This window comes from Segatella maculosa DSM 19339 = JCM 15638, from assembly GCF_000382385.1.
Lineage (GTDB): Bacteria > Bacteroidota > Bacteroidia > Bacteroidales > Bacteroidaceae > Prevotella > Prevotella maculosa.
In genome coordinates this window covers 230,686-461,371 of the sequence record NZ_KB908319.1, presented here as the reverse complement: position 1 = coordinate 461,371, position 230,686 = coordinate 230,686, and the positions used below count along the sequence as shown (strand labels likewise).

Here is a 230,686-nt window from a genome sequence, read left to right as displayed (position 1 = left end):
CTGCCGGCAATGCGTCTTTGATTGGCCAAAGCCTGCATGACATTGGGCGAAGTGAGGCTGTATCCGGCCCTTACCGACACTTCTTTCAACAAGATGACCGTGTCGTTTAAATGGCTTCTTTGCTGTGCATGCGCAGTAGAAAGAGGACTTATGAAGCACACAATGGCAAATATCGTTTGATGTAGGTTCAAGAAACCGTCCCTGTTTGTTATGATTTTAGATCTGTCGGATATTGAAATCCGATCCCTATGCAAAGTTAAAACAATGTGAAAAAGGTAGAAGTAACAAATGAGACCGATAAAAATAAATACCTAATTGTTGTGATATGGGCCTGAAGAGAGGGTGCAGTTCGATAATGAATGGGGAATATTTGCCGTTATTCATACAGGGTTGTTTGAGCGGACGCACGAACCGTGCGTCCCTACATGCGTTCGCACGGCTCGTCCTCTCAACCATTTTACGCATTAATGAAGCCATGATGGGTATGTAGGGACGCACGGCTCGTGCGTCCGTTCAAGGGGGATTGAAGGACTATATGCAAGAGTGTTTGAGCGGACGCATGGGCCATGCGTCCCTACATACATTCAAACGGACCAGAGTATTGGAAATGTTGATAATCAACGACTTGCACCTCGCGTTTCAATCTCAGCCATTTTACCGTGTAATCTTACCTATATTACCGCGCAATATGGCCCATATTACCACGCAATCCCAGCCATTTTACACGCCAATAAAACTGAGCCGGAAATGCGGGTGAACCAAAAGGCTGGCCATTTACAAGTCTATTTACTCCTAAAAACAGATAAATTGACACGCTGCGTTGCCGTTTTCCGCTTTTTTATTACCTTTGCAAGCAAAGAGAAACAAGAATGAAGATAGGAATTATCGTTGCGATGGACAAGGAGTTCGCGCAACTTGAAAAGGTGTTTCGGGGCAATGAGGACATCGTTTTACAGCAATGCGGCATCGGAAAAGTCAATGCTGCCGTGGGAACCACGCAGATGATAGCACGCCACCAGCCCGACCTTATCGTCTCGACCGGCTGTGCCGGCGGCGCAGAAACGGTCGATGTGGGCGATGTTGTGGTGGCCAGTGCGTGCGCATACCATGATGCTTACTGCGGAGACAACTGCCAATACGGGCAAATCATGGGCATGCCAGCCCGCTATGAGGCGCCGATTGACCTTGTGGAAAAGGCTTTGAAACTCCATGTTGAGGGCATTCGAATCCACAAAGGCCTAACGGTGAGCGGCGAATGGTTTGTGGATTCGCGCGAGAAAATGCAGGAAATCATGGCCCATTTCCCCGAAGCAATGGCCGTGGACATGGAGAGTTGCAGCATTGCACAGGTGTGCCACCTCTTCAATGTGCCCTTCGTCAGCTTCCGAATCATCAGCGATGTGCCTCTGAAAGACCACAAAGCACAGATGTATTTCGACTTCTGGGACCGGCTGGCAGAGGGAAGTTTCGAGGTTACCCGACAATTCATAGAAGCAATTAACAAGTAAAAAGCCAACGATATGAATAAGATTCCGAGCTTTACCATCAATCATGAGCAACTGCTCCGCGGCATTTATGTGAGCCGAAAGGACACGGTTGGCGGCGAAACCGTCACTACTTTTGACATCAGAATGAAGGAACCTAACCGCGAACCTGTGCTCCATAACGGTGCCATTCACACCATCGAGCACCTCGCGGCCACCTATCTTCGCAACGATGATGAGTGGAAAGACCGCGTGATTTACTGGGGACCGATGGGTTGCCTCACGGGAAATTACCTCATTCTTCGGGGCGATTTGGAGAGCAAAGACATTGTGGAATTGATGCAACGCACGTTCCGTTTCGTGGCAGAATACCGTGGGGAGATTCCCGGGGCAGCTCCGATGGACTGCGGAAACTATCTGCTTCACGACCTGCCGATGGCACGTTATGAGTCAGCAAAGTATCTTCACGAGGTTTTGGAGCATATTTCGGAAGCCAATCTGAACTATCCTGCTAAGGAATAAGCCACATGCGGCAGGGCAATCTCAAAGGTTTGAATCGAAAATCGTAGCCCACGAATCGTCCACTTTGATGTTGATGCCGCGTGCTTCAGGCTCGGATGGCTTCATGAAATAGAGGCCATTAATGCGGTTGATGCCGTTCATGACAATCCGAACGTCATTAAATGTGTGTTCAGCAACAACGTTGTTACTGGCATCTAAGGCTGTTAGTTTTACCTTCAATGTGCCTTCTTGCGCCTTCGGAAAGGTGAAAATGCCATACGAAGAAGGCCCGCGATGCGCCTCTTCGGGGACATTCAGCACCTCGGTTTGGCGCGAATTGACGCAGCCGAAGCCTTGTATGGCATCTAAAGAACTGCTGCCTCCGGTGTAGTTAAAGCGAAGGTGAGTGACCTTTTCGGGGATTGCTTTGTCGAAATTAAACTCCACTTTAGCCACACAACGCCTCAAAGTAACCCCCAACTGCATGTCTTCGGTAACCGTGAACGTGCCATTATAAAGAAAAGTATCCGTGATTCTACCGCTGAAACTGATTTTATCCGCATGGGCTGTCGAGGCATTCTTTATGCCACTATGGGCCACTATCACCAGTGAATATTCTCCTTCGGGAAGGTTGACCTTTAGGTTTCCGAAGCCTTCTTCACCCTTTTTCTGATTGATGCCGGTTACTTTCGTACCGTGATTATAGATAGCTGCGTTGATACATGAGCACACTTCGCCTACGCCAACCACTGCCCTTACCTTGCCGTTTGCATATTTTTGTGCAATATCACCTATGTGGAAACGGACTTCATAGCCTTTCTTGTGCGACTGTTTTGTGTCGATGACGGGCTTTTCGCAGGCCATCAAACCGGATAAAAGGACAAGAATACCTATCCTATTTAATATTTTTTTCATGGCAATAAAAGTGTTATCTTAAGATTTCAAACTTGTATCCGACGGAGAATGTGAAGCATTTGTTCTTGGAACCTATCTCTTTTTCGGCCTTGGTCAAGGGAAAATTGTAACGCGCATCCATCACGACATGCCCGTATTCGTAGGAGATTCCGAGGGGAATAGCCATGTCAAAAGTGTGGAAAGTAGGCTTAATGTCAATGCTTACAGGGGAGGGTGTGTCGTAAACGGTGCCACCATCTCGGTTGACAATAAACTTTGTTTCGTCGTATTTCGTCTTTCCTTCCAACAGAAAACCAGCCTGCAAGCCGGCCTTAATGGCCAATCCCGGGGCCACATATCCGCTGAATAGCAACGGAACCTGCACGTAATGAAGGTTCATAGCCATGTTGGAATAGCCCGTATATTGCCCCGCTTTGCCTGCTATGGCATCGCTGATATCCTTGTAACGGCAGCCTTGTAACGAATAAAGCACGCCCAAAGAGAGACTGTATTGTGGCTGAAGTTGATACTCAAATTCAGCCCCTCCGGCAAATCCGGCCTTGTATTTCGGCGATGCATTCACGGCATTTTGCTGAACAGCAAACATGATATCGCTACCCGAAACGTTGGAAAGATTGACACCAACCTTCGGTATAAACGAGAGTGTTCCAACCTTACTTTGTGCAGAAACAGTCAAGACGAAGACCGAAAAAAGAGGCAAAAAGAAAAAGCGTTTCATAAGCATACGATTTAATTATGAAACGCTTTCAAGTGGAAATTATTGTGCATGCTCAGCAAGATAAATGCGCTTTGCACACAAGTTCGGCCTTTTCAGATGGCTTTATAGCCCTTGGTGCTGTTGTGTTCCAAGAGGTCTTTGAGGTTTTGTTCCCTGAATTCTCGCTCTTTTTGCTCGTTATAGAGCAGCTCGGCCTCTTCTTTCTCTGCCTCGGAGTGCTCAAAAGTGATGCAACGGTTCTTCAGTTCGGCAACAGCCCAGCCCAAAAGGGCAATTGCAATCAATGCAATGAAAATGTATAATCCGGTCATAATGCTTATGATTTAATGGTTTATTCCTTGTTGGCACGCTTACGTTCCAAGTGATCGAGCAGTATTTTGCGCATTCGCATGCTCTTCGGTGTCACCTCAACATACTCATCTTCCTTGATATACTCAAGGCATTCCTCGAGGCTCATCACGGTCTTTGGGATCACACGTGCCTTTTCGTCCGAGCCACTGGCACGCACATTGGTGAGCTGTTTGGCCTTGGTGACGTTGATAACGAGGTCATTGTCGTGCACATGTTCGCCCACAACCTGTCCTGCATAGACCTCTTCTCCCGGGTCGATGAAGAACTTTCCGCGGTCTTGGAGCTTGTCAATGGAGTACGCATAGGCTGTTCCTGTCTCCATAACTATCAGCGATCCGTTGGTACGACGGGTGATTTCGCCTTTAAAGGGCTGGTAGTCTTTGTAGCGATGGGCCATGATTGCCTCGCCTTGAGAGGCTGTCAAGACATTCGTTCTCAGCCCGATGATGCCACGAGATGGTATTTCAAAGGTGATATTCACACGGTCTCCTTCGGTGTCCATGCCCGTTAATTCACCCTTACGGCGCGTCACCATGTCGACCATCTTGCTGGAATAGTCCTGCGGAACATTGATGGTCAGCTCCTCAATCGGCTCACATTTCACGCCCTCTATCTCTTTATAAATCACCTGAGGCTGCCCAACTTGCAGCTCATATCCCTCACGTCGCATCGTTTCAACAAGCACCGAGAGGTGCAAAACCCCTCGTCCACTGACGATCCATTTATCGGTTGAGTCCTCAAAAGGGCGCACCCTGAGGGCCAAGTTCTTTTCAAGTTCCTTGTTCAAACGGTCGTTGATGTGACGCGAAGTGCAGAATTTTCCCTCGCGACCAAAGAAAGGTGAGTCGTTAATTGTAAAGAGCATGCTCATCGTTGGCTCGTCAACTGCAATCGGAGGGAGGGCTTCCGGGTTCTCAAAATCAGCGATAGTGTCGCCTATTTCAAACTTTTCAAGCCCCACGACTGCGCAGATATCGCCGCTTTCAACGGTGTCGGCAGGTTTGCTTCCCATGCCTTCGAAGGTGCGAAGTTCCTTGATTTTGGTCTTTTCCATGCTGCCGTCGCGATGGCAGATGGTGATATTCTGTCCGCTTTTCAGCGCACCTCGATGCACACGTCCAACGGCAATGCGTCCCGTATAGCTGGAGTAATCGAGCGAAGTAATCAGCATCTGCGGCGTTCCCTCAAGCTGTTTGGGGGCCGGAATGACCTCAACAATCTTGTCAAGCAGGTAATCTATGTTGTCAGTTTGGGCTTTCCAATCGGCCGCCATCCAGCCATTTTTGGCCGAACCATAGACCACTTGGAAATCCAATTGCTCCTCGGTTGCGTTCAAATCGCACATTAAATCGAACACCATTTCGTAGACTTCTTCGGGCCGGCAGTTGGGTTTGTCGACTTTGTTCACCACAACCATCGGCTTTAAGCCTAACTGTAAGGCCTTTTGAAGCACGAAACGCGTCTGCGGCATCGGCCCTTCAAAGGCATCGACCAGCAGCAAACAGCCGTCAGCCATGTTGAGAACGCGCTCCACTTCGCCCCCGAAATCCGAGTGACCCGGTGTATCTAATATGTTAATCTTAGTGCCTTTCCAATTGATAGACACGTTTTTTGAAAGAATGGTTATCCCACGTTCGCGCTCCAAATCATTGGAATCGAGCACCTCACCGCTGTTATCCTGTCCCTCACGGAAGAGCTTTCCGGCGAGCATCATCTTGTCAACCAGCGTCGTTTTGCCGTGGTCTACGTGCGCAATTACTGCAATGTTTCTGATATCTTGCATTTGTTTACCTTAAAATAAGCTATATTAAATCGCTGCAAAATTACAAAAAATAACCGAAGTACAGCGCATCATCGTTGATGAATGGAATATTTTAAGTGTTAAAAAACTTATTCTCTCGGTCCCATTGCAGTCTTGTTCCGATCTATTGTGACGGCTTTCCGTTCGCTTCCTTTGCCAGAACGATGGCCCGATCGGTGCGCCTCACCTTGCAATCGTAGAGCTTGGACAGAATGACGAGGCATTGATTGAGGTTCGATGAGGGCAATGTTCCCGTGAAACGGTCGGCCCCATTGATGTTCTGCAAGCGGATATTCTCCCCGTAGACACGGCCGATTTCCTCCACAACCTGCGTCAACGGCGTGCTTCGGAACACGATTTCGTGACGCTGCCAAGCCGTGTAATAGGCGGTATCTTCGCTAAACGGCACCACTTTGATGCGGCCCGTGGCCTTGTCAAGCGTGCATTTTTGATTGGGTTTCAGGTGAATGTTCTCCTTCGTTTTGTCCGAATGAAGCCACACGGAGCCTTCAAACAGGCAGAGTGTCGCTGTCGGTGAGTCGGGATAACTGCTGAGATTGAATTTCGTTCCCACCACTTTCACGCGCATACCCGACGTATGAATCACGAAAGGATGGGTGCTATCGTGGCGCACATCGAAGAAACCCTCGCCCTGAAAAGCTATCTCACGTTGCTTCATGAATGCCTGTGCCCGATAAGACAGCACAGAACGCTGGTTCATTCGGGCCTGCGTGCTGTCAGGAAAGACCACGCTCACCTGCTCGCCTTGGTGGGTCAGAATGGTTAAAAGACCGTCTGAGGGCGTCTGTTGCTGGTAAATCACATAGCCTAATGCCCCCAGACAGATGGGAAGCAACACCACTGCGACACGCTGGATAAGCGTCCATGCGCGGTGGCGAAGCCCGAACGGGCTCCCGATTTGTGCGTCCAACCTTTGCCGAATGGCCGCTATTGCCTCTTCGGGAACGCCCGACACATCAATATCTTCCTGCCAATGGGCCTGCATTCCGGCTGCTATTGTTTCGTCAGAAGCGTCGTTCACGTGCGCTCGAAGGCGCTGCAACTCTTCCTTTGTCAGCCTTGTTTGTCTGTATTTCTGTTCGATATGGTTCATAACCTCATGTGCGCTATGCATGAAAAGACACGGAAAAAACGAAAATATACTGCTATTTTATGAATTATTAGAATATCAACAGCAGTGCAGGAAGCATGCCATAGCCCAACCGTCTGACGAAAACCATCAGTTGTTTCAGGCCGAGCGACAGTTGATTCCGCACCGTTTGCTCTTTGAAATCCAGCAGTGTTGCAATCTCTTTGATGCTCTTTTGCTCCAGTCGCGCCAGTTCGATGACGCGCCGTTGCGTAGGCGGAAGTCGGTCAAGTCCCTGTCGAAGCACGCGAAGAAAGTCGTCATACTCCATCAGTGTGCTTTGTCCTGCGGTGCCGAGGCGGTTGGCATAGTCCACATAATCCTCGAAACGGGGACTGTTGAGCGTTGCCCTATAGGCGTTGATCAGCAGATGGCGCGCCCTGATGAACACGAGGTTGAGCAGCGTTTCCTCCTGCCTGATGTCATGCCGGTGGTTCCATAGCCAGACAAAAGTGTCTTCAACGATTTCCTCCACCGTCTCCCTTTGGTGGCAATATTCAAGCGCAAAGGCGAAAAGCCGGCGTGCATACATGTGGTAAAGCCTGTCGAATGCCCATCGGGAATCGCGTTTGAGCTGCCAAATCAAGTAATCTTCTCCCGTCGATGTATCCTTCATGCGATGCTTTCAATGCTTAAGTTCGTTCAAAAGTGGTGGCCTAAACGGGCCAATCATCAGATTCAAGGTTCCAAATATAAGAAAAACTTTACAACCAAACAAACTTTCTTTGAAGTTTGAACTTTGAAGTTTGAACTTTAGGATTTGTTGACTTTGAAGTTTGAGTTTTGAACATTGAACTTTAAGATTAGTCCTCTTGTTAAGATGATTTGCTGACAAGAGGCATGTAGGGACGTACGGCTCGTGCGTCCGCCCAGCATAGTTGACGAGTAAATAAGTTGACAAGTGTGGGCGAGCTGCATGTTTTGAAGCATGTAGGGACGCACGGCCCGTGCGTCCGCCCAACGGAATTGAAAGCAAATCGTATGGTTGATGAAGCGGACGCACGGGCCGTGCGTCCCTACATACGCATGAACAATCACTTTGTTCACCCCATCTACTCCTCGACTGTCAACTGAAAAACGGAACGGACGCACGAGCCGTGCGTCCCTACATGCCTCTTGTCAGCAAATCATCTTAACAAGAGGACTAATCTTAAAGTTCAATGTTCAATGCTCAAAGTTCAAAGCCAAGGTCCCTACATGCAGTCGAATGGAACGGAGATTTGGCTCCATTGATAATCAATTACTTACATCTTGTGTTGCAATCTTAGCCATTTTACCGTTCAATATGGGCCATATTGCGCGCTAATATGGGTGAGATTGCACGGTGAAATGGGTGAGATTGAAACGTTATCCCCGCAGGAAGATAAAGAGAGGGGAGAGGCATTTGAATACGAATAAGCTATGATTTGCTTGCTATAATGCGGAAAAACGAAGAAAGGGGAAAGCCTTTGCAGACTTTCCCCACGACAAAGATAATTGAATTTACAGGCAAATGCAAGTCAAACAAGGATATCCTTTGCGAATATCACCGCTTTGCATGCGCCTTATCGTACTTCTTCCAGAGCTTCTCAGCGGTGGTTTTCAGTTTCATGGTGAACGCATGATTGGCCTCATCTTGGGCTTTTTCTTCCTCGGGAGAGGCGAAAGCATAACCGAACCCTTGCACTTCGTTCCAATGACCCCGCGTGAAATCGGGCACTTCTACAGGCAGATTGCCATTGTCCATGGCAATGCTTCCGAGCTCGGCAAGGCAACACCATTCTGCCAAGTCATAGACATCGATGTCGAGCGGCAGCCCATGTTGCAGGCAATAGATGAGCCGCGAGTCCATGATATAGTCCATTCCGCCATGTCCGCCGACCTCTTTTGCGCGCTTTTCGTACTTGGTGATGAGCGGATTTCGATATTTATTGATCAGCGTCGCCATGTCCGTTTTCGACATATAATCCTCACCTTCTTCATAGTTTCCCGTGCGATTGACCCCTGCGCGCTGCATGGCTGGTTTCGTCAGGCAATAACCTTCAATCGGATATTTATTGGCAAAGCCTTCCGTTCCCGTTATCTGATACATGCGATTATAGGGCTGTGGGTTCATGGTGTTATGGTGGATTTCAAGCACTTTCCCCTTCTCTGTGCGGATAAGTGTGGCCGTTTGGTCGCCATTACGGAAGTCTTTTACGTCTTGACCAAGGCCTTTTGACGCGAGTTTCCGGCCATTAAAGCTCTTCGTATCCATGGCAATGAGCGTCTTCATGCGGTCGCCACGATGCAGATTAAGCAGCTGTGCGACGGGTCCGAGCCCATGTGTGGGGTAAACATCACCGCGATATTTCATGTTATAATCCAATCGCCAACCGAGTTTGGGTGCACCTCCTTTCCAATATTCGTCCCAATAGGGTGTCAGGTCGTGGCGATAGGCCCCCATGGCATAGACGATTTCGCCGAAAAGTCCCTTTTGTGCCATGCTGAGCGTGTTCATTTCGAAGAAGTCATAACAGCAGTTCTCGAGCATCATGCAGTGCTTTCGCGTCGTTTCCGACAGGTTGATGAGTGCCCAAATCTCGCGCATGTTCATCGCAGAAGGCACTTCTATGGCCACATGTTTGCCGTTGTTCATGGCGAATTGGGCCGTCGGGAAGTGATGATCCCAGTCGGTTGCGATGAAAACCAAGTCGACATCATTGCGCTTGCATGCCTCTTTGTAGCCCTCGGCTCCGCTATAAACGGCCGCAGGAGGGAAGCCAGCCTTGCGCAATTTCTCGTTGGCTTGGTCGGCACGTGACTGCTCATGGTCGCAAAGGGCAACTATCTGAATGCCTTCCTGATGCAACCAACGCTCCACACTCAGCTGTCCCCGCATGCCAAGACCAATGAAAGCGACCCGCACAACGGGCAGTTTTTCGCACTTCAGGTTAAGTACATGCTGCTGTCCTGCAACCCTTTCGGGAACCTTGGTCTTTACAATTCCTTCCTTTATATGGTAAGGCCAATCGAATTGGGCACACACATACTGTGGCAAGAACAGGGCCGCACACAGCAATAATTTCAAGAAATGGTTTCTCTTAAAGGGCATCTTCTGTTTCATAAGAATTATAATTAAGTTTAATTTATCGTTCATGGCGACTTCAACTTTCATGTACAAATGTACGAAATCAGTTTCATTTGCGGTTCATTCTATCGCAGAATTTCGGCTATCAGTGCCTCCATTTGCGCCCGATCGAGCCGCGGTGGGTCATAAACAACAGGCTTTTTGCACCACGATATTTGGTAACCATAGTAGTCGGGTTCAATGGTTTCCGTGCCACGGACACGCTTTTTCCAAGCCTCGACGAACATTTTCCACTCCTCATAATAGAGCGTTCGAAGCATACCGGCCCATTCCTTGGCCGCATAATCATGCACGGTTGTAGTGGGATTCCAGTCGGGTCCCCAGAATGTCAGCTGCATCTTGGCATTCTTCAAAGCGAGGTCGCGGTCGTAAACCGTCTTTCCGAAGCGGCTTGCCTGCCCCAACCAGCGCTCTAAGGTGAAGCCTTTGCTTTGCGCCAGAAGCGTATCTTGGCGCAGCAACTCATGAAGAAAACGGTCGGAAGTCTGCTCAAACCGATCCGGATTCTTGGCATCAATGGCTGCAATCATGTCGTCGTAGGCTCGATTTCCCTTGTCTGATTGCACCTGACGCAGCAGGTCGAACATGTCATAAGCATAGGTTTCGGAGTCTTCAAAACTGGTCTTTGCTTTCAAGAAAAGCCTTACACCCTCTTTGAAAAAGTCCATATCGTAGTATCGGGCCCTGACTCCCCACGAAGAAGTTTGCGTCACTTTGACGCCCGGACGGGCACAGAATACACTCTCGGGAAGCCCATATTTCTCGGGAACACTGGCGTAAATGGTCTGCAAAAAGATGAGCCAAGCGGCATAGATGTCGGCATTATAAGAGCCATAACGATAGGTGATATACGACTTGAGCCACGCTTCGACATTGATTTTCCGGTCGGTCAGCGGTGCATGAAGTACCATATCGTAGACCACAGGATTGTTGTTGATGCCCTCGGGCATGATACCCACGCCTTTGAGATAGGCCTTATAATCACCCTTTCGCACCTTGTCTATCTGCAAAGCAATACGCTGCAGCTTGCCATACATGCCGCACTGCTCACCGAAATTGGACACGATGCACCAGAGAAATGGCGTACCTTGATAGGCTTTTGTACGGTTCCAAGCCTCGTCATTCTCGCCAAATAAGTCGACAACCAACACCTTTTTGCGATCGAGTTTGGTCAATAATAGGGGGTTGGGATTGCCACTCCAGCCCTGCAACACCCACGTACTGCTGGGGAAGTTGCGCTGCATGGCCTTCTGAACTGCCAGCCCGCAGTCGGCCACATTGAGCGTTCCGGTCTGTCCGCCCTCGTGAAACAGGTCGCCACCAAAGTAATGAAAGCCCGTTCCATAGTGCTTTTTGATTTCCCGATAGTATGTGTCGGCCATCTCATCAAATAGCTTTTCGGTGGGTTTGAGAATGTCGGGACGCTCAAAAAAGCCCCACATTCCTTGCGGCATCACGGCATTCGGATAGCGATCGCGAATGCTTCTTGACACCATTCCATAAAATCCTTGGAGCACAGGTTGTATACCCAGTGTCGCCATACGGTCGAGAATGCGTCGCCCAAGCCGTGACTGAGCGTCGATAAAGTCCTGTGAAACGGGCCCACCCCAGCCTTCGAGGTTGCCCATGAGCCACCAAGCTGTGTAGCCGGGGCCCGGAATGAAGTTGCGAATCTGTGCGTCTGTGCAGCCAAACTTGCGCAATGTGTTTTGCCAAACCTTCTCCATTCCGAGGGGCATCAGCATCAAGTTGACGCCGTGCAAGGCCATCCAGTCGAGTTCGTGCTCCCAATCTTGCCACTGATAGAACGACATTGTGTAGTTAAACGTGCAGTAATTGAGTGCATAGCGCAGCGGTAATTCGATGTGTTTGGTCAGTGGTTCCTTGATTTCCGGCAGGCTTTGAACGGGTTTAAGGTTGTCGCCCATGTGCGACATTGACCGATGACAATAGTTCTCAAGATAGTAGTTCAGTGCCATGCAGGCCACATTGTCACCCGAAGCCTGAATGACCAACTTGCTATCACGGGTAGAAAGCGTGAATAGCTCGGTCTTATCGGCAGCCGGCAAAGGCTCCAACACGACTTTTTCCTGCAACCACGGCACGCGACGCATGATGAGGCCGCGAACGCCCGCCATACTGTTATCGGCCATTGTCACGATGGTTGAGCACAAGAAGAACAATAAGAACAGTGTGTTTTTTTTCATTTCGGTGGTTTTCAAACAGTTACTTACTTGGTTTATTCAACGATGATTGTCCGCTGTTGCAGCTTTCCGTGCCGGTCTTTCCACGTCAACAGGTATTTACCACGGAAGCCTCGGAATGTCAACTGCCTGTTTTTGTTCAGTCGGGTCACGAAAGAAGTCTTCCATTCCTTATTGATCAGTCCGTCAAGAACGGCATAGGCAGGCTTCTCGTTCATCGCTTTGTCATAGATGCCCGAGTAGGAAGGCTCGCCCGATGCACCTCCGCCGTCGACCACATTCCACCATGTGATGGCCTCGACCGTGGGATAACTGAACCATAAACGATAGAGATTGCGGGCAATGACGGCCTGAATTAGTTTGCCATGTGCCGTCGTATCGGGTGCGCAAACTGTTACTTCGCTGATATGGATGGGCAAGTCGGTTGTGCGCAGGCAGTCGAGTTTCGCCTTCAAAAGCGCAGGAGAGATATAAGGGTCCTTTCCTTTTGCGATGTCAGAAGCCTCTAATGGGTCGAAAATATGCATCTCGATACCGATATGATCTATCTTCGTACCGCGACTCAAAAGGTTCCGTGTGAGTTCTGCATAACGGCGATGCAGTTCTATCGGACTGTGAAGATCCACATCATTGATGTTCAATTGCACCGAAGATGGGAAGAAACGGCGTGCCCATTGAAAGCATTTGAACGTGTAATCATCGGGCATCAGTCCTCGATTGGCTTGGTCGATAGGTTCGTTTACAACGTCCCAAAGCTTAATTCGGTCGCCATATCGCTGTGCCAGTTGCCGGATATGGCGACAGAAAAGGCTGTCCATTATATTGCGATCATCAGGCATCCAAGTGGGATGGCCATGCAATCGCAAGCCATAAACAAGGGCATGACCTTTCGTCATGATGCCTTTCTGATTGCAGAAATCGACAATCGGGTCGGTCGGAGGGCGGCGATAAACATACGAACTGCCCGCTTCGAAGCGTGGTTTACCTTGCTCCGGCTCGAGTGTTTTCCAATAAAAAGGGATTGTCGCTGCGTTGAATAGCGTGCCGAATGTGTGTTCATATTTGCTATTCATGGCTGGAGTGGCCAGCTGTCCGTAGACAAAGATATTGCCTCCGAAGAGGAATGAATGGGTCAATTGCTTCACCTGAATGGCCGTTCCGGGCTTCACATCGGGCAAATCAATGCTTGCCGTGGCTTTCCGATACTGCTCGATACCATGGTCAATAGCCTTTTGAAGCGTGTCATTCCACATCTTCCAATAGGCTGCGGACATTACATGATGCACGTCTTCGGCCTCACTGCGAGGCACCTGAGCCCGAATGAAGATGCTGCTAAAACAGAAAAGAAGAATAAAGACTAAATACTTCATCAGTAATTATTTTAAGAATGTTGTTCTTCGTAGGCTTTACGGGCCTCGCCTATCAACGCAATGCCTTTCAGAATACGCTCCCGATTCTCTTCGATTGTAGGTTTCCACCACGTCTGCAAAAAGCCTTTGAGGTGCCCGCGACTGATATGTTTCTCTGCAAAGGCCACGGTGTTGCCTATACTTTTGGGGTTTTCAAAATGATAACTGCCTGTCGGAATCTGGTCGTAACCATGTTTTTCTAAGTCTATATACTGCCTTACCATGTCCCATTCCGGGTTGAATTCCTCGTCATAATACCAGTTGCTCTGCAGCACAGACTTAGGCATTTTGCTGAAAAACTGGTCGGGTTGATGCCACAACATATAGTCGGGCCAGAGCCAAGCCCGTGCATGACGACGCTCACATTCCTTTACCAAGAACATGAAATCATGCCACCAAGCATCGTTTTTACGTACCACTACGTGCTTATAAGTGCGTTGCATGTTGTAACCTTCTTCGTCCATACCGATATGAAACAGGCGCGGACGGTCGAAAATGCTGCACACTTCAGCAATCATATCTGAGCAGAAACGATAGTATTCATCTGTTGAGACCATCTTGGAATACTCTTTCATCCATGTATCATGCCCGGCCGAGAAGTTGAGTTTGGGTATCGGTTCGATGCCTAACGACCGTATCTGCCGCAATTCCTGCTTCAGTCGGGCCACCGACCACGCTCCGTTGACGGCTATTTCGGGGTGGCGTTGATAGCGGACGGCATCGCCCAAGTCGATAACAACCATGTTTACGCCACTCTTGCCCATTTGTTCGATGGCATCATTCCATAGTGGTTCGCTCAGTTCTAAGTCGGGGCGATACCCCCGGAACGGTCGTCCCGGCCAAATATATTCCTCCCACATGTTGAAACTGAGATGAATTAAGCATCCCCAAACCAGTCTGTTATCTTTCATATCCGTGCGTTTCTTTTGTTTTCATATTCTGTCCGTGCACTTCCCATCAAGTCTATTCCCTCGAGAATAGGCGCACGATAAGCCTCTATCGTAGGTTTCCAGAAAGTCTGTATGAAGCCAAGCAGATGGCAATCGTCAATATGTTCAGCACAAAACTTCACGGTATTCCCGATGCTCTTGGGGTTTTCCTGATCGAAGCTTCCGGTGGCCATGACGTCGTAACCCTCGCGAACCAAATCAAGATAAGAACGGATAGCAACGTCGCTCATGGTGAACTTCTCGGCATACCACCAGTTGCATTGCACCACGGACTTAGGCATCATCTTGAAGAAATCATCGGGATGATGCCACACATAATCAGCCCAAACGCAAGGTCTGACACCTCGTTTCAGAGCCTCGCCGATATAGAAATACAAGTCGGCCCACCATGTTTCCTGCTGCCTAATCACGACGTAATCAGACAATTGGTAGTCGATCCGTTCCTCGTCCATGCCGAAATGAATAAAGCGGGGCGCATCGAAAAGTGAGATGGCCTCTGCTATCAAATCGCTACAAACCGCATAATACTTGGCCGATGATACCATTTTTGAATACTTGCCTAACCACGCATCGTGCGTCGTGGAGAAGTTGAACATCGGCACGGGCTCTATCCCGAGCTTGCGCATTCGGGCCAACTGCGCCCTCAATTGCTCATGCGTCCATGCGTTCTTCAAGGATATTTCAGGGTGACTGTGCCACGCCACCGAGTCGTCAAGATTAATAAAGAGCATGTTCACATGGTTTTTTGCCATGCGTTCGACGGCCGCATCCCACACCGAAATGTCGGGTTCGAATGCTGTCCGAAGCCCGCCGTACAACTTGATTTGGCCGGCAAAATTAAACGAAAGGTGCATCAGGCAGGCCCAAAACTTTTTGCCTGAGGCCTGCGGTTGTGTCATCTGCTTTGTCGAAGGTGTGCCCAACAGCACTTTGGGCAGGGCAACCGTCATGCCTAATGCCGTTGCACGCTTCAAGAAACCACGTCGATCCATAAATCTTTTTCAATAGAATGATACATTAAAAACCTGTGTCGTCCGCCGAAAATCCGAGCTCCGAAACTCCTTTTGCTAAAGGTGATAGCGCCTTCTCCAAAAAAGGTATATACTTTTTACCTAAAAAGTATATACCTTTTGCCTAAAAAGTATATACCTTTTTAAGAAAAGGCACAGACGTTTTACCAGAAAAGTACGTACCTTTTTCGAAGAAGGTATATATCTTTCTGAAAAACGATAGTACTTTTCAGTTAAAACGATAGTACTTTTTGGGCAAAATGATAGTACTTTTTCCATAAAACGATAGTACTTTTCTGACAAAACGACTGTACTTTTCCGGAAGCGGCAGCCGGCGTTCGACCGTAATCCTCGTTTTGAACGCTCCGAAGTCGGGCTCCCTGCGCTTCACTGTGTTGTCCGTTCAATCATAACCCTCGTTCTGAACAACCACGCCCTTACCGTCGGTGATGACGATTTTCGGCAGCGGATAGACCTCTTTCGTCCGGTCGGCATAGGGAGAGCCGTTGATGTCTCTCGCGTATTCGACGAACTTGTCGAGCCGAATGAGGTCGGCGCGATACTGTCCGTTCTCGCACCAGAACTCATGAGCACGCTCCTTGAGCAGCAGTTCGACGAACTTTTCGTCGGTATCGATGTCCGAATAGGCCAAGTCGGCAATGCCGGCACGGCGGCGAATAGCGTTGATATAGGTCAGGGCCTCCAGTTTTTCGGCCGCAGAGGCACCGGGCTTGCGGTATAAAGCTTCGGCCAGGGACAGGTAAACGTCGGCATAACGATAGAGAATGGGGTCGATGCTGCTACGCCCGCTGTTCTTGAAAAGGTCGGCATCGTAGCCATATTTCATCGGAATGGGCCCAATGTCGAGGTTGGGATAGGTGCCTCGGGTCACGAGCGCGTCGGTTTTCTTGCTCTTGTATTCGGCCAGAAGATACGTGCGTCGTGTGTCATTTGCCTCGAAACTGTCATAGAAATGCCACGTGCTCGTCAGGCTGTGATAGCCTCCTTGCATGCCGTTACTGCCGAAATCGGAGGGAAGGACGAACATGTGCCAGTCGTTCCAGCTCACCATTTCTGTGTTGACGGGAATGGCAAAGATGATTTCTTTGTTGGCTTTTCCCTGTCCGCCGAGCTCGAACATCTTCGTGTAGGTGGCTTGCAACTGGTAGCCGTTGGCCGGTTGCATCAGTTCGCGGGCCAACGTCTCTACCTTGTTATAATAGCTCTTGTCGACTTTTGTCTCGTGCAGGTAGAGGCGAATGAGCAGCATCTTGGCCAGTCCTGTGCTGAACCTGCCGTATTCGGCATCGGTAGGCGACGGTAGATTTTCGGCAGCATAGCGCAGGTCTTCCTCAATGAACTTCACCATTTCCTCACGCGACAGCCGTGGCAATGGCCTGTCGTTGCGCGGGTTCTCCAGCAGTTCCTGTGGCGCGATGACTAAAGGACCGAACATGTCGTAGAGTGTGTAGGCAATAAAAGCACGGACGCAGCGTACTTCGGCGGCCATTTTCTTCTTCACGGGTTCGCTCAACGCGGTGGCTTTCATGATGTAGGCCAGGTCTGAGGTGCAGCGACTGATGTCGTTGGCAAAGCCATCACGGTAGCCGCCGCCCGAAGGGTCTTTCTCCGTGTAATAGAACCCTACCAGATAATCGTCGGTGGAGTCCCAGTTCAAGTCGTGCAGCTTCTTGTAGATGTGCGTGCGGTTGGTCAGGATTTCGGTCGTCGCATCATTGAGTGCGACGCAACCCCGGTCATCGGTGGCAAACAAACCATCGAACCAGCTGGAGCGGATAGAGCGATAGCACTCGTTGACCAACGTAGCATAGTCGCTCTCGGTCTTAGGAAAAAGTTCGCTGTTCAGCTCAGAATAGTCCACCGGGTCCAAGTCGGCACAGCCGATAAGCGTCGTGGTGCTCAGAGCCAAAGCGGCCACGTATGCAAGATATTTCGTTTTCATAAGTTCCATTTTTAGGTGTCAGAAAGTTATATTCATGCCAAAGCTGATGGTCTTGGCATTGGGATAGGCTGCCTCGTAGGCATCGGTTTCGGGGTCGAGACCGTCATAAGGGGTAATCACGAACAGGTTGTTGACCGTCAGGTGCAGGCGCACGCTGCTGATAAATCCGGTCTTGCTCAGCAAAGTCTTGGGAAGATTGTAGCTCAGCGACACGTTTTGCAGGCGGATGAACCACGCATTCTGATAGAAATAGTCGCCATAGGTGTAGTTCTTCCCGCGCCCCATGTCATAGAATGCACTCGGATATTTTGTCGACGGGTTTGTCGGCGTCCAGCGTTCGAGATTGGTCCTCAAACCGTTTAATCCGGACCCCGATACGCCGTAAGCATTAAGTCCGTAGAAAGCCATCGTGGGGTCTTTGATTTTACGGTCGAACATACCGTTGAGCATGAACGAGAGTTCGAAGTCCTTATACCTGAACACGTTGTTCAAACCAGCCAACCAACCTGGATCACTTGTGCCGATAAGCTTCGTGTCGGCATCATCTATCTTGCCGTCGGGTTCTCCCGTCAGCACGAAATGTCCGTTTTCGTCTGTCACCGGATTACCCATACCGTCGCGCTTGTAGCCGTTAATGTCCTTGATGACAATTTGTCCCGGTTTCAAATCGGGCTGGGCGGCAGGGGGAGCCTCGCCGACTTGCAGGATATGGTCGGCTATACGCGAGTAGATGGGGCGTATCGGGTCGTCATAACGCTCATAGATAGCAGGCTTCCAGTCGGGCGTGCGCTCCTTCCAACGGTCCTTGTATTTCGTGAACGTGAAGTTGGTCGTCCAACTGAAGTTCTTGGTTTCGATATTCTGCGTGTTGAGCATCACCTCAATACCCCGGCCTTGTGTCTTTCCTACGTTCGACATCACTTTGGGAATCTCTTGGTAGACATTCAAAAGACGATAGTTGAGCAGGTCGGAGATGGTGCGCTGATACAGGTCGATAGAACCACTGATGCGCCCTCGCAGGAAGCCGAAGTCAAGGCCGAGGTTCCACTCTGTGGTCGTTTCCCACTTCAAGTCGGGATTGGCGAACTTGCCTTTCTTCACACCAATCACCGTCTTATGTTCGCCGTTGACGTATGCGTTCTCGGCGGCAAAGCTCGCAAAAGCATTGGTTCCGATGTCGGCATTACCCGTCTGGCCCCAGCTGAGGCGCAGCTTCAGATTGGAGAGCCACTTCGCTGGCTTCAGGAAACGCTCTTCGCTGATTCGCCATCCCAAGGCAACCGAAGGGAAATAGCCCCATTTGTTGTTCTTGGCAAACACGCTGGCACCGTCGGCACGCATCGTGCCCGTGAAGAGATAGCGGTCCATGAGCACGTAGGAAGCGCGCATGAAGTAAGACTCCATCTTGTTCTTCGTTGCGTTCGACTTCGTGATTTTGATACCTGTGCCGGCGTTCATATTATTGAAAAGGAACGCATCGGTCAGGAAGTTGTTGTTGCCCAACTCCGATATGTCATGATTGAACTCCTCATAAGAGGTGCCGACCATAAGGTTGACGTTATGGAGTTCTGCGATAGTCTTGTGATAGGTGGCTGTGGCTTCGGCCAGATATTGGTCGTTGTTCATATTATAAATGTAGCCGACGCCTCCGTTAGCATTGCCGTTCACGGTCGTGCGCGGCTGATAGGTCTTGCGGTCTATCTGCGCATGGTCGATGCCCAAGGCACCACGCAGCAGCAGTTCTTCCAGCGGACGAGCCTCAACGAAGACGTTACCCACCATGCGGTTGGTGCGCCCGCGGTCTACGTTTGTCAGCAGAGAATACGGGTTCGGCTGCTTAGCCAGCAACGGGTTGACGGGATAGGTACCCGTCGCTTCGTCGTAGGCCTTCACTTCCGGACTCATCTGAATGGCCGAGCGAATGATACCCGAGTTCTCGTAACGTGCATCGCCCAGCTGTGTGTTGTCGTTGTCTATGCGCGTCATCGTCAGGTTCAGGCCGGCTTTGAAGATATTGAGGAACTTCTGGTCGATATTAGCTTTCAGCGTGTAGCGCGTCAGTCCCGAGTTCTTCACGATGCCTTTCTGGTCGAAATAGTTAAACGACAGCATGTACTGTGTCTTGTCGCTGCCGCCTTGCAGACTGACGTTATGCTCGTGGATACGTCCGTTGCGCGTGATCAGTCCGAGCCAGTCCGTGCCTTCGCCGGCAGCCGCAATCTGTGCATCGGTATAGGGATAGCGCAGCTGAACGCCGTTATACGGGTGAGCCGCCGCCTCGGCCATGGTCTTCGTGCCGTAGGGAGCCACTTGATTGTTCCACATATACGTCTCCAACGCCATGTCATTGCGCACCCGCATCCACTCTTTCAGCGACAGCAGGTCGTACATGTCTGCGTATCTTTGCGACGAGAAGTCATAGGAATAAGACACCTTCGCGCTGCCCGTCCGTCCGCGTTTGGTCGTGATGATGACCACGCCGTTGGCCGCACGCGCACCATAGATGGACGTTGCCGAGGCGTCTTTCAGCACTTCTATCGACTCGATGTCGTTTGGATTGAGGAAGTTAAGGATACTCTGCGTGCCCGGACTCATCTTTTTGTCGCCGCCGTCGGGCTGGTCGAGCTTGGCAACGGGGAAGCCGTCGACGATGTACAAGGGGTCGTTACCCGCATTGACACTGCCCGCACCGCGCACGAGAATATCGATGCCGCCGCCGGGCTGCGCACTGTTCTGGCGCACGTAGAGGCCGGCCGCCTTGCCGCCCAAGGACTGTGCCACTGACGAGACGCCGTCGAAGTTCATCTCGTCGCCTTTCAGCGAGGCAATCGCACCCGTCAAGTCGCGCTTGCGCTGCGTGCCGTAGCCCACGACCACCACTTCATTCAGCGACTCTTGCGTCTCAACGAGCGTAACGGTCATGTGTTCTTTCGGCCGCACGCGCACGGTCTGAAAGCCCACATAGCTCACTTCGACCTGTTCGCCTTCCGTTACGTCAAGGACGAACCGTCCCGCCGCGTCGGTCACCGTGCCGCTGTTCCGCCTTCCCACGGCCTGCACCGTCGCGCCTACCACGGGTTCGCCCTGCATGTCAATCACCGTGCCGGCCGATCGCATCTTCCTCCGGTCTTTCTTCTCTGCTCCGGCCTTCACCGAGATGACAATCGTCGCGGGCTCCACCAGTCGGTATTCCAACCCACGCTCGCTAAGGATTTCATTCAGCACCGAAGCCACCGTCACGTCATTGCGCTCCAGCGTGACGGGCTTGCCGCCGTCGAGCGTCGCGTCGCGATAGCTGAACTTGTATTGCGTTTTCCTCTCGATTTCGCTCAACGCCTGTTTCAGACTCACGCCACTGAGCTTGAGCGACACTTTCTGTTGTTGGGCCATCAGCTGAAGCGGCACTGCCAGAAGTGCGCCGACGACTGCGCCGACCAACCATCTTGACTTCATCAATCTACACATAAGAGTAACAGATTAAGTTAATGTTATAGGTTTGTGTTCTCGTTTTTGCGTCCGTGTCCGGGTCTTCCTTTGCGTGGTCTGCCCCGGCGTGCTTTTCGTGTCGACGGGGGAAACGCTGCACTGTCCGTGGCGCCGTTTTCTCCCGTCAGAAAGGTCAGACACACGCAATCGGGTTTTATAACCAAAATATATCAGTTTTTTTTCTCACCTCCCACGTCCCGGTCCGACTGCCGCAGGCAAAACGAGACTGCAGACAGGGGCGGAATGCTCGCCGAATGGGGGAGGAAGGCACGCGCCGTACGTGCCCGAAACGCTCGCTATACGCCTTCCGAGCGCCCGTCTTGCGAACCTAAGCCGAGGCGCAACAGTGTTCCAAGAAAGTTTCATGCTTTGGAACTGTGCGTTCCATAGGGTGGAACTGTGAGTTTCATAGGCTGGAACTGTGCGTTCCATAGGGAGAAACTGTGCGTTCCATAGGCTGGAACTGTCAGTACCATCGGTTGAAACTTTCCGTACTGTCCTTATCTGCTGCTCGGTTGCCCTGAAAGCGACGGCTCACATCATGCTTGCAAGCGGCCTCTTTCTTCGTCTCTTTTTCACTTTTTCACCTTTTTACCTTTTCACCTTTATATTTTTTGTGTACTTTTGCAACAGAAACAACGATGATTGTCGGCCGAAAGGAAGGCCGGCACATGGAAATGATAAAGAAATGGCTTTGAAATGTGGTATTGTGGGACTGCCGAACGTGGGCAAGTCTACGCTGTTCAACTGTTTGTCGAGCGCAAAAGCGCAGTCGGCCAACTTCCCTTTTTGTACGATTGAGCCCAACCTTGGCGTGATTACCGTGCCCGACGAGCGACTCAACAAGCTGGCCGAGCTTGTCCACCCGGGCCGCATCGTGCCCGCAACCTGCGAGATTGTCGATATTGCAGGTCTGGTGAAAGGGGCCTCGAAGGGCGAAGGATTGGGCAATAAGTTCCTCGGTAACATTCGTGAATGCGATGCCATCATTCACGTTGTCCGCTGTTTCGACGACGACAACATCGTGCGTGAGGGCGGCATGGCGGTCGATCCGCTCGAAGACAAGAGCATCATCGACACCGAACTCCAGCTGAAAGACCTCGAAACCATCGACAGCCAGCTGGCCAAACAGCAGAAGGCGGCCGCGGCAGGCAACAAGGAAGCCAAGCTGATGTGCACGGTCTTGGAGGCTTATAAGGCCGTGCTCGAACAGGGAAAGAACGCGCGTGAGGTCACGTTCGAGGGCAAAGACGAACAGCAAGCGGCCCATGATCTCTTCCTGTTGACCACGAAACCCGTGCTTTACGTGTGCAATGTAGACGAGGCAAGTGCTAAGACAGGCAACGACTATTCGCGTCGTGTGGAGGAAATGGCAGCCAAAGAGGGGGCCGAAGCCATGGTGATTGCGGCCAAGACCGAGGAGGATATCGCTTCGTTGGAGACTTATGAAGACAAGCAAATGTTCCTCGAAGAGCTGGGACTGGAGCAGAGTGGCGTCAATCGGCTCATCAAAAAGGCCTACGCTTTGCTCAATCTTGAGACGTTCATCACGGCAGGCGAGATGGAAGTAAAGGCGTGGACGTATCACAAAGGCTGGAAGGCTCCGCAGTGTGCAGGCGTCATTCACACCGATTTCGAGAAAGGTTTCATCCGCGCCGAGGTCATCAAATACGCCGATTACATCAAGTATGGCTCGGAGGCTGCGGTCAGAGAGGCCGGGAAGCTCGGCATCGAAGGCAAGGACTACGTGGTGCAGGACGGCGACATCATGCACTTCAGGTTTAATGTGTAGCCTCCCCCGGCCTCAGGAAGTCCTAAAACCCACCCCAATCCTCCTGAAGGGAGGGAACACTCGCTTGCAAAGCCTCCCCCATGCCTAAAGAATGCGCGTCTGAACTTGCGGGAGATGGGGCACTGCTTTGAAGAGATTATCCCGCAATTCACATGGTTATATACCATATGCTTCGTGACAACAATATATTAGCTATGTCTATCAAACCGTAATTCACATTATTATATATGCTATGTTCCACTTCCGATGAACTTTCGTGAATAGCCCTTGCAAGCTTCGCTCCCTCCCTTTGGGAGGGTCGGGGTGGGTCTTAGAGGGCGAGAGCCGTTGGGTGGGATAGTGTTTTTCTTATGTTTATGCTGAACTTCATCATTTGGAATCCCGACATCTATCTCTTTCAGATAGGAAACTGGGGCATTCGCTGGTATTCGGTATGCTGGCTCATCGGACTTGTCGGTGCCTATTTCATGGTACGTTGGCTGTTCTACCATCAGAACATCGCCGTGCGGACGGTGGTGGTGAATGGGAAACAGAAGGAAGAAAACGTGTTCGACCCGCTCCTTGTCTATTGCTTCTTGAGCATATTGATAGGAGCCCGACTCGGACATTGCCTCTTCTACCAACCCGATTACTATCTTTCTTCGGGCACACATTTCCTCGAAATGCTTGTTCCCTTCAAGCTTTTGCCCAACGGTTCGTGGCATTTCGTGGGCTACGAAGGCTTGGCAAGCCACGGCGGAACGCTCGGCCTGATGGTCGCCCTGTGGCTCTATAGCCGTAAGTATAAGGTGAAACTGTGGCAGTTGCTGGACGATATCGCCATTGCTACGCCCATCACGGCCTGCTTCATTCGACTCGGAAACCTGATGAACAGCGAGATTATCGGCAAAGTGACCAATGTTCCATGGGCCTTTATCTTTGAGAAAGTAGACAAATATCCGCGCCATCCCGGCCAACTTTACGAGGCTTTGGCCTACGCCTTGTTCTTCTTTGTGGGCTGGTATTGTTATCGGCGCAGGCAAGTTCCCGTGGGCAAAGGCTTCTATTTCGGACTCTGCATCACGCTTATCTTCGCCTTCCGCTTCTTCATCGAGTACACCAAAGACATTCAGGTGGGCTTTGAGTCGGGCATGCTCTTCAACATGGGCCAGCTCCTCAGTGTTCCTTTCGTTGTTCTCGGCATCTATTGCATGGTCCGGGCACGCAAATAGATGCGCAAATCCGGCCACCTGCCGGAACTGAACGACCGATACCGCTCGCCACACGAGAACAGTTTGTAACTCGTTGATAGCTATATGGCTTGCAATCTCAGCCATTTCGCCGCGCAACATGGCCCATTTTACGGCGCAATAAGACCGAAGTAACTGTGCAGAATGGCTGAGATGGAAAAGCGACAGGACTGATGGAGCGAGGCTTGACCATGCCGGCCGGTCATCACCTTGTCGCTTTCGGGTCATAAATTTATCGTTTTCCGTCGTTAACCTTGTTGCCTTTGGGTGTTAAATGGCAAAGTTGCTGCGTAGTCGAAAGTGAACTTCAAGCTTCAAAAGTTTGGTGATGTCGCAAATTAGCCTTACCTTTGCACGCGATGACAATAAATTATCATATATATAAAGGTGTTGAGCCGGTGCAAAGAAACTTTGATTTCTCTGCATCTTTTAACGCTTATTATTTGGTTAATCCAAATAATTTGCTAACACACACACACACACACACACACACACACACACTTAGCGCACCTGGCGTTTAAACGTTTTCACGTACGCGCGCGCGAAGAGCGCGTAACCCCAATAAACAAAGGGCTTCTCGGAGTACCCTTTGTTCGCATATTCGTGTCCCTTTACGAGCAAAAAATGAGCAAAATAACGCTGCAAAATGTAGGGACGCACGGCTCGTGCGTCTGCTCATCAGGGAATGACTGTGTGTGTGAACAAGCAGACAAACAAGTAAACAAATTCATAGGTTATTGGAGCGGACGCACGAGCCGTGCGTCCCTACATACAAACAAGGTAAAAACAAGATAGAGTATGAAGAAAACAGAATTTGAAAAGCGGGAGTATGTAACCCCAGAATGCAAGATTTATCCCATAAAGGATGAACAGTTGCTGCAATCAACGTCGATAGGGCTCAATGCACCGGGATCCACCGAAGAAGATTGGGAAAACGAGGACCTTGATGCAGGAGAAATAGAGCTTTAATCAGAGTAATTCAATTCAGACAGTTATGAGAAAAATTCAATCAGGTATCATTAATGCGGCACAGTGTATAGCCGTAGTCTTCTTGTTGGCATCATGTCGCAGTGAGGACAATGTTATCGACACTACTGGCAAGAGCGATAATAGGGCTATCTCTTTTATCGTCAAGGAAGAACCGTTCAGTTCAGAAGTAGAGTACAAACCTGGTTCGCGCACCGTGGGCGAACCAATAGCAGCAAAGACTGTGGATTTGGGTGATGGGTTACAGGCCGAAGTGTCCCTACAAGATGACGACGCAGAAGATGAAACGAGCGTTGACAAAGCACCGAAGACCCGTGCACCTTTATCCAACGACAGATATTTTATCTATGCGATAAATGAAGCAACCTCGATGCAGGCGGGAGAAACAATAACGGGAACTGTAAAAGACCAAGTCTTCATACCCGATGCGACTTCACCCCATTTGTCACTCGCTCCCGGGAATTATACTTTCGTTTGCGGTACGGTTGATGGAATTCCTAATATGGGCAATGGTAGTCTGCAGTTTTTTCTTTCTGCCGGGCACAATACCATGGTCGGCGTAACCAAACATGTGAATGTCAGTGGCGATGAGATGAAAGTATCTTTCACTATGAAGCATCAAACAGCACGTATACGTTTTAAGATAGTTGCCTATACCCCACAGATACGGAATGCCACCATCAAACTCACGTCAGAATATGCGCAATCGAGCGCATTCATCTATACTGTAGATACGGAAATGTCCACGGCTAATGCGTTTGGAGAAATCGACACAGAAGCCAAGAATGTGGAAAAGAATCCTGTGGGCACAGACGGCAAGTTTGTGCAGGCCAATACCTTTATGACGGAATATGAATACCTGCTCCCAGATGTCCGCGGTAACGACCTCACACTCAATTTCATCAGTGGAACAGCATACGGCAATGTAAACCTTGCCGGTAAAAAACTCCTTTTAGATGTGCTCAACCAAACACAACGTAACAAGTCTTACACCATTCAAGTAAAGCTCAAGCCCACCCCTGCCCTCTACCTGTTTCAAGACGGCACCTGCGGCGTATTGGCCGAGAAGGGAACGCGCACGCCTATCGGTATTGTTGTAACAGAAAAGACGGCCTCGGGTAAAGGCTTGGCTGCAGCACTGAACTTTACGCCGAATGTGATTTGGGAGCAAGACAATCCTCCCGCCGGTAGTGGTAATTCTTATCAGAACAATAAGGTGTGTTATCCAAATCCTAATGCTGGTTTGGCAGACATGAACGGTTACAATTGGACATGGGATGCAGCCAGCAGCCTTGATGGGAAGGTGCGCGGCGACGAACAAACCAAATACCCTGCCTTCTATGTTGCCGGGCATTATAACCCGGGCGTGACGGTGACGGGTGCCAATGTCGGTAAATGGTTCTTGCCAAGTTGGGGACAGTTGATGGAATTCTTCAAACTCACGGCGAAAGATCTTACAATGACAACAGGTTCAAACCCCAATAACCCATGGTTTAGTGCCAACCCGACTTTCTCGGATGGCCATGCTTTAGAGAAGTTGAATAACTATATTATTCAGGCCGGAGGAAACCGTTTCGACCAATCATTCATATCTACCAGCACACAAGTAGACGGAGCACCCACCTATCGGAGATATCAACCGGCAGGGTGTATGCTGACTGTCGGTAGCGGAAATGATCGAATTCAAGTTTTCGCTATATGGAAAACGATGTCGAATGGAGGCCTATTGCCTTTCGTTCACTTCTGATAAACGAAGAAATAGAAATTCAATAATTGAAAATTCGAGTTAGTTTACTTTAATATTAATCCGTCTGTAAACGTATTCCGGCAGTGCAATTTGACGACTTATACTTCCGTGGGGCACGGATTATACTCCCGTAGTCCACGACTTATACTTCCGTCAATTTGTACAGTTAGCAGAAATATAAAAAGGGAGAGGGCAAACGAGCTTATCAATCGTTTGTCCTCCCCTCACTTTGTAAGTTTCCGTTCCATGGAGAGAAAACCGAACGGAGGTTAAAGGGCATTGAACAGAGAGGGGACTCTTACTATTCTCTCACCGAAAAACTTATAAATGAACCCTTGATTTTCTACCTTTTCAACTTGTTAAAATCTTTTAAACGCTTCGCGAAAAATGAAAAGTCAAACAGAAGTTTAAATAAATTAACAAATGAGAAGCTTGATAATCAGGCGGTTAGTCTTCCCTAAGAACAAAGAACAAGAACAAGAGAAAAGAAAGACGACGATAGAAAGAAATTGAAAACGTCGCCGCCGTCGTCGTCATTTTTTCTCAAGATGGTTTTTTATTTCTGTCGTCGTCACCGTCTTTTCTGTTCGTGACGAATACTTGTTTTCGCCGTCGTCGCCGTTTCCGTTTTTGTGCTTGAAAAACATTGCCGGCCGTATCGGTCATAAAAAAATCTGAAAAAGTCTTGCAATCGCTTGCAAAATTTTGTATCTTTGCATAGGGCAGGGCAGAAAAACACATTCATGGGCTCGCACACCATTCTGACCGGGAAAAGCAGGACAAGGTTTAAGGGGAGTAAGATAAAGCTTGGGGGATACAGGATAAAGCCGGGTGGACTTGAACTAATCAGGGCGAGTGAGACAATATGGCTCATATTGGCGCGTAAAATGGGTGGAACAACGGTGCAAAATGGGTGAAATAAAAGCATGATATGGGTGAGATTGAAAGTTAACGTGGCCGGGATTGCATATAGGGACGCACGAGCTATGCGTTCCTGCAGTCCCGGCCCTACTGTTTTGCATGATAGAGACGGTCAGCCGGTTGTTTGAAAACTTTCTTGACGGGTTTGTTGTTTGCTTCCATGAAAAGTGTTATATTTGCAGCATGAATACCAAAAGGAAGGAAAAGTTGGGCGATTTGGCATTGGATATCGCCAAGTATATGATTACGGCAGTACTGCTTGCTACATGGTTCAAGCGAACGGAACAATGGGCATGGTATGATTTTATCATACCGGTTTTCGTTGTTATAGGTTTAGTTTTATTAGGTTTGTATTTTCTAAATGATAATAAAGAAGAAAGGAGAAAATAGTGATGGCTGCAAATATTATGATGCTGGCTGTGCTGGCAATGTTTATCGGGTGGGCAATCTACTTCCACATTCAAGACCAAAAGGAAGAACGGGAGCGTGAAAGGCGAGGAAAGTAGAACGATCTTACCCCTTATCCTCTCCAAAGGAAAGGAAGACCGAACTTGCGGAGAGTCTGGTTGAAACCTACGAGAAGGCATTTTCTTGAACTTTCGCTTCTTTCTTATGGTGGACAATGATGACTTTATAAAAAACGAATTACCAATATGGAAAATGAAAACAATGAGCAGCAGGGACTGCAGATTGATTTGAGGCCGGAAGTGGCCAAAGGAGTCTATGCCAATTTGGCGTTGATTACGCACTCGAGTTCAGACTTTGTGCTCGATTTCGCAACCATGTTGCCGGGAATGCCTAAACCGGAGGTCGGCGCGCGCGTGGTGATGGCACCGGAACATGCCAAACGGCTTTTGCAAGCCTTGCAGGAGAATGTTCACAACTATGAACAGCAATTTGGTAAAATTGTGATTCCCGAACAGCAACCCCGTATGGCTGCGCCGTTCAAGATGCCGGAAACGGAGTCGTAGAGCCTCCCTCGGCCCCTTCCAATGTGGGGAGTACAGACTACTTGCAATCCATTTTCCCTCCCTTTGGGTGGGGTGAGGTGGGTATTAAGGTCGGTATTTGCGATTGAATAAATGTTAATAAAGTTTATACCTTGTAAATTAAGCCAAGATGTAGACTTTTTGCCATCTTTATAATTAGGTAGTTTGAAGATTTGTTCGTACCTTTGCAGCCCGAAATGTGCTTTTGTCGGAAGCCGTTTCATAAATATTGATAAGAAATAAAATAAATATATAAACAAAAAAGTAAAATTATGCCTACTATTTCACAGTTAGTAAGAAAGGGCAGAAAGGACATCGTAGACAAGAGCAAGTCGCCGGCATTGGACAATTGTCCGCAGCGTCGCGGCGTTTGTGTTCGTGTTTATACGACGACTCCTAAGAAGCCTAACTCGGCAATGCGTAAGGTTGCCCGTGTGCGTTTGACAAATCAGAAGGAAGTGAACTCCTATATTCCGGGAGAAGGCCACAACCTTCAGGAGCACTCCATTGTGTTGGTTCGTGGCGGTCGTGTGAAAGACCTCCCCGGTGTGCGTTATCACATTGTTCGCGGTACACTTGACACGGCAGGTGTTGCTAATCGCACGCAACGCCGTTCAAAGTATGGTGCTAAGCGCCCAAAGGCAGGTAAGAAGTAAATTGCCAAACCGATATTTTATTAAAAACGTTTTGCTGGAGAATTGTTGATAACAGGTTGAGTAAATGTCCGGGTGCGGATATTGAAGAACATGAATGACAGCCCCATGCAGAATTTATTTTTCAAAACAAAATGAGAAAAGCAAAACCAAAGAAGCGTGTGATCCTCCCGGATCCCGTTTACAACGACCAGAAGGTCTCTAAGTTTGTGAACCATTTGATGTATGATGGCAAGAAGACCATATCATACGAGATTTTCTACAAAGCCCTTGATACGGTGAAAGAGAAGATGGCTAAGGAAGAAAAGCCAGCACTCGAAATCTGGAAGCAGGCCTTGGACAACATCACTCCGCAGGTTGAGGTGAAGAGCCGCCGCATCGGTGGTGCCACTTTCCAAGTGCCGACCGAGATTCGTCCCGAGCGCAAGGAAAGCATCTCGATGAAGAATATGATCAATTTTGCCCGCAAGCGTGGTGGAAAGTCTATGGCAGAGAAACTCGCTGCCGAGATCATGGATGCTTACAATAATCAGGGTGGTGCGTTCAAGCGCAAGGAAGACATGCATCGCATGGCCGAGGCTAACCGTGCATTCGCTCATTTCAGATTCTAATCAAATAAAGGTAAAAAGAAAATGGCAAATCGCGATTTACATTTGACTCGTAATATCGGTATCATGGCTCACATCGATGCCGGCAAGACAACCACGTCGGAGCGCATTCTTTTCTACACCGGTAAGACGCATAAGATTGGTGAGGTGCATGACGGTGCAGCTACAATGGACTGGATGGCACAGGAGCAGGAGCGTGGTATCACGATTACTTCGGCTGCGACCACTTGTAATTGGAACTATGAGGGCAAGTCATATAAGATTAACTTGATTGATACTCCGGGACACGTTGACTTCACCGCAGAGGTAGAGCGTTCGCTTCGTGTGCTTGATGGAGCCGTTGCAACCTATTCGGCTGCCGATGGTGTTCAGCCACAGTCAGAGACTGTTTGGCGTCAGGCCGACAAATATAACGTTCCGCGTATCGGTTATGTGAATAAGATGGACCGTTCGGGCGCCAACTTCTTTGAGACTGTTCAGCAGATGAAGGATATTCTGGGTGCCAATCCTATCGCTATCCAGATTCCTATTGGTGCAGAAGAGAACTTCAAAGGCGTTGTGGACCTGATTAAGATGAAGGCTATCTTGTGGCATGACGAGACGATGGGCGCTGAATATGATGTAGAAGATATTCCGGCTGAGCTTGCAGACGAGGCAGCTGAATGGCGTGAGAAGCTCGTTGAGGGTGCAGCTAACTTCGATGACGAGGTGATGGAGCTCTATCTCGATGGCAAGGATGTCAGCGAAGCACAGTTGTTGCGTGCCATTCGCAAGGGTTGTATTGCCATGGAATGCTGCCCCATGTTGTTGGGCTCTTCTTATAAAAATAAAGGTGTTCAACCTTTGTTGGATTATGTTTGTGCATTCCTGCCTTCACCTGTTGATACGCAGGCTATTGTGGGAACAAATCCTGACACAGAAGAAGAAGAAGACCGCAAACCTTCAGAAGATGCACCCACTTCGGCATTGGCATTCAAGATAGCCACTGATCCGTTCATGGGTCGTTTGGTGTTCTTCCGCGTTTATTCCGGTAAGATTGCTGCCGGTTCCTATGTTTATAACCCGCGTTCGGGCAAGAAAGAACGTATTAGTCGCTTGTTCCAGATGAACTCCAAGCAGGAAATTCCGATGGATTCTATTGATGCGGGCGATATCGGTGCAGGTGTAGGTTTTAAAGATATTCGTACGGGTGACACACTCTGTGATGAGAAAGCGCCCATCGTACTGGAATCTATGACTTTCCCCGATACAGTGATTTCCATTGCTGTTGAGCCGAAGAGCCAGGCAGACGTTGCTAAGTTGGATAACGGTCTTGCTAAGTTGGCCGAAGAGGACCCGACTTTCACTGTTCGTACCGATGAGCAGAGCGGTCAGACCATTATCTCAGGTATGGGTGAGCTCCACTTGGATATCATTATCGACCGCTTGAAACGCGAGTTCAAGGTAGAATGTAACCAAGGTAAGCCACAGGTGAACTATAAAGAGGCCATCACACGCACGGCACAGAGCCGCGAAACCTACAAGAAGCAGTCTGGTGGTCGTGGTAAGTTTGCTTGTATCGATGTAACTATCGGCCCGAAGGACGAAGACTTCACAGAAAGCGACTTGCAGTTCATCAACGAGGTTAAAGGTGGTAACGTGCCCAAGGAGTTCATTCCGTCGGTGCAGAAAGGCTTTGCAGACTGTTTGCGTAACGGAGTCCTTGGTGGTTTCCCAATGACCGGTATGAAGGTGACGTTGACCGATGGTAGCTTCCACCCTGTAGACTCCGATCAGTTGTCGTTCGAGTTGGTGGCTCATCAGGCATTCCGAGTACTTTGTCCAAAGGCAGGCCCTGTGTTGATGGAGCCGATTATGAAGGTAGAGGTTGTTACTCCTGAAGAGAACATGGGTGATGTTATCGGAGACTTGAACAAGCGCCGTGGTCTTGTTCAGGGAATGGAAGAGGCTCGCAGCGGTGCCCGTATCGTGAAAGCCATGGTTCCGTTGGCAGAGATGTTCGGTTATGTGACCGCTCTGCGTACCATCACTTCCGGTCGAGCAACATCTTCCATGGAGTATGATCACCATGAGGCACTTTCCACAAGTATTGCCAAGGCCGTGCTTGAGGAGGTTCATGGTCATGCAGAACTTCTCTAAGACAAGAGAAATATCATTATCAAGCGTAGAGGCGCTGTTTAGCGAATGACTCTTAAACGGCGCACCTCTTTGCTTCTTTTTATTCATCTTATAATATCAAAACAATGAGTCAGAAAATCAGAATCAAGCTGAAATCTTACGACCACATGTTGGTTGACAAGTCAGCAGAAAAGATTGTAAAGGCCGTTAAGGCCACGGGTGCTATCGTCAGTGGTCCTATTCCATTGCCGACCCACAAGCGTATCTACACCGTGAACCGTTCTACCTTCGTCAATAAGAAGGCCCGTGAACAGTTCCAACTTTCAAACTTCAAGCGGCTCATCGACATCTACAGCTCTACTGCAAAGACAGTCGATGCCTTGATGAAGCTCGAATTGCCGTCAGGTGTGGAAGTAGAGATTAAAGTCTGATTTCAGAACGTAGATTATTTATCGATTAAATTATTATTGAAATGCCAGGATTAATTGGAAAAAAAATCGGAATGACATCCGTTTTCAGTGCCGACGGTAAGAATGTTCCGTGCACTGTTATCGAAGCTGGTCCTTGTGTTGTAACCCAAGTAAAGACAGAAGAAAAAGATGGTTACAAAGCACTTCAGTTAGGTTTCGAAGAGGCTAAAGAGCGTCGTACCTCAAAGCCGTTGCTGGGAACCTTCAAGAAGGCAGGCACAACACCGAAGAAGCACTTGGCCGAGTTCAAGTTTGACGAGGAGCATAACCTCGGTGACACCATTACGGTTGAGCTTTTTGCCGACACGAAGTTTGTCGACGTGGTCGGAACCTCCAAAGGAAAAGGTTTCCAAGGCGTAGTCAAGCGTCATGGTTTCGGTGGTGTGGGCCAGAGTACTCATGGTCAGGACGACCGCGCTCGCAAACCGGGTTCTATCGGTGCTTGTTCTTACCCGGCTAAGGTCTTTAAGGGTATGCGCATGGCTGGGCAGATGGGCGGTGACCGTGTTACTACTCAGAATCTGCAAGTGTTAAAGGTAATCCCGGAGCACAACCTCCTTCTTGTCAAGGGTTCTGTTGCCGGATGTAATGGTTCAACCGTTTTAATCAAAAAGTAATGGAAGTTAGCGTTTTAAATATCAATGGTCAGGAGACCGGAAGAAAGGTAACCCTGAACGAGGCTATCTTTGGAATTGAGCCTAACGATCACGTTCTTTACTTGGATGTCAAGCAGTATCTGGCCGCACAGCGTCAGGGTACGGCCAAGACGAAGGAAAGAAGCGAACTGAGTGGCTCTACTCGCAAGCTGGGTCGTCAGAAAGGCGGCGGTGGTGCCCGTCGTGGAGACATCAACTCGCCTGTGCTTGTCGGTGGTGCCCGTGTGTTTGGTCCTAAACCACGCAATTACGACTTCAAGTTGAATAAGAAAGTAAAGGTTCTTGCCCGCAAGTCTGCCCTCTCTTATAAGGCTAAGGAGAATGCTGTTATCGTGGTGGAAGACTTCAACTTTGAAGCACCTAAGACTAAAGAGTTTGTAAATTTTGCAAAAAATCTTAAAGTTGACGGCAAGAAAACACTTCTGCTTTTGCCGGAAGTAAATAAAAACGTATATTTGTCCGCTCGTAATATTCAGCGTGCAGAGGTAATGCGCGCAACTGCGCTCAATTCATATAAAGTCTTGAACGCAGATGTTGTGCTTGTTACCGAAAGATCGTTGAAGGCTATTGACGAAATCTTAAATAAGTAAAAAGGAGATATTAGATTATGGCATTTATTATTAAACCATTGGTTACTGAGAAGCAAACCAAGATTACGGAGAAGAACCCGAGCCGCTATGGCTTCATCGTTCGTCCTGAGGCTAATAAGCTCCAAATTAAGAAGGAAGTCGAAAGCCTGTATCATGTTACGGTAGTTGACGTGAACACGCTTCGTTATGCCGGAAAGCGGTTGAGCCGTTATACCAAGGCAGGTCTTATCAAGGGCCAGAAGAATGCGTTCAAGAAGGCAATCGTCACTGTAAAGGAAGGCGATACAATTGATTTTTACAGCAATATTTAAAATAAAAAATGGCAGTACGTAAATTAAACCCGGTTACTCCGGGACAAAGACACAAAGTTATTGGCACGTTCGAGGATATTACTGCATCCGTGCCAGAGAAGTCTCTCGTTTACGGCAAACGTTCTACCGGTGGTCGAAATAACACCGGTAAGATGACCGTTCGCTACATTGGCGGTGGCCATAAGCAGAAATATCGTCTGATAGACTTTAAACGTGAGAAAGATGGTGTTCCGGCTGTAGTGAAGACAATCGAGTATGACCCAAATCGCTCGGCTCGCATTGCGCTTTTATTCTACGCTGATGGTGAAAAACGTTACATTATTGCTCCTAACGGACTGCAGGTTGGTGCAACATTGATGTCGGGTGCAGAGGCTGCTCCTGAAATCGGTAATGCGCTCCCGCTTGCAAACATTCCTGTTGGTACGGTAATTCACAACATTGAATTGCGTCCGGGTCAGGGTGCTTTGCTTGTTCGTTCGGCTGGTAACTTTGCTCAGTTGACTTCTCGTGAGGGCAGTTATTGTGTTATTAAGCTCCCTTCTGGCGAAACCCGTCAGATTTTGAGTGCTTGTAAAGCTACAGTAGGTAGTGTTGGTAACTCCGACCATGCATTGGAACAGTCGGGTAAGGCTGGTCGCTCTCGCTGGTTGGGTCGTCGCCCACACAACCGTGGTGTTGTTATGAACCCTGTTGATCACCCAATGGGTGGTGGTGAAGGTCGTCAGAGTGGTGGTCACCCACGTTCTCGTAAGGGTCTTTACGCTAAGGGTCTCAAGACTCGCGCACCTAAGAAGCTTTCAAACAAGTATATTATCGAAAGAGCTAACAAAAAATAAAGAGTAAATTATGAGTCGTTCATTAAAAAAAGGTCCATATATCAACGTATCGCTCGAGAAGAAGATTCTCGCTATGAACGAGAGTGGTAAGTCGAGTGTAGTGAAGACTTGGGCCAGAGCATCAATGATTTCCCCGGATTTCGTGGGACACACTGTTGCAGTTCATAACGGAAACAAATTTATCCCTGTTTACATTACGGAGAACATGGTTGGTCACAAGCTCGGAGAGTTTGCACCTACACGCCGTTTCGGTGGTCACTCTGGTAATAACAAGAAGTAAGCGGGGTTAATCCATTTAACAAACAAGAATAATAATGGGAGCAAGAAAACATATCGCAGCTGAGAAAATCAAGGAAGCTCGCAAAAATCTGTACTTCGCAAAGCTCAAGGGAGTTCCTTCTTCACCACGCAAGATGCGCTACGTTGTAGACATGATCCGTGGTTTAGAGGTCAACCGTGCCCTCGGAGTACTTCGGTTCTCTAAGAAGCAGGCCGCTACAGACGTTGAGAAACTGCTACGTTCGGCAATTGCCAACTGGGAGACAAAGAATGACCGCAAGGCCGAAGACGGCGAACTGTACATCAGTAAAGTCTTCGTTGATGAAGGTGTTACAATGAAACGTATGAGACCGGCACCACAGGGCCGTGGTTATAGAATCCGTAAGCGTTCAAATCACGTGACGCTGTTTGTTGATGCCAAAACTAACGACGAAAAATAAATAACAGAATGGGACAGAAAGTTAATCCAATAAGCAACCGACTTGGTATTATCCGTGGTTGGGATTCAAATTGGTTTGGTGGCAAGAGCTTCGGAGAAAACCTCGTTGAGGACCGCAAAATCCGCAAGTATCTTAACGAGCGTTTGGCTAAGGCCAGTGTTTCTCGTATCGTCATTGAGCGTACACTGAAACTCGTCACCATCACTATTTGCACTGCCCGTCCGGGTATCGTCATTGGTAAAGGTGGTCAAGATGTCGATAAACTCAAAGAAGAGCTGAAGAAGCTCTATAAGAAAGACATCCAAATCAACATATTCGAGATTAAAAAACCGGAACTTGATGCCACCATCGTGGGCAACAACATCGCTCGGCAAGTGGAAGGTAAGATTTCTTACCGCCGTGCCATCAAGATGGCTATTCAGAATACGATGCGTGCAGGTGCAGAAGGTGTCAAGATCCAAATTACTGGTCGTCTGAACGGTGCCGAAATGGCACGTAAGGAAATGTTCAAAGAGGGACGTACGCCTCTGCATACATTCCGTGCAGACATCGATTACTGTGCAACGGAGGCCCTGACAAAGGTAGGTCTTTTGGGTATCAAGGTGTGGATATGCCGTGGAGAGGTTTACGGTAAGCGTGAACTTACTCCAAACTTTACTCAGGAGAAGCAAAGTGGTGGCCGCTCTAATGGAGGTCGCAACGGCGGCCGTGGTAATCGCAAGAGAAACAATAACCGTTAAAAGTAGAAAGCTATCATGTTACAGCCAAAAAGAGTAAAATATAGAAGACCTCAAGACGGACGTGGCAACAAAGGCAACGCGTCGAGAGGCACGCAATTGGCCTTTGGTTCATTCGGTATCAAGACACTTGAGCCGAAATGGATCAACAGTCGCCAGATAGAAGCGGCTCGTGTGGCCGTCAATCGCTACATGAACCGCCAGGGACAGGTTTGGATTCGCATCTTCCCCGATAAGCCCATCACGCGTAAGCCGGCCGATGTCCGCATGGGTAAAGGAAAAGGTGATCCAGCAGGATGGGTTGCACCTGTTACACCGGGTCGCATTCTTTTCGAAGTGGAAGGCGTTTCATTCGACATTGCAAAAGAGGCGCTCCGCCTTGCTGCACAGAAACTGCCTGTTAAGACAAAGTTTGTTGTTAGACGTGATTTCGATAAAAACGCTTAAACTATGAAGATGAAAGAATTAAAAGAACTCGATGCCAATGCATTGGCAGAGAAGTTGGAGACTGCAAAGGCACAGTTCAACCAGTTGAAGCTGAACCATTCGATTGCACCTCTGGAGAATCCATCACAGATTAAGGCAGCTCGTCGCGACATCGCGCGTATCGAAACGGAACTTCGTCAGAGAGAACTTCAAAAATAATAATGGTCCAGATGGAAACAAGAAATTTAAGAAAAGTAAGACAGGGTGTTGTCATTAGTAACAAAATGGATAAAACCATTGTTATTGCATCAAAGTTCAAGGAAAAGCACCCTATTTATGGTAAGTTTGTCCAGAAGACAAAGAAGTACCATGTCCATGACGAGAAGAATGAGGCTAATGTAGGCGATACAGTGCAGATCATGGAAACTCGTCCTCTGTCCAAGACAAAGCGATGGAGATTAGTACAAATTATTGAAAAAGCGAAGTAATTATGATACAAGCAGAATCAAAACTTACAGTTTGTGACAACAGTGGCGCACGCGAGGCTAAATGTATCCGTGTTCTCGGTGGAACCGGCCGTCGTTATGCCAGTGTGGGTGACATTATCGTTGTGGCTGTACAGAAGGTTATCCCGTCCAGCGATTTGAAAAAGGGAGCAGTATCGAAGGCTTTGATTGTTCGCACAAAGAAGGAAATCCGTCGTGCCGATGGTTCTTATATCCGTTTCGACGACAATGCTTGCGTATTGCTGAACAATGCCGGCGAGCTTCGCGGCAGCCGCATCTTCGGTCCGGTGGCTCGTGAGCTTCGTGCAGCGAATATGAAAGTGGTTTCTTTGGCACCGGAGGTTCTTTAATTAATCATAAAACAAGTAAGTAATGAGTAAGTTACATATTAGAAAAAACGATACGGTGATTGTTCTTGCCGGAAGCGACAAGGGCAAGACCGGTAAAGTGCTCAAGGTGCTGGTCAGCGAGAACCGTGCCATCGTTGAAGGTGTGCACCTCGTATCGAAGAGCACCAAGCCTTCGGCCAAGCATCCTCAGGGAGGTATCGTGAAAATGGAGGCTCCTATTCATATTTCAAATCTAAGTCTGATCGATCCCAAGAGTGGTAAGCCCACTCGCATAGCCATCAAGCATGAAGGCAAGAACGTGATTCGTATCGCTAAAAAGTCAGGGGAGGAAATCAAGTAATGAATACAGCACAGTTAAAGAAAGTTTACAAGGAGACAATTGCTCCTGCACTCCAGAAGCAGTTCGGCTATTCTTCGACAATGCAGACCCCTGTTCTGAAGAAGATCGTTATCAATCAGGGTCTTGGCGACGCCACGCAAGACAAGAAGATCGTTGATGTTGCTATCAACGAGATATCGGCCATCACCGGTCAGAAGGCCGTGGCAACTTTTTCGAAGAAGGATATCGCCAACTTTAAGCTCCGTAAGAAGATGCCAATCGGTGTGATGGTGACGCTTCGTGGTGAACGTATGTATGAGTTCCTTGAAAGACTCGTTCGTGTTTCGCTGCCACGTATCCGCGACTTCAAGGGTATCGCCACCAAGTTCGACGGACGTGGCAACTATACGCTGGGTATCACCGAGCAAATCATCTTCCCGGAGATTAATCTCGATGAAATCGACCGCATTCAGGGCATGAACATTACCTTCGTTACATCGGCCACGACCGACGAAGAAGGCTTGGCACTGCTCAAGGCATTCGGTCTTCCATTCAAGAACGCATAAAAACGATTAAGGAATATGGCAAAAGAATCAATGAAAGCCCGCGAAGTAAAGCGTGCAAAGCTCGTTGCTCGTTACGCTGAAAAGCGCGCGGCTCTGAAAAAGATCATCGCTACCGCTGAGGATTCAGCCGAAGCTTACGAGGCAGCTCGCAAACTTCAGGCTATCCCCAAGAATGCTAACCCTATCCGTCTTCACAATCGGTGCAAGATAACGGGCCGTCCCAAAGGATATATCCGTCAGTTCGGCCTCTCGCGTATCCAGTTCCGTGAGATGGCATCGGCAGGTTTGATTCCGGGAGTGAAGAAGGCAAGCTGGTAAACTCGGAACATCGGAAAGCGACGGGCATTTCCCCATGCTGCAAACAAGGATTTTTTCGCGATGCAATATAGCTGATATTGCGCTGCAATCCCATTGATTTTGCACGGTAAAATGGCTGGAATCACACGCCGAAATGACTGATTTTGCAACGTGAAACGGCTGCGGTTGAAACGCAAGCCGGTTGTCACGCACTGCAAGGCACATAGACGTTGGCTCCGCAAGGAATGGCACTCGCTTTTCACCGGTCGTGTTTCAACCGATTATTTTTAATATTGTCGGGGTTGTCCCGATTAATTAAACATTTTATATTTATGACAGATCCAATAGCAGATTATCTGACAAGACTCAGAAATGCAATCATGGCTCATCACCGTGTGGTTGAGGTTCCTGCGTCTAACTTGAAGAAGGAGATTACAAAGATTCTCTTCGAGAAGGGATACATCCTGAACTATAAGTTCATTGAAGATGGTCCTCAAGGTTCGATCAAGGTCGCACTCAAGTACGACCCTTCGACAAAGAAAAGCGCTATCAAGAGTTTGAAGCGCGTGTCTACCCCCGGTCTCCGCAAGTACACCGGTTACAAAGACATGCCGAGAGTGATTAACGGATTAGGTATCGCTATCTTATCTACATCCAAAGGTGTAATGACAAACAAAGAGGCGGCCGAACTGAAGATAGGCGGCGAGGTTCTTTGCTACATTTATTAATTGGAGGATTTTAATATGTCAAGAATAGGTAAATTGCCAATTAGTGTTCCTGCCGGAGTTACGGTAAACTTCGATGCAAAGACAAATGTAGTGACGGTCAAAGGGCCCAAGGGCGAGCTTGCTCAGGACGTTGACCCGTCTGTCAAGATGGAGGTTGCTGACGGCCAGATCACTTTCACCATCGACGAGAACAGCCCTGTTGACACCAAACAGAAGCAGGCTTTCCACGGTCTCTACCGTTCATTGGTGAACAACATGGTTGTCGGCGTGAGCGAGGGCTACAAGAAGGTGCTCGAACTCGTTGGTGTGGGTTATCGTGTTTCCAATCAGGGAAATCTGATTGAGCTCTCTTTGGGCTACACGCACCCCATTTTCATCGAACTTCCCAAGGAGGTGAAGGTTGAGACGAAGTCTGAAAGAAACCAGAACCCGCTTCTCACGCTCGAGTCTTGCGACAAGCAGTTGCTTGGTCTCATCTGTGCAAAAATTCGTTCTTTCCGTAAACCGGAACCTTATAAAGGAAAGGGTATCCTGTTCCAAGGCGAGGTTATTCGCAGAAAGTCTGGTAAGACCGCTGCAGCCAAGTAATTTTAATTGATTTTACGATTATGACAACAAAGAAAGTAGAAAGACGAATTAAGATAAAGTTCCGCATTCGCAAGAGTGTAAACGGAACAGCTGAGCGTCCACGTCTTAGTGTTTTCCGCTCCAACAAGCAGATTTATGCTCAGGTAATTAACGATTTGACCGGAAAGACGCTTGCTTCAGCCTCTTCACTTGGCCTCGAAAAGCTGGCCAAGACAGAGCAGGCAAAGAAAGTTGGCGCACTCGTAGCCGAAAAGGCAAAGGCCGCCGGCATCGAGACAGTTGTTTTCGACCGCAACGGATATCTCTATCATGGCCGTGTTCAGGCACTTGCCGATGCAGCCAGAGAAGGAGGACTTAAATTCTAAACGATTATGGCAATGAATAAAGTAAAAGTAAATAGTGACATAGAACTGAAAGATCGTTTGGTTGCTATCAACCGCGTAACCAAGGTTACCAAAGGTGGTCGTACATTCACATTTGCTGCCATCGTCGTTGTTGGTGATGGCAAGGGTGTTGTCGGCTGGGGCCTTGGTAAGGCCGGTGAGGTGACGGCTGCTATCTCCAAGGGTGTGGAGTCTGCAAAGAAGAATCTCGTGAAGGTTCCGGTGCTGAAAGGTACGGTTCCCCATGAAGTCGAAATGTCATTCGGTGGTGCGCTTGTTCTTTTGAAGCCAGCCGCAGCCGGTACCGGGCTGAAAGCCGGTGGTGCTATGCGTGCCGTTCTTGAAAGTGCAGGCGTCACTGACGTGATTGCAAAGTCAAAGGGCTCTTCTAACCCCCACAACCTTGTGAAGGCTACCATTGCGGCACTCGCCGAGATGCGTGATGCTTATACCGTAGCTGGCGAGCGTGGCATCAGTATGGACAAAGTGTTTAACGGTTAATGGGAGAGAAAAAGACAATGGCAACAATTAAAATCAAACAGATAAAGAGTAAAATCGGTTATCCGGTTGACCAGAAGCGCACGCTTCTTGCCTTGGGACTTCGTAAGATTTCTCAGGTTGTTGAAGTTGAAGATACTCCCAGTATCCGCGGAATGATCCGCAAGGTTCATCATCTGGTTAGCGTAGTTGAATAACAAATCTTTTAATATCAAAAATCGATTATGAAATTAAATAGTTTAAAACCGGCTGCGGGTTCCACACATTCACGTCGTCGTATCGGTCGTGGACCCGGTTCCGGACTCGGTGGAACTTCTACCCGTGGTCACAAGGGTGCCAAGGCTCGCTCCGGTTATAAGAGAAAGATCGGCTTCGAAGGTGGACAGATGCCCCTTCAGCGCCGTGTTCCGAAGTCTGGTTTCAAGAATGTCAACCACAAGGAATATCTTGCTGTGAATCTTTCAACGTTGCAGGCACTCGCAGAGGCTAAGAATCTGACGAAAATCGGGGTCGCTGAGCTGAAGGAAGCCGGCTTTACCAATGGCAAGGAGCTGATAAAGATCCTTGGCGACGGTAAGTTGAAGGCGAAAATCGATGTTGAAGCAAACGCATTCTCTAAGACTGCCGAAGAAGCTATCAAGGCAGTGGGTGGTAACGCAACTATAATCTAAAAAATGAAAAAGTTTATTGAGACACTAAAGAACTGTTGGAAGGTAGAGGATTTGCGTCAGCGTCTTCTGATAACGATCCTCTTTACGGCAATTTACCGTTTTGGTTCGTTCGTCGTTCTTCCCGGAATCAATCCGGCTAAGTTGGAATCACTTCAGTCGCAGACCGCAGGTGGCCTTATGTCGCTCTTGGACATGTTCTCTGGTGGTGCTTTTTCCAATGCTTCAATCTTTGCACTTGGAATCATGCCCTATATCTCAGCTTCGATCGTTATGCAGCTCCTTGCTGTCGCTGTGCCTTATTTCCAGAAGATGCAGCGTGAGGGTGAAAGCGGAAGAAAGAAGATAAACTGGTATACCCGCCTGCTGACGGTTGCCATCTTGGTGTTCCAAGCACCGGCCTACCTCATGAACCTGAAGACACAGGCCAGCCAAGCTTTGGCAAGTGGCATTTCTTGGACGGTCTTCATCGTGCCTGCAACTATCATTCTTGCGGCAGGAAGTATGTTCATTCTGTGGCTCGGTGAGCGCATCACTGATAAAGGAGTCGGAAATGGAGTTTCTCTGATTATCATGATTGGTATCATCGCACGTCTGCCTCAGGCTTTTGTGCAGGAAGTGACTTCACGTTTTACGGCCATCTCTGGTGGTGGTATCGTGATGTTCATTGCCGAGATTCTCATTCTCTATGCGGTCGTCTGTGCGTCCATTCTTTTGGTGCAGGGCACACGTAAGGTTCCCGTGCAGTATGCCAAGCGTCTGGTTGGTAACAAGCAGTACGGTGGTGCGCGTCAGTACATTCCGTTGAAGCTGTTCGCAGCCAATGTGATGCCAATCATCTTTGCTCAGGCATTGATGTTCGTTCCTTTGGTCATCGTTCAGTATCAGAGTGACAATGCCTCTTGGTTAGGTCGTTCGCTGATGGATAACCGTAGCGTGTTGTATAATGTGATTTATGTGATTTTGATTATCGCATTTACCTACTTCTATACGGCAATCACGCTGAATGCAACGCAGATGGCAGAGGATATGAAACGCAATAACGGTTTTATTCCGGGCATCAGACCCGGTAAGGACACGGCAGATTATATCGATACCGTCATGTCTCGTATTACTTTTCCGGGTTCGTTGTTCATTGCGTTCATTGCTGTCATGCCGGCTTTAGCCGGACTGCTTAACGTGCAGCAGGGCTTCTCACAGTTCTTTGGTGGAACATCGTTGTTGATTCTCGTCGGAGTGGTTATCGACACGCTCCAACAGATAGAGAGTCATCTGATGATGCGCCATTACGACGGACTCTTGAACTCCGGTCACACACGTAACAGTGGTGTATCGGTTTACTAATCGGCGTCCGGCGAATGAAGATATTTCTGAAGACAGAAGATGAAATAGACTTAATGCGCAAGGCCAACCAACTTGTTGGTGCCACCCTTGCAGAGTTAGGTAGAAATATCAAGCCCGGTGTAACGACCCTCCAACTGGATAAAATAGCAGAGGAGTTTATCAGAGACCATGGGGCTGTCCCCACGTTCAAAGATTTTCCTAATCCATTTGGAGGGCCTTTCCCGGCATCAATCTGTACTTCCATCAACGACGTCGTCGTTCATGGAATCCCAAGCGATAAGGTGGTGCTTAAAGATGGCGACATCGTTTCCATTGATTGCGGCACACTTTTGAACGGTTACAATGGTGATTCGGCCTATACCTTTGGTGTGGGCGAGGTTGCTCTTGAAGTAAAGCAGTTACTGGAGGTCACGAAAGCGTCACTGTATATAGGGATTGAACAGGCTGTTGCAGGAAAACATGTGGGTGATATCGGCGCGGCAATACAGGAATATTGCGAAAGTTATGGTTACGGTGTTGTCAGAGAACTGACCGGTCACGGCATTGGTAGGGAGATGCATGAGGCTCCTCAGATACCCAATTACGGTTCACACGGTAACGGAGTGATGTTGAAAGCCGGGATGTGCATTGCTATCGAACCCATGATAACAATGGGTGAGCGGCAGATTTGGATGTTGCCTGATCGTTGGAGTATTGTAACTCGCGATCATAAACCGGCAGCTCATTTCGAACATACCATTGCTATTCGGAAAGGAAAGGCCGAAATTTTATCAACGTTTGAAGAAATAGAAAATCATTAAGTAAGTAAGAATAGGTTTATTTATGGCAAAACAATCCGCTATAGAGCAGGATGGAACAATTGTAGAGAGTCTGTCAAACGCAATGTTCCGCGTAGAACTTGAGAATGGAGTTCAGATCATCGCCCACATTTCGGGAAAAATGCGCATGCATTACATCAAAATTCTTCCCGGTGACAAGGTGAAAGTAGAGATGAGCCCTTATGATTTGACAAAAGGAAGAATCGTTTTCAGATACAAATAATTTCTCATATATACACTGATATGAAAACAAGAACATCATTAAAGAAGCGTACTGCCGACTGTAAGATAGTCCGTCGTAAAGGTCGTTTGTTCGTTATCAACAAGAAAAACCCTAAGTTCAAATTACGTCAGGGTTAATGTTAAAGTGTTGTAAATGTTAGAATAAATAGATTTTTATTTCTAACTTTGCACGTTCTTTGGCGAGAATTGAATTTTATTTAATTAGTTTTTTATTCAAATTAAAAAATGGCAATAAGAATTGTTGGAGTAGATTTGCCCCAAAACAAGCGTGGCGAAATCGCATTGACCTATATCTATGGTATCGGTCGAAGTAGTTCAGCAAAGATATTGGATAAGGCCGGTGTGAACCGTGACCTGAAGGTCAGCGAATGGACTGACGATCAGGCTGCCAAGATCCGTGAAATTATCGGCGCTGAGTTCAAGGTTGAAGGTGATCTCCGTTCAGAGGTCCAAATGAACATCAAGCGACTGATGGATATTGGTTGCTATCGTGGCGTGAGACATCGTAATGGTCTTCCGGTTCGCGGACAGAGCACAAAGAACAATGCTCGCACCCGCAAGGGCAAGAAGAAGACTGTTGCTAACAAGAAGAAGGCTACTAAGTAATTTTTAATGGAAATTAATTATGGCAAAGACAAAAGCAACATCTAAGAAAAGGAACGTAAGAGTAGACGCTATTGGTCAACTTCACGTTCATAGTTCATTCAATAACATCATCATATCTTTGGCTAACAGCGAAGGGCAGGTTATCTCTTGGTCTTCGGCGGGCAAGATGGGCTTCCGTGGTTCGAAGAAGAACACACCGTATGCAGCCCAAATGGCTGGTGAAGATTGTGCAAAGGTGGCTTTCGACCTTGGACTTCGCAAGGTGAAAGCTTATGTAAAGGGTCCGGGTAACGGTCGTGAATCGGCAATCCGTGCCGTGAATGCGGCCGGTATTCAGGTAACAGAGATTATCGATGTTACCCCATTGCCCCACAACGGTTGCCGTCCTCCGAAGCGTCGTAAGGTATAATCAAGAAATCATTTCAATTAGCACATATTTTAATTATGGCAAGATATATAGGTCCGAAATCTAAAATTGCACGTCGATTTGGTGAAGCCATTTTCGGCGCCGACAAAGTTTTGTCCAAGAGAAACTTCCCTCCTGGACAGCATGGCAACAACCGTCGCAGAAAAACGTCTGAATACGGTGTCATGTTGGCAGAGAAGCAAAAAGCCAAGTACACCTACGGCGTACTTGAGCGTCAGTTCCGTAACATGTTTGAGAAGGCTGCAAAGGCAGATGGCATTACCGGTGAGGTACTTCTTCAGAACCTTGAATGTCGTCTTGACAACGTAGTCTTCCGTTTGGGTATTGCTCCTACCCGTGCAGCAGCCCGTCAGCTTGTTGGTCACAAGCATATCACTGTCGACGGAAAGGTTGTAAACATCCCTTCATTTGCCGTTAAGCCGGGCATGATCGTTGCTGTTCGTGAGAAATCCAAGTCTCTCGAGGTTATCGATGCAGCACTTGCAGGCTTCAACCACAGCAAATATCCATGGATTGAATGGGATGATAACAGCAAGAGCGGCAAGTTCTTACACAAGCCCGAGCGTGCTGACATTCCAGAAAACATCAAGGAACAGTTAATCGTTGAGTTGTACTCTAAATAAATCATTGAATTAATGGCGATATTAGCATTTCAAAAACCTGATAAAGTTGTAATGTTGGAGGCCAATGACAAGTTCGGCAAGTTTGAATTTCGTCCGCTTGAGCCTGGCTTTGGGGTTACCATAGGTAACGCATTGCGACGCATTCTTCTTTCCTCGCTGGAAGGTTATGCCATCAACACCATTCGCATTGCGGGTGTTGAGCATGAATTCTCTTCCGTTCCGGGTGTAAAGGAAGATATAACCAACATTATCTTGAATTTGAAACAAGTAAGATTCAAGCAAGTAGTAGAAGAATTCGAGAACGAGAAAGTTAGTATCACCGTAGAGAATTCCACAGAATTCAAAGCTGGTGATATTGGTAAATATCTGACTGGATTTGAAGTGTTAAACCCTGATTTGGTGATTTGTCATTTAGATGCTAAGGCTTCAATGCAAATTGATCTCACAATCAACAAAGGTCGTGGCTATGTTCCGGCTGATGAAAACCGTGAGTTCTGCACTGATGTCGACATCCTTCCGATTGATTCCATCTACACCCCTATCCGAAACGTGAAATATTCAGTCGAGCCATACCGCGTAGAACAAAAGACCGACTATGACAAACTGGTTATTGAAGTTTCAACAGATGGTTCCATTCACCCGAAAGAAGCACTGAAAGAGGCTGCAAAGATCCTTATTTACCACTTCATGCTGTTCTCTGACGAGAAGATTACACTCGAAACTCCCGATCAGGACGGCAATCAAGAGTTTGATGAAGAGGTGTTGCACATGCGTCAGCTGCTCAAGACCAAGTTGGTCGATATGAACCTCAGCGTTCGTGCGCTCAATTGTCTGAAAGCTGCCGACGTAGAGACCCTCGGTGATCTCGTGCAGTACAATAAGACCGACCTCTTGAAGTTCCGCAACTTCGGTAAGAAATCGCTTTCAGAGCTTGATGATTTGCTCGAAAGTCTGAATCTATCGTTTGGAACCGACATTTCAAAGTATAAACTGGACAAGGAGTAACACAAGCCCCTGCCCTCTAAACGCAAAGAACAAATGAGACATAATAAGAAATTCAACCATCTGGGTCGTACTGCATCTCATCGCGATGCCATGCTCGCTAACATGGCCGTGTCGTTGATTATGCACAAAAGAATCACTACGACCCTCGCAAAGGCAAAGGCCTTGAAGAAGTATATAGAACCTTTGATTACCCGTTGCAAAGAAGATACGACCAACTCACGCCGTGTGGTTTTCCGTTATCTTCAGAAGAAAGAGGCTATCAAAGAACTCTTCGGAGAGGTTGCAGCCAAGGTGGCTGACCGTCCGGGCGGCTATACCCGCGTCATCAAGCTGGGTACACGTCAGGGAGACGCCGCAGAGATTGCTTTCATCGAGCTTGTAGACTTCGATGAGAACATGGCTAAGACACCAAAGGCAGCGAAGAAGACCCGTCGTAGCCGCAAGGCTGCTGGCAAGGCAGAAGCGCCTGCCGAGACTCAAGCTACAGAAGCTCCAGAAACGAAAGAAGCTCCCGTGGCAACAGAAGAGGCTCCGGTGGCAACCGAAGAAGCTCCTGCAGCAGAATAAGCTCACGATTAGCATTAAACGCTATAAAGAAAGCGCAGTGATTGATGTCACTGCGCTTTTTTATTTGTGGCAATTGGGGCCGACTCCTTACCAGCTTCTCATTTAAAGAGCCTTGCTTTCCTGTGCGAAATGGGTCGGATAACGACGCAAAATGGGTCATTTAGCGCGGTTAAATGGGCCATATTGCAAGACGAAATGACTGATATTGCACGGTAATATGGCCGATATTGCACGGTAATATGGCTGATATTGAAAAATGTGGAACAGGAAGTGGTCTGTAGGGACGTACGGTTAGTGCATCCGTTAAGGTCAATAGCAAGCAAAAAGCACGGTTATTGGAGCGGACGTACGGGCCGTGCGTCCCTACATGTCGTTCAAACCAGCGAAGGGAAATGGGACAGATGGAGCCTCCATTCACCCGCTTCTTGGCTTTACTGCGCCTTGTCAATCCCCCTCTTCCAGCAGATGAATGTTACAGAGAGATTGAAAATATCGACAACAAATATTAATTATTACAAATAAAATAGTTACATTTGCAAGGGACTACAATTGCTATAAGGTCTGAATAAGTCATGGGAACCGTCATCATCGCCTTCATCAACTGCGCGCAGGCTCTTTTTTCAATCTTCCTTCTGCTGAGAAAGAAGCAGAAAAGAACGGCAGACCGCATTCTTTGCATCTGGCTGTTCGTCCTGCTATTGTCTTTTGCATTGGACATTGTGAAGTACTATTTTCATGTGAAAGGCTTTCTGTGGCCCGTTTCCAACGTGCTGGCACTGGCCATTCCCCCTCTGCTTTATCTCTATTCGAAGTATATCGTGGGGCAGGGGACAGGCTTCCAACGGCGCGACTTCTTTCATTTCGCTCCCTTTCTGTGCGGTTGTCTCCTTATGATTTTCCTCTCGTTCCAAAGGCTCGGGCACAGTTTTACGAGCAATCAAACCTACTTTAACGGCCAAATCATCTTGAAGTCGCTCCTTGGTTATGGCCTGATTCTGTCCATGTGGACCTACTGTGGCATGACGCTCGTCGGCATTCTCGGCTATCAAAAACGCATGAAGAACGCCTATTCTTTTGCGTCTTCCAAGATAAACCTGAACTGGATGCTGTTCTTGGTGGTGTTTTTCCTGCTGTTTTATAACTACACGATCATCGTGGCTGCCTATCAAGTCAAGGGCTATTCCTTGGGCATCATCGGCAAACTGGGCAATCCCGTCTCCCTGCTCATCACTTATGTGTTGAGTTATTTCGGCCTTCGTCAGCATTTGTTGATTACCGAGTATGCCGTTCCGATGCTCAATCAAGACCATGGGCACGTCCCCGACGCCACGCACTACGTGAAGTCGGGACTGAAAGACAGTCAGGCTTCACATTATGCCCGGCTCCTTGTCGATTCGATGGAGCAGCAGAAGGCGTGGAAAGACACCGAGCTTTCCATCGCAGGGCTTTCCTTTTTGACGGGAATCCCCAAGCATCACATCACGCAGACCCTCAATGAATACATGGGAAAGAACTTCTATACCTTCGTCAACGAGTACAGGGCCGAATACGCAAAGCATCTTATTTCGTCGAAGCAACACGCCAATTGGTCGTTCGTGGCCATCGCCTTTGAGAGCGGTTTCAACTCAAAGACGGCTTTCAACGTGTTCTTCAAGAAATATACGGGGCAGACGCCGTCGGAGTATCGCAGGTCTCATCTGCCTAAATGAGCCGCCCCGGTACACTTTCTCAACAACATGTCCAACCCCTTCGGCCAAGAGTGTTCCGTACCCACTGTAGCGAGTGTTCCGTACTCGTTGTGACGAGTATTCCGTACTCGTAGTTGCGAGTGTTCCGCACGCGTTCAGGCATAAAGAAAAGGGGCCTCTGCGTCATCATGCAGAGACCACCGATGTGATAAGTCATTATTGCGTCCGCCTCTTGCGTCTTTTCAAGGCTGTGCCACGCGCTTATAGCTGTAGAGTTTCAGCTTCACGATGTCTTGTTGAGTCTCTGGGCGGAACACATCGATAGACGTTGGGAACGAAACCGCCACGCCATGGGCCGTCTCGTCGCCGTTCAGCCTGCGCCTCACGGTCCATTTTCCACCCTCGAACTCGCCTTGCTCCGCATCGATGAGCTCGGCAGTCTTGGCATTGTCCTTGCATTCGAAGTTCATTCTCACGTTCCGGCCGGTGACGATGAACTCGTCGTCGCTCAATTGAATGAACATCGCAAAGGCAGCCTCGCCCTTTAGCTGATTGGTGTAGGACACATCGAACACCCAGTTGCCCATGGACACCTTGATGGAGCCGGCATCTTCTTTCTCCAATTCGCCAGCATCGAAGTCCCATTCGCCCACGTTCACGCCTTTGATCTTGGGAATCACCTGCTTGAACACGGTCCGTATCTTCTTCGTACCTTGGGCGGCCGTGACATAAGGCATCAGCTGCGACAGCACTCTGTAGCATTCGGTCAGCGAAGTACCTTCCTGTATCCGTTCAACGCCGAAAGGTGCGAAGCCGATGCCAGCTCTTTCGCCCATGACCCACGTTGCCTTGGCTGCCATGTCCTCGCCCGGGCGGCATTCAGGAATGAAGAGCGTGTTTCCTTTGTGGGCGTATGCAAGACAATAGCGTTTGAATTCGGGGTGATAGATGTCGGGGCAGAGCAGGTCGATGCTCGGCGATGCGGCGCGATAGATGTCGAGCATGCTGTGTATCGGACCTCCCGAGGGATAGCGCCCGGGCATGCCTTCGTGCTTGGGTTGCTTGAGCCACGCGTTGTAGTACATGGGAATGTCGTATGCTTTCTTGCCCGCTGCGGTCACTTGCTCCAGATATCGGGCGAAATGCCAAGCCATGAAAGCGTCTATGGCCACGGTACCAAAGGTCTCTTTCCAGTTTGCCCCGGCCTTTGTCTGCCTTGCCTTCCATGCCTTGGCCATGGCCGGTGTGAGGTCGGCCTCATGGGTATGGAGATATTTCAGCAGCTCCTGCGGCACGGCACTGTTGAAGAGCTTGCGGGCTATGGGCTGGCGGTCGATGTCAACACCATATGCTCCGGCTTCGTTTTCCACCTGCATCATCACCACGGTATGGTGCGTGTCGGTCTCCTTGATGTGTTTCATCAGCTGGGCAAACGCTTTGGCATCGGCTTTCCATGAAGCCTCGAAGAAAGGCGAAAGGATATTCTTGTAATAGCTTGCTTGGTCGGCGCCACCGGTCAGGCCTTCTATGCTCGGTCCTATCATTCTTGGAAAGCGCTGTTGGTCGCGTCGCACCCAAGCGGGGGCAAAAGAGGAGAGCCCGTTCTTGTAAGAAGCAAACCAAATGACGACAAGTTTCAGGTTGTTCTTCTCGGCTTCTTTAATCAGTCCGTCAATAAGCGAGTAGTCGTATTTCCCTTCTTGCGGTTCGAATTGCTCCCACGATATGCTTGCGATGGCACTGTTGAGCCCCAGCTGTTTGCATTTGGCAAGGCTTTCTGCGGCATAAGAGATGGAAGAAGACGAACTGTTGCCCAGCTCACCGCACAAAAGCAGCATGGGTTTGCCGTCAACCACCAGTTGCGTGGCATTGCCGTTGTTTTTCAGATGCGGTTTGTTCGATGGTTGTGCACTTGCTTGGGCGCAGCATAAGGCGCAGACAGCGACGAGCACTGCGGTTTTTAAGTTATTGATGATATTCATAAGTTATGGGTTATTGATGAATATGATGGACTTGTGTCATTGGAGTCTTACTTCGAACCGATAAGTTCCGGCTTTCAGTTTCCCGGCCCTTACCTTGTCATTCTTGTTGGAGAACGATGCACCGGCGGGCAGTTTCACTTTTGCCGTCGTGTTGGCGGGAATGGTCACGCGCAAGGTTACGTTCTTGTTGTCCCGCATTTTCCATTCCGACACAATCTTTCCATAGACTGACTCGTATTCTCCTTTAGCCGAGGTGAGCCTACCGGTGGTATCGAACACGGGACTGATGATGATTTCCCTGTATCCCGGTGCTTCCGGTGTGGTGTTGATGCCGGCCATGGCCCTGTACATCCATTCGGCAACGGCGCCGAAGGAGTAGTGATTAAATGAGTTCATCTTCGGGTCGCTCTTGTCGCTGTCCCAATGTTCCCACCATGTCGTTGCTCCCTGCCTGACCATGTAGCCCCATGAGGGAAAGGTTTCGTTGGTCAACAGGCGATAGGCAACGTCGGTCCGCCCGTTTTGGGAGAGGGCAAACAGCAGTCGAGGTGTACCCAAGAAGCCGGTTGTCAGGTGCCATTGGTTGGCTTCGATGGCTTTCACCAATTTATCGGTGACAGCTTTCTTCAAGTTGTCGGGTATCAGCCCTGCATATAGCGCGAGAGCATAGCAGGTTTGGCTTCCGGAGCCAACGGTTCCGTCGGCCTTTACGAAGGTTCTTTGGAAAGTCTTTGCGATGCTGTCGTGCAAGGCCTCGTATGCTGTTGCTTCGGTGGTGTGTCCTGTGGCTTGGGCCATCTGTTTCATCATCTCGGCCATCATGGCCCATAGGGAATTACTGATGATGCCGTTTGGCGTGGTCTTGTCGATACACAGCCAATCGCCCAGATATCCGCCATCACGATTGTAGCCCTTGCTGTTGCGAATCACGTAGTTCATGAAGCGGGTCATGGCCTGCCAGTTCTCGGTGATGATGCTTTTGTCTCCAAACTGCATCCATGAGCTCCATGGAACAATGACGGCAGCGTCTTCCCAGCCCGGCGAACCGTTCTTGCGGTTGTTCATTGGCACGGCAGGCGCCGTGTTGGTAACGCCTCCCTCGGCAGTCTGTTCATCTTTGATATCGTTCATCCATTTATGGGTGAATGATGCAATGTCGAAGTTGTAGCTGCCCGTTCGCCAGAACACTTGTCCGTCGCCGGTGTACCCCAGTCTTTCGTCGCGTTGTGGACAGTCGGTAGGAACACTGATGAAGTTGCCGAGCTGCCCCCAGATGCCCAATGAATACATGCGGTTCACAATATCGCTCGAGGTTTCAAGGCGTCCGGTCTTGTTGCCTACCGAACTCAATACGAGTGCGGAGACATCATTGTCCGAGAGAACGCCGGGATAGCCAGAGACTTCGATGTATCTGAAACCGTGGAAAGTGAAATGCTGTCTGTAGGTCGCTTCTCCACCTTTGAGCACATAGCAGTCTTTCGCAGTTGCATTGCGCAGATTGTCGGTGTAGATGCTGTCAGGGGTTGCAAGTCTTTCTGCAAATCTCATGACAACGGCAGTCCCGGCTTCTCCTTTCAATCTCAGTTCGGTTATTCCGGCAAGGTTCTGTCCCATATCTATGATCCAACGGTTGTCGGGAGTCTTGTGTATATGCTTAGGACTTAGCCGTGTGAACGCTCTGACGGGTGCAGTGTTCTGCGGAGAAAGTTTTGTGTAATCGTTGCCCATAGGCTCGGCGTAGCGCCAGTGAACGTCGTTAAAAGAAGGTTCGTTCCATTTCTCTTGCTCAAGACGGGCGTCATAATATTCACCCGAATAGATTTCCGACTTCAATATTGGCGATACAGCAGTTTTCCAAGAGCCGTCGGTTGGAATCGTAACCGTTGTCCCATCGGTGAAAGTCACGTGAAGTTCTGCGATGAGCTTGTTGGATTGCCCTTCAAACAAGTCGTTCTCGCCGTTCCATCCCAGTGGACTTCCATACCACCCGTCGCCAAGTAGAGAACCGATTGCGTTTTCTCCTTCGTGCAGCATTCTTGTGACATCATATGTCTGGTAGATGATGCGTTTGTTATAGTTGGTAAACTCCGGCGTGAAATAGTCTCCTCCGGTTCGTTGTCCGTTGACGAACATCTCGTAGCTTCCAAGTGCAGTTGCATAGAGGCGGGCTGCCTTGATAGGTTTGTTCAAAACGAAGTTCTTTCGGAGCAAGATGGCCGGGGCCACCAGCGGCCCGGGGTTGAGTCCCATTCTTGGGTCGTCGAGTGTGCAGGACACGGTTGCCGTTTCCCAGTTGGACGCATTGTCGGGCCGGCACGCCCATTGTCCTTCCGATGTGGGATAAGTTCGGCGTTCTTGATGGTCTTCTACGACCAAGATTCCTGCGAAACCTGAATAACTTCCCGACAAGGTTTTTCGCGTGTCGCGGGTGAACGATGCCGTGCGGGCAGCATTCACTTTCACCTCGATGTTGTTCTCTCCTTTATGAAGATAAGGAAGGAGGTCTTGGCGTTCGAAAGATTGCCAACCTTTATCTTTCTTATCGATGACGGCACCATTGACGTAGAGCTCATAATCCCCGCGTACGGTCGTCTGTATGTATGCAGTCTGTGGAAGATGTTCGATGTTCAATGTCTTTCTGAACCATGCAATCGTCTTTCTTGGCACATCAAAAGCATTCTGAGCGGGCAGCCATATCCACTTTATCTGTTGCAAATCAGCACTCCCTATAGCATCGGTATGCCCGATCCATGTTGCGCTCCAGTCAGTTGGAGTGAGCATAGATGTTTCAAAGAACGTTGGTTTTGACCATTTAGAAAGGCGTCCTTTGTTGTCCCATACGCACACTTTCCACCAATAGGACCGGCGGGGTTGTAGTTTCTGTCCTTGATAGAGAATGGAAACTGATGTTCCACCTTTCGTCTTTCCACTGTCCCAAACATCGGCCCGACCTTTATTCAACTTCTCTTGCGACGTAGCCACGAGTATCCGGTAGGCTGATTGGAGCCAACCTTTCTCTTTTGTCTGTGTTTTCCATGATAGATTTGGAGCCGATGCAATGCATAATGGCGTCGTCTGATAGTTGCAACGCAGGTCTACAGGTATAGCATTTGCAGGTTGTGAAGCTGCCTGCTGTGTTCCAAAGAACATGCCTGCGGCTATCATGGCAAGACAAGTGCGTAACTTGGCACATGCCTTGTATAAAGGTTTCGTTGTCTTTATTTGTTCCATACGAAATGTGCCTCTTTAACGTCATCAGAATTGGTGCCGATATAGAGATTGAACAATCCGGGTTCCCAGTCGTAGACGAGATGATGGTTGTAGAACTTCAACGCTTCGGGGGTAATATTGAAGGTAATCTTCTTGGTTTCACCCGGGGCGAGCATGACCTTTTGGTAGTCCTTCAGCTCCTTCACGGGGCGCGTTATGGAAGCCACAGGGTCGTTGATATAGAGTTGGACGGTCTCTTCTCCACTATATTTCCCGGTATTGGTAACGGATATGCTGGCCGTGATATGTTTCTTTGCACCGTTGACAATCGTGTCTGACAATACGATATCCCCATAGCGGAACGTAGTGTAGCTGAGTCCGTAGCCAAAGGGGAATAGCGGACTGTTCATTTCATCAAGATATTTGGATTTGAATTGCCCGCGGTCTCCGTCTTTAAAAGGTCTTCCTGTGTTCTTGTGATTGTAGTAAATAGGTATCTGTCCTACGGAACGCGGGAAGGTCATCGTTAATTTCCCTGATGGATTGTATTTCCCCGAGAGAACATCGGCTATGGCATCGCCAGCCATCGTGCCCGGTCGCCATGCCGCGATGATGGCATCGGCATGAGGAATGATGTCGGTCAGTACCATGGGACGGCCACTTAATAATACCAAGATAACAGGCTTCCCCGTCTTTTTCAGTGCCTTTAGCAGTTCTTTCTGGCAGGCCGGCATGGAAATCTTTGTCATGGACCTTGCTTCTCCTGACAGCCATCTTGATTCTCCAAGGACGACAACGACCACATCAGACAGATGAGCGAGTTCTACGGCCTCGGTTATCATCTTTGCTTGTTGTGCACTGTCGAAAGGTTCAAAGCTTTTTAGTGCAGGATCATCATTCATGTAAGTTCCGACAGCGGTCTTTACCTCGCGGAATTGCTTCTTCATGCCAGTCACGATGGAGACAACGCTGTCAATAACACCATCGGGCGACCACATGCTGAGCATTTCTGCCTTGTTGTCAAGGAACGGACCAATCAGTGCTACGCGGCTATCGGGCCGCAAGGGTAGTGCCTGTCTCTCGTTCTTCAAAAGAACCATGGCCCGTTGTATTGCTTCCCGGGCAACGGCTTTATGCTCTTTGCTCAGAATGACCCGTTCGGCAAGTCCTTTCTGATAGCCTTTATAGGGGTCGTTGAAGAGGCCTAAGTCGTATTTCACTTCCAAAACTCTACGACAAGCCCGGTTGATGTAGCTTATATCAATGCGACCTTCAGCAACGAGTTTTTCCATAAACATGCTATAGCATTCGCTTGCCATGTCCATGTCGGTCCCTGCCTTGATTGCTTTTTCGGCAGCTTCTTCATAGTCGGCAGCCACACCATGGGGGATGAGTTCCTGAACGGCATTATAGTCTGTCACCACAAAGCCTTTGAACCCCCATTGATTACGCAGCAAATCCGTGAGCAACCATTTGTTAGCCGTGGAGGGTATGCCCTCAACATCGTTGAATGAAGTCATGACACTTCCTGCCCCAGCTTCCACAGCTGCTTTATAAGGTGGCAGATAAACGTTGTACATGGTAACTCTGCTCATGTCGGTTGTGTTGTAATCGCGCCCGGCTTCTACTGCTCCATACATTCCGAAGTGTTTCACACAAGCTAAAAGAGAAGTAGAGGCATCGAGATTCTCCCCTTGATAGCCTTTTACCATGGCGCGTGCAATGACACTTCCTAAGTATGGATCTTCGCCGGATCCTTCCATAACTCGGCCCCAACGAGGGTCACGGGTAATGTCGACCATGGGCGAATAGGTGTTGTTATAGCCCATGGCCGTGGCCTCTATGGCAGCTATTCGCGCTGTCTTTTTGATGAGTACGCTGTCCCATGTGCACGAAAGTCCAAGGGGAATGGGGAATACGGTCTTGTAACCATGTATGATATCAAGGGCAGAAAGCATGGGTATTTTCAATCTCGTCTGCTCTGCAAATGCCTCTTTTTCTCGGATACTTTCTGCGGTTCCTCTTAGCGAAAGAACGTTTCCGGCAGTTCCATCCTTTAGTTTTTCCAAGGCTCTTTTTGTTTTGAAGGGTCCGGTTCCGGCAGTGGGTGTGACGAGATTGAGCTGTGCGATTTTCTCTTTCAGGGTCATGCGGGCCATGAGAGAGGAGATGAAGTGTTCTTTTTCTTTGTGTTTTTTCTTATTCAATGAAGATATTGAAGCAGTCATTGACAGGCAAAGGCAAAGGACTGAAGATAAGGATATAATACGTTTCATGATGATACAATATTATGTAATGGATATTGATATTTCACTTTTAGAGAAATACTGTCCGAAGTTATTAGGTTTCTACACTGGTACAATGAAATTTTATTTTCGTTGATATGTTGCTTTTACAAATGGCGCATGGATAAGGTAGTCAATACTGATCTTCAAGCCTTCTTCCATACTCTTGCTTGCTTGTTCCAACTCCACAATCGGATATTCAAGACCTGCTGTCTGGGCATTACGGAAGATAGCATCAAACCCTACCATGCCGCTTTGTCCAATCTCTCTGTAGTCTTTAATGTGAAGAAGCTTGAAACGTCCTGGATATTTTTTGAAATAGGCTACAGGGCTTTCTTTAGCTAATACAACCCAATAGACATCCATTTCAAAGAAAACATAGTTGGGGTTAGTGTGCTGTAGCAGATAATCCATCATTTTTTCTTTACCTTCTACGAGTTGGAATTCGTGGGAATGATTGTGATAACCATATTTAATACCATTTTCTCTGCATAATTCTCCAATCGCATTAAGATAGTTACAGTATGTTTGGAGTTCTTTTATGGTTGCTGGTTTTCCTATAGTTGGAGTTACAATATACGACACTCCTACTGCCTTGTAGGCTTTGATACAATCTTTCCACCACATCATGGATTCACTGAAGTCTCCACTTTCCAATTCATTTTTCTTTAATGGTTTGGCACAATGAGATGATAACACCTGTAATCCGGCATGCTTAACGTCGAGCCTGAAGGTCTCCGGACTGCGACCATAGAATTTCCCATCCCCGACGTAGCAGGCAGCTTCAATACCTGTATATCCCATTTTGGCCAACTTCCTGAAAACCGGTATATAGTCATGGTTATAATTTCTGGTGACAAAACTGCCAATCTCATCTCGAAGAGAATATAGCTGCACGGCTATTTTCTTCTTTTTTGCTTTCTGGGCATGTACTATGGTTGGCACTATCAGTCCCATCGCCAATATCATCAGTAGAATTATTCTCTTTGTCATCTTCTTGATAAAAACAGGTATATGAGTTTATTGAAAAATTGTCGTGTTGATAGAGTTTCGCATTCGTAAGTTATGATGCGTTTATCATTCTCTGTTCAACCACGACAATTTTTCTATTAAGACAAAAAAGTTTATTTGTCTTCTTTCACTTTGGTTCCGACAGCATCGAACATGTCCATCATAGAACCTTCAACTTTGTTGTCAGCTACTTTCTCGAGATAGAGGTATACATCGTAACCTTGTGCAACCCAATAGGCTGTGATTTTGTCATTTTTTACTTCTAAACGAGTAAATGGAGTTTCTTTTCCTTGGTCATCACAGGTAGCGCCGGTGATCTTACCTTCGGCATTCCGCTTGAACACGACTTTCATGTTAGAATCGCCATTGGGGGTTCCTTTAACGGTGATGTTCCATGTCCCGACGAAGAAACTGCCTACTTCTTTGTTCTCTTGAGCATTTGCAGCAAAGGCTACGAAAAGTAACATGGCTGCGAGGATAAAACGAATCTGTTTCATAATTTTGTTGAATTAAAAGTTTGAATATTTGGTTTGTCAATGATTTTTTAGAACTTTATGTCTACTGTGAACTCAAATGTACGTGGGCGGATTGCGCTTGCGATGACAGTACGATTGATATAAGCTTCGTCCGTCTTTAGCTGGCTAGCTCCCTGCACGGTTCCTTTGGCTCCTCTTTGATTGAGGAAGTTGACAATTTGGAGCTTCAGATTCACGTTGCGGTTCACGCGATAGTCCAAACCGCCGAAGGTCTCCCACCATGCATTGTAGCTGAAGGCATTGGTGGGATTGCCATACTGCTTGCCGAAGTAACGGAGGCTTACCCATGCACGCATCTTTCGGTTCATGAATGAGTAGCTGGGGTCGATTTCCATCAGCACTTTTGACAGTTCCGGTATGACTTTATTGTTGTAAGAATACTCCTCGTTGAACGCAGAATATGCGAAATGCTTGTATTGCGGATTTTGCAACGTGAGTAGGAAGTGGATATTGAAATTCTTGAACGGGGTCGCAACAATGTCGGTAGACCAGCCGAAGGTCCGGATATTGTAGAATATAGGACTGAAATCAGCCTTCTCCGTCGGGTTCTTCGGGTTCTGAATGGTAGCTGCGGTGTAGCGGATGTTACGTTTCTCAATGCCAGTGATCTTGGAGACGATGCTCAGGTTCTTCAGGTTCCAGAAGATACCGGCGCCATAATTGATCACCTTTTGTTCGTAATTCATGGGCACCGTCGTGCGTGGGGCCGGGTCGCCGGCGGCGGCAATGGGGTTGCCGAGCGCATCTCGGTTGCTGTAGTCCCAATAGTAGTCCCACCAAGAATTGTAGGTGAGGTCGGCCAGCATACCGAATGTGCGGGTCAGCTTGACAACGGTGTTTGCTATGCCCACCTTGTTCCATTTGTTATTGAAGTTATGCTGGATATATGGAATGTTGCCGATGAATTCTTTCGATGAATAATAAGGAGAGTGGGTATCCTTGATGTTCTGATGTTCGATGCGGAGCCCAAAGCCCAAGTCGATCCATTTGGCTGGACTGAAGTCGTCTGAAGCATAAAGTGCTATCTTCGAGAAGCGGTCGTTCGTGTAGCTTCCATAACTCTTGGCGGCCGACATCAGGCCGTGGTCGTCGGTGAGCTTCATTGGACCCACACTCCAGTCGAGTAGCATTGGATTGGGCTGAACGGTTTGGAAGAACATACCACCGTAGGAAACATATTTACGAGCGTTCTGTTGGAAGGTAAGGCCCAGTCGGGTGCTGTGTATGCCGAACTTCTTTGTCAACTCGGAGCGCAGAACCCAATAATGAATCTTTGATTGCGGGATAATTTGGTTGTTCACCATCTGTACAGCACCCGTGTAAGGAGTGTTCGTTCCGAATTGGTTAAAACTCCAATGCTTGGCATCATATTGGTCTTTATCGTAGACACCGATACTGATAGGGAAGGTGATGGCCACGGGCGTGTTCATGTATTGCCACATGCCCGTATAGGTGAGTTTATAACCTTTGTTGAATTTGTGCTCACCCGTGATATACAAGTTATGAGATGTTGAGCGTCTGTAGGTGTCATCATTCAAATCTGCCCACTTGCTTTCCCCGTTGAACGGCTCGATATAGGGGATTAAACCCGTGCGAAGCGAGTAAGAATCCTTGCCAATCTTAAAGTTCGGAAGTTCTTCCGTCTCCCCGTTTCCTTTATACAACACCGGGAAATAGTTGGAGATGGCAACACTTTTGGAATCAACCAATTTGTACAATACACGCACATATCCATTCTTGTAGGTCTTTTGTAATGCCGCTTTGATCATTGATGTGCGCGACTGCCATGGCGTGTACATGTAATTGGTACCGTTGCCGCGTTCGAAGTCTTGATAAAGATTGAGCATATAGCCCCAGCCCCCCTTTGCCAAAGGACCCGTCAAGGTGACATCATAGCGTGAAGAACCGAAGCTGTTGGCATTCAATTGTGCGTAACCTTTGAATCTGGAAGAGGCTTCACGGTCGGAAGATTGTACGGCATAGCCTACTTTACCATAGGTGAGGGCTCCTTCAGCAAATGACAATAGTCCCATTTTCGACAAACTTGTTCCATTTCGCCATGCATAAGTGGGAATGGTTGGCCAGAAGTAATACACAACAGGAACATCGTTCTCCAAGATAATGATGTCTCCAGAGAAGGGCAAACCTATGTTGACGTTTCGAGGTCCTTGGTTTCCCTCTGCATTCAGCATCACATTGCGGTTCTTTTCCTCTTTGTTGTTAAAATGGGTGGTACTGGTTTGCACTTTCGTTGTGTCGCTTGTCGTCACTTGGGCATAAGCCTTACCGGTCGAGCCTGCCAAAATGCAGCAGAGACCACAGGCGAAAAGCATTCTCTTTTCTTTGTGCTTCATAATTTTGGTTGTTGTTTAAGTTATTTGAAATTTAGATTTCTGGCCCAAAGGTATGTTGTTTTCCGTTACGAAATGTTCGTATTCCTTCCCCGGAGCAAAAGCACGTTCGGAATTACTGATGAATTGGCGTTCGTATGATGTAGGAATTTGCAAGTCAACCTTTTATGTTGAATATCTGTTGAAATGATTTTTTTTGGCTAAAAAACGTTCTTTAGGGATTTCCCCCGTTTCTTATAGGGAAAATATTCATGCAAGTTGCGTTTTAATGTTTATCTTTGCATCAAGATCAATAATCGGTTTGAAGATGAAGAAGTTGGCGGTTTATGCAGTCTGTGCGACTTTATTGCTCGGCAGTTGCGACAGTTACACGGGGACAGGTGCCTATGCGGGTGCTAATTTAGGGTCGATCTTGGGCAGTGCCATTGGCGGTATTGCGGGCGGGCCGCGTGGTTCCGACCTCGGAACGATTGTGGGAATGGCCGGCGGTGCGGTGGTCGGAGCTGCGATTGGGCAGGCGACCGAGGAGCGAAAGGCGGCCGAAGCGGGAGCGTATCAACAGGAACGGGCGAGGCAAAATTACGAGCGTAAGATGTCGGAACGACAACAAGACGATGCAAACGGCAGCTATCGGGAGTTGCCGTCTACCGACAGTGGCTTTGACGAATCCAATTCCGGCGATGACCGCATTGATGATTTTACCGGTAAAAACGGGCGTTCCAGTGTCGCAACCGAGACCGTTAACCCCACCAATCCGACTGAGAAAACGACCTACACGCCCATTGTCGATATATGCAATGCACGCTTCTTGGACGGCAATGAAGATGGAATAATCGAGCGAGGTGAGCTTTGCACGGTAGTTTTCGAGGTAATGAATCGCAGCCAGCAGACCCTTTATGACGTCCAACCTGCTGTTATCGAGGCTACAGACAATCGGCATCTGACGGTTTCTCCGGGTGTTCTTGTCGAGCAGATTGAGCCGGGCAAGGGCATTCGCTACACGGCAGTGGTAAAAGCAGACAATCGGTTGAAAGCCGGTAGCGCGAAGATTTGCGTATCGGTGCTGCAAGGTAGTCGGGTGATATCCAAGGTTTCAGAGTTCAATATACCGACAACATCCACCTCTGCCCACTAACACTCACCCCGACCCTCCAAAAGGGAGGAAGTCAGAACTTGTGAACTATCATATATAAATAGCTTAGAAACGTCTTCATTAAGTCCACCGTAGGCCAAAACTCCCTCCCTTTGGGAGGGTAGGAGGTGGGTTTTAGGCTTCAAAACATACCTTTCAACCTTTCAAAAACGCTGTTCCAGCGGTTTTCTTTCTCTTTTTTTGTGGGTACAGGCTTGTTTCCTTTGTCGGCTTCTTCAGGTTGTTTTGCCGGTTTTTTGGCTTGTTCTTGCTTCCTTTCGCTTGCTATTTCCTTCGCATTGCGGTCCATTTTTTTCTTTACAACGCTCTCCTTGTTCTTCCAATCCTCAACGATACTGTGGCCAGCTGTCGCCACTTCAAAGTCGATTTGGGGCAGGTTGACGCTGTCTTCGTCGAGATAAGGAACGCCTTTGTTGTATTTTTCAACTATAACCGTAGCCACACCGTTGGCCAATATGCCGAGTTCTTTGGCGGCAGCATACGAAAGGTCGATGATACGTCCACGTTTGAAAGGTCCGCGATCGGTCACTCTTACGACCACACTTCGGCCGTTTCCGGGGTTCTTCACTTTTAATAAGGTACCGAAAGGATAAGTGCGATGCGCACAAGTAAGGCTGTCATGATGCAGTCGTTCGCCGCTGGCAGTCCTCGCTCCCGTGGCCCTTTTCGAATAATATGAGGCTTTTCCTTGTTGCTGTTGTGCCAACAAGGGCAGTGCAATCAGTAGAAACGTGATGAATAATAAAGTTTTTTTGCAGTCCACAAGCATTCGGTTGGTTCGTAATCTGTTTTCAACTCCCGGCAAATCAAATTGACTTGCAAAGCCAACTTCCACATAATCAAACGATTGTGATGGAAGGCTGATGCTGCAAATATACGAAAAAAACTAAAAGGTAAGCTTGTAAAAAAGTGAAAAAATAAAAAAATGGCTTCCACTATACCCTTCTTAGTAGCTCCAACCATGATAAAAAAGGCCGGTTACACAATCATGTAAGCCGACTGATAAGACGGAATTGCAAATAACGTGCGATATATTTGCTTCATAACGAGAAGAATTTTATTTTTACAAAAATATGTTTTAGAATATCATTTTTCAAAATATTATTCTCTAAAAAGATGGGTTTTGTTGACAGAAAGGAGGAACAAGTGAGGTCTCTGAAGGCCATTCAGGTTGCAGAAAAGAAGTTTGTTGTCGTTTATGAAGGTGCCGTTTGAGCAAATCGACGCTCATCAAATCTGTCCTCCGCAATATTGATGTCTAATGATGAAGTTCATCTTGATTTTTAATGAGCCGCATTCGCCGCCAAACCCAATTGGGAATGCGTCGCCAAAGGGCCGTCACCATGCGCCAACGGCAGTCGATGATACAGACGTGACGCTGCTTTTCTATTGCCTTTAAGATGTGAAGAGCCACCTTATCCGTGCGCATGAGCATCGGGAAATGGGATGTGTTGTCAAGTAAGGGCGTGTCAACGAACCCCGGACGAATGTCGGTGAAGTGGATATTCTGCCGTTTGTTGCCCGCCAACTGCTCCAAAGCCTGCAAGTAAGTGCTCTGCATGGCTTTCGTAGCACTGTAGGCCGGGGCCGGCCCCATGCCTTTTGTGCCTGCTATCGACGTGATGCAAGCGATGTGTCCGCCGCCGTTTAAGGCGAAATAACGATAGGCTTCACCCACCATTCTTGCAAATCCAAGGGCATTGGTCTGCATGGTCTTGAGTTCCGTTTCGGCCTGCAATTCGGGGTTCTTTCGCCCGATTCCGGCCGCATGGAAATAGAGGTCGAGCCCGCCCATGCGCTCAATGAACCGGCAAAGTGCCTCATCTGCGTGCGCATCGGTCACGTCAATCCGGGCCGTGAAGACACGTTCCGGAGCGCAATCCCGCAGATCTTCCAACTTTTCCACACGTCGTGCAGCCACGCCGACCGTCCATCCTTGCCCGATGAGGAGCCTTGCCACCTCATGTCCGATGCCGCTACTGGCACCCATTACGATTGCTTTTTTCATCTCAAAAGATAGAAATTGTTTGCAACAAAGATAAGAAAAATCGGCTGATAAACATCAGTTGTCAAGCAATTCTATAAACTTTTATTTTTATACTCGTTTCTTTATCGATGGTTTACCGCCATCTTTTATAGATATAGCTCCATCAAGAACAGTTTTTCCTCCCATTTCCCCTTCGAACGGTGATGATCGTATCCTATCAACAGTATTATTTTACAATAAAAAAGCAGCCTTGAAATCACTTCAAGACTGCCTCTTCTCCTATTTAATAACTTAATACCATTTTCTAAAAAAGTGAGCGACACTTTCGCTCGTGTTATCCTAAATCCTCTTTTTTACCTAAAAAACCAATCCTATTTCAGCAAAACTAATCTTTAAACCTAAATAACTAAACCTAAATCTATATCATTAACCTAAACAATCTATTACCTTTTATGTCTTATTGACACTGCAAAAGTAATACATGTGCACGAACACACCAAATTAATTCAGCATATTTTGCACATTTTGGGCAACGTTTTGATTTATGTCAAGAAACCACCTTGTGTGCCCACCTCTATTTAGTTTTATTTACAACCCTGCGTGTTGTGAGCAGGTTTCAGCTCCTCCCATTCCATCTTCCATGAATCCCGCACTTATGTCTATCATTAAAGCAAGAGAAACAGGTGTAAGTTTTTCATTTCTAACACGGTCTTATCACTTTTTTAACTTAAAACATTTGGAATTCACCATGAAACTTATTTACCTTTGCACTTGAATTAGAGTTATAAATTAATTAAGTAAAAAGATTATGAAAAAATTATTGATGACTTTGGTTGCGGCTTTCGCAGTTGCAATCAGCGCAAACGCACAAGTTTATGTAGGTGGTGGCTTCAGTGTTCAAGGCAATGACGACGGCAATACGACCACAACAACCTACAAATTCCTGCCGGAAATCGGTTACAACTTCAACTCTGACTGGGCTGCCGGTGTTATGTTTGGTTGGGAAGGTCAGACAAAAGGCCATGCAAAATCCATCGAAATAAACCCATACGCACGCTATACTTTCGTACATACGAAGTACATTAACGTGTTTGTGGACGGCAGTTTGGGTTACGGTCATGTCTATAATGCTGGTAACGACATCGACACTTGGTCGGTAGGTGCACGTCCCGGCATCGCTGTTAACTTGAATGAGCACTTGTCTTTTGTTTCTCACGTCGGTTTCCTTGGCTGGCAGCAGCGCAAGAACAACAATACGAGCGGCAAGATCAGCAAGTATGGTTTGGATCTTGATGGAAACAACATTGCTTTCAGCCTTTATTACAACTTCTAAAAGACATCTTAGACTCCAATTCGATAGCGTGCATCCCATGTGGATGCACGTTTTTTGTTACGTTTTATCACGAAAGTTCTTTCTGACATAGCTGTCTTTAGGCCACAAAAAAAGAGAAGCACACCGCGCTTCTCTTTCTATTTTCCCCTCGGAACAATGGTCGTCACTTGTTGTGCTTGTAATATTCCAGGCCCAACTGCACGTTTTTCTTCAGTGCATTCGATGAATACGTGGCCCCGGTGACACCGTCAACGTCCATTTTTTCGGCCTTTGAAACGCTGATGCCATTGAATTGCGTCAGCAAAGTCTTTGCCTTATCGAAGAATTTTGGGGTCTCCCGATTGGGAAGCGCCTCAATCTTGACGATCTTGTTCTTCTCAATATAAATCTTTACCGGCGTGCTTCCCTTGAAGCCTTTCACGTTCTTGCCCAACAAATTGGTGTTGATGATAGTCGTATCTTTCTCTTTTGTCATGATATTGTCGGCAGGCATCGCACTCATCATGGCCGTTACCATGGCACAAACCGTGAAGGCTGTAAGTATTCCATTGACTTTTTTACTCATATTCAATCTTATAGAAGGTTTTAAAACGGGTTCAAAGGTACGCAAATTTAATGGAAGCTGCAGCGCATGCCCGCCAATAATTAGTTTATTTTAACGGGCACTCGCAGGCCAAGACAAGCCTTTTTCCGCTTCCATTAGCCCTCAACAATGATTGGTTTGTACTTCGGAACGAGCATTTTCATCATACACCAGCCCGCAAGATAGGCCACGGCACAGATGCAAAAGACGATCATATAGCCCGCAGGTTTGCCATCGAAGCCCATGAAAGAGAAGGCTTTGCCCTGCGCTTCAGCGTAAGTAAAGAGCATACCCGAGCCTTTATTAATCATAAACGAGCTGATTCCACCTGCCATTGCACCGATACCTGTAATCGTAGCTATCGTTGATTTGGGGAACATATCGCCTATTGTTGAATAGAGATTTGCTGACCATGCCTGATGACCTGCACCCAAAAGACCGATGATTATGGCTGGCCACCAAGGGCTGAATGCGCCCATTGGCTGTGCAAAAAGGCCCAAAACGGGAAAGCAAGCAAATATAAGCATGGCGCGCATACGGCCGATATAGGGGTTCATTCTTTTCTTATCAACGAAATAAGTGGGCAGGTATCCGCCGCAAATGCTTAGCACCGTACAGATAGCATAGAGCGTAAAGACCAGCATGATGGCCATCTCGGAGTCGCTCTTGTAGCCATATTGATCGGAGAAATAGGCCGGAGCCCAGAACAAGAAGAACCACCATACGCCGTCGGTCATAAACTTTCCGACAATGAAAGACCACGTTTGACGATATGAAAAACACTTCATAAAGCCGATGGTCTTCTCTTTTTCTTCTTCCACGGCAGTCTCAATGGTCGCGAGGTCACGGTCTTGTTCGATGTAACACAGCTCAGACTTATTCACTCTTTTGTTGCGTTCGGGCCTGTCATAGAGCCATATCCAAAGCCCCATCCACACATATCCCAGCACACCGATAATGATAAAGGCCATCTCCCAGCCCCATGCACGGGCCATTAAAGGGATGGTTGCCGGCGCAGCCAAGGCACCTACCGACGCTCCACTGTTGAAAATGGAAGTCGAAAAAGCGCGGTCTTTCTTCGGAAAGTACTCGGCTGTCACCTTGATGGCTGCAGGGAAGTTTCCCGCTTCGCCCACCGCAAGAATCAATCTGCACGAAAGGAACAACCAAACACTAACGGTTGCAATGGCAACGGCGGCGTCGCTGCCAGCCTGAACCAGCCGTAATGCCTCGATACTTCCGTAACCTTCCAGCTGCATGGCTACCCAACCGCAGCCGGCATGCATCACTGCGCCCGTCGACCACACGAAGATAGCAATGAGATAGCCCTTCTTCGTGCCCATCCAGTCAATGAATTTACCAGCGAAGAGATTGGCTATGGCATAGAAAATCGAGAAGAGTCCCGTGATGGTTCCATAGTCATCATCGGTCCAATGAAACTCCGGAGCGATGAAATCTTTCCATGTCAACGACAGAACCTGACGGTCCATGTAGTTGATTGTCGTAGCCACGAAGAGCAATGCACAGATAACCCAACGAAAGTTCGACATCTTTGAAGTCTGTATGCTTGCCACTTTTTTTCCTTTTATGGGTTATTTCAAAGTCGGAATCTTCACGACCTGCATGTCCGTATAAATGAGGTTTTCGCCTGCCATGCCCCAGATAAAAGTGTAGTTACTGGTTCCTGCGGCGCAATGAATGCTCCATTGCGGCGAAATCACAGCCTGTTCGTTGTTCAACCAAATGGGTCTTGTCTCCTGAGGTTCGCCCATCACGTGGAGAATCTTCTGACCCTCGGGTACATTATAATATAGGTATGTCTCCATTCTGCGCAGATGTGTGTGGGCAGGCATGGTGTTCCAAACCGACCCTTCCTTGAGTTCTGTGATGCCCATCTGCAACTGACAGGTGCGAACACCGGCCACTCCGTCGATGATCATCTGATGAATCACGCGGTCGTTGCTCTCTTTCAGCGAGCCGGCCTTGATGTTGTTGGCTTCTTTCAAGGTTACTTTCTTCGTTGGATATGACTGATGTGCGCAGGCACTGTTCATGTAGAACTTGGCCGGATGCGCCGCGTCTGTGCTCGAAAGCACGATGTCTTTGTTGTTCTTATCGTCGGCCCTGCCCACATAGAGTGCCTCTTGGAACCCCAATTCATAGGCTTTTCCGTCGATGGTCACCGTACCTTTACCGCCGATATTGATGATGCCGAGCTCGCGATTGTCGAGTAATCGCTGTTTATCCTGCGGCTTATCGGTGTGCAAAGGAGCGATGCTTGTCAGGCGAATGGGGCTGTTCACGGGCTCTGCCCCACCGATTAAGAACCGGTCATACATGCTGTAGACCCAGTTTACTTCGCCGGGTGAGAAGACTTTCTCTATGGCAAACTCCTTCCGAAGCCGCTCCGTGTCGTAGTGTTTTGCATCTTCCGGGTGGTTTGCCCACCTCACTTCATAATTCGTTTGTGCCATACTGATGGTTGCAGTAAGCCCGAAGGCCAAGGTTAATAATGTTTTCTTCATGTCTATTTGTTGTTTTTTTCGCTTGCAATAATCTGTCGGCGGTTGAACAATAGCAGGACTATCGTCACCAAACTCAGCAGGGCCATGCCCACATACTCCAGTGATTCCGTGCACTTATAGATGACCCATCCGAAGAGACTTGACGCAAAATCGAGCGCACCTCCAGAGAAACCGTCAGGTATATGGGCTGCTTTATCGCCCGTAGCTGCATAAACCGAGGCCGCAGCTTTGGTGAAAGCGGGAGCCATATCAGTGACAAAATAGAGGCCGAAAACAAGGGTAACGAGTCCGATAACGAATGTTCTTACGACGTTACCTTTCGTATATGGCAACACAATCGGGAAGAGATAGAACATTCCGGCCAATGAAGCTAAGGGCAGAAATTGGTTGCCCGGCAGGAAAACGGCCAGTGCCAAGATGGTCGGAATGAGGAAAAGTGAGACGACAAGTGTCGTAGGATGGCCGATAACCAAGGCGGGACTCATGCCGATGAAGACCTTTTTACCGTCGAACTTACGGCTGACCAGCTCCTTTGTTTTCTCCGAAATAGGCATCAATCCGTCGATAAACAGCTTCGTAATACGTGGTATCAACTCCATAACGGCACCCATAATGACTCCCAAAGCAAGCACATTCTTCACGATACCCATCGTGGCATCGGTGGCCGTTACAGTGGGGTCTGCCTGCTGAAGTTCCTTCAAATAGCCGCCGAAATCGGTGATATGGCCGGCCTCACCAAACAAAGCTATCAGTCCACCTACAATGACTCCGAGCACAAGAGGGTCGCCTAACTCACCGAACTTTCGCTTTAATCCCTCGGCATCTACGTCAAGTTTGTTGAAACCGGGTATCTTTTCCAATACCTTATTGATGAGTATTGCGAACGGCATAAAGCTCTGACAGAACGGTTGGGGAATGGAAATGCCTTCCAAATCATAGTATTTCTGGAAGCGATCTGCCGTCAAATCGGCGCAAACAAGGGTGATCATGTAGCACACAATGGCTGCAAAATAGCCCCAAAGTAGGCTCTCTCCCATCACAAAATAGGCCACTGCGCCAATGAAAGCATAGTGCCAATAGTTCCAAAGGTCAATGTTAACGGTGCGCGTTGTCTTTGTTATGAGCATCAAAAAGTTGATGCCTAAGCAGATAGGAATAATCAAAGCACCTACCGCAGTGTTGTAGGCTACGGCCGCAGCTGCAGGCCATCCCATGTCGAAAACCTTGAGTTGAAGATGATAGAAATCGGAAATTGAACTCAAAGGACTGTTGAAATTCGTTGTCAACAGGGCTGTGACGACACCCAATCCCACAAATCCCACGCCCACATACAAGCCCGATCGTAGGGCTTTTCCAAAGCGCATACCGATGCAAAGACCAATGATTGTAAAGAGAATGGGCATCATCACGCTAGCTCCGAAGCTGATGATGTAGCTGAAAAACTGTTCCATTTTTAGATTATTCGATTGAAATTGTAGATTTGTTCTTATGTTTTCGGCGATTTTCGCACGATGGTTACAAAGGTAGGAAAACTTTTTCAAAATGCAACACAAATGAAATGTTAGATTTCCTTAAACATGATTGCAACACAATCTCGATGCATGAATTATCTTGACAAAACCGCTTTCCTGTTTGCTTCGGTTTTCATTACGCCCTCTTTTGGGCCGAAATACGCGCGTTTTAAGCAGGGGTTATAACGTGTTATATATCAGTTTATTGTCTTGTTTCGCGCATATTTCCGCATAATATAACTGCGATAAAAATGTAGGGACGCACGGTTCGTGCGTCCACTCAAGGCGAACGGCTCGCTATCTCAGCTATATTGTGCGGCAATCTCAGCCATTTCATCGTGCAATATGGCCCATATTACCGCGCGAAATGGCTGAGGTTGCGAAGCCAAATAACCGGAAACGGGTGCAAAAATCAGCGGAACGTCAAGAAAGGAACTGCTATTCGGGCTTTTCATTTCTATTTGATGACTTCCCGAAGCCCTGTTTTTTGGTTAAGTTTATTTACAAAATCGGGATGTTGCGAAGCGAAAGTAAGCCGCCGTGAGGGGCCGGACGGCTTGGCTGAATACGGCCTGTAGGCGCATGATATGCGGTCCGTTGCGTGACGATGTGGCGCGTTCTTTGGCGAAAAAGAATATTTTATGTAACTTTGTCCAGCATAAACTATATAATAAGGTGGAATGAATACATTGCAAACAAGACGCACCATCAGGAAGTATACGGCCAAAGACGTGGACGAAACGCTGCTCAACAGACTGCTGGAAACGGCGGAACGGACGCCCACAATGGGCAATCTTCAACTCTATAGTGTCGTCATTACACGCAGCAAAGCGGTGAAAGAGCAATTGGCTCCAGCTCATTTTAACCAGCCAATGGTGATGGATGCGCCCGTTGTTCTGACCATTTGTGCCGACTACCGACGTACAACCGTGTGGGCAGAGCACCGAAATGCGACGCCGGGTTACGCCAATTTCCTCTCGTTTATGAATGCCGCGACTGACGGTTTGCTCTATACACAGACGCTTTGCAACCTTGCCGAGGCCGAAGGATTGGGCACTTGCTTCCTCGGAACAACGCTTTATATGCCCCAAACCATTATTGATGTCCTGCAATTGCCGCGACTTGTGTTTCCCGTTGCAACGATAACGATGGGCTGGCCGGCCGAAAATCCGATGCAGACCGACCGTCTTCCGCTGTGTGCCATGGTGCATCAGGAAAGGTTCGAGGACTATACTGCGGAGCGTATCGACGACTTTTACCGCGCAAAAGAGGCCTTGGAGGTAAACAAAAACTTTGTGGAAATCAACCGAAAGGAGACACTTGCGCAGGTGTTTACCGACATCAAATACACGAAAAAAGACAATGAGGCCATGAGCAAGAGCCTGCTTGAGGCATTGCATCAACAAGGTTTTCTTTAAAATCCATTCATTTTTTGCGTCTATCGACGCCAAAACAAACGGCTATTCAACAAAAATCGAATGATGAATTTATTTTGGGCTGCACTGTTCCTGCTGCTTCCGGTGGCCGGACAATACTATGTTTCCGTCAGAGTCTGGCAATTATTGCCGGCAATCCCGCTGCTTCGGACTTCTGTTGTCGTTTTGATGGCATTGTCATTCATCGGCTTTTTCGTCGCCATGAGCGGACTTTTGGACAAACTTCCGCTGGGTTTGGCCTCGTTCATCTACGAAGTGGGCACCTCATGGCTCGTCATTCTGCTCTACATGGTGATGCTTTTTGCCGTGCTCGACCTTGGTGCTGCCGTCGAAATCATACCGCGCTCGTTCCTCAAGGCCAGTGTTACGGGGAGTATCTCGGTCACTTTGCTGCTCACAGTCCTTTTTACTTATGCCTATTTTCACTACGACAACAAGCAACGGGTGGAGCTTACGCTTGCTTCGAAAGGCAAATTGAGTCGCAACATGACGTTGGTGATGGTCAGCGACCTTCATTTGGGCTACCACAACCGCCGAAGTGACTTGCATCGTTGGCTGGAACGCATCAAAAACGAGCGACCTGACGCCATACTCATAGCCGGTGACCTCATTGACAGGACCATAAAACCGGTCAATGAAGAGCATTCTGCCGAGGAGTTCCGCCGCTTGGGTATTCCTATTTTCGCTGTTTTGGGCAACCACGACTATTATACGGGCGTCAATGTCGACAAGGTTTTCTGCCAACAAGCCGGCATTCAGTTGCTTCAAGACAGTGTTGCCTATTTCAAAGACATTGCCATCGTGGGGCGTGATGACCGCACCAATAAACGTCGCAAGCCACTTAGCCGGCTCATGGAGGGCATCGATCGTCGCAAATACATTGTAGAACTGGACCATCAGCCTTATCATTTGGAAGAAGCAGCGCTGAACGGCGTTGACTTTCAGCTTGCCGGACACACGCATTATGGGCAGGTTTGGCCGATAAACTGGATTACCAAAGTTGTTTATGAGGACGCGTTCGGCCCCCTGACCAAAGGAAACACGCGCTATTATGTCAGCTCTGGCCTCGGTATATGGGGCGCGAAGTTCCGCATCGGCACGCAATCTGAATATATTGTGGCTAAGATTAGATAGCGATCTCCTAAAAATCAAATCGCTATCTCAAAAGAAAAACGACCGACCATTCAGCATTTTCCGCTTGATGGTCGGTCGTTTTATCGGTGACTCGCATGGGGCTCGAACCCATGACCCCAACATTAAAAGTGTTGTGCTCTACCAACTGAGCTAGCGAGTCAATCAACTTTCTGTTTGAAAGCGAGTGCAAAGGTACTTAATTTAATTGGAACGAGGAAGCACTTGCATATAATATACGCCGCAATTTAATATATTTAACAAAACGAAATGGGGACAGATGGCCCTGTCTCCCGTGGCAGTGGCGACATGAGTACGGCCGAATTAAAAAGGGAAAGCGGCCGTTATTCGCCTTCGTCTGACTCGGTTTGCAGTTTGACATGCTTGGTGTCTTCCTTGGTGACATAGCGTTGCCAATAAGCAATGAGCAATGTTGTCAGCGGAAGTGCCACAATCAGACCGATAAAACCCAGCAAAGTACCCCACACAGAGAGTGAAAGTAGCAGGATAGCCGGGTTGAGTCGCATGGCTTTTCCCATGATCTTGGGGGTCACAATGAGGTCTGTGATGACCTGAACTACGGCAAAAACGAGCACAGCCATACCAAAAACAACCCAGAAATCTTGCCCAGTATCGGCGGCTTTCAACATGGAAAGGAAGGCTGTAGGAATGAGAGCAAAGGTGTGAAGATAGGGAACTAAGTCGAGAATTCCAATGAGAATGCCCAGCCCAATGGCCATCGGAAAGCCGATAATTGTGAAACCTATGCAGAACATAATACCCATACAGAGGGCCACAAGTCCCTGTCCTCGGACGTAATTATTAAGCTCTCGTCCCGCATCTTGCATGAGTTCGCGCCAGAACGGACGGTTTTTTGCGGGGAAGATTCGTATCCAATTGTTCGTCAAAACCTCGTAGTCCATCAAGATAAAGAACATATATAGCAACGTAATCATAGAGGCAATGACGCTCAAAATGACTGTAGCTGTCTGCCCGACAAACGTGAAAAGCCTTGGCATTGCGGCCTTGATTGCATCGCCAAAGTCCTTACTTTTGAAGATACGTTCTATCTGATTCTGATGTTGTTGTATCCATTGTGAGATGTAATTTGTTATGTCGTTGGTATGCGTTGTGTGGTGAACCCAACGCGTAAGTACGGTTTGTAGCCTGTCAAACTGGCCGATCATGGGTGGTATAATGAGGTAGAATACACCGCCGATGACCACAATCAGCAACAGCATCGTAAGCAGAATGCTGAGCGCCCGCACGCGGATATGCAGCCGATTTTCGATGAATTGCACGATAGGATAAACCAGATAGGCCAGCAACCACGCAACAAAGAACGGCAACAACACGCTACTCAGGTAATTCATCAGCAGCAGTATGGCGATGACTAACAGCCCTATACCCGCCCAACGGATAAAGCGGTCGAAAGTGATTTCCTTTCTCATAACTCTTATTTCCTTTCTTCTTTCAATGCTTTCTGATAGCAGTCGCGGCACAACGGCTCGTATTCTTCCTTTTCACCCAGCAGCACCCGATGGTCATTGTTGACCAAACGGTGGCTCACATAGGCCAAGGCTCCGCATCTGACACAGATGGCATGCACCTTTGTTACCTCGTCGGCGATGGCACAAAGGGCCGGAATGGGGCCAAAAGGCACGCCTTTATAGTCCATGTCCAAGCCTGCAATGATGACCCGAACGCCCCTGTTTGCCAGTTCATTGCACACGTCTACGAGGCCATCGTCAAGGAACTGGGCCTCGTCAATGCCCACGACATCAATGTCGGAGGCCAGCAACAATATCGCTCCCGAGGCGTCTATGGGTGTCGAATGAATAGCGTTTTGGTCGTGACTGACCACATCTTCGTCCGAATAACGGGTGTCAACGGTTGGCTTAAAGATTTCAACACGCTGCTTGGCAAACTTAGCTCGCTTCATTCTTCGAATGAGTTCTTCGGTCTTTCCCGAGAACATTGAACCGCAAACCACCTCGATTCGGCCCGGACGATGCGCTTCTCCTATCAGGTTTTCCATCATAACAGTTGCAAAGTTAAGAAAAAAAACGATACATCTGCAACCAAATTCGTTAAAAGGAACGAACGAATGCGCTCCAGTCTCTATTAAATAGATGCACGAACTACGTATTCCTATTTTTCAATCTCAGTCCTATTGGCGCGTAATATGGGTGAGATTACCGTGCAAAATGAGCCATATTGCGCGCCAATATGGCTGAGATTGAAACGTGAGGCATAAGTAATTGATTGTCAATACGAATGATATAACGAAGCACCTTGATTGCATGTAGGGACGCACGGCTCGTGCGTCCGCTCCATCAACCATACTATTTGCTTTCAATTCTCACTGAACGGACGCACGAGCCGTGCGTCCCTACATGCGAATGGCATGGGTTTCGGTCTTCAAAGTAAAAGAAAACGCTTTTTACTTTGCTGTTTGCTTCGTTTGCACTACCTTTAGATAAGTTAGGCTGCACTCACAAATACAAAGTAAAAAGCACTTCTTTTGCTTTTTACTTTGATGTTTGCTTCGTTTGCACTACCTTTGCAGAAAATAACGATTTGATGAAGATTGCGAAGCTGTTGAGCCGTCTATGCGCCAAGATATTCAGCCCCGTTAAGGCCAATGCATTGTTTTTTGTGATGATGTATGTGCTGGGTTGCGTGTGTGCATGGGTGACGCTGCCTCCTTTCAAAGGGGCCGAAGTGTATCAAAATCTGTACACGGAGCTGTTCATCGACCTTTATTTCTTGTGCCTGTTGCTGATGCTTGTACCCTCGAAAGGGCGCAAGTGGGTGCGATTGTGCCTATACCTTATATTATATAGCGTGGCCCTTGTCGACGCGTATTGCTTTGTCAGCTTCGGTTCGACGCTCAATCCGTCGATGTTGATGCTGGTGGGCGAGACCAATGGGCGCGAGGCTTGGGACTTCATTTCAGCGCTCGACGTTTCTGATTTTGTCTTCAGCAACGTGGGCTGGCTACTGCTTTTGGTCGCCATCAACGTTCTTTTGGCCTTCATTCCCCGCTTCAAACCGATGTTGCGCCTGAACACGAAGCCCGAATATGATGCTTTGGGGGGCTTGCTCACGCTATGTATGGTGGTTTGGGGAGCCATAGCGTCGGCCCAGAACAAGGAAAAGACATGGCAACTGATGCGCGGTAAGACGATTGGAGAGGTGGAACACACGCTCACGGAGAAAGACCATGCCGTGCTTTATACGCCGATGAGCCGACTTGTCTTCAGCATCTATGCCAACAAATTGGCCGCAAAACAAATCGAACAACTCGTGAAAGCGGCTGCCAAAGTGCAGGTGGATAGCTGCTCATTCCGGTCACCTAACATCGTACTTATCATTGGTGAGAGCTACGGAAAGCATCATTCTCAACAGTATGGTTACTTCATGCCGACCACACCAAGGCAGATATGGCGTGCGAAAAAAGGCCTTCTTGTACCGTTTACCGACGTGGTATCGCCATGGAATTTGACGAGTTTTGTGTTCAAAAATGTGTTCTCTTTGTACGTAAAAGGGCTGCCGGGGGCATGGTGTGATTACCCACTTTTCCCCGAAATATTCCGAAAAGCGGGTTACAAAGTCACCTTTCTTACGAATCAATTCCTGCCAGAAGCCAACGCTGCCGTATATGACTTTAGCGGCGGGTTCTTCCTGAATAACCCCGCATTAAACAAGGAACAATTCGACTTGCGCAATGAAAAACTGCATTTATTCGATGAAGATTTGCTGGCCGATTACGATGATTTTGTGAAGCAAGGCAGGATAGATTGCAAGGGACCGAACCTCATTATCTTCCACTTAATAGGCCAACATGTGAACTATCGCACGCGTTGTCCGAAGCGACAATTCAAGTTCTTTGCCGACGATTACATTGAAAAACGGCCCGAACTCTCCGAAAAACAACGCACTGTGTTGAGCTATTACGACAACGCCGTGCGCTATAATGACTCGATAGTCGACCGGATTTGCAAGCGGTTTGAGCGTAAAGACGCCATCGTTATCTATATGCCCGACCACGGAGAAGAGTGCTATGAGGGCTCAAGGGGCTTCATCTGCCGCAACCATTCGGCTGTCATCGACTGGCCATTGGCCCATTATGAGTTCGAAATACCATTTTGGATTTACTGTTCCCCCCGCTATGTTCACCGGCGACCGGAGCTGTTTCGAGAGATTGTCTTGGCCCGAAATCGTCGCTTGATGACCGATGCCTTGCCTCACATGTTGCTTTATTTGGCGGGCATAACCAAGGGCTACCACCCGGAATACAATGTTTTGAGTGACAAATACGATGAAATGAGACCGCGACTCCTTAAAGGTTACGCGGATTATGACAAGTTGCGCGAGGCCCATTTCAAGGATAAAAGAACGCAAAGATGAAGAAACAACTGTTGAGTCGCACCGAGTGCAACGCCATACGTGGGCTGGCCATCATCGGAATCTTCCTGCATAACTACTGCCATTGGCTGGGGCCTGTGGTGAAAGAAAACGAATATCAGTTCTTTCAAAGCAATGCCTACGGGTTCGTTCATGCGCTTTCGGCCCCCGATTTGCTGCTGCCGATGCACCTGTTTTCATTCTTTGGGCACTACGGTGTGCCTGTCTTTCTGTTCTTGAGTGCCTATGGTTTGGTGATGAAATACGAGACCTTGGCGGACAATTCAACGGGGAATGCCAAGGAAACCGGGCTCGGAAGCGTTGCTTCATTCATGCAACACCATTACAAAAAGCTGTTCAAGATGATGATACTTGGCTTCGTTGCCTTCACGATGACAGACCTAATGACGCCCAAGTCTCATCATTATGCGGTCTTGGACATTGTGGCCATGCTTGGAATGTTCAATAACTTGCTGCCCAATCCCGATGATATTATATGGCCCGGTCCCTATTGGTTCTTCGGTTTAATGCTGCAACTTTATTTGATTTTCCGCCTTTTTATTGCCCGAAGACATTGGGGGTGGACCGTCGGTTTGATGGTAGTTTGCGTGGCATTGCAGTGCTGTTTCGGGCCAGAAAGCGAGGAACTGAACCGCTATCGCTATAATTTTATGGGCGGAATGCTGCCCTTCGGCCTCGGTATTCTCTATGCCCGCTATGGCCGACCGCTTGATTTCAAGGCGTATGTCGCCCTGTTCGTGGGTTCACTCTTCATGATTTTCGGCCTCAGTATGAACTTTATTGGCTGGACATTCGTGCCGGTTTTCGTCTGCACGGCAGCCGTTTCAATGGCGAAACTGCTGTCGGCCCGTGCCAATCCCGTGAACAACGCCCTCGTTTGGACAGGAACCATCAGTGCAGCCTTGTTCGTCTGCCACCCCGTTACGCGTAAGATATTCATTCCAATCAGCCGTGGAAGCGACCTCTACGCAGGTCTTTTGCTCTACATCGTGACGAGTATTTGCTTGGCATGGGCTTTCCGTGAGATCATCAAACGAATACCTATCCAATAAAAACGCACCGACTATGACCATAAAGGACATCGAACTTGAGAACATATCGCGTTATCGTGGCGAACTGATGGGGGCCGCTATGCTGTTCATTATGCTCTTTCATGTCGGTTTACCTCAAGGCGATTCGTTCTTCGGACTGCGTCGTATGGGCAATATAGGGGTGGATATGTTCTTGTTCCTCAGTGGAATAGGGCTTTGGTTTGCTTGGCTGAAGCGGCCCGAAGTAAAGCATTTCTTCGCAAGACGCTATCTTCGTGTCTATCCGGCTTGGCTTATTGCGGCCTCTCTTTACTACATCCCGCGCTTCTACGGAGGCGATTTTGCGGCGTGGCTTGACCTTTTTGGCGACATCATTCTCAATTGGGACTTTTGGTTAAACGATGAACTTACCTTCTGGTATATCCCGGCTACGATGCTACTTTACTGTTTTGCGCCGGCTTATATGGAGCTTATTCGCCGGCATCCTGTGTATCGTTGGCTCCCGGTTGTGATGATTTTGTGGTGCATCTTGGTGCAATATGTCACGCCAATTCACCAAGCCGTGGGGCATATCGAGATATTTTGGAGTCGTGTTCCTATTTTTTTCATCGGCATCAACATGGGAGAAATGGTGCGACGTAAGCGACGTATTGACGGAACGGGCATCTGGATGGTCGTCATTATGTTTGTGATGACGCTCCTTGCCTGTATCTTTTTGGAGCAAAACCGGCACGGTCGGTTTCCTCTTTACGTGGAACGTATGCTCTATATCCCGCTGACCATCACCACAATCTTGCTTTTGAACCGTGTCTTCCGACGCACACCAAAGTGGTTCAACCGCACGTTTAAGTTCGTCGGGGCCTTGAGTTTGGAGTGCTATCTCATTCATATCCACTTCGTACTTGCCTATCTTCCGACCGCTTGGAACTATTGGCTGACTTTCATTGTGTGCCTTGTTGTCACGCTTCCGTTGGCATTTGCGCTCAATAAAACCGCAACATTCATTTCCAAACAAATAGAACAAAGACTATGAACACTAAAGATTACATCAGACTTCTGCGTCCGAAGCAGTGGACGAAGAACTTCTTTGTGATGTTTCCGCTGTTCTTTGGCGGCAGATTATTCGATGAACAGGCCTTCATTGCAGGGTTGATTACGTTCCTTTCTTATAGCTTTGCCGCGTCGTCCATCTATTGTTTCAACGATATTCACGATGTTGAAGATGACCGACGTCACCCAATGAAGTGTCACCGTCCTGTGGCTTCGGGAGCCATTCCCGTTGCCGTGGCCTATGGACTGATGCTGCTTTGTATCGTGCTTTCCATGCTTTGCCTATTCCTGTTGCCTGCTCATAGGCTCGAAACCGGCGGCGTTATCCTCTTTTACTGGCTACTCAATCTTGCCTATTGTGCCCGTTTAAAGCAGTATGCCATCATAGATGTGTGCATTGTTGCCTTTGGTTTCGTGCTCCGTTTGCTTGCCGGAGGCCTCGCAACCCATGTACTTTTGAGCAAATGGATTGTGCTTATGACTTTCCTCATCACACTTTTTATGAGCTTTGCCAAGCGACGCGACGACGTTATTCGCATGGAACGGACCGGAGAAGCACCGCGGAAGAACACCATTCGCTATAACCTTACATTCATGAATCAGGCCATTACGATCACAGCCGGGGTCACTTTGGTCTGCTATATCATGTATACAGTGAGCCCGGAAGTCATAGAAAACTTCCACAACGACTATCTTTACCTGACGAGTATCCTTGTGCTTGTGGGCTTATTGCGCTACATTCAGCTCTCTGTCGTAGACCAAAAGAGCGGTGATCCCACCAAGGTGCTGCTCAAAGATCGCTTCACACAGCTCATTGTTGCGGCATGGTTGCTGGCTTTCTTGTTGATTATCTATGTGCTGAACTGATGAAAAAGACGGTTTATCTCTTTGATTTTGACGGCACAATCACCACAAAAGACACGTTTATTGAGGTGATACGCCATGCCAAGGGCACATGGGAATGGCTCTTTGGTTTCCTGCTTTTCAGTCCGATTTTAGTATTGATGAAGTTGCATCTCTACCCGAATTGGAAGGCTAAACAGCGTATTTTTGCTTACTATTTCAAAGGAATGGCGATTGAAGTTTTCGATGAATTGTGTCGCAACTTCGCTGCCGTTAACCGCCATTTGCTGCGTCCCAAGGCCTTGGAAATGATTGCCGAGGCCCGGAAGAAAGGCGAGGTCTGTGTGGTAAGTGCCAGCATTGACAATTGGGTCAGGCCGTTCTTGCCCGACATAAAGGTTGTCGGAACGCAGATAGAAGTGCTGAATGGTCTCTTGACAGGACGTTTTATAACCCCTAATTGCTATGGCCGAGAGAAGGTGAACCGCATAGAGCGCGTGCTCACCTCGCCCCGGTCGGAACTGAATATCATTGCCTTTGGCGACAGCCGGGGCGACTATGAAATGCTAAAATATGCCGATGAAGCTCATTACAAACCCTTTAGAACCTAAGCGCAGACAGCAGATTGGCGAGATAGTGCGCTTTGGTATTGTCGGAGGTGTGGCCACCTTGATACAGTATGGCGTCTATCTACTGATGCTTTATGCCGTTTCTCCCACGCTATCCAACACCATTGGCTATGCCGTTAGCTTCCTTTTTAACTTCGTAGCCAGCACACGTTACACCTTTAAAGTAAAGACCAATGCCCGTCATGGGGCCGGTTTTGCCTTGAGCCACCTTATTAATTATGGGCTTCAAATCGTCATGTTGCATCTCTTTATGGCTTTGGGGTTCAGCGAAAAGCTGGCACCTGTTCCCATGTTCTGCGTCTGTGTGCCAATCAACTTCCTACTTGTAAGGTTCTTTCTCAAGCGATGAAAAGCGAAAAACAGCATAGTCTGCCCGACTTTGTCAGGCATAATGGCATCACAACGGCCTTTGGTTCGGTCGTGGCGACGGCAGTTGTCAACAAAACTACATTCGCCTTGCTGATGAAACAGCTGCATGTTGTTCACTTTTATGCCGTGTTTCTGCTCATTGATGGAGAGGCCGAAGTGTGCATCGACGGCCAAAACGTGCGCTTGGAACAGCATAGTATTTTGCGCACCTCGCCCATGCAGCACACCGATTTCATCAGTTGCAGCAATGCGTTCGAAGGCTGTTTCCTTTTCGTTGAGGCTACATTTTATGACGATATGGTGGAAAACGACGACAATCTGCGCGATGCTTTCGCCCTGAACCTGCTCAATACCTGTTTTTATAAGACACTGAGTGAAACGCAAACCTCTGAGTTTGCGGGCATCATCACGCAGATAGAGCGTACCATCGGCCAGCCCCATGCCTACAAAAAAGAGATGCTTGGTTTCCTGATTCACTTGATGCAGATGCACATTCGCGAGCTTATTGGCTATCAAAATGCCGGACTTCACGACATGAAACACAAGGAAAACATTTTCAAAATCTTTATCCATTTGGCATCAAATCACTTCAAACAGCAACGCCAAATCAACTTTTATGCTGACCGAATGAACATCACTTCGACCTATCTTTCACGCATTGTGAAAGAGGTTTCGGGCAATACTGTCAACGGATATTTGCAGAGTTTCCTTTATGGAGAGGCCTGTAAGTTGCTCCAAATGACTGATAAAACCATCGGAGAAATAGCTTTTGAGCTTCATTTCAGCGACCAATCGGCCTTCACAAACTTCTTTAAACAACGGTCAGGCATGTCACCTAAGGCATATAAAAGGTACCATGACCAGCCAAATCCTCTTCTTCAGCCCCTCTATGGTGGTGAATATAGGTCGAAAGGAACTTCATCTGATGATGAACGGCAGCATTAAATAATCAATAGACATGGGGATTATTGACAAAAAACAACAATAAGAGGTTCCGTAGATACGCCCCAATGACCTCAGTCTACTCGAAAGACCTCACTATAGAGGTGCTTCCGGGGGCCGTTTACCGTGTGGAAGTATGCCCGGAACGCCGTGATTTCTGCATTACAAGGGATATGCAAGCAGCGCATCGGTAGGTCCCGAGGCGTATAGAAGGCGAGATTAAGGCTTTGTCTCACGCGGTATGTCAATTACATACTTTGTGGCAACCTGATTAAACGCCTTGATTTGCTCCTCTTTCCAAGCCTCGTCTTTATTCAATTCGTGTGCAAGTATGCTGGCAACTGTAGGTGCTACGGCGATAGCCTCCTTGGCATCAAGGAACAACAAGCGTACTCTTCGGGCCAAAACATCCTCAACTGTCCGCGCCATTTCATTCCGGACAGCCCACACAACTTCGCTGATTCGGTAGTCATATTTATCGGATAAGCGCGCTTGCAGGTCGGGATTCTGGGCTTCCAATAGCTTGATTGCCTCCTCATCGCTGCCATATACATAGCGATGATCATGTAAATTGGGATGCTCCCGCCAGCCATGTATGCGGAAAGAACGCGTCACACACTTCCTCGATTCAAGCATTCCAAGATGGATAGCCTTGTCGATTGTATCCTCAGCCATCTTGCGATAACTGGTCCATTTGCCTCCCGTAATGGTTAGAAGTCCATGGTCTGACACGATGATTTTATGGCTTCTCGACAGCTCTTTCGTGCTTTTTCCTTCGCCTTGTGGCGCTGCCAAGGGGCGTTGTCCGGTGAAAACAGCCTCCACATCGGCGCGGGTTGGCGCCGGATTCATATAGCGTGATGCCGTCTGGAGAATGAAATCGACTTCTTTTTCAAGGTATTTGGGCTCGCTTTCCGGCCTATCACGAGGGGTATCTGTGGTGCCAATGACCACCTTTTCATGCCATGGAACGGCGAATAATACGCGACCATCGCTCGTCTTCGGTACCATTATGGCATAGTCACTCTGCAAGAAACGGCGGTCAAGTACCAGATGTACGCCTTGACTCGGCCTTACCATGTCTCGCTTTTCGGGCTCATCCATTCGGAAAATACTATCGACAAAGATGCCTGCAGCATTGATAACAACCCGTGAAGCAGCATGATAAGTGCGCCCTGTCTCCTTATCTACGAAGTCAACCCCGTTGATTTTGCCGTCTGAATCATGCGTGATGGCCGTCACTTCTGCATAGTTCAACACTGTAGCACCATTCTCTATGGCCGTTTGTGCAAGGTTGATTGCCATGCGCGCATCGTCAAATTGCCCGTCATGATAGACGATTCCACCCTTCAATCCCTTGGTAGAAACGGTTGGAAGATAGTGCTCAACGGTTTTCTTTCCAATAAATCTTGACCGCCCATATCCAAAGCCGAACGATAGAAAATCATAGAGTGTGAGACCACAGAAATAAAGAATATTCTCCCAATAGGAATAGTTTGAGATGACAAAAGCCTGATCTTTGACCAGGTGTGGAGCGTTGCGTTTCATGCGACCACGCTCACGTAGCGCCTCAAGAACAAGCATTACGTCGCCTTGTTGCAGGTATCTCACGCCGCCATGTACCAATTTTGTGCTCCTACTTGAAGTGCCTTTAGCAAAGTCGTCACGTTCTAATAGCAGCACACGAAAGCCTCTTGTCGCCGCATCTACAGCCACTCCGAGACCCGTAGCACCACCTCCGACGACTACAACGTCCCATTTTAGCGTACTATCAAGCTTTTTTATTTCTTCCGTTCTATTCATAATCATTCCTATTTATTGGTTTTTAAATCTTTTCTTCCTTTTATTTATAGGACAACAACAAGTATGCCAGCACGTAAAATCAACTTAATTACAAGAAATAAGGCCACGAATGTTACCACTTTTCCTTTATTTCGATAGCACATATTCCATACATTTCCTTGCTTTTATTTCCTGATATGCGAAAATATACGTACTTTTGCGGCATATGACATGCAGGCTTTTCATCATCATGCTCATGGCTTTCGCGGCGACAACGCTGGAGGCACAGACCGAGAACAGCCGGAACCGACCCGAAAACACGGCTCCCGAAGACCGCAATATCGACATGGACGACCCCACGTTCGTGCCGATGGTGAAGGTCGGGAAGGTGCTTCAGGGGCGCGATTCCATTCAATATGTCGAGCTCAACAACGTTTATGTCTATCCACAGCCTGTATTTCAGAACGCCGAACAGCGCATGGCCTACAACCGTTTGGTGTATAATGTGAAGAAAGTGCTGCCGATTGCCAAGGAAGTGAACCGCATTATCATCGAAACCTACGACTATATTCAGACGCTACCCAACAAGAAAGCCAAGGATAAACACCTGAAATATGTCGAGCAAAGCATCAAACAAGAGTACACACCCCGCATGAAAAAGCTCACTTATCAGCAGGGAAAGCTACTCATCAAACTGGTTTATCGCGAGTGTGGAAGCTCGGCTTACGGCACATTGCAGGCCGTTTTGGGACCCGTCCGCGCGGGCTTTTGGCAGGCTTTTGCATGGACTTTCGGGGCTTCTTTGACCAAAAAATATGACCCTAACGGCGTAGACCGACTCACGGAACGCGTGGTATTGATGGTTGAAGCCGGACAATTATAAAAAGAAATGAAGAAAACAATGAAGATAACGGTTGGAGTTGCTGTCGCAATGTTGGCAGTTGTCGGGCTCCACTACTACAAAGACGCCCACAAGAAAGTGGAGCTTGTTGAAGAAATCGACGAGGTTGAGAAGGCCGACCCCGTGGGCCCGGCGTTCAATGCCGACAGTGCTTACGCCTTCACCAAGGCACAATGCGACTTCGGACCACGCAACATGAACAGCCGGGGCCATGACCTTTGCGGCGAATGGATTGTGAATAAGTTCCGAGAATACGGCTGTAAGGTCACCACACAGCGTGTAAATCTGACGGGATATGACGGCACTACGCTCCGAAGTTGCAACATCATGGCAAGCATCAACCCTGAAGCTACGACGCGAATCCTGCTTTGTGCGCATTGGGACAGCCGTCCTTGGGCCGACAACGACCCCGATCAAAGCAATTGGAAGAAGCCTATTATTGCCGCAAATGATGCGGCAAGCGGCATAGCCGTGATGCTTGAACTGGCCCGAATCATCAATAACGGGAAGGCAGAAAAGGCACTTCGCCCGCAATTGGGAGTCGATTTCGTGTGCTTCGACGCCGAAGATTGGGGCACACCTCAATGGGCCGACGTGCCGGATGATGCAGATTCGTGGGCACTTGGCGCACAATACTGGAGCAAGAACCTGCCACAGGGCTACGAAGCCCGCTATGGTATCTTGTTAGACATGGTGGGTGGCGTCGGAGCGCAGTTCTTTCAAGAGGGAATATCGCTGCAATATGCTCCCGAAATCGTGAAGAAGGTCTGGCGTTCGGCCCGGGAAGTGGGCTTCGGTTCGTATTTTCCCAAACGAATGGGAGGCATGGTAACCGACGATCACGTTCCCGTTAACCGCTATGCCAAGATTCCTACGATTGATATCATTCCTTTTTATCCCGATTGTAAGCAAAGCGGCTTCGGACCAACGTGGCATACGTTGGCCGATAACATGGAAAACATCGACCGAAATACGCTCCGAGCCGTGGGACAGACGCTTGTTCAAGTGATATACAAGGAGCAATAAAAGTCCTCGGCGGGCAATTTTGGAAATGCTTTCGGCCCCTATCGCATGGCAAAATGATTGATGTCAAACAGCTGTTTGAACGGAAATAGGAGGGAACAGCCTGTGCGTCCGCTCGTGTTTCAGCTGAAAGTAGACGAGTAAACGAGTGAATAAGTTGCATGTTTTGCAGTATGTAGGGACGCACGAGCCGTGCGTCCGCCCACGTTTCAGTTGATAGTAGATCTATCTCCAGTGAAGTAGATGCACGAACTGCGTATTCCTACTTTTCAATCTCAGCCATATTGGCACGCAATATGGGTGAGATTACCGTGCAAAATGGGCCATATTGCACGGTAAAATGGCTGAGATTGCAACGCAAGGCGTAAGTGATTGATTGTCAATATGAATAATATAACGAATCACTTTGATTGCATGTAGGGACGCACGGTCCGTGCGTCCGCTCCATCAACCATGCTATTTGCTTTCAATTCCCACTGAGCGGACGCACGAACCGTGCGTCCCTACATGCTTCAAAGCATGCAACTCGTCTACATGTCAACTTATTTATTCGTCGGCAGCGCTGGAGCGGACGCACGAGCCGTGTGTCCCTACATGCCTATCGTGGGCGTATTGATGTGTAAAATGGTTGAAATTGCGAGCCGGTTTTATCGGGTGGGGCATTTCAATCGCGTTGAACGGAGGCGGGAGTGCATGAAAAAAGCAGGGGCGCATGGGCGTCTCTGCTTTTTTGTTGCTATCTTTTTGTGGCACGTGGCCACTCGTTTTGCTATGAATATCTTAAGATCATGCCCGGCCGAACATGCGAGTTTGTGTTCAAATGATTAAGCGAACAAATCTTTTCTACTGTCACACCGCGTTGCCGAGCGATGGAAGAAAGAGTCTCGCCTGCCTTGACTTTGTGGTAAAGCAATTCGCCTTTGTCGGCCGAATGCTTGTTGGCATAGCTGCCAAGTTCGCCGTCTTGCACGAGATCGCGGGTGTAACCACCGTTCCCAACCTTTCCTCTTAGGCGCGTAGCTTCAGCAGATTGCTCGTCATATGTGCTTGAATTGTAGACGAAGAAGTCGCCCGTTACGTCCTGATTTCTAAAGTCGAACATCAGAGCGGGGTTGAGTGCGACACCGCAAAGCCGTGTTTCGAAGTGGAGATGTGAGCCGGTACTGCGACCCGTATTGCCGCCCAAGCCAATGATTTCTCCAGCCCGTACCACCTCATTTTCAGTGACTAACTGTTCCGAAAGATGTCCATATATCGTCTCAAGTCCATTGGGATGGCGGATAACAATATACTTTCCGTAACCTCCGGGCTCGTATCTTACGATGCGAACCTTGCCACTAAAGGCTGCACGAATGGTGTCCCCGATGTACACTTTGATGTCGAGTCCTTTGTGTTGTCGGCCCCATCGGCTGCCAAAATTGCTGGTAACGACACGGCTATTGGTAGGCATACAGAAGTGACGGAGGTCAATTTTGAACGTATCGGGCATCTCAATACGACGGTGTGCATAGCGGTTATCCCAGTCATGGTAGAGACTTGCAGCGGGAGATTGCTCTTGTTCGCGTTCCACAATGCTTTTCAAAACGAGCGTATCTACAGCTTTCATCTTGCGATCGATAGGTGCCTGACGGGCCAAAAGGTCTTGTGCCTGAACGGAAATAGGCAGGATTGACACTGCAAAAAGAGCTGTTATAAAGAACTTTCCAATACTTTTTCCTAAATTCATCATATGGTTTTTAAGTCAAGTAATAGACAGATTAAGGGGCGATAATCCACATATCACAAGCAATAAACGGGCAAACAAGCCTCGTTTTTCCAATCAAAAGTGGGACAAAGTTACAAAAAAAACGATAAGAAGTGGTCTATTTTACGTGTTTTATGACATTTTTAACAGTCTCAAAATAGGTCTTCATGCGTCGTAATCTCCTTATTTATGAGGATTGTCAAGAGATAGATGCCCAGTTGATGTTAGTCTTTCTTAACTCTTTCAAGCGGTTCCAAAGCAGTTGATATTCAGCCTTTTGGCATGTAGGGTCGTTATCGACAATCTTTTGGGCCTCGTCTCTTGCAAGCTGAACCAGTTGACCGTCGCGTGCAATATCGGCAATCTTGAGGTCGAAGGCGATGCCACTTTGCTGGGTTCCTTCAAGGTCTCCCGGGCCACGGAGCTTGAGATCGGCCTCTGCAATGCGGAACCCATCGTTGGTATCACACATGATATCGATGCGTTTTCGGGTTTCTTCGCTGAGCTTGTAGCCTGTGACAAGGATGCAATAGGACTGTTTTGCGCCCCTTCCCACGCGGCCCCGGAGCTGGTGAAGCTGTGAAAGTCCGAAGCGTTGTGCGTCGAGTATCACCATGACCGAGGCGTTCGGCACGTTCACCCCCACCTCAATAACGGTCGTAGCCACAAGGATTTGCGTCTCACCGCTGACGAAACGGCGCATTTCTTCTTCCTTTTCGGCCGGCTTCATCTTGCCATGTACCTTGCTGATGCGGAACTCCGGGAAGATTTCCAACAGGGATTCGTATCCTTTTTCAAGGTCTTTTAAATCTTTTTTTTCATTTTCTTTGATGAGTGGAAACACGATGTAGACCTGCCGTCCCTGCCGGATTTGCTGCCGAATACCATTATAAAGGCTCGTTGTCTGGGTGTCATACTTATGCAAAGTCTGTATGGGTTTGCGACCGGGTGGCAGCTCATCGATGACACTTACATCGAGATCGCCATAGATAGTCATGGCAAGTGTGCGAGGAATAGGGGTCGCTGTCATCACTAATATGTGTGGAGGATTGTCGCTTTTTGCCCAAAGTCGGGCGCGTTGGGCAACGCCGAAGCGATGTTGTTCATCTACAACTGCAAGACCAAGTCGGGCAAATTGCACGGTATCCTCAATGACGGCGTGCGTTCCGACGAGTATTTTCACGTCGCCATTGGCCAGCGATTTGAGCACTTCCTTGCGTCTTTTGCCTTTCACGATGCCCGTGAGTAGCTCCACACGGACGTCCATTCCCTTCAGAAACTCCTTGATTGTGGCGAAGTGTTGCTCGGCCAATATCTCGGTAGGTGCCATGATACAGGCCTGAAAACCATTGTCAATGGCAATTAACATGGTCATCAATGCCACTAAGGTTTTGCCGGATCCCACGTCGCCTTGCAGCAAACGGTTCATCTGTTTGCCGCTCGCCATGTCGGCACGCAGCTCATGCATGACGCGTTTTTGGGCGCCGGTGAGTTCAAAAGTGAGGTTGTTATGGTAGAAATCATTGAAATATCGGCCCACATGTTGGAAGACATAGCCGCGGTATTTGCGCCGATGATCGCTGGCATAACGCAGGATATTGAGCTGAACATAGAAGAGTTCCTCGAACTTCAGACGTACTTGTGCTCGCTGAAGTTCGTCGAGTGACTTGGGATAATGAATGCCTCGGAAGGCTGCTTCGCGCGAGATAAGGTGCAAAGGGCGCGTGATAAAGGGCGGAAGTGTCTCGGAAAACGAACCTTCGGGCAGTCGGTTGATGAGCGTCTTCGTGAGCTTTTCAATCGCACGGCTCGTCATTCCGTTGTTCTTCATCCGCTCCGTTGTGGAGTAATAAGGCTGCATGCCCATCTCATTGAGCTGCAGATCGGTTGCCTTTTCTATCTCCGGATGGGCGAATTGATAGCGTCCTCCGAAGACAACGGGCTTGCCGAAGACGATGTATTCGGTGTTTATGGTGTAGGTTTTGTAGACATATTGCGCCCCACGGAACCACACTAAGTCGACCACTCCCCGCCCATCTGTGAAGTGAGCAACGACTCTTTTCTTCCTTGTTCCAGCCGAAAACTCTTCGAAACTGAGTATCTTTCCTTTGATTTGTACGAAAGGCATCGTGCCATTCAGCTCGTCGATAGCATACAATTTGCTGCGGTCTACATATTTATAAGGGTAGCATTCGAGCAGATCGCGCCATGTATTGACATGGAGTTCCTTGCTTAATATCTCCTTACGCTTGGGCCCTACGCCCGGAAGATACATGATATCCTGATCGAGAATAGCGGTCATTCGAGGAGCGTTTCGGCGATTTTGAGGTCAAAAGGCGTGGTGAGTTTGATGTTTTCGCGGTTGCCTTCGACCATTGATATCTGGCAACCAAGGGCCTCGACCACGGAAGCATCGTCGGTGAAATGGGCTTGATAGGGTTGCGAAAAAGCCTGTTTCAGGAGCGAAATATCAAAGACTTGCGGTGTTTGTACAATGCGGTAATCGCTGCGCATGACGTTTTTTCCACCGCCTTGGCGGTCGATATAGCGGAGCGTTTCGGCCACAGGAACGACCGGAATGGCTGCATATTCGTCGCGAGCTGCCTCAAAACAATCGGCAATCACCTTGACAGAAGCAAACGGACGCACGCCATCATGAATGCCGACCACGCCCTCTTCGTCATCAGGAATGGCCGAAAGTCCGTTCTTAGATGACTCAAAACGCGTCTCTCCGCCATTCACAATCGTGTGCCGAATGGTGAAACCATAGTCCTTACAAAGGCTTTTCCAATAGGCTTGTTGGCTTTCGGGAAGCACCAAGATGATGCCCAAAGCGGGGTTATATTCGTAAAACCGCTCGATAGTACGCATGAGAACGGGCTTCCCACCAATAGGAATAAACTGTTTGGGAACGTCTCCTCCCATGCGCATTCCCCTGCCTCCGGCTACGATGATGATGTAATCCATGCGCCTTATCGAGCCATCAAGTGAGCGAATTGCATTTTAGTTTCGAGCTCTTTCACGGCAGTTTCGCCGATGAAATAGCTCAAAATCCGATACGCATAAGGCAGGGTTGCGGCCGGACCTTCGCCGGTTATGACGTTCATATCCTCTTGATAGAGGGCTCCGGTGTAGGTGGTTGAGGCGTTAAAATACTGTTCAAAGCCCGGACTACAGGTCGCTTTCTTACCGTCAAGAATGCCACATTCGGCCAAAACCATAGGCGCTGCACAGATTGCTCCGATGCGTTTTCCGGCCCGATGTTGCTGTTTCAAGACGGCTTTCACGCCCTCATGGGCTTTCAAGTTCGTTGAGCCGGGCATGCCACCCGGCAGCAACAGCATGTCGGCATCGCTGAAATCGCCCGCTTCTTCAAACAGCAAATCGGCCTTGACCGTCACACCATGCGACGTTTCAACAAAGGCGTTGCCCGTGATACTGACCGTTTTGATGTCCACACCGCCTCTTCTTAGAATGTCAACCGGGGCCAAACCTTCGATTTCCTCAAAGCCGTTTGCTAAAAATTCATATACTTTTGCCATACTTTCTGATTTTTTCGTTATATTTGCAAATATAATAATAAAATCCGAAACGACAAAAATTAAAACATGTCATCGCGTAAACAGGTATTCGCTATCTTTGACAATGCAGACAAACGGCAGGAGACTTTGCCCTTCGAAGAGCGCATATTGACCTACCTCGACAGCCATAATGCAACAGCTTTAGTGGAGCCCGAAGACTTCAATGACGCTGATTTTGTGATCTCAATGGGCGGAGATGGAACCTTTCTTCGGGCTGCCGGAAGGGTCGGAAACCGCCAAATTCCCATCTTAGGTATCAACATGGGGCGACTCGGTTTCCTTGCCGATGTGTTGCCAAGTGAGATAGAATCGACCCTCGACCGCGTGCTTTCGGGTGATTATATCATAGAAGACCATACCGTCATCAAGCTCGAAAGCGACGGAGAAGCGGTCTCGTGCAATCCCTTTGCGCTGAATGATATTGCCGTGTTGAAGCGTGACAGCGCTTCAATGATCAGCATCAAGGCACGCGTCAACGGCGACTTTCTCGTGAACTATCGGGCCGACGGGCTCATCATTGCCACGCCGACGGGCAGCACGGCCTACAGTTTGTCGAACGGCGGTCCCATCATCGTGCCCCAAAGTGGCAGCCTTTGCATCACGCCCGTGGCTCCCCACAGTCTCAATATCCGTCCGATTGTCATCAACGACACGGGAGTCATCGAGCTTGAAGTGGAGTCGCGGTCGCACAATTTCCTTGTGGCTGTGGACGGACGCAGCCTGAAAATGGCCGAAGGAACACGTCTTACGATTCGCAAAGCACCCTATACTGTGAAGATCATCAAACTTAAAAACCGGCGTTACTTCTCTACCTTGCACGAGAAACTGATGTGGGGAGCCGATAACAGACAATGAATTACAAGGCCTTATTAAGGATTCCGGAATTCAAATACGATGCCAAGACGTTGATGAAATGGCTTTGGCACACGTGGAGAGGCAATCAATTGCAAGCTATTCTCAATGCTGTCATCGGACTGTTATCGGTAGGTGTCAGTCTTGGACAGGTGTGGGCGGTGAAGCGTGCCATTGATGTGGCCTCGGGAACCGTCGAAGGTGACATCTACAGAGCCGTGGGATTGATGGCCGTTCTCATTCTTTCGGACTTCGTATTGAACATTGCCGGCATCTGGATTCGCAACATTTTGGGCATCAAAGCACAGAATCGAATGCAGCAACGCATGCTCGATCGCATTCTAAGGTCGGTGTGGCGGGGACGCGAATACCATCATTCTGCCGACGTACTCAACCGACTTGAGTTCGATGTAAACAACGTTGTGAACTTCTTAACCGAGACCATTCCCAACACACTTTCAGTGTTGGCCATGTTCATCGGAGCCTTTTTCTATCTCTTTTCCATGGATAAAGGGTTGGCATTGACAGTGATTGCCATCTTTCCGGCATTCATTGCGATGAGTAAAGTCTACATCGGAAAGATGCGAAGTCTGACACGTCAGGTGCGTGACAGCGACAGTAAGGTGCAGAGTGTCCTGCAAGAAACCATTCAATATCGCATGCTTATCAAGACATTGGAGAGCGATGAGGAGATGGTCGGCCGCTTGGAAAGCACGCAAAATGAGCTTCGTCAGCGTGTTGTCAGGCGCACGAAGTTCAGCGTTTTCAGCAATGTGATCGTCAATTTCGGCTTTGCCTTCGGCTATCTCGTGGCCTTTCTGTGGGCTGCTTTGCGCATGGCTGCCCACACGTTGAGCTTCGGTGGCATGACGGCTTTCCTGCAATTGGTCAACAAGATACAGGGGCCGGCACGCAACCTGACGAAGCTTGTGCCGGCATTCGTGAGTGTTTTCACTGCAGCCGAGCGTTTGATGGAACTCGAAGAAGACCCGCTTGAGGAGCAGGGTACACCTATTTATGTAAAAGGGCCATGTGGCATACGCCTCAATCACGTGGGTTATACCTATGCCGATGGCGAAGACCGGGTGATAGACGACCTTTCGTTCGACTTCAAACCGGGCAGCTGTACGGCCGTTCTTGGTGAGACGGGGGCCGGAAAGACCACACTCGTGCGCATGATACTGGCCTTGTTGCAACCCCAGCAGGGCGAGGTTGAAATCTATCATGGGTCGGCCAGTCAGACGTTAACGCCCCGCCATCGCTGCAATTTCGTTTATGTGCCGCAGGGAAATACGCTCATGAGCGGTACGATACGCGAGAACCTGCGCCTCGGAAGACTGGATGCCACCGACGAGGAGATGCTCGAAGCCCTGCACACCAGCTGTGCCGACTTCGTCAGCGAGCTGCCCGAGGGCCTCTCCACCTACTGCTCAGAGCAGGGAGGAGGCTTGAGTGAGGGGCAAGCCCAGCGCATTGCGATTGCCCGAAGTCTGCTTCGCGACCGCTCGGTGATGCTTTTTGACGAGGCAACGAGCGCACTCGACCCCGAAACCGAGCGGCAGTTGCTTCGCAATATCCTGTCGGGACACGACAAAACCATCATCTTTATCACCCATCGCCCGGCCGTAATTGACTATTGCGACCAGACTTTGAAATTGGAAAAATATGGCAAACAGCCCGCTTTCTCAGCCGAATAGTGCAACTTCATGCCTGTTGTTTGCGTCTAAAGCGTATGATTCATTTAAAAGACATCAATAAAACCTATCAGGGAGCACAGCCTTTGCACGTGCTGAAAGGCATCAGTCTTGACATAGCCGAGGGCGAATTCGTCTCCATTATGGGTGCTTCGGGTTCCGGAAAGTCCACACTTTTGAACATTCTCGGCATTCTTGACAACTACGACAGCGGTGAATACGTGCTTGGCGGCGCCCTTATCAAGGACCTTTCTGAGTCGCGTGCCGCGGCATACCGCAACAGAATGATCGGCTTTATCTTCCAAAGTTTCAACCTAATCGGCTTCAAAACCGCCGTTGAAAACGTGGAACTGCCCCTCTTCTATCAGGGAGTAGGCCGACGAAAGCGCCATCAGATGGCCATGGAATACCTCGAACGGCTCGGCCTTTTGCCTTGGGCCGAGCACTATCCCAACGAGATGTCGGGCGGACAGAAGCAGCGTGTGGCCATCGCCCGCGCCCTGATTACGCAGCCACGCCTCATACTTGCCGACGAACCTACGGGCGCTTTGGACAGCAAAACGTCGGTGGAAGTGATGCAACTCTTGAAGCAACTCAACGCCGAGGAGCATAAAACGATTGTTGTTGTGACCCATGAAAGCGGCGTGGCCAACGAGACCAACAAGATTGTCCACATCAAAGACGGCATCATCGGCCGCATTGAAGAGAACTTGGATCACCATGCTTCGCCCTTTGGTATCAACGGCGTGATGAAGTAGGTGTAAGAGATTGACACGCAAGATGTTAAGGACTGCGTTGCAATATGACCCATCTTGCCGCGCAAAATGACCCAAATTGCACGCTAATATCAGCCATATTGGACGCTAAAATGGGCCATATTGCAAACGAAGGAAAGGCTTCTTAAAAACCACCCTGACCGGGCAAGGAAAACAATGTAAAACAAAACGTGAAGGAATGAGAGACATTTTTGCTGAAATATGGGCTACGGCTAAGCGCAATAAGCTGCGGACCGGTCTCACGGGATTTGCCGTAGCGTGGGGCATTTTCATGTTGATTTTCCTGCTTGGTGCGGGAAACGGGCTCATCAATGCCACCGAACAGAACAATAATCAATTCATGGATAACTCCATGGTTGTATTCGGTGGAGAGACATCTAAGCCTTATAAAGGGTTCAAAGAAGGGCGTCCCATTCAATTAAACGACCGAGATTTTGGATTGACAAAGAACCGTTTTGCCACCCATATTGAAGAGGTTGGTGCCATTGTTTCGCAGGGACCACTCACCATTTCCTATGGAGAAAACTACACTTCGAGCCCAGTTTTAGGTGTATTTCCTAACTATCAAGCCATCAATAAGATTGAGATGTGCTATGGACGCTTCATTAATAACATCGATAATGAGCAGCAACGAAAGGTTATTGTGATATCAGATGAACAGGCAAAAGAGCTCACTTCGCGTCCTATTCAAAGTCTTATTGGGCGGTATGTAGATGTGGGGAGTAATGCTTTTCAGGTGGTGGGCATCTACAAAAAGAAGCAATCGGGGAGTTCTTCTTATGGGAATACGCCTTTCAACACATTGAGAATACTATATGGTGGAGGCGACAATATGGAGCAAATCAATTTTTCTTTTCATGGTTTAGATACCGAGGCAGATAATGAATCCTTTGAAAAGAGCCTTCGTTCCAGCATCAATAAGAACCATGATGCAGCACCCGATGATAACAGTGCAGTGTGGATTGAAAACCGATTCACGCAGGCCTTGCAGATGGAAACGGGCATGAGTATCATTCGAACTGCCCTTTGGATTATCGGTGTCTTCACGCTTTTAAGTGGCATTGTGGGCGTTTCTAACATCATGCTCATCACGGTTAAGGAGCGAACAAGAGAGTTCGGAATTCGCAAAGCCATAGGAGCAAGACCGTGGTCTATACTGAAACTCATCATCATCGAGAGTGTTATCATCACCACATTCTTTGGATATACGGGCATGGTATTGGGCATTATGGCGAATGAATACATGGATATGACAATCGGACATGAGCAGGTTGACGCGGGAGCCTTCAAGGCAACGATGTTCGTTAACCCCACGGTTGGCCTCGATGTCTGCGTGGAAGCTACGCTCGTTATGGTCATTGCGGGTACGCTGGCGGGCCTTATTCCGGCACGAAAAGCGGCAAAAATCAGGCCGATAGAGGCGTTGCGGGCGGAATAGAAAAGTCACAAATGTTTTTTAATTTATCTATGAGAATTGACATTGACACCTATAAAGAAATCTTAGACACGCTGACTCGCAACAAAAGTCGGTCGTTCTTGACAGGCTTCGGCGTGTTCTGGGGCGTGTTCATGTTGGTGGGATTGATTGGTGGAGGCAAGGGTTTGAAGGAACTATTGTCCAAGAATTTCGAGGGATTTGCCACCAATTCGGCCATCATTTTTGCCCAACCTACGACGAAAGCCTATGGCGGTTACCGCAAAGGACGGCAGTGGACGATGGAGTATAAAGACGTGGAAAGGCTCAAAGCACAGCTGCCCGGGCTGGATATTGTGTCGCCGATGCTGTTCGGGAGAGGTAACAATATCGTTTTTGGTGACAAGAAATCGTCGTGCAATGTGAGGGGTATTCTGCCCGAATATGCCAAGGTTGAGACCCCTAAACTGCGGTACGGGCGTTACTTGAACGCCATGGATATACAGCAACATCGCAAGGTTTGCGTCATAGGAAAGAAGCTTTATAAGTCGCTATTCCCAGGAGGTGGCGATCCATGCGGACAGCTTGTGCGCATCGATTCCATTTATTATAGCGTCGTAGGTGTGGATTATCAATCGGGCAATATGAGCATCGGAGGCGACGCAGAAGAGGGCGTTTCCATTCCACTTACGCTCATGCAGCAGGCCTATAACTATGGAAATACGGTGCATTTGATATGTGTCACGGGTCGACCCGGGGTCACCATGAGCAGCATTTCACAGCAAATGCGCAGTGTAATAGCCCGTGCTCACCAAGTAGATCCTACTGATGAAAAGGCGATAACCGTGTTCAATAGCGAGGTGATGTTCGGCATGTTGGACAGTCTTTTCGCAGGCGTTAACTTCCTGATTTGGCTCGTTGGTATCGGAACTTTGCTGGCGGGGGCCATTGGTGTGTCGAATATCATGATGGTAACCGTGCGGGAACGTACCACGGAAATAGGCATTCGGCGGGCCATCGGCGCGACACCTAAGAATATATTAAGCCAGATAATCAGTGAGAGTATCATTCTTACTGCGGTCTCAGGCATGAGTGGTATCCTCTTTGCCGTGGTCATTTTGCAACTCGCCGAGCTTGCAAATACAAGCGACGGTATCGTGAACTCGCATTTCCAAATCGGTTTTTGGACGGCTATAGGCGCCGTAGTTCTGCTGAGCTTCTTGGGCATTCTGGCCGGTCTTGCGCCGGCCGCGAGAGCGATGTCCGTCAAGCCCGTGGACGCAATGAGGGACGAATAAGCACCCACCCCCAGCCCCTCCCCAGGGGAGGGGAGCCCAAACTTGCAGCGAATTTCATGCAAATAGTGAGATAGAGAAATATTTATAATGAGATAATTAAATACAAACAACAACTAAAAACAAATCCCCGTGGCGATGCGCTCCCTTCTTTCGGGAAGGGCAGGGGTCAGGCTTATGAAGAAATATTTGAAGTTTATCATTGCAGGCATCATCGCTTTGGTGTTCATTTTCACCTTTGTATTCCTCTGGATGAAGTCCCGGCCGGAGGCAATTGCCTACGATGAGTTCACACCGAAGGTGATGGACCTGAAGAAGACAACGGTGGTGACGGGCAAGATTGAACCGCGCAATGAAGTGAGTGTGAAGCCGCAAATCAGCGGAATCATCACAGAAATCACGAAAGAAGCGGGGCAAACGGTGCAGGCTGGCGAGATTATCGCTAAGATAAAGGTAATTCCCGACATGCAGCAACTTAGTGCGGCGCAGGCGAGGGTGCGCTTGGCGGAGGTCAACGTGAAGCAGGCTGCGACGGACCACCAGCGCGAGCGGGTGCTCTTCGACAAGGGTTTGGTCAGCGCCGACGAGTATGATAAGGTGAGACAGGCGCTCCGACAGGCGCAAGAAGAGGTGCGGGCGGCCGGCGACAACCTCGAAGTGGTGCGCGACGGTGTGTCGAAGCGTAGCGCTAACAGTAGCTCGACGCTCATTCGCTCCACGGTGAGCGGAATCATACTCGATATACCCGTGAAGGTTGGGAACACAGTAATTCTTAGCAATACTTTCAACGACGGGACGACGATTGCCACGGTAGCCAACATGAACGACCTCATCTTCCGGGGGAACATCGATGAAACCGAGGTTGGAAGTCTCGTGACGGGAATGGCCATGAAGATTACGGTGGGGGCGCTTCAAAACGAGAAGCTGCGGGCAAATCTCGAGTATATATCGCCCAAGGCGGTTGAGAGTAATGGCGCGAATCAGTTTGAGCTCAAGGCCGCCGTCACGGGGTTGGGTCGCACACGGCTCCGCTCGGGCTACAGCGCGAATGCGGAGATTGTGCTCGCGCAGGCCAGCCACGTGCTCACGGTGCCTGAAAGTTCTATCGAGTTTACGGGCGGCAGTACTTATGTTTACGTTATCAAAGGGCGTGGAGAACAGCAAACTTACGAGCGGCGCAAAGTGACGACGGGTTTGAGCGACGGCATCAATATAGAGGTTAAGCAGGGCTTGACGACGAAGGACCGCGTTCGCGGGCCGGAAAGAAATTAAGAGCCCACCTCGGCCTTCCCGAAGGAGGGAGAAGAAAGGGGAGCCTCCCCCGGCCCCTCCGAAGGAGGGGAGCGGAAACGGGAACCTCCCCCGACCCTCCCAAAGGGAGGGAGAAGAAACGGGAACCTCCCCCAGCCCCTCCGAAGGAGGGGAGCAGAAACGCGCGTTTTTCGTCAGAAATTGCTGTATTCTGTTCAGAAACGCATGTTTTTCATCAAAAATTGCTGGATTTTGTTCAGAAACGCGTGTTTTTCATCAGAAATTTCTGTTTTCTGCTCAGAAACGCGTGTTTTTCATCAGAAATTGCTGTATTTTGTTCAGAAACGCATGTTTTTCATCAGAAATCGCTGTATTTTGTTCAGAAACGCATGTTTTTCATCAAAAATTTCTGTTTTCTGCTCAGAAACGCATGTTTTTCATCAAAAATTTCTGTTTTCTGTTCAGAAACGCATGTTTTTCATCAAAAATTTCTGTTTTCTGTTCAGAAACGCATGTTTTTCGTCAGAAATCGCTGTGTTTTGTTCAGAAACGCATGTTTTTCGTCAGAAATCGCTATATTTTGTTCAGAAACTGCAGTTTTTCGTCAGAAATCGCTGGATTTTGTTCAGAAACTGCAGTTTTTCGTCAGAAATAGCCGTATTTTATCAAAAAACTGCAGTTTTTCATCAAAAATCGCTGTTTTCTATCAAAAAACTGGAGTTTTTCATCAGATTTTTTCGTTTTCTGACAAAAAACTGCAGTTTTTCATCGAAAATTGTTGTTGGCCGTTCAGAAACTCGAGTTTTTCATCATAAATTGTTGTTGGCTGCTCAGAAACTCGAGTTTTTTGATGGAAATTGACGTTGTGCGTGTTTCGCGCGGAGTGGAAATGCGCGTAGCGTGTATTTCTACTTTTCTCTTAGCGGCACGGAGCGCATGATGCGGTTGGCGTTGTCGATGCGTGCTTGCGACGGGGGCATGACGCCGGCGAGCGGATATTTTATTCGGAGTTGTTCGTATTTATAGGTGCCGAGCGTGTGGTAGGGCAGGATTTCGATGCGCTCGATGTTGTGGAGGGTTTTCAGAAAGGCTGAAAGTTCGCGCAGATAGGTGTCGTTGTCGGTCAGCCCGGGGATAAGCACGTGGCGTATCCACACGGGCTTGTCGATTTCGGAAAGATAGTGGGCGCAGTCGAGAATGTTGCGGTTGGTCCACTTGGTTAGTCGGCGGTGCTCGTTGTCGCGAATGTGTTTGATGTCGAGCAGCACGGTGTCGGTTGCGCGCATCAGTCGTTCGAACTTTCTGAACCAACTGCCGTTGCGTGTGAAGGGCTGGGCCGATGTATCGAGGCACGTGTTGATGCCGCGGTCGTGGGCATGCTCGAAGAGTTCGATGAGGAAGTCGAGCTGCAATAATGCTTCGCCGCCGCTGACGGTGATGCCTCCGGTGCCGGCCCAATAGGCGCGAAAGCGTTCGGCTTTGTCGAGCAGCTCGTCGGCTGTGGTTTCGTTGGTGCTTTCGATGGGCCAGGTGTCGGGATTGTGGCAGAATTGGCAGCGCATGGGGCAGCCTTGCAGGAAGATGACGAAGCGGATGCCCGGTCCGTCTACGGAGCCGAATGTTTCGATGGAATGGACGCGGGCTGTGTTTTGCTGCGCGTCGTGCGTGGCGGCGGGGTGCTGTGTGTTGTTGTTGTTCATAAATTTCTGAATGTTTTGTCGGCGGTTTATGTTTCGCCCCCTGTCGCTCTCCCGAGGGGGAAGGACAGGGGGCGAGGGTGGGGTTCGGGCGGTGCTTTTGTGCAGCCGTCCGGGGTGTCTTATAATCTTCCGTGTGCCTGACGGGCAATCACGTCGAGTTGCTGTTCTCGGGTCAGGTCGATGAACTTAACGGCGTAGCCGCTGACGCGTATGGTGAAGCTCTGGTAGGCCTCTTTCTCTGGGTGCTCCATGGCGTCTTTCAATTTTTCGACGCCGAAGACGTTTACGTTCAGGTGGTGTGCGCCTTGGTCGAAATAGCCGTCCATGACGCCGACAAGCGTGCGCGAACGTTGCTCGTCGTCGTTTCCTAAGGCTCCGGGCGAGATGGTTTGCGTGTTAGAGATGCCGTCGAGCGCATACTCGTAGGGAAGCTTGGCCACGGAGTTGAGGGAGGCCAGCAGTCCGTTCTGCTCGGCGCCATACGATGGGTTGGCTCCGGGCGCGAGCGGTGTTTCGGCCCTGCGTCCGTCGGGCATGTTTCCGGTGTATTTTCCGTAGACAACGTTTGACGTGATGGTCAGGATACTGGTCGTGGGCTCCGAATTGCGGTAAGTGTGGTATTTTCGTATCTTGTTCATGAAGGCCTTAAGCAGCCAGACGGCAATCGCGTCGGCGCGCTCGTCGTCGTTGCCGTAGCGGGGGAAATCGCCTTCGGTTTTATAGTCCTTGGCGAATCCTGTCTCGTCTCGCACGATGTGTACCTTCGCATACTTGATGGCGCTGATGGAATCCACGACGTGACTGAAGCCTGCGATGCCCGTTGCGAACGTCCGGCGCACGTGGGTGTCGATAAGTGCCATTTCTGCTGCCTCGTAGAAGTACTTGTCGTGCATGTAATGGATGAGGTTGAGCGTCTTCACGTAGGTGCCGGCCAGCCACTCGAGCATGGCGTCGAAACGCGGCATGAATTCGTCGTAGGTGAGCACGTCGGCCGTAATCGGACGGTAAGCCGGACCGACCTGCTCGCGTGTGCGGCCGTCGACACCACCATTAATGGCATAAAGAAGGGCCTTTGCGAGGTTCGCCCGCGCGCCGAAGAACTGCATTTCCTTTCCTGTTTGCGTCGCACTCACGCAACAACATATCGAATAGTCGTCTCCCCAAATCGGTCGCATCACATCGTCATTTTCATACTGTATGGAGCTTGTCGTAACCGAAATCTTTGCGGCGTAATGGCGAAATGCCTCGGGAAGTCGGCTGCAATAGAGCACCGTGAGGTTGGGTTCGGGCGACGGTCCCATGTTTTCAAGCGTGTGAAGGAAGCGGAAGTCGTTCTTCGTCACCATCGAACGGCCGTCTTGCCCCATGCCAGCAACTTCGAGCGTAGCCCAAACCGGGTCGCCGGAGAACAGCTGGTTGTAGGACGGAATGCGTGCGAACTTCACCATTCTGAACTTCATCACGAGATGATCGATAAGCTCTTGCGCCTCCTCCTCGGTCAGTTTGCCTTCCTTGAAGTCGCGTTCGAAGTAGATGTCGAGGAAGGTTGAGATGCGCCCCACCGACATTGCCGCGCCATTCTGCGTCTTCACTGCGCCAAGATAGCCGAAATAGAGCCACTGAACGGCTTCGCGCGCGTCGTTGGCCGGCTGTGATATGTCGAAACCATAGATGGAAGCCATCTCCTTCAAGCCTTGGAGTGCGCGGATTTGCATGGACACTTCCTCGCGCAAACGAATGACTTCGTCAATCATTTCGCGGTCGCCAAGGTTCTCAAGGTCGCGCTTTTTCTCGGCAATCAGATAGTCGACGCCATACAAGGCCACGCGTCTGTAGTCGCCAACGATGCGTCCTCGGCCGTAAGTATCAGGCAAACCGGTCAGAATATGATTGTGGCGCACGCGCTTCATCTCGCTGGTATAGGCATCAAACACGCCGTCGTTGTGGGTCTTGACATAGCGTGTGAAGATGTCATGCAGCTGCTCCGACGGCTGATAACCATAGGTTGTGCAAGCCTGTTCGGCCATTTTAATACCGCCATAAGGCATGAAAGCGCGTTTCAATGGCTTGTCGGTTTGCAGGCCGACTACGCGTTCCAAGTCTTTCGTCTCATGGTCGATGTAGCCCGGTCCGTATGCCGTCAGTCCCGAAACCACCTCAGTCTCCATGTCGAGCACGCCGCCCTTGGCCCGCTCTTCCTTTTGAAGTGCGCGCAATTTCTGCCACAATATCTCCGTGGCACGCGTAGGTTGAGCCAAGAAATGCTCATCGCCGGTGTAGCCCGTATAGTTATTTTGAATGAAATCCCGCAGGTTCACTTCTGTCTGCCACTTGTTTCCTTTGAAACCTCTCCATTCTGTTCTCATCATTCAGTAAAATTTATGATTAAAAAATAGCTGTTGTTGCATTTAAAGGTAGCGGGAAAACGACCTGAAAGTCATTCCCCCGCTCCTTGTTCCGTTATCCTCGGATCATCGTAATCACCATTTTGAAACGCTCGTTGGCCTTTACAGAGTGACGGGCGCCGCTTGGAATGACGAAAGACTCACCTGCCTTGATGTCGAAAACCTTGTCTTCAACGGTCAATTCCATCACGCCATCGATCACTTGCAACAGTGCATCGTACGGCGCAGTGTGCTCCGAAAGCCCCTGACCTGCGTCAAAACTGAACACAGTAACGCTGCCCGCATTGCTGTGAATGAACTCTTTACTGACCACACCACCGTCAGTATAGTCGATTACTTCGGTTGCCTTGAATACTTTTCCTTTTTCAAACTTAGTCATACTTATTATTTTTAATTGGTTATGGAAGATATGATAGCGACCATCAGCATGGTCTTTCTCTTTCTTTTTCATCGATATTGCAGCAAGAATGATGCCGCATTGCCCATCGGTAACATATGTGGCCGAAGCCTGCCGCGGCCACTTTAGAACGCAGCCTCACGCTCGAAAGTCATTCGTTTGCCCGTCGTTGGGTGCGTGAACGACAGTGCTTCGGCGTGAAGATACAGGCGGTCGGCCTTGGTGCCATAGAGTTCGTCGCCCTTGATGGGGTCGTTCAGCCCGTCGGGGTGGGCACAATGCACGCGCAGTTGATGGGTCCTGCCTGTCAGCGGCCTGAGAATCATGCGGCCGTTTCCCTCATGTTGATAAACAGTCACGGCCGTTTTGCCATGCAAAGTATCGACAACTTGGCGCGGACGGTCGCAGGGGTCAGGGCGCAAGGCCAAGCTTATTCGTCCTTCGTTTGCTTCAATGGGTCGCTCAAGTTGTGCGATGTAGCGTTTTTCGACGCTGTGTTCCTTGAATTGGCGTTGCAGGTTGAGGTACGATTCCATGCGGAGTGCCACAACAAGTAACCCGCTTGTCGCCATATCGAGGCGGTGAACGATAACCGGTCCCGTGGCTTCGGGGTGACGTTTGCGGACAAGTGAAAGCACACTTTCACGTCCGTTCTTTCCCGGAACGCTCAACATTCCGGCCGGTTTGCACACAACGGCGATGTCATTGTCCTCGTAAATCCATTCCAATTCCTGCTTTGTTTCGGCCTCCAATGGGTGCTCTTCGATGGCAATATCGTTCAACATCCATTTCAATATAGGCTTGCATTTACCGTTACAGGCCGGATAGAAGTGAAGATGATGGCGTATTTCGTCGCGCGGACTCGCCCCCCACCAGAACATAGCCATGCGCAATGGCTGCCAACCTTGGCTGAAAGCGTATTGCAACAGCTTGGGTTCACAACACTCACCGCTGCCTGCCGGCGGTGTAAAAGGGGCGAAAATGCGAAGTAAATCCTTTCGAGTTCTGTGGCTGTCAAGCATGACAAAGTGACCGAACAACCAGCGTTGCAGGGCGTCACTCTGCTGCCGTCGCTGCGCTTTCAGGGTGATTATCTCGGCTTCCATCTTGTCAACTACTGTTTTTCTATCGGCAATTTGAAGGGCCAGACGCTGCTTCATGCGATGCAATTCGGCCTTCAGAAACTGCGAACGGCGTATCATTTCGGGCGTCAACTCCTTGGGGCGACCTTCCTTTTCGCGCTTGATTTCAATCTTGAATGCCGCAAGTTGCCTTTCAGCCTCATGCGTTGCGCCCTCCCATTCGCGGCGTGCAGTTGCTAAATCCTTGCTTTGTTCCAATGCTTCGATACGCTTGTTGAGTGCCGTTATGGCTGTCTCATGCCGTTTGAAATAGCCGTCGGGCTGCAGATAATCAAAGACGGCAGGCACGAATCCCGGCCAATTGCTGCGCCCGTTCAGCTGTCCGCTGTAGCCGGCCACAAAGCCGATATCGTGCTTCCGCCTGACAATGAGCACGCCGAACATCTTGCCTTGGTCAGCTTCGGCCTTGAATTCGAGCGGAGCCTCTGTAATCCAGCGTTTCACTTCGTCCACGGCTGCGCGGCAAAACACATCGGGCTCGTAGCAGAACGGATTGTTCATGTGGGCCGGAAGGGCTGTGACGGGCAGGCGAAGTGGGTGGAATATCATTTCAATTTGTTGCGGTCGAGGATTTCAATCGTCTTGCCATCGACCCTTATAATGCCCTCTTTCTCAAAGTCGCTGAGCACTCTAAGGAGCGAAAACTTCTGAATTCCGAACGAGTCGGCTATCTCTTGGCGACTTCTTTCAAGGTGAATGGTGTTGGAATTCTGCTCACCTGCGCGTTCTAAAAGCAGGTAGGCAACCTTCTCCCTGACCGTGAACAGGCTCAAAACCTTCATCTTTTGCGTCAGGAAAACATCAATGTTCGACAGCGTATGGATAAAGTTCATACGGATATCTTCGTCTTTATCGATCAGAGTCTTCAGCGTTTCGGGGGTCATGCGCAGGATATTTACCTTCGAATCTGTCTCCACACTGACGGGGAGCGTAGTGTCTTTGGCAAAGATAAAGGCTGGGGCAACGAGGTTACCCGGGCGCAACCGGCTCACTTCTACTTGCTTTCCGCTGAGCGAAACCATGCGGCAGATGAGGCTTCCGCTGATGATAATGTCGGCAAACCGGCAGGGCATACCCGCCAAAGCATAGACATCTCGCTTGTCATAGCCAACGATTTGATAGGCAACATTGCCCAAAGCCAATTCTATGCTGAGCTCGTTCATGCCGGCAAATAGGGGACACTTCTGCAGTGCCTGCATCACTTGGTCGTTTATCATCCTGTAGGTTGCTTTTTAATGTAGATGTGCAAAATTAGCAATAAAAAGGTGATAAAAGGTACATCGTAAGCAAAAAAGCAGTAACTTTACCGACAAATGAGTAGTATTTGCATATGAAAAAAAGTTTAATCAGTTTGATTTTGCTGTGCGTCGTACTGGGAATGCGGGCACAGGATTTGCGTTTCAAAGACGGGAAATTCAAGATTGTGCAGTTCACCGACCTGCATTATAAGTTGGGAAATCCCGCATCTAAGCAGGCAACCGATTGCATGTATGAAGTCGTAAAGGCTGAAAATCCCGACTTGATTGTGCTCACTGGCGACGTCATTTACGCCAAACCGGGCGACGCCTGCCTGCAACAAATCCTCAATGTTTTAACGGATTTGAAACGTCCTTTCTGCTATCTTCTGGGCAATCATGACCCGGAACAGGGCATAGCTGTGGGCAAATTGTATGACCAAGCAGCCCAAAATAGCTTCTGTGTGCAGCCAAAACGCGATGGCAATGTCCTTGACTATGCGGTGCCGATCAAGTCGGGTGACGGTGCAAAGACGGCCGCCGTGCTTTATTGTATGGACACGCATGCCTACTGTAAGATGGAAGATGTGGGGCTTTATCAATGGCTTTCGTTCGACCAAATCGGCCGTTATCGCGACTGGTCTGCCGCATTTACCAAGCAGAACGGGGGCAAACCGCTGCCTGCTTTGATGTTTATGCACTACCCATTGCCCGAATATGACCAGGCTGTAACCAGCAATCAAGTGCCCCTTTACGGCATAAGACTGGAGAAAAACTGCTCACCTTGTCTCAATAGCGGCATGTTTACGGCCCTCAAAGAGGGTGGGGATGTGATGGGAGTCTTCTGCGGTCACGACCATGACAACGACTATTCGACGATGTATTATCAGGTGCTTCTGGCCTATGGTCGCTTTTCTGGCGGCAATACCGAGTACAATCACCTGCGCAATGGCGCCCGCATTATCGTGCTTTATGAGGACCAACGCAAGCTGGATACGTATATCCGAGAGCGTGGCGGCCGCGTGCTTTGCCCGACAACCTACCCGGACAGCTACACGAAAGACGATTGGAAGAAGCGCGACGGCACGCGATAGGCCGGCTTTGGGCAAGTATAAAACCGCCTGTTGTGCGACAGGTTGTCGCGTGATTCACCCATGATTGCGTGACGAAACCGCAAGGAGAGTCTCTTGTCCGCAAGCGGTCTATCGGAAAAATCAATCATTTTAGCGGGTAATATGGTAGGAGAAGCGATGTAGGGACGCACGGTTCGTGCGTCCGTTCCAATGCGTTTGACGAGTAAATAAGTTGCCTTGTGAACGAGTTGCTTGCTTTGCGGCATGTAGGGACGCACGGTTCGTGCGTCCGCTCCAATGCGTTTGACGAGTAAACAAGTTGCCTTGTGAACGAGTTGCCTGCTTTGCGGCATGTAGGGACGCACGGTTCGTGCGTCCGCCCAGTGAGAATTGAAAGCAAATAGTATGGTTGATGGAGCGGACGCACGAGCCGTGCGTCCCTACATGCAATCAAACGAACCGAGGCATCGGCCACATTGATAATCAACGGCTTACACCTTGTGTTTCAATCTCACCCATTTTACCATGCAATCTCAGCCCTATTGCGCGGCAATATGGCTGACTTTACCGCACAATATAGCTGAGATTGAAAAGCGAAATGGGCGAAGCCACAAACCACCGCATGGAAAGCGCCATGCAAGTGGCCCATCATACGTCGCCATACCACGAAGAAGCGGGGCCTTGCGCAAGGTGCAATCAAAACGAAACGAATGCCGTCAGGGCCGCCCAACGCTCTTGATGCTTGTCGGGCATGGGCTTTAGCATCGGAGCCGTAGCGGGAAAGCCGATGGTTCCACTGTAGGAAACATCGCTTTTTCGGTCACCGTCGGCCAGATAAAGCTTGGCATTCAAACCTATATCCATTTTCTTCAGGCGGTGTAGCCACGTGATGTCCACCGCAATCTCATGGAGTTCGGCACACCGAAAAGCGTAAGGAGCAAAGGCATGTTGGAAGTCGAGGCGCTCAATCCCCCCGCGCTGAAGCGTCACATCATAGACATGGTCGGCCACATGCTGCCGGGCAAACAGCAGACTTAGCCCAATGTCGTCCCGAATGCCCTGTCGGTCGATGCCCAATTTGACGTGGGGCGTCAGCGTGCGCACCCTGATTTTGTGGTTGTTTGCCTTGTATTTCTCCTCAAAAAGCTCCGTCGTGGCTCCTCCCTGCAGGCTGATTTCAAACCGGGTAAGCCGTTTTGACACCTTCAATGCGCCCGAAAACCGGCCCGTATTGCAGCTATAGTGCTGCCGAGTGTCGATGGTTCGGAAGTCATAAATGTTATTTTCCCTGTCAATCAGGTATTCCTCGATGATGTTTTCATAGCCTTTGCGCAGCATGATGTCGCCCGTGGCAGCCAATTCCAATTGCCAGTCGCCCCGAAAGGCGTATGTCAGGCGCAAGAGTGGCGACAATCGGTGGCTACGCGACTCATATAGGTTATAGATATCGCTCTCTTCGGTCTTCATATGGGCGAAAGCGTAGCCCAGCGCCGCATGTATGTGCAACGGTCCGGCCTGTGTTGACAGGTATTGTAGCCGTGCATTGAACTCATCGACGTAGTACATACGTGACTTTCCGAATGAAACCGTACTCTGACGCGTGTCGTATAGCCCGAAACCATAGCAAACGAAGAACCTGTCTTGCTGGCCCGGACGCCAGTAACGCAGCCGCACGTGCTGCTTGTTGCGGCCATATCCGGCATCAAGCAACAGCAGATGGTGTCCCAAATGGCGGGCCACGCCGGCATTGAAGCGCAACCATGTGGTGTTGTTCAGCGCACGTGGGTCGGTCAGACGGTAAGCTTGCTCGCCGTAAAAGGAGGCTTTCATGCCCAAAGTCCATTGGTTGAGTGTGAACGCATAGTTTCCTTCGGCGAAATAAGTGTCGAATTTGAAGTCTCCACCGCAGGAATCGGTCGAGATATAAGGCAAATAAAACTCCGGAAGCCGCATGGCACTCCACCCGATGTGGCGATGTTTGCCTTGTGCATACTGGATACAACCCGACAAAGTGCCGCTTTTAGGCGTGTCATATTCGCCATAAGCCCCGGCACGATAGTCGGTTGAGCCGCTGCCTTCATAGGGCATGAAGTCTCCCTTGCTGTCGGCACCGGCCAATCCTGCGTAAACGATGGCCGAACGCTTGTGCGTGGCGGTGTCATTTACGTTGTTCCATCGCGTGAATGCGGGGTTTGCATAGGCAGTCTTGGCTCCGGCCAGCGCGAAGTCGGCGTTGTTGGCATGGAAACGCGTCTCGGTTGGCGACAAACTGCGGTTCGCACGGTCGAGAAGTGCTTGAGAATAGAGCTGATTGCAGGCCATCAAGACAGACGAGAGCAGGTATATTCGTAGGTTACGTGTCATAGATTGAAGTTAAAATACAGTTCAAGTCCGAAATAAGGGTCGTGCCATTCGCGCTTGGTTATCTTGCTTCCTGAGAGATATTTAGGACTGACGTCGAGCAAACCATTGACAAAGAACGACAACTTGGTGCCTTTCGCGAACTCTTTGGTGGCCTTGATGTTCCAAAGCAGGGATATCGGCATCTTGTTGCAGGCATATTTCACGGGAAGAATCGTGCGACGGAAGTAGCGGAACGTGCCGTCGTCGGCCTCGATAAGTGAACGTATCCGCTCATCTACAGGCCGTCGGTTCCCTTGCATGTCGATATACGCCGTTGGGATATAGTCGTGGTTGTCCTTATACTGCGAAGTATTGAGCCAAACGACCTGAAAGAAGTTCGTCAGGAACAGTTTGAACTTCGGAATATGCGTGTTAAGCCACACGTTGGAGTTGAAACGGCGGTATTGGTTTCGTGCTCCATTGTCGTAAATGCACACATATGGATACTCTTTTCCGCCGATTTTCACGTCAGGATAGTAGTAGAGCGGCAGAGAAGAGGCGTAATCAGTCTGATAATAGGCGCCGTTGATTTCTATTGTCGTGAGCAATGGTTTTAGTTTCGGCAATATCAGGCGGTATTCTATCCCTCGTTTGGTGACTTTTTGGGAGTTCTTGACCTGTTGCGACGTGGTGAAGATGCTGTATTTCTCTTGTATGTAGTCGCTCTTTTGGGGCGTTCGGCCCTCGATGTTCGCCCCGGGTTTCAACTGAGAGTAGAGGTCATAGGTCAAAGGATGGTAGGTCGTGAAGTACTCAAAGCCTGCATCCGACTGCTCATAAAAGGCAGTAAGCGATAGACTGAAGCCGCGATAGTCGATGTCCCAGCCTGCTTCCATCTTGCGATTCTTGTTGACATGCAGGTCGCGGTTAGCTACATCGTAGATGTTGGTGTATGTGATGAGGTGGCGATAGCGCGGGTCTATCGTGTAAGCATTGAGCATATAGAAGTCTTTATACAGCTTTTCGGGATAGAGATAGTCAAGCGTCGGCGTCTTACTTTCCTCACCATAGCCCACACGGAACGTATTTTTGAACGCTTTTCCCATGATATAAGAGAGGTTCAAGCGTGGGTCTTTCAGCAAATAGCCATGCAAATAATAGTCACGGGGCAGATTTAGCAACATAGAAGCACGGCCCCCGACGGAGAGTTGCAGGACATTGCTGTTGTTATCATCGTAAATGAAGTCTGCCTGTGCGTAGATTGCGCCGTTACCTAAGGCAGGTATGGCCCAATTAGGCCTTGGTCTCATGTACGAATTGTCGTAAGGAAAGGGCGGACGTGACTCATCTTCGATGACAGCTCCAGCTCCGTGGTTCTTCACATTGCTGTATTCTGCACCGTATTGCAGGTTGAGCATCGTGTTCTTCAGCAGCTGAATGCGTGAAACGGCATTGAGTTGGGCATAGAAGTTCAGCGGTTGATTGTCGATATAGAAGTCACTATAGTACTTACGGGGCAGATATATGCCCTCATGTTCGCCCGCTTCGTGAGCCAAAGGCATGTTCAATGGACCCGAACCTGATAGGACCATGCGATGACGAGTTATCCTATCGCGCGTGTAATCGGCTGACATGATCAACTCCAATTGGCTCAACCACGGCTTACCGAGCGTCAACAGGCCCTTCATCATCAGGGCCGTGCGACTGTAATCGGCCTTGTAAGACTCGTTATATTCATAGGTCAGCTCGTCTTTCTTCATCTTATTGGCAGTGAGGGTCTGGCTTAATCGACCGTCAAGGTCGAGGGTATAGCTGCCAAGCTTCACCTTATTATTATAATAAAGCTGTCCCGTCAGACGCGAGAACTTGTCCATTTCCTCGCGAATGTCATCAATTGAGTGCAGAAAGTCAATGCCTGCGTGGAGCGAACCAGCCTTTTCGCCGAGTCGCCAGCCTTTCCCTGCATACAAGAGCGTGTTCTTTAGATCGCTTTTCAGGCGTACACGCAGCGGAGTCACGCCATGTTTCGACGAAATACTTATCATTCCGCTCGACAGATTGCCGTAACGTGAAGACGAGATGCCACGCGTGAACTCCACACTTTGGATATGATCGGTGGAAATCATGCGCATATCGGCCCCTTGGTTGATGCCCGTTCGACTGCGAACTTCGCCATCATAGTGTTCGCTTCCCTCGGTAATGCCCACCAATTGAGAGCGAATACCGTCGTTTGTCACTGGCGCTCCGTCGGTAACGATACCCACACCGAGCGACGTGTTGGCGTCAGTTCCTACCTGACGGCTACTGATTTGCGCGAATTGTGTCAGGTTGTTTTCTTTATAAACACTGCCCGGAAGTAGCAACATCACGTCGGCCAGCGAGGTAGGTTGGATATATTCCAATGCAGCCTCGTCGACAACGACTTTTCCCTTGCGGCTTTTCCTTGCCATTATCTCAAACTCCGGTAGGGTGAAACTGTTGCTTTGCAACCGAAGCGACAGGCTGACGTCTTTCATGGCCATGAACTGATGCTGCAATTTGACGTAGCCCAGACACTCCACCTCGATGGTATGTTTGCCAATCGGTACATTACGGAGTTCAAAGTAGCCGTTGACGTCAGACAAGGTGCGCAGTTCTTGGTTCCGGATACTGACGATGGCGAAGCTTGCTGCCTCGCCATCGTGGTCAGTTACAATCTTTCCCTTCACCGTGCACGTCTGTCCTACGGCCGAAATCACCATGCAAAGCAGGGAAAGTGTAAAAAGTAGTGTTCTATTTTTCAAAGTGTTTTGTCGTTGTTTCCCCTAGATCGACTGGCGGGTTTACTTGTTTCGCCAGCCAATAGGGAAGGCATTTTGGAAGTGTCCGGCTGCTTTTCTTGCTTTCGCGTTCTGCATATCCTCAACACTATTATTGGTATCTTTGTAGAATATCTTGTTGCCCACTTTTATTTCCTTGCGGATACAAAGCTCTTGCTGGTGACATCCGCTGACAAGGAACTGGCCGCGGTCTACAACTTCAGGCACTACGCGGGTCTTTACCTTCTGATTTTCGTCGCTGGTTTGAATGCCATCGATGATTTTATCCGTCTCAATGGCGAGGATATGAATGTCGATGTCGCCTTCGGGCGTGTCCTTTGTTGCCTTTACATGGGTCTTCGATGTCGTAGTATGGCTCTTGACGAAGGCATCAACGGTTGACTGTTGGCCGTTTTCCAAGCGGAACATCACCGGAGACCAATAGCCTCTGGGGTGTAAGAAGAACCCATAAGTGTCGCCATTCTCTGTGAGTAGCACGTTTGGAACAGCTGGATTGTCCACGTCTTTGCTCTTAGGACCGTAGTAAATCTCAAAGTCTGCGCCGCTTAAATCAACGGAATTCTCATAGGCAATGCCTCCGTTTACAATCTCATGATGGTTGATTGCGGTGAAAGCTATCACGAGTTTCTCGCCCGGTTGCACGGGATGGTCTTTCCCATTGCCTGGAATTGTGATGAAACCTCCTATGGGTACGCGGGTAGGATAGTATTTATTGTACCACAATTGCGGGTCTTGAAAAGCCGCATGCATGGTAACACCGATGCTCACACCGTCGGCATAGAGCACATTCTCAGTCGGATTGAACAGCACAATGTACTGATCGGGGTGCATCATACGCCTTGAATTGGTCTCACCATTGAAGAAAACCTCGCTGAAAATAAAGTCCTTGCCAAGCGCACTGGCTGGAAGTGAGTTCACATAGCCCTCGATTTTCTGCCCTGCGGCGTTCACATTGACATTCTCCATGCGTAAGGAAATCATCACTTTTTCGCCTTGTGCGTTGGTAATCTCCTTGTCTATGGCAATGTCATAGACGCCCATCGGCAGCGAAACAAGTGCCTTTCCGGTGGCATCGAGCGGGAACTGGCTCGTGTTTTGGCTGCGCACCTCGGTGAACTTGACGGGTGTTCCCGCCAAACTTGCGATATCCAATGCCCCCGAAACCCTCGGAACGGCGTTGAATGTCAGGTCAATTTTCTTCTCACCCTCGTCGTCTGAAGAGCAAGAAACGAGGAACAACGGGCAGAGAAGCACTACCCATGCAATTTTTATTAATCGATTCATACAGTAATAAATTATAGATTGTTTACTTGGTTTCCTTATCATGTCCGCAACCTTCGCCGCCACACTTGTGTTCGCCGGCTTTTTGTTGCTTCGTTTTCGTACTGCAGCGATGCTCCGGCGCCTTTCCTTTGTGCTTGCAATCGCCCTTTTGGTCGCAAGGTGCAGCCACTTTGGCCTCGAACTTGGCCTCGGTCAGTGCCTTTTGCAGTGCCTCGACATTGGTTTTTGCCGCATCATAGCTCACATTGACAGCCTTGCAGGCAAGATCCACCTTCACTTCGCCGACAGCCTTATTGGCTTTCAGGGCCTTTTCCACGCGATTTGCACAGTTCTGACAGTGCATGTTGCTTATTTCAAATCTCACATTGTCTGCCCAAATGCTTGTGGTGAACAAGCAGGCAAACAGCATCATCACCATTTTTTTCATGTTATTGTTTGGTTGTTAAATTGTTTTTCCGAATGCAAAGATACGTTCCTTCCTTGCAATATGCAATACCTAAAAATTAGTCTTTCTCATACCTAATAATAATGACATTGTATTTAAGTATCCATCTCAGTCCTATTGCCACGCAATAGGGCAGGGGAGGCATGTAGGGACGCACGAACCGTGCGTCCGTTCAAGGTGAATGGAAACGCAAATACATGATTATTGGAGCGGACGCACGAGCCGTGCGTCCCTACATGCAATCAAACGAACCGAGGCGTCGGCCACATTGATAATCAACGGCTTACACCTTGCGTTCCAATCTCAGCCATTTTGCGGTGCAATTTCAGCCATTTTACCACGCAATCTCAGCTATTTTACTGCGCAATATGGCTGAGATTGAAAAACGAAATGAGCGTGATGATGGTTCAATAGGAAACAACACATGTCGTAAGGCGTGCGAAACCCGACTTGAAAGGCCGCTTTTTTGCGGCGCAACGGAAAGGACATTGCACTGCCATTCTCTTTTGTTAAATTTCCTTTTCGCGTGACAACCAATCGAATAAATCGCTATATTTGTTACGAGAAAACATGACACGAACTTTAATAACGAAAGGGAAACAACTATGAAAATCGGTATTCCAAAAGAAATCAAGGACAATGAGAACCGCGTGGGCATGACTCCTGCGGGCGTAAGTGAGCTGTTAAGGCACGGACATGAGGTCTTCGTGCAGCACAAAGCGGGCGAGAACAGCGGCTTTCAAGACGGCGACTACGAGGCCGTGGGGGCTAAAATACTGTCCGACATTGCCGAGGTTTACCGGCAGGCCGACCTGATCGTGAAGGTGAAAGAACCCATCGAGCCGGAGTATTCGCTTGTCCGAAAAGACCAAGTTGTGTTCACTTACTTCCATTTCGCCTGCGAACGGGCCCTCACCGAGGCTATGATTGAGAGCGGAGCTGTGTGCATTGCCTATGAAACCGTGCAGAAACCGGACGGCTCTTTGCCCCTTTTAGTCCCCATGAGTGAGGTTGCCGGCCGCATGGCTACACTCAATGGGGCCTACTATTTGCAGACGACGAAAGGCGGAAATGGTAAACTTTTCAGTGGAGTTCCGGGCGTGAAGCCGGCCAATGTACTTGTGCTTGGTGGCGGAACCGTGGGAGAAGCCGCCGCAAGAGTGGCCGCCGGAATGGGCGCCGAGGTCACGATTACCGACGTAAGTCTGCCGCGTTTGCGCCAATTGGACCTTGAATTGCCGGCCAATGTGCACACGCTCTACTCGTCGGACTACAACATTCGCCGGCAAATTCCCATGGCCGACATCGTCATCGGCTCCGTTCTTGTGCCCGGAGACAAGGCACCCAAGCTCGTCACCCGCGACATGTTGCGCCTCATGCAACGTGGTTCGGTGCTCGTAGATGTGGCTATTGACCAAGGAGGATGCTTCGAAACGTCGCGTCCGACCACCCATTCCGAACCCGTATATGAGGTGGATGGCGTGCTTCACTACTGTGTGGCGAACATTCCGGGAGCCGTTCCTAACACCTCGACTACGGCACTTACGAACGCAACTTTACGTTATGCGGTGGCCTTGGCTGATAAAGGTTGGCAGCAAGCTTGCCGAGAAGACGAGGCTTTGCGCAAGGGATTGAACATCGTCAACGGTAAAGTTACCTACAAAGCCGTGGCCGATGTCTACGGTCTGGCCTATACGCCTATATAATATAAGGTATATTCCGGTAAAGAAAGGCTGTCATTGAAAAGGGAAAGCGCAATCACGGTGTGCGCTTTCCCTTTTTCTGCATGGTTGAACAAGGCCTTCGGGCCGCTTTTATGCATAACTGTGCATGCCGCCGAGCACGTAGTTCACGCCGAAATAGGTCATGATGATGGAGAGAAATGCCAAGAGTGTGTAGAGATGATAGCCCACCGGGCGACGCAAAGCAGGCAGACTTTGCGCGTGAAGCGGCACGGCATAGACCATGAAAGTGATGAGGGCCCATGTCTCTTTCGGGTCCCACGACCAGTAAGTTCCCCAACTGATGTTGGCCCAAACGGCGCCGATGAAGATGCCAAGCCCCAAGGTTGTGACGGCAGGATAGAGGAACAGTTGCGAAAGACCGGTGAGTTGGGCGTTGACCTTGGCCACCTGCGGCCGCTGACTGCGTGCCGTTAGAAAATAGGCAACGGCACTGACGAACGTAAGTGAGAAGAGTGCGTAGGCAATCATGATGATGCTGACGTGCAAACTTAGCAACGGACTGTTCAAAACCGGCATGCGTGGCGTGATAGCGGGGTCCATTTGGGCGATGTGACTCACCAAAAGCATGAAGCCACTCATCAGCAATCCGAAGGTAGTCATCAGGCGTATGCGTCGCATGATGGGCATCGACAGCAGCATGACGAGCCATGCAAGGAAGAGCATCGTCTCATATCCGTTGCCAATGGGGACCGTTCCGCTGATAATCCAGCGAAGTGCCAAGGTGAACGTAAGGACACTCCACGACAATGCCATGAGCCAAGCAAAGCAGGCGTAGCCTTTCCGGCGCGTGAGGAAGCCGATGGAAACAAGACCGAGCGTGAGATTGAAGATGAAAAGCAGCGTGGCAAAGGGCACATGGTTGTAGACCTTCTCCGCCCACACCTTGGTTTGCGACGGAACGGTGCTGTCTCCGAACCGGTATTGATACTTCCGTAGCCGATGAAAGAGGTCGTTCAGCATGTCAATCTTGCCCTGAACGGCCAGTTCTCCGGCCAAGCCAATGATGGAACGGACGTATTGTTGCTGCGCTTTCGGCATGGAACGGGGCAGCCGGTCGGCTGGGGAGAACCAATCTACACGGCCGTTTCGCTGCGCATAAGGGAACATCTTGAGCGTTCTGCCCTGTGCAAGGTCCATCAGCAACGCCATCTTGTCGTCGATGTCAAGCACTTGGCGTGAAAAAGCGTCTTGGTTTTCCTGCGCATTTTGGAGATATGGGCCGAGGATATAGCCTTGTCGGCCGAACAATCGCATGGGCGCCACATATTCATCGAGCTGAAAGTGGGTACGCAGTTCGCTGCCTTTCAGTCGGAGAACGGGCTCCTGCAGCCACTCATTACGCCAAAACATGAAGCCTGTGAGCACTTGGCACGGCGTGAAATCCTTGTAATGGGCCTTTCCATAGAGCTTTTTCGTGAAGTCAATGGCAAAGGTTTCCACGGGACAGATGCGTCCGTTGTAGACGATAAAGGCTTTTCCGAACGCCTCGGCCGTGGCCTTGGGCAACGCGGGCTGTGCTTTCAGCGACGAAAAGGCAGACATCAGCAGCAATAATGCCACGGTTGGGCGCGCCATCAAGTCGCTCTTCAGCAGCCGGCGGAACGTTCCTTGCCGGTCAATCAGCATACCTATCAAGCCCATAAAGAGCAAAGCGTAGCCCAAATAGGTGACCGGAATGCCGAAAGGGTCGGCATTGACCGACAAGTAAGAGCCTTTCAGATCGTCATCGAAGCTGCTTTGGTAGAGACGTATGCCGTAGTTGTCGTAGATTTTGTTCATGGAAATGCGGCAATGTGTCTCGTTTCCGTCGTCGTTCAGCGTCACCTCCGACGTATAGTCCATGGCGGCGGCGTTGCCGGCATGGTAGCTGATGCTGAATTTGTCTAACCTGATGGTGAAAGGCAACGGCTTTTCGGCCCCGTCCTTGGTGATATAGCTGGCGACCCATTGCCCCTGACGGAGGTGAATCATGCCGCGTCGGGCCGTGATATGGGTGAGAAAGGCGCCCAAGAGAATGACGGCGAACGACAGGTGCAGGACGACAAGGACGGGACGGCGCACTTTTTGGCGGACGAAGTAGGCCACGGCGACGGCCAATCCCACTGCCCAAAGCAGGCAAAACCACCACGAACCGAACACATGGTCGGCCGCATCGGCTTGCCCGGCATACTTTCCTACGACTGTTCCCATGGCCATCACGCCGATAATGAGGACATAGACGGCTTGTAATGTCTTTTTTAGTTGCATGTTTCAAATGAAAAAGGAAGAGGTTCCGTCTAAAGTAGGACTACATCTTGTGTGAAGTAGGACTACATCATGTCTAAAGTAGGACTACATCTTATCTAAAGTAGGAGTAGACGGAACCTGCATCTGGACTCGAATTTGACAAGTATAGGACTTGTGCCCCACAAGTATAGGACTTGTAGTCGACAAGTATAGGACTTGTGCCTCACGGGTATAGGACCTCTACTTGACAAGTATCGGCCCCGTACCCGTGCTTGATGGTTCGCCTTAAATCGAGCGAATGAACTTCACGACAGCGTCCCTGTCTTTCTTCGGCAGCTTGTAGAACTTCTCGGCAGCCCGGTAAGCCTGGCTGTTCTTGCTGTAGGCATGCCACATGATGGCCTCGACTTCGTTGCGGGCACGCGCATCGTGCAGTCGGTCTTCGGCTCCTGAGTTGATGAGCGACAGGCCTCTGCCCCACAACGGCGTGGTGCGACACCACGAACCGTGTATGTCGTTCTTCATATCAAGCTTGTGTTGAATGAAATCCGAGTAGGGATAAATCTTCTGTTTGGCGTACTTAGGCAGTTGTTTGCTGCCCAGAATGCGAGAAGAACCATGATTGTCGGCCCCCGTGGTCCATGAGGCACGGTGACAATTCACGCAACCAAGGGCACCGGTAAAGAGCTCTTTGCCACGTTGCACAGCCTTGTCGTTCAGGTTTCTGGCGCGCGGAACGGCGATACCTCTATGCCATACCATGAAAGCATGATAGGCATCATCGGTCATTTCGGGCTTGAAATTGAAGTAAGGGTTGTTGTATAGGTTCACATGGTCGCCCGGCGAGAGCAGATAAGCCACTGCTTTCTTGATGCCTTCGCGTGTTCCGTCGTTGTAATAAGGGTGAACATCGGAGAAAGGACTCTTGCCGTTGCGTTGTATATAGTCGATGACTGCGCTGTTTTCTGACATGGCTTTGGCCCATGCTTCAGTGGAACAGATGTGCTTGATGTCTGAACGAAGCACGTTAAGTTCGTCCCACAGTGCGACATCGTTCTCAAGACAGCCGTCGAGCAGGTCGTAATTGAAGCGCTTGATGAACTTCTTTCCAAAGTAATCGCTGGCGTATGCGTCGGCTTTCAGCCTCTTTGCCGCGTTATCCCACAGCTCCGGGTTCAGCTGAACGAACTTTCCTTCGGCCTTATATTGCGCTTCCAAGTCTTCATTTGAGATGGCATCGATCAGCCCAAGCCCTTGGAAATTGCACGAAGCGATGAGTCTTACGGCATAGTTGCTGGGCTTTGGATTGGTATTAAAGGCCGATTGGGGTATCTCTACCGATGGATAACGCAGCCGGAAAGCCTCACCATCGGGGAATTTCATGGGAAGTCCGCTCGGCATTGCAGTCACATCATGCCACGTAATCTTGATTTTTGTGGGGTCGAGTGGCGGAAGGAACGGCTCTACGGCCTGAAGCATGGTGAACGTTGTCAGCTGATCGACGGGCGTTCCGTTGTTGCTTCCGGGGGCATCTGGGTAATAAACCGAAACGATATAGCCGTTTCCCTTCACGGGGTCCATGTCGCTGCGGCTGTGTCCATGGGCATAACCGCCCGAATGGCAGTATTCGCATGACCGACGCGAGGCAATTGGCCCCCAACCTTTGTAAGGTTCGGTGTTCAGTGTGTATTTTGCGCTTGCCATAAGGTCGCCTTGGTTGAACAAATCGCTCAATCCTTGGTCGTCAACTGCAGGCGTATTGTCTTCATAACAGTTGGAAGAGGTGTTCTGTGTCGTGCCGAGTGCGCCGCCGGGATACCATTCCTCTGCGGTAAAATTGCCCACGGCCTGCCCGATGTACTTGGCTTCGGGTTCTTGTTTCTCGGGTACAACGGGGTCACTGTCGTCATCCGAGCAAGCAGAGAACAGGCATAACAAAGCCAAAGAGGCCAATGGCACGCGATAGCTGTTGATTTTCATAATGTCATCATTTGTTGATTAAACGTATGAAACGCAGCCTTGCCTTTTCAGGCAAAGCCACGTTCGTTCTTAATGTTTCAAGTGTTGTCTATCAAGGCATGCGTTTTTTCTTATTCATCTGCCTGCATGTTGATCCACTTTCCTGCTTCGTTCAGTGCCTCGTTGAGCGCATCAACCTTGTCGATGCAGGTCTTCACCTGAGGAGCACCGGGTTTGTCGATGAAAGCCACGCCGCTCTTCTTTGCCTTTTCCAATGCATTGATGGCCTCGTTGAGGGCATTGTTCAAGTCGTTATACTTGGTATAGCCCTTGTTCTTCAAGTAAGTCATGATTGAATTGGCTGCCGGAGTAGAGATGTTCTCAGTGCCACGGACGCCATAGAGCGAATTCTTGATGGAATAAATATTGTCTTGATAATCTTGGAAAGACCGTTTACTGTAAGGAGACTCGATATAATTGGCTGCATCATCCTTTGTTCCGGTTCCCGTTGCAGTGCGATAAGCCTGTCCCAACTTCTGTGTTGCAACCTCTTCACAGATGTTTGAGCAGCCACCGACAAAGATATTCTGCAATGTTTCGTGCCATGTTGGATACATTCCCTTGTCTGTTCCCGCGCTCTTCACGTAATCACGATAGGGAATACCCTTTGGAGAGAGTCCTTTATTACGCAGTGCTTTGATGACCCACATGGATTTAGCAAGCTGATTCTGGTGAGATACGGCTGCACCTGAGCCCAACCAGCCATATTCCAGCAGGTAAGTCATGTTGCGAAGGTCACCGGAAACGGCTGCAGCAAAAGCAGCTTCGTTCACCGTCTTCACGCTGGTCAGACCATTTTCCTTCTCATTTTCTGACATGAAATCGCTGAGCTTGCGGTTTGCCCCATTGCGGAACAGCACGAACTCCAGTCCATGGAAGCCTATAACACTGTCGAAATCCTTGTGTGCATTGTAAACATACTCGACAGGATTGTTGCCGTTGATGCCAGCTATCACGTCTTTGTTGTTCAAGGCCTTTACCAATTGGTCGTGATCCAGCGGCCATGAGTCGATATGCGGGTCGATTTCATTGTCGGAAGCAGCTCCGTAAAGGAATGCTTCGCTTTGTTCCCAATCCCTTCTTGCATCTTTGAACGCCTCACAAGCTGCGTCAATGTCGGCCTGTGTCAGTGTTTTAGCCTTACGTTTGGCGTAAAGGTTCTGGCAAGCCTCGTAGAGTTTGTCGGCCTTGTTGGCCAAATCCTGATAGGTTGGCTTGATGACTGCCTCCAAATAGTTGGCAACCACCTTGCCCATTGCCGTCTTTTCGGCATTCGAATTAGCGTCACTTTCAACCTTTTTCAGGTTGTCTTATAAGAAGAAACCCTCGTAAGCGATTCCTATATTGACTGAAGGTTCATCATTATATCCGCTTTTCAGCTTGCGATAATGATACTCTGCTTTAATCGCTATCTGTGGAACTGGGTGATAATTAATGCCACCTGCGAAGATAGTTTTATTGGTCCATTGCTTCGTTGTCCCGTGAACATAGGAGTCATAGTGCTCAATATGCCCGAAGACATAAAGCTTTTGGTTGTCTGAGCGAAGCTTTTTGATTTGCGAAAAGACGTCATAACCGGCCTCAAGCATCATGGCCATGGCATGGCTTCCGAAGTTTTTTCCATTGCCGGATTGGTAAGGTTTGACGTATTGGACATTCGGATAAGTCAGTTGGGATATCTTGTTTGCATCGCTGACATAGCCATAATCGGCGTTTCCTCTAACAATCCAGTTGTAACGGTTGTAGGTAAAGTCCACACTTCCCACGTAAACGTTGCCCTTGATCTTCTTTTTCTCGCCTCGTTCACTGTCATGTGGTATGTTGTTATGCATGGATTGGCCCGCATAACCGCTGACTCCGATGCGCAATCCGGGAACGGTATAGTTGTCAACACGCAGCAGGAAGCCGTATTTGTTGGCCACTTCAAACTCGAACGGCGTGGAACTTCCACCTTGAATCCAATTGCTTCGGCTGAAATGATAGGCGTCCAAACCGGCCACCATCTGTGCTTCATAACGGAAATCTCCCGTGCGTCCCCAGACAGAAACACCCGTCTGATGCCACGTACAGGGCAGAATGGTGTTCTCACCTTCAGGCCGATACACCGTAAAGAAGTTCAATGGTTCGTGATGTGCATTGGTTAGTCCTAAAGGAACAACGATATGGCCGGCCTTAATGTTCAAAGCACGTCCGAAAGTCTTCTGAATCCAGAACTGTTCCAACTCAACTTCGCCGCCTTTCTCCGTTTCGTGCTCGAATTCTATAGCCTCATCGGCTTCATATTCTATGGAAGCTCCGGTGCCACCATGCTCAAATTCGATCTCAGAACCCATGGACCAGCCTTTGCCGAAGTCGTATCCGAGATAGATAACAGCGTGCGGAATGTCGAAACGCCCATGACTTGGGTCTTTCTTGTACGAACCTGGCGTCGTATAACGATTGCCGTTGTCACTGTAGTACATGCGTGAAAAGGTGGCTTCTCCATAACCTCCCACGCTAAACCGGTTACCTTTCGCATGACTCATCACCGAGTCTGAAGCGTTTACTTGCGCATGTGACTGCACTGCTATCCCCACTAAAAGAATGCTTGTCACTAATCTAAACTTACAACTTCTCATTTATTCCCTTTAAATTAAGGTACATTTATTTAATAAAGAAAAGTGCAGACTATCTGATTGTGAACCATGTCTCACGAAAGAGGCACCCCTATTGGATAGCAAAGCGACCTTCGAAGAAATTCAAGGAGGACAATCACCACTGCACTTATTCGCTTGCAAAGGTAGTTGAAATAGTTATTTCCATCAATACCTAAAAGTAATGAAATGCCAAACCTGCGTTTTTCATTCTTTTTAGGTATTGCAACTTCATCGGAAAGCCGTTAATTTTGCAACCGTGATTAAACCAGATATCAATTCAATAACAACAATAAAAACAAGAAAGGAAATTAAAGATGAATAAGACTTGTATCATCTATGGCTCGTCAACTGGCACATGTCAGGACCTCGCTTCACGTATTGCAGCAAAACTCGGCGTAGACAATGCCGACGTATTCGACGCAGGTAGCATCTCTGCCGAGCAGCTTGAAGGTTATCAAAACCTTGTTCTTGGCACGTCAACATGGGGCGCTGGCGAAATGCAAGACGACTGGTACGACGGAGTGAAAGCCGTTAAGGCCGCCAATCTCAATGGAAAAACGGTCGCAATCTTTGGTTGTGGCGACTCAGAAGGCTACAGTGACACGTTCTGTGGCGGTATGGGCGAGCTTTACAACGCTGCTAAGGAGGCCGGAGCCAAGGTTATTGGTCAGGTTTCAACTGATGGTTACACCTATGATGACTCAGAAGCCGTCGTTGATGGGCAGTTCGTGGGACTCGCTCTTGATGAAGTGAACGAAGACGACAAGACCGATGAACGCATCGACGCGTGGGTTGCCGCCATAAAACCAGAACTTTAAACGCCAATATCCATCATGCTGCAGACTGAAGTGATGCCTACCGACATGAGAGTGCTCGCCGAGCAGATCTATCAGTATAAGAAAGGGGTGCGAAATATGGTGCTTTACACCTTTCCTGAGCGTTATCAGCAGTTAGCTGTGGGCAAATTGGAACGGCAAGGCATTGATTATCTCATTCAGCCTGTAGGAAACAAACGCATCAACCTGTTCTTTGGACGCAAGGAGTGCATGGATGCCATACGAAACTTCGTGAAACAGCCACTCAGTAACCTTACGCCTGAAGAGGATTTCATTCTCGGTACACTGCTGGGGTATGACATCTGCGGCCAGTGTGAGCGTTATTGCAAACGCAAGGCATAGTCCTTGCAGACTTGTTTAGCCATAACAGATGCAGAGAGAGCCCGCTTGTGAAAGTCTGCTCGCCTCTGTTTGACATATCAGATTACCATTATCAATTCGAATAATCTTGTTCGCTACATAGATTTCATAATGTTTTTGTATAATGAAAAAGGCTTGTCGTGAGACAAGCCTTTTATCGTTGGCAGCCGTGATAGGTCAAGAAAGACATCAATAGGGTTGAAACGGCATGTAGGGACGCACGGTTCGTGCGTCCGTTCCATTCAAAATGTATGCATATATACGTGGTTTTGTGGGCGGACGCACGAGCCGTGCGTCCCTACATGCATTCGAGCAACTCGTTCTATCAACCATTTTATACATCAATCCGGCCGTGATTGGTATGTAGGGACGCACGGTTCGTGCGTCCGTTCGACACGGAACAATCACCTTTTTCATTCGTTTACTTGTCAACTGTCAACTGAAATGTGGGCGGACGCACGAGCCGTGCGTCCCTACATGCAATCAAAGTGATTTGTTATATCATTCGTTTTGATAATCAATTACTTATGGCTTGCGTTCCAATCTCAGCCATTTCACTGCGCAATCTCACCCATTTTACCGTCTAATCTCACCCATTTTGCCGCGTAATATGGCTGGTATTGCGTTGCGATATGACTATAACAAAAAGGCGGAAAGGAAACAATGGGAGTTTAATATGAGACGACGATACGTTGATTTCGCCCAAAATACGGGCGAGAACAAGCCGATTGACAAGCAAATACGACGTAGAATCCTCTCTCATCAGGAACTTCTTGCAACATGAAACACGTCGACTTGCCGTCGAATGCGGCCGAGAACCGAAGAATATTCGGCCCTAAAAGGTCCGGCATTCCAAAAGAAATGATTAACTTTGTGGGGCATATCGCTGCGCAGGGTAACTCGGGTCCGCCGTTGATGTGGCCCTTTCGGCAAAGCCTATGCATGAAACTGAAAATCAAAACGATATGGCAAACGAATTGAAATTGGGGACCTATAATCTCTTGCGCGTGAAAGAGCTGGCCCGTCGCGAGGGTTTTGGCGAGGTGTTCGGCCTCTATTTGGACGGAGGACGCGAGGGTGAGATTCTCATGCCACAGAAATACGTGCCCGAAGGAGCCAAACCGGGCGACGAAATCGAGTGTTTCGTCTACTTGGATCAAGACGAACGGCCCATTGCCACCACTGAAAAGCCGTTGGCAACAGTAGGGGATTTCGCCTATTTGGAGTGTGCTTGGGTCAATGAATACGGTGCTTTCCTGAACTGGGGCCTGACAAAAGACCTCTTTTGTCCGTTCCGTGAGCAGAAGAAACGCATGGAAATCGGCAACAGTTACATTGTGCATGTGCATATAGACGAGGAGAGTTATCGCATTGTGGCAAGTGCCAAGGTGGAGCATTTCCTGAAAAACGACACGCAAACCGGCCTGAAACGCCATCAGGAAGTGGACATTCTCGTTTGGCAGAAGACAGAATTGGGTTTCAAAGTCATTGTGAACAACCGCTATCCGGGCCTCATTTACCGTGATCAGATATTCAAATATGTGCACACGGGCGACCGAATGAAGGCCTATATCAGCAGCATTCGCCCCGACGGAAAGCTCGATTTGACGCTCCAACCCACGGGAATGGCTGCCGCCGAGGACTTCTCTTCGGTGCTGTTGCAGTATATCGAAGAACACAACGGCTATTGTCCTTTGGGCGATAAAAGCGACCCCGAGGTCGTTAAACGGCTGTTTCAGGTGAGCAAAAAGGTGTTCAAAAAGGCCATAGGTGACCTTTATAAGCGGCATTTAATCAGCATTGAGGCAGACGGTTTACACCTGATTGCCTCCCTCGTTAAATAGCTTTAACAGGTTTTATAAATGTCGTAAAACCATTCGATAACCAAAGAAATATTGCTATATTTGCATGCAATAAATTCAAAATCACAATATGTCGTCATTTGTTGCAGATAAAATTGTAATGGACGGGCTGACTTTCGATGACGTCCTCCTGATACCTGCTTATTCAGAAGTGCTTCCTAAGGAGGTAGAGTTAAGAACCCAATTCACACGTAACATCATTTTGAACGTACCTTTCGTGACTGCGGCCATGGATACAGTCACTGAGGCGGCCATGGCCATAGCTATTGCACGCGAAGGTGGCATCGGTGTCATTCATAAAAACATGACCATAGAAGACCAAGCCCGCCATGTTGCCATCGTAAAGCGGGCAGAAAACGGCATGATCTACGACCCGGTGACGATTAGACGAGGCAGTTCGGTCAAGGAAGCACTGGCCATGATGCACGATTATCACATCGGTGGCATTCCAGTTGTTGATGATGACAACCGATTGGTGGGCATTGTGACCAACCGCGACCTGCGTTTCGAGCGCCACATGGATAAACTGATTGACGAAGTGATGACAAAAGACAATCTTGTGACGACGCATTTGCAGACCGATTTGGTGGCCGCGGCACAGATACTTCAAGAAAACAAGATCGAGAAGTTGCCCGTTATAGACAAGAACAACCGCCTCGTGGGCTTGATAACTTATAAGGATATCACCAAAGCCAAGGACAAACCGATGGCTTGCAAGGACGAGAAAGGCCGCCTACGTGTGGCAGCTGGCGTCGGTGTTACAGCCGATACGATGGAGCGGGTCACTGCTCTTGTTGAGGCAGGTGTCGATGCTATCGTCATTGATACGGCTCATGGACACTCCAAAGGCGTGGTCGAGAAGTTGAAACAAGTAAAGGCTTCTTTCCCGAAAGTAGACGTTGTCGTTGGCAATGTGGCCACGGGAGCCGCGGCAAAGTACTTGGTTGACAACGGAGCCGACGCCGTTAAGGTGGGCATAGGCCCGGGTTCTATCTGCACAACCCGCGTGGTTGCCGGTGTGGGTGTACCCCAATTGAGTGCCGTTTATGATGTTTATACCGCGCTGAAAGGCACAGGTGTGCCTCTGATTGCTGACGGTGGGCTTCGTTATTCGGGCGACATTGTGAAGGCATTGGCAGCCGGTGGCAGCAGTGTTATGATTGGATCGCTCGTCGCAGGCACTGAAGAAAGCCCCGGAGAAACGATTATTTTCAACGGACGTAAGTTCAAAAGCTATCGCGGAATGGGCTCCCTTGAGGCCATGGAACAGAAGAACGGATCGCGAGACCGCTATTTTCAGAACGATATCAGCGATGCCAAGAAACTCGTTCCCGAGGGTATTGCCGGCCGGGTTCCCTACAAAGGCACCGTTCAAGAGGTGATTTATCAACTCACGGGCGGCCTACGTTCGGGCATGGGTTACTGTGGTTCGAATTCCATCGAGCGGCTTCATGGTGCCAAATTCACCCGGATTACGAACGCAGGTGTGATGGAAAGCCACCCACATGACATCGCTATCACGAGCGAAGCACCCAACTATTCGCGTCCGGAGTAAGGCTTATGCAGAGAGAAAAGACTGTCATCGTGTCATTGGCCATGCTTCTTTGCGGGAGCATGGCTTTTGGTCAGGCCGGCGATCCCGTGGTGATGACGGTCAACGGCAAGCCCGTTCTGCGCTCAGAATTCGAATATGCTTATCAAAAGAGCAATACGAACGGTGTCATCGACCGGAAAACGGTGGCCGAATACGCCGACTTGTTCGTGAATTATAAGCTGAAAGTGGAGGCAGCACTCGAGGCACGGCTCGACACTTTGACCTCGTTCAAACAGGAGTTTGCGGAATATCGCGACCGACAGGTGCGGTCTTCGTTGGTCGACGAGGCCGATATGGAGAACGAAGCCCACCGGCTTTACGAGCAAACCCGGCAGCGGGTAGACTCGTTAGGCGGCTTGGTTAAGTTGCGACATATCCTGTTAAGACTGGGACAACGCGCTCCGCAAAGTGCAGAAGTACAGGCCAAACAGCGCATAGACTCTATTTATGAGGCCTTACGGCATGGCGCTGACTTCGCAACATTGGCAAAGAAATATTCAGACGACAGGGTTTCGGCCGAAACCGGAGGCAGTTTACCTTGGATACAGCCCGGGCAAACGTTGCCAGAATTCGAACTTCGGGCCTATAGTCTGCAAAAAGGTCAGATGAGTGAGCCTTTCTTGTCTCCCGCCGGCTACCACATTATTATATTAGAGGACCGCCGGAACTTCTTTCCTTATGACTCCTTGCGAACCGATATCTTGCGTTATATCGACCAACGCCATCTAAGGGAGCAGCTGATCGAGGCCCGTCTGAACGAAAAAGCCCGTGAAACGCATGCCACACCGGCTGCCGTGCTGGAACAACATCAAAAGGAAATGGAGTCGAAAGACCCGTCATTGAAGTATTTGATACAGGAATATCACGACGGTTTGCTACTGTTTGAAATCATCAATCGTGTCGTTTGGGACAAAGCTGCACATGATGAGGCCGGATTGACAGCTTATTTCAACCGCAATAAGAAGAAATATAAATGGGAATCGCCCCGTTATAAGGGTGTCGCTTACAGCGTGAAAGCGCCCGAAGACGTGAAGAATGTGGCCAAGGCCCTGAAACGAGTGCCCTTCGAACAGTGGGATGAGGTGATTGAAACACAGTTCAACGGGAACGGGATGGCCCGTGTGAAGGCCAAGAAAGGGCTCTTCAAGCAGGGCGACAACGCCATTGTAGACCACAAAGTGTTTAAGCAAGGCAGTCCAAAGCCCGAGAATGACTATCCTTTCACGGCCGTTTACGGCAAGAAGCTCAAGGCTCCCAAGACGTTGGATGATGTGCGTCAGGTGGTAATTGCCGACTATCAGGAGGAACAGGAGGCACAATGGGTGGCAACCTTGCGAACCAAGTATCCTTTCAGCATCGATCAAACGGTCTTGGCTACAGTGAAAGAACAGCAATGACAGGAATAAAATAAAGAAATCATATAAATATGAGCAACGAATATAAACTTTTTGGTGGCTTCATCGGCCTGCTGTTGTTGGCAGGTGTCACGGCGCAGGCCAATAAAGTAGGCGGCAATGCGGCCGAAGTCAAGGATTTCGTAAAAACGGAAGTGAAGGTTCCGGAGCATTGTGTCGTAGATGAGGTGGTATGGATAGTGGGTGACGAACCCATTTTGAAGTCCGATGTCGAACAGATGCGCCTGCAAGGCGAGATGGAAGGCATGAAATGGGGTGGCAATCCCGACTGTCGGATACCCGAACAGATAGCCGTTCAGAAGCTGTTTCTGCATCAAGCCGCCCTTGATTCCATTGAAGTGACGGAGTCAGACATTGCCCAAACGGTGGAACAACAGATAAACTTCTGGATCAACTCGGCCGGTTCGCGCGAGAAATTAGAGGAATACCAAGGTAAAAGCCTGAACCAAATTCGCGCCGACCTGCATGATGACGTGAAAAACAGCAAGATGATTCAGCAAATGAAGAAGAAAATCATGGCTGATGTCAGCGTGACTCCGGCCGATGTGCGCCGTTATTTCAAGGATTTGCCTAAAGATAGCATCCCATTTGTACCGACAGAAGTTGAAGTAGAAGTGTTGGTTAGGAAGCCACGTATCCCACAAAGCGAGATAAATCGGGTCAAAGACCAACTGAGAACCTTTACGGATAGGGTGAATAAAGGCGAAACTTCGTTCAGCACATTGGCCCGATTGTATTCTGAAGACCCCGGTTCGGCTCGTCAAGGTGGCGAGTTGGACTATTCAGGGCGTGGAACCCTCGACCCAGCCTTCGCGAGTGTGGCCTTTAATCTGACCGACCCCAAGAAGATTTCAAAGATTGTTGAGTCGGAATTCGGCTATCATATCATTCAATTGGTAGACAAACGGGGCGACAAAGTCAAGGTGCGTCATATCTTGTTGAAGCCGAAAGTGTCGGGTGAAGCATTGACACAGGCATTGGAAAGATTGGATTCTATCGGCAAAGATATCAAGGCCGGTAAGTTTACCTTTGAGGAAGCGTGCTCTTATTTGTCTGAAGATAAAGACACACGCAACAATCATGGACTCATGGCTTATAGCGATAACCAGACAGGAAAGATTACTTCGCGGTTCCAAATGCGTAATCTGCCCACCGAGATAGCTGCCGTTGTCGACACAATGAAGGTGAATGAAATCTCAGCACCGTTCAAAATGACCGACAATAAAGGGAAGACCGTTGCTGCCATCATTAAGTTGGTGAACCGAGTCGATGGCCATCGCGCCAAAATCACCGAGGATTTCCAAACCATGCAGGAGGTTGTGACGCAGAAAGAGAGTGAACGAAAACTGCATGATTGGGTGGTCAACAAGATAAAGAACACGTATGTCCGTATGAACGACCGCTATAAAAACTGCGACTTTGAGTATCAAGGGTGGATAAAATAGTGAATGAAGCATAGCAATATCATACATCTTTGCGGGCATAGTGTCGTCATCAGGGTGGCTCTATGCCTGTTTGGGCTAAGTATGTTTCAGTGGATTGAGGCGGAAAACAGGAAAAACAAGCGCCTCAAAGCCGACGAAATGATTTATTTGGTCCATGCCGATGAATTGCGATATGACCAATTTGGCCCCACAGGCGATGCCCAAATCGTGAAAGGACGTGTGCATTTCACGCACCAAGGTTCAAGCCTTTGGTGTGACAGTGCCTACTTTTATCAAACTTCAAACTCTGTGAAAGCCTTCGGAAACGTGCGATATGTGAAGGGAAAAGAGCTGTCGTTGAAGGCCGATCGCGCTGCTTATGATGGTATGAGACAGCTGTTGGAAGCTCGCAAAAACGTTGTTCTTCATCATTCAGGTAAGACACTTTACACCGATAGTCTTGATTATGACCGCTTCAATGACTATGCTTATTTCTTCGAAGGTGGCCGATTAATCGACGGAAAAGACCGGTTAGTGTCCGATTGGGGCGACTATAATCTGAAGACACGTGAGGCAACTTTCTGGTATAATGTAAGGATGAAGAGTGCCAATCGGACGATAACAACCGACGAATTGCACTACGATACGCGGCAATCTAAGGCACATGTCGTCGGTCCGAGCACGATTGTGCAGAACGGAAGCATTATTCATACGTCGGATGCTTACTTCAACAGCAAGACCGACAAGGCCGAAATGTACGGCCGTTCCACTGTAACCGAAAAGGATAAAGAGATAACCGGCGACAGTTTGTACTATAATAAGCGGACAGGATTGGCGAGCGGGTTAGGCAATGTGGTCTATGTGGACAAGCTGAACAAGAACGAATTGACCGGACAACGGCTGTTTTACAATGAAAAGACAGGCTATGGCTTTGCCACCGGACGGGCTTTGGTGAAGGATTATTCGCAGCGTGACACGCTATATCTGCATGCCGACTCCATGAAACTCTTCACTTTCCACCTCAATACCGACTCCATGTACCGCAAGGTGCATGGCTTCAATCACGTAAAAATCTATCGGAAAGACGTCCAAGCCATTTGCGATTCGTTGGTGTTCAGCAGCAAAGACTCCTGCATAACAATGTATCACGACCCAATTGCATGGAGTGGCGACCGCCAAATCCTTGGCGAAGTGATCAAAATCTACATGAACGACAGCACAGTTCGAGAGGCCCACGTCATCAATCAGGCCTTGAGTGTGGAGCGTATTCCGCAACAAAAGTACTTCAACCAGCTGTCGTCGAAGGAGATTTCCGCCTATTTCACGGACGGAAAGATAAGGCGCACCGTCGCTTCGGGCAATGCAAAGGCCATATTTTACCCTGTTGACGACAAAGATTCAACCTTACAAGGCCACATTTACATTGAAACCGACACTATCAAGATGTATATCTCGCCCGAAAGGAGGCTGGAAAAGATATGGACGCCTAAGAATACGGGCGTAATGTTGCCCATGACGCAAATACCTGCATCGAAATTGAAGCTCCCAGAGTTTGCTTGGTTCGAGGAACTACGCCCAACCGACCCGCAAGATGTGTTCGTTTGGCGAGGTAAAGGAGAAGACAATGCGTTGAAAATCATCAAGCGTCATCAGGCGCCATTGCAGAACTTAGCCGACACAACGCCATGAGTTTCTTCCGACAACCACGTCCCCGACGCTTCCATCACGAGTATATCTATGTCGATGAGCGCAAGGAACGCCTGCAAAGAATCGAACAACGGGCCAAGGAAACGCTTGGCCTTGCGACGCACCGGCCCTTGGATCGCGAGCAATTGCACGAGACTTTCAAGGCCGCCATGCCCCACATGGCATGCCGAAAACGCCGTCATAGTCCGGCAAGGCAGTTGTTAGAAACGGGCTTTTTGGCCTTCCTGCTCGTGCTGTTCAGTTTATTATTGATGTTTTTACTATAGCTTTATGAGTGATATCATACAACTCTTGCCCGATTCTGTGGCCAATCAGATCGCCGCAGGTGAGGTCATTCAGCGGCCCGCATCGGTCATCAAGGAATTGGTTGAGAATGCCGTTGACGCCGGAGCCAAGAACATCAGGGTGCAAGTCATCGACGCTGGCAAGACATCCATACAGGTCATCGACGACGGAAAGGGTATGTCGGAGACCGATGCACGCCTTTCTTTCGAGCGACATGCCACGTCAAAGATTCGCAAAGCCGATGATTTGTTTGCCTTACACACGATGGGTTTCCGCGGAGAAGCCTTGGCTTCGATTGCCGCGGTGGCGCAGGTGGAACTGCGAACCCGGCAGGAAAAGGACGAAGTCGGGACGCAACTGTTTATCGCGGGCAGCCGTTTCACGGGCCAAGAGCCGTGTTCCTGCCCCGTAGGAAGCAATTTCTCGATCAACAATCTCTTCTATAACGTGCCGGCACGCCGCAAGTTTCTGAAGTCGAACGCCACTGAATTGAACAACATTATCGCGGCTTTCGAGCGCATAGCCTTGGTCTATCCCGACATCGCTTTCAGTCTTCACAGCAACGGAACGGAGCTTTTTAACCTCAAAGCCGGCGTACTTCGACAGCGTATCATCGACATTTTCGGCAAGCGACTCAACCAAGATCTGCTTCAAGTCAAGGTGGATACGACGATGTGTCGCATCAATGGATACGTAGGAAAGCCGCAATCGGCCCGCAAGAAAGGCGCACATCAATACTTCTTTGTCAATGGTCGCTACATGAAACACCCTTATTTTCACAAGGCAGTGATGAATGCTTTCGAGCGACTTGTGCCTTCTGGCGAGCAAATACCTTATTTCTTGTACTTCGAAGTGGCTCCCGAAGATATCGATGTCAATATTCATCCCACCAAAACTGAGATAAAATTCGAGAACGAAGTGCCTATTTGGCAAGTCCTTTCCGCTGCGGTAAAGGAGGCTGTCGGCATGTTCAACGACATTCCTGCAATAGATTTCGACACCGAAGGACGCCCCGATATCCCGGTCTACAGCCCAAATGAGCAGGTCGAGGCCCCCACTTTGAAGTACAATCCCGACTACAATCCCTTCCGTATGAGCGGCGGTTCTGCTAAACCTTCATCTGCCAATCGTTGGGAAAAGCTCTATGAAGCGGCCCAAAGTCAGCCGAGTCAGGAGTCGGAACTCTTCTCCTCAGAGTTGACAATGCCCGAGCCGGCAGACGAACCTTTGTCGATTGCGAGCGTCATTGCCGAGAAATCGCCGGCCCATTATCAGTATAAAGGCCGCTACATGATGACGGCTGTGAAGTCGGGACTGATGATTATCGACCAACATCGGGCGCATGTCCGCATTCTTTTCGACCGTTATGTGGAGCAATTGCGGCGGCGTGAGGTGGTGGCACAGAAGATTTTGTTCCCCGAAAACATTCATCTTTCGGCCTCGGAGGAGGTTACCTTTTCGAAAATCTCGGCCGAATTGCAAGACCTTGGCTTTGAAATCAGTGCCATGGGTGGCTCGAGTTATGCCGTTCAGGCGGTTCCTGCAGGCCTCGAAGGACTGAATGTTCCCGATCTTTTGCGTGATATGATCGCCTCGGCACAAGAGAAAACCACCGCCATTCACGACGAAATCAACAGCACTTTGGCCCTCACCATGGCCCGAAAGGCTGCCATTCCCATGGGACAGGTGCTGAGTAACGACGAAATGGAGAACATTTTCAACTCGCTTTTCAGCTCTTCCAACCCCAATTACACGCCCGATGGCAAGAATATCCTTTGTATCTTGAAACAAAGCGAGATAGAACATCTCTTGGATTAGGGCAGAAGCTGTCGCAATAATCATTTTGTTGTCAGGTGTTTCAGATGGAATAGCTATTAGAATAGAGAAAAATCGACTCCTAATTCCGCCCAAGAAGAATGCCATAACAATCCATATCTTCCCGCTTGGAAGCCGCATTCCCCTCCCTTGGGCGGGGTTAGGGGTGGGCTTTAGAGGGGATATAGCTGGGCTTCCCCTCCCACTTTTTCCTGCAAAATCTTTGATTTCGATTGTTTTTTTTGCCTTTTTATTTGCTACTTTCAAATAAAATACCTACTTTTGCAATCGCTTTTGAGCACAAGGGCGTTTAGCTCAGCTGGTTTAGAGCATCTGCCTTACAAGCAGAGGGTCGGCGGTTCGAATCCGTCAACGCCCACATGGGGTGTTTCCCTGTGGTCTTTCGGGACTGCAGGGATATTTTTTTGCCCCGCACCGAGGCCCACCTTGAATAACCTCAGCACAGCTATTATCGCGTAATATGGCAGAGATAGCAATGTGGGGACTTTGCCTTTGAACTTTGAGCTTTGAATATTGAACTTTAAGGTTAATCGAAGGATAAGATGATTTGTGGGCAAGAGGCATGTAGGGACGTACGGCTCGTGCGTCCGTTCCATTCATATTGAAAAGTATATACACGTGGCTTATTAAGGGGACGCACGAGCCGTGCGTCCCTACATGCCGTGGACTTGGTCTAATCTCATTCCTTTTGTAATGCAATCTCGTCTGTATGGCTGTGTAAAACGGTTCGTTCTGTCACACAAACCGGACTTTTGGAGCGCATTTCCTTGGTTAATGTTTTTTAAGAAAGAAATCAAAAAAGCGGACAAAAAAAGCTGGTTGGGGTTGCAACATGTGCACGGTGATTTTGCATTCTCTATCATCTTATTTTACAATATGACTTACTTCGCTGGTCAATTCGAGCTGTTTTGTAAGCCGAAATGAGCCACTTCGGCAATCAAAATGGCTGATATTAATGTGTTGTTTCAGTCATCTTGAAGCCCGTTTCTACGGCTTGTACGAAAAAAGGGAAGGCCTTTCACGACCTTCCCTGATGCAAATATAATACTTTTTACAGGCGAATGCAAATCCAATATGAATTTCGTTGACATTCTTACTTTAAGAGATAAGCTCGTCATCCCTTGCAAAAAGCAACCAAAATCCCCGCTTTTAATCGCTATTCAATAAGGTATTTGGCTCCTCTCTCCTTGGAAGAGGGGTCGAGAGTGAGGCTTTTGGGCTTCTATTCCTGCCGCATCGCCTTCTTCAAAGCCTCTTTCTTGAGTTTCTTAGCTATGTATCTGGCCTTGACATTAACGTCATTGATGCTGCGTTTTCGATAGTAACTGCGCGAGTCGATGCCGTCGCTAAGCACGAGAGAGTCGCGTCCCAAGTAGACAATAATGCAGGTATCCTTGCGCGGATTGATGGTGGTGATGGTGTTGTCCTTGCTGAATACGGGCGTTGCACTCTCCACAATAAGCTGTCCGTTCCATATATGCCAGCCCGTGAAAAAGCTGAGTTGCGGATAAACCACAGGGCTTTCTTGCTCCAACGACGACTGTTCACTGACGTAACCCACGCTTTGTGCCGCCCATTGACGACGCAACCAAAAGCCGTATTCGCGTGGAATAAGGTAGGTTTGCTTGATGGAATCGGGCATGTCGCGCATCATTCTCTGTTGCAATTTCTTGCTCATTTTCTTGTAATCGCGCATTTGTGGCATGACAATATAGCACCAAATGCCTTTCAATTCGTCGAGATTTACCACCTCGTCCGCCATGTGTTTGTCTTGCTTGTTGACCACTATTCCAATCCAATCTCCTATCTGTATGTCGCCCAAAATACGGCCGTTGCGGTGCGCATCGATAATATCATAGGGCACAGGATCGCGTCCGTCGGTGGGCAAAAGCACGATGGTTGAGTCGTTACATCCCTCACATGCCAAGCCATAGACGGTGCTGTCGCCCTTGATACGCAGTTCTTCGTTGAGGTATCCCTTGCGTTTAGTGGGCTGTTTCTCCTTGTCTCCGCAGGCCATCAGGCCCATAACGGCGCAAACGGCAGCCATCCAAGTCTTCAATTTCATTGCTTCAAATTTTGTGCAAATATAAAGCAATATTTGCAAAAAATAGATGTAATGCGGTCGTTTTTGGAATTTTTTATCTAATTTTGCAGCCTAACGGGTGCCTATCATGCCCTTGTTGGAAAGCAACGGCTTGAAGGTTCCCTTTTTAGGACAAGGATATCAAATACATATTTTATTATTATAATGGGAAAGAAAATACAGTTCAGTCTCGTTTATCGGGATATGTGGCAGAGCTCAGGCAAGTTCCAACCTCGCAAAGATCAGCTGGAACGCATCGCTCCTGTCTTTGTTGAGATGGGTTGTTTCGCGCGTGTTGAAACCAATGGAGGGGCCTTTGAGCAGGTCAATCTCCTTGCCGGAGAGAACCCAAATGAGGCAGTTCGCGCCTTTTGTAAGCCACTTCATGCGGCCGGAATCAAGACCCATATGCTTGATCGTGGGCTGAATGCCCTTCGAATGTACCCCGTTCCGGACGACGTTCGCGCCTTAATGTATAAGGTAAAACATGCACAAGGGACCGACATAACACGTATTTTTGACGGCCTAAATGACGTGCGTAACATCATACCTTCCATCAAATGGGCCAAGGAAGCAGGCATGACAGCACAGGGAACACTGTGTATCACCACCTCACCGGTACACACTTTGGAATACTATACACGTATTGCTGATGAGCTGATTGAGGCAGGTGCCGAGGAAATCTGCCTGAAAGACATGGCCGGTATCGGCCAACCAGCCCTGCTGGGTAAGCTGACAAAGGCTATCAAAACCAAGTATCCTGACATCTTGATTGAGTATCATGGGCATTCAGGACCAGGGCTTTCGATGGCCTCGATCCTTGAGGTTTGCAACAATGGTGCCGACATTATCGACACAGCTATGGAGCCTTTGTCATGGGGAAAGGTGCATCCTGACATCATATCTGTATTGAGTATGCTGCGCAATGAGGGCTTCGATGTGCCGCAAATCAATATGAATGCCTACATGAAAGCACGTGCTTTGACACAGGAATTCATTGATGAATGGCTTGGATATTTCATCAATCCGGCCAACAAAATCATGTCTTCTCTGCTCTTAGGTTGCGGACTTCCCGGTGGAATGATGGGCTCAATGATGGCCGATTTGGGTGGTATTCGACAGACAATTAACAACCTTCGCAAGAAGAAAGGGGAGGAAGAGCTCTCCATGGACGATATGCTTGTGAAGCTATTCAGCGAGGTTGAGCACGTTTGGCCACGTGTTGGGTATCCCCCTTTGGTTACTCCTTTCAGCCAATATGTAAAGAACATAGCTCTTATGAACCTGTTAACAATGGAGCAAGGTAAGGGACGTTTCGTCATGATGGACGAGTCCATGTGGGGCATGATACTGGGAAAGAGCGGCAAAGTGCCTGGAGATATCGACCCCGAATTGGTGGAATTGGCCAAGAAACAAGGCCGCGAGTTCACCGATGCCGACCCACATACGCTACTTACCAACGCGCTTGAGGACTTCAAAAAGGAAATGGATGAGAACGGATGGGACTATGGTCAGGACGATGAAGAGCTCTTTGAGCTGGCCATGCACCCTGAACAATACCGCAATTATAAGAGCGGTCAGGCCAAAAAGAACTTCCTTTCAGACCTCCAAAAGGCTAAGGATGCAAAGTTGGGTGCGCAGGTAAGCCCCGAAGAGGCAGCCGCATTCAAGCACGCAAAGGCTGATGCTATCGTCTCACCTGTAAAGGGTCAGCTCTTTTGGGAGTTCCAAGGAGAGGGCGAAGCAGCCCCCGCTGTGGAGCCATTCATTGGAAAAGAGTATGCAAAAGACGACATCTTCTGTTACATTCTCACCTCTTGGGGCGAGTTTGTTTCTATTCCTTCGGCCCTCGGCGGACAGCTTGTTGAGATCAATGCCAAGCAAGGTAGCAAGGTAGGAAAGGGCGATGTGATTGCCTATATCCAGCGTCCTGAGGCATAATCAAACATGGATTATCAGCAAATCATTGATAAATACTATCCCGAAGACAACCGTCTTAGGAACATATATATGACACACAGCACGCTTGTAATGAAGCGTGCTGTGCGCATTTGTGACCATCATCCCGAACTAAACCTTGACCGTCAGTTCATTATTGAGGCCGCCATGCTCCACGATATAGGTATCTTTAAGTGCGATGCACCAGGCATTCAATGCTTTGGAAAGGCTCCTTACCTTACTCACGGCCACATAGGTGCGGAGCTACTTCGGGCAGAAGGGCTTCCGAAACATGCGAGAGTGTGTGAAAGACACACGGGGGCCGGTATCACAAAAGAGGAGATATTGCGTCTCAATCTTCCGCTTCCACCGCAGGATTTTCTGCCCGAAACGATGGAAGAAAAGGTCATTTGCTATGCCGATAAGTTCTATTCAAAGACCCGACCTGAACAAGAAAAGACGATAGAACAGGCCGAAAAGAGTCTTCAACGCTTTGGAGAAGCGGGATTGGAACGCTTCAAATCGTGGGAAAGACAGTTCGAATAAAAATATCTTTTAACGCTGAAAGGCAGACTGTTTCAGCGATTTATTACTATCTTTGCACCCTAAATGAGGAGAATTTCGTTTACAGTTCTGTTGCTTTGTGCCTTCTTTTTCATGCTGGCCAACGCCGACTATCAGTCCCGAAAGAGGCATAAACGTGCCTCTTCTGACAGTGTTGCTGTAGACAAAGCCATGAAACGAGACTCCTTGGGCCGTGAAATCATCGACACAACTACGATGGATTCCCTGCAACTGGCCATCTATCGGCACAACAAAACCATTGACGACTCCATTCATCTTGACTCACTTAACCGGCAGAAAAAGAACGGAATAGACGCTCCGGTGAACTTTTCGGCCAACGATTCCATGGTATATGACGCACGAAACAAGACGGCTTTCCTCTATGGATCGTCGAATGTAAAGTACGAAAACATGGACCTCAAGAGCGAACGTATCCACTTGAACATGGACAGTAGCCTCGTTCATGCTACCGGAGTGAGCGATACTGCGAGCAAAGGGCTAAAGGGTACGCCCGTATTTTCAATGGGATCGGACAACTATGAGAGTGATACTATGTCCTTTAATTTCAAGACCAAGAAGGGCTTGATACAGAATGTTGCCACCCAACAGGAGGAAGGTTTCCTGCAAAGTAAGCTCTCCAAGCGCAACGACAAGGGCGAGATTTTCCTGCAACATGGCCGCTATACCACCTGCGACGAGCCCCATCCTGACTTCTATATTGCCCTTTCGCGGGCCAAGGTTCGCCCGGGAAAGGACGTTGTTTTCGGGCCTGCCTATCTCGTTGTGGCTGATGTTCCGTTGCCATTAGCCATACCTTACGGCTTTTTTCCATTCACAAAGAGTTACTCAAGCGGCTTTATTATGCCCACATATGGCGATGAAAGCACCCGCGGTTTCTATCTTCGAGACGGCGGATATTACTTTGCTATGAGCGATAAATGGGACTTAAAGCTCCTCGGAGAGATTTATACTCGAGGCTCATGGGGCTTAAGTGCGGCCACCAACTACCACAAACGCTATCGCTATAGCGGCACTTTCTACGCCGCATATCAAGACACCAAGACCGGAGATAAGGGGCTTCCGGACTTCACCCGCCAGCAAAGTTTCAAGATACAATGGAGCCATCGGCAGGATCAAAAGGCCAATCCGTTCAGCTCTTTGGCTGCAAGTGTGAACTTTGCTTCGTCGAGTTACGAGCGAAATAACATGGGAAGCCTCTACAATCCGCAGACGCTTACGCAGTCTACCCGCACATCTTCGGTCAGTTGGAGCACCACTTTCTCGAGCATCGGCCTCTCTCTTAGCTCCACAGCCAACCTGAATCAGAACATGCGCGACTCGAGTATAGCCCTCACTTTGCCTGATCTTAACATCAATATCAGCCGCTTTTACCCCTTCAAAAGGGCGCATGCGGCAGGCGCAGAACGCTGGTATGAGAAGATTGCCGTAAGCTATACGGGACAGATAAGCAACTCTATCAACACGAAAGAAGACCGACTTTTCCGTTCAAATCTCATCAAAGACTGGCGCAACGGCATGCAACATCGCATTCCGGTCAGCGGAAGTTTCACGCTGTTCAACTACATTAACGTGACTCCTTCTTTCAATTTCACCGACCGAATGTACACCAATAAGGTCACAAGATCATGGGACAAGGTAGCCAAAAAGGAAGTCGCCGACACCACATATGGCTTCCATAACATCTATAACTGGGACTTTAGCCTCGGTGCAAGCACCAAACTCTACGGCATGTTTATACCGAATCGCAAGCTTTTCGGCGACAAAATACAGGCCATTCGTCATGTCATCACGCCGTCGGTCAGCTTCAGTTACGCCCCCGACTTCGGCACTTCGCGCTACGGTTACTATGCCACTTACCAGCGAACCAATGCCGACGGCAGCGTCGAACTCGTTGACTATTCACCTTATTCCAATGGTCTTTACAGCGTTCCCGGCCGGGGAAAGACGGGAAATGTAAGTTTTTCGTTCGACAACAACATTGAGATGAAGATTAAATCCGACAAGGATTCAACCGGCATCCGCAAGATAAGCATCATCGATAACCTTGGTTTCAACATGTCATATAACATGGCTGCCAAGGAAAAACCATGGAGCGACCTCAGCATGAACCTGCGTCTGAAGTGGTGGAAGAACTATACTTTCAACATGAATGCGGTCTTTGCGTCCTACGCTTACGAGTTGGATGCGAACGGACAGCCCTACGTCGGCAACCATACCTACTGGGGAATGGGCAAGTGGGGCCGCTTCCAAGGCATGTCACAGAACGTTTCTTTCACCCTCACACCCGAGAAATTGAAAAAGATTTTCGGTGGAAGTAGCAACGAAGATGAGCCGAAAGGCAAGCGCAACGACCCCGAAGCAGAAGGCGTGGACACCAATGTTGAGTCGAATGTTGACGACGATATGATCGAAGGACAGCGCAGTGTACGCAAGAAGAAAGCCACAGGAAAGGCCGAAACCGACGACGATGGCTACATGATGTTCTCCATGCCGTGGTCGCTAACCGTTGGTTATGGCATCACAATGCGCGAGAATACCGACGTCAGAAAGTTCAACTACCGCACCATGCGCTATCCTTATATGTTCACACAGACCTTGAATTTCAGCGGAAACCTGCGCATTAGCGATGGCTGGAACATCAGTTTCTCATCGGGATATGACTTTGAGAACCACGCAATTAGTATGACAACGGCCAGCCTGCAACGCGACCTTCACTGCTTCAACATGAGCTGTCAGGTGGTACTTGCACCTTATACGAGCTACAACTTCAGCTTCCGATGCAACGCAAGTACGCTGACCGACGCCCTGAAATACGACAAACGAAGCGGCTACAGCAATGCCGTGCAATGGTATTAAGCCTATGAATACGCCCCAATTCAGCCGAGACAGCATCGAAGCAGCCTATTGTTTCTTCCACCAGAAATGGCAGGTTTACGCCTTTTCTCACAGCGAACGCCAAAAAGATGACATCGAATATGCCATCAGTGAATATGTTTATGAGATGGATCCTTCCCTCTATGGCTGGCTTTCCGACGGCAAAGAGGGCTTCTTGTTGACCCATACTTCCTTTCCGGACGATATGCGTTCGGCTGTTGAGAAGCTGGAACAGTTGCTCTGACCGCAGGTCCTTACCACTTGATATTTGCGATGGAAAGAGGCCATCCGCTTGTTTTTACTTCCGTGCCTTACTCGTTTTTTGAGCGGACGCACGAGCCGTGCGTCCCTACATGTATTCGAGCAGCTCGCCCTCTCCTCCATTTTGCACATTAATTCGGCTTGTATGAGTATGTAGGGACGCACGGTTCGTGCGTCCGCTCCATGTGAATGAAATCCAAATGCACAGGCCGTGCGTCCCCACATGCATTCGAGTAGCTCGCCCTCCCCTCCATTTCACACATCAATTCGGCCTGTATGGGAATGTAGGGACACACGGTTCGTGCGTCCGCTCCATATGAATAAAGTCGCAAATGCACAGGCTGTGTATCCCTACATACCGTATAACAATCAACTTGTTCACTCGTTTACTTATTAACTGTCAACTGAAATGTGGACGGACGCACGAGCCGTGCGTCCCTACATGCATTCGAGCAGTTCGCTTTCTCCTCCATTTCACACATTAATTCGGCCTGTATGGGTATGTAGGGACGCACGGTTCGTGCGTCCGCTCCATGTGAATGAAGTCGCAAATGCACTGGCTGTGTATCCCTACATACCGTATAACAATCAACTTGTTCACTCGTTTACTTATTAACTTCAGCTGCAATGTGGGCGGACGCACAGGCCGTGCGTCCCCACATAATTTGATTTGATAATCAACGACTTGCACTTTACATTTCAATCTCACCCATTTCGCCGTGCAATCGCAGCCATTTTACCGCCTAATATGGCCCATTTTACTGCGCAATATGGGTGATATTGAAAACCGAAATGAACGCCATTATCCGTAAGGTACAAAAGATTGCCGAACAAGGCAGGCCGGACGGAATACGAAAACGGGTGTCCCACATGACGTGGGACACCCGTTTTATATTTGATTGACTGCGATTTTCGCGGGCTTACTCAGCCACAAGCGTGAAGCGTTTGTAGGCCACAATCTTCACATCGCCCTGTTTCTTCAGCCATTCGCTGACGCTCAGCTTCTCATCATCGCCGAATTGGAACTCTTGATCAACGAGACAGTTCTCCTTGAAGAACTTGTTGAGCCGGCCCTTTGCGATGTTTTGAATCATATCCTCATTGAGGCTGGCTGCCTTCTCTGCGCCAACGGTTGCCTTTATCTGGCGAGCTTTGTCGGCATCTTCTTGCGTGAGCCATCCCTTCTTCGTGTTGCTCTCGATATGATCATCTGAATCGACGTGCGCGGGATTGATTCCGGCTTTCTTTAAGGCTGCGTTGACGGCCTTTTCTACCATCTCTTCCTTGGTCTTTTCAATGGCAACCTTGAACTCTTCGTCCTTAACTGCCTGCGGAACTGAGGCTTCATCGAGCGCAACGGGCTTCATTGCAGCCACCTGCATGGCGATTTTGTGGCCGGCTTCTTCGTTGTTGGCACTCAGTTGCACCATTGTTGCCAGCGTATGTCGGCCCATGTGGTCGTAAACAGAGATGTTTTCGCCCTCAAGGAAGCTGTAACCGTCGATCTCCATCTTCTCTCCTGTGATGCCGGAACGGTGCTGTACGTTTGTTGCGGCATCGTCTCCGTTAGCCAATTTGAGTGCTTTCACCTCGTCAAGTGTCTTGCATTTTGCAGCGATTGCTGCGTCAAGAATGTCTTGAGTGAGCTGAATGAAGTCCTTACCTGCAGCCACAAAGTCGGTTTCGCACTTCACTGCGACCATAGCGGCAAAGCCATTGACGCACTTAACGAGCACGCAACCGTTGGAAGTTTCGCGGTCTGACCGCTTTGCTGCAATGGCCAAGCCACGCTCGCGCAGCAAGTCTTTTGCCTTATCGAAGTCACCTTCGGCCTCGGTCAGGGCCTTTTTAACGTCTGCCAGACCTGCACCGGTCATGGAACGCAGTTTCTTTATATCCTCAATTGTAATAGCCATAATTGTAATTCCTTTCTTCTTCTTTATGAATTTAAAAACAAATAGGGACTTATTGACATGGTATAGGGGCTTATAGGAGCCTATCCTTATCAATAAGACCCTATGATTAGTTACTCTGCCTTGGCTTCTTCGGCCTCGGGTTCAGCTGCGGCTTCGTCTGCAACGGGCGCAGCTTCGGTCTCTTTGCGGGCCTTTCGGGTGCGTTTCTTCACCTCTACGGCCTCTTCGGGCTGCGCAGCAGCTGCCTTTTCGTCAGCTTTTTCGGCCTTACGTTCCTCAAGTCCCTCGGCAATAGCACCGCAAACAGCAGTGAGAATCACCTCTACACTGTCCTTGGCGTCGTCGTTTGCAGGGATAACGAAGTCGATATTCTTCGGATCGGAGTTCGTATCGACGATTGCAAACACAGGAATACCGAGACGATTTGCCTCTTTCACGGCGATATGTTCTTTCATTACGTCGACGATAAAGAGTGCGCTTGGCAGACGAGTCAGGTCGGAAATGGAACCAAGGTTCTTCTCCAACTTGGCGCGTTGACGTGTGATTTGCAGCAATTCACGCTTAGATAGGTTTGCAAAAGTGCCGTCGTTCATCAGCTTATCGATGTTAGTCATCTTCTTAACTGCCTTGCGAATGGTTGGGAAGTTGGTCAACATACCACCTGCCCAACGCTCACTTACGTACGGCATGTTAACAGATGCGGCCTTATCTGCTATGATTTCCTTAGCTTGTTTCTTAGTAGCGACAAACAGAATCTTCTTTCCTGACTTTGCAATTGCCTTGAGAGCCTCGGCAGCATCATCGATTTTGGCAACCGTTTTGTGGAGGTCAATGATGTGAATGCCGTTACGCTCCATGAAAATATAAGGAGCCATGGCGGGATTCCACTTGCGTTTAAGGTGCCCAAAGTGGCAACCTGCTTGGAGTAATTGGTCGAAATTTGTTCTTGACATTTCTTTTGTTGTTTTAATTTGTTTACTTTCTTTGTTAATTCTTTCGGCTGTTCACGGTCGCAATATGGCTGTGAACAAGCTCTATTTTGCTCAGAACCAACCCGGCAGTAATCTGTTTTTAGCCTCAGAGTCTGCCCGGTTTAGATACTAAACTCACTTTCCTTTGAGCTTTGAACGCTTTTCTTTTGAAGTTTGAACATAGAACTTTGAAGTTCATGCTCAGTTAACTTTGAACTTTGAAGATTGAATACTGAACTTCATGATTACGCTTTTGGAGTGCTATTATCAGCAATAAGCCAATCTCATTTAGCATATCCTGAACTCCAAAGTTCAAAGAAAAAGAGTTCAAAGTCATTAACGCTTGCTGAACTGGAAGCGGCGACGAGCCTTCGGTTGTCCCGGTTTCTTGCGTTCAACTGCACGACTATCGCGCGTAAGGAAGCCTGCGTCTTTCAGAACCTTCTTGTCTTCGGCATTCACTTTGACGAGAGCTCGGGCGATAGCAAGGCGAAGTGCCTGGCTTTGACCAGTGAAACCGCCACCGTCAAGGTTTGCTTTTATGTCGTATTTCCCATCAGCTTCGAGCAGCAACAAGGGCTGTTTAACCACATATTGCAGAATAGCTGAGGGGAAGAATTCGGTTAAATCCTTCTTATTGATAGTGATCTTGCCTGTTCCTTCAGCGAGGTATACACGAGCTACTGCACTCTTACGGCGACCAATTGCATTTAATACTTCCATCTTAATCCTTATTATTTGTACTGGTTAATATCGATTGTCTTCGGCTTCTGCGCCTGTTTATCGTGCTCAGAGCCCTCGAATACGTAAAGGTTATCCAACAAAGTGCGACCCAAACGGCCCTTGGGAAGCATGCCTTTTACAGCATGTCGGATGATTTTGTCAATGCCGTTCTTGCGCGTACGCAGCTCTGCTGGCGTGTTGAAACGCTGACCTCCGGGATAACCAGTATAGCGTGTGTAGACCTTATCGGTCTCTTTTTTGCCCGAAAAGACCACTTTTTCGGCATTAATAATGATGACATTGTCACCGCAATCGACGTTAGGAGTGAAGTTGGGTTTGTACTTTCCGCGAATCAACTTGGCTACTTTAGAGCATAAACGACCTACAATCTGGTCGCTGGCATCTACTACCACCCACTCTTTCTTAGCTGTTTCCTTGTTTGCGGAAATAGTCTTGTAACTTAAAGTGTCCATTTCTAAAATTTAATTTTACTACTAAAAAACAATGTTTTGATGCTTTGATAACAGAAACCTCGCGGCGCCTCCAGTCTAAAAGAGACCATCCACAGCTTTCTTTCTGCTGTCTGACAGATTCACTAACCGCCAATTCCGGCCAAAGAAAAGGCTATTAACACTGCCAAACTGCCGGGAATTCTAAGCTTATTCCCGACAATCGGTTTGCAAAGTTACATATTTTATGGATAGAAACGCGCGTCTCTATCCATCAATAACGGCTGAATTAGAAACTTTTAACAGTAAGGTCGGCCGTTAACGGCATATAATAAGGTGAAAACCTTCATGGCTTTCACCTTATTATATATAGGGACCTGACGGCTTAGAACATGAGACCGAACGACAATGTCCTGAACTTTGGCCCGTAACCATCGCGCAATAAGTTGCAAGGACTATATTTGAAATAGACGTCGGGCAGCCCATGAAGGAGGAGTTTTCCCATAAAATCGACGGTAACGGGGCTGATACGGACATCTGTGTCTACGTCTTTCACCTTGTGATTGTTCAGCGTGTAGCGCGTCTTCAGGCTGCCGTAGGTGTTGAAATTGACCACCGGACCGATGCTGAACCCTATCCGTTTGCCTTCAAACCGATAGCTGATGGGCACGTTGATGCTGAAAACTTTGATGCGAGAGAAGCGTGGTTGGCTACCCGAAGGATAGGCATCGAGGGCCACGGCACGCTTGTCTTTCACGAAACGCAGGTCATCGGTCATGCGATAATTGCGCCAATCGAGGCCCAATCCGATGGAGAAAGCGTGCTGATTGCGCCATGGACGATAGGCCCAATCTGCCACAATCCACCACAATTCCCAAGACTTGAAGGGCTGAATGTCGGCACCTGAAGGCATTCCCACGGCGTTATTGAAGCCCGCGGCAAAGTTCATGGAGCACTCTGTCTGTGCTTTTCGCCCGCGTTTCTTGCTGAAACCGGCGATAGAAAACTTCCATGTCTCGTCGTTAATGGCCGAAGTACTCACGTAATTGCTGTCGACCAATTGGATACTGTTCTCGTAATGATAGGCCGGATTGCCCTCGCTTCCCCACACTTCCACGTGCTGTAAGGAGTCGCCCACGATGATTTTCACCCGCCGGGGCTTCTCTATGACCACGGTGTCATTGTCAGATGGTGTCGCACCGGCCGTCAAACTGAAGGCCAATGCCATGCAAACGAAGATTGTTTTCATATGTTTATGTTTAATGTATGAGTTTCCTTAGTTCGGCCACACTCGCCACCTTACCTTCCATATAGACCACGGTAAGTACGGCCGTGCGCCCTTTTCGCAGCGTGAGGTAGCACAGATAGCGGTACAAATCGCCTTGCCGGGGCAATGTCATGATGAGCGTCACCGTTCCGTTCCGCTTGGTCTGCTCCGTACTCGTGGCCGTTTTGCCGTCGCGTTCCACGAGTTCGTCTACCGTTTTCCACTGCTGTTCGGTGGCATTAAAACGCACACTGCGATAGAATTCGAGCCCGTATTTGCTGATGGCACGCCCTTTTACGCGCACTTCCACCATGTTTTCGCGCGGCACAACCTTGCCTTGAAAGAGCGAATTCACGCTCAATCCCTGCTGTGCATGGGCCGCAAAGGCAAGCAATCCCAATGCGATTGTCAAGAAAATGCGATGTTTCATAACGCTATATTTGATGATGTTCCTTTCCGTTTTACTCGTTTCCGAAGATGTCGCGCAGCTGGTTTTCAACGTTGGCGCCATCATTTCCGTGAATGCTTTGCAGTGTTCCGTCCACCTCTTTCATCACTGTGGCAGGATCGGTCACGTGCCGATTATAGATATAAGCCTCGCAATAGTCCTGCCGTTCGGGGCTCCACAGCAGGCTTCCCACTGCCAATAGCAAGGCCACCGAGGCTGCTATGCCGATGAATGTCTGCCGTGAAAGCAGACGAACCGGCTGCCGTTTGCGCTCCGTTTCAGGCTTTTCAAGCGGCATCATGGCCGAGAGCGAACAGAAAAACTCGCGCATCGGCAGTAAATCCGCAGCCACCTCGTTGCCCGAAAAATAGCGGTAGAGCCGCCGTTCCTCGTCAAGTGAGGTTTCACCCGCCATGAAACGGGCTGCCAACATTCTGATTTCTTCGTCCTTATTCATTGTTGTTGTTTTAAGAATTTCAGCCTGACCGCTTGTCGCGCACGGCTCAACACCTTCCTCACCGCAGCCTCTTTGCTTCCTGTGAGTGCGGCAATCGCGCTCATTTCCATGCCTTCCATGTGCCGAAGCCGCATGATGGTCTGCTGCATTGTGGGCAATTCGTCGATGATTTGCATCACTTTCTCATAGCGTTCGTCCCATGTTGACTCGCTTTCTGCCACATTTTCAGGCATGCTGACAGTGGGTTGGCGTCGCCGCAAGCGGTCAATGCAACGGTTTTTCACCAGCACCAAGGCCAGAGGACCCATGGGCAAGCGCAGTGAATCCAGCAATTGCCAGAGCTTCAACAGCACATCCTGCACCACATCTTCAGCCTCGTCACCGTCCTTCAGATAGCTTCGGGCAGTGTTCAGCATGTGGTTTCGGTTGCGTTCCACCTCGCTTTTATATTCCTCGATGGTCATCGTTGTTGACTCGTTTCTTTATTCTTCATACGCAGGATGAAGCATTTTGTGACACAAAAATAATCTTTTTTTTGGGTTACATCATAAAAAAAGAGATTTGAAACCTATCAAATCTCTTTCTCATGTGGGCGTTGACGGATTCGAACCGCCGACCCTCTGCTTGTAAGGCAGATGCTCTAAACCAGCTGCGCTAAACGCCCTGTCCCGTGTGTTGAATTATATTGCAAAAGTAAACATATTCTTTGAGACAGCCAAACAGCCTTGCCAACATTTCATACTTTTTAAGAAAGTGAGGCAATAAGCATGGAACGGGGAGCCCACCCCCTCCCCTCCCGAGGGAGGGGAGGCCGAGCTTGCGGGCAATGTCGGTCGTTTCGGTTTTCAATATCACCCATATTGCGCGGTAATATGGGCCATATTAGGTGGTGAAATGGGTGAGATTGCACGGTAAAATGGCTGAGATTGGAATGCAAGGTGCAAGTCGTTGATTATCAATATGAATGCATGTAGGGACGCACGGCCCGTGCGTCCGCTCGCAAAACCACGTATATGTGCACGCATTTTGAATGGGACGGACGCACGAACCGTGCGTCCCTACATACCTCTTGCCCGCAAATCATCCTGCCATTCGCCTAATCCTAAAGTTCAATATTCAAAGTTCAAAGTTCAAAGTCAACAAATCCTAAAGTTCAATATTCAAAGTTCAAAGTTCAAAGTCCAGGCCCCTACATCGCCGGCATGGCCATTTTGCCGCGCAACATGCCCCGAATGGTTTTGCAATCTGCATGGGATCACGCGCCAAATTATTTTGTTTTTTTATCACATCGGCCTTGCAATTGGAAAATTTTAGCTATATTTGTCAAACATAGCAGCTGTGAGTGTTCGCATGAGCCGTGATATTGCGTGCTCATCATGCGGACAATCGTTCGCAAGACACACCCTTTCGTAGGGTTGTTCCTGTTAAAAGGCTGCTGAATGTATATCAATCGCCTCACTTTATGATAGATTATCGGGACATGATACATTGGAAAACTCTTCTTTGCGGACTGCTTTTGTCGGCGAATTCCGCGATGGCACAAAGCGTAAGTTCGCGGATTGACACGGCAACCATAAGGAAACTGGCCCCTAAAACCATTGCCGGAACGGTGGACATCATCACAGAAAAGCAGATGAACAAGGGCTTGGTGACCAGCTCTTTGAATGCTTTGAGCGGTCAGGTGGCCGGTGTGAGCATTTCATCTGGCGAGAATCGCATGGCACAACTCAACAGTGTGCGCGTCCGGGGCACCACTTCGCTCACCGCAGGCAATGACCCTTTGGTGATAATTGATGGTGTTTACAGTGACTTAAGCACGCTTTCAACGGTCTATCCTGCCGATATTGAACGCTTTGTTATCCTGAAGAATGCCACGGAAACGGCCAAATATGGCTCCAGAGGAGCTTCGGGTGTCATTCAAGTCACCACGAAAAAGGGCAGTGGAAGCCTGTTTCACATCAGCTATGACGGCAATATCGGCTTCGAACATAAGTTCGGTAACCTCGAAATGTTGTCGGCATCCGACTACAAAAACACGGCGAAGCGATTGCAACTCCATTATGTTGACGGTGGTTATACTACTGATTTTCAAGACGCTATCACCCGAATAGGCTTCGTACAAAACCATCATGTGGCCTTCAGTGGCGGTGCACTTAACAGCAATTATCGCGCATCTATCGGCGTAATGCAGCACAACATGGTGGTCAAAGTGATTGAAAGTAACAACTTCGTTGCCAAGTTTGACCTTTCACAAAAGGCCTTCGACGACGTTCTTCTCATTGATTTTGGCGTGTTTGGTTCGTCACAAAAGAACGCATACCTGCCCGATGAGCAAAAGCTTTTCTACAGTACTGCCACGCAAAACCCCACGTTTCCCGCCGGAAAGAACGCGCAGGGAGGTTGGGACCGCAACCCTACTGCGAGCCAAATCGCCTCGCCTTTGGCCCTACTCAAGCAGAAAGACGACGACAAAAACCTGAATTTCAACACCCATTTAGGCCTTACGTTCACGCTCGACAAGGCGCTTTTGCTGAAGCTTTTCGGCAGCTATAGCTACAATTCCCTTGAGAATGCCACGTTCTTTCCAACGTGGGTGTGGGCCCAAGGCCAAGCTTTTCGGGGCGAACATAAGGGCGAAGCGTGGCTGGGAAACGCCACATTGGAATATCATTTCTGCCAAGGTGCACACGAATTCAGCGCAACTGCCATGACAGAATACCAGAAAAGCCAACGCAGGGGCTTCTGGACTACCGTCAAAGGCTTTACATCTAACGACTTTGGATACGACAATCTCGGGGCCGGTTCACTGCGTCCTTACGGCGGAACCGGCTCGGATTACAGTGCTCCCTCCGTGGCTTCGGTGTTGGGAAGCATCGGTTATACGTTGCTTAAACGCTACAGTTTGGACGTAAACCTGCGGGCCGACGGTAGCAGTTTGTTTGGGAATGCCAACAAATGGGGCTTCTTTCCGTCTGCTTCCCTCACATGGAATGTCGGTCAAGAGTCCTTTTTTGCGCCCTTGAATGGGGTGGTCAGCCTTTGGAAACTACGCACCGGATATGGCCAAAGCGGCAATCAAGGGGGCATAGACTCCTATAATTCGCTCCCTCTTCTGCGGCCCTTGGGCATCATTAGCTATCAAGGAACGCCCACAATCACCTTGGGACAGTTCCGAAACACCAATCCTGACCTGCGATGGGAGACGAGAAGCACGTTCAATATCGGCACGGATGTCGGCCTGTTTCACAACCGTATCGTGCTCACGGCAGAGTATTACTACAGCTTAACCACCAATATGCTCTATCAATATGACGTGCCCGTGCCGCCATTCACGTTTGATAAGTTCCTTGCCAACTTGGGAAAGATGAGCAATAGCGGCTTGGAAATCGGGTTAGGTGTCACACCTATTGTCACAAAGGACATGGAGTTGAACGTCAATATGAACGTAGCTTTCCAAAAGAACAAGCTCATCTCGCTGTCAGGTGACTACAACGGCGTGCGACTTTCTGCAGCTGACATCACAACGATAGGGCAATTGAACGGCGCAGGCTTTCATGGTGGCAACAACAACATTGTTTATCAGATCGTAGGTCAGCCATTGGGCGTGTTCTATCTGCCACATTGCACGGGATTAAGGCGGAACCCGGACGGCAGTTACAGCTATGACATTGCCGATCTTGACCACAATGGGCGTGTTAACATAGAGGATGGAGGCGACCGTTACATTGCCGGACAGGCCACACCTAAGTGGACTTTGGGTTCAAACATCAGCTTTCGATACCGTGATTTCGATGTTTCTATGCAGATAAATGGTGCATTTGGGCACAAAATCTACAACGGAACGAGTCTCACTTACATGAACATGACGAGCTTTCCCGACTATAATGTCATGGCCAAAGCGCCCGGAATGAACATCAAAGACCAGATTGCCACCGACTATTGGCTTGAACGAGGCGACTATCTCAACGTGGATTACCTCACCATCGGCTGGAACATACCCCTCAAGTCACGCCATGTCAGCGCGCTTCGGCTTTCATGTTCCGTCAATAACTTGGCCACCTTAACGGGCTATAGCGGCCAAACGCCGATGATCAACAGCTATATCGTCAACAACACGCTGGGGATTGACGACAAGCGCAGCTATCCTCCGTATCGAGCCTACTCTTTCGGCGTCAGTATTCAATTCTAAGTGCCTTGAAATATGAATGAACCAATGAAATACTTCGGCCGTTTCTTCACGGCAATCGCCTTGTCGTTGCTCCTCAATGCCTGCTTGGACGAACACCCGAAAGGCCTCATGGAGGAGGATAAAGCCTACACTTCGGCCACCACGCTCTATCTTAATACCGTGGGAAACCTTTACCTTCAGATAGGAGGTCATGCAGATAGCCAGGGATTACAGGGCACTTACCGCGGCGTTTACGACTATAATACGTTCACAACTGATGAAGCTATGCTCCCGATTCGTGGCGGTGACTGGTATGATGGCGGATATTGGCAGAATTTATACCTGCATCAATGGACCGAAACCGACCTTCCTTTGCTCAATACTTGGAACTATCTCTACAAAAGCGTGGGCCTTTGCAACCACGCCCTCAAGGAGATTGACCGCCATAAACAGCTGCTTACCGACCTACAATACAAGGAATTCACGGCCGAAGCTCGCGGTCTTCGTGCGCTATTCTACTTTTATATCATGGATATGTGGGGCAATGTGCCCCTCATGATGCAGGAAAATGTATCGCTGAAAGACGTGAAGCAATCGACAAGAAAGGACGTGACAACGACGCTTATTGCCGAACTTCAGGCCGCAATTCCCTATCTTTCCGATGCCCATAGCAACCATGAAGGTAACTATTATGGCCGCTTTACGCGCCCTGTGGCCTATTTCTTGCTGGCCAAAATCCTGCTCAATCATGAGGTTTATCTTGGAGATAAGACGTTGAAATTCACTATCGACGGCCATCAACTCAATGCCCTTCAGGCCTGCATTGCCTGCTGTGACAAGATAACCGAGGCCGGATATGCCCTCGAAAGCAACTATGCAGCGAACTTCTTCGTGCACAATGAGAACTCTAAAGAGAACATTTTCACAATCCCGATGGATAAGATTCGCTACGAAAATAAGTTTCTTAACCTCTTTAGAAGCCGGCATTACAGTCACGGAGGAGCCATAGGAATGAACGCAGAGAACGGAAGTTGCGCCACGCTTTCCACGCTTTCGACCTACAAATACGGCACTCCGCAGGTGGATAAACGCTATGCCATCAACTTCTTCAGCGACACTTTGCGCGTCGATGGCAAGGTGGTTTATCTCTCCAATGGCGAACCTTTGGTCTATCGTCCTTTGGAAGTGGCCCTCAGTCTCACAGGAAGTAAATACGAAAAAACGGCAGGTGCGCGCATGGCCAAGTACGAAATAGACCGCACGGCCCATGATGATGGCCGCCTACAAGACAATGATATCGTGCTATTTCGCTATGCCGACGTGCTCTTAATGAAAGCCGAAGCGCAGTTACGCAGCGGACATGACGGCTCAATCGCCATGAACCTTGTGCGCAACCGTGCTGGGATGGCGTCGCTACCTGCCACACTTTCCAACCTACTTGACGAGCGTTTGCTCGAATTTATGTGGGAAGGTTGGCGACGAAATGACCTCATTCGCTTCGGACTTTTCCACAAAGCCTACGACGTACGCAGGCCTATTGAGGGCGAAAACACGCGCTTTACCTGCCTGTTTCCCATTCCCAAGGGTGTCCTTCAGCGCAATACAAACCTTAAACAAAACCCGGGTTACAAGTAAAGATGCAGGTAAACGGTCGCCTACAACGCTATCCGCTGCTACGCATAGCCCTCTTTTTGATTATCGGAATCGTGGTCGGCGACGCCTGTTATCCCGCAGTCGGCACGGCGGTTTGGCTCGTCTGTGCCGTCACGGGCCTTGCGGCTGCCTTCCTCTTCAGGTCGGAATGGGGGCGAAACGGCGGCATCTGCTTCGTCACTTTGGCGTTGGGAGCCGCCTTGATCAGCCGAAGCGAGCGGCAAACAGACCGGCCGTTGCCGCGGAATGAGAGCCGTTACGAGGCCGTTCTCACCGATAATCCCGTGCCAAAGGGAAAGACTTTGCGGTGCGATTTGCTGCTCGTTCAGCTCAACGGACAGCCACTCAGCAAGCCCATAGCCGTGAAAGCGACCGTCTTGAACGACCCCAATGCGCCGCTACGGCTGCAAACCGGCAACGGCATCATCGCTTCATCGGTTCTTGAAAAGCCGAAAAACCGCCTGCAAAATCCCCGTTTCGACTACGCACTTTGGCTGAAACGACACGGCTATCAGGCCGAAACGTTCATTCCATATTGGCAGTTGCGGACGGCAGTCTTCCCCGTTCGGCTCGGTCGTCTGCAACAAATCGTCTTGCAGGCCCGCTGCTTTCGCGACCGAATCGTCCGACATTTCCGCCGGCAACACGCCGAACAACAAGACGAAGCCCTATTGGAAGCGATGGTATTGGGCAGCCGTCAGGCGCTCGACAAGGCCACCCGCGAAGCTTATGCAGCCTCCGGTGGCAGCCATATCCTCGCACTTTCGGGGCTGCATCTCGGCATTATCTTCAGCATTTTCCTGCTGGTTTTCGGCCAACGTGGCGTGGGTTTGACGCTATCGGTAATGACAATGTGGACCTTTGCGGTGCTTGTTGGCCTGCCAACCTCGGTGGTTCGCAGTGCCGTGATGCTCACTATCTATGCCTTTACCCGTCTGCTTAGCCGCCAAAGCAGCGGTCTCAATGCGCTGGCCTTGGCCGCCTTGGTTATCCTTGTGGCCCATCCTATGGCGCTGTGGGACGTAGGTTTCCGGCTGTCGTTCATGGCCGTGGCCGGTATTCTCATCGTTTATAAACCGCTGTTCGATGTGTTCAACCCCACAAACCGACTGCTCCGGTGGGCTTGGGGAATGACTTGCGTCTCTGTTTCGGCCCAACTCTTCACGTTTCCCCTGCTGCTTCACTACTTCGGACGCTTCTCTTCGTACTTCTTACTCACGAATTTCATCGTCATTCCTGCCGCAACACTCCTCCTCTTTCTGGCCTTTCTGCTCTTGCTCTCCACGCCTTTTGCGGCCTTGCAAGCCCTGTTTTTCCATGCTATGACCACCATTGCAGGTTACATGAACACGGCCGTCACCGCCATTTCACGCCTACCTTGCGCCTCGCTCGACGGCCATTACATCTCTGCATGGCAGACCTTCTGCCTCTATGTCGCCCTCTTTGCGCTGATAGGTGCGTACCGAAGGTTCCAAACCAAGAAAGAACTTGAACGAACCGGACCTTGATGCCGGGCCGATACAAGCCATATGGTGCAGCGAAGCATGCCGTTTCATGGCAGAAAATAACCGATACGGCAATGTAGGGACTTGGGCTTTGAACATTGAACATTGAATATTGAACTTTAGGATTTGTTGCCTTTGAACTTTGAATTTTGAACATTGAACTTTAGGATTGGCCGAATGGCAGGCTGATTTGCGGGCAAGAGGCATGTAGGGACGCACGGTTCGTGCGTCCGTTCCATTCAAAATGTTGTGCATATATACATGGTGTTTTGAGCGGACGCACGGGCCGTGCGTCCCTACATGCATTCGATTAGCTCGCCCCGTCAGCCATTTTACGCATTCATATGGCCTATGTGGGTATGTAGGGACGCACGGCTCGTGCGTCCGTTTCATTCAAAATGTGTGCATATATACATGATGTTTTGAGTGGACGCACGAGCCGTGCGTCCCTACATGCATTCGATTAGCTCGCCCCGTCAGCCATTTTACGCATTCATATGGCCTATGTGGGTATGTAGGGACGCACGGTTCGTGCGTCCGTTCCATTCAAAATGCACGCGTATATACATGGTCTTTTGAGCGGACGCACGAGTCGTGCGTCCCTACATCATTCAAACAGTTTTCTAATATGGCCCATATTGCGCGGTAAAATGGGCCATATTAGGCGGTGAAATGGGTGAGATTGCACGGTAAAATGGCTGAGATTGGAATGCAAGGTGCAAGTCGTTGATTATCAAATCAAATCATATAGGGGCGCACGGGCCCGTGCGTCCGTTCGCATTTCAGTTAACAGTAGACAAGTAAATGAGTAGACAAGTTGATGGTTATACGGTATATAAGGACGCACAGCCCGTGCATTTACGATTTCATTCACATGGAACGGACGCACGGCCCGTGCGTCCCTACACCGCTTCCCCTGCCATTTTGCAGATATGAGTGCAAAACAAGCATGCCGAAGCAGGCGAGGTCTACCCCTACTTTAGACAAGATGTAGTCCTACTTTAGATGGCATCTACTCCTACTTTAGACGAGGTGTAGTCCTACTTTAGATGGTGTCTACTCCTACTTTAGACAAGATGCGGTCTTGTTTTAGCCCACGTCACCAGCCGATGTGCATCGAGTTCGATGCGCAAACGGCAAGAATCAAAGCTTCAGCAGGCGCAAACGGAGTGTCTTCGAGCGCAGGATCAGCTTGCTGTTTGATAGGTTTTCAATCTCAAAACCCTCTTGCAGACCGTTCACACCAAAGGGTCTTACGGTCTCGACGTCCGTGATTTTGATGTCATCTTTATCGCGGTCGGAGAGGTAGGGCGACGATAATAAGAGGCTGTCACCCCGATGTTCGAAGCTGAAATAGAGGTCGCTCCCGCCCTTTGTGTCGCGCATTTCTAACAAACGGCCCTGAAAAGCCCACGTCAGGCCGCTCGTTTTCAAGTCCAAGGAGTGCCGGTTTGCAAGCGTGTCCACGGCCCTCAGCTGCCAGAAGCCATCGAGTTTGCCGTTGTCGGAGAACTCTATTGTGCAGCTTGTCAGCAGCAATAGCAGTGCCAAAAGAGATGTGTTTCGTTTCATTTCCGAGTGCGTTTGATATTGAAAATCCCTGATTTCGAGAGCGTAATCTGCCCACCTATGTTGTTGCCATAGAGCTTTCCGGCGTCCAATCCGAATGCTCCTGTCACGCTCCAGCCTGCAAACCGCATGCCTTCGGGGCAGGTGTAACGGGCTTCAAGCATGAGACTGAAGTCTTCTTTCGGGTCGGGATAGAAGTCATAATAGGTGCCGTAGCCTTTCTGATAGGTGGCCAGCAAGCGATAGTCTAAGCCGTTTTGCAAGCTTCCTTCGGCCCCGAAGTGCCACGCAACGAAGCGGTTATTCTTCACTTCTACCGTGCCTTCGGTGTTATAAAGCGGCGACATGTAGAGCGGATTGCCCATCGTCATGCCCCAATGTTGCCAACCTGTGAAGAGATAATGGTTGTAATAGCTGTCTCGTCCACATATATGTTCGTTGATATTTGCCGTATGATCGTGATAAACGGGGCCGCCCTGATACTTCGTATAGAGGTATTCTGCGACCAATTTCCTTAGCCAAGGCGTCGCTTTCAGGCGTAGTTCGGCCCCCAACATCCAGTCTTTGAAGTCGTAAGCAAAGTATTTTGAGCGTACTTGTTTGTGTGCATCTGCTCCCTTTCCCCAGCCATTTTTGTTGATATGTATCATGGAAGAGTTGTCTTCAAAGTATTGATCGGCATAGCAACTCAGGCCCCATTGCGCGTTATCATAGTTGAAACGGGCCACCCAACTGCCTAAGTGATTGCCCTCTTTGTTGACGAATTTGCCGTCAGTAGCATCTGAACCGCCGGGGAAAAAGGCATTCCAAAACGAGCGAAGTCCGCTTTGGTTCTTGATTTTCACCATTTGATTGCCCTGCCGAATGAATGATTTCCCGCCGAACTGGCACGCCATTTCGAGGCCCAATTCAAGGGAGAAGGGGAGCTGCTCGGGCTTTCCAATCATCAGATAGCCTGCTTTGCTGTGGAAGAGCACCCCTTTTGTGTAGCGGTTTTGCCCTTGTGTGAAGTCATGTTGCCACGTATCGTCGGTCGTTTTGCCGAAGGCAACGTGCCCTTTCAGGCGCAACCAGCGGCCAGTAAAGGGCAGAACCCAATATTCGGGCAGCGATAATCGCACCTGAGGAACAGGCCTTGCGTTGATACCCAAGGTCTGTGAACCCGACGAAAGCCGGTTGTCTTTCAGCTCCATCGGCTGCTCTTTCGCCCCGATTGTCACCACGCCGTGCAGCCATCTGGCCTCGACAAAGGCCTGTTGCACGACAAATTGGCTCGTGAAACCCGTGGGGAGAGCCAAGTCTATGCCGTATCCTATGCCCCAACAACGGTCAGAATCGCGTTCCAAAGGGCGCATCATGGTGGCCCGGACATAGCCGTTTGTGGGTTTTAATGTGCTTAGTCCGTAGCGATTGGCAGTGAACCAAAGGGGCGATTTGCCGCTCGCCGTACTCCCTTGCCACGTCAATTGATAGTGAAGACGGTGTGTCAAGTCTCGCTTGTTCAGGCTGTCTGCCTGCCCGTCATGGGCAGAAAGCAAGGTCGAACCCGCCAGAAAGAGGGCCGTGGCAAGTAATGTTCTCGGAGATTTCTTCATCAATAAAAGGCAAATAAAAGTGAAACCATGTGTCTGCATGCCCGCTAATGCGCTGCAACCTTCCCTTGAAGCATGTCCCGAAGCACACCGACGGCCTCTTCGACCGTGGGAATGGCATTGATACTTAGCAGCCGTCGCGTGCCAACTTGCTTGAAATCGCACCGCCGGGGGTGGCTTCCTACGTAGTCAATAACAGTGGAAAAGGTGCGGCTTTGATAGTAGGCACTGTCGGGATCGGCCACGAATTGCATGTTCATCTTGCCTTGTCGGAGCATGATTTTCTCGCATCCGAGCTGCTTACCCAGCCTGCGAAGCGGCACAACTTGCATGAGTTCGCGTCCTTCATGCGGCACTTTTCCGAAGCGATCTTCCAAGCGTTGGCGATAAGCCTCAAGGTCTTTGTCGTCGTTGATGCTGTCAAGTTCGCGGTAAAGCAGCATGCGTTCGCTGCTTCCGGGCACGTAGTTATCGGGCAAATACATCTCAAGGTCGCTCTCAATGGCACAGTCTTCGACGAACATTTCGCCTGTATCGTTGCCATCTGCCAGCTGTTCGGCGTAAATATCATGGAACTCGTCGTGCTTCAGCTCTGTAATGGCTTGGCTAAGTATCTTCTGATAGGTCTCAAACCCCAGGTCTTCCATGAACCCACTCTGCTCTGCTCCGAGCAAATTCCCTGCACCTCGTATGTCAAGGTCCTGCATAGCGAGGTTGAATCCGCTTCCCAATTCCGAGAAATTCTCAAGGGCTTCAAGTCTTCGGCGGGCCTCCGGGGTGAGCAAACTCTTTGGAGGTGCGAGCAAATAACAAAAGGCCTTGCGGTTACTTCGGCCCACCCGACCTCGCATTTGATGCAAGTCACTGAGGCCAAAGCGGTGAGCATCGTTGATAATCATGGTGTTGGCGTTACTGATATCGATGCCGTTTTCAACGATAGTTGTTGAAAGTAACACGTCATAATCATAGTTCATAAAGCCCATAAGCACCCGTTCAAGCTCCTCGGGTGGCAGCTGTCCGTGGCCAATTGCTACGCGACAGTCGGGCACATACTTGTGAATAAGGTTGGCAACTTCCTGCAATCCGCTGATACGGTCATGGACAAAGTAAACTTGTCCGTTGCGACTCATCTCGAAATTGATGGCATCTGCAATCACTTCATGGCTGTAATTGGCCAGCTCGGTATGTATGGGATAGCGGTTAGGTGGCGGCGTTCGAATGATACTCATGTCGCGTGCGCCCATCAAAGAGAACTGAAGTGTGCGCGGAATCGGCGTTGCCGACATCGTAAGCGTATCGACATTGGTCTTCAATCGGCGCAGTTTCTCCTTGGTGGATACGCCGAACTTCTGTTCTTCGTCAATGATCAAGAGACCCAAATCGTGCCACTTCACGTCTTTTCCTATCAGCTTGTGCGTTCCAATCAAGATGTCTATCTTACCTTCGGAAAGGTCGGTCAGCACCTGTTTTGTCTGCTTTGCCGACCTTGCCCTTGAGAGATAGTCCACCCGGACGGGCATTCCTTGCAGTCGATTCTTGAAAGTTTGATAGTGTTGATAGGCCAAAACGGTCGTCGGAACGAGCACGGCTACCTGCTTACTGTCGCAGGTTGCCTTGAAAGCGGCACGCACTGCGACCTCCGTTTTGCCGAACCCTACGTCGCCACATACCAACCGGTCCATCGGTCTTTGGCTCTCCATGTCGGCCTTTACCGCTTGGGTTGCTTTGCTTTGGTCGGGCGTATCCTCGTAAATGAAGCTGGCTTCGAGTTCGTGTTGCAGGAAACTGTCGCCGCTGAATGCGTAGCCCTTTTCGTGACGACGCTGTGCATAGAGCTTAATCAGGTCGCGGGCAATGTCTTTGATGCGCTTTTTTGTCTTCTCTTTCAGCCGTTCCCACGCTCCGGTTCCAAGCATATTGAGACGCGGAGGCCCACTATCTGCCCTACGATACTTGCTTATCTTGTAAAGAGAATGGATACTAACGTCCACTTTATCGTTGTGTTGATAGACAATTCTTATCATTTCCTGATAGCTATTGCCTGTCGGAACGCGCACAAGTCCGCCGAATTTGCCGATACCATAGTCCACATGGACGATGAAATCGCCCGGTTCCATCTCCTGAAGTTCCTTCATCGTGAGGGCCATCTTGCCTGCTCTGGCCTCGTCGCTCTTGAGATTGTACTTGTGGAAGCGGTCGAATATCTGATGATCTGTAAAGAAACACACCCTTAAATCATCGTCTGCAAAGCCTTCATGCAGCGTTTTGTTGACGGGTTCAAACTTGATTGACCGCGCTTTCGGGCTGTCCATGTCGGCAAAGATGTCCTTTAATCGTTGCGTCTGTCGCTCACTATCGGCCAGAATATAGAGCTGATAGCCCTTCAACATATAGTCTTCAAAGGTGTCAACCAGCAGGTCGAAGTTCTTATGGAACAAGGGTTGGGGCGTGATGTTGAACTTCAATACACTGTATTTCGACGCATCTTGCCTTACATCTGCCGCCGTCTTACCGGCATTCATGCCGAATTCAACCCGGCGAAAGCTGGTTGCTTCTTCCGTAAAACGGTGGGCCGTGAGGAGCGAAGCCTCTTTGTTCAGCTCGCTTAAAATCTGCTTTTGCTCCATCTCCGTGGCCCCTTCGAGTCGCTCGGCGACGGCTTGTTTGGCGAAACCTTCATGGTAAACGCGGTCGATTACATCGTGAATGTAGGCAAAATCCTTCACAACGAGCACGCTGTCTTCAGGCAGAAACTTCAGAAAAGAAATCTTTTCAGCGGTCAACGTGGCCAGTTCGGGCACGATTTCTGCCTCGTTCCGTCGGTCTTTCGACAGCTGGTCCTGCACTTCAAAGGTGCGAATGGTGTCGATTTCCCGCCCGAAGAAGTCGATACGGAACGGATATTCGCAACTGAAAGAATAGACATCGAGAATGCTTCCACGTACGGCAAACTGCCCGGGCTCGTAAACATAGTCCACTTCCTCAAAGCCATAGCCGCGCAAGGTGTGCTCCACTTCGGTGATATCCACCTGCCCTCCGACCCTCAAAGACAGTCTTTGCGCGTCTAACCGTTGCTTGGAAACCACCAATTCTGACAGTGCTTCGGGGTGAGAAACAATGAAAAGAGGTGCCGAACTGCCTGCTTCTCGGGCCGAAATACGGGCCAATACCTCTGTTCGCAATATCTCATTGGCACTGTCGCGCTGCCCATATCTGACCGAACGCTTGTAACTTGACGGGAAAAACAACACGTTTCTCGTACCCAAGACTTGTGTCAGATCATGATAAAAATAGCCGGCTTCGTCGGCATCCTGCAAGGCAAAGAGGAACGTCCGCGCCGTTTTTTCGGCCACAGCAGCAAAGAATAGGGGCGTAGCCGAGGCCATCAAGCCTTGCAAAAAGACGTTCTCGGCCTTCTCGTCCTCCAGCAGTTTCAGCAAAGCCGCGGCCTGTGGAGCCTTCACATAACGTTGTTGTAGTTCGCGAATGTCCAAACCTAAGCCTTCATTTTAGGGTATTTGCGAAGCCAACCGTCGAGCCTCAGCCGCATCACACCAAAGAAAGCCTCGCCGAAAATGCCCCCGTTCATCTTGCTGACGCCCTCACGTCGGTTGACAAAAATCACGGGAATCTCTTTTATTTTGAACCCTATCTTGTGGGCGGTGTACTTCATTTCGATCTGAAAACCATAGCCTTTGAAGCGCACTTCGTCCAAAGGTATCGTCTCAAGAACGCGACGTTTGTAGCAAACAAAGCCCGCCGTGGTGTCGTGAACGGCAAAGCCCGTGACGAAACGCACGTACTTTGACGCGAAATAACTCATCAGAACGCGACCTATCGGCCAGTTGACAACGTTCACACCGCACACATATCGCGACCCGATGGCCACGTCGTAGCCCTCCCGGGTGGCTGCATAAAGGCGCGGAAGGTCGTTGGGATCGTGGCTGAAGTCGGCATCCATCTCCGTCACATAGTCGTAACCGTGAGCCAAAGCCCATTTGAATCCTGTGATATATGCCGTTCCGAGGCCCAGTTTCCCCTTGCGTTCGATGAGGAACAAGCGGTCGGTAAACTCGCTTTCCATCAGCCGTTGCACGATAGAAGCAGTGCCATCGGGGCTCCCATCGTCTATGACAAGGACGTGAAAATACTTTTCCAAGCCGAAAACGGCACGTATGATCTTCTCTATATTCTCCTTTTCATTGTAGGTAGGAATGATGACTAAGGAATCACTTTCATGCATATTGCTGTTCGATTTTAGTACTGCAAACTTACATAAAATAATCGAATTCCACGCTTGCGAGATGAAAAAAAGAGTGAAAAAAGGCGAGGTTGGCGTCTGGTGCCAACGCTGTTGGCAAGATTTTCGTCGATATACCGCTTGCGGTTAAGGGGATTAAAACGCGATGCTTTTCATGTTGGAAATCAACGACTTACATTCTGCGTTCCAATCACAGCCATTTTACGGTGCAATCTCAGCCATATTAGCCGCTAAAATGGCTGAGATTACCGTGCAATATAGCTGAGATTGTAAACCGATTGGACGGGTGTAGGGATGCACGGCCCGTGCGTCCGGCCCACGTTTCAGTTGACAGTGGACAAGTAAACGGGTGGACAAGTTGATTGTTTCGTGCTGAGCGGACGCACGAACCGGGCGTCCCTACATTGATATCATGGCCGGGTTGATGTATAAAATGGTTGATATTGTGGGCCGTGTGTCCCTACATTCGCGTGCAACGCCTTTGTTGTTGCCTCCTTTTCAAATCATTTTGTTAGCGGAGAGGCATGCCGTTGCTCTCTTCATGGAGAGCAATTGAGGGCGAGGTCTCAATGAGTTCCTTGAAAATACGGTCTTGTTTGAGGAGCTTTTCATTGCCCGTCAGAATCAATTGGCGGCGTGCCCGCGTGATGGCTACGTTGAGTTTGCGGTCGATAATGTGCCCGTTTTCCTCGAAACAGTTGGCCGTCAGGAAGCCGAGTTGATAGCGGTGACGCACCGTGAACGAATAGATTATCACGTCGCGCTGGCTGCCTTGATAGCGTTCCACGGTGTCGATGCTGATTTGTTCGAGGGCTTTTATCCCCATTTTCTCTATCTCTTTGCGTATCATGGCAATCTGATTGCGATAGGGAACGATGACTCCGACGGTCTTGTCGGCATCAAACCGCTCGGCATAGAAGCGGTGAATGCGACCCAAAAGACGGGCCACAAGCCGCGCTTCGTGGGGGTTTACCTTGTCGGAAACCTGCGGATTGCCACTGAATTCCGACGGAATGAAGAGCACACGGTGGCTTTTCAGCGCGTCGTCGAGGGCATCAATGGAAGGCAAGGTGTAGTCGAGTTGCTCCTCTAACTGATGGGGAAGGGGAACAGGTTTCAGCCGTTCTTTGAAGTAAAACATGCGGTTTGGAAAGGCAGCAATGGCCGGATGCATACGCCCTTGTGACTGCAATACGCCCACAAAGTGGCTCCTTTCGGCGGCTTCTTCCACATGAATGAGGCGCTCGAAAAGCGAGTTTCGGCAGTTAATCAGGCCGATATTGTTAAGTTGTTTGTCGTGAACGGCCGACACGTTTGGCTCTTGTTGCACCACTGCGGGCAGTTGTTTGTGGTCTCCGATGAGGACGAATTTCGGCAAACGTGACAGCAATCCCACGAGATGAGGCTCCAAAATCTGACTCGCTTCGTCGATGATGGCCATCGAGAATGACTTGAGTTCGAAGAGATAAGTCTTGCTTTGGAGCGTGCTGGTGGTGCCGACAATGACCTGAGATGACTGCAATTGCAGGCGAATGTGGTTCAGATTGGGGTGCTGTTCGATGTATTCCGTGAGCAGATGTGAGCGATATCGCTTGTCACAACTGTAGGGATTGCCGATGCGAATGTAGTCGATAGCGTTGTCGGAAAGCATGCCGCAGATTTCATCTACGGCGCGGTTGGTGTAGCTCATCAGCAGGATTGACTGCCTTTTTGCCAGTGCTTCACGCACCATGAACTGCAGGGCCATGCTCGTTTTGCCCGTTCCCGGAGGCCCCACGAGCAGGAAATAGTCCTTTGCCTGAAAGGCTTTCAGCAGCAAAGGGTCGTAAGTAGGGTGATAGCTTCTTGTGAGTTGCACGGCAGCATCAAGCTCCGGGGCACGCTGGGCCAGCAATAATTGCCGGCAACTTGGGGCCGATGAAACGAATTGATGCAGCGAACGAATGGCCGAAGTGGCGGCAATATCGCTGCCACTGTGCTCGATGGCCCACACGTTTCCAGCCTTCGGAATGGGGTTTACGGTCTTGATGGTGACGCTATCTGTGTGGATTTCGATGAGGTTTCCCTTGAAAAGGAGCGCCTTTCTGACGTCGGGTTCTTCCGAAGGGCTATAGGAATAGAGGTAAACCATGTCGCCCAAGCGGAAGTTGGGCAGGAAGTCTTCGCCCTGATCGGGCACATTGAGTGTGATAATATCATAGCCGTTGAGTTGCTTGCTCTTTGCTTTTCGGGCAATGGTGAGGCCGGTATAGATGTTTCCCGTCTCTTTTTTGACGGCCAAAGGCATGTTCCATAGGTCCGCCATACTGTTGCCCAAGCCCTCTTGCGCCCCCGTTTTTGCGGCCAATTGTTCGCGGAAAACGAAGGTCATCATGCGTTCGTAGTAGGCCTTTTCGAGTGGCGTGAGCCGGTGAAGCGGCTCAATGACACTGTTGAGACGGGGCTGAATGTAGTTGAAAAAGAATGGCGTTGCGAGGTGACGTTCGTTGAGAATGTCGGCCGAAAGGGCCTCCGTTGTGCTCTCAAAGCCATTGAGTGCGAAGCCGAATTCATTGGCAACGATGCGGTTGCGCAGCCGGATTGCCTCGCGAAAAAGCTTTTGGTAGAAGTTCACAACGACCAATCCACCCGGCAAAGGATACTTGGAATAGAGCAGTCGCATGTCGATATTGTGACTCGAAATGCGGAAGTTTTGCCGCAGAACTCCGTAATATAGCAACAGTTGGACATAGTGTTCTTCCTTCTGAAAGCTGCCATATTCGTTCGGTTTTTGGCTTTGAATGTTGTAGTTACTGCCTGCTTTTTGCTCCACAAGTAGCTTGAAATCGGTAGTCATTAGGTCGACACGGCCTTGCAATCCCAGCTGTTCGCAGACGAAAGATGGCTCAAGGACGGCTTTTTCCCGACTGAAACTGCCGGCTTTATGCGGCTTTTTGGGGTCGCTGTGAAGGTCGCCAAAGAGTTCGGTTACAATGTTCTGAATGTTTTGGGTCTGCCGGAGTGCGGCCGCGCGGAAGTCTTCTTTGCGGTTAAGGTCGTCGCAAGTGCAGTATTCCAACGCCTTGTCTTTGAAGTTCTTCTTAAAAGTTTCTTGCCAAAGATAGCGTCCGTTGCCATTGATGATGTCGTCGAGTGCGGTGCCGGCAAAGTTACCCAAGAGGATAGCCTGACTGTTTGCGGGCGGCAACATGGCGTTGACGAGGTAGGAAAACGGGTGATGTCCGTAGTCTGTAAAGCAGCGGGCGATGCTGCTGATGTCGAGAAGAAAGTCGGGTTCATAGACAATTAAGGAGGCTTCTTGGGCTGAATCGACGTCGATAAGGTTTACTTGTGCGCCGGCATGAAGCAGGGTTTTGAGATACGATTGGTGGGGTTTCAGCCGAATGGTGAGCTGCTTTTCGGTGGTATCTTGGTCGATATTGACGGTGAAACTGTCGTCGGTAACCTCGTTGACAAGGCCGCGAACGCAACGATAATCAATGCGGTTATAGTCCTGCGGCTTGTCTTCCACGGGCAGTTTGCCCACGAGAAAGGTCGGAATGTCGGCATCAAAGACCGCAGAAACGAACACGGCGAGGGCCCGACAGGCATACATCAGTTCCTCATGCGACAGACTTTCCGACCTGTTGCTGGCCCTTCTCATGCGCTGAATGGCTATCGTATCGCCCACGGACACACGATGTTTCTTGCAAAGGAAGTCCACTTGGGCAAACAAGTTGCCGAAGGCAAGGTTACTTCCTGCTAGTCCTTCGCTGCATGCAAGCACCAATGTCTCGTGCAACAGCTTGTTGACAACGCTCGTTTCGGCAGAGATGGCGGCCTCGATACGGCGGAAAAGTTCGTCGCTTGCTATGAAATCAGACATTTTCCGTTGTCGTTTTTTCCCACGCGATGAGTTGTTTCTTCAGTTCACGCCCCCAATGATACTCGCCCGTCGTGCCGTCTTTGTGGATAATTCTGTGGCAGGGCACGAGCAAGGCGATGCGATTTTCGGCCACGGCAGAGGCCACAGCGCGCACCGCTTTGGGCTGTCCTACGCGCTCGGCCAACTGCTGATAGGAGATGGTTTCGCCCTTTTTGGTCTTTAAAAGCGTGCGCCACACCTTCTTTTGGAAGTCGGTTCCGCGCAGGTCGAGCGCCAGATGATGGTCGTAACCATCAAAGATAACGCGCTTCACCGTGTCGGCCATGCGGTCGTTTTGGGTCGTCGGGGTGTACGTTCCCCAGTGTCTTGCCAGTTCATGTATCACTTCCATGCGGTTCCAACCCAAGAACTGGAGGTCGCAAATGCCGTCGATCGTTCGGGCAACGATGATGGTTCCGAACGGTGTTTCGGCGAATCCATATACGATTTCGTTAGCCATTGTTGTGCTTGGAATAATCTTTGATTGAGAAAACGTCGTAAAACATGCGGCGTTATTTGCCTTATATCGTCGCACATTCTGCGACAAAAATACGCATAAAATGTAGCAAAAGCAAGAAAGATGGGCTGAAAAGTGGCGTCATATGCCAAATGTTCCTTGTCACCCTTCCCTTTGGAGGGGGCGGGGGAGGCCCTTATTCATTGTCCACCCAGCCTTTCAAAGAACGTAATCACCTCTTCCCACGTTTTGAACGCATCGCTGCCAAAGGCGATGGTCGTACCCATGAAGTTGGAATCAGGCTGCGGGTCGATGAAATAATCGCCATAGAGAAGGTTCTTTTGATTGGTGAACACCACACGATCGTAGGCCGGTGCCGAGAGATATTCCTCCACCCAACGCTGTACTTCGTCCGTGTAAGCATGGTTGTTTGTGGGCACCGGCGCCACGACATACACCTGATAGTGCTCCAACAGCAGTTCATAGGCTTTGTGCATGCTGCTTAACGGCTTGCCGAAAGGGTCGTGCAAGGCATCATAATGCAGATAGATGATGGGACGTTCCGTGCCGTTCTGCCGGTCGTCTATCCAGCGAATGACGGGCACGAGATAGTGGAGTGCCACCTTATCTATAAGCCGATGCTCACCATGAAAGCGGATAGCATTGGGGTAATGCGCCTTGAACAGGTCGAAAGTGTGCACAACCGGATCGTTATCCCCAAAGAGACCGTAGACGCGTTTGCGCTCTTCGGCATCGATATTTGCAAAACATTGCGCCGTGATGTCCCTGTATTCCTTGACGAGTCCCTTGGTGACAATCACCTCCTGCACGCCATCCTTGCGCGGATTTTGAAACACTTGACGACCCATCATGCTGCTCATGGTGTCGCCCATCTCAAAGGCCGGATTGACAAGAATGCGGTCCGTGCCTCGCAACATCTCCGTGTACATGCCGCCCATCGACGTTCCGATGATGAGGTCGGGGCGCTCTTCGTCGACCATATTGCGCAATAAAGGCATGGCATCTTGAGGGCATAGGGGTATGTCTTCGGCTGCAATGGTGGCTCCGGGCATGAGCTCTTGCAGCATTTTCACCGTTCCACTCTGCGCCGAGGACAAGAAACCGTGCACATACATGATTTTCTTTCCCCGCATCAGCGTGGGGAACTGTTTGCTATAAGCGTTTTCCATTTCTTCTGTTTCGTTTGTTCTGCCGGATTGCAAAGCTACAAAAAAAGTACGTAAAAGCTGGAATAAAAACACAAGAAAATAGAAACGGTTTTTTATTCCTAATCCGTCATAGGTCTTGCGCTGCGTGGGCAATTCATTTTCAGATTGATTTGAGGCTTCCGCCCCAGGGCGACGTTAACACCTATTTACGTTTGAAGCTTTCGCCCCGGGGCGATGTTAATACATGTTTACATTTGGAACTTTCGCCCTAGGGCGAAGTTAATATCTGTTTACGTTTGAGCTTGCGCCCTAGGGCGACGTTAACACATGTTTACGTTTGAAGCTTTCGCCCTGGGGCGATGTTAAGACACGTTTACATTTGGAACTTTCGCCCTAGGGCGAAGTTAATATATGTTTACGTTTAGGACTTTCGCCCCGGGGCGCAAGCAACATTTCCTTCGATTTGAGACTTGCGCCCGGGGGCGGAGGCCAATATCGATGTGGAATAATGATGACGCGCCTTCAATTATCCTTCCAAAAGGCGGGGGTAAAGATGACGAGAATGGTGAAGATTTCGAGACGACCGACAAGCATCAGTGTCGAGCAAAGCCATTTGATGCCCGATGGAAGCATCGACCAGCTCATTGTGGGACCGATTTCGAGGCCGAGCGACGGGCCGACGTTGCCGATGGAACTCAGGACGATGGTGATGGCGTTGGTGTTGTCAATGCCCGAGGCGATGATGATGAACGAGGCCACGAGGCAGAGCACGAGGTAGACGGAGAGAAAGGAAAGCAGCGTGACGCGGTGCTGCACGGAAATGTTGTTACCGTCGACGTGAACGGGTAGGACGGCGTTAGGATGAAGGATTTGTCGGAACTCGTTGCGGATAATCTTGAGCAGGACGACGATGCGAATGCTCTTGAAGCCGCCGCTCGTGCTGCCCGAGCAGGCTCCGAGGAACATGCAGGTGGCAAGCACCACCCATGTGACGTGGGGCCATGTGGCGGCGTCGTCATTGAAGAGACCCGTCGTCGTGATGAACGAAACCACTTGGAAGATGCCGCAGCGGAAGGCTTTTTCTATGGCGTAGCCGTTGTGTATCATCAGTTCGGCCATGATGAAGATCGTAAAGCCGAGAACGGCGAGGGCGTAGAAGCGGAACTCTTCGCTTTTATACATGAGTTTCAGCGAGCGGTGGGTGGCCGTCGTGTAGAGTAGCGTGAAGTTCACGCCCGAGAGGAAGCAGAAGAAGGTGGCGATGTATTCGATAGCGGGCGAGCGGAAGAACTCGGCGCTGTCGGTGTGGGTGGAGAAGCCGCCCGTGGCCGTGCTGCCCATGGCGTAGTTGATGCTGTCGAACCAGCCCATGCCGCAGGCCATGAAGCTGAGCGTGCAGCCGACGGTGAGCACGAGGTAGACCATCCATATCCACTTGGCGCCGGTGCTGAGGCGCGGGTGGAGTCGGGTGCTGACGGGTCCTGTGGCTTCGGCTGCGAACACTTTGACGGAACCGCCGACGAAGGAGGGAAGAATGGCCGTGGTGAAGAAGACGATGCCCAAACCGCCTATCCACTGCGTCATGCTGCGCCAGAAGAGCAGGCCGTGGGTCAGCTTGTCTACGTCGTCGATGATGGTGGCACCGGTGGTGGTGAAGCCCGACATGGTCTCGAAGTAGGCGTCGGTGAAAGCGGGTATGTAGCCACTGATGATGAAGGGAAGCGTGCCGAAGAGGCTGAAGATGACCCACGAGAGCGTCACGACGAGATAGGCGTCGCGCCGGCTCATATAGTTGTCGGCATTTCGGCCGAGAAAGCGGAGCACGATGCCCGATAGTAAGGTCAGGATAATGGTAATGATGAAAGCGGGGACGTCGTCTTCCTGATAGCCGATGGCCATGCCTAAGCAACTCAACAGCAACGCAGCTTCGATGAAGAGCAATGAGCCGATAATCTTGAATATGATGTTGCGGTTGATCATTTGTTGAAGATTTTTTCTATTGCCTTCATGTTGACGTTGTGGCAGAACACCATCACCGAGTCGCCGGCGTTGATGCGTGTGTTGCCCGATACAAGGTAGCCTTCGCCGTTGCGAACGAGTCCGCCGATGGTCATTCCGTAGGGCAGTCTCATGTCTTTGACGGCTTTGAGCGTGATACGCGAGCCTTCTTGCGGGATAAACTCGGCCACGTCGGCGTTGGCGTTCATCAAGAAGCGCACGTTGTGCACGTTGGCGTCGAGCATCATCTGGTAGATGTGGCCGGCCGAAATGGCTTTCTTATTGATGATGGTACCGATGTCCAAGCTTTCGGCCATGTTCACGTAGTCTACGTTCTCGACCATGGCCACAGTCTTCCTGACGCCCATTCGCTTGGCCGTGAGGCAGGCAAGGATATTGGTCTCGGCATTCCCTGTGAGGGCCACGAATGCCTGCGTGTTGCGGATTCCCTCTTCCTGCAGCAGTGCGACGTCGCGCCCGTCGCCGTGGATAATCAGTGCACGGTCGTCGAGCAGTTCGTTGAGGCGGTCGCAACGGCGTTCGTCGGCCTCGATGATTTTCACGTCCATGTATTCGGGCATCGTCTTGACGGCCCTGACGGCAGTGCGTCCGCCGCCCATCACCATCACGTGCTTCACGTCGACATAGTGTTCCTTGCCCACGATTTTGCGAATGAAAGGGATATACTGTCGCGTTGTCATAAAGTAGGCCATGTCGTAACGTTTCAGCACATCGTTTCCACCCGGAATGATAGTGTCTCCGTCGCGCTTGATAGCCACGACGTGATAGGGGTCTTCGGGTCCACTGATATCTTTCAGCGGTTTGTCAAGTATCGTACATGTCTCTCGGAGCTTGATGCCCAGCATCACCAAGGCACCGTCGTGCACGTCCCAACGCTGGCGAACCCAACTCATCTTCAGCCCGTTGTTGATGTCTGTAGCGGCCAACAGCTCCGGATAGATGACGGAGCTGATGCCCAAATCCTCAAAGATGTCGGCAGAACCGGGCGCCACGTATTCGTAGTTATCCACCTTGGCTACGGTCTTCTTGGCTCCCAAAGCCTTGGCAAGCATGCAGCCCATCATATTCTTGTTCTCGTCGGGGGTGACAGCGATAAAAAGGTCGGCCGACGCGATGCCGGCTTCCTTCAACACCTTGATACTGGTGCACGAGGCATTCATCGTCATCAAGTCGAAGTCGGAGCCGAGCTTGTCCAGCTTCTCCTGACTTTCGTCCATCAAGATAATGTCTTGATTGTCTCTTGAGAGCAGTTTGGCAAGATACGTTCCTATGGTATATGCACCGGCAATAATGATTTTCATTTCTTCGTCTCCTTAATGGCAGCAACGATGCTGTCGATGTCCATGTTACAGATGCGTTTCAGTTCGGCTACGGTTCCGTGCTCGACGAATTCGTCGGGCATTCCCATGCGCTTCACGGTGGGCGTGTAGCCGTGGTCGCTCAACCATTCGAGCACGGCCGAGCCCATTCCGCCGTTGCGCGTGCCGTCTTCGATGGTGATAATATGCTTGAAACGTTTGCCTACTTCGTGGAGCAAGTCCTCGTCGAGCGGCTTCAAGAAGCGCAGGTCATAGTGGGCGACTTCTTCCTCCAACTTCGTTATGGCAAGCTCGACGTCGTTCCCAATCGGCCCGATGCTGATAACGGCCGTCTGCTTGCCGTCGCGCAGCTTGCGACCCGTGCCCACCTCGACCGCTTCCAACGGGCATTTCCAGTCTTTCCTTACGCCTCTTCCGCGCGGATAGCGAATGACGAACGTACCTCGGTCGGGCTGCTGAGCCGTGTACATCAGCCGACGCAGTTCGTGCTCGTCCATCGGCGCGGCTATCGTCAGGTTAGGAATGGGACGCAGGGCCGCCATGTCGAAAGCACCGTGATGCGTCGGCCCGTCTTCTCCCACAAGTCCTGCGCGGTCGAGGCAAAGCACCACGTTCAGGTTCAGCAGCGCAAGGTCGTGAATGATGTTGTCGTAGGCCCGCTGACTGAAGGCACTGTAGATGTTGCAGAAAGGCAGCAGCCCGTCCTTTGCCATACCGCCCGAGAAAGTCACCGCGTGCCCTTCGGCAATGCCCACGTCGAACACGCGGTCGGGCATCGCTTTCTGCATGATACTCATCGAGCAACCCGTCGGCATGGCCGGCGTCACGCCCACGATACGCTTGTTCCGCCCGGCCAGCTCGAGCAGCGTCTCCCCGAACACGTCCTGATATTTGGGCGGCATATTGCTGCAATCTTGCACGATGCGCTCGCCCGTCTCGGGGTCGAACTTGCCCGGCGCATGCCATATCGTGGCACTCTTCTCGGCCGGTTCGTAGCCTTTTCCTTTCGTAGTGTGCAGATGAAGCAGCTTCGGCCCGCGCATATCCTTGAGCTGGCACAGCACGCGCACCACCTCTTTCACGTTGTGCCCGTCGAACGGACCGAAATAGCGAATGTTCATTCCCTCAAAGATATTCTGTTGATGGCTCAGCGCACTCTTCAACGCATTATTCAGGCGCAGGATGCCCTTCTTGCGCTCCTCGTTCAGGTAACCTTTGCTGTGGAGCCACCGACTGGCCTTGAAGCGCAGCCTGTTGTAGGTCTCGTTGGTATCGAGGTTCAACAGATACTTCTCCATGCCGCCCACCGCACGGTCAATCGACATATCGTTGTCGTTGAGAATAATCAGCAAGTCGTTGGGCGTGCTCGACACATTGTTGAGCCCCTCGAAAGCCAGCCCGCCGCTCATCGCACCATCGCCGATAACCGCCACGACATGCCTTCCGCTGCCATTCGCCGCCACAGCCATGCCCAAGGCCGCCGAGATCGAATTGCTGGCGTGCCCGCAGGCGAACGTGTCGTATTCGCTTTCGGCCGGACTTGGAAACGGACAGATGCCATGCAGCTTCCGGTTCGTGCAGAACCGGTCGCGCCGCCCCGTCAGTATCTTGTGCCCGTAGGCCTGATGCCCCACGTCCCACACGATACGGTCCTCCGGCGTGTCGAAAACGTAATGCAGGGCCACCGTAATCTCCACGGCACCCAACGAAGACGCGAAGTGCCCCGGGTTCACCGCCACTTCGTCGATAATCTTCCCGCGCAGCTCCTTGCACACTTCGGGCAACCGCTCGAGGTCGAGCCGCCGCAGGTCGGCAGGGTATTTGATTTGGTTTAATAATTCGAATTTGTCACTACTCATCAATACGTGCAGCATGATTAACGCTGCAAAGGTAAGCTAAACAAACGTAACACGCAAAGAAAACGTCTATTTATTTCAGCCTCCCTTTCCCTTTTTCCTTTTCCGTCCCCTTATATAATAAGGTGAAAATATTTTCCTACCGCATCTTTTATAACGCATAACCGTAGAGAAACGCTTTTTCCTCCGCATGTCTTGTGACTCCCAACCGTATGTCTTATGATTTACAACCGTAGGGAAACGTATTTCCTACCGTATGTTCCGTGATTTCCATCCGTATCTTTTTGAATTATCTCCATGGAGAAACGAACTTATCTCCATGGAGATAAATATTTATCTCCACGGAGATAATTCAAAAAGATACGGACGGAAAGAATAAAAGATACGGAGGAAAATGTCTTTCCTCCGTATTCTAAAAACGTTTTCATCTTGAACGGACGCACAGCCTTTGCGTCCCTATCATCATCTCTCAGCCTTTTGCGTGGCCGACCAATGCGTTCAGCAGTCCTTCCACGCCGTCTTCAATCAGGTCGAGCGCCCGTTCAAAGTCGGCGGCGCCGCCATAATAGGGGTCGGGCACGCTCGTTGCGTGCGGGTGGGCTGTGAAGAAGTCGGCCATTCGCTCCACTTTCCGAGCCTCTTCGGGCGCGGCTTTGGCGGTGATGATGCGGTAATTGTCGTCGTCCATGACCACAATGCGGTCGAAATGCTTGAAGTCCGAAGGCCGGATTTGTCGTGCGCGATGGTCGATTTGATAGCCGCGACGGGCGCCGTGCTCGCGCATTCGGCGGTCGGGAAGCTCTCCTTCGTGCCAGTTTCCTATGCCGGCGGAGTCCACTTCGAAGCGGTCGGACAGTCCCCGTGCGTCGATTGTCTTTTGAAACACGGCGTGGGCGGCCGGCGAACGGCAGATGTTGCCCAGACAGATGAAAAGAATCTTGGTGCGTGCAGTCGTTTTTGTGTTCATGTTTGTCATTGTTGTTGTCAATTGCGTGCAAAGGTAAGAAAATGTGGGCAGTCTTGCAACCCTGTACGGTTTCTTTAGGCCGCCGGCCTTGCTGTGTTGCGGCCGGAAGATGGTTGCCTTTCGTTTATAAGGTAAATACAGAAAGACAGTCAAAGTCGTGTTTTTGTGGCAAAATGAAGATTATTTGGGGTGGTTTGCTTGCATTTTAACGATTATTGCTTATCTTTGCATGCAGAACTAAAACGTAAGAAGAGGAATTGCAATGAGTAAACTGATAAAGCCCGAAGGCTATAAAGCGCTGCTCGACATGTGGCAGACCGAACAGGGAATCAAGTTGATTAAAGACTTTTTTCAGCAGAATCTTGCCACGGAATTGCGCCTGCGTCGCGTGACCGCCCCACTGTTTGTGCTGACGGGGCTGGGCATCAACGACGACCTCAATGGGGTGGAGCGGCCTGTCAGTTTCCCGATAAAAGATCTCCACGATGCGCGGGCCGAAGTGGTTCATTCTTTGGCCAAATGGAAGCGATTGACGCTCGCTGATTATGGAGTTGAGCCGGGATATGGGGTCTATACGGATATGAATGCCATTCGGGCCGACGAAGAATTGGACAATCTTCACTCGCTTTATGTGGACCAATGGGACTGGGAAGCTGTCGTAAGCAAGGAGGAACGCACGATTGGCTTCCTTGAGAATGTGGTGCGGCGCATCTATGCTGCCATTTTGCGAACGGAATATCTGACGTGCGAAACTTATCCGATGATTAAACCCTTCTTGCCACGCGAGATTCATTTCGTTCACAGTCAAGACCTCTTGGAGATGTACCCCGAACTCGAACCCAAACAACGTGAGGATGCGATTTGCAAACAGTTAGGTGCCGTGTTCATTGAAGGTATCGGCGGGAAACTAAGTGACGGGAAGAAGCATGACGGCAGGGCGCCCGACTATGACGACTGGAGCACGGTGGGAGAAAACGGCAAGAAGGGACTCAACGGCGACATTCTTGTTTGGTATCCTGTGCTGAACCGCGCGATAGAATTAAGCTCCATGGGCATCAGGGTGGACAAGGAAGCCTTGCTGCGACAACTGAAAATAGAGGGAAAAGAAGACCGAAAGGCGTTGTATTTCCATCAAAAGCTGCTCAACGGAGATTTGCCTTTGAGCATCGGGGGAGGCATCGGGCAGAGCCGTCTTTGCATGATTATGCTCCACAAAGCCCATATCGGCGAGATACAAGCCAGCATCTGGCCCGAAGAGATGCGCAAGGAGTGTCGCCGTTCGGGTATGCCTTTGATTTGAACGGCGCAGGCTGCTTTCACGACATATCCAAGTTGAGCGTCTGACACAGCTTGGCGAGTGCCGGGTTTTCTTTTTTCATTTCTTCGAAACTTTCACGCTTGGTGAGCAATTTTTTCACTTCGGCCCCTTGAGCCACGCGCCAATCGATGTTGATTTGGCCGTTGTTCAGTTCTTTAGCCAATGTGGCTTTGATGCGCGGCTTAATGGAAGCCACCTGAGTGAGAATGATTTGATTGTCAAGTACAATCTCTATGTTTGGAAACTCGGTTATTCGGGGCGTTACGTTCTTCAATCGCGTTGCCAGAACCTGGAGTTCCTGCGGCATTCTGACCAACATTGCGAACCAAGACGTCTCGAGTTGGTCTTGCGTGAAGTGTCTTTCCTGTGTCGTGTCTACTTCGAATTGCTCCGTTTTCGGCTCTTCGGAGCGGTTTACCTGCGCCCGATGCCCGCGGAAAGTGAAGCCGAGGGTGTCGATGTTCACGTTGGAGAGGGGCTTTGTCGGTGCCTTTTCGGGAGTGTTTGTTGCCGAAACCGTGGGCGAAGACGCCTGAACAACGGTTTCGGCAGGTTTCGGTTGCGTTCTCTCTCGGGGAGAGATGGCGTGTTTCTCAGCCGCAGCCACCTGCAAAGCTGCCGTCGTTGGCTGAGATTTCATCAGATTTTTGAACAGGGATTTCAATCGCTTAGGGCTACGCCCCGCGCCGGTATCGTCTTCGGGCTGCGTGATTTGCGCCATTTGTATAAGCGTCAGCTCCACCAACAGCCGCTTGTTGCTGCTCTGTTTGTAGTTGATGTCGCATTGGTTGAGCACTTTCAGCGCCTGATAAAGGAAGTTCACGGGGCATTTCTTGGCTTGTTCGTGAAACTTTTCCCGCTGTTGTTGGCTCGTTTCCAAGAGCGGCAGCGTCTGTTCGTCACGAGCCATGAGCACATTTCGAACGTGTGCAGCGAGTCCCGTGACCAGATTGCCCCCGTCAAAGCCCTTTTTTAGAACGTTGTTGAACAGCAACATGATGTCAGAGACCTTGTTTTGCAGGGCATCGTCTACGATTTGGAAGTAATTGTCGGCATCCAACACGTTAAGGTCCTCTATTACCTTTTGATAAGTGATGTTTCCTTGGCAGAAACTTGCCGCTTGATCGAAGATGGAAAGCGCGTCACGCATGCCACCATCGGCTTTTTCGGCAATGACGGCAAGTGCTTCTTCCTCATAGGTTATGCCTTCTTTGTCGGCAACCGTCTTCAAATGCGCAATCGTATTGCCCACCGTCATGCGCTCGAAGTCGTAGATTTGACAGCGAGAAAGGATTGTCGGAAGGATTTTATGCTTCTCTGTGGTGGCCAAGATGAAGATGACATGAGCGGGAGGTTCCTCAAGAGTCTTCAGAAAAGCATTGAAGGCAGCCGTCGAAAGCATGTGCACCTCGTCGATGATAAACACCTTATAGCGACCCACTTGCGGTGGTATTCGCGTCTGTTCCATCAGAGATTTGATGTTCTCCACAGAGTTGTTGCTGGCCGCATCAAGTTCAAATATGTTGTAAGAACGCTGCTCATTGAAAGCCTTACAGCTTTCACAGGCATTGCAAGCCTCGCCGTCTTCGCTCGGATTTTCACAGTTAATGGCCTTCGCAAAGATGCGAGCACAAGTGGTTTTCCCTACACCTCGCGGGCCACAGAACAAGTAAGCATGCGCCAGTTTCCTGCTTTTCACCGCATTCTTCAGCGTTGTTGTGAGCGCATGTTGGCCCACAACGGAGTCGAAAGTCATAGGGCGATACTTCCTTGCCGATACAATATAATCTTCCATTTTTTCTGAATTGATGATGCAAAGATAGTAAAAATTATTATCTTTGCAAACAAATAAACAATAATGGCAGGCCGTTTGAATGGTATCTTGGGGTTCATTGCCCACTATAAATATCTTATAGTGGTTGTCATTGGAGTGCTCATTGTCGGCTTGATCGATGAGAATAGCTTCCTGAAACGTGTGCAATTGGAACTCCGAATCAGTGACCTGAAGCGCGAAATCAACAGATATACGGAACAGTACGAAGCCGATTCTCGCCAATTGAATGAGCTGAAACGTCACCCGAAAGCTATTGAAAGGATAGCCCGGGAGCGTTATTTCATGAAGGCAGACGACGAGGATATCTACGTGCTGAGCGATGATGAACAACCTATTGAGACGAATAATGAAACAACTGAATAGTCTACAAAGTCTTCTTTTTATCGGTGGTGGGCTCCTCATGGTAGTGGGAGTGGGCTGCTATGTGTTTATGTTTGCCATGCAAATCGTCTGTTGGATAGCACTGACAGGCTGCATTCTGTTTGCTTTGATGCAAATGATGCAGACCTATGAAGGCAACAGTTTGACCCTCAAACGGCTGAGAAATATCCTTAATTTTGCCGACATGCTGTTCGTTCTCGCTGGTCTTTTGATGGTTGATAACGCATATGGTTTCTTGCGTTCTGCATTTGGCAATCAAATTGACTACATTACTTATATATATAACAAGTGGGTCGTCGTTCTTTTGATTGCTGTCGTCGTTGAAGTGTATGCGGTTCATCGCATCGACCATGAACTGAAGAAAGAAAATAAATGACAGACAGAGCCATCGCAATGCCGATTACGAAAAAAACATAAAAGGAACACTTGATAAATTAAATAGCATAAATTTTCTTTCGCACTCCGTTACTTCCTATTATCTTTGTTAACAGAACAAGAAAACAGTTATGAATAAAGTCTTATACGCCTTTCTGACGCTTTTAGCCTTGACATCTTGTGCAGATGCTTACAACATTGTGGGCACCTCAAACGTGTCTAATCTCGATGGAAGAATGCTGTATTTGAAGATACTTAAGAACAATGAGTTCAAGACACTCGACTCTTGTGACGTCGTTCATGGGCAGTTTAAGTTCTCAGGAACGGTGGACTCTGTTTGCATGGGCAATATTTTCATGGACGAAGAAAGCGTACTTCCATTGGTAGTTGAGGCCGGAAACATCACCATAAAGATTGACAATACACAACAAACTGTCAGCGGAACTCCGCTGAATGACAAGCTTTTTGTGTTTTTCAACAAGTATAATCAATTGAAAAACCAAGAGTCAGAACTCGTTCATAAGCATGACCAAGCCATTATGAACGGCCGTAATATGGACATTGTGAACGCCAACTTGAGTAGAGAAGCTGCCCGATTGACGCAGAAAGAAGACGAACTTGTCACCACGTTTGTCACCGAAAACTTCGACAATGTGCTGGGCCCCGGCATCTTTTTCATGGTGACTGTGGGTTATCAATACCCTGAATTGACGCCTTGGATAGAGGATATTATGAGCAAAGCTACTGATAAGTTCAAGAACGATCCCTATGTAAAGGACTATTATCAAAAGGCACAAGAGAACCAACAAATCATGAATGGATTGCGTGAAGTAGAGCCTTCGGCAGCCGAAAACGATGCTCCGCAAACGGATTCTCAGCCTGTTCGTCCGGCTCCGACACCTGCACAGATGGCGCAACCCGCTGCCCGATAACTGCAAAACGATGAAGACGATCATACAAGGTGGCACAGTCGTCAATGAAGGTCGCTCCGTTCGGGGCGACATTGTCATTGAAGAAGACCGTATAACTGCTGTTTGTGAAACCGCAGAAACGCCTCGGGGAGTCTACGACCAAACGGTAGATGCCTCGGGGTGTTTTGTTTTTCCGGGTGTCATCGATGCTCATGTGCACTTCCGTGAGCCCGGTTTGACGCGCAAAGCCGACATTGAGAGCGAGAGTCGCGCGGCTGCTTTCGGTGGCGTCACCTCGTATATGGAGATGCCGAATACCTCGCCTCAGACCACCACTCCCGAGGCTTGGCAGGAGAAGATGGCCATTGCCGGTTGTAAAAGCCATGTGAACTACAGCTTTTTCTACGGGGCCACAAACAGTAATGCCGACACTTTTGCCTCGCTCGACCGTACACTTTTCCCGGGAATAAAGCTTTTCATGGGTGCCAGTACGGGCAATATGCTGGTAGATAAGCGCGACCGTCTGGAATATATATATAAGGTGTGCGCCGACTTAGACCTGCAGTTGATGACCCATTGTGAGGACACCGACATCATCACGTCCAACATGTTGCGGGCCAAAAGCCTACAGGCCGACCCCGATATCAGCCTACATCCGCTCATCAGAAGCGAGGAAGCCTGCTATCGGAGCACGGCTCTTGCAGTGGAACTGGCACGGAGATACGGCACAAGACTCCATGTTGCCCATCTCACAACGGCCCGTGAACTTTCCTTTTTCGGCCTCGATGACCGCATAACGGCAGAGGTAGTGCTGGCTCATCTCCTCTTTTCCGACGAGGATTATCAGGCTTTAGGCACACGCATCAAATGTAATCCTGCGGTCAAAACCAAGGCCGATCGCGATGCACTTCGCCGTGCCTTGACCGATGGGCGTATCACAACCGTGGGCACAGACCATGCACCTCACGAGCTTAAAGATAAGGAAGGTGGGTGTTTGGCTGCTTCGGGCATGCCGATGGTGCAGTTTTCGCTCGTTGCGATGCTTGAATTGGCCGACCAAGGTATACTGTCTCGCGAGCGAGTTGTCGAGTTAATGTGTCACAATCCGGCCCGTCTTTTCCGTATTGATGACCGCGGTTTCCTGCGCAAAGGCTATAAGGCCGACCTCACCATTGTGCGTCCTGCGAGTCCATGGACCGTGACAACCGACACGATTGAGAGTAAATGCAAGTGGAGTCCGCTGGAAGGTCGCATCTTTAATAACCGCGTTCAAACAACAATATGCAATGGACACGTCGTCTATGACCGCGGCCTTTTCGATGCTTCCTACCGTGGAGAGCCGCTGACATTCCATACATCATGAAAGAATGATACTGCATTACGATATTCAAGACATCGTTCCCTATATCAATTGGCTCTATTTTTACCACGCTTGGAGCATGAACGGGAAGTCCGAAACGGCAAAGTTGCAGTTGCGGAAAGATGCAGAAGAGATGTTACACACTTGGGAAGGATGTTATCATACACATGCTGTTTTTGGGCTGTTTGATGCAAACAGCGATGGAGATGACCTCATCTTGGGTGATAAACGCCTGCCGATGTTGCGCCAACAGAAGCCAAAGAAGCCCGGATACCCCAATCTCTGTTTGGCCGATTTCATACGTCCTGTTGGTAAAGGTAAGGATAAAGTGGGCGTATTTGCCACGTCGGTGGATGCCGAATTGCAGAAAGCTTATCTGCATGATGACTATCAACGCATGCTGTCACAGGTGCTTGCCGACCGCTTGGCAGAGGGAACTGCCGAGAAAATGCATGAAGAAGTGAGGCGAAACTACTGGGGATACGCTCCCAATGAGCGCCTGACAATGGAGCAAACGCATAACGAACAATATCAAGGAATACGTCCTGCTGTGGGCTATCCTTCCCTGCCTGACACGAGTATCAACTTCATTTTAAATGAGTTGATCGATATGAAAGGCATCGGAATACGCCTCACCGAGAGTGGAATGATGACGCCCCATGCCAGTGTAAGCGGCCTGATGCTGGCCCATCCCGGCAGCCGTTATTTTGAATTAGGGCGCATCGGGGCCGACCAAATCAATGACTATGCCCGCCGACGCGGACTGCCTGTCGAACTGATACGGCGGTTCCTCAAGGGCGTTTAAAACCAAAATAAACGATGATAGCAAGAATTATCTTTCTTTTGATACCGATGATTGTGCTGAGCGACTTCTATATCGAGCGGTACTTTCTACGAAATTATCCGCGTTATACGCCCGTTAAACGACTCTTTTGGTGGCTTCCGGGCGCATTGATGCTACTGTTTTGCTTGGCATTGGCATGTTGTGGAAAGTTCGTTCCAGATGATATCCGCTGGATAAAGGCCTTTCTTATCCTCCTTGGCATCGTCGTTGTGCCCAAGACAGTCTTTGCCATCATCTCCTTATTCGGCCGACTTTGCCGGTGTTCTCGGCGCAATGGCAGGCGATGGAACCTTTTTGGGCTTGTATTAGGCATCATCTGCGGTCTCACGATGGTCTATGGTGTGCTCATAGGTCCGCAGAAATTGCGCGTCACCCGAATAGAATTGGCTTTCAAAGACCTGCCCGAAGCCTTTGATGGACTGCGCATCGTGCTCTTCAGCGACGCACATGTGGGCACCTTTAATAATGGTTGGGAGCACCTTTTACAGCGAGATATCGATACAATCTTGGCACAACGGCCCGACATGATTTGCTTTGTTGGCGACCTACAGAACACACAACCCGCCGAACTTCTGCCCAATATGGCACTGCTTTCCCGCCTTTCCAAGCAGGGAGTTCCCATGTATAGTGTCCTTGGAAACCATGACTATAGCCAGTATTTCTATGGAGATAGCGTGGCAAAAAAGGCGTGTGAAGAAGGCATAAAAACGTTGGAACGCCGAATGGGATGGCGGCTTTTGCTCAACGAGCACGCTGTTTTTTACAGCAAGGACAAGCGCGATTCGATTGTCATTGCTGGTGAGGAAAACTGCGGAGTTGGCCATTTTCCTGACTATTCTGACCTTTCAAAGACTTTGAAAGGCGTAGATCGGAAGGCATTTGTGGTCTTGTTGCAACATGATCCCAAGTCTTGGGAGAGCCGCATCTTGCCGAAAAGCCATGCCCAACTGACGCTTTGCGGTCACACACATGGCGGACAAATCAACCTTTTCGGGCTGCGTCCGACGATGATAAGCTATCATGATGACTACGGACTTGACGAGAAAGACGGGCGTTTCCTCTATGTCACGTGTGGCATCGGCGGCCTTGCTCCGATTCGAATTGGCGTAGAACCCGAGATTGCCGTCATCACCTTGCGAACGAAAAAATAAAGCATTCACGGCCTATGAAGTATCTTTACCGACTCTATCAACTCGTTATCTGCCTGCCAATCCTGCTGTTGGCGAGCATGATTACATCGCTTGTCACCGTCATTGGCTGCATGATTGGCAACGGACATTTCTGGGGTTACTATCCCGGAAAGTGCTGGGCGTGGCTTTGGATACGCCTTTTGCTGCTGCCGGTAAGCGTCGATGGGCGCGAACATTTGGTGCCCCGGCAGTCTTATGTCTTTGTGGCCAACCACCAAGGTGCCTTTGATATCTTCCTTATTTACGGCTTCTTGGGTCGCAATTTCAAGTGGATGATGAAGAAAGGGCTGCGGAAAATACCTCTTGTAGGCGTGGCTTGCCAATACGCCCACCATATTTTTGTGGACAAAAGTGGGCCATCTAAGATACGTGCCACCTATGATGAAGCACGTCATATCCTGCAAGAAGGCATGTCACTCGTGGTGTTTCCCGAAGGTGCCCGCACGTTTACGGGACATATGGGCGTGTTCCGTCGCGGTGCATTCATGCTGGCCGACGACCTCCAACTGCCCGTCGTTCCGTTGACCATCAATGGAAGTTTCAACGTAAAACCACGCACCAAGGACCTCTATTGGGTCTTTTGGCACCCCTTGAAGCTCACCATTCACGAGCCTATCATGCCCATTGGACAGGGCCCGGAGAACATTAAAAACCAGTTGGAACGCAGCTATCAGGCCGTCATGGACGGACTTGAACCGGCTTATCAAGGCTTTGTTGCGAACCCGGATCAGTGAGGCTCACCCTCAACCACCTAACCCTCACCCCCAATCCCTCCCAAGAGAGGGGAGAATGGACTTGTATTTGCACGCCAATGTAGGGACACACGGCTTGTGTGTCTGCTCAAAAGGGAAAACAAGCGTCTTGTTTCTTTCATGCAATACCCGTCAAACAAAATAACATTTCAACTTAAACCACCAAGTAATGGCATGTAATTCAGATTTCGTAACCTATGTTGTTGACCAGTGTTCCGGCGCAGGTGACATCACTTTTCGCAAGATGTTTGGTGGCTATTGCCTATATTGTTGCGATAAAATCTTCGCGTTAATATGTGACGATTTGCTGTTTTTGAAACCCACAGAAGCAGGTAGGAAGCTACTCAAAACGGAAGACCTCAGACCGCCATATCCGGGAGCCAAGCCCTATTTCTATATCGCCGAAGTGGACGATCGTGACTATCTTACGGTCCTTATCAAGGCTTCTTGCCGTGAATTACCGGAGCCGAAGCCCAAGAAAAAGAAGTAGACAAGGCTGCAACCCCGGCCTCTCTTTGCAGAAAAGCGAGCAAGAAGACCATAAAGAAACGGTTAACATTTTTTACAGAAACACTCAACTATCTTTACATTCTTGGTTGCCTCGTCCTACGATTTGCCTTAGTTCATCGTGCAATTTGGGGCAAATTGTCCTCCAATATGACGCATTTCGCACGGTGAAATGGGGCATATTGAAGGCTTATAGCACTGCTTTTGGTCTGCATTTTGGCCCATATTGTCTCCTTGTTTGCATGAAAGCATGAAAAAAGGGAAAGCCGCGAAAGGCTTTCCCTCATACAAATATACTGTTTTTTGCAGGCGAATGCAAACCGAAGCTGAAAGAAATTGACAAAAAGATATATCATCTTGCATTTCGAATACCGTCTGTTTACCGGCTGAAATATATTGATGTTTTCAGTGATTCTACGATGTTTTTCTATAATCTGCCTGCGGGCTGGAGCCTCTCCTTGTGCTTTTACCGCCTAATTGCAGGCGGTTTATCAGAGAATAGCTAAGAATATCAAAGAATAATCATGTTATATGCAGGTTGAACGGGGCTTTGTGAGCCGCGCAATAGGGCTGAAACAAAAGGCCCGTTCTTTTTGTCTCGGCAGCAACCTTGTTGAACCGGAACCGCCACAAAGCGGATATGTCACTTCAGTTTATAAAGCCGCAGGTCGCAGGAAGCATCGTTTTTGAACACCGTATAGCGGGTTTCAAGTATGGGGGCTATCTCTCTTGCATGTCCTTTTACGAGTATCCATTTGGCATTGCCGCTGAATTCCTCCCGCATCTTGGCTTTTAGGGAGTTGCTTCCATGGCACTCAAAGTCCTGAAACACGAAGAAACGATAACAAGGAACAATGTTTTCGTAAAGATATAGGTCGGGATTGCAATTGTATGCAATGAATGACCGGCGATAATCAGCAGGAAGGTCGCCCAAGAGCGTTCTATAGCGCGCCAACTCTGTGTTTTCATCATACAACGACATGAATACAAGGTAGGAACGTGCGCAGTAAACCATTGTGACAAGGCCGTACAAGGCCGACAACGATATAACGAAACCACGAAAAGCACGTGAAGACGCGTTCTCGACCATCAGCTTCACTTCCAAGAAAGCAATGCAGATGCAAGGCAAGGAGATGAGACCATAATGCGGATATCCGTTACCTCGCAACAGCCAGACAATGGAAAACAGAGAGACGAAGAGCCAGATAAGACCGGCGAAACGCCTGCGGGGGTTTGCAATTAAAACGAGAATGGACACAAACAACAGTAACCATGTGTCGGCAAAATGTATCAATGCCTTGAGAATTGCAGGCAAGGAATGCAGCTCGGAGGACGATGCTGCGGCATAGTCCAAGTTATATAGGAACGTTCCATACCACATTTCGTCAAATGCATGATGGAAAGCAAAATAAGAAGCAAAGGGGATAAACAAGACGGCAAAGCCCAAAATGAAATACAAAAGGTTGGAGAACAGATTCTTGAAACGGCCTTTTATCATCAGCCAAAAGGCAATAACGGCCACCGCGGCACAGATGCCTAAGGCGTTCGTCAGCCTTGTCAAAAGACTGAATGCTAAGACAAGACCATAGACAAACGCGTATTTTGGCGGGTGATTTGCCGCTTGTTGCTGGTCGGGATCGGAAAGCCATTGATACAACAGATAAAAGGATAAAGCAAGCAATGGAAGAAGATATTCCTCAACACAATTGCCGCCTACGTTATTGGCCGCAAAACTAAAGGTCGGGAACAGCAGCAACAACGATGAATATTTAGCCGAAAAGCCTGTTCGCAGCAGCTTCCAAAGAAAGTAAAGCGTAATGGTCAGCGAGACCATTTCAACGATAAACACCCCCGAACGAGAGCCCGTTAACAGGTAGCCCAGATAATTCATAAAGAAAATAAGGGGGCCCTTCAAGTCCCATAAGGCTACATATGGCAGCTTTCCGTCTACCCATTCCTTCCCGATTAACTGGAAAATGGCAGAATCCCCTGCTCCCGGCTCATGATAGAAAGGTGATGTCGTGTATCCATATACAGACAGGCAAGTGAATGCAAGGGCCACACAATACAAAAGAACCCATAGGTTTGATTTGTGTTTCATTGTCTCCGCGCTTTATAGTTCTCAACCAAATAGGTCGGACGGTGCTTTGCCTCATTGAAAATACGCCCGATATACTCTCCCAAAATGCCAATGGCAATCAACTGAACTGCCCCTAAGAACAGGATAACGCTTATCAAGGTAGGGAAGCCCGCAACCGGATCGCCCCAGAAGGCAACCTTAATCAAAGTCCAAATCAGGTATAGGATTGCGCAGAAAGCCGTCGTACAGCCGATAATGGTAGCGAAACGCAATGGCGTTGTCGTGAAACTTGTGAACCCTTCTATGGCTAATCCTGCCAATTGCCAAAAGCTCCAATGCGTTTGACCATACGCTCTATCTTTACGATCAAATAGGATTTCTCTCTTCTTATAGCCTATCCAGCAGAACAATCCCTTTGTATAGCGCTCGCTTTCACGCAATTGTTTCAGGGCTTCGATACACTTTTTATCCAATAATCTGAAGTCTCCGACATTCTTCAGCACCTCGAAACGGGTAGATCGGTCCAGCATATTATAAAACATCATGGACAGCTTTTTGCGAAGCCACGGCTCCTTTCCTCTGTCTTTACGCTTGGCATAGACATCTTCAAAGCCTTCTTCCCAATATCGCAGCATGTCTTTGATCAAATAGGGAGGGTCTTGCAGGTCTGCATCTATCATGACGGCACAGTCTCCTTTGCAATAATCGAAGCCTGCAAGCATTGCTTTCTCCTTACCGAAATTGCGGGACAAGTCTACATAAGCTATGTGCTTGTCCGTGTCATACAGGCTTTCGATGATGGACAAAGTCTTATCTTTGCTTCCATCATTGATGAAAAGAATCTCCCAGTCATAGTCGGGCAACGATTCCATTAACTTTTTCAGCGCCTCATACAGGTGAAGCAACGATGCTTCCTCATTGTATGCAGGAACAATAACAGAGACTAACTTCGACATCATTAAAAATTTAAGGTGGATTTTCCGGGCTATAAATCATTCAATGCAACTGGCTGAAGCATGAGTTGACATTGCCATAAGTTTCTGAATATGTTTTGGTAGCATCCAAACAATAATCATATAACAGCTCTACTTATTAAAAAAGTGACTCCGTTGGGATTCAAACCCAAGACCTTCAGAACCGGAATCTGACGCTCTATTCAGCTAAGCTACGGAGCCAAGTGCATGCAAAGTTACGAATAAAAAACTGACTGTGCAAATGTTATTTGCCAATTTATTTTGCAATCTATGCGATTTGTCGTATCTTTGCGATAGAAATCTTGTGGAAATATAATCAGAATCGTTCCACATTTAATATTGAAACAGAAGCATGGACCTTACAGAAAGATTTATCAATTACACAAAATTCGACACACAATCGTGCGAAGATTCCGACAGTGTGCCCTCAACGGCAAAACAACTTGACTTTGCCAAGTATCTGAAGAAAGAACTTGAAGACGAGGGGCTCAGCGATGTCGAGATGGACGACATGGGATATATCTACGCAACCCTTAAAGCCAACACCAAGAAGAAGACGCCAACGATCGGCTTTATCTCGCATTATGACACCAGTCCTGACGCAAGTGGCAAGGATGTAAAGGCCAGAATTATTCGCAACTACGACGGAAATGACATAGAACTCTCGCCGGGCATCTTCTCGACAACCGAGAAATTCCCTGAACTGAAGGCGCATGTCGGCGAGGATCTGATTGTCACCGACGGCACAACATTGCTGGGAGCAGACGACAAAGCGGGCATTGCTGAGATCGTGCAAGCCATGTGTTACCTGCGTGACCACGATGAAATAAAGCACGGAGACATTCGCGTGGGCTTCAATCCCGACGAGGAAATCGGCATGGGTGCCCATCATTTCGATGTCGAAAAGTTTGGTTGCGACTGGGCATACACTATGGATGGAGGCGACTTGGGCGACTTGGAATACGAGAACTTCAACGCTGCGGGCGCCAAAGTATATATAAAAGGTGTAAGTGTCCACACCGGTTACGCCAAAGGAAAGATGCGGAATGCCAACCGACTGGCGTGCGAATTCAACGCCATGATACCCGAGACCGATATCCCCGAAACCACGGAGGGTTATCAAGGCTTTTACCATCTGCTGGGCATAGAGAGCCGGACGGAAGAGGCGAAACTAAGCTATATCATTCGCGACCATGACCGTTCGATGTTCGAGGATCGCAAGGATTTCATGGAAGAATGCGTCAGGAAGATGAACGAAAAGTATGGTGAAGGCACCGTGAGGATCGAGCTTCACGACCAATACTACAACATGAAAGAGAAGATTGACCCCAACATGCACGTGATAGACATCGTGCTCCGGGCCATGCAAGAGAACGGAGTGGCCCCGAAAGTGGAACCTATCCGTGGCGGAACTGACGGTGCACAACTGAGTTTCAAAGGCCTCCCGTGCCCGAACATCTTTGCCGGCGGCGTGAATTTCCACGGTCCTCACGAGTTCGTTTCCATTCAAGTGATGGAGAAAGCGGTGGCTGTCATCATCAAGATTTGTGAGATAACGGGCAATTTCGAAGATTAATCATCAAATAGAACAAAGAGGAAGTGCTAGACCCCGTGTCGCCCGATGATTTCAGCAGCATCGCCATCTGATTGCAAAAAGAGGGGGATGTAATTGCAAAGAGAGGGGGATGTTTTTGAAATTAGAGGGGGATGTAATTGCAAAGAGAGGGGGATGTTTTTGAAATTAGATGGGGATGTCTTTGGAAAAAGATAGGGATGTTTTCAGAAAAAACTCCCCATCTGTTAGAAAACGGATACAGAAATGGTCTGACGCACGCCCTTTTATACTTTTATTATGGCAGAAATTCCCAGCTTGATAGAAGACCTTGCACTGGTGTTGGTCGTCGCAGGTGTCGTCACCCTCGTGTTCAAGAAGCTCAAACAGCCTCTTGTTCTCGGCTATATTGTGGCCGGTTTCCTCGTCTCTCCGCACATGCCTTACACCATGTCAGTGGTAGACAAGGGCGATATCCACACGTGGGCAGACATCGGTGTGATGTTCCTTCTGTTCTCGTTAGGGCTTGATTTCTCATTTAAGAAAATCCTTAAAATGGGAATGGCGCCCGTGATTGCGGCCCTGACGATTATCTTTTCGATGATGACGCTCGGCATTCTCGTGGGCCATGGCTTCGGTTGGGGCAAGATGGATTGTATCTTCCTTGGGGGAATGCTCGCCATGTCGTCCACGACAATCATCTATAAGGCCTTCGACGACCTTGGGCTTCGGCAACAACGTTTTGCCTCGCTGGTGATGAGCGTGCTGATACTCGAAGACGTGCTGGCCATTGTTATGATGGTGATGTTGAGTGCCATTGCAAGCGGCAACGATCCCGATGGCGGCGAGATGTTAAGCTCGGTACTGAAGATTGGCTTCTTCCTGGTGTTGTGGTTCGTGGTAGGCATTTTCCTCGTCCCACTCTTCTTCCGCAGGACCCGCAAGCTGATGACAAGCGAGACGATGGTCATCGTGGCCCTCGGACTTTGCTGCCTGATGGCCGTTCTGTCCACGAAAGTGGGCTTCAGTAGCGCATTCGGGGCTTTCGTCATGGGCAGTATCATTGCCGAGACGGTAGAGGCCGACAAGATTATCAAACTCGTCGAGCCCGTAAAGAACCTCTTCGGGGCCATCTTCTTCGTGTCCGTCGGTATGCTGGTCGAGCCGAAAGTACTCGTAGACTACGCCATTCCAATTCTTGTGCTCGTGCTGACAATCTTGCTTGGACAAGGCGTTTTCGGGACGGCAGGCTTCATGTTGAGCGGTCAGCCGCTGAAGAATGCCATGCGATGTGGCTTCTCTATGGCACAAATCGGAGAGTTTGCATTCATCATTGCGTCGCTCGGTCTGTCGTTAGGTGTCATCGGTGACTTCCTTTATCCTGTCGTTGTGGCAGTCTCGGTGATTACAACTTTCCTCACACCCTACATGATGCGCTTTGCAGAACCCTGCTACAAGCACATCGAAAAGACTTTGCCAAGGAAGTGGGTGCGCCGTATGAATCACGCCGGGAACGCTCATCAGAACTCTACGGAGGAGGAGAACGACTGGAAGGTGCTGCTGCGCAAGATGCTTGTTAACACCGTTATCTATGGCATTCTGTCCACAGCTGTGATAACATTGATGCTCACTTTCTTCCTTCCTTTCAGCAGACACGCCTTCGGTCATTGGCCCGGCAACGCGGTATGCGGGCTGCTTACGGTGCTGATAATATCACCTTTCCTGCGTTCCATGGTGATGAAGAACGTGCATAGTGACGAGTTCCGCCGCTTATGGACGCAGAGCTTGCTCAACCGTTTGCCCTTGATATTCACTATCATCGTGCGGGTCGTCGTCGCCGCGATGTTCATTTTCTATATCTGTAACTATCTGACGCGCTTCAAAAATGCCTTGATGATAACGATTGCGGGCGTGGCCTTGATACTCATGATACTGTCAAGGAGCCTGAAACACCGCAGCATCAAGCTCGAACGCCTGTTCATCAAGAACCTTCGTTCGCGCGAGATTGCAGCTCGGGTGAGCGGAGAACGCCGCCCGCTTTTCGCAGGACATCTTCTCGATCGTGACATACACATCAGCGATTTCGAAGTCCCCGAAGACTCTACTTGGGTGGGGCGGACGTTGAAGGACCTGCAGTTTCGCAACCGCTTTGGCGTTCATGTGAGCAGCATTCTGCGCGGTTCGCAACGCATCAACATTCCCAACGGCAGCAATATCATCTTCCCCGGCGACCGGATTTCAGTCATCGGGAACGACGAACAACTGAAGGTTTTCAGTCAAGCCATAGGGAATGAGCTCATTCCTGAGGACCCCGAGATAGAGAAAAGAGAGATGAAACTGCGGCAGTTCGTCCTGTCTTCCGACACGCCTTTCATCGGGAAGACACTCGCCGAGAGCGGTATTCGCGACCAATATGGCTGCATGGTGGTCGGTGTTGAAGAGGGACAAGAGAACTTAACAATGATAGATCCGCAGCGAAAGTTCGAGAAAGGCGACATTATCTGGCTCGTGGGAGAAGAGAACGACTTAGAGAAAGTAGAACGGCAGATGGCGGCTTCTCCCACAATCCCGACCACTTCGAGAGAATAAATAGATACGAAAGACAACCAAACACCATGGGAAAAGAACAATGCATCGCGCTTCTGACCAATCACGGTATCAAACCGACGGCTAACCGCATCGTGATTGTCAAGGCATTGGCGGCAACCGAACACCCGTTGTCCATGAAAGAGCTGGAATACAGCATTCTCTCCATCGACAAATCCAACATCTTCCGCACGCTGACTCTTTTTAAAGCGCATCATTTGGTGCACGTGATTGAAGACGGGAATGGCGGCATCAAGTATGAATTATGCCTCAGCCACGACCACGAAGAGGACGAAGATGAACACGTACATTTCTTTTGTGAGCAGTGTCACAAGGTGTTTTGCCTGCACGAAATACCCCTTCCTGCGGTGTCGTTGCCCGCAGATTACGAACTACACGGCATCAATTTCGTCGTAAAGGGACTGTGCCCGAAATGCCGAAAACGGTGAGCTTTGAATGTTATGGACGCAGAAGAAAAATACATTATTTACAGTCTGTCTTCTTGATTTGGCTTCATTCCCCGGTAATCGACTTTCTGTTTCGCGAATTCCCGCTTGAGTTTTTCTACTTTTGGGTTTGGCTTATTGGAGGGAAATGACGTGGCAACCAACCTTGCTTTACGTTGCTTATTTGACAAACTTGCAAAGATTGGGTTCTTGACCGACTCAAGCAATTGCTTCATACCATGAATAACATCTGTCCCTTTCAGTTCAACAAAGATTTGAACCCATTCTTCTGTTGGTGTATTACGGGTATTTACCAAAATCAACTTATCACATTTTAGCCCGGTCTTGATGATGTCCCCGTCAACTTGAAAGACAACAGAAGGGAACTCCGATTGAACATCAAGCACATATTTCTTTCCCTCTTCCTTAACCACAACGGTCTTTCGTGCCAACAAAGTCTGTTGTGGCTTAAAACCTTTTGACGACAGCTGCTTGTATGTTGTCTCTTGATGGTCAGTCTGCATATAAAATACCATTGAGACGAGCGATATGGTCGTCTACCCAATCTGAAACACTGTCCAAATCTATACCTGATAGCATCGGAATTTCCATATCCTTGATATCTCCGAAAAGCCCTTCATCGTTGATAAAATAGGCAGCATAAGCCTCAACGGGCATCAAAGTACTCTCATCTATGACGTTATCAAGTCTCGCATCATTGGGTTTCTGTGCTTTTGCAGCAGCGTCTGCAATGAGCACATTCATTGTCGATAACACGTAAGGGCTAGGCGTCGTCACAACAAGCATGGAAGGTTTGCTCTCTATTTCTTGCGCTTTTTTTACTCTTCTCACTAAGTTTAAAATCAGCAAGCGTTGAGCATCGGGATATAAGTTCTGTTCCGGCTCCTCAATAAACAGCTGTGCCGACTCATACTTCATGTTTTTACGCAGTGTTTCCAGCCGTTCTGCAAGTTCTTCCGGTGGTGCGGAGTGTTGATTCCCATCCAATAACTCCGTCATTCGCTTCATTAAATCATCTACACTGTACTTTGCAACACTTCCGACAACCGACATTATCTTCTCAGAAATGACATCTATGGGCATGATTGACTGCACACCACTTGATGCATAGAATGAAGTAATGGGCTTATCATTGGGCAGTACTATATAATCTTGACCGTCATCATCATAATATTTGAACTTGTCTGTCAATGAAAGCGACAGCGCTTTGCCCTTTGTAAAGTCTCTTCTGAATTCATTCCATTCAAGAATGAAGTTGAAAAGTACATCGCGGTCGTCCGTTTTATAGGTACTATTGATGTTACGAACGGCTGAAATCAAGTTGCGTTCCGACGGCAAATAACTTATTTTTGTATTGTATCGGGTAGCCCATGCACCATCTTTCCGATTGATTTCAGCATTTTGTTTTCTCCCCGACAGTTTGATGTTTATCACATCGCCATTGTATTCTATGACGGTATCTTCTTGGAGATACATTTCATCTATTCGATGAAACTGTTTCAATTCAGACCAAAAAAGCCTGTTATGCGTATATTTTTGTATCGCATTGTCATGCGTCATGATATTCTTTTCTACCCATCGACAATGGCAAAGCACCTTCATGAACGTACTCTTACCGGAGCTTTGGCGACCGATAACGACCAATACGCTTGTTAGATTTATTGTCCTTGTATCTTTGATCGGACCAAAATTTCTGATACTGATTGATGCCATACGATTTTATCTATTGCTCCTTAACTCTCCGATAAACTATCTTAAGAGCAGAACTTTAATAATGAAGTGTCGAATAAGCCCGAAGTTTCCTACAGCTTCACGGCAGAAATATCCACCAAATGGTTGACGATGGCATAGATCGTCAGGCCTGCGGGGGAATGAATCTGTAGTTTTCGGGCGATGTTCCGGCGGTGTGTAATCACTGTGTTGACCGATATAAACAGATGGTCGGCTATCTCTTTGTTGCTCATTCCCTGCACCACGCCGATGATGATCTCCTTTTCGCGGTCGCTCAATTGGTCGTCTCCCGATGCCGAAGGACTGATCATCTTCGATATGTTCAGCGTCACACCCTGCTGACTCAGGCTCTTTTCCAACCGTTTGATGGCCGGAATGAAAATCAAATCCTCTACCTTCGAATGCTGACTGAGCCACGATTCACTGTTGTAAATATCGTAAAGTGTGGCCGTGAGCAGGTTGTTATGCAAGGCATCTGAAGGCAGATACTTGATGATGATGCTTTTCAACTCCGACAAACGCTGCTCCACTTGGCGATGATGTTGCGAGAATGTGTTGATATCATAATTGCTCATGACAACGCCGTTCAGCAGTTGTTCCACATAAGGAAACACGGTTTTCTCCTCATAGCGCATGTGTTTGATGACCTCATGCGCGTTTTCATCATAGAGTTTCAGTATGAATTGTGCCAGACTGTCACGCTCATCAAGTGCCTCGACCAGTTCTTTTCGCATCGAAGGCAGGCGGAATTCTATGTAATAAGCATGTGAGGCCTTCAGGTATTTCAGCAGGGTCTCCACCGAAAGATTACCGGGATCGTCCTTACGATAATAGCCGTTGATGGTAAGATTGACGATGGCAAGGAACGTATTTGTGTCTACATGCTCGCTCTCGCACACTTCTTTGACGGTCTTATCCCCGAAACCTAAGCTAATACCAAAGCCTCCCAGGCTCTGTAATATGTCGCAGTTGTCTCGGATAATGCTTATCATTTTATCATCAGCTTCGTATATCTTCTGATTTTTCATAATGTTTCACAGTAATTACATCGCGCAAAGTTATACAAAAAAAAGCAAATACACAATACCCAATACTAATGAAAAACTTTGAAAAATGAACTTTTCTCCTTCTGCTTCATAATGATTTTGACTTGCTCTGTCAAGACTTCAACAGCTGATATGAGGCTTGTCAAGTGTCTCCATCTGCCTATTAGTATGTCATAAAGTACAATATTCAAAGGTCAAAGTTCAAAGATAAATGTTTAAACCTCAAAGTTCAAAGTTCAATATTCAAAGTTCAAAGTCCCGACAGGGCCATGCAAACGTTTACACATACTTTATCTTAGTTGACATATATCAAGAAATCGTTTGCCTGAAAAATAGTTATACATTTGCAAATGAAACCATAAATTTTAACTTATGAAGCGATTTTACACACTCATTCTGATGACCTTGGCCGCTTTGGGCACCTTTGCACAGGGCTGGCCCGAGAAATATGACGGCGTCATGTTGCAGGGATTCTATTGGGACAGCTATGCCGATTCCGACTGGAAAACCCTCACCAATCAGGCCGATGAGCTTTCGAAGTATTTCAATCTCATTTGGATTCCCAACTCAGGTAACACGTCTGACTTCTATCACAGCCACAGAAAGACGATGGGATACGACCCTTGTTTTTGGCTTAACCACAACAGTTGCTGGGGAACGGAGGCCGAATTGCGCGACATGATCAGGGCTTTCAGGAGCAAAGGGACGGGCTTTGTCGAAGATGTTGTCATCAACCATAAGAACGGTTTGAACGCTTGGGCAGACTTTGCACAAGAGAATGTGACGGGACCCGTAACGGGAAAGACCTACAAAGTGGAGTGGGACAACACGAACTACAGTCAGATTTGCAGCACCGACGAGGCCAACCGAAACCCTAATTCGGGCGTAGCCGGCAGGATAAAAGGCGCAGCTGACACGGGAGATGACTTCGATGGGTTCCGCGATCTTGACCATACCAATGCCAAAACACAGGAGAACGTGAAGACTTATCTCGACTTCTTGCTCGAAGACCTTGGCTATGTGGGCTTCCGTTATGACATGGTGAAGGGCTATGCTGCCCGATATACAGGACTTTATAACGCGGCTGTGAAACCTCAATTCTCTGTGGGAGAGTTCTGGGATGGCAACAAAAACAACGTAACGGGCTGGATTGAAGGTACCAAAGTGGACGGGAAAATCCAAAGCGCAGCCTTTGACTTCCCACTGAAATACGCCATCAACGCGGCTTTCAACAGCGGACAATGGGAGCGTTTGGCCGACGCTTGCCTGAGCAACGACCCCTATTACGCCCGTTATGCAGTCACCTTTGTCGACAATCACGACACCGGTCGCTACAACCACAACGAAGGTAACGCGCCCGTCTACGGCTATGTGGAGGCCGCCAACGCCTTTATGCTCTCCATGCCGGGCACTCCTTGCGTGTTCCTTCCCCATTGGCAGAAGCACAAACGAGCCATTAAGCAACTCATTCTCACGCGTCATGCCGCCGGAATCGACAATCAAAGCACCATCTTAAAGGCTGAGGCTACAGCCGAAGGCTTCATACTTAACGTGCAAGGAAGCGAGGCTAAGCTGCTCTTACTCTGCGGAAAGAAGGCGGAATATAGCACAAACGGCTATCAATTGGCAGTGGAAGGCGAAGGCTTTAAGCTCTATATCAGCGACGATATCGACCTTTCTGAGGTCAAAGGAGTGGCCGATTTGCCTTATCATTTCACCCTTCCTGCGGGGCTAAAAGTCAACAAAGGCGAACGCTGTGCCTTCTTTGAAGCACCCGAAAGTTGGGGAAATCCGACCGAAATTTCATGTTGGAACTGGGATAAAACGGCCAATTATACGCAGGGAAACTGGCCGGGAACGAAGTGCGAACAGGTGCTCACAATGCCCAATGGCCGCCATGTTTACAAGTGGACCATGGCAACAAGCGACAAGAAAAACGCCAACAACGGCAACGAAGGCATCATTTTCAGCTATCAGAACGGCAGCGATCGCGTTCAAACCAAGGACATGCCGTTCATCAACGGCGGCTATTACACGGAAGAAGGCGTGCAGTCTACGATACCGGGCGTCACCACTTCGATTGCCCAACCGCATGCCCTCGCATCGGAAAATGGCGCAAAACGGCAGGGTTGGTACACGCTTCAAGGCCAGAAACTCGGCCAAAAGCCTTTGCAATCCGGCGTGTATATCCACGACGGAATGAAGAAAGTGGTGAAGTGAGAAGCCTCTCCTGATCCTTCCGAGAGCCTCCCCCGACCCCTCCAAAGGAGGGGAGTAGCCTCTTGAATGCATGCAGGAACGAACGGTTTTTGTGTCCTTCGAGTGAAACATTATGGCTTTTGTGAGCCATTACCAACTAAGTAGTTGTAAAAAACAACGCAGATTGCGATGTAGGGACGCACGGTTCGTGCGTTCGCTCAAAGTGAATGGAAGTGTAAATGCATGATTGTTGGAGCGGACGCACGAGCCGTGCGTCCCTACATGCTGTTCAGCAATCAACTGGTTCACCTGTTTACTGCTAACTTGTCAACTAAAATAAAAGCGGACGCACGAGCCGTGCGTCCTTACTTCTATTCTCTTGCCCATCAATCTCAGCCATTTCACCGCGCAATATGACCCATTTCACCGTGCAATATGGGTGAGATTGCACTGCAAAATGGCTGAGATTGAAACGCAAGGTGTAAGCCATTGATTATCAATGGGACCGTATGTGACGATCTGTTTGGCTGCATGTAGGGACGCACGGCTCGTGCGTCCGTTTACGTTCCTGTTGACAATTGACAAATATACGGGCGAACATGTTTCATGCTTTGCAGCATGTAGGGACGCACGGCTCGTGCGTCCGCTCCAACAATCATGTATATGCACCTTCAACTCACCTTGACTTGACGCCCGAATCGGGCGTCCTTACATTCTTTATCAGTGGCTATTCAAAATCAAATGCTACATAATTCACTTGCTTTAGCTTTCACTTTGACATGTTTGTTGCGGTTTTTTGCAAAGATTAATAAAAATAATTACCTTTAGGTATTGACGCATATGGGAATTTTCTTTATATTTGTAACGAGAATCAAATGTTATTTATGGATTTTAAGATGGTACGATTATGAACACAAAAAAGACTTTACTTCCTCAGATCTTGCAGGAGCTCAAGCGGGAAGGCGAACTTGAAACTATCGATGTACACATCATTGAGACTGATGTTTGGTACACCTGACCTTGCAATGCCTAAGACTTGACGCAGGTTTCGAACCAAATAGGGTGGCAAAATCGCAGAAGCGGGAGGGTTATTCTATTTCGAATAAAATAAAGTTTACATCGGCTTCGGCGATAAAATAGAGAAAATTATGCCCTTTGGATAGCTCCGGAGCCTGCCATGAAAAGCAGAAAAGCGGATGAATGCACGTCATTCATCCGCTTTTTATGGGTTTTCTTTAACTGATTCTCTCTTTTTTTGATTGGCACTACAGGCTTAGCGGCCCATAGATATGTTGTTGTTAACGTTTACTGCGAGAGAAACTGTTGCTACAACTACTGCCAATACCATCATTAATGCTACCATAATCTTTTTACCTTTCTTTTCTTTTTGGAGGCCGTTTGCCTCTGTTGTTATCCTATTAACTTTCTAATTACGATGCAAAGGTCGCGAGGTTTTGCGGTATATGCAAGCCTTTGGAAGGAAAAACGGTTGAAATAGCCGTTTTCTTGTGCTATATCAAGAAAGCCCGATAGGCAGTTATGTTGCTCCATCAGGCTTTTAAGATGATGCATATAGCCGTATATTCCTTTCTTAGCTTGCCCTTATTCGCTGCGTGGTTTGCTGTAGGTGTCTCTGATTTTACGGGTTCTCAACAGCAAGTCGTTGTAGTGTAGGGCATTGATGTCGTCTGTTGCGACGTTTTTCAGCTGCTTGCGGCAGAAATTGTCTATCATTTCGAGATGCTTTAAGGCGTAGAGTGTGGCGTCCGAACGACCGTATTGCACGTTGTTCTTCTTGTCGTCCTTGACGGGATTGATGGCCGTTCCTATGAAATCTACGTAGTTTTGCTCCACTCGGCGGCGGAAATTATTGCCGCGTTTGTCTGTGGTGCTCATGGGTTTCCATACACTTTGAAACACGTCTTTCAGGTAATCGTCGAGCGGATAAGGCTCACTTGCGGTGTAACTGTTGGCCATACAATTGTAGAGTGTAGCTGCAGAAAGAAGGTAAGAGAGGGCAGTATTGGCCCTGTCGGTCACTTCATCGTTGGCGTCGATGCCCAGTTTGTCGACGATTTTGTCGGGATATAACCATGTAGGAACCGTGAAAACGTTGCGCCCAAACCATGAAACAGCCTGCTTCTGGAGGCCTTTCGGCACGACATCGTTACGGCGTTCAGAGGGCCAATTGTCGCTATATTGGCCGTTAATATAGCGTTGCACGTGGTTCACATAGCGTTGAAATTGCGCAAAGACACTGCGGTATATGGTGCTTAAATCGTCTGTTTGGTCGTCGGGTTGAGCCGTCCAAGCCTCGATGTTCAGCATCACTCGTTTCAGATTCTTAATGCCGTATTCAGACGAAATCATAGCATTGTCGCCGAGATCTTCGGTTTGTGAGCGTGGATCTTGGCCGCGTCCCTCATCGCTTTTATAGCGTAATCGCTTGTTATTTTCAAGCATTTTGGTGACCTCACTGCGCAAGGTTTTCTTCTCATCGAACTCATCTTTGAACTCCGGACGGTACTGATAGCCCCATTTGATAGCCCATTTGTCGTAATCATTGATGCGTGGGAAGAGGCCAGCCTCACTGATATTGTCCTCTGGTTGTGCAACATAATTGAAGCGAGCATAGTCCATAATGCTTGCCGTATGCCCGTGTTTTTCGACCCAATCTTTGTCACGTAGCCTCTCAACGGGGATGGAATTGCTGGCTATCATGTTGTGACGTAGGCCCAGTGTATGGCCCACTTCGTGACTCGAAACGAACCGGATGAGCTTGCCCATGAGGTCTTTTTCGAAGTTCATTGTCTGTGCCCGCTTGTCCAAAGGCCCGCATTGTGTCATGTACCATTTGGTCAATAGGTTCATCACATTATGGTACCAACAGATGTGACTCTCGATGATTTCGCCGCTTCTTGGGTCAACGATGCGCGGACCGTAGGCGTTTTCCTTCTCCGAAGGCAGGTAGCGCAGGAAACTGTAGCGGGCATCATCAGGGCTGATGTCGCTGCCCTCGCGCACTTCCTTGCCCACAATGGCATTCTTGAAGCCCGCAGCTTCGAAGGCTTTGTTCCAGTCGTTGATGCCCTGAATGAGGTAGGGCACCCACACTTTCGGCGTTTCCGGGTCGATATAGTAGACGATTTGCCGCTCCGGCTCGACGAGTTTGCCCTTTGCATAGGCCTTTTTGTCTTTCGGAACCAAGCGATAACGCGACACAATGGCATCGTGCTTGCTGGTCTCACGGTCGCTGAATGTCACGAGTTTATTGCTGAAATACCCCACACGTTCATCGGCCAAGCGAGGTTGCATCGGCACTTCAGGGAGTTGGACAATGCTGGTATTGAGGCTCAGCGTCATGTAACCGTCGCGCGAAGCCATGGCCCTTCCTTCGCTGACTGCATAGGTGCGCAAGGTTGAAACCTCGATATTGATGGGGTAGGCCTTGATGGTGTCGATGAATGTGCGGTCGTCTTGCAGGCCTCCAAGCTTCACTTGCGTCCGGTCACTGGCTGTGAAACCAGCGATTTTATTGTCACCTTTGAAGAGTTTTGTCACGTCAATGAGCAGCCGTCCCGTCTCTTTATCCTTGCCGATGATGTCGAATTGGTAGACAATAGGGTCTATTGAGGCTTGCTTCACCAACCGGGCAATGTTGCTGTTTGGGTCGGCTTGCTGCGAATGGGCCCATGAACGAAGGAACAAGGTCTTGTCATCATAGCGTTCAAAATAGATGGTGTTGTTGTTCACTTCTTCCCCTCTAAGCATGGAAAAGTCTTGTGGAACCGATACAAAACGCGTCACGGCAAGGAACAACTTGCCCAAGGCCGACTCGGGAATCTCAAAATACCAATTCTTTTCTATGTGTCTTACACCGAACAATCCCTGCTGAACGGAGCCGCCTTTCTGGAGGAGTTTCTCGTATTCGTCTTCTTTCTTCTCAGGCTTTTTCTTGTTCTTTTCGAGACTATCCTTGACTGCTATTGAGTCTTTGTCCAATAAAATCACATTGCGGGGAGCTGCCCATGCATTGGTTGCCGGCAGCAACAACAAGGTCAGCATTGCGATAAAATGTTTCATTTCTCGTTAAAATTATTTCTTTTGTCATTTATTCACTACGTTTTACTTTGCATATTTCGCCCTCATGGCAATGAAATGGGGGTGCAATCTCGTGGCCTATACGTATTGTATCAGTATGTCCCACACGGCAATGAGGTGGCAGACGCTGCCGGCAAGCACGAAAAAGTGGAACACAGTGTGCATGTATTTCCGCTTGTTGAGGCTATAAAACACGGCACCTGTGATGTAACAGACACCTTCGGCCACGATCCATGCGAAGGCAGATGGCGTGAGTGCGTCGATCAAAGGCTTGAAAGCGATGAGTACACTCAGCCCCATTCCGACGAAAGCCGTGGTTTCTAAGTTGCTGTGGTCTTTGAGATTGACGAAGCTGATGACGGTTCCTGCGATGGCACAAGCCCAAATAAAGCAGAACAAAGTGAGGCCCCAATAGCCTTGATTGCGCAGGGCAATGAGTGTAATGGGGGAGTAACTGCCGGCAATATGCCAATAGATGGCGGCGTGATCCCACCTGCGCAACCGCTCTTTCCACTTGCTCCAAGCCGACAAAGCGTGGTAAACGGTGGAAGCAACATACGAGCATAGCATGCCGAAGAGGTAGAGAATGACACCTGCCGTGGCCCATCCATTGTGCTCACGGAAGCACCACACGAGGAAAATTGCGCCGAAAACAATGCCCAAGGCAATGCCTCCTGCGTGGCTCCATGCGTTCCATAGCTCTTCGCGATGGTTGAAATGTATCTTCAGTTTCATGATTCTTGACTTGCAAGGCAAAGTTAGTTGTTTATCGGCTATCGTCAAATTTTCGTGCCGTTTATTTTTAGTTTCCAGCCAATTTTCAAGGAAATGCTCCTTAACGACAAGCGGATAATCACATTCCTACATGGCCTTAACTTCAACACGCGGTCCAAATTGTTATGCGAAAACGCGCTCTCTTCCAGCTTATGCTTAGGATGAAAGCGCGCTTACTGATGGACATCGGGCTTATTCTGCTACCGTAAAGTCGAGTTGTTTCTTCTCTAAGTCGGCCTTTGCCACTTGAATTCGAATGGCATCTCCCAGCTGATAGCGGTGATGATGCCGCCTTCCTTTCAGGCAGAAGTTGCGTTCATCGAAGTCATAATAGTCGTCTCCGAGGTCGCGCATGGGTATCATTCCCTCGCAATGGTTCTCATCTATCTCTGCATAAATGCCGTAACTGGTGATTCCACTGATGTGGGCATCGAATGTTTCGCCAAGCTTATCGCTCATAAACTCCACCATCTTATATTTAATAGAGTCGCGTTCGGCATTTTGGGCCACGAGTTCCATGTCGGAACAATGCTCACACAGTTCCTCATAATGCTTCTCGTTGGCACTCCGTCCGCCCTCGGCATAGCGCGTAAGGAGGCGATGTACCATCGTATCGGGATAGCGACGGATAGGACTTGTGAAGTGAGTATAGTAGTCAAATGCCAGTCCGAAGTGTCCGATATTGTGGACACTGTACTTCGCTTTCATCATGGCTCGTAGCGCAACCGACTGTATCATCTTCGCTTCGGGCTTGCCGTTGCAGTCGTCCATGAGCTTGTTGAGGCTACGGGCCATGGCACCTTTCGTGCCGTCGGTCTTCACTTTGTAACCGAATTTCACGATAAATTGCCGCAAGGTCTCCATCTTCTGCGGGTCAGGATTGTCGTGTATGCGATACGGAAGCGTCTTTGCTTTCCGTCCTTTCTTCACTTTTCCGACGCTTTCTGCCACGGTTCGGTTGGCCAAAAGCATGAATTCCTCAATCAGTTTATTGGCATCACGCGAACGTTTGAAGTAGCATCGCGTCGGTTTTCCCTGTGCATCGATGTCGAAATGCAGTTCCTCGCGGTCAAATTTCACTGCCCCACCTTTGAAACGACGGGCACGCAGCTGCTTTGCCAAGCGGTCCAAGGCAATCAATTGGTTGGCATTCTCTCCCCGATAGCCGCCTTTCGGAGCCGCCGGAGCAGGCTCTCCGGTGCCGTCGATGACGCCGTTGGCCTCTAAAATCTCCTGCACTTCCTCGTAAGCATAGCGGCGGTTGCTTCGGATAATGGTGTGAACAATGCGGTAAGCCTTGACATTTGCCTCGTCATCAAGATTGAAAATGACGCTATAAGCCAGCTTATCTTCGTCGGGACGGAGCGAACAAATGAAGTTACAAAGCCTTTCGGGGAGCATCGGAATCGTTCGATCTACGAGGTAAACACTTGTGGCTCGCTTCACAGCTTCACGGTCAATGATGCTGCCTTCCTTGACATAATGGCTCACGTCGGCAATGTGAACACCCACTTGCCACAGCCCTTTATCGAGCTGTTTGATAGAGAGTGCGTCGTCAAAGTCCTTGGCATCGTGCGGGTCGATGGTGCAGGTGAAGACATTGCGGAAGTCTTCTCGCTCGGCTTCGTCCTGCTTCGTGATCTCTCCGGAAATCCTTTCTGCGGCCTCTTCCACGGCTTTTGGATAGACATAAGGCAGGCCGTACTGAGCTAAAATGGTGTTCATTTCGACGTCATTGTTGCCGGTTTGCCCCAAAACATCAACCACTTCGCCAATCAGATTCTTGTGTTCTGCGTCGGGCCATTGGGTGATTTTGACAACTGCTTTGTCGTTATTCTTACCGCCTTTCAGCTTCTTTTTCGGGATAATGATATCGTTAACGAAAATGTTTTCAGGCGTAACAAGGTAGGCAAAGTCGCGATCTACGCGCAGTCTTCCAACGAAACTGTCTTTCTTCCGCTGCAATATTTCGATGACTTGTGCCTCTTTGATGTGTCGCTGTCTGCGTGCCATGAAGCTCACTTTCACCCGGTCTCCGTTCGTTGCCCACATGGAATTGCGTTCCGAAACGAAGATGGGCGATCCGCCATCGTCAGGCAGAAACGAGTTCTTTCCATTCGATTTGCGCACGAAAGTACCCTCCTGCACCTGCCCTTTTGTATTGAGTCGGTAGGAAGTGTCAGTCACTTTCGTCAGGAAATCGTCCCAAGCCATCTCCTCCATCGTGTCGATTGCCAGCATTTTCAAGGGGTGTGTATCTAATTTGAGTGCGCGGAATATCTCCTTAAAGCTTAGTGTTTTGCCCGGTTGCGCGGCGAAAAAGTCGTGCAATCGTGCGCTGATTTGCTTCTTGGTCATGCGTTTTCCGCCTTTTCTCCCTTTTCCCATAGTGTTCGTTTTTTATTGTTTTCCATCGCAAAGTAACGAAAAAGAAACGACAAAAGCAATTTTTATCCCGCTTTTTTGTGGGCAGTAAGGGAATGAATTGCTACTTTCCGCCTATTTAAAAGATGTGATACAGCTTTATAAAAGTAACCGTTCGATAGGACCATCAATACTATAAATATCCGCAAAAGTGGTAAAACAAAAGGTAATATAGGTAATCATGGTTCGGGATATTCATCGTATCTTTGTCAAATAATTAAAGAAAGATATTAGTTTTTTTTAATGGTTAATTTAGTTTTAGAGTAATAAAACGAGATTTGTCGGGACGACAAGTCTCGTTTTTTCAGTAACTTTGCACATAGAAAAACGATAAACGATGAAGAGAATTCTATTCCTGATGGGATTGTTACTGCCGGTTTGCGGTGCAAAAGCCCAAAACACGGTGAACCGGACATGTGTGAGATACGAGCAGCGTCATGTGGTTTGTACGAATGAAAAGGGCGAGATGAACGTCGTCGACATGGATTTCGAATGGCCCGAGCGGCTGTGTTATGTCGCTCAACCGGTTCTCCTGCAGCACATCAACGCACTTTTGGGCGACACGTGCACGGCACTCGACCGCAAGATTGCAGCCATTCAAGCACGCTATGGACAGCCGTTGCAGGCAAAACTCGACACGATTCCCGACGATAGCAAGTTCTGTTATGCCACTTATTCCGTGCGTGAAGTGGGCCTACAGGAGGGACGTTACATCTCGATGCGGGTTGAAAAGCAAGTTCAACCGGGCGCAAATTCGTCTCAAAAGCAGGAACACCGGTTGGAATTATTTGTGTATGACATTGCCAATCAACGCATTCTTCAGGGCAAGGATGTGCTGAAAACAGAAGAAATCATGGAGAATCCGGCTGCTTCTTTCTATCTGAGTGAGGCGCTAACCAAGGGACTTTTGAGCGATTATGCTGTCTCTCTCGATGCACAAAAGCTGTATGGGCCGGTCCCGGTGAACGAGGGAACACTGCTGATGGAGGTGGGTAGCGAGGGAAAACCGACTGTTCAGGCGATGTTTCCGACTGCCGATTGGACGTATTTCATGGCATCCAAATTCAAAAAACTGCTCAAAAGCAAACCTGTTATGGGCACTCCCGTGGAACAATCTGATACGCTTTCCACGGCTGACAGCCTGTATGTGTATCGCCAAACCGACGTGGCTGCCTCATTTTCTTGGTGCGGTAAGACGCTTGGACAATATATTATTGACAATCTGGTGCTGCCACCTTATATTAAGAATGAGGTGCTGTCGGGGCGTGCTTTGGCGCGTGTGGTCGTCGAACGCGATGGAAGTCTGAGTCATCTTTCGGTTGTTTCGCCGCTTTCTCCCTCGTTCGATAGAAGCATCATCGCCTTGCTTGCGCGCATGCCCAAGTGGTCTCCCGCCTTGAAAAACGGACAAGCGGTGCGCAGTCTTTGTTTTATTCCTGTAAACTTCAGGCTGCAATAGGTTTCAAAATGACAGTTTTGATGTTCTGAAAAGGCGCATCTTGATAGCCATCAAGGTGCTGATATTTACAATATGATTTAATTGAAAATAGTTTACAGTTATGATTGTAAGCCGTTATGGTCTTTTGTGTGTGGTAATAGCCTTCATTTTTCATCGTATGCTGCAATATGTTAGCAATTAGTCCTTATGGAATGCGTATACTACTATAATGGTTTTACAAATTATAAGCAAAGTGTTTTGTTTTTAATAAGTTTGAAATTGAAAGTAGGGTGTTGGATAACGACCGATTTTTTGAGGAAAAATATGTATAAAATAGTGTTAAAATAAGAACAACTTCATTGGAATTTTCTCTATATTTGCAAAAGAAAGCAGAATAAAAAACTAAAAAGTATACAGTTATGAAGCGAATTCTTTTGATATCCATGCTGGCATTGCTGACCATTTCAAGTTATGGTCGCCGCCATGTTGCTGAAAATGCAGTCGTTGTTGCTGACACTATCTACTATGCGGCTGACAAATCGAGCGTCGCAAACAGCGAACAAGCAAGTTACTATCGCCTTTTGATGAAGCAAGACAAAGGACTTTCGAAGCGCGATGTGTTCCAAGATTTCTACATGAACGGCACACTTAAGGCCGAAGGTGAGTACAGTTTCATCGACTTAGGCAATGATGCCAACACCGTTCTCAATGGCGAAGTGACGACATATTATCAGAATGGCAAGGAGAAATGGCACGGTAAATACGTGAACGGCATGCGCGAAGGCTACTTTACGCTGCAGATGCGCGAGGGTGGCGTGGCCGTTGTGCAGTTCAAAAAAGGTCATTCGGTGCACAATTATTTCACGGTTACGGCTGCGGATGGCTCGATAGAGAAACGTCCGATTGCCGAATTGAAGGCTTTGATGTAAGCGAACAAGTTTCGATCTCTTCTCTTCAATCAAAATAAATGAATTAGAAAAGTCTCTATTTTTAACAAGTAAGAATTACAGAGAGGCCTGCTTTGCGAGAAGCGGGCCTTTCTTTTTTTCTGTAAACAGGGATAGATGCAGCTTCCATATCCTGCTGTTTGCGAGGTAGTGTTTGCCAGTCGGTTTGCAACATGAATGACCTCGGTTTGCAACATGGCCCATTTTAGCGCGCAATCTCAGCCATATTGCGCGGTAAAATGAGTGAGATTACACGGCAATATGGCTGGGATTGAAACGTAAGGTGTAAGCCGTTGATTATCAATGTGGCCGATGCCTCGGTTCGTTTGATTGCATGTAGGGACTTTGGCTTTGAACTTTGAACATTGAACTTTGACCTTTATGATTAGTCCTATTATGAAGATGATTTGTTGACAAGAGGCATGTAGGGACGCACGGTTCGTGCGTCCGCTCCAATAATCATGTATTTGTGTTTCCATTCACTTTGGGTGGACGCACGAGCCGTGCGTCCCTACATCGCTCAAAGCCTGCAACTCGCTATGTTCATCCACTTGTTTACTCGTCAACCGCGCTGGCCGTGCGCACGGACCGTGCGTCCCTACATGTCCGGACCAACCATATTGCGCAGTGAAACGGAGCATATTGCTTGCCACGGTTGTTGATTTCTTTTTCGTAGATGGTGTTTTTCGAGATTTAATGGTTACCTTTGTAGGGTGTAATACACGAAAAACAATGTCGGAAAAACGAACATATTATAGCCTATTATCCTGTTGCTTGTTTTTTATCTGCGCGTTTTTTCATCGCCTGAATGCGCAAAACGTGATGGTTTTGAGCAGTGAGAACGGTATTCATGGGCAGCGCACGTATAACGTTATTCAAGACCGTAGGGGCTTTACGTGGGTATCTACGCGGTTTGGTGTGGACAGATACGACGGCAAGCACATTGATCATTACACGTTCGATATCTTCAATCATCGCAAGACCGGCGTGCCCATAGAAAGCACCCACCTGCTTTTAGACGCGAAAGGCGGGCTTTGGGCACACACCGACCGCTTGGTTTACCGGTATGATGCGCGTGTGGACTCGTTCAAACCCAGGTATTCGTTCGATGGTTTCATCAAGACGGCCGTGTTTGATGCCTACGGTCGGCTGTGGGTTGGCTCATGGGGAATGCTCGTCTGCTATGACCGCGCCCGAAGATATGTCATTCAGCCGCCTGTGTTTCGTAATGTATTGGTCAAGAAACTGCTTCCTTATCAAAAAGATATGTTGTTGTTGGTTTCGGATAACGCCGTTCGGGCCATTCATGTCAAGACACTTCGCCTTCAAATGCTGCTGAACGTGCAGGGAAAGTTCGTCATCGAGTCGTGCATATATAATAATAAGGTGGGGGCATTGTGGGTAGGCGACCAGCATGGAACAATCAGACAGTATGCCTTGTCGGGGAATAAAGCGGAGATGAAACGGCAGTTTTCCTTCACGACCTACCCGATTTCGGCCTTGGCCGCCTTGGATAATCGCTCGTTACTAGTGGGTACGGAGGGAGAAGGGCTGTCGGTTTATGACCTATCGCGGGGGAAAGTGACGGCAACTTATAATCAAGAGCAGCCCGTAGGCCACCGAACCACGGGCAATGCCATATCGGATATTCACGTAGATCGCGTGGTTTCCAATTGTATTTGGGCGACAACGCCTTTCGCCGGCGTGAATGTTATCCGGCCGGGCACGGGGTTCAGGTTCTTGGCACATGAGAATGGCAACGGGAACACGCTGTGCGGCAATCTCGTAAACCGTATTCTTCAACACGGAAATGATTATCTTTTCTGCACGGACGAGGGCATCAGCCTGTGGAATAAGGCCGAAAACCGATGGAAAACGCTGTTCAATCATCAGAATGTATTGACGGCTTTCAAAGACAAGCAAGGTGATTTGTGGGTCTCGGTCTTTGCGAAAGGCGTGTATCGGTTGGGGAACAACGGAGCCATCAAACAGCATTTTGTCAGTGACAAACAGCGGAACAGCATCGGAACGAACATCATCTATGCCATCGCACAAGATGAAAAAGGACGCATGTGGTTTGGAGGAAGGCGCGGACCTATATCGATATACGACCCCGAAACAGGCAAGTTCGAGGTCTCGGACCTTTTACAAGTGAACAAGTTTCTGCCGATGAAGAACGGTACGATGCTCATTGCGTGCGAGCAGGGCGTGTGGATGGTGCCGCAAAATGGACTGAAAGCCCGGCAGATTTCGATCAATAAGCATTTGCAATCTACCTTTATCAACGACATGTTGCTGGAGAATGACAGTATACTTTGGCTGGCAACGTATGGAAGCGGGCTCAACCGATGCAACCTCCGACGTGGAACCGTTCGCTTTTTCAGGACACATGACGGCTTGTCTTCCAACATCGTGCAGGCGATTGTGCGCAGCGACGACCACCATTTGTGGTACAGTTCGGACGATGGTATCGGCAAATTCGACACGAAAAGCTACTCGGTTGAGAACTATAGCACCACAGCCAATCATGTTTCAAGCCGTGTCTTCAGGCAGAATTCGGGCTTCGTGAGCGCAGACGGCACAGTGTTTTTCGGCTCACATGACGGCATCGTGTGTTTCAATCCCCATAAGATTGTTCATATAAAAGCGCAAGGTCGCCTTTATTTCCGTGATTTCAAGGTGGCAAACAAATCGGTGAAAGTGGGCGAGAAAGGTGCTCCTTTGCAAACAACCATTGATAAAGCGTCGGCCGTTGAATTGGATTACAGGCAGAATTCCGTCACGATAGACTTCTCCGCCATTGACTATGCAGACGGCGGCCGCCTGTTTTCGTGGAAACTTGAGGGCGTTGACCATGATTGGGTGGAGCCGACGAGCGGTCATGTGGCCAATTATACGAATTTGTCGCCGGGAGAATACACGTTTGTCGTGCGTTATCTGTCGAGCAATCACAAGTTGATTGACCAGCGGAGCCTGCGGATAGTCATCAATCCTCCGTTCTGGGACACGCTTTGGGCACGCATCTTGGAATTGCTTCTGCTGGCGATGGTAGCCTATTATGTGTATTATCGTGTGAAAACGCGTATCGAAAAGGAGCAGAATGAAGACCGTCTTCGCTTCTTTGCCAATATCTCTTACAATATCAGAACACCGTTGACACTAATCAAAAGTCCGATTGGCGAGCTGAAAAACAGTCTGCCCTCGACGCCAAAGACCGATTATCTCTTGGACTTGATGACTGAGAACGTCGATAAATTGACGCGGTTGTTCTCGGTTTTCGTGGGCTTGCACAAGGCCTACAACAACTCCGAACAGCTGCAACTCTGCAAGGTTGATGTTTCCCGGTTGCTGCTTTCAAAGGCCGAGTTCTTTGCGGTGAAGGCGGCAAGGAAAGGCTTGAAGCTTTCTACCGACATGGTGGTGGGTTTTGAAGATTGGACCGACGAGTTGAAATTGCAGCAAATCATCGACAATCTGCTGGCAATGGTGATTGAACATGCGGCTTCTGACAGTGTGATAGCCGTGGGGTTGGCTTGTACGACATCGCGGTGGACCATTTTTTTCCGTGCAACACATGCGGAAGAACAGCGAAAGTGGCAGGAAGACGGTGACACTTCCACCTACCTGCGCCAATATATCATTCTCTTAGGTGGGCATTTCAGTAAGAAACAGCATGGGGTCGAAGTTACATACTCGGTCTCGTTCTATCGTGGGTTGGGGCACTACAGGAACTATGTTTTGTTAGATTCGAACGAAACCTCCTGTATGTCGGCCGACTCGGACCTGTCGGTTGATGCTGCAGACGACAAGAAATACCGTCCGACACTGCTGGTGATAGAAGAGGATACGGATATGGGAAAGGTGCTTAAGATGTCGTTGAAGGGCGATTATGTTGTCAAACTCGTCACGACGGGCAAGAACATCTGGGACAATATCACAGCGGCCAATCCCGATATCGTTATTTGTGACTTAGACATGAGCGAAACTAACGGACAAGAACTGTGCCGACGGATCAAGAACAGTTATGAAACCTCACACATTGCCGTCGTTATGCTGACGACAATCGACGACAGTCACGTCAAGCAGCAGGCGTTTGATGAGGGAATAGACGCCTATATTGAAAAGCCGTTCGACTTGGATTATCTCCGAAGTCGCATCAACAACATCATCAACAACAGGAACCTACTGCGCAGGAAGTTCTTGGGCACCGATAATCTGCAAGGTTTTGTCGAGGCAGGTGAGGACGACAATGCGAAACAGTTTATGAACAGCGTGCAACAAATACTGAATAAGCATCTGAACGACCCGAAATTCTCGGTCAATGACTTTTCAACGGCGTTGAATTTGAGCCGAACATTGCTTTATTCCAAGTTTCGTGCCATCACAGGGTATGCGCCCAATGAGTTCATCAAAATCATGCGTATGAAGAAAGCCGTGGAATATCTCCGCACAAATCAATACACCATCAATCAGATTTCCTATATGGTGGGCTTTGAAGAACCGGCATATTTCAGCACGTGTTTCAAGAAGGTCTATGGTAAATCGCCTCGCCAGTTTATGGAAGGTGACAGTGGAAAAGGGGCATAGCCATGGACCTTCGGGAACAAGTTAACGATGGAGGAAATCAAAAAGGAATAGATACGAAAAGGATTTACAATATGAGGGATTTCAAATGCGCTGTGCAAACATTTGAAATTCTCTTATAAGACAAATTTCGTGCTTATCTATGACATGGTTATCAATATATTTAAAAGGTGAAAATAAGCGGTGCGACAGACTTCAAAAGATTTTAGCGAGATAGGAAATCTTTGTTTTTTCAGGGTGGTGGTCATGCTGCGAGCGACAGACTCAAGCGGGTGGCATCGCAAAAACAGAACTTCGCATTCAAATTGCCATGGTCCGATTTTGTCATTTCCAAAGGGATGAGACAGAATACAATAAGGATGAAACTCTAAAAGAGATTCATTTAACCTGTTGATTGTTAACTTGTTGTACGGAATTATAGACAAATTGTACGGATTTATAAGTTGAAAGCAGGGGTGTCGTCCTATCTTTGTAGCGTAGTTTAACTTTAATCGAAACCAATATGATGAAAAAGAATTTGGTGATGACCTTATTGATGTTGCTCGTTGTGCAGGGTGCTTTCGCTCAGGCATTGCGTGTTGTCACGGGAAAGGTCGTCGATGCGAATGATGGGGCGTTGATAGGCGCCACAGTATCTGTGCCGGGCCGGTCATTGGGCACGGTGACCGGTCTTGATGGGAGCTTCAGTTTGAAGGTTCCCACTGATGTAAAGCTGATCTCGGTCAGTTATTTGGGCTACGAGACACAGTCGGTGAATATCGCCGGAAAGGACGTGGTCAATGTGAAGATGGAAGAGAATAAAAGCATGTTGAACGAGGTGGTTGTCGTGGGCTACGGTGTGCAGCGGCGAAAGGACGTCACGGGTGCTGTGATTTCCGTTAGGACGGATGACTTAAAGAACATGCCTTCGACAAATATCATGCAGTCGTTGCAAGGCAAACTGCCTGGCTTGAACATCACGAACACTTCAAACAGCGAGTCGGATGGTAACAGCGGTCTCTCATATCGTGTACGCGGACAGCGTTCTATCAATCGAGATGCCGCTCCACTGATTATTCTTGATGGAATACAATATAATGGCTTCCTCTCGGAAATCAGTCCTAACGACATTGAATCCATGGAAGTGCTGAAAGATGCTTCTTCGGCAGCAATCTACGGCTCGAAGGCTGCCAACGGTGTTATCCTTATCAACACGAAGAAAGGTGTATCGGGACGTCCTGTTGTTTCGTTTTCGGGAACGATGGCCGTTAGCAATGCCATCAATAAGCCTGATATGATGACGGGCGACCAGTACTTCAAGTTGAATGAAGAGCGCATCGGGCCTAATGCCTTTCTGACCGATCAGCACGACAAGGGAGTGAATACCAACTGGCTCGACCTTGCCTTGCAAACGGGTTTCAAGCAGGATTACAACCTTTCGGTTTCAGGAGGGACAAAAGAAACGCAGTATTTCATATCGGGCAATGCAAGCATGAATAAAGGTGTAGCCCGCAATGATGAGTTCAATCGTTATACGTTGCGTGCTAATATCGACACGAGAATTAATCCGTGGCTAAAGATTGGGACTTCCACTGCACTCACTTACGCCGACCGTCCGGGCAGAAGTGTCAATCTAGTCCGGGCTATGAAGATGAACCCACTGGCAGAACCGTATGATGAAAACGGCAAATTGGTAATGTTTCCCGATGGTAATGATGCCATGGTCGCCAATCCGCTCGATGCCCTCTATGCCAAGCACGAAGATGTAGGAAGGGCTATTAACACGGTGAACTATGCACAGATTGATTTTCCTTTCGTGAAAGGACTTTCATATAAATTCCTCACAGGCTATAACTATCGTACGCGTCTTGTGGAATCTTATCAGCCACGCACCACAGCCGAGGGCAGTCAGAAGAACGGCGTGTCATCGGTGAATAACCAATTCAAGGAAGATTGGTCTATAGAGAACATTCTGAGCTACAACAAGACGTTTGATAAGCATACGCTGTTTCTGACGGCGGTATATAGTGCCAACAAGATGCTCACGAAATATCATAATATATCGGGAACAGGTTTCCCCTCGGACTATCGTGAGTATTATCAGTTTGCTGATGCAACGACGCTTAAGGGCACAGATACCTATATTCAGCGTACAGCAATCGGCCAGATGTTCCGTGCAAACTATAGCTACGACAGTCGCTATCTCTTTACGTTCACGGTGCGTCGCGATGGAGATTCGGCTTTCGGAAAGAACAGTAAGTATGGTGTGTTTCCCTCGTTGGCTTTGGGATGGAACATGGAAAACGAGAAGTTCATGGATAAATTGACATGGCTCGACCATTCGAAGCTGAGACTGTCTTGGGGTAAGAATGGTAATCAGGCTATCGAGCCCTATGATGCCATGGCCACGATGAACTCGCGTCCTTATTTGGATGCAAAAGACCAGCCGGTCATTGGCTATTATTCGAAGAAGCTGGCAGATCCGTCGTTGAGTTGGGAGACAACCGAACAATGGAATATCGGTTGGGACTATTCTTTCTTAAAAGGTCGTCTCTTCGGTAGTTTGGATATCTATTTCTCAAACACCTATGACCTGCTGCTCAATAAGGTCATTCCGCAGATTAACGGTTCCAACAACATCTTGCAGAACATGGGAAAGACACATGGTCATGGCATTGAACTGCAAATCTCAAGTGTGAACATCAGGACCAAGGACTTTACATGGCGCACAGATTTCAATATTTCACATGACCGTAATAAGATTATCGATATCGGTTTGCGTGACGAGCATGGAAATCCAGCTGACAATAAGGCCAATTCTTGGTTTATCGGAAAGCCTATCGGCGTAATTTATGGCTATGAGTTTGCCGGCATCTGGCAGGAAGATGAGGATATTGCCCACTCTTACATGCCGACGGCAAAGCCCGGCGACGTGAAAGTGTTGGATTATAATAAGGATGGGAAAATCACACCCGACGACCGCCATGTCTTTGGTTATAAGACACCAGACTATCGTGTGGGTTTGATGAACACGTTTACCTACAAGAACCTCTCGTTGAGTTTCTTCCTCCATGCGGTACATGGTGTTACCCGTTATACAGAATACAACAACACTTATTTCGAGAAACAGAATATCAGGAACAGGACATGGTGGACACCAGAGAACAAGATTAACACCTATCCGGCCAACCGTTCCGACTCAAACCCCTATGGACTGAATTATTTTGGGAAGACCAATGATGCCTCTTTCATTCGGCTGAGTGATATTTCCCTGTCTTACAGATTCCCTGAACGATTGATTCGTCCGTTGCGGCTTTCCAACTTGGAACTATTTGGGAATGTAAAGAACGTATTTACGATTACGCATTATGTAGGTATGGATCCGGAGCTTTCGGGCGATTATACCACTCCGCCCATGCGTACGTTCTTGTTTGGCGTGAGAGTTAGTCTTTAATGAGATAACGATTAAAAGAAAATGTCATGAAAAAGAAATTTATATTGATAGCAACCTTTGTTGGTCTGCTAATGTCAGGTTGCAGCGACAGTTTTTTAGATGAGGTTGCAAAGGATAAGACCTATGCTGACAACCTTTATACCGACCTGAATGGTTTTAACGCTTCTAAGCATGCACTGCTCAATATGGTGAGAGAGGAGCGCGGAGAAGCTATTCTCTCCATAGAGTTTGGTATGATGTGGAAGGTAGGAACGGACGTAGCATGGGCCAATTCGGAGTTTTCTTGGTCAAGAGGACTAAACCGTTACACCGAAGCCGACCTGAACTCAACCATGCAGTTCCTGAATGGAGAATCCACCGACCCCTCGGCCCATCCCGGCGTATTTCTTGTGATGTATCGTTGCATCAATGCCGCCAACATGTTGATAGATAGGGCAGAGAACAAGGGTGTAGACTGGGGCGGAGCTACTCCGGCAGATAATGAGAAGCGCAAGAACGAAGTCGTTGCGCATGCACGGTTGATTCGTGCTTGGTGTTACCGTCATTTGGCGATGACTTTCGGTGCCGTTCCTATTTCGGAACACGAGATAACGGGTAGCTCTTATCGTGATGACTGGGAGCGTGAACCAGTGGAGAAGGTGCAGGCCTTGATGGAGCAAGACCTTTTGTTTGCGGAAAAATATCTGCCGGAGAAGGCGGATAACGTGACGACACTGTCGAAAGTCGTGGCGCAACACTTCTTGACGGAGCTTTACCTATGGGAAAACCGCAACGAAGATGCCGTCGCAAAGGGTAAGGCTGCGGTGTCTAATCCGAATTATAAGTTGATTACAGCCCGTTATGGCGTGAAGAAGAACCAACCCGGCTGTGCTTTCATGGACCAGTTCTTAGACGGGAACATCTTGACTTCTGAAGGAAACACGGAAGCTTTATGGATTTTACCGAACACGACATTGGACAATACCAACGGCCGCTATCCGAATTCCATGCGGCGCACATGGGTGTCGGAATACAACAAGTTGGGTATTGACTACAAACCCGAATACGGTGGGCGTGGCCTCGGCCGTGCAGCCATCACGGCATGGGTGTTCAGTATTTACGAACCGCAGGACGATCGCTTCAGCGAATATGCCGTTCGCAAGAGCTACGTAGACAAAAAGGGGAACACTGTCGTATGCGACATGGCTGCTTCGAAGATGAAATCGAACAATAACAAATGGGCCAGCACGCGCAAATGGGATTGGACTTTCCCCGAGAAGAACAGATGGAATGACGGATATGCATATTGCAATCAGACATTCCTGCGCTTGGCCGACACCTACCTGCTCTATGCCGAGGCGCTACATAAGACGGGCGACGATGCGGAGGCTGCCAAATATATAAATAAGGTGAGGACGAGGTCGCACGCAACACCGATTACGGCTGCCGACGTGACCTTGGATTATATACTCGACGAGCGTGCCCGTGAACTTGTTACTGAGGAGTATCGTCGCGAAACGCTCATACGGACGGGAAAATTGGTGGAGCGCACGCGCAAATACAATCCGATTGCTGCAGGGACGCGCGACCATGTGCCCGGAATACAGGATTATCAGGTGCTGCTACCTATCCCGCAGGTCATCATCGACGCGAATGTGGGTAAGCCCATGGAGCAGAACCCCGGATATAAATAATCTTTGTCGAAATGTGGAAAAAGCATGTGTCAAGAACTGCGACATACCCCTCTCACTTCATTCCGAGCCGCCTCGGAATGGAGTGAGTGCCGCCTCGGAATGAAATGCGATGCGGCACGGAATTCAAAGGGCAAGGGAGAGGATTCGAAAAAGGTACGTACTTTTTGGGTAAAACGTCCGTACCTTTTTTAAAGAAGGTATATAGTGGTCTTGGCGCACGCTTATTATGCACTTTAATACGAACATGTTAAACAGTAAAAAACATATCGTGCTTTCGCTCTTATCAGTGCTTTCGCTGACGGCTTCTGCACGGCAAAATATCTATCACAAAGGTTGGATAGATTTCAACAAGAATGGGAAAATGGATGTCTATGAGAATCCGTCTGCCCCCATCATGGAACGGGTTTCCGACTTGTTGGCTCAGATGACCACAGAGGAAAAGACCTGTCAGCTGGCCACTCTCTATGGAAGTAAACGCGTCTTGAAGGATTGGGAGCCGACGGCCGCGTGGAAAAACTGTGTCTGGAAAGACGGGATTGCCAACATCGACGAACAGGCAAACGGCATCGGCCGCGGCGGAAGCGAATATTCCTTTCCTTACAAGAAAAGCGTAGGCAACAAGCACGTCATCCAAAAGTGGTTTGTTGAAGAGACCCGGTTAGGTATCCCTGTTGACTTCACGAACGAGGGTATCCGCGGCCTATGCCATGACCGGGCAACTTCCTTTCCGGCGCAATGCGGGCAGGGTGCTACTTGGGACAGGGCTTTGATTCGGCAGATTGCGAATGTGACGGCACAAGAAGCTTCGGTCTTAGGTTATACGAATGTATATGCCCCGATTCTCGATGTGTCACGCGATCCTCGTTGGGGACGTGTCGTTGAGTGCTATAGCGAGAGCCCTTATCTTGCCGGGGAATTAGGGAAGCAGATGGTGTTGGGACTGCAGGAGAACCGCATTGTGTCTACACCAAAACACTTTGCCGTATATAGTTTGCCGGTCGGCGGTCGTGATGAAGGAACTCGGACCGATCCGCATGTTGCCCCGAAAGAGATGAAGACCTTGTTGTTGGAACCATTCCGAAAGGCAATACAAGAGGGTGGGGCATTAGGCGTGATGAGTTCCTATAACGATTATGACGGCGAGCCTATCACGGGAAGTTCCTATTTCCTGACGGAATTGCTGCGCCATCAATGGGGCTTTCATGGCTATGTTGTGTCCGACAGTGAGGCAGTGGAGTTCCTAAGCTCCAAGCACCATGTGGCTGCTAATCGTGAGGAAGGTGCTGCAATGGCAATCAATGCAGGGCTTGATGTGCGTACGAACTTCTCTATGCCCGAGACCTTTATTCTGCCTTTGCGCCAAGCTTTAACAGACGGTTTGGTCTCCATGCAAACCTTGGACGCACGGGTTAAGGACGTGCTGTATGTGAAATTCTGGTTGGGTTTGTTTGATAATCCTTATCGGGGCAATGTGAACGAGGTTGATCAAGTCGTGCATAGTAAGGCGCATCAACAGTTGTCTTTGCGCGCAGCCTTGGAGTCTATTGTCTTGTTGAAGAATGAAAACAATTTGCTACCCTTGTCCAAATCGTTGAAGCGTATCGCTGTCATTGGGCCTAATGCTGATGCCACAACAGCGCATGTGTGTCGTTATGGTCCAGCCAATGCTCCCATACAATCCGTGTTGAATGGAATACGGGAAAGTATGCGGGGCGCAGAGATTCGTTATGCGAAAGGGTGCAGCATTGTAGACAACCATTTCCCGGAGAGTGAACTGTATGAGGTCGCTTTGGACACCACCGAGCAGCGAATGATTGATGAGGCGGTAGAGGTGGCCCGACAATCTGATGTCGCCGTCGTGGTCTTGGGAGGTAGTGAAGAGACTGTTCGTGAGGAGTATTCGCGCACGGATCTTAACCTGATGGGACGGCAGGAGCAATTGCTGCGTGCTGTATATGCCACGGGAAAGCCTGTAGTGCTTGTCTTGTTAGATGGTCGTGCAGCGACAATCAATTGGGCAAACCAATATGTCCCCGCCATTGTTCATGGTTGGTTTCCGGGAGAGTTCACGGGGACGGCTGTGGCTAAGGTGCTCTTTGGCGACTATAATCCCGGTGGAAAGCTCGCGGTCACCTTTCCGAAGTCTGTCGGACAGATACCTTACGCTTTCCCTTTCAAACCCGGTGCCGACTCTAAAGGACCGGTACGTGTAGATGGTGCTTTATATCCTTTCGGTTATGGACTTAGTTATACGACTTTTGCTTATAGTGATTTCCACATCTCCAAACCTGTGATTGGAATTCAAGGTGAGACGGAGGTAAGCTGTAAGGTGCGCAACACGGGACAGCGTGAAGGTGATGAGATAGTGCAACTCTATATACGCGATGATGTCAGTTCCGTAACAACCTATCAAAAGTCCCTGCGTGGTTTTGAACGTATCCACTTGAAGGCAGGAGAGGAAACGACTGTCCACTTTACGTTGACACCACGTGACTTGTCGTTATGGAATAAGCATGAAGAGTTTGTTGTCGAGCCCGGCACGTTTACGATCATGGTAGGGCGTTCGTCGGAGGATATTTGCCTTCATGGCAAGTTGACGGTAGATGCCTATCACGCCTCTTCCGAAGATAAGCCGGCGGCAAAGGCCGACTTGTTGGGTTATTAGAACGAAATTATATGAATAACAAAAGAAAATCAGTATGGAAAAGAAAATGAATGTTGCTCTTTTGGGCTTTCTGCTCATCTTGAACAGTGCTTGTGGCAGTAGTAAGGACGATCCACAGCCGTCAGCACAGAACAGTGGGATAGACAAGGTGGAACTGAATGCCCCCGAGCGTATGGTTGTATTGGCCGACTCTGTCTTGCAACTGAAGGCCGACAAAGCAGCTTCCAACCGTGGATTGACTTTTAAGTGGACTTTGGGCGACAGGGTTGTTTCCACACAGGCTGATGCCAGAATAACCTCGAATACGTTGGGTGAGCAGTCACTTACCTTGGAAGTCAAAGACGGGAAAGGACGTGTGAAGCTTTTCAGCAAGCGTGTGTTCGTGGCCAAGAATCAGGCAAAAGAGGTGTTGGGGTATATTCCTCATTATCGTGACCGCTACGAATTCCAGCATTGGAAAGATAATGTCACCATGCTTTCGTGGGCCTTTGCCCGTGTGAACGACGGTGGAAAGCTCAACATGATGCTTGATGCCGCGCACGAGAAGAGCATGAAAGATGTCATCAGTAAGGCACATCAGGCAGGTATCCGCATGCTGCTTTCCTTGGGAATGGGGCGCAGCGACCAAAAGCCAGCCTTCTCAAAGGCCGTTATTGACGAGAAACAACGTGCCGTTATCGTGAAAGAAGCTTTGACTTTGCTGAGAAAATACGAGTTCGACGGCATTGATGTCGACTTTGAAGGCTGGGACAATGGCATCAGTACCGACCGTGAAAAGGCAAAAGGACTTGGAATGTTGTGGACTGAATTGCGTAGCAAACTGCCCAAGACCTATCTCTTGACGGCTGCACTCAGCATGATACCATTGGAGCAAGGACGCTATACCTCGGAGATGTTGCAGCTGCTCGACTATTGCAACGTGATGACTTATGACAAGACCGGTCCTTGGTCTAAGACTCCCGGGCCACATGCCCCCTATGAGTATTTCAAGAAAGGTATTCAGTTGGTTGTCGACAAGGGCATTTCTAAGTCGAAAATCTTGCCGGGCATCCCTTTCTATGGCATCAAGTTCAAGTCGGCAACAAGTACCGAAGGCGCAGACCAACGGACATGGAAGACCATTCTGGCCACCTATCCCAAGGCGATGTATAATAATGAATGGTTGGAGGAAAACCTTTATTATGACGGTCCCGACAAGATAAGGAAGAAGGTTGGATACGTGAAAGACGAGGGCATTCGTGGCGTGATGATTTGGGAACTTACCGAGGATTATTATGAGGATACCTCCAAAAGCCTCTTGTATATCCTCAATAAAGCCTTGAAGCAGAAGTGAACGCAGCACCCTTGACCGTGAGTGTTTAACACCTGCGCTTGTAAGTGTTTAACACCTGCACTCATGAGTGTTTAACACTCGCACTCATGAGTGTTTAACACCTATAGAATTCATTCAATAACACAATAATGACACAGCAACGTTTGATTTCACTCGACATGCTCCGCGGATTGGCTATGGCCGGCATGATATTGGTGAACAACCCCGGTTCGTGGAGCCACATCTACGTCCCGTTGGAGCATTCCGTATGGAACGGTCTGACGCCCACCGATCTTGTTTTCCCTTTCTTTGTTTTTGCCATGGGCATGGCCATGGGATTTTCTACCAAAGGCTTGACGGCTTCGCGTGCAAGCTATCTCCGTAAGGTGATGAAGCGGAGTGTATTGTTATTCGTGATTGGCCTTTTGCTCACCTTGATAGGGAGGTGGCTGAACACGGGGGAACTCTGCTTTTCGCAGCTTCGTGTCATGGGCGTTCTGCAACGCTTGTCACTGTCTTATTTGGCCGTTGCACTCATCGTGCGGCGTGTCAAGAGTGTTCCGACGATGACGTTCGTGGTCGTTGCCCTGCTTTCAGGCTATTGGCTGCTGTTGATGTTGGGGCATGGTTTCGATTTCTCAGCAAACAATATCGTGGCCATTGTAGATAGGTGGCTGCTTGGTGAGAGCCACCTATACATTGAACACTTGCCCGACGGCACGCCGATTGCGTTCGACCCCGAAGGTCTTCTGAGCACCATTCCCTGTGTGGCACAGGTACTGCTGGGCTATATTTGCAGCCGACTGCTGTACACGTCACAGGAACTACCCCGGCGTATCCTTCGCCTCGCTGTCATCGGTGCATTGTTGCTGCTTTCTGGTTTGTTGCTAAGCTACATGTGTCCGCTGAACAAAAAGATATGGAGTCCAACGTTCGTTATGGTCACTTCGGGCTATGCACTGCTTGCATGGACTGTCATGGCTTGGTTCGCCGACCTCAAGAAGCAGGGCCGCCGGGCCTATCCTTTGGTGGCTTTCGGCAGCAATGCCTTGGTTCTCTATGTCTTTTCGGGCCTTGCACTCAAGCTGCTCGGCCTCGTAAAGATAGGCACATTGCCGTTGCCCGAAGCCTTCTACAACCTCTTGGCCGGCCTGCTGCCCGACAAGTGCATGGCTTCGGCCGTCTTCGGTCTGCTTTATGTGGGTTGCTGTTTCGTGGTGGCGCACGTGCTGTATAAGCGGAGGCTGTTCATCAAGCTCTGAGAGGGGCATGGGGAAGGCCCTGCCGCTTTGCCATGAACTTGATGTGCGCATGCACTTCCTATAGAAGTATCGTTCCTTGATAACCGCACAGCCGGTCCTCTTCTTACTTAGGTTTGCGAATTATCTGCATGCTGATAAATATTTCTCTACACGCTGATAAATATTTCTCTGCATGCTGATAAATATTTCTCTGCATGCAGATAATTCGATAGGGCAAGTATCTATGGCCTCACACTCCTTATAGGAAAGGTCTTGTATTCCTTATATGACGGGCCTTACAGGTATGAGTGCATGATAAAGTGCATGGAAGTGTCTGGCGAGGCACACGAAAAAGTTCCCCCAAGTGGTTCAGACACTTGGGGGAACTTTGTGAACAAGGCTTCAGAGGTCGAGGTCTACTTCAACCGGACAGTGGTCGCTGCCGAATATCTCGTTATGGATGGCGGCTTCTTTGAGCCGTGGTCGCAACCGATCGGAGATGAGAAAGTAGTCGATGCGCCAGCCGGTGTTCTTCTCGCGGGCGCGGAAGCGGTAGCTCCACCAGCTGTATTTGATGGCCTCGGGATAGAGGTTGCGGAACGTATCTGTGAAGCCATTGCCGAGCAGTTGGGTCATCTTGGCCCGCTCTTCGTCTGTGAATCCGGCGTTACGGCGGTTGGTCTTGGGGTTCTTGAGGTCTATTTCCTCGTGCGCCACGTTCATATCGCCGCATACGATGACGGGCTTTCGGGCGTCGAGTCGGTGCAGATAGGCCTGAAAGTCGTCTTCCCACGTCATGCGATAGTCGAGTCTTCGCAGACCGTCTTGCGCATTCGGCGTGTAAACATTGACGAGATAGAAGTCTTCGTATTCAAGCGTGATGACGCGACCTTCGTGGTCGTGCTCGTCGATGCCGATGCCATAAGCCACCGAAAGCGGCTCCTTTCGGGCATAGATTGCCGTGCCGCTGTAGCCTTTCTTGTCGGCATAGTTCCAAAAAGAAGTGTAGCCGGGGAACTGAAGGTCGAGCTGTCCGGCTTGCATCTTGGTCTCTTGAAGGCAGAAGAAGTCGGCATTGAGCGTTTCAAATGTCTGCGCGAAGTCTTTAGAGACGCAGGCACGCAGCCCGTTAACGTTCCATGAAACGAACTTGGTCATGGTCTTTTGGTCTTTGAAAGGAAGATGAAGTAGATGCCGGAAGGCCGGAGTACGTTCTTGTCGGACTTGATTTCGACCGGCGACATGTTCACTTGCAGTTTACTTTTGGTGGGATTATACCAGCAACTCATGGCATTGTTGAAAGTAAGTTGGTGGCTCTGGCTGTCGTAGTTGGCCGTGATGTTTGTCGTGAAATAGTTGGTGAAGCACTGATAGTAGCGTTTGTCTCTGTCTGCGAAGCCCACGGTTGTTATCTTGCTTCTTACAGATTGCGTTGCAGTATGCTTGCGGAGGGCATCTTTCACTTTCTTTCCTTCGGCGTATTCCGTGTTGGTCAAGTAGGCATAAAGGCTGTCAGGGACGTTAGCGATATGGACAATGGTGTCTCGGTCTATCGTAACCGTAACGTTTTCTACAGAGTCTGTGGCCTTGTAAAGCCGGCCCGATTGCTCGTAAACGGCATAAAGGTTGCCTTGATAGGTGCCTTTGAAGGCATTGAAAATCATTTTTGCTTCTTCCGGAGTGATGTTTTGTTCGTCGTTGTCACTGCTTAGGCAGGAAGAAAGCGCTGTGATGGCCGCAACGATGCAGAGCAAGGTGCAGGCGAGGTTACGTGTTTTTTTCATATTCGTCGTTTTTATTGTGGTTCGATAGGGGCAAGGTGAGTGGGGCTTTAGGCCGCTTTCCCGCCGTTGAATGCTTAAATTCGTTTGGATTCGCCACGCAGAAGGCTCATGAATTCCTGCCGGGTGGTGAGGTCGTTGAACACACCGCTGAAGTCGCTCGTGGTGGTGATGGCGTTCTGTTTCTCCACGCCACGCATCTGCATGCACATGTGTTTGGCCTCGATTACGACCATGACGCCCTGCGGTTTGAGCGTCTGCTGAATGCAGTCCTTGATTTGTTGGGTCAGTCGTTCCTGCACTTGAAGGCGATGACTGAAGATGTCTACCACGCGGGCCACCTTGCTTAGGCCTGTGATGTAGCCGTTTGGAATGTAGGCCACGTGGCATTTTCCATAGAAAGGCAGCAGATGGTGCTCGCAAAGCGAGAACACATCGATGTCCTTGACGATGACCATTTGGTTGTAATCTTCCTTGAACAGTGCGTCGGTGAGCACCTTATGCGGGTCTTGCGTGTAGCCGCGCGTCAGTATCTGCATGGCTTTTGCCACGCGCATCGGCGTCTTTTCCAATCCTTCTCTTTGTGCGTCTTCTCCCAAGAGCGTGAGGATATGCCTGTAATGTGTGGCGAGGTCGTCGAGACCGTCGCGGAATTCGTTTTCCGGGTTCATAGCTGTTGAGTTGTCTGTATCATTGTTCTGTCCCTTGTTTTGTGCCATATGGGGAATTTAATCCTGCACGATTATCTTTCCTCTGACGATGCAGGCTTGCCGATAGCCCAATGCTTTTACCTTCCGCAGCATGGTTTCAGCCTCTTCAAAGCTGCGATAGTTGCCCACACGGCATATCCAATGGGGCGAATAGAAGTGGACATAGACCGGCTGGTCGGGGTATTTCATCTTGATAGCCGTACTGGCTTGTTCGGCTTTCTGCCTGTCCAAGCGAGAGTTTCCACCCGAAAAAGCCTGCACACGGTAGCCTGTTATCTTATGACTTCCACGCATCACCTTCTTCCGCATATCGATGGTTGGAATGTCAAGTTCGCCTTCTTCCTGTTGTTTTTTTACAGGTTCGGTCTTTGCTGCGGATGTTTCGTGTCTCTCCATAGGCTTCTCCGTGGGTTCAACCTTGTTTGTGGTAGTCTTGGTCGAGTCGCCGGTGAGGATATGTTGGGGCTTTTTGTTTTCTTTCTTCGTGGGGTCGGTCTTGCCGATTGCCGTTTCCTTCTTTACAATCTCTTTCTTCGGTTCGGTCGTTGCCGGTGTTTTCTTTGGCTGATTGCCATTGATGAGTTCGTCGATTTCCTTGCTCTGCGTGACGGTTACGGTGCCTTGTCCCAGCACATTCTTTCTTAAATGGTCGAGAAAAGTCTGGGCATGGGCAGGCATTGCCATAGCAATTGCTACACAGAAGAGCCAAGCGAACTTTTTCATTTTCTTGCGTTTGATATTAAATATTGGAAAGCCGGAACTTCCCGAAAGGGCTTTTTCTCCGGCTTTCCAATTCTTTCTCGTTGGTTTACTTCTTCCAAGCGTCGATGATACCCTTGAAGTCAGCAGTCTTCAGTGAAGCGCCACCGATCAGACCACCGTCGATATTCGGCTTAGAGAACAGCTCCGGAGCATTTGATGCCTTGCAGCTTCCACCGTAAAGGATAGAGGTTTCCTCGGCAACTTCCTTGCCATACTTCTCTGCAACAATAGAACGAATGTAGCAAAGCATCTCTTCTGCCTGATCGGAAGTAGCGGTCTTGCCGGTTCCGATGGCCCAGATTGGCTCGTAAGCCAGTATGATGTTCTTCCACTCTTCGGCTGTCAAGTTAAACACACTGCCGTCGAGTTCGGCCTTAACGACAGCGTTCTGACGGTTCGATTCGCGCTCTTCAAGCGTCTCACCACAGCAGAATATAATCTTCAAACCATGTTTTAAAGCCTGCTGAACCTTCTCTTTCAGGATCTCAACAGTCTCGCCATAATATTGTCGACGCTCTGAATGACCGAGGATAACATACTGCGCTCCGGTGCTTTTTACCATCTCTGCGGACACTTCTCCCGTGTAAGCTCCCTTCTCTTTGTCGGCACAATTCTCGGCACCGAGACCCACTTTGTTGGCGTCAAGCACTTGGGCAACGCTTGCCAAATGGATAAACGGCGTGCAAATCACTACGTCGCAGTTGGGCTTTTCAGCCGCCAATGCCTCGTTGATTTCCTTTGCCAATGCAACACCTTCTTGCAGGTTGAGGTTCATTTTCCAGTTACCTGCTACGATTTTCTTTCTCATTTTATTTTCCTTTTGATTAAAGAGTTGATATAATTTGGTTTTGTTTTTCTTTTCTTTCAGCCTCACCCACTTGCTCCAAGCCCATAGACGGTCGGCCAAGGTCAGCAGGAACAGCGGCAGAATGAACCACAGAACGATTTTCAATATCTTGCCCGGAACGCTGTTTTTCGGCATCTTTCCCAATGTAGACTGTGTGATAGGCCGTGAAAGTTCGGCTCCCGGCAGGTCATTATGGCTCCATTTGTTGATGATAGTTCCGTCTTTGAGCAGCAAAAGTCCGGGATTACTGCGCACAATTGTCTTGAGTGTGGTCGCGTCGGTCATATAGAACGGGTATTCAGCTCCCGTGATATCGATCCACCGTTTGATGCCTTTTGCAGTGCTTGCCGTCAGACAATAGAACGGAATATCATGTTGTCCGGCATACTCATAGAGCTGGTCTATGTCGCCGAAGTTGCTGTCGTCGGCTTGCTCCAAGTGCGGTGCAATGAGCAAAAATGTGTATCCTTTGCGTCCAAGTATCTTTTTCGTGAGGTCTTCTCCCGTCTTGTTATCCTCGATGGTGAAGTCATGTATGGGCGGAACATAGCCTTCGCTGACTTGCACGGTCTTGCTGTCAACGAACTTCCATGTGGAGTCCGGATAGTCGTTCAAGGTGAATTCCTTTCGCTGTCCGTCCTTTTCCATGATGAAAGTTGTCTCGAACTGCGGTCGTGGTGCACCTTTTGGAATCTGCATTCCTTGCAGAATATTCACGCCGATATGGTAAGGTCGGAAGTCGAACAGCGGCAGATAGTAAAGGCTCAGTCCGCTGCTGACGAGGATAAACAGGGCCGTATAGTTGATAACAATCCACTGGTTGCTCTCCGAGATAAAGCGGAACATCGCCAAAGGCTTCCGTGCTACGATGATTGAACAACCCAAAAGCACGATGTTCTTTACGAAGGTTTCCGTGTTAGTGAGCCGCAGTGCATCGCCGAAACAACCGCAGTCTTTCACCGGATCGGCTATAACCAGCCACAAACTTACCAGCGTCATGACTGCCATAAAAGCCACGATGAGCCTCGAACAGAGGCGACGTTGAATGGCAAAGAGCAGGAAGATGCCCATGCAGAACTCAACGGCTGCGAGCAAAACCGCTATGGCGAGCAACAGCCAATCGGGTACAATGCCTTGCAAATGCACGGCCTCCGAATAGTCTTGCAGCTTATACAGCGTGCCAATCGGGTCGATGGCCTTCACGAAACCCGAGAAGATGAACGTCAGTGCCACGATGATTCGGCAGAGATTGACCGTTACTTTCTGCATTCGATGGTCTGCGCTCATTTGCTTTCTATTTGTTTTCGGCCAGTTTGATGGCCCCGAATACGGCATAATTGATGATGTCCATGTAGTTGGCATCAATGCCTTCGGATACCAAGGTCTGCCCTTTGAGGTCTTCAATTTCCTTTATTCGCTCTATCTTCGTAAGGATAAAGTCGGTGTAACTGCTGACGCGCATGTCTCTCCAAACCTCGTCATAGTCGTGGTTTTTCTTCAACATGAGTTCCAAAGCAGCCTTTGCATGCTTGTCATAGAGGCGAAGTGCTTCGTCAGGATTGATGTCCACGGCATCTACGAACCCTCGTTCAAGCTGGATAAGTCCGATGATTCCGTAGTTGATCAAGCCGATGAACTCGGGCCGTATGCCCTCACCAACGAGGGATTTCTGCTTGATTTCGAGCGATCGGATACGTTTTGCTTTGATGAAAAGCTGGTCGGTCAGGGACGACGGACGCAGAATTCGCCATGAAGCTCCATAGTCATGGAGTTTCTTACAGAACAGCTCACGGCATTCATCTATCGTGTTCTTAAACTGTTTCTCTGTGTTCAAGTTGTTCATAAGTTATGACTTATGATTGCAAAGTTACTTATTTCCCATGAAACAGCCAAATTTTTGGTCTTCAGGTTGGGCTAAGGATGCTGCTGACGGTAGCGAATCATTCGCACAACACCACACATTGCTTCATATCTTGCCCTTAAAGAATCACATTTGGCACGCAGGATATTACGCTCATACAGCGCACGTTTGCCTTCAAGGGACTGAAGCGTTGCCTGCAAAAGAGAGTCGGTTTGCGCCACGTCGGCCTGTGCCATCTTCAGCGAAGCGTCCTGCCATATTTTTAAAGCTGCCCTGCGTGACGCCACAGCTTCAGGGAAACTCTTGCGCAATTCCATGATAGAATCGAGCGTCTGGCGGTAGTTTCCGGCTTTGTAAAGCGCCTCTATCTGCCCCAACAGCGGTGCGGCTTTCTCGTCTTGTGTCTCAGAACAGCCGCAAAGGGAGGTCATGAAAGCGAGCAGCCAAAAGTATTTCTTCATGCTGCAAAAATATAAAAATCTACCTGAAATGGCTCTTCCTGCCGCTAATTTTTAGTAACTTTGCACGCAATTTAGGGCAAGTTAAGAGAAATTAAGCAACAATGAGAAAGCTAACCGACGCCGATTTGGCGCGTCTCCTTGATGAAGATACATTCCATCTGATTGCAGATGAGGCCGATAAATTGGGACTTGAGTGTTATGTCGTGGGCGGCTATGTGCGCGATTTGTTCCTCGAACGCCCGTCAAATGATATCGATGTGGTCGTTGTCGGCAGCGGAATACAAGTGGCAAGCGCACTGAAAAGCCGGTTAGGCAAGCGGGCTCACCTCTCGGTTTTCCGCAACTTCGGCACGGCGCAGGTGAAATACCGTGGCTTGGAAGTGGAGTTCGTGGGCGCACGCAAGGAGAGTTACAGCCACGATTCGCGCAAACCGCACGTTGAAGACGGCACCCTTGAGGACGATCAGAACCGCCGTGACTTCACCATCAACGCGCTTGCAGTGTGCTTGAACAAGGAACGTTTCGGCCAACTTGTCGATCCTTTCGACGGAGTTTACGACATAGAAGACGGCATTATTCGTACGCCACTCGACCCGGATATCACGTTTTCCGATGATCCTTTGCGCATGTTGCGTTGCATTCGCTTTGCCACGCAGTTGAATTTCTTTATAGAAGACGAAACATTTGAGGCGCTTCAGCGTAATGCCGAGCGCATTAAAATCGTCAGTGGAGAGCGTATTGCCGACGAAATCAACAAGATCATGCTGACCAAAACGCCCAGCAAAGGTTTTATAGACCTTTATCGTTGTGGACTGCTTCAGCTGATCATGCCTGAGTTGGTGGCCTTAGATGTGGTGGAAACCCGCAATGGTCGCGCCCATAAAAACAACTTTTATCACACCTTGGAAGTGCTCGATAACCTCTGTAAGGCGCAATCTGGCAGCGGAAAGTTGGGCGAAATGGTACTTTGGTTGCGCTGGGCTGCCTTGTTGCATGACATCGGTAAGCCGCGTAGCAAGCGTTGGGACAACGTTATTGGCTGGACTTTCCACAACCATAATTACGTGGGTGCGAAGATGATTCCAGGCATCTTCCGTCGCATGAAGCTGCCGATGGACAACAAAATGAAGTATGTTCAGAAGCTGGTAGACCTGCATATGCGACCCATAGTCATAGCAGATGACGAGGTGACCGACAGTGCCGTGCGTCGCTTAATGAATGATGCAGGCGATGATATCGACGACTTAATGATGCTATGCGAGGCCGATATAACGAGCAAGAACCAAGTGCGAAAGCAGCGATTCCTTGATAATTTCCGCATTGTCCGCGCGAAAATAGCCGACTTGAAAGTGCGCGATTACAAGCGACTCCTGCAACCTTGCATCGATGGTAACGAAATCATGGAACTCTTCCACCTTGGTCCTTGCCGCGAAGTCGGGCAGTTGAAGCAGGCGTTAAAGGACGCTGTGCTCGACAATAAGGTTGAAAACGAGCGTGAACCACTGATGAAATTGCTCTTGGAAAAGGCCAAAAGCATGGGGTTGGTGAGCAAGTAGGAGTCTCATTTCCCTTACCCGTTGCGTCAAACCTTGGATAACGTTATGGCGAAATATCCGAATTAATCGGTTCTCTTAAAGAAAAGGCGCTTGAAAGTCAGTATTGTACAAACGGTAGTGCATAAAACCAAGAAAGGCAGATCATATAGAACAGCCTTTAAAAAAGGCCAATGAAGCCGATAGAGAAAGAAGTATGAGGGGATATATGCACTTAGGATACCGGCACAAAAGCAATACATAAAAGGTACAGGCTCCTTGGTTAGCCTGATTTCTTTGCCGCAATGATTGCACGTTGTGGCGTAGTTTGTGCCGCGATAGAAATAACGTAGGCACCGTTTGAGGGCTATCTTTCGATGGCAATATGGGCATTCTCGGTTCTTCATGCTCCTATGTTGTTAGATAAAGTCTTACGGTTATTTGCCGATTCTCATGTTGCAAATATACCCTGTTACGTAGAAAACAAACGAAGATTTGTTTAAAAAACATTAATTCGCTGAATATCGGTGCCTTTCAAACGACGTTTCGAAACATCATCATGCAGCATAAGGCGCATCATTTCATTCTGTTTTCAGTGTCATCTCATGGAGACTTTACCGCAGTATCCATGAAAAGGGCATTCGTTTGCTTGCAAATATCAATTTAAAACACGATATTTGCCTTGTGATAAATAATGAAAAAGGAGCGGTATGCCAGAGATAAGTCGATTTTATGGATTATTATCTAATGTATATAGCAGACCATAACCCTCCACATTTCCATGTTTGGTATGATGATTATAAAGCAACAATGACCATAACTGATGGAATAATCACCGGTTCTTTGCCTCGTAGGGCTATTAAAATGGTGTATGAATGGCTTGATTTGCACAAGGATGGATTAATGGAAAACTGGAAACGGCGCTCTAATCATGAAGCTGCTAACAAGATAGAACCCTTAAAATAAACGATAATGAAACAGCAAAAGGAAGCTCAACTACTGACGGTTACGGCTGCAGTGTACGTAACTGGCAACACACTTCGCATCACTTTCAGCAACGGAGAGGAGCGGTTGCTCGACTTCACTCCGCTGATGCAGCAAGGAATTTGCCGAAAATTGCAGGATAAAAACTATTTCAAATCGTTCACATTAGACCCGTTTACGATTGATTGGAACAACGAAATAGGTTTTGCGCCCGAGTATCTTTACGAGCAAAGTGTGCGCTTATAAGGGGCGTTGTCGGTTTCTTTACGCCGCTGTTTTGTAAATTTTATGGACCAAAAACGGGCTGTTTCATCCGTACCATCTGGAGAAGGAGAGGTCGAAAAAGGACTGTTTTCGAGCGTTTCTTTGTGCGTTGCTTCGCTATCTGGGCTGTTTTTGCATGCAAAGTGGCTGGTTTTGTGCGGCTGAATGGCTGAAATGACGGACTGAAACGGCTGGTTTTAGCGTGTCATTTCATTCATCTTGCATGTTTTGTTGCGTTATTTTGTGTTGTGATTTACAGTAAAACGAATAACTGTTTGGTTCATAGTGCATTGCAAAGTGGCCTGAAATGTGCATATTTTCAGCGAAATTGCTGCCCGTTTTGAATATCGAAATCCTATGAAGTGCTTTGTAAATAATTTTATAGACTTTATTCTGTTTCCGAAACAGCCTTATTCGTATTGCTTCGTCACCCGTTTTTGGCCGGTTACAGCATAAGAATTGTTAAAAAGAAGGCTCGTATGAAACCATGAAAGGAATTAATTCGTAAATTTGCCTCGCTAAAACTATTTGAGAATATAGGGTTTTCTGAATGGGTTTACAATGGAATAGGATAACCATTTGCATGTATGACCATGCTAAGATAGATAAATTAAAATAAGAATTTAATATATATAGGTATGAAAATGAAGAAAAGTTTGTTTGTAACGGCGGTCGCTGTCTCGCTTACGGCTTGTAGCGGAGGAGGCGGAATGCCTAATTTTGGGAACGATGAGTACCCTGTTGAGACGATAGGTACGAACAGTGCATCGTTGCAATCCACCTATCCTGCGACCATAAGAGGCATTCAGGACGTGCAAGTGAGGCCGAAAGTGTCGGGCTTTATCACGAAAGTTTATGTGCATGAAGGGCAGGCAGTGAAAGCCGGTCAAGTGCTTTTTGCCATCGATAGTGAGACATATCGGGCCGCAGTTCGGCAGGCTCAAGCCGGCGTTAACACTGCTCGTGCACAGTTAAACACGGCGCGTTTGACTTACGAAAACAATAAAAAACTGTTCGATAAGCATGTGATTGGGCAGTTTGAATTGGCCACTGCGCAGAACAGTTTCACCACAGCTCAGGCCTCATTAGCGCAAGCTGAGGCTTCATTGGCATCTGCAAAGGAGACCTTAAGCTGGTGTTTAGTGAAGAGTCCTGCCGCAGGAGTGGTGGGCAGTTTGCCTTATAAAGCAGGCGCATTAGTCAGTGCTTCGTCGCCAGATCCATTGACTACGGTTTCTGATGTCAGTACGGTTGAGGTGTTCTTCTCCATGTCCGAGCGTGACATTTTGGGGCTTACAAAGACCGCAGGTAGCGTAGGTGAGGCGCTGAAAGAGATGCCTTCGGTGAAGCTTTTGCTTGCCGATGGGACCGTATATGGCCACCCCGGGAAGGTAGTAAAGATGAGTGGGGTGATTGATGCGGCCACGGGTGCCTATTCAATCATTGCACATTTCGCCAATCCGGAGCGTTTGTTGAAGAGTGGGGGAGCTGGTCAGATCGTGATACCTCGCACAAACAGCAACGCAATCGTCATTCCGCAAGAGGCCACAGCGTCTGTCCAAAACAAGTTATTTGTATATAAAGTGGGCAAAGACAACAAGGTAAACTACTCCGAAATCAAGGTAGATCCGCAGAATGATGGCAATACTTACATCGTTACAAGCGGACTTTCGGTAGGCGATCGCATTGTGGTTAAGGGCCTGACAAAGCTGACTGACAAGATGAAAATCACACCGGTGACGCTCGCAGCCTATCAAAAGAGCATTGATGATGCTGCTAAACTCGGTGCAAAACAAAGCTCGGCAAGTGGCTTTGTGGGTGCAATGACAGGAAAATAAAAGAAGAACTATGACATTTACAAACTTTATCAAGCGCCC

The 230,686-nt window shown here is 49.1% G+C and carries 188 protein-coding genes, 4 tRNA genes and 1 pseudogene (2 of these 193 running past the window's edge); 108 read left to right on the top strand and 85 right to left on the bottom strand.

The window, feature by feature from the left end:
- Window positions 1-191 carry the beginning of a TonB-dependent receptor family protein gene (locus H164_RS0101955; RefSeq protein ID WP_026356204.1) on the bottom strand. Its footprint begins 2,032 nt before the window's first position, so only the first 191 of its 2,223 coding nucleotides appear in the window; it begins with the start codon at window positions 189-191; its stop codon lies off the left edge, out of view.
- 678 nt (window positions 192-869) lie between these two features.
- Between H164_RS0101955 and mtnN the strand changes: the two genes are divergently transcribed.
- The gene (gene mtnN / locus H164_RS0101945) at window positions 870-1,508 is read left to right on the top strand and encodes a 5'-methylthioadenosine/S-adenosylhomocysteine nucleosidase (RefSeq protein WP_008565635.1); all 639 of its coding nucleotides are present in this window, start codon (window positions 870-872) and stop codon (window positions 1,506-1,508) included.
- A gap of 12 nt (window positions 1,509-1,520) precedes the next feature.
- Window positions 1,521-2,006: an S-ribosylhomocysteine lyase gene (locus tag H164_RS0101940; RefSeq protein WP_019967057.1), complete on the top strand. Its 486-nt coding sequence runs from the start codon at window positions 1,521-1,523 to the stop codon at window positions 2,004-2,006.
- A gap of 21 nt (window positions 2,007-2,027) precedes the next feature.
- On the opposite strand, the gene H164_RS0101935 is transcribed toward H164_RS0101940, so the two are convergent.
- The 13 genes from H164_RS0101935 to H164_RS0101875 all read right to left on the bottom strand — a co-directional run bounded on the left by H164_RS0101935 (window position 2,028) and on the right by H164_RS0101875 (window position 21,018).
- Complete coding sequence (locus H164_RS0101935; RefSeq protein ID WP_025830272.1) at window positions 2,028-2,900, bottom strand: FimB/Mfa2 family fimbrial subunit; 873 nt, start codon at window positions 2,898-2,900, stop codon at window positions 2,028-2,030.
- Between the two features lie 13 nt (window positions 2,901-2,913).
- Window positions 2,914-3,618 (bottom strand): porin family protein, encoded by a 705-nt coding sequence (locus tag H164_RS0101930; RefSeq protein ID WP_026356203.1) that lies wholly within the window; start codon window positions 3,616-3,618, stop codon window positions 2,914-2,916.
- A gap of 92 nt (window positions 3,619-3,710) precedes the next feature.
- The gene (locus tag H164_RS0101925; RefSeq protein ID WP_008565630.1) at window positions 3,711-3,929 is read right to left on the bottom strand and encodes a hypothetical protein; all 219 of its coding nucleotides are present in this window, start codon (window positions 3,927-3,929) and stop codon (window positions 3,711-3,713) included.
- Between the two features lie 20 nt (window positions 3,930-3,949).
- Window positions 3,950-5,752 (bottom strand): translational GTPase TypA, encoded by a 1,803-nt coding sequence (gene typA / locus H164_RS0101920; protein ID WP_019967054.1) that lies wholly within the window; start codon window positions 5,750-5,752, stop codon window positions 3,950-3,952.
- Between the two features lie 142 nt (window positions 5,753-5,894).
- Window positions 5,895-6,884, bottom strand: coding sequence for a FecR family protein (locus H164_RS0101915; RefSeq protein WP_019967053.1), 990 nt, complete (start codon window positions 6,882-6,884; stop codon window positions 5,895-5,897).
- Window positions 6,885-6,951: 67 nt separating this feature from the next.
- The gene (locus tag H164_RS0101910; protein WP_008565627.1) at window positions 6,952-7,536 is read right to left on the bottom strand and encodes a sigma-70 family RNA polymerase sigma factor; all 585 of its coding nucleotides are present in this window, start codon (window positions 7,534-7,536) and stop codon (window positions 6,952-6,954) included.
- 909 nt (window positions 7,537-8,445) lie between these two features.
- Entirely contained in the window at window positions 8,446-10,005 is a 1,560-nt protein-coding gene (locus H164_RS0101905) for a Gfo/Idh/MocA family protein (RefSeq protein ID WP_248616174.1), read from the bottom strand.
- 89 nt (window positions 10,006-10,094) lie between these two features.
- The gene (locus H164_RS0101900; RefSeq protein ID WP_025830274.1) at window positions 10,095-12,236 is read right to left on the bottom strand and encodes an alpha-N-acetylglucosaminidase; all 2,142 of its coding nucleotides are present in this window, start codon (window positions 12,234-12,236) and stop codon (window positions 10,095-10,097) included.
- Window positions 12,237-12,268: 32 nt separating this feature from the next.
- On the bottom strand, window positions 12,269-13,603 hold the full coding sequence (locus H164_RS0101895) for an endo-1,4-beta-xylanase (RefSeq protein ID WP_026356201.1): 1,335 nt from the start codon (window positions 13,601-13,603) through the stop codon (window positions 12,269-12,271).
- Window positions 13,604-13,614: 11 nt separating this feature from the next.
- Window positions 13,615-14,553 carry a Tat pathway signal protein gene (locus tag H164_RS0101890; RefSeq protein ID WP_019967049.1) on the bottom strand — a complete coding sequence of 313 codons (939 nt, stop codon included), beginning with the start codon at window positions 14,551-14,553 and terminating at the stop codon, window positions 13,615-13,617.
- Window positions 14,550-15,584 carry a hypothetical protein gene (locus H164_RS0101885; protein ID WP_019967048.1) on the bottom strand — a complete coding sequence of 345 codons (1,035 nt, stop codon included), beginning with the start codon at window positions 15,582-15,584 and terminating at the stop codon, window positions 14,550-14,552. Before H164_RS0101885 ends, H164_RS0101890 begins: the two co-directional genes overlap by 4 nt.
- 421 nt (window positions 15,585-16,005) lie before the next feature.
- The gene (locus H164_RS0101880; protein ID WP_026356200.1) at window positions 16,006-17,565 is read right to left on the bottom strand and encodes a RagB/SusD family nutrient uptake outer membrane protein; all 1,560 of its coding nucleotides are present in this window, start codon (window positions 17,563-17,565) and stop codon (window positions 16,006-16,008) included.
- An 18-nt stretch (window positions 17,566-17,583) separates the two neighbouring features.
- The gene (locus H164_RS0101875; RefSeq protein WP_019967046.1) at window positions 17,584-21,018 is read right to left on the bottom strand and encodes a SusC/RagA family TonB-linked outer membrane protein; all 3,435 of its coding nucleotides are present in this window, start codon (window positions 21,016-21,018) and stop codon (window positions 17,584-17,586) included.
- 721 nt (window positions 21,019-21,739) lie between these two features.
- Here H164_RS0101875 and ychF point away from each other — a divergent pair.
- The 41 genes from ychF (at window position 21,740) to H164_RS0101665 (ending at window position 49,085) form a co-directional block, all read left to right on the top strand.
- Window positions 21,740-22,843 carry a redox-regulated ATPase YchF gene (gene ychF / locus H164_RS0101870; protein WP_026356198.1) on the top strand — a complete coding sequence of 368 codons (1,104 nt, stop codon included), beginning with the start codon at window positions 21,740-21,742 and terminating at the stop codon, window positions 22,841-22,843.
- A 356-nt stretch (window positions 22,844-23,199) separates the two neighbouring features.
- Window positions 23,200-24,054 carry a prolipoprotein diacylglyceryl transferase gene (gene lgt / locus H164_RS0101865; RefSeq protein ID WP_025830275.1) on the top strand — a complete coding sequence of 285 codons (855 nt, stop codon included), beginning with the start codon at window positions 23,200-23,202 and terminating at the stop codon, window positions 24,052-24,054.
- A 642-nt stretch (window positions 24,055-24,696) separates the two neighbouring features.
- Window positions 24,697-24,867 carry a hypothetical protein gene (locus H164_RS15415; RefSeq protein WP_154652091.1) on the top strand — a complete coding sequence of 57 codons (171 nt, stop codon included), beginning with the start codon at window positions 24,697-24,699 and terminating at the stop codon, window positions 24,865-24,867.
- A gap of 3 nt (window positions 24,868-24,870) precedes the next feature.
- Window positions 24,871-25,041, top strand: coding sequence for a hypothetical protein (locus H164_RS15650; protein ID WP_019967043.1), 171 nt, complete (start codon window positions 24,871-24,873; stop codon window positions 25,039-25,041).
- A 25-nt stretch (window positions 25,042-25,066) separates the two neighbouring features.
- The gene (locus tag H164_RS0101855) at window positions 25,067-26,806 is read left to right on the top strand and encodes a hypothetical protein (RefSeq protein WP_019967042.1); all 1,740 of its coding nucleotides are present in this window, start codon (window positions 25,067-25,069) and stop codon (window positions 26,804-26,806) included.
- A 1,104-nt stretch (window positions 26,807-27,910) separates the two neighbouring features.
- On the top strand, window positions 27,911-28,117 hold the full coding sequence (locus H164_RS14330; RefSeq protein ID WP_036872640.1) for a DUF6722 family protein: 207 nt from the start codon (window positions 27,911-27,913) through the stop codon (window positions 28,115-28,117).
- Between the two features lie 263 nt (window positions 28,118-28,380).
- Window positions 28,381-28,698, top strand: coding sequence for a DUF3467 domain-containing protein (locus tag H164_RS0101830; protein ID WP_019967038.1), 318 nt, complete (start codon window positions 28,381-28,383; stop codon window positions 28,696-28,698).
- Between the two features lie 290 nt (window positions 28,699-28,988).
- Window positions 28,989-29,372: a 30S ribosomal protein S12 gene (rpsL, locus tag H164_RS0101825; protein WP_004371793.1), complete on the top strand. Its 384-nt coding sequence runs from the start codon at window positions 28,989-28,991 to the stop codon at window positions 29,370-29,372.
- Window positions 29,373-29,503: 131 nt separating this feature from the next.
- Window positions 29,504-29,980, top strand: coding sequence for a 30S ribosomal protein S7 (gene rpsG, locus H164_RS0101820; RefSeq protein ID WP_008565609.1), 477 nt, complete (start codon window positions 29,504-29,506; stop codon window positions 29,978-29,980).
- A gap of 21 nt (window positions 29,981-30,001) precedes the next feature.
- Window positions 30,002-32,116 carry an elongation factor G gene (gene fusA, locus H164_RS0101815; RefSeq protein ID WP_019967037.1) on the top strand — a complete coding sequence of 705 codons (2,115 nt, stop codon included), beginning with the start codon at window positions 30,002-30,004 and terminating at the stop codon, window positions 32,114-32,116.
- A 104-nt stretch (window positions 32,117-32,220) separates the two neighbouring features.
- On the top strand, window positions 32,221-32,526 hold the full coding sequence (gene rpsJ / locus H164_RS0101810) for a 30S ribosomal protein S10 (RefSeq protein WP_008565607.1): 306 nt from the start codon (window positions 32,221-32,223) through the stop codon (window positions 32,524-32,526).
- Between the two features lie 41 nt (window positions 32,527-32,567).
- Window positions 32,568-33,182 carry a 50S ribosomal protein L3 gene (gene rplC / locus H164_RS0101805; protein WP_025829766.1) on the top strand — a complete coding sequence of 205 codons (615 nt, stop codon included), beginning with the start codon at window positions 32,568-32,570 and terminating at the stop codon, window positions 33,180-33,182.
- Entirely contained in the window at window positions 33,182-33,811 is a 630-nt protein-coding gene (gene rplD, locus H164_RS0101800; RefSeq protein ID WP_008565605.1) for a 50S ribosomal protein L4, read from the top strand. The genes rplC and rplD overlap by 1 nt, the downstream gene beginning before the upstream one ends.
- A 17-nt stretch (window positions 33,812-33,828) precedes the next feature.
- A complete protein-coding gene (gene rplW, locus H164_RS0101795; RefSeq protein WP_008565604.1) occupies window positions 33,829-34,122 on the top strand; it encodes a 50S ribosomal protein L23 in 294 nt (97 codons plus the stop codon).
- A gap of 8 nt (window positions 34,123-34,130) precedes the next feature.
- Complete coding sequence (rplB, locus tag H164_RS0101790; protein ID WP_004371786.1) at window positions 34,131-34,958, top strand: 50S ribosomal protein L2; 828 nt, start codon at window positions 34,131-34,133, stop codon at window positions 34,956-34,958.
- A 10-nt stretch (window positions 34,959-34,968) separates the two neighbouring features.
- A complete protein-coding gene (gene rpsS, locus H164_RS0101785; RefSeq protein WP_004371785.1) occupies window positions 34,969-35,238 on the top strand; it encodes a 30S ribosomal protein S19 in 270 nt (89 codons plus the stop codon).
- A gap of 34 nt (window positions 35,239-35,272) precedes the next feature.
- Complete coding sequence (gene rplV, locus H164_RS0101780) at window positions 35,273-35,677, top strand: 50S ribosomal protein L22 (RefSeq protein ID WP_008565601.1); 405 nt, start codon at window positions 35,273-35,275, stop codon at window positions 35,675-35,677.
- 8 nt (window positions 35,678-35,685) lie between these two features.
- Entirely contained in the window at window positions 35,686-36,417 is a 732-nt protein-coding gene (gene rpsC, locus H164_RS0101775) for a 30S ribosomal protein S3 (RefSeq protein WP_008565600.1), read from the top strand.
- Between the two features lie 15 nt (window positions 36,418-36,432).
- Window positions 36,433-36,861, top strand: a complete 429-nt coding sequence (gene rplP, locus H164_RS0101770; protein ID WP_008565599.1) for a 50S ribosomal protein L16 — start codon at window positions 36,433-36,435, stop codon at window positions 36,859-36,861.
- Window positions 36,862-36,864: 3 nt separating this feature from the next.
- Window positions 36,865-37,059, top strand: coding sequence for a 50S ribosomal protein L29 (rpmC, locus tag H164_RS0101765; RefSeq protein ID WP_019967034.1), 195 nt, complete (start codon window positions 36,865-36,867; stop codon window positions 37,057-37,059).
- Window positions 37,060-37,061: 2 nt separating this feature from the next.
- Complete coding sequence (gene rpsQ / locus H164_RS0101760) at window positions 37,062-37,328, top strand: 30S ribosomal protein S17 (RefSeq protein WP_019967033.1); 267 nt, start codon at window positions 37,062-37,064, stop codon at window positions 37,326-37,328.
- Window positions 37,329-37,330: 2 nt separating this feature from the next.
- On the top strand, window positions 37,331-37,696 hold the full coding sequence (gene rplN, locus H164_RS0101755) for a 50S ribosomal protein L14 (RefSeq protein WP_019967032.1): 366 nt from the start codon (window positions 37,331-37,333) through the stop codon (window positions 37,694-37,696).
- Between the two features lie 22 nt (window positions 37,697-37,718).
- Entirely contained in the window at window positions 37,719-38,036 is a 318-nt protein-coding gene (gene rplX, locus H164_RS0101750; RefSeq protein ID WP_008565594.1) for a 50S ribosomal protein L24, read from the top strand.
- Window positions 38,036-38,581, top strand: coding sequence for a 50S ribosomal protein L5 (gene rplE, locus H164_RS0101745; RefSeq protein ID WP_019967031.1), 546 nt, complete (start codon window positions 38,036-38,038; stop codon window positions 38,579-38,581). Before rplX ends, rplE begins: the two co-directional genes overlap by 1 nt.
- A gap of 15 nt (window positions 38,582-38,596) precedes the next feature.
- On the top strand, window positions 38,597-38,899 hold the full coding sequence (gene rpsN, locus H164_RS0101740) for a 30S ribosomal protein S14 (protein ID WP_008565591.1): 303 nt from the start codon (window positions 38,597-38,599) through the stop codon (window positions 38,897-38,899).
- Window positions 38,900-39,210: 311 nt separating this feature from the next.
- Window positions 39,211-39,606: a 30S ribosomal protein S8 gene (gene rpsH, locus H164_RS0101735; protein ID WP_019967030.1), complete on the top strand. Its 396-nt coding sequence runs from the start codon at window positions 39,211-39,213 to the stop codon at window positions 39,604-39,606.
- A 15-nt stretch (window positions 39,607-39,621) separates the two neighbouring features.
- Window positions 39,622-40,194, top strand: coding sequence for a 50S ribosomal protein L6 (rplF, locus tag H164_RS0101730; RefSeq protein ID WP_019967029.1), 573 nt, complete (start codon window positions 39,622-39,624; stop codon window positions 40,192-40,194).
- Between the two features lie 20 nt (window positions 40,195-40,214).
- Window positions 40,215-40,559 (top strand): 50S ribosomal protein L18, encoded by a 345-nt coding sequence (rplR, locus tag H164_RS0101725; RefSeq protein WP_008565588.1) that lies wholly within the window; start codon window positions 40,215-40,217, stop codon window positions 40,557-40,559.
- Window positions 40,560-40,565: 6 nt separating this feature from the next.
- Complete coding sequence (gene rpsE, locus H164_RS0101720; protein ID WP_019967028.1) at window positions 40,566-41,078, top strand: 30S ribosomal protein S5; 513 nt, start codon at window positions 40,566-40,568, stop codon at window positions 41,076-41,078.
- A 17-nt stretch (window positions 41,079-41,095) separates the two neighbouring features.
- Window positions 41,096-41,272: a 50S ribosomal protein L30 gene (gene rpmD, locus H164_RS0101715; protein ID WP_025829758.1), complete on the top strand. Its 177-nt coding sequence runs from the start codon at window positions 41,096-41,098 to the stop codon at window positions 41,270-41,272.
- A 27-nt stretch (window positions 41,273-41,299) separates the two neighbouring features.
- On the top strand, window positions 41,300-41,746 hold the full coding sequence (gene rplO / locus H164_RS0101710) for a 50S ribosomal protein L15 (protein WP_008565583.1): 447 nt from the start codon (window positions 41,300-41,302) through the stop codon (window positions 41,744-41,746).
- A 3-nt stretch (window positions 41,747-41,749) separates the two neighbouring features.
- Window positions 41,750-43,087, top strand: a complete 1,338-nt coding sequence (gene secY / locus H164_RS0101705; RefSeq protein ID WP_019967027.1) for a preprotein translocase subunit SecY — start codon at window positions 41,750-41,752, stop codon at window positions 43,085-43,087.
- 14 nt (window positions 43,088-43,101) lie between these two features.
- Entirely contained in the window at window positions 43,102-43,887 is a 786-nt protein-coding gene (gene map / locus H164_RS0101700) for a type I methionyl aminopeptidase (RefSeq protein WP_019967026.1), read from the top strand.
- 22 nt (window positions 43,888-43,909) lie between these two features.
- Window positions 43,910-44,128, top strand: a complete 219-nt coding sequence (gene infA, locus H164_RS0101695; RefSeq protein ID WP_004341775.1) for a translation initiation factor IF-1 — start codon at window positions 43,910-43,912, stop codon at window positions 44,126-44,128.
- Between the two features lie 20 nt (window positions 44,129-44,148).
- The gene (rpmJ, locus tag H164_RS15000; RefSeq protein ID WP_081475822.1) at window positions 44,149-44,265 is read left to right on the top strand and encodes a 50S ribosomal protein L36; all 117 of its coding nucleotides are present in this window, start codon (window positions 44,149-44,151) and stop codon (window positions 44,263-44,265) included.
- Window positions 44,266-44,373: 108 nt separating this feature from the next.
- The gene (rpsM, locus tag H164_RS0101690; protein ID WP_008565578.1) at window positions 44,374-44,754 is read left to right on the top strand and encodes a 30S ribosomal protein S13; all 381 of its coding nucleotides are present in this window, start codon (window positions 44,374-44,376) and stop codon (window positions 44,752-44,754) included.
- 19 nt (window positions 44,755-44,773) lie between these two features.
- The gene (rpsK, locus tag H164_RS0101685; RefSeq protein ID WP_008565577.1) at window positions 44,774-45,163 is read left to right on the top strand and encodes a 30S ribosomal protein S11; all 390 of its coding nucleotides are present in this window, start codon (window positions 44,774-44,776) and stop codon (window positions 45,161-45,163) included.
- Between the two features lie 35 nt (window positions 45,164-45,198).
- On the top strand, window positions 45,199-45,804 hold the full coding sequence (rpsD, locus tag H164_RS0101680) for a 30S ribosomal protein S4 (RefSeq protein ID WP_008565576.1): 606 nt from the start codon (window positions 45,199-45,201) through the stop codon (window positions 45,802-45,804).
- A 12-nt stretch (window positions 45,805-45,816) separates the two neighbouring features.
- Window positions 45,817-46,809, top strand: coding sequence for a DNA-directed RNA polymerase subunit alpha (locus H164_RS0101675; RefSeq protein WP_025829756.1), 993 nt, complete (start codon window positions 45,817-45,819; stop codon window positions 46,807-46,809).
- A 33-nt stretch (window positions 46,810-46,842) separates the two neighbouring features.
- Window positions 46,843-47,376 (top strand): 50S ribosomal protein L17, encoded by a 534-nt coding sequence (gene rplQ, locus H164_RS0101670; protein ID WP_019967024.1) that lies wholly within the window; start codon window positions 46,843-46,845, stop codon window positions 47,374-47,376.
- Between the two features lie 572 nt (window positions 47,377-47,948).
- Entirely contained in the window at window positions 47,949-49,085 is a 1,137-nt protein-coding gene (locus tag H164_RS0101665) for a helix-turn-helix domain-containing protein (protein ID WP_019967023.1), read from the top strand.
- A gap of 221 nt (window positions 49,086-49,306) precedes the next feature.
- On the opposite strand, the gene H164_RS0101660 is transcribed toward H164_RS0101665, so the two are convergent.
- From H164_RS0101660 to H164_RS0101635, 6 genes are all read right to left on the bottom strand, one after another.
- Complete coding sequence (locus tag H164_RS0101660; RefSeq protein WP_019967022.1) at window positions 49,307-51,046, bottom strand: GH35 family beta-galactosidase; 1,740 nt, start codon at window positions 51,044-51,046, stop codon at window positions 49,307-49,309.
- Window positions 51,047-51,082: 36 nt separating this feature from the next.
- A complete protein-coding gene (locus H164_RS0101655) occupies window positions 51,083-54,277 on the bottom strand; it encodes a family 78 glycoside hydrolase catalytic domain (protein ID WP_019967021.1) in 3,195 nt (1,064 codons plus the stop codon).
- Window positions 54,265-56,532: a beta-glucosidase BglX gene (gene bglX / locus H164_RS0101650; protein WP_026356197.1), complete on the bottom strand. Its 2,268-nt coding sequence runs from the start codon at window positions 56,530-56,532 to the stop codon at window positions 54,265-54,267. The genes H164_RS0101655 and bglX overlap by 13 nt, the downstream gene beginning before the upstream one ends.
- A 93-nt stretch (window positions 56,533-56,625) precedes the next feature.
- Window positions 56,626-57,534, bottom strand: a complete 909-nt coding sequence (locus H164_RS0101645; RefSeq protein ID WP_019967019.1) for a sugar phosphate isomerase/epimerase family protein — start codon at window positions 57,532-57,534, stop codon at window positions 56,626-56,628.
- Window positions 57,535-57,665: 131 nt separating this feature from the next.
- A complete protein-coding gene (locus H164_RS0101640; protein WP_019967018.1) occupies window positions 57,666-58,049 on the bottom strand; it encodes a hypothetical protein in 384 nt (127 codons plus the stop codon).
- Window positions 58,050-58,096: 47 nt separating this feature from the next.
- The gene (locus H164_RS0101635) at window positions 58,097-60,442 is read right to left on the bottom strand and encodes a TonB-dependent receptor (protein ID WP_019967017.1); all 2,346 of its coding nucleotides are present in this window, start codon (window positions 60,440-60,442) and stop codon (window positions 58,097-58,099) included.
- Between the two features lie 304 nt (window positions 60,443-60,746).
- Between H164_RS0101635 and H164_RS0101630 the strand changes: the two genes are divergently transcribed.
- Complete coding sequence (locus H164_RS0101630) at window positions 60,747-61,574, top strand: hypothetical protein (protein WP_019967016.1); 828 nt, start codon at window positions 60,747-60,749, stop codon at window positions 61,572-61,574.
- A 139-nt stretch (window positions 61,575-61,713) separates the two neighbouring features.
- On the opposite strand, the gene H164_RS0101625 is transcribed toward H164_RS0101630, so the two are convergent.
- Both H164_RS0101625 and H164_RS0101615 read right to left on the bottom strand, forming a co-directional pair.
- Window positions 61,714-62,361 (bottom strand): septal ring lytic transglycosylase RlpA family protein, encoded by a 648-nt coding sequence (locus H164_RS0101625; protein WP_019967015.1) that lies wholly within the window; start codon window positions 62,359-62,361, stop codon window positions 61,714-61,716.
- Between the two features lie 489 nt (window positions 62,362-62,850).
- Window positions 62,851-63,600 (bottom strand): SDR family NAD(P)-dependent oxidoreductase, encoded by a 750-nt coding sequence (locus H164_RS0101615; RefSeq protein ID WP_019967013.1) that lies wholly within the window; start codon window positions 63,598-63,600, stop codon window positions 62,851-62,853.
- 787 nt (window positions 63,601-64,387) lie between these two features.
- On the opposite strand from H164_RS0101615, the gene H164_RS0101610 reads away from it, so the two are divergent.
- On the top strand, window positions 64,388-64,912 hold the full coding sequence (locus H164_RS0101610; RefSeq protein WP_019967012.1) for an outer membrane beta-barrel protein: 525 nt from the start codon (window positions 64,388-64,390) through the stop codon (window positions 64,910-64,912).
- 163 nt (window positions 64,913-65,075) lie between these two features.
- Here H164_RS0101610 and H164_RS0101605 read toward each other — a convergent pair whose 3' ends face one another.
- The 4 genes from H164_RS0101605 to H164_RS0101590 form a co-directional block, all read right to left on the bottom strand.
- Complete coding sequence (locus H164_RS0101605) at window positions 65,076-65,477, bottom strand: FMN-binding protein (protein WP_019967011.1); 402 nt, start codon at window positions 65,475-65,477, stop codon at window positions 65,076-65,078.
- 134 nt (window positions 65,478-65,611) lie between these two features.
- Window positions 65,612-67,069: an MFS transporter gene (locus tag H164_RS0101600; RefSeq protein ID WP_019967010.1), complete on the bottom strand. Its 1,458-nt coding sequence runs from the start codon at window positions 67,067-67,069 to the stop codon at window positions 65,612-65,614.
- Window positions 67,070-67,087: 18 nt separating this feature from the next.
- Window positions 67,088-68,020, bottom strand: coding sequence for a 5-dehydro-4-deoxy-D-glucuronate isomerase (kduI, locus tag H164_RS0101595; RefSeq protein ID WP_019967009.1), 933 nt, complete (start codon window positions 68,018-68,020; stop codon window positions 67,088-67,090).
- Between the two features lie 2 nt (window positions 68,021-68,022).
- A complete protein-coding gene (locus tag H164_RS0101590) occupies window positions 68,023-69,471 on the bottom strand; it encodes a PTS galactitol transporter subunit IIC (protein ID WP_019967008.1) in 1,449 nt (482 codons plus the stop codon).
- 740 nt (window positions 69,472-70,211) lie between these two features.
- On the opposite strand from H164_RS0101590, the gene H164_RS0101580 reads away from it, so the two are divergent.
- Window positions 70,212-70,949, top strand: coding sequence for a nitroreductase family protein (locus tag H164_RS0101580; protein ID WP_019967007.1), 738 nt, complete (start codon window positions 70,212-70,214; stop codon window positions 70,947-70,949).
- Window positions 70,950-71,012: 63 nt separating this feature from the next.
- Complete coding sequence (locus tag H164_RS0101575) at window positions 71,013-72,101, top strand: metallophosphoesterase (protein ID WP_025829750.1); 1,089 nt, start codon at window positions 71,013-71,015, stop codon at window positions 72,099-72,101.
- Between the two features lie 87 nt (window positions 72,102-72,188).
- Here H164_RS0101575 and H164_RS0101570 read toward each other — a convergent pair.
- From H164_RS0101570 to H164_RS0101560, 3 genes are all read right to left on the bottom strand, one after another.
- Window positions 72,189-72,261 (bottom strand) — tRNA-Lys (locus H164_RS0101570).
- A gap of 181 nt (window positions 72,262-72,442) precedes the next feature.
- Window positions 72,443-73,549 (bottom strand): AI-2E family transporter, encoded by a 1,107-nt coding sequence (locus H164_RS0101565; RefSeq protein ID WP_019967005.1) that lies wholly within the window; start codon window positions 73,547-73,549, stop codon window positions 72,443-72,445.
- A 5-nt stretch (window positions 73,550-73,554) separates the two neighbouring features.
- A complete protein-coding gene (locus tag H164_RS0101560) occupies window positions 73,555-74,139 on the bottom strand; it encodes a thymidine kinase (RefSeq protein WP_019967004.1) in 585 nt (194 codons plus the stop codon).
- Window positions 74,140-74,681: 542 nt separating this feature from the next.
- On the opposite strand from H164_RS0101560, the gene H164_RS0101555 reads away from it, so the two are divergent.
- From H164_RS0101555 to H164_RS0101525, 7 genes are read left to right on the top strand one after another with little or no spacing between them, the layout of a single operon-like run.
- Window positions 74,682-76,511, top strand: a complete 1,830-nt coding sequence (locus H164_RS0101555) for a phosphoethanolamine transferase (protein ID WP_019967003.1) — start codon at window positions 74,682-74,684, stop codon at window positions 76,509-76,511.
- Window positions 76,508-77,581 (top strand): acyltransferase family protein, encoded by a 1,074-nt coding sequence (locus tag H164_RS0101550; protein ID WP_019967002.1) that lies wholly within the window; start codon window positions 76,508-76,510, stop codon window positions 77,579-77,581. The genes H164_RS0101555 and H164_RS0101550 overlap by 4 nt, the downstream gene beginning before the upstream one ends.
- Window positions 77,582-77,594: 13 nt before the next feature.
- Window positions 77,595-78,593 carry an acyltransferase family protein gene (locus H164_RS0101545; RefSeq protein WP_019967001.1) on the top strand — a complete coding sequence of 333 codons (999 nt, stop codon included), beginning with the start codon at window positions 77,595-77,597 and terminating at the stop codon, window positions 78,591-78,593.
- Complete coding sequence (locus tag H164_RS0101540; RefSeq protein WP_019967000.1) at window positions 78,590-79,477, top strand: decaprenyl-phosphate phosphoribosyltransferase; 888 nt, start codon at window positions 78,590-78,592, stop codon at window positions 79,475-79,477. Before H164_RS0101545 ends, H164_RS0101540 begins: the two co-directional genes overlap by 4 nt.
- Window positions 79,477-80,064 (top strand): HAD family hydrolase, encoded by a 588-nt coding sequence (locus tag H164_RS0101535; RefSeq protein ID WP_019966999.1) that lies wholly within the window; start codon window positions 79,477-79,479, stop codon window positions 80,062-80,064. Before H164_RS0101540 ends, H164_RS0101535 begins: the two co-directional genes overlap by 1 nt.
- The gene (locus tag H164_RS0101530; RefSeq protein ID WP_019966998.1) at window positions 80,033-80,431 is read left to right on the top strand and encodes a GtrA family protein; all 399 of its coding nucleotides are present in this window, start codon (window positions 80,033-80,035) and stop codon (window positions 80,429-80,431) included. The genes H164_RS0101535 and H164_RS0101530 overlap by 32 nt, the downstream gene beginning before the upstream one ends.
- Complete coding sequence (locus H164_RS0101525; RefSeq protein WP_019966997.1) at window positions 80,428-81,396, top strand: helix-turn-helix domain-containing protein; 969 nt, start codon at window positions 80,428-80,430, stop codon at window positions 81,394-81,396. Before H164_RS0101530 ends, H164_RS0101525 begins: the two co-directional genes overlap by 4 nt.
- 216 nt (window positions 81,397-81,612) lie before the next feature.
- Here H164_RS0101525 and H164_RS0101520 read toward each other — a convergent pair whose 3' ends face one another.
- Complete coding sequence (locus H164_RS0101520; protein WP_026356196.1) at window positions 81,613-83,196, bottom strand: glycerol-3-phosphate dehydrogenase/oxidase; 1,584 nt, start codon at window positions 83,194-83,196, stop codon at window positions 81,613-81,615.
- A gap of 205 nt (window positions 83,197-83,401) precedes the next feature.
- On the opposite strand from H164_RS0101520, the gene H164_RS0101515 reads away from it, so the two are divergent.
- Window positions 83,402-84,058 (top strand): DUF4294 domain-containing protein, encoded by a 657-nt coding sequence (locus H164_RS0101515; RefSeq protein WP_019966995.1) that lies wholly within the window; start codon window positions 83,402-83,404, stop codon window positions 84,056-84,058.
- Between the two features lie 6 nt (window positions 84,059-84,064).
- Window positions 84,065-85,102 carry a M28 family peptidase gene (locus tag H164_RS0101510; RefSeq protein ID WP_019966994.1) on the top strand — a complete coding sequence of 346 codons (1,038 nt, stop codon included), beginning with the start codon at window positions 84,065-84,067 and terminating at the stop codon, window positions 85,100-85,102.
- Window positions 85,103-85,868: 766 nt separating this feature from the next.
- On the opposite strand, the gene H164_RS0101505 is transcribed toward H164_RS0101510, so the two are convergent.
- The 4 genes from H164_RS0101505 to H164_RS0101490 all read right to left on the bottom strand — a co-directional run bounded on the left by H164_RS0101505 (window position 85,869) and on the right by H164_RS0101490 (window position 90,385).
- On the bottom strand, window positions 85,869-86,825 hold the full coding sequence (locus H164_RS0101505; protein ID WP_025829748.1) for a peptidoglycan DD-metalloendopeptidase family protein: 957 nt from the start codon (window positions 86,823-86,825) through the stop codon (window positions 85,869-85,871).
- 217 nt (window positions 86,826-87,042) lie between these two features.
- On the bottom strand, window positions 87,043-89,145 hold the full coding sequence (recG, locus tag H164_RS0101500) for an ATP-dependent DNA helicase RecG (protein WP_019966992.1): 2,103 nt from the start codon (window positions 89,143-89,145) through the stop codon (window positions 87,043-87,045).
- Window positions 89,142-89,810, bottom strand: coding sequence for a 2-C-methyl-D-erythritol 4-phosphate cytidylyltransferase (locus H164_RS0101495; RefSeq protein WP_019966991.1), 669 nt, complete (start codon window positions 89,808-89,810; stop codon window positions 89,142-89,144). Before H164_RS0101495 ends, recG begins: the two co-directional genes overlap by 4 nt.
- A 5-nt stretch (window positions 89,811-89,815) precedes the next feature.
- Window positions 89,816-90,385 carry a DJ-1 family glyoxalase III gene (locus tag H164_RS0101490; protein WP_019966990.1) on the bottom strand — a complete coding sequence of 190 codons (570 nt, stop codon included), beginning with the start codon at window positions 90,383-90,385 and terminating at the stop codon, window positions 89,816-89,818.
- A gap of 66 nt (window positions 90,386-90,451) precedes the next feature.
- Between H164_RS0101490 and H164_RS0101485 the strand changes: the two genes are divergently transcribed.
- From H164_RS0101485 to H164_RS0101460, 6 genes are all read left to right on the top strand, one after another.
- Entirely contained in the window at window positions 90,452-91,279 is an 828-nt protein-coding gene (locus H164_RS0101485) for an NAD kinase (protein ID WP_019966989.1), read from the top strand.
- Window positions 91,276-92,973 (top strand): ABC transporter ATP-binding protein, encoded by a 1,698-nt coding sequence (locus H164_RS0101480; protein ID WP_019966988.1) that lies wholly within the window; start codon window positions 91,276-91,278, stop codon window positions 92,971-92,973. Before H164_RS0101485 ends, H164_RS0101480 begins: the two co-directional genes overlap by 4 nt.
- Window positions 92,974-93,008: 35 nt before the next feature.
- Window positions 93,009-93,728, top strand: coding sequence for an ABC transporter ATP-binding protein (locus H164_RS0101475; RefSeq protein WP_019966987.1), 720 nt, complete (start codon window positions 93,009-93,011; stop codon window positions 93,726-93,728).
- Window positions 93,729-93,924: 196 nt separating this feature from the next.
- Window positions 93,925-95,184, top strand: coding sequence for an ABC transporter permease (locus H164_RS0101470; RefSeq protein ID WP_019966986.1), 1,260 nt, complete (start codon window positions 93,925-93,927; stop codon window positions 95,182-95,184).
- Between the two features lie 29 nt (window positions 95,185-95,213).
- Window positions 95,214-96,458, top strand: a complete 1,245-nt coding sequence (locus H164_RS0101465) for an ABC transporter permease (RefSeq protein WP_019966985.1) — start codon at window positions 95,214-95,216, stop codon at window positions 96,456-96,458.
- A 174-nt stretch (window positions 96,459-96,632) separates the two neighbouring features.
- Window positions 96,633-97,727 carry an efflux RND transporter periplasmic adaptor subunit gene (locus H164_RS0101460; protein WP_019966984.1) on the top strand — a complete coding sequence of 365 codons (1,095 nt, stop codon included), beginning with the start codon at window positions 96,633-96,635 and terminating at the stop codon, window positions 97,725-97,727.
- A gap of 887 nt (window positions 97,728-98,614) precedes the next feature.
- On the opposite strand, the gene pflA is transcribed toward H164_RS0101460, so the two are convergent.
- The 5 genes from pflA to H164_RS0101430 form a co-directional block, all read right to left on the bottom strand.
- Window positions 98,615-99,406: a pyruvate formate-lyase-activating protein gene (gene pflA / locus H164_RS0101450; protein ID WP_019966982.1), complete on the bottom strand. Its 792-nt coding sequence runs from the start codon at window positions 99,404-99,406 to the stop codon at window positions 98,615-98,617.
- Window positions 99,407-99,525: 119 nt separating this feature from the next.
- Window positions 99,526-101,772, bottom strand: coding sequence for a formate C-acetyltransferase (pflB, locus tag H164_RS0101445; protein WP_025829744.1), 2,247 nt, complete (start codon window positions 101,770-101,772; stop codon window positions 99,526-99,528).
- A gap of 94 nt (window positions 101,773-101,866) precedes the next feature.
- The gene (locus H164_RS0101440; protein WP_025829743.1) at window positions 101,867-102,190 is read right to left on the bottom strand and encodes a cupin domain-containing protein; all 324 of its coding nucleotides are present in this window, start codon (window positions 102,188-102,190) and stop codon (window positions 101,867-101,869) included.
- A 143-nt stretch (window positions 102,191-102,333) separates the two neighbouring features.
- Complete coding sequence (locus H164_RS0101435) at window positions 102,334-103,899, bottom strand: RluA family pseudouridine synthase (RefSeq protein WP_019966979.1); 1,566 nt, start codon at window positions 103,897-103,899, stop codon at window positions 102,334-102,336.
- Complete coding sequence (locus H164_RS0101430; RefSeq protein WP_008565488.1) at window positions 103,896-104,567, bottom strand: Crp/Fnr family transcriptional regulator; 672 nt, start codon at window positions 104,565-104,567, stop codon at window positions 103,896-103,898. The genes H164_RS0101435 and H164_RS0101430 overlap by 4 nt, the downstream gene beginning before the upstream one ends.
- 113 nt (window positions 104,568-104,680) lie before the next feature.
- On the opposite strand from H164_RS0101430, the gene H164_RS0101425 reads away from it, so the two are divergent.
- On the top strand, window positions 104,681-105,679 hold the full coding sequence (locus H164_RS0101425) for a metallophosphoesterase family protein (protein ID WP_019966978.1): 999 nt from the start codon (window positions 104,681-104,683) through the stop codon (window positions 105,677-105,679).
- Between the two features lie 675 nt (window positions 105,680-106,354).
- Here H164_RS0101425 and H164_RS0101415 read toward each other — a convergent pair.
- The 4 genes from H164_RS0101415 to H164_RS0101400 are packed head-to-tail and all read right to left on the bottom strand — an operon-like array spanning window position 106,355 to window position 112,531.
- Complete coding sequence (locus tag H164_RS0101415) at window positions 106,355-108,022, bottom strand: DUF6850 family outer membrane beta-barrel protein (RefSeq protein WP_019966977.1); 1,668 nt, start codon at window positions 108,020-108,022, stop codon at window positions 106,355-106,357.
- Window positions 108,019-110,784, bottom strand: coding sequence for a carboxypeptidase-like regulatory domain-containing protein (locus tag H164_RS0101410; protein WP_026356195.1), 2,766 nt, complete (start codon window positions 110,782-110,784; stop codon window positions 108,019-108,021). The genes H164_RS0101415 and H164_RS0101410 overlap by 4 nt, the downstream gene beginning before the upstream one ends.
- 39 nt (window positions 110,785-110,823) lie before the next feature.
- On the bottom strand, window positions 110,824-112,104 hold the full coding sequence (locus H164_RS0101405) for a DUF4876 domain-containing protein (protein ID WP_008565483.1): 1,281 nt from the start codon (window positions 112,102-112,104) through the stop codon (window positions 110,824-110,826).
- Between the two features lie 22 nt (window positions 112,105-112,126).
- Window positions 112,127-112,531 (bottom strand): heavy-metal-associated domain-containing protein, encoded by a 405-nt coding sequence (locus tag H164_RS0101400; protein WP_019966974.1) that lies wholly within the window; start codon window positions 112,529-112,531, stop codon window positions 112,127-112,129.
- Window positions 112,532-112,730: 199 nt separating this feature from the next.
- On the opposite strand from H164_RS0101400, the gene H164_RS15410 reads away from it, so the two are divergent.
- Both H164_RS15410 and ald read left to right on the top strand, forming a co-directional pair.
- Window positions 112,731-112,925 (top strand): hypothetical protein, encoded by a 195-nt coding sequence (locus H164_RS15410; RefSeq protein WP_154652090.1) that lies wholly within the window; start codon window positions 112,731-112,733, stop codon window positions 112,923-112,925.
- Between the two features lie 229 nt (window positions 112,926-113,154).
- Complete coding sequence (gene ald, locus H164_RS0101395) at window positions 113,155-114,255, top strand: alanine dehydrogenase (protein WP_019966973.1); 1,101 nt, start codon at window positions 113,155-113,157, stop codon at window positions 114,253-114,255.
- Between the two features lie 108 nt (window positions 114,256-114,363).
- Here ald and ccsA read toward each other — a convergent pair whose 3' ends face one another.
- The 4 genes and pseudogenes from ccsA to H164_RS0101370 all read right to left on the bottom strand — a co-directional run bounded on the left by ccsA (window position 114,364) and on the right by H164_RS0101370 (window position 121,157).
- Window positions 114,364-116,541, bottom strand: coding sequence for a cytochrome c biogenesis protein CcsA (gene ccsA / locus H164_RS0101385; RefSeq protein ID WP_019966971.1), 2,178 nt, complete (start codon window positions 116,539-116,541; stop codon window positions 114,364-114,366).
- A 264-nt stretch (window positions 116,542-116,805) separates the two neighbouring features.
- Window positions 116,806-118,500, bottom strand: a complete 1,695-nt coding sequence (locus H164_RS0101380; protein WP_019966970.1) for a di-heme oxidoredictase family protein — start codon at window positions 118,498-118,500, stop codon at window positions 116,806-116,808.
- A gap of 110 nt (window positions 118,501-118,610) precedes the next feature.
- Window positions 118,611-119,813: pseudogene (locus H164_RS0101375) on the bottom strand (imelysin family protein); the annotation flags it as partial.
- Window positions 119,814-119,849: 36 nt separating this feature from the next.
- Window positions 119,850-121,157, bottom strand: coding sequence for a hypothetical protein (locus tag H164_RS0101370; protein ID WP_025829737.1), 1,308 nt, complete (start codon window positions 121,155-121,157; stop codon window positions 119,850-119,852).
- A 332-nt stretch (window positions 121,158-121,489) separates the two neighbouring features.
- On the opposite strand from H164_RS0101370, the gene fldA reads away from it, so the two are divergent.
- The 10 genes from fldA to H164_RS0101305 all read left to right on the top strand — a co-directional run bounded on the left by fldA (window position 121,490) and on the right by H164_RS0101305 (window position 132,852).
- On the top strand, window positions 121,490-121,993 hold the full coding sequence (gene fldA / locus H164_RS0101365; RefSeq protein WP_008565473.1) for a flavodoxin FldA: 504 nt from the start codon (window positions 121,490-121,492) through the stop codon (window positions 121,991-121,993).
- Window positions 121,994-122,008: 15 nt separating this feature from the next.
- Entirely contained in the window at window positions 122,009-122,353 is a 345-nt protein-coding gene (locus tag H164_RS0101360; RefSeq protein ID WP_019966967.1) for a DUF2023 family protein, read from the top strand.
- A 983-nt stretch (window positions 122,354-123,336) separates the two neighbouring features.
- Window positions 123,337-124,215, top strand: coding sequence for a CvfB family protein (locus H164_RS0101340; protein WP_019966964.1), 879 nt, complete (start codon window positions 123,337-123,339; stop codon window positions 124,213-124,215).
- A gap of 88 nt (window positions 124,216-124,303) precedes the next feature.
- Window positions 124,304-125,788, top strand: coding sequence for an IMP dehydrogenase (gene guaB / locus H164_RS0101335; protein ID WP_019966963.1), 1,485 nt, complete (start codon window positions 124,304-124,306; stop codon window positions 125,786-125,788).
- A 5-nt stretch (window positions 125,789-125,793) separates the two neighbouring features.
- Window positions 125,794-127,224 (top strand): peptidylprolyl isomerase, encoded by a 1,431-nt coding sequence (locus tag H164_RS0101330; protein ID WP_025829734.1) that lies wholly within the window; start codon window positions 125,794-125,796, stop codon window positions 127,222-127,224.
- Between the two features lie 29 nt (window positions 127,225-127,253).
- Entirely contained in the window at window positions 127,254-128,687 is a 1,434-nt protein-coding gene (locus H164_RS0101325; protein WP_019966961.1) for a peptidylprolyl isomerase, read from the top strand.
- Window positions 128,688-128,690: 3 nt separating this feature from the next.
- On the top strand, window positions 128,691-130,355 hold the full coding sequence (locus H164_RS0101320; protein ID WP_025829732.1) for an OstA-like protein: 1,665 nt from the start codon (window positions 128,691-128,693) through the stop codon (window positions 130,353-130,355).
- Entirely contained in the window at window positions 130,352-130,639 is a 288-nt protein-coding gene (locus H164_RS0101315) for a hypothetical protein (RefSeq protein ID WP_019966959.1), read from the top strand. Before H164_RS0101320 ends, H164_RS0101315 begins: the two co-directional genes overlap by 4 nt.
- Window positions 130,640-130,643: 4 nt before the next feature.
- The gene (mutL, locus tag H164_RS0101310) at window positions 130,644-132,476 is read left to right on the top strand and encodes a DNA mismatch repair endonuclease MutL (protein ID WP_019966958.1); all 1,833 of its coding nucleotides are present in this window, start codon (window positions 130,644-130,646) and stop codon (window positions 132,474-132,476) included.
- Window positions 132,477-132,777: 301 nt separating this feature from the next.
- Window positions 132,778-132,852, top strand: a tRNA-Val gene (locus H164_RS0101305).
- Between the two features lie 864 nt (window positions 132,853-133,716).
- On the opposite strand, the gene H164_RS0101295 is transcribed toward H164_RS0101305, so the two are convergent.
- Window positions 133,717-134,562 (bottom strand): lipocalin-like domain-containing protein, encoded by an 846-nt coding sequence (locus H164_RS0101295; RefSeq protein WP_025829729.1) that lies wholly within the window; start codon window positions 134,560-134,562, stop codon window positions 133,717-133,719.
- 183 nt (window positions 134,563-134,745) lie between these two features.
- Between H164_RS0101295 and H164_RS0101290 the strand changes: the two genes are divergently transcribed.
- The 4 genes from H164_RS0101290 (at window position 134,746) to H164_RS0101275 (ending at window position 140,221) form a co-directional block, all read left to right on the top strand.
- The gene (locus H164_RS0101290) at window positions 134,746-136,521 is read left to right on the top strand and encodes an oxaloacetate decarboxylase (protein WP_008565442.1); all 1,776 of its coding nucleotides are present in this window, start codon (window positions 134,746-134,748) and stop codon (window positions 136,519-136,521) included.
- 6 nt (window positions 136,522-136,527) lie between these two features.
- The gene (locus H164_RS0101285; protein ID WP_019966955.1) at window positions 136,528-137,064 is read left to right on the top strand and encodes an HD domain-containing protein; all 537 of its coding nucleotides are present in this window, start codon (window positions 136,528-136,530) and stop codon (window positions 137,062-137,064) included.
- A 63-nt stretch (window positions 137,065-137,127) separates the two neighbouring features.
- Complete coding sequence (locus tag H164_RS0101280) at window positions 137,128-139,959, top strand: putative LPS assembly protein LptD (protein ID WP_025829728.1); 2,832 nt, start codon at window positions 137,128-137,130, stop codon at window positions 139,957-139,959.
- A gap of 4 nt (window positions 139,960-139,963) precedes the next feature.
- The gene (locus tag H164_RS0101275; RefSeq protein WP_019966953.1) at window positions 139,964-140,221 is read left to right on the top strand and encodes a hypothetical protein; all 258 of its coding nucleotides are present in this window, start codon (window positions 139,964-139,966) and stop codon (window positions 140,219-140,221) included.
- Between the two features lie 937 nt (window positions 140,222-141,158).
- On the opposite strand, the gene tsf is transcribed toward H164_RS0101275, so the two are convergent.
- From tsf to H164_RS0101230, 9 genes are all read right to left on the bottom strand, one after another.
- Window positions 141,159-142,154: a translation elongation factor Ts gene (gene tsf, locus H164_RS0101270; RefSeq protein ID WP_019966952.1), complete on the bottom strand. Its 996-nt coding sequence runs from the start codon at window positions 142,152-142,154 to the stop codon at window positions 141,159-141,161.
- A 110-nt stretch (window positions 142,155-142,264) separates the two neighbouring features.
- The gene (gene rpsB, locus H164_RS0101265) at window positions 142,265-143,107 is read right to left on the bottom strand and encodes a 30S ribosomal protein S2 (RefSeq protein WP_025829727.1); all 843 of its coding nucleotides are present in this window, start codon (window positions 143,105-143,107) and stop codon (window positions 142,265-142,267) included.
- A 354-nt stretch (window positions 143,108-143,461) separates the two neighbouring features.
- Window positions 143,462-143,848, bottom strand: a complete 387-nt coding sequence (gene rpsI, locus H164_RS0101260; RefSeq protein ID WP_008565448.1) for a 30S ribosomal protein S9 — start codon at window positions 143,846-143,848, stop codon at window positions 143,462-143,464.
- A gap of 11 nt (window positions 143,849-143,859) precedes the next feature.
- Window positions 143,860-144,321 (bottom strand): 50S ribosomal protein L13, encoded by a 462-nt coding sequence (rplM, locus tag H164_RS0101255; protein ID WP_019966950.1) that lies wholly within the window; start codon window positions 144,319-144,321, stop codon window positions 143,860-143,862.
- A gap of 361 nt (window positions 144,322-144,682) precedes the next feature.
- Window positions 144,683-145,546: a hypothetical protein gene (locus H164_RS0101250; RefSeq protein ID WP_025829723.1), complete on the bottom strand. Its 864-nt coding sequence runs from the start codon at window positions 145,544-145,546 to the stop codon at window positions 144,683-144,685.
- 10 nt (window positions 145,547-145,556) lie between these two features.
- Window positions 145,557-145,994, bottom strand: a complete 438-nt coding sequence (locus H164_RS0101245; RefSeq protein ID WP_019966948.1) for a DUF6108 family protein — start codon at window positions 145,992-145,994, stop codon at window positions 145,557-145,559.
- Window positions 145,995-146,025: 31 nt separating this feature from the next.
- Window positions 146,026-146,469 (bottom strand): hypothetical protein, encoded by a 444-nt coding sequence (locus H164_RS0101240; RefSeq protein WP_008565452.1) that lies wholly within the window; start codon window positions 146,467-146,469, stop codon window positions 146,026-146,028.
- Window positions 146,466-146,933 (bottom strand): RNA polymerase sigma factor, encoded by a 468-nt coding sequence (locus H164_RS0101235; protein ID WP_019966947.1) that lies wholly within the window; start codon window positions 146,931-146,933, stop codon window positions 146,466-146,468. Before H164_RS0101235 ends, H164_RS0101240 begins: the two co-directional genes overlap by 4 nt.
- A gap of 125 nt (window positions 146,934-147,058) precedes the next feature.
- Window positions 147,059-147,133: transfer RNA gene (locus H164_RS0101230), tRNA-Val, on the bottom strand.
- 798 nt (window positions 147,134-147,931) lie between these two features.
- On the opposite strand from H164_RS0101230, the gene H164_RS0101225 reads away from it, so the two are divergent.
- Genes H164_RS0101225 through H164_RS0101215 form a run of 3 tightly spaced genes read left to right on the top strand, consistent with a single transcriptional unit; the run spans window position 147,932 to window position 153,798 of the window.
- Window positions 147,932-150,658, top strand: a complete 2,727-nt coding sequence (locus H164_RS0101225; protein WP_211214764.1) for a SusC/RagA family TonB-linked outer membrane protein — start codon at window positions 147,932-147,934, stop codon at window positions 150,656-150,658.
- Window positions 150,659-150,670: 12 nt separating this feature from the next.
- Entirely contained in the window at window positions 150,671-152,272 is a 1,602-nt protein-coding gene (locus H164_RS0101220) for a RagB/SusD family nutrient uptake outer membrane protein (protein WP_019966945.1), read from the top strand.
- 2 nt (window positions 152,273-152,274) lie between these two features.
- A complete protein-coding gene (locus H164_RS0101215) occupies window positions 152,275-153,798 on the top strand; it encodes a ComEC/Rec2 family competence protein (RefSeq protein WP_019966944.1) in 1,524 nt (507 codons plus the stop codon).
- A 1,140-nt stretch (window positions 153,799-154,938) separates the two neighbouring features.
- Here the strand turns inward: H164_RS0101215 and H164_RS0101210 are convergent.
- The 11 genes from H164_RS0101210 to H164_RS0101160 all read right to left on the bottom strand — a co-directional run bounded on the left by H164_RS0101210 (window position 154,939) and on the right by H164_RS0101160 (window position 172,917).
- The gene (locus H164_RS0101210) at window positions 154,939-155,367 is read right to left on the bottom strand and encodes a lipocalin-like domain-containing protein (protein WP_019966943.1); all 429 of its coding nucleotides are present in this window, start codon (window positions 155,365-155,367) and stop codon (window positions 154,939-154,941) included.
- On the bottom strand, window positions 155,364-156,959 hold the full coding sequence (locus H164_RS0101205; protein ID WP_019966942.1) for a capsule assembly Wzi family protein: 1,596 nt from the start codon (window positions 156,957-156,959) through the stop codon (window positions 155,364-155,366). Before H164_RS0101205 ends, H164_RS0101210 begins: the two co-directional genes overlap by 4 nt.
- 44 nt (window positions 156,960-157,003) lie before the next feature.
- A complete protein-coding gene (gene mfd, locus H164_RS0101200; protein ID WP_019966941.1) occupies window positions 157,004-160,450 on the bottom strand; it encodes a transcription-repair coupling factor in 3,447 nt (1,148 codons plus the stop codon).
- Window positions 160,451-160,452: 2 nt separating this feature from the next.
- Entirely contained in the window at window positions 160,453-161,199 is a 747-nt protein-coding gene (locus H164_RS0101195) for a polyprenol monophosphomannose synthase (protein WP_019966940.1), read from the bottom strand.
- A 529-nt stretch (window positions 161,200-161,728) separates the two neighbouring features.
- Window positions 161,729-165,082 (bottom strand): DEAD/DEAH box helicase, encoded by a 3,354-nt coding sequence (locus tag H164_RS0101190; RefSeq protein ID WP_019966939.1) that lies wholly within the window; start codon window positions 165,080-165,082, stop codon window positions 161,729-161,731.
- On the bottom strand, window positions 165,075-165,581 hold the full coding sequence (locus tag H164_RS0101185) for a methylated-DNA--[protein]-cysteine S-methyltransferase (RefSeq protein ID WP_008565432.1): 507 nt from the start codon (window positions 165,579-165,581) through the stop codon (window positions 165,075-165,077). The genes H164_RS0101190 and H164_RS0101185 overlap by 8 nt, the downstream gene beginning before the upstream one ends.
- A 197-nt stretch (window positions 165,582-165,778) precedes the next feature.
- On the bottom strand, window positions 165,779-166,768 hold the full coding sequence (locus H164_RS0101180) for a YqiA/YcfP family alpha/beta fold hydrolase (RefSeq protein WP_019966938.1): 990 nt from the start codon (window positions 166,766-166,768) through the stop codon (window positions 165,779-165,781).
- Between the two features lie 501 nt (window positions 166,769-167,269).
- Window positions 167,270-168,727, bottom strand: a complete 1,458-nt coding sequence (locus H164_RS0101175; RefSeq protein ID WP_019966937.1) for a TrkH family potassium uptake protein — start codon at window positions 168,725-168,727, stop codon at window positions 167,270-167,272.
- A complete protein-coding gene (gene trkA / locus H164_RS0101170; protein ID WP_008565429.1) occupies window positions 168,724-170,067 on the bottom strand; it encodes a Trk system potassium transporter TrkA in 1,344 nt (447 codons plus the stop codon). The genes H164_RS0101175 and trkA overlap by 4 nt, the downstream gene beginning before the upstream one ends.
- A complete protein-coding gene (gene dxs / locus H164_RS0101165; protein WP_019966936.1) occupies window positions 170,064-171,944 on the bottom strand; it encodes a 1-deoxy-D-xylulose-5-phosphate synthase in 1,881 nt (626 codons plus the stop codon). The genes trkA and dxs overlap by 4 nt, the downstream gene beginning before the upstream one ends.
- A gap of 466 nt (window positions 171,945-172,410) precedes the next feature.
- On the bottom strand, window positions 172,411-172,917 hold the full coding sequence (locus H164_RS0101160; protein WP_019966935.1) for a low molecular weight protein-tyrosine-phosphatase: 507 nt from the start codon (window positions 172,915-172,917) through the stop codon (window positions 172,411-172,413).
- Between the two features lie 253 nt (window positions 172,918-173,170).
- On the opposite strand from H164_RS0101160, the gene asnA reads away from it, so the two are divergent.
- Window positions 173,171-174,208, top strand: coding sequence for an aspartate--ammonia ligase (gene asnA, locus H164_RS0101155; RefSeq protein WP_019966934.1), 1,038 nt, complete (start codon window positions 173,171-173,173; stop codon window positions 174,206-174,208).
- A gap of 16 nt (window positions 174,209-174,224) precedes the next feature.
- On the opposite strand, the gene H164_RS0101150 is transcribed toward asnA, so the two are convergent.
- Window positions 174,225-176,021, bottom strand: a complete 1,797-nt coding sequence (locus H164_RS0101150) for a DNA polymerase III subunit gamma/tau (RefSeq protein ID WP_019966933.1) — start codon at window positions 176,019-176,021, stop codon at window positions 174,225-174,227.
- 63 nt (window positions 176,022-176,084) lie between these two features.
- On the opposite strand from H164_RS0101150, the gene H164_RS0101145 reads away from it, so the two are divergent.
- From H164_RS0101145 to H164_RS0101110, 8 genes are all read left to right on the top strand, one after another.
- On the top strand, window positions 176,085-176,423 hold the full coding sequence (locus tag H164_RS0101145) for an FtsB family cell division protein (protein ID WP_019966932.1): 339 nt from the start codon (window positions 176,085-176,087) through the stop codon (window positions 176,421-176,423).
- Window positions 176,407-176,817 carry a hypothetical protein gene (locus tag H164_RS0101140; protein WP_008565421.1) on the top strand — a complete coding sequence of 137 codons (411 nt, stop codon included), beginning with the start codon at window positions 176,407-176,409 and terminating at the stop codon, window positions 176,815-176,817. The genes H164_RS0101145 and H164_RS0101140 overlap by 17 nt, the downstream gene beginning before the upstream one ends.
- Before the next feature lie 130 nt (window positions 176,818-176,947).
- Entirely contained in the window at window positions 176,948-177,748 is an 801-nt protein-coding gene (locus tag H164_RS0101135) for a DUF4369 domain-containing protein (protein ID WP_019966930.1), read from the top strand.
- A 10-nt stretch (window positions 177,749-177,758) separates the two neighbouring features.
- Entirely contained in the window at window positions 177,759-179,090 is a 1,332-nt protein-coding gene (locus H164_RS0101130; protein WP_019966929.1) for a dihydroorotase, read from the top strand.
- A 4-nt stretch (window positions 179,091-179,094) separates the two neighbouring features.
- Entirely contained in the window at window positions 179,095-179,892 is a 798-nt protein-coding gene (locus H164_RS0101125) for a vitamin B12 dependent-methionine synthase activation domain-containing protein (RefSeq protein ID WP_019966928.1), read from the top strand.
- Window positions 179,893-179,906: 14 nt separating this feature from the next.
- Complete coding sequence (locus H164_RS0101120) at window positions 179,907-181,082, top strand: metallophosphoesterase (protein WP_025829774.1); 1,176 nt, start codon at window positions 179,907-179,909, stop codon at window positions 181,080-181,082.
- A 14-nt stretch (window positions 181,083-181,096) separates the two neighbouring features.
- A complete protein-coding gene (locus H164_RS0101115; RefSeq protein ID WP_019966926.1) occupies window positions 181,097-181,855 on the top strand; it encodes a lysophospholipid acyltransferase family protein in 759 nt (252 codons plus the stop codon).
- Window positions 181,856-182,042: 187 nt separating this feature from the next.
- Window positions 182,043-182,363 carry a TfoX/Sxy family protein gene (locus H164_RS0101110; RefSeq protein ID WP_019966925.1) on the top strand — a complete coding sequence of 107 codons (321 nt, stop codon included), beginning with the start codon at window positions 182,043-182,045 and terminating at the stop codon, window positions 182,361-182,363.
- A gap of 660 nt (window positions 182,364-183,023) precedes the next feature.
- Here the strand turns inward: H164_RS0101110 and H164_RS0101100 are convergent.
- From H164_RS0101100 to H164_RS0101090, 3 genes are all read right to left on the bottom strand, one after another.
- The gene (locus H164_RS0101100; protein WP_019966923.1) at window positions 183,024-184,481 is read right to left on the bottom strand and encodes a hypothetical protein; all 1,458 of its coding nucleotides are present in this window, start codon (window positions 184,479-184,481) and stop codon (window positions 183,024-183,026) included.
- Complete coding sequence (locus tag H164_RS0101095) at window positions 184,478-185,416, bottom strand: glycosyltransferase family 2 protein (RefSeq protein WP_019966922.1); 939 nt, start codon at window positions 185,414-185,416, stop codon at window positions 184,478-184,480. Before H164_RS0101095 ends, H164_RS0101100 begins: the two co-directional genes overlap by 4 nt.
- A gap of 145 nt (window positions 185,417-185,561) precedes the next feature.
- Window positions 185,562-185,635: transfer RNA gene (locus tag H164_RS0101090), tRNA-Arg, on the bottom strand.
- Window positions 185,636-185,786: 151 nt separating this feature from the next.
- Here H164_RS0101090 and pepT point away from each other — a divergent pair.
- The 3 genes from pepT (at window position 185,787) to H164_RS0101075 (ending at window position 190,021) form a co-directional block, all read left to right on the top strand.
- Entirely contained in the window at window positions 185,787-187,010 is a 1,224-nt protein-coding gene (pepT, locus tag H164_RS0101085) for a peptidase T (RefSeq protein WP_019966921.1), read from the top strand.
- A gap of 276 nt (window positions 187,011-187,286) precedes the next feature.
- Window positions 187,287-189,575 (top strand): cation:proton antiporter, encoded by a 2,289-nt coding sequence (locus H164_RS0101080; protein ID WP_019966920.1) that lies wholly within the window; start codon window positions 187,287-187,289, stop codon window positions 189,573-189,575.
- Between the two features lie 26 nt (window positions 189,576-189,601).
- Window positions 189,602-190,021 carry a Fur family transcriptional regulator gene (locus tag H164_RS0101075; protein ID WP_019966919.1) on the top strand — a complete coding sequence of 140 codons (420 nt, stop codon included), beginning with the start codon at window positions 189,602-189,604 and terminating at the stop codon, window positions 190,019-190,021.
- A 38-nt stretch (window positions 190,022-190,059) separates the two neighbouring features.
- Here the strand turns inward: H164_RS0101075 and H164_RS0101070 are convergent, their stop codons facing one another.
- The 3 genes from H164_RS0101070 to H164_RS0101060 form a co-directional block, all read right to left on the bottom strand.
- A complete protein-coding gene (locus tag H164_RS0101070) occupies window positions 190,060-190,470 on the bottom strand; it encodes a hypothetical protein (RefSeq protein ID WP_238315100.1) in 411 nt (136 codons plus the stop codon).
- 61 nt (window positions 190,471-190,531) lie between these two features.
- Window positions 190,532-191,752 carry an ATP-binding protein gene (locus tag H164_RS0101065; protein ID WP_025829775.1) on the bottom strand — a complete coding sequence of 407 codons (1,221 nt, stop codon included), beginning with the start codon at window positions 191,750-191,752 and terminating at the stop codon, window positions 190,532-190,534.
- 89 nt (window positions 191,753-191,841) lie between these two features.
- Window positions 191,842-192,798: a LuxR C-terminal-related transcriptional regulator gene (locus tag H164_RS0101060; RefSeq protein ID WP_008565406.1), complete on the bottom strand. Its 957-nt coding sequence runs from the start codon at window positions 192,796-192,798 to the stop codon at window positions 191,842-191,844.
- Window positions 192,799-193,188: 390 nt separating this feature from the next.
- Here H164_RS0101060 and H164_RS0101055 point away from each other — a divergent pair, with 390 nt between their 5' ends.
- The gene (locus H164_RS0101055) at window positions 193,189-195,036 is read left to right on the top strand and encodes an alpha-amylase family glycosyl hydrolase (protein WP_019966916.1); all 1,848 of its coding nucleotides are present in this window, start codon (window positions 193,189-193,191) and stop codon (window positions 195,034-195,036) included.
- Between the two features lie 1,581 nt (window positions 195,037-196,617).
- Here the strand turns inward: H164_RS0101055 and H164_RS0101045 are convergent.
- The 3 genes from H164_RS0101045 to rnr all read right to left on the bottom strand — a co-directional run bounded on the left by H164_RS0101045 (window position 196,618) and on the right by rnr (window position 202,278).
- Window positions 196,618-199,098, bottom strand: a complete 2,481-nt coding sequence (locus H164_RS0101045; protein ID WP_026356192.1) for a zinc-dependent metalloprotease — start codon at window positions 199,096-199,098, stop codon at window positions 196,618-196,620.
- A gap of 96 nt (window positions 199,099-199,194) precedes the next feature.
- Window positions 199,195-199,851 (bottom strand): PAQR family membrane homeostasis protein TrhA, encoded by a 657-nt coding sequence (gene trhA / locus H164_RS0101040; RefSeq protein WP_019966913.1) that lies wholly within the window; start codon window positions 199,849-199,851, stop codon window positions 199,195-199,197.
- 231 nt (window positions 199,852-200,082) lie between these two features.
- On the bottom strand, window positions 200,083-202,278 hold the full coding sequence (rnr, locus tag H164_RS0101035; protein ID WP_019966912.1) for a ribonuclease R: 2,196 nt from the start codon (window positions 202,276-202,278) through the stop codon (window positions 200,083-200,085).
- Between the two features lie 373 nt (window positions 202,279-202,651).
- On the opposite strand from rnr, the gene H164_RS0101030 reads away from it, so the two are divergent.
- From H164_RS0101030 to H164_RS0100990, 8 genes are all read left to right on the top strand, one after another.
- Window positions 202,652-203,773, top strand: a complete 1,122-nt coding sequence (locus H164_RS0101030; protein ID WP_019966911.1) for an energy transducer TonB — start codon at window positions 202,652-202,654, stop codon at window positions 203,771-203,773.
- 398 nt (window positions 203,774-204,171) lie between these two features.
- Complete coding sequence (locus tag H164_RS0101020; protein ID WP_008565398.1) at window positions 204,172-204,681, top strand: VCBS domain-containing protein; 510 nt, start codon at window positions 204,172-204,174, stop codon at window positions 204,679-204,681.
- Window positions 204,682-205,521: 840 nt separating this feature from the next.
- Entirely contained in the window at window positions 205,522-209,286 is a 3,765-nt protein-coding gene (locus H164_RS0101015) for a hybrid sensor histidine kinase/response regulator transcription factor (RefSeq protein ID WP_019966908.1), read from the top strand.
- Between the two features lie 499 nt (window positions 209,287-209,785).
- Window positions 209,786-212,716 carry a SusC/RagA family TonB-linked outer membrane protein gene (locus H164_RS0101010; protein ID WP_019966907.1) on the top strand — a complete coding sequence of 977 codons (2,931 nt, stop codon included), beginning with the start codon at window positions 209,786-209,788 and terminating at the stop codon, window positions 212,714-212,716.
- A gap of 26 nt (window positions 212,717-212,742) precedes the next feature.
- Window positions 212,743-214,389, top strand: coding sequence for a RagB/SusD family nutrient uptake outer membrane protein (locus H164_RS0101005; protein ID WP_025829778.1), 1,647 nt, complete (start codon window positions 212,743-212,745; stop codon window positions 214,387-214,389).
- Between the two features lie 244 nt (window positions 214,390-214,633).
- Window positions 214,634-217,054, top strand: a complete 2,421-nt coding sequence (locus H164_RS0101000; protein ID WP_019966905.1) for a glycoside hydrolase family 3 C-terminal domain-containing protein — start codon at window positions 214,634-214,636, stop codon at window positions 217,052-217,054.
- Window positions 217,055-217,088: 34 nt separating this feature from the next.
- Window positions 217,089-218,387 (top strand): glycosyl hydrolase family 18 protein, encoded by a 1,299-nt coding sequence (locus H164_RS0100995; protein ID WP_019966904.1) that lies wholly within the window; start codon window positions 217,089-217,091, stop codon window positions 218,385-218,387.
- 128 nt (window positions 218,388-218,515) lie between these two features.
- Window positions 218,516-219,628 carry an acyltransferase family protein gene (locus H164_RS0100990; protein WP_019966903.1) on the top strand — a complete coding sequence of 371 codons (1,113 nt, stop codon included), beginning with the start codon at window positions 218,516-218,518 and terminating at the stop codon, window positions 219,626-219,628.
- Window positions 219,629-220,009: 381 nt separating this feature from the next.
- Here H164_RS0100990 and H164_RS0100985 read toward each other — a convergent pair whose 3' ends face one another.
- The 7 genes from H164_RS0100985 to H164_RS0100955 form a co-directional block, all read right to left on the bottom strand.
- A complete protein-coding gene (locus tag H164_RS0100985; protein WP_019966902.1) occupies window positions 220,010-220,765 on the bottom strand; it encodes an exodeoxyribonuclease III in 756 nt (251 codons plus the stop codon).
- On the bottom strand, window positions 220,762-221,391 hold the full coding sequence (locus H164_RS0100980) for a DUF4840 domain-containing protein (protein WP_019966901.1): 630 nt from the start codon (window positions 221,389-221,391) through the stop codon (window positions 220,762-220,764). Before H164_RS0100980 ends, H164_RS0100985 begins: the two co-directional genes overlap by 4 nt.
- A 74-nt stretch (window positions 221,392-221,465) precedes the next feature.
- A complete protein-coding gene (gene folE / locus H164_RS0100975) occupies window positions 221,466-222,059 on the bottom strand; it encodes a GTP cyclohydrolase I FolE (RefSeq protein WP_025829780.1) in 594 nt (197 codons plus the stop codon).
- A 57-nt stretch (window positions 222,060-222,116) separates the two neighbouring features.
- A complete protein-coding gene (locus tag H164_RS0100970; RefSeq protein WP_019966900.1) occupies window positions 222,117-222,821 on the bottom strand; it encodes an SPOR domain-containing protein in 705 nt (234 codons plus the stop codon).
- A gap of 85 nt (window positions 222,822-222,906) precedes the next feature.
- Window positions 222,907-224,994, bottom strand: coding sequence for a BT_3928 family protein (locus H164_RS0100965; RefSeq protein WP_154652088.1), 2,088 nt, complete (start codon window positions 224,992-224,994; stop codon window positions 222,907-222,909).
- Window positions 224,995-225,001: 7 nt separating this feature from the next.
- On the bottom strand, window positions 225,002-225,550 hold the full coding sequence (locus H164_RS0100960) for a DUF1599 domain-containing protein (protein ID WP_019966898.1): 549 nt from the start codon (window positions 225,548-225,550) through the stop codon (window positions 225,002-225,004).
- A 71-nt stretch (window positions 225,551-225,621) separates the two neighbouring features.
- Window positions 225,622-226,029, bottom strand: coding sequence for a hypothetical protein (locus H164_RS0100955; protein ID WP_008565388.1), 408 nt, complete (start codon window positions 226,027-226,029; stop codon window positions 225,622-225,624).
- Window positions 226,030-226,130: 101 nt separating this feature from the next.
- On the opposite strand from H164_RS0100955, the gene H164_RS0100950 reads away from it, so the two are divergent.
- The 5 genes from H164_RS0100950 to H164_RS0100930 form a co-directional block, all read left to right on the top strand.
- Window positions 226,131-227,585 carry a CCA tRNA nucleotidyltransferase gene (locus tag H164_RS0100950; RefSeq protein WP_019966897.1) on the top strand — a complete coding sequence of 485 codons (1,455 nt, stop codon included), beginning with the start codon at window positions 226,131-226,133 and terminating at the stop codon, window positions 227,583-227,585.
- A gap of 708 nt (window positions 227,586-228,293) precedes the next feature.
- Entirely contained in the window at window positions 228,294-228,527 is a 234-nt protein-coding gene (locus H164_RS14325) for a DUF4160 domain-containing protein (protein ID WP_019966896.1), read from the top strand.
- 6 nt (window positions 228,528-228,533) lie between these two features.
- Window positions 228,534-228,791 carry a DUF2442 domain-containing protein gene (locus H164_RS0100940; protein WP_019966895.1) on the top strand — a complete coding sequence of 86 codons (258 nt, stop codon included), beginning with the start codon at window positions 228,534-228,536 and terminating at the stop codon, window positions 228,789-228,791.
- A 656-nt stretch (window positions 228,792-229,447) separates the two neighbouring features.
- Window positions 229,448-230,647: an efflux RND transporter periplasmic adaptor subunit gene (locus tag H164_RS0100935; RefSeq protein WP_019966894.1), complete on the top strand. Its 1,200-nt coding sequence runs from the start codon at window positions 229,448-229,450 to the stop codon at window positions 230,645-230,647.
- A 10-nt stretch (window positions 230,648-230,657) separates the two neighbouring features.
- Window positions 230,658-230,686, top strand: partial view of an efflux RND transporter permease subunit gene (locus H164_RS0100930; RefSeq protein WP_019966893.1) — the 5' portion only. It continues 3,244 nt past the right edge of the window; the window shows 29 of its 3,273 coding nt (coding positions 1-29); its start codon is at window positions 230,658-230,660; its stop codon lies beyond the right edge, outside the window.

Bases quoted from the DNA above. Each gene is read 5' to 3' on its own strand.
- H164_RS0101135 (WP_019966930.1), top strand. From the start codon at position 176,948: ATGAATAAAGTCTTATACGCCTTTCTGACGCTTTTAGCCTTGACATCT.
- H164_RS0101400 (WP_019966974.1), bottom strand. From the start codon at position 112,531: ATGAAAAAAATGGTGATGATGCTGTTTGCCTGCTTGTTCACCACAAGC.
- H164_RS0101150 (WP_019966933.1), bottom strand. From the start codon at position 176,021: ATGGAAGATTATATTGTATCGGCAAGGAAGTATCGCCCTATGACTTTC.
- H164_RS0101190 (WP_019966939.1), bottom strand. From the start codon at position 165,082: ATGTCTGATTTCATAGCAAGCGACGAACTTTTCCGCCGTATCGAGGCC.
- H164_RS0101580 (WP_019967007.1), top strand. From the start codon at position 70,212: ATGAATACATTGCAAACAAGACGCACCATCAGGAAGTATACGGCCAAA.
- H164_RS0101895 (WP_026356201.1), bottom strand. From the start codon at position 13,603: ATGAAGTATTTAGTCTTTATTCTTCTTTTCTGTTTTAGCAGCATCTTC.
- H164_RS0101215 (WP_019966944.1), top strand. From the start codon at position 152,275: ATGCAGGTAAACGGTCGCCTACAACGCTATCCGCTGCTACGCATAGCC.
- H164_RS15650 (WP_019967043.1), top strand. From the start codon at position 24,871: ATGAAGAAAACAGAATTTGAAAAGCGGGAGTATGTAACCCCAGAATGC.
- H164_RS0101535 (WP_019966999.1), top strand. From the start codon at position 79,477: ATGAAAAAGACGGTTTATCTCTTTGATTTTGACGGCACAATCACCACA.
- H164_RS0101490 (WP_019966990.1), bottom strand. From the start codon at position 90,385: ATGGCAAAAGTATATGAATTTTTAGCAAACGGCTTTGAGGAAATCGAA.
- H164_RS0101655 (WP_019967021.1), bottom strand. From the start codon at position 54,277: ATGGAACAAATAAAGACAACGAAACCTTTATACAAGGCATGTGCCAAG.
- rpmD (WP_025829758.1), top strand. From the start codon at position 41,096: ATGGCAACAATTAAAATCAAACAGATAAAGAGTAAAATCGGTTATCCG.
- H164_RS0101525 (WP_019966997.1), top strand. From the start codon at position 80,428: ATGAAAAGCGAAAAACAGCATAGTCTGCCCGACTTTGTCAGGCATAAT.
- H164_RS0101440 (WP_025829743.1), bottom strand. From the start codon at position 102,190: ATGACTAAGTTTGAAAAAGGAAAAGTATTCAAGGCAACCGAAGTAATC.
- H164_RS0101515 (WP_019966995.1), top strand. From the start codon at position 83,402: ATGACATGCAGGCTTTTCATCATCATGCTCATGGCTTTCGCGGCGACA.
- H164_RS0101480 (WP_019966988.1), top strand. From the start codon at position 91,276: ATGAATTACAAGGCCTTATTAAGGATTCCGGAATTCAAATACGATGCC.
- H164_RS0101565 (WP_019967005.1), bottom strand. From the start codon at position 73,549: ATGAGAAAGGAAATCACTTTCGACCGCTTTATCCGTTGGGCGGGTATA.
- H164_RS0101000 (WP_019966905.1), top strand. From the start codon at position 214,634: ATGTTAAACAGTAAAAAACATATCGTGCTTTCGCTCTTATCAGTGCTT.
- H164_RS0101430 (WP_008565488.1), bottom strand. From the start codon at position 104,567: ATGATAAACGACCAAGTGATGCAGGCACTGCAGAAGTGTCCCCTATTT.
- rpsS (WP_004371785.1), top strand. From the start codon at position 34,969: ATGAGTCGTTCATTAAAAAAAGGTCCATATATCAACGTATCGCTCGAG.
- H164_RS0101910 (WP_008565627.1), bottom strand. From the start codon at position 7,536: ATGAAGGATACATCGACGGGAGAAGATTACTTGATTTGGCAGCTCAAA.
- H164_RS0101660 (WP_019967022.1), bottom strand. From the start codon at position 51,046: ATGAATATCATCAATAACTTAAAAACCGCAGTGCTCGTCGCTGTCTGC.
- H164_RS0101855 (WP_019967042.1), top strand. From the start codon at position 25,067: ATGAGAAAAATTCAATCAGGTATCATTAATGCGGCACAGTGTATAGCC.
- H164_RS0101475 (WP_019966987.1), top strand. From the start codon at position 93,009: ATGATTCATTTAAAAGACATCAATAAAACCTATCAGGGAGCACAGCCT.
- H164_RS0101290 (WP_008565442.1), top strand. From the start codon at position 134,746: ATGGGAAAGAAAATACAGTTCAGTCTCGTTTATCGGGATATGTGGCAG.
- H164_RS0101610 (WP_019967012.1), top strand. From the start codon at position 64,388: ATGAAAAAATTATTGATGACTTTGGTTGCGGCTTTCGCAGTTGCAATC.
- map (WP_019967026.1), top strand. From the start codon at position 43,102: ATGAAGATATTTCTGAAGACAGAAGATGAAATAGACTTAATGCGCAAG.
- pflA (WP_019966982.1), bottom strand. From the start codon at position 99,406: ATGAACAACAACAACACACAGCACCCCGCCGCCACGCACGACGCGCAG.
- H164_RS0101010 (WP_019966907.1), top strand. From the start codon at position 209,786: ATGATGAAAAAGAATTTGGTGATGACCTTATTGATGTTGCTCGTTGTG.
- mtnN (WP_008565635.1), top strand. From the start codon at position 870: ATGAAGATAGGAATTATCGTTGCGATGGACAAGGAGTTCGCGCAACTT.
- rplD (WP_008565605.1), top strand. From the start codon at position 33,182: ATGGAAGTTAGCGTTTTAAATATCAATGGTCAGGAGACCGGAAGAAAG.
- rplF (WP_019967029.1), top strand. From the start codon at position 39,622: ATGTCAAGAATAGGTAAATTGCCAATTAGTGTTCCTGCCGGAGTTACG.
- H164_RS0101875 (WP_019967046.1), bottom strand. From the start codon at position 21,018: ATGAAGTCAAGATGGTTGGTCGGCGCAGTCGTCGGCGCACTTCTGGCA.
- H164_RS0101005 (WP_025829778.1), top strand. From the start codon at position 212,743: ATGAAAAAGAAATTTATATTGATAGCAACCTTTGTTGGTCTGCTAATG.
- H164_RS0101935 (WP_025830272.1), bottom strand. From the start codon at position 2,900: ATGAAAAAAATATTAAATAGGATAGGTATTCTTGTCCTTTTATCCGGT.
- H164_RS0101130 (WP_019966929.1), top strand. From the start codon at position 177,759: ATGAAGACGATCATACAAGGTGGCACAGTCGTCAATGAAGGTCGCTCC.
- H164_RS0101180 (WP_019966938.1), bottom strand. From the start codon at position 166,768: ATGGAAAACGCTTATAGCAAACAGTTCCCCACGCTGATGCGGGGAAAG.
- H164_RS0101615 (WP_019967013.1), bottom strand. From the start codon at position 63,600: ATGAAAAAAGCAATCGTAATGGGTGCCAGTAGCGGCATCGGACATGAG.
- rpsK (WP_008565577.1), top strand. From the start codon at position 44,774: ATGGCAAAGACAAAAGCAACATCTAAGAAAAGGAACGTAAGAGTAGAC.
- H164_RS0101590 (WP_019967008.1), bottom strand. From the start codon at position 69,471: ATGGAACAGTTTTTCAGCTACATCATCAGCTTCGGAGCTAGCGTGATG.
- rpsL (WP_004371793.1), top strand. From the start codon at position 28,989: ATGCCTACTATTTCACAGTTAGTAAGAAAGGGCAGAAAGGACATCGTA.
- ychF (WP_026356198.1), top strand. From the start codon at position 21,740: ATGGCTTTGAAATGTGGTATTGTGGGACTGCCGAACGTGGGCAAGTCT.
- H164_RS0101905 (WP_248616174.1), bottom strand. From the start codon at position 10,005: ATGAAACAGAAGATGCCCTTTAAGAGAAACCATTTCTTGAAATTATTG.
- H164_RS0101930 (WP_026356203.1), bottom strand. From the start codon at position 3,618: ATGAAACGCTTTTTCTTTTTGCCTCTTTTTTCGGTCTTCGTCTTGACT.
- rplO (WP_008565583.1), top strand. From the start codon at position 41,300: ATGAAATTAAATAGTTTAAAACCGGCTGCGGGTTCCACACATTCACGT.
- H164_RS0101885 (WP_019967048.1), bottom strand. From the start codon at position 15,584: ATGGATCGACGTGGTTTCTTGAAGCGTGCAACGGCATTAGGCATGACG.
- H164_RS0101340 (WP_019966964.1), top strand. From the start codon at position 123,337: ATGGCAAACGAATTGAAATTGGGGACCTATAATCTCTTGCGCGTGAAA.
- H164_RS0101095 (WP_019966922.1), bottom strand. From the start codon at position 185,416: ATGTCGAAGTTAGTCTCTGTTATTGTTCCTGCATACAATGAGGAAGCA.
- rpmJ (WP_081475822.1), top strand. From the start codon at position 44,149: ATGAAAACAAGAACATCATTAAAGAAGCGTACTGCCGACTGTAAGATA.
- H164_RS0101175 (WP_019966937.1), bottom strand. From the start codon at position 168,727: ATGATCAACCGCAACATCATATTCAAGATTATCGGCTCATTGCTCTTC.
- rplQ (WP_019967024.1), top strand. From the start codon at position 46,843: ATGAGACATAATAAGAAATTCAACCATCTGGGTCGTACTGCATCTCAT.
- H164_RS0101540 (WP_019967000.1), top strand. From the start codon at position 78,590: ATGAACACTAAAGATTACATCAGACTTCTGCGTCCGAAGCAGTGGACG.
- H164_RS0101120 (WP_025829774.1), top strand. From the start codon at position 179,907: ATGATAGCAAGAATTATCTTTCTTTTGATACCGATGATTGTGCTGAGC.
- H164_RS0101510 (WP_019966994.1), top strand. From the start codon at position 84,065: ATGAAGAAAACAATGAAGATAACGGTTGGAGTTGCTGTCGCAATGTTG.
- H164_RS0100950 (WP_019966897.1), top strand. From the start codon at position 226,131: ATGAGAAAGCTAACCGACGCCGATTTGGCGCGTCTCCTTGATGAAGAT.
- rpsC (WP_008565600.1), top strand. From the start codon at position 35,686: ATGGGACAGAAAGTTAATCCAATAAGCAACCGACTTGGTATTATCCGT.
- H164_RS0101890 (WP_019967049.1), bottom strand. From the start codon at position 14,553: ATGAAAGATAACAGACTGGTTTGGGGATGCTTAATTCATCTCAGTTTC.
- rpsD (WP_008565576.1), top strand. From the start codon at position 45,199: ATGGCAAGATATATAGGTCCGAAATCTAAAATTGCACGTCGATTTGGT.
- H164_RS0101545 (WP_019967001.1), top strand. From the start codon at position 77,595: ATGACCATAAAGGACATCGAACTTGAGAACATATCGCGTTATCGTGGC.
- H164_RS0101080 (WP_019966920.1), top strand. From the start codon at position 187,287: ATGGCAGAAATTCCCAGCTTGATAGAAGACCTTGCACTGGTGTTGGTC.
- H164_RS0101435 (WP_019966979.1), bottom strand. From the start codon at position 103,899: ATGATATTCCACCCACTTCGCCTGCCCGTCACAGCCCTTCCGGCCCAC.
- asnA (WP_019966934.1), top strand. From the start codon at position 173,171: ATGAGTAAACTGATAAAGCCCGAAGGCTATAAAGCGCTGCTCGACATG.
- rnr (WP_019966912.1), bottom strand. From the start codon at position 202,278: ATGGGAAAAGGGAGAAAAGGCGGAAAACGCATGACCAAGAAGCAAATC.
- rplM (WP_019966950.1), bottom strand. From the start codon at position 144,321: ATGGACACTTTAAGTTACAAGACTATTTCCGCAAACAAGGAAACAGCT.
- H164_RS0101205 (WP_019966942.1), bottom strand. From the start codon at position 156,959: ATGAAGAAATCTCCGAGAACATTACTTGCCACGGCCCTCTTTCTGGCG.
- H164_RS0100985 (WP_019966902.1), bottom strand. From the start codon at position 220,765: ATGACCAAGTTCGTTTCATGGAACGTTAACGGGCTGCGTGCCTGCGTC.
- lgt (WP_025830275.1), top strand. From the start codon at position 23,200: ATGCTGAACTTCATCATTTGGAATCCCGACATCTATCTCTTTCAGATA.
- rpmC (WP_019967034.1), top strand. From the start codon at position 36,865: ATGAAGATGAAAGAATTAAAAGAACTCGATGCCAATGCATTGGCAGAG.
- H164_RS0101940 (WP_019967057.1), top strand. From the start codon at position 1,521: ATGAATAAGATTCCGAGCTTTACCATCAATCATGAGCAACTGCTCCGC.
- rpsB (WP_025829727.1), bottom strand. From the start codon at position 143,107: ATGTCAAGAACAAATTTCGACCAATTACTCCAAGCAGGTTGCCACTTT.
- trkA (WP_008565429.1), bottom strand. From the start codon at position 170,067: ATGAAAATCATTATTGCCGGTGCATATACCATAGGAACGTATCTTGCC.
- H164_RS0101530 (WP_019966998.1), top strand. From the start codon at position 80,033: ATGAAGCTCATTACAAACCCTTTAGAACCTAAGCGCAGACAGCAGATT.
- H164_RS0101485 (WP_019966989.1), top strand. From the start codon at position 90,452: ATGTCATCGCGTAAACAGGTATTCGCTATCTTTGACAATGCAGACAAA.
- H164_RS0101925 (WP_008565630.1), bottom strand. From the start codon at position 3,929: ATGACCGGATTATACATTTTCATTGCATTGATTGCAATTGCCCTTTTG.
- H164_RS0101505 (WP_025829748.1), bottom strand. From the start codon at position 86,825: ATGAATTTAGGAAAAAGTATTGGAAAGTTCTTTATAACAGCTCTTTTT.
- H164_RS0101575 (WP_025829750.1), top strand. From the start codon at position 71,013: ATGAATTTATTTTGGGCTGCACTGTTCCTGCTGCTTCCGGTGGCCGGA.
- H164_RS0100935 (WP_019966894.1), top strand. From the start codon at position 229,448: ATGAAAATGAAGAAAAGTTTGTTTGTAACGGCGGTCGCTGTCTCGCTT.
- H164_RS0101605 (WP_019967011.1), bottom strand. From the start codon at position 65,477: ATGAGTAAAAAAGTCAATGGAATACTTACAGCCTTCACGGTTTGTGCC.
- H164_RS0101880 (WP_026356200.1), bottom strand. From the start codon at position 17,565: ATGAAAACGAAATATCTTGCATACGTGGCCGCTTTGGCTCTGAGCACC.
- H164_RS0101160 (WP_019966935.1), bottom strand. From the start codon at position 172,917: ATGACAAACATGAACACAAAAACGACTGCACGCACCAAGATTCTTTTC.
- H164_RS0100980 (WP_019966901.1), bottom strand. From the start codon at position 221,391: ATGAAAAAAACACGTAACCTCGCCTGCACCTTGCTCTGCATCGTTGCG.
- H164_RS0101125 (WP_019966928.1), top strand. From the start codon at position 179,095: ATGATACTGCATTACGATATTCAAGACATCGTTCCCTATATCAATTGG.
- secY (WP_019967027.1), top strand. From the start codon at position 41,750: ATGAAAAAGTTTATTGAGACACTAAAGAACTGTTGGAAGGTAGAGGAT.
- H164_RS0100960 (WP_019966898.1), bottom strand. From the start codon at position 225,550: ATGAACAACTTGAACACAGAGAAACAGTTTAAGAACACGATAGATGAA.
- rpsJ (WP_008565607.1), top strand. From the start codon at position 32,221: ATGAGTCAGAAAATCAGAATCAAGCTGAAATCTTACGACCACATGTTG.
- rplC (WP_025829766.1), top strand. From the start codon at position 32,568: ATGCCAGGATTAATTGGAAAAAAAATCGGAATGACATCCGTTTTCAGT.
- H164_RS0101360 (WP_019966967.1), top strand. From the start codon at position 122,009: ATGCTGCAGACTGAAGTGATGCCTACCGACATGAGAGTGCTCGCCGAG.
- H164_RS0101115 (WP_019966926.1), top strand. From the start codon at position 181,097: ATGAAGTATCTTTACCGACTCTATCAACTCGTTATCTGCCTGCCAATC.
- H164_RS0101675 (WP_025829756.1), top strand. From the start codon at position 45,817: ATGGCGATATTAGCATTTCAAAAACCTGATAAAGTTGTAATGTTGGAG.
- H164_RS0100965 (WP_154652088.1), bottom strand. From the start codon at position 224,994: ATGAGCGCAGACCATCGAATGCAGAAAGTAACGGTCAATCTCTGCCGA.
- H164_RS0100990 (WP_019966903.1), top strand. From the start codon at position 218,516: ATGACACAGCAACGTTTGATTTCACTCGACATGCTCCGCGGATTGGCT.
- H164_RS0101900 (WP_025830274.1), bottom strand. From the start codon at position 12,236: ATGAAAAAAAACACACTGTTCTTATTGTTCTTCTTGTGCTCAACCATC.
- H164_RS0101140 (WP_008565421.1), top strand. From the start codon at position 176,407: ATGAAACAACTGAATAGTCTACAAAGTCTTCTTTTTATCGGTGGTGGG.
- rplV (WP_008565601.1), top strand. From the start codon at position 35,273: ATGGGAGCAAGAAAACATATCGCAGCTGAGAAAATCAAGGAAGCTCGC.
- H164_RS0101470 (WP_019966986.1), top strand. From the start codon at position 93,925: ATGAGAGACATTTTTGCTGAAATATGGGCTACGGCTAAGCGCAATAAG.
- recG (WP_019966992.1), bottom strand. From the start codon at position 89,145: ATGACCGCTATTCTCGATCAGGATATCATGTATCTTCCGGGCGTAGGG.
- H164_RS0101625 (WP_019967015.1), bottom strand. From the start codon at position 62,361: ATGCTTGTGGACTGCAAAAAAACTTTATTATTCATCACGTTTCTACTG.
- H164_RS0101635 (WP_019967017.1), bottom strand. From the start codon at position 60,442: ATGAAGCACAAAGAAAAGAGAATGCTTTTCGCCTGTGGTCTCTGCTGC.
- H164_RS0101560 (WP_019967004.1), bottom strand. From the start codon at position 74,139: ATGATGGAAAACCTGATAGGAGAAGCGCATCGTCCGGGCCGAATCGAG.
- bglX (WP_026356197.1), bottom strand. From the start codon at position 56,532: ATGAAACGTATTATATCCTTATCTTCAGTCCTTTGCCTTTGCCTGTCA.
- H164_RS0101060 (WP_008565406.1), bottom strand. From the start codon at position 192,798: ATGAAAAATCAGAAGATATACGAAGCTGATGATAAAATGATAAGCATT.
- H164_RS0101495 (WP_019966991.1), bottom strand. From the start codon at position 89,810: ATGGATTACATCATCATCGTAGCCGGAGGCAGGGGAATGCGCATGGGA.
- rpsE (WP_019967028.1), top strand. From the start codon at position 40,566: ATGGCAATGAATAAAGTAAAAGTAAATAGTGACATAGAACTGAAAGAT.
- H164_RS0101425 (WP_019966978.1), top strand. From the start codon at position 104,681: ATGAAAAAAAGTTTAATCAGTTTGATTTTGCTGTGCGTCGTACTGGGA.
- H164_RS0101830 (WP_019967038.1), top strand. From the start codon at position 28,381: ATGGAAAATGAAAACAATGAGCAGCAGGGACTGCAGATTGATTTGAGG.
- pflB (WP_025829744.1), bottom strand. From the start codon at position 101,772: ATGAGAACAGAATGGAGAGGTTTCAAAGGAAACAAGTGGCAGACAGAA.
- H164_RS0101145 (WP_019966932.1), top strand. From the start codon at position 176,085: ATGGCAGGCCGTTTGAATGGTATCTTGGGGTTCATTGCCCACTATAAA.
- H164_RS0101275 (WP_019966953.1), top strand. From the start codon at position 139,964: ATGAATACGCCCCAATTCAGCCGAGACAGCATCGAAGCAGCCTATTGT.
- H164_RS0100955 (WP_008565388.1), bottom strand. From the start codon at position 226,029: ATGAAGAAATACTTTTGGCTGCTCGCTTTCATGACCTCCCTTTGCGGC.
- H164_RS0101280 (WP_025829728.1), top strand. From the start codon at position 137,128: ATGAGGAGAATTTCGTTTACAGTTCTGTTGCTTTGTGCCTTCTTTTTC.
- H164_RS0101415 (WP_019966977.1), bottom strand. From the start codon at position 108,022: ATGACACGTAACCTACGAATATACCTGCTCTCGTCTGTCTTGATGGCC.
- H164_RS0101630 (WP_019967016.1), top strand. From the start codon at position 60,747: ATGAAGAAGTTGGCGGTTTATGCAGTCTGTGCGACTTTATTGCTCGGC.
- H164_RS0101110 (WP_019966925.1), top strand. From the start codon at position 182,043: ATGGCATGTAATTCAGATTTCGTAACCTATGTTGTTGACCAGTGTTCC.
- H164_RS0101645 (WP_019967019.1), bottom strand. From the start codon at position 57,534: ATGACAAAGAGAATAATTCTACTGATGATATTGGCGATGGGACTGATA.
- H164_RS0101195 (WP_019966940.1), bottom strand. From the start codon at position 161,199: ATGCATGAAAGTGATTCCTTAGTCATCATTCCTACCTACAATGAAAAG.
- H164_RS0101045 (WP_026356192.1), bottom strand. From the start codon at position 199,098: ATGAAACATTTTATCGCAATGCTGACCTTGTTGTTGCTGCCGGCAACC.
- rplN (WP_019967032.1), top strand. From the start codon at position 37,331: ATGATACAAGCAGAATCAAAACTTACAGTTTGTGACAACAGTGGCGCA.
- fusA (WP_019967037.1), top strand. From the start codon at position 30,002: ATGGCAAATCGCGATTTACATTTGACTCGTAATATCGGTATCATGGCT.
- H164_RS0101555 (WP_019967003.1), top strand. From the start codon at position 74,682: ATGAAGATTGCGAAGCTGTTGAGCCGTCTATGCGCCAAGATATTCAGC.
- H164_RS0101380 (WP_019966970.1), bottom strand. From the start codon at position 118,500: ATGAAAATCAACAGCTATCGCGTGCCATTGGCCTCTTTGGCTTTGTTA.
- infA (WP_004341775.1), top strand. From the start codon at position 43,910: ATGGCAAAACAATCCGCTATAGAGCAGGATGGAACAATTGTAGAGAGT.
- H164_RS0101330 (WP_025829734.1), top strand. From the start codon at position 125,794: ATGCAGAGAGAAAAGACTGTCATCGTGTCATTGGCCATGCTTCTTTGC.
- H164_RS14330 (WP_036872640.1), top strand. From the start codon at position 27,911: ATGAATACCAAAAGGAAGGAAAAGTTGGGCGATTTGGCATTGGATATC.
- H164_RS0101075 (WP_019966919.1), top strand. From the start codon at position 189,602: ATGGGAAAAGAACAATGCATCGCGCTTCTGACCAATCACGGTATCAAA.
- H164_RS0101185 (WP_008565432.1), bottom strand. From the start codon at position 165,581: ATGGCTAACGAAATCGTATATGGATTCGCCGAAACACCGTTCGGAACC.
- rpsQ (WP_019967033.1), top strand. From the start codon at position 37,062: ATGGTCCAGATGGAAACAAGAAATTTAAGAAAAGTAAGACAGGGTGTT.
- rpsG (WP_008565609.1), top strand. From the start codon at position 29,504: ATGAGAAAAGCAAAACCAAAGAAGCGTGTGATCCTCCCGGATCCCGTT.
- H164_RS0100940 (WP_019966895.1), top strand. From the start codon at position 228,534: ATGAAACAGCAAAAGGAAGCTCAACTACTGACGGTTACGGCTGCAGTG.
- H164_RS0101225 (WP_211214764.1), top strand. From the start codon at position 147,932: ATGATAGATTATCGGGACATGATACATTGGAAAACTCTTCTTTGCGGA.
- H164_RS0100995 (WP_019966904.1), top strand. From the start codon at position 217,089: ATGGAAAAGAAAATGAATGTTGCTCTTTTGGGCTTTCTGCTCATCTTG.
- H164_RS0101325 (WP_019966961.1), top strand. From the start codon at position 127,254: ATGAGCAACGAATATAAACTTTTTGGTGGCTTCATCGGCCTGCTGTTG.
- H164_RS0101915 (WP_019967053.1), bottom strand. From the start codon at position 6,884: ATGAACCATATCGAACAGAAATACAGACAAACAAGGCTGACAAAGGAA.
- mutL (WP_019966958.1), top strand. From the start codon at position 130,644: ATGAGTGATATCATACAACTCTTGCCCGATTCTGTGGCCAATCAGATC.
- guaB (WP_019966963.1), top strand. From the start codon at position 124,304: ATGTCGTCATTTGTTGCAGATAAAATTGTAATGGACGGGCTGACTTTC.
- fldA (WP_008565473.1), top strand. From the start codon at position 121,490: ATGAATAAGACTTGTATCATCTATGGCTCGTCAACTGGCACATGTCAG.
- trhA (WP_019966913.1), bottom strand. From the start codon at position 199,851: ATGAAACTGAAGATACATTTCAACCATCGCGAAGAGCTATGGAACGCA.
- H164_RS0101210 (WP_019966943.1), bottom strand. From the start codon at position 155,367: ATGAAACGAAACACATCTCTTTTGGCACTGCTATTGCTGCTGACAAGC.
- H164_RS0101550 (WP_019967002.1), top strand. From the start codon at position 76,508: ATGAAGAAACAACTGTTGAGTCGCACCGAGTGCAACGCCATACGTGGG.
- H164_RS0101295 (WP_025829729.1), bottom strand. From the start codon at position 134,562: ATGAAATTGAAGACTTGGATGGCTGCCGTTTGCGCCGTTATGGGCCTG.
- rpsH (WP_019967030.1), top strand. From the start codon at position 39,211: ATGACAGATCCAATAGCAGATTATCTGACAAGACTCAGAAATGCAATC.
- H164_RS0101465 (WP_019966985.1), top strand. From the start codon at position 95,214: ATGAGAATTGACATTGACACCTATAAAGAAATCTTAGACACGCTGACT.
- H164_RS0101405 (WP_008565483.1), bottom strand. From the start codon at position 112,104: ATGAATCGATTAATAAAAATTGCATGGGTAGTGCTTCTCTGCCCGTTG.
- rpsM (WP_008565578.1), top strand. From the start codon at position 44,374: ATGGCAATAAGAATTGTTGGAGTAGATTTGCCCCAAAACAAGCGTGGC.
- H164_RS0101055 (WP_019966916.1), top strand. From the start codon at position 193,189: ATGAAGCGATTTTACACACTCATTCTGATGACCTTGGCCGCTTTGGGC.
- H164_RS15410 (WP_154652090.1), top strand. From the start codon at position 112,731: ATGGAAACGCAAATACATGATTATTGGAGCGGACGCACGAGCCGTGCG.
- rplX (WP_008565594.1), top strand. From the start codon at position 37,719: ATGAGTAAGTTACATATTAGAAAAAACGATACGGTGATTGTTCTTGCC.
- folE (WP_025829780.1), bottom strand. From the start codon at position 222,059: ATGAACCCGGAAAACGAATTCCGCGACGGTCTCGACGACCTCGCCACA.
- H164_RS14325 (WP_019966896.1), top strand. From the start codon at position 228,294: ATGGATTATTATCTAATGTATATAGCAGACCATAACCCTCCACATTTC.
- dxs (WP_019966936.1), bottom strand. From the start codon at position 171,944: ATGAGTAGTGACAAATTCGAATTATTAAACCAAATCAAATACCCTGCC.
- tsf (WP_019966952.1), bottom strand. From the start codon at position 142,154: ATGGCTATTACAATTGAGGATATAAAGAAACTGCGTTCCATGACCGGT.
- pepT (WP_019966921.1), top strand. From the start codon at position 185,787: ATGGACCTTACAGAAAGATTTATCAATTACACAAAATTCGACACACAA.
- H164_RS0101065 (WP_025829775.1), bottom strand. From the start codon at position 191,752: ATGGCATCAATCAGTATCAGAAATTTTGGTCCGATCAAAGATACAAGG.
- rplP (WP_008565599.1), top strand. From the start codon at position 36,433: ATGTTACAGCCAAAAAGAGTAAAATATAGAAGACCTCAAGACGGACGT.
- H164_RS0101030 (WP_019966911.1), top strand. From the start codon at position 202,652: ATGAAGAGAATTCTATTCCTGATGGGATTGTTACTGCCGGTTTGCGGT.
- H164_RS0101100 (WP_019966923.1), bottom strand. From the start codon at position 184,481: ATGAAACACAAATCAAACCTATGGGTTCTTTTGTATTGTGTGGCCCTT.
- rpsI (WP_008565448.1), bottom strand. From the start codon at position 143,848: ATGGAAGTATTAAATGCAATTGGTCGCCGTAAGAGTGCAGTAGCTCGT.
- H164_RS0101285 (WP_019966955.1), top strand. From the start codon at position 136,528: ATGGATTATCAGCAAATCATTGATAAATACTATCCCGAAGACAACCGT.
- rplR (WP_008565588.1), top strand. From the start codon at position 40,215: ATGACAACAAAGAAAGTAGAAAGACGAATTAAGATAAAGTTCCGCATT.
- H164_RS0101245 (WP_019966948.1), bottom strand. From the start codon at position 145,994: ATGAAACATCGCATTTTCTTGACAATCGCATTGGGATTGCTTGCCTTT.
- H164_RS0101460 (WP_019966984.1), top strand. From the start codon at position 96,633: ATGAAGAAATATTTGAAGTTTATCATTGCAGGCATCATCGCTTTGGTG.
- rplE (WP_019967031.1), top strand. From the start codon at position 38,036: ATGAATACAGCACAGTTAAAGAAAGTTTACAAGGAGACAATTGCTCCT.
- H164_RS15415 (WP_154652091.1), top strand. From the start codon at position 24,697: ATGAGCAAAATAACGCTGCAAAATGTAGGGACGCACGGCTCGTGCGTC.
- rplB (WP_004371786.1), top strand. From the start codon at position 34,131: ATGGCAGTACGTAAATTAAACCCGGTTACTCCGGGACAAAGACACAAA.
- ald (WP_019966973.1), top strand. From the start codon at position 113,155: ATGAAAATCGGTATTCCAAAAGAAATCAAGGACAATGAGAACCGCGTG.
- H164_RS0101235 (WP_019966947.1), bottom strand. From the start codon at position 146,933: ATGACCATCGAGGAATATAAAAGCGAGGTGGAACGCAACCGAAACCAC.
- H164_RS0100970 (WP_019966900.1), bottom strand. From the start codon at position 222,821: ATGAAAAAGTTCGCTTGGCTCTTCTGTGTAGCAATTGCTATGGCAATG.
- ccsA (WP_019966971.1), bottom strand. From the start codon at position 116,541: ATGCAACTAAAAAAGACATTACAAGCCGTCTATGTCCTCATTATCGGC.
- H164_RS0101240 (WP_008565452.1), bottom strand. From the start codon at position 146,469: ATGAATAAGGACGAAGAAATCAGAATGTTGGCAGCCCGTTTCATGGCG.
- H164_RS0101640 (WP_019967018.1), bottom strand. From the start codon at position 58,049: ATGAAACAGATTCGTTTTATCCTCGCAGCCATGTTACTTTTCGTAGCC.
- H164_RS0101370 (WP_025829737.1), bottom strand. From the start codon at position 121,157: ATGAGAAGTTGTAAGTTTAGATTAGTGACAAGCATTCTTTTAGTGGGG.
- H164_RS0101020 (WP_008565398.1), top strand. From the start codon at position 204,172: ATGAAGCGAATTCTTTTGATATCCATGCTGGCATTGCTGACCATTTCA.
- rpsN (WP_008565591.1), top strand. From the start codon at position 38,597: ATGGCAAAAGAATCAATGAAAGCCCGCGAAGTAAAGCGTGCAAAGCTC.
- H164_RS0101015 (WP_019966908.1), top strand. From the start codon at position 205,522: ATGGTTTTGAGCAGTGAGAACGGTATTCATGGGCAGCGCACGTATAAC.
- H164_RS0101320 (WP_025829732.1), top strand. From the start codon at position 128,691: ATGAAGCATAGCAATATCATACATCTTTGCGGGCATAGTGTCGTCATC.
- rplW (WP_008565604.1), top strand. From the start codon at position 33,829: ATGGCATTTATTATTAAACCATTGGTTACTGAGAAGCAAACCAAGATT.
- H164_RS0101520 (WP_026356196.1), bottom strand. From the start codon at position 83,196: ATGAATAGAACGGAAGAAATAAAAAAGCTTGATAGTACGCTAAAATGG.
- H164_RS0101315 (WP_019966959.1), top strand. From the start codon at position 130,352: ATGAGTTTCTTCCGACAACCACGTCCCCGACGCTTCCATCACGAGTAT.
- H164_RS0101220 (WP_019966945.1), top strand. From the start codon at position 150,671: ATGAATGAACCAATGAAATACTTCGGCCGTTTCTTCACGGCAATCGCC.
- kduI (WP_019967009.1), bottom strand. From the start codon at position 68,020: ATGAAGAAAACATTATTAACCTTGGCCTTCGGGCTTACTGCAACCATC.
- H164_RS0101250 (WP_025829723.1), bottom strand. From the start codon at position 145,546: ATGAAAACAATCTTCGTTTGCATGGCATTGGCCTTCAGTTTGACGGCC.
- typA (WP_019967054.1), bottom strand. From the start codon at position 5,752: ATGCAAGATATCAGAAACATTGCAGTAATTGCGCACGTAGACCACGGC.
- H164_RS0101665 (WP_019967023.1), top strand. From the start codon at position 47,949: ATGGGAACCGTCATCATCGCCTTCATCAACTGCGCGCAGGCTCTTTTT.